Raw genomic sequence first — 230686 nt, forward strand, 5'->3', positions numbered from 1 at the left:
CTCGACTCCGTCCTGCACGCCGATCCGATGGGTCGCCGCGCCTTCATCGAAGAGGCGGCGGGCGTCCTCAAGCACCGCAAGCGCAAGGAGAAGGCGCTGCGGAAGCTGGACGCGATGCAGGCGAACCTCGCGCGCGTGCAGGACCTGACGGACGAGCTGCGGCGGCAGTTGAAGCCTCTCGGCCGCCAGGCGGCCGTCGCCCGCCGCGCCGCCGTGATCCAGGCCGACTTCCGGGACGCGCGTCTGCGCCTGCTGGCCGACGATCTCGTACGACTTCGCCAGGCGCTGCAGACCGAGATCGCCGACGAGGCCGCGCTCAAGGGACGCAAGGAAGCCGCCGAGGCGGAGCTGAAGAAGGCGCTCCAGCGAGAAGCTCTCCTGGAGGACGAGGTACGGCAGCTCACGCCGCGCCTCCAGCGCGCCCAGCAGACCTGGTACGAACTCTCGCAGCTCGCCGAGCGGGTACGCGGCACGATCTCGCTGGCCGACGCGCGCGTGAAGAGCGCCACTTCGGTGCCCGCCGAGGAGCGGCGCGGCCGCGACCCCGAGGACATGGAGCGCGAGGCCGCGCGGATCCGCGAGCAGGAGGCCGAGCTCGAAGCGGCCCTGGAGGCGGCTGAGCGGGCCCTGGAGGACACCGTCGCGCACCGCGCCGAGCTGGAGCGCGAGCTCGCCGTCGAGGAGCGCCGCCTCAAGGACGTGGCCCGCGCCATCGCCGACCGTCGCGAGGGCCTCGCCCGTCTCAACGGCCAGGTCAACGCCGCCCGTTCGCGCGCAGCCTCCGCACAGGCCGAGATCGACCGGCTCGCCTCCGCCCGCGACGAGGCTCAGGAGCGCGCGGTCGTGGCCCAGGAGGAGTACGAGCAGCTGAAGGCCGAGGTCGACGGGCTCGACGCGGGGGACGCGGAGCTGACGGAGCGACACGAGGCGGCCAAGCGGACGCTGGCCGAGGCGGAGGCCGCGCTGACGGCGGCCCGTGAGACGGCCACGGCGGCCGAACGCAGGCGCGCCGCCACCCAGGCGCGCCACGAGGCCCTCGCCCTGGGGCTGCGCCGCAAGGACGGCACGGGAGCGCTGCTCGGGGCGAAGGACCGTCTGACGGGGCTGCTCGGGCCCGCGGCCGAGCTGCTGTCGGTGACCCCCGGCTTCGAGGTTCCCCTGGCCGCGGCCTTCGGCGCCGCGGCGGACGCGATCGCGGTCACCACCCCCGCCTCCGCGGCGGAGGCCATCCGCCTGCTGCGCAAGCAGGACGCTGGGCGCGCGGCGTTGCTGCTGGCGGGCGCACCGGAAGAGCCCGGAGCGAGCAAGGCACGGGACGACGGCTCCGGCCGGCTGCCCGGGGCCGTACGCAGGGACGTTCCGGCGGGATCGGGCTCCCTTGCGGCAGGGCGGCCGGCGGCTGACCTGACAGGGCGGGGCGCCGGGCAGTCCACGGACGGTTCGGGCGTTCCCGCGGCGGCACGGCCCGCGGGCCCGCCGCCGGCCCACGGCGCCACCGATGACGTACGCCAGGAGGCCGAGACCGGGGCCGGGGAGCACCTGGCACCAGGCGTCGCGAGTGGTGCTCCCGGCGAGGTGCCCGCAACGGGGCGCGGCGATGCGTACGGCGCCTTCGATGACGTACGCCACGAGGCAGGGAGCGGTACGCGAATCGGGGTCGATGCCAGTGAGTACCGGGCGCCGGGTGGCGCGGGCGATGCGGCGCGGCACGGCGGCGCGTACGGCACCCCCGACGGCGTGTCCCCTCAAGTGCACCGGGCCGATGGGCTGCCCCCGTATGCCGCGGACCTCGTCCGGGGCCCCGCCGAACTCATGCCCGCCGTACGGCGACTGCTGCGCGGGATCGTCGTCGTGGGCACCCTCGAAGACGCCGAGGACCTCGTCTACGCGCGGCCCGAGCTCACCGCCGTCACCGCCGAGGGCGACCTGCTCGGGGCGCACTTCGCGCACGGCGGCTCCGCCGGGGCGCCGAGTCTGCTCGAAGTGCAGGCATCGGTCGACGAGGCGGCGGCCGAGCTCGAAGAACTCGCCGTACGCTGCGAGGAATTGACCGAGGCCCAGCACCTCGCCACCGAACAGCGCAAGGAACGGGCCGCGCTCGTCGAGGAGTTGGGCGAGCGGCGGCGGGCCGCCGAGCGGGAGAAGTCGTCCGTGGCGCAGCAGCTCGGGCGGCTGGCCGGACAGGCACGCGGAGCTGCCGGGGAGGCCGAGCGGAGCACGGCCGCCGCCGCTCGGGCACAGGAGGCGCTCGACCGGGCCGTGGAGGAGGCCGAGGAGCTGGCCGAACGGCTCGCCGTGGCCGAGGAGATGCCCGTCGAGGAGGAGCCCGACACCTCCGTGCGCGACCGGCTCGCCGCCGACGGCGCCAACGCGCGGCAGACCGAGATGGAGGCCCGGCTCCAGGTGCGTACGCACGAGGAGCGGGTCAAGGGGCTCGCGGGGCGGGCCGACGGACTCGACCGGGCCGCGCGCGCCGAACGTGAGGCACGCGCGCGTGCCGAGCAGCGGCGGGCCCGGCTGCGGCACGAGGCGGCGGTCGCCGAGGCCGTCGCCTCCGGCGCGCGTCAGCTGCTCGCGCACGTCGAGGTCTCGCTGACCCGGGCCGAGGAGGAGCGGGGCGCCGCGGAGAACGCCAAGACGCACAGGGAGCGGGCGCTCGGCGTCGCCCGCAACGAGGGCCGCGACCTCAAGGCGGAGCTCGACAAACTCACGGATTCGGTTCACCGCGGCGAGGTACTCGGCGCCGAGAAGCGGCTGCGCATAGAGCAGCTGGAGTCGAAGGCGCTGGAGGAGCTCGGTGTCGAACCGGCGGGACTGGTCGCGGACTACGGTCCCGACCAGCTCGTGCCGCCCTCGCTCCCCGCCGAGGGCGAGGAACTGCCCGAGGACCCGGAGCATCCGCGCAACCAGCCCCGGCCGTTCCACCGCGCCGAGCAGGAGCGGCGGCTCAAGTCGGCCGAACGGGCGTACCAGCAGCTGGGCAAGGTCAACCCGCTCGCCCTGGAGGAGTTCGCGGCGCTGGAGGAGCGCCACAAGTTCCTCAGCGAGCAGCTCGAGGACCTCAAGAAGACACGTGCCGACCTGCTTCAGGTGGTGAAGGAGGTCGACGAGCGTGTCGAGCAGGTCTTCACCGAGGCCTACCGGGACACGGCCCGGGAGTTCGAGGGGGTCTTCAGCCGGCTGTTCCCGGGAGGGGAGGGGCGGCTGATCCTGACCGATCCCGACAACATGCTCACCACGGGTGTGGACGTCGAGGCGCGGCCCCCGGGCAAGAAGGTCAAGCGGCTGTCCCTGCTCTCCGGCGGTGAGCGGTCGCTGACCGCCGTCGCGATGCTCGTGTCGATCTTCAAGGCGCGGCCCAGCCCGTTCTATGTGATGGACGAGGTCGAGGCGGCGCTGGACGACACCAACCTGCAGCGGCTGATCCGCATCATGCAGGAGCTGCAGGAGGCCTCGCAGCTGATCGTGATCACACACCAGAAGCGCACGATGGAGGTCGCCGACGCGCTGTACGGCGTCTCCATGCAGGGCGACGGTGTGTCGAAGGTCATCAGCCAGCGGCTCCGCTAGATACGTGTAGCCCACACCGGTCATGACCTGGGCTTCCTTCTGAGTTCAAGTATTGAACACAAGCGTCACACTCCTGCGCCGAAAATTCACAGCAGGAGAACTGTTGACTTCGATACTTGAAGGCATAGTCTCTGCAACGTTGCTTTTACCTTCAGGTGGTGGGCGGCGTGAAGTTGTGCGCCACTGGAACCACCCCTGAAGGGCTTGCCCCCACCCCACCGGCAGCGAGGCCGGTGGCCCGAGGAGTTACACGTGACCAGCACTGCGCAGGCACCTCAATCCGGAGCCCGGGAAGCTCATCCCGAGCATCTCGGCCATGTCATCTTCATCGCGGCGGCGGCCGCGATGGGCGGCTTCCTCTTCGGCTACGACAGTGCCGTGATCAACGGCGCCGTCGAAGCCATCCGAAGCCGTTACGACATCGGCTCCGCGGCGCTGGCGCAGGTCATCGCCATCGCGCTGATCGGCTGCGCCATCGGCGCGGCGACCGCGGGTCGCATAGCCGACCGCATCGGCCGCATCCGCTGCATGCAGATCTCCGCCGTCCTCTTCACGGTCAGCGCCGTCGGTTCGGCACTGCCCTTCGCGCTGTGGGACCTCGCCTTCTGGCGCATCATCGGCGGTTTCGCCATCGGTATGGCCTCCGTGATCGGCCCCGCCTACATCGCCGAGGTCGCTCCGGCCGCGTACCGCGGACGCCTCGGATCCTTCCAGCAGGCCGCGATCGTCATCGGCATCGCCATCTCGCAGCTGGTCAACTGGGGCATCCTGAACGCCGCCGGCGGCGACCAGCGCGGCAAGCTCCTCGGCCTCGAGGCCTGGCAGGTCATGCTCGGCGTCATGGTCGTCCCGGCCGTCCTCTACGGTCTGCTCTCCTTCGCGATCCCGGAGTCGCCGCGCTTCCTGATCTCCGTCGGCCGCGACGCCCGCGCCCGTGAGGTGCTGCAGGAGGTCGAGGGCAAGGACGTCGACCTGGACGCCCGCGTGCTGGAGATCGAGCACGCCATGAAGAGTGAGCACAAGTCGACCTTCAAGGACCTGCTCGGCGGCAGCTTCTTCTTCAAGCCGATCGTCTGGGTCGGTATCGGCCTCTCCGTCTTCCAGCAGTTCGTCGGCATCAACGTCGCGTTCTACTACTCCTCGACGCTGTGGCAGTCGGTCGGCGTCGACCCGTCGGACTCGTTCTTCTACTCGTTCACCACGTCGATCATCAACATCATCGGCACCGTGATCGCCATGATCTTCGTCGACCGGATCGGCCGTAAGCCGCTCGCGCTCATCGGTTCCGTGGGCATGGTCATCGGTCTCGGCCTGGAGGCCTGGGCCTTCTCCTTCGACCTCGTCGACGGCAAGCTGCCGGCCGCCCAGGGCTGGACCGCCCTGATCGCCGCGCACATCTTCGTCCTCTTCTTCGCCCTCTCCTGGGGTGTCGTGGTCTGGGTCTTCCTCGGCGAGATGTTCCCGAACCGGATCCGCGCCGCCGCGCTGGGCGTCGCCGCCTCCGCGCAGTGGATCGCCAACTGGGCCATCACCGCGAGCTTCCCGTCGCTGGCCGACTGGAACCTCTCCGCGACCTACGTGATCTACACGATCTTCGCCGCGCTCTCCATCCCCTTCGTGCTCAAGTACGTGAAGGAGACGAAGGGCAAGGCCCTGGAGGAGATGGGCTGAGCCTCCTGCCATAGGCTCCCCGAAACTCGGGGAGAAGGGCCAAGTCCCCGCTGCCCCTCTCCTCGTACTCGTAAGAGACGTACCGCCCCGGCTCAGCCCTCGATTCCTTCGAGGGCCCTGAGCCGGGGCAGTACGTTTTCGCAGAACAGGTGCAGACTGCGCCAGCCCTCGTCGATCGGCATCCCGCCGGACAGCGGATGCAGCACGAAGTTGTCCAGACCCTGCTCCACGCACGCGTCGGGCGTGAGGATCCGGTAGACGCCCTCGGCGCGCAGCTCGTCGACCGTCGTGGCCGCCGACTTCACCGCCGAGCGGATGTCGCCGGACTGCCAGGAGGCGTACGTCCGAGCCTCGTGCAGGAAGTGGCCGCCGTACTCCGCCCATGCCCGGTCCGGGTCCTCGGCGATGTGCAGCAGCGGGGTCTCGGCGGCGGGCATCATAGTCCAGCCCTCGGTGCCGTACTCGATGAGCCGCTCCTTGTAGTACGCCTCCAGCTCGGGAAGGTGCGCGCTGGGGAAGAACGGCAGCCCGAGCCGGGCGGCGCGACGGGCCGCGGCCTTGGACGAACCGCCGACCAGCAGCAGGGGGTGCGGATCCGAGAAGGGGCGCGGGGTGACCCGTACCGTACGGCCCCGGTACGCGAACTCCTCGCCCGTCCACGCCTTCAGCACCGTCTCCAGGAGCTCGTCCTGGAGCTTGCCGCGCCGCTTCCAGTCGACGTCGAAGAGGGCGTACTCCTCGGGCCGGTAGCCGATTCCGGCCACCGTGACGAGCCGTCCGCCGCTGAGCAGATCGAGTACGGCGATGTCCTCGGCGAGGCGCAGCGGGTCGTGCAGCGGGCCGATGACCGCGGAGACCGTGACCGCGATCTGCCGGGTCGCGCCGAAGACCGCGCCGGCGAACGCGAACGGCGAGGGCAGCCAGTTGTTGGCGACGCCGTGGTGCTCCTCGGTCTGCACGGTGGTGATCCCGCGGTCGTCGGCGTACGCGGCCATCTCGACCGCCGCCTTGTAGCGGGCACTCAGCGACGCGGGTGTGGCGTCGGGGTCAACGAGGTTGAAGCGTACGACGGTTACGGGCATGGGGAGTCCCCCTTCGTGTGTGGAGGGGGACGGTAGCTGACGGTGCGTCAGACAGCCATAGCGGCGGCCTCCTTGGCGGGCTCGGGCCGCTCGGTCGTGGTCACCGCGGGCTTCGGCAGAACGACGTACAGGAGGAAGGAGACCACGATCGTCGCCACCCAGCCGAGGCCGTACTCGCCGATGGGGTTGTCGGCGGCGAGCGGGCCCGTGAACCAGTCGGACGTCGTGAACAGCAGTCCGCTGCCCAGCCCCACCGCCCACGCGGCGACCGCGGCGGGGCTGAAGCCGCCCCGGTACCAATAGGCGCTGGTGCGCGTGGTGTTGAGCAGCGCCTCGGCGTCGTACTCCTTGCGGCGCAGCATGTCCGCCCCGAACACGCCCACCCATGCCGAGAAGGCGACGGCGAGCAGCGACAGGAACGCGATGAAGGAGCCCATGAAGCTGGTCGCGACCAGCATCAGGACGCCACCGAAGACCAGCGAGATCACGGCGTTGACCGAGACCGCCCAGTGCCGCGGCACCTCGAAGCCGAGCGTCTGCGCGGTGAATCCCGCCGAGTACATCGACATCGCGTTGATCAGCAGCATGCCGACCAGGGCGATCAGCAGATACGGCACCGCGATCCACAGCGGCAGGATCGCGCCGAGGAAGGAGACCGGGTCGGCGGCCGAGGCCAGATCCGGAGTGGAGACCGCCATCACGGCGCCCATCAGGACCATGGGGAGTACGACGATGCCGGCGCCGCCGACGGAATTGCGCACGATCGCCGCGGACGACGCCGTACGCGGCAGATAGCGCGTGAAGTCGGGGGAGGAGGGCACCCAGCTGATGCCGCCCGCGGCGATGAGGCCGACGCCCGTGATCATCAGGGATGTCTGGCCGGCCGCCTGTCCGAAGACCTTGCTCCAGTCCGTGTCCACGATCAGATAGCCGAGGACGAGCACGGAGAAGCCGCCGAAGAGGTACGTCGCCCACTTGTTGCACTTGTGGACGGCGTTGATGCCGAGGCCCGAGATCGCGAACGTCGTGATGACGAAGAGCAGCAGCGTCACGATGACCAGGAACCTGTTGCTCTTGATGCCGAAGAGGATGTCGAGGACGGTGAGCAGCGCATAGGCGCCGGTCACCGCGTTGATCGTCTCCCAGCCCCAGCGGGCGATCCAGATCAGTGAGCCGGGAAGGAGATTCCCGCGCTGGCCGAAGACCGCGCGGGACAAGGCCATGCCGGGAGCCCCGCCGCGCTTGCCCGCGATGCCGATCAGCCCGACCAGGCCGTACGACACGATCGGCGCCGCGACACCGACGACCAGGGTCTGCCAGAAGTTGAGTCCGTACGTGACGGCCAGGCTCGCGCCCATGGTGAGCAGCAGGACGCTGATGTTGGCGGCGACCCAGGTGGGGAAGAGGTCGCGGGTTCTCGCGGTGCGTTCGGAGTGGGGGACGGGCTCTATGCCGCGGGTTTCGAGGGTTTCGAGGGCAGGAGTTTCGAGGGCGCCATCGGAGGGCTCGGTGGTGCTCATGGCGGATCATCATACTTTGTGCCGAATAGTGCCCTCTAGTGACTTATGCCCTTTGGAGGAAGCTACGGAATCTCGCCCGGGGAAGGGATTCCGCCTCCTGCGGGACCGATGGCCGATACTGGGGGCGTTATGGAAACCGTCATCCTTGCTGTAGTCATCGCCGTGGTCGTGATCGGCGCGCTCGGCGGGCTCGTCATCGGCAGTCGCAAGCGGAAGCAGCTGCCCCCGCCGCCCCCCGCCGCCCCCGACATCACCGCCCCTCCGGCCGAGCCGCACGTCGGCGACGAGGCCGAGACGCCGCGCGAAGAACCGCGCCGCACGATCGAGGAGGTGGATCTCCCCGAGGGCTCGGCGGCCACGTCGGTCGCCGTCGAGGAGCCCACACCCGTTGTCGAAGTTCCCGAGATCGAGATCCCGGAGCCGACCGCCGGACGTCTCGTACGTCTGCGCGCCCGTCTCTCCCGCTCGCAGAACGCGCTCGGCAAGGGGCTGCTCACGCTGCTCTCGCGCGAGCACCTCGACGAGGACACCTGGGAGGAGATCGAGGACACGCTGCTCACCGCCGACGTCGGCGTGCAGCCCACCCAAGAGCTGGTCGAGCGGCTGCGCGAGCGCGTCAAGGTGCTCGGCACGCGTACTCCGCAGGAGCTGCGCGGCCTGCTGCGCGAGGAGCTCCTGAACCTGGTCGGCACCGACTTCGACCGTGTCGTCAAGACCGAGCCCGAGGCCAGCAAGCCCGGCATCGTGATGGTCGTCGGCGTCAACGGCACCGGCAAGACCACCACCACCGGAAAGCTCGCCCGCGTCCTGGTGGCCGACGGCCGCACCGTCGTCCTGGGCGCCGCCGACACCTTCCGTGCCGCCGCTACCGAGCAGCTGCAGACCTGGGGCGATCGGGTCGGTGCCTACACCGTGCGCGGGCCCGAGGGCGGCGACCCCGCTTCCGTCGCCTTCGACGCGGTCAAGGAAGGCAAGGAGATGGGCTACGACGTCGTGCTCATCGACACCGCGGGCCGGCTCCACACCAAGACCGGCCTGATGGACGAGCTCGGCAAGGTCAAGCGCGTCGTGGAGAAGCACGCGCCGCTGGACGAGGTGCTGCTCGTGCTGGATGCCACGACCGGGCAGAACGGTCTGATCCAGGCCCGCGTCTTCGCCGAGGTCGTCGACATCACCGGCATTGTGCTGACCAAGCTCGACGGCACCGCCAAGGGCGGCATCGTCATCGCGGTGCAGCGCGAGCTGGGGGTGCCGGTCAAGCTGGTGGGTCTGGGCGAGGGCGCCGACGACTTGGCGCCGTTCGAGCCCGAGGCGTTCGTGGATGCTCTTATCGGCGACTAGGGCCTGTCCGGCAGATCATGTCGGAGACGCGGGGCCTGGCACGCCCATCTGCGGCGTTGTCGTCGGTTGCCGACGCTCCGCGTCGTCGCCCTCCTCCGCCTTGCAGCTGGACGCACCAGGCCCCGCTCACCTGCGGTTATGAGGCGCCGCAGCTCTCCTCCGACCTGATCCGCCGGACAGGCCCTAGCGGCCGCCGGCCGTCGCTCTCTCCGCCCACGGACCGCAACCATCAATTGAGGAACCACGGCGGCGATCGGCCTGGTCCGCGAGAGAGGCGCCGGTCAGGCGCAAAATCGAGAGCAGAGCCGGTCAGGCGCAAAAAAGGGAAGGGCCCCGCCGCATGGTGCAGATGAGGCGGGGCCCTTCGCTGTGGTCGCCCGGCGGGAGCCGGGCGCGCGACCCGTGCGCCGGGAGCTACACGCGCGACCGATGCGCCACGTACGCCAACGTGCCGAGCAGCAGCCGTGCCTGCGGTGGCTTCGTCGCCGAGTCCAGGGCGGGGGAACGCAGCCACTGGACCGGGCCGAGGCCGCCTCGGCCGGAGGGCGGGGCCGTGACATACGTACCGGGACCCAGGCCGTGCAGGTCGAGGGACGCGTCGTCCCAGCCCATCCGGTAGAGCAGCTCGGGGAGTTCGGCCGCCGCGCCGGGGGCGACGAAGAAGTGGGCGCGGCCGTCCGGGGTGGCCGTGACCGGTCCGAGGGGGAGCCCCATGCGTTCGAGGCGGACGAGTGCGCGGCGCCCGGCGGGTTCGGCGACCTCGATCACGTCGAAGGCGCGGCCGACCGGCAGCATCACCGCGGCCCCCGGGAACTCGGCCCAGGCCTCGGTCGCTTCGTCGAGTGTGGCGCCGGCCGGGATCGTCGGCGCGAAGTCCAGCGGGTGCGCGCCCGGTGCGGGGCAGTCGGCCTTGCCGCACGAGCACGCTCCGGCGGCGGCCCGGGCGCCCGGGACCACGTCCCAGCCCCACAGCCCGGTGAACTCGGCCACGGCGGTGCACTCCGACGAGCGGCCGCGGCGCCGTGAGCCGGGCCGGATTTCGCGCATCCCCCGACTGCTGCCGATCGTGAAGCCCATGCCCCCTCCAACGGGTTCGACGCACCGGTGGTTACGTTAGGAAACCGGAACGTGACCCTCTGTTCCCGACTTCCCGTGCCGCGCGGTCCAGGCGGCGCTTTGTGGTGCCCCGGGTGGTGCGCTCGACATCGTGCGCCCCGGCGCACATCGCTCCGCCGCACTCCCGGTCGTCCTATGTCAAGTGAATCGCGCGCAGGCGACCCGGAGTTCATTCGAAGGGGTGGCGAATGGTGGCGTTTGCGGGATCGCCATGGCTGGACGGGTGATCGTAGGATTACTTTGAGTGCACGAGTCCTGGGGACGTGTGCACTCGTGGGTATGCCAAGGGCAAGTCGGCTTCCCGTTCGAAGGGTGAGAACTGCCGGACGCGCGGCCGTATTTACCGGCATTCTGATAGGGCTTGGGCGCACGCAGCGTGCAAGTGGTCTCAGGGATGGGGGCGTTCCAGTGGGCGGCAACGGCGAAAGCGGGACGAACGCTGACAAGCGCCCCAATGAGCTGCTCGGCTCGTGGTTCGTGCGCAGCGGTTGGTCGAAGGGCGAGCTCGCGCGTCAAGTGAACCGCAGGGCCCGCCAGTTGGGGGCCAATCACATCTCCACGGACACCTCGCGGGTGCGCCGCTGGCTGGACGGGGAGAACCCGCGGGAGCCGATCCCGCGAATCCTGTCCGAGCTGTTCTCCGAGCGTTTCGGCTGTGTCGTCGCCGTAGAGGACCTCGGCCTGCGCGCCGCCCACCAGTCACCGTCCGTGTCCGGCGTCGACCTGCCCTGGACGGGCCCGCAGACCGTGGCGCTGATCAGTGAGTACTCGCGCAGCGACCTGATGCTGGCGCGCCGCGGCTTCCTCGGCAGCTCACTGGCCCTCTCCGCCGGCCCGGCGCTCATCGAGCCCATGCAGCGCTGGCTCGTGCCCACGCCCACAGCGCCGCACGAGGAGCCCGAGCCCCCGGCCTCGACCCGCCGCGGCGGCCGGCTCTCCAAGCCGGAGCTGGACCTCCTGGAGTCCACCACGGTGATGTTCCGGCAGTGGGACGCCCAGTGCGGCGGCGGTCTGCGCCGCAAGGCGATCGTCGGGCAACTGCACGAGGTGACGGACCTGCTGCAGGAGCCCCAGCCCGCCGCGACCAACAAACGCCTGTTCAAGGTCGCCGCGGAGCTGGCCGAACTGGCGGGCTGGATGAGCTACGACGTGGGGCTCCAGCCCACCGCGCAGAAGTACTTCGTGCTCGCCCTGCACGCCGCCAAGGAAGCGGGCGACAAGCCGCTCGGCTCGTACATCCTCTCCAGCATGAGCCGCCAGATGATCCATCTCGGCCGGCCCGACGACGCCCTGGAACTCATCCATCTCGCGCAGTACGGAAGCCGTGACTGCGCGAGCCCGCGCACCCAGTCGATGCTGTATGCGATGGAGGCCCGCGCCTACGCCAACATGGGCCAGCCAGGAAAGTGCAAGCGGGCCGTCCGGATGGCCGAGGACACCTTCGCCGACGTCCATGAGTGGGACGACCCGGACCCCGACTGGATCCGGTTCTTCTCGAAGGCCGAGCTGTACGGCGAGAACTCGCACTCCTACCGTGACCTCGCCTACGTCGCCGGGCGCAGCCCCACGTACGCGTCCATGGCCGAGCCCCTGATGCAGGAGGCCGTCGACCGCTTCGGCAAGGACCAGGAGCACCAGCGTTCGTACGCACTCAACCTCATCGGCATGGCCACCGTGCACCTCCTGCAGCGCGAGCCCGCGCAGAGCGCGGTGCTGGCCAAGGAGGCGATGACGGTCGCCAAGAAGGTGCGCTCCGAGCGCGTCAACACTCGTATCCGAAAGACGGTCGACACGGCGGCCCGCGACTTCGGGGACCTCGCCGAGGTCATCGACCTCACCGACCAGCTCGCCATCGACCTGCCCGAGACCGCCGAGGCGGTCTGAATCGGCCGCGCAAGCGGCCCCGGCCCAGTACTCCGGCCACGGCCGGCTGTCCCGAACTGCCCGACTCGGCTCCCCCATGCCAGGTCATCGGACGGCCGACCGTGGCCGGTTTATTCGCCTTCGAAGAAGGTTGCGCCACGATAACGATCGCTCGGCCCGGTATCTGGCAGTTCATGGACGCGTAACACACAGGACCTCTTCGTCACTGCGGCGAAACATCGAGGGGCTTCGACGGAAACCGCGCTGCGCCAATCTCATGGCGCATAACCGGCCCGCCCCTCACGCCCACTCAGGCTTCGCCCGCACGGGGCCGTACCAACGACGAGGAGACGCCGATGGCACCAGCCATCACCCTTGCCGCAGAGGCACCCAAGCTGTCTGCCGCCAACACAGGGTTCATGCTCATCTGTTCCGCCCTGGTGCTGATCATGACGCCCGGCCTGGCCTTCTTCTATGGAGGCATGGTCCGCGTCAAGAGCACCCTCAACATGCTGATGATGAGTTTCATCAGCATGGGGATCATCACCATCCTGTGGGTGCTGTACGGCTTCTCCCTCGCCTTCGGCACCGACAAGGGCTCGATCATCGGCTGGACGTCGGACTGGGTCGGCCTCAGCGACATCGGCCTGACGCAGCTGTGGCCCGGGTACACCATCCCGATCTTCGCCTTCATGGTCTTCCAGCTGATGTTCGCCATCATCACGCCCGCGCTGATAAGCGGCGCTCTGGCGGACCGCGTGAAGTTCACGGCGTGGTCGCTGTTCATCGCGCTGTGGGCCACGGTCGTCTACTTCCCGGTCGCCCACTGGGTCTGGGGCACCGGTGGCTGGGCCTTCGATCTGGGCGTGATCGACTTCGCCGGTGGTACGGCGGTCCACATCAACGCGGGTGCCGCGGCGCTCGGCGTGATCCTGGTCATCGGCAAGCGCGTCGGCTTCAAGAAGGACCCGATGCGTCCGCACAGCCTTCCGCTGGTCATGCTCGGCTCCGGTCTGCTGTGGTTCGGCTGGTTCGGATTCAACGCCGGTTCGTGGCTCGGCAACGACGACGGCGTCGGCGCGCTGATGTTCGTCAACACTCAGATCGCCACCGCCGCCGCCATGCTGGCCTGGCTCATCTACGAGAAGATCCGCCACGGCGCGTTCACCACGCTGGGTGCCGCCTCGGGCGCCGTCGCCGGTCTGGTCGCCATCACCCCGTCCGGTGGTGCGGTCTCCCCGCTCGGTGCGATCGCCGTCGGTGTCATCGCCGGTGTGCTGTGTGCCATGGCCGTCGGTCTGAAGTACAGGTTCGGCTACGACGACTCCCTCGACGTCGTCGGCGTCCACATGGTCGGCGGTGTCGTCGGCTCCCTGCTGATCGGCCTCCTGGCCAGCGGCAAGGGCCAGTCCACCGTGGAGGGTCTCTTCTACGGCGGCGGCATGACCCAGTTCTGGAAGCAGTGCGCCGGTGTCTTCGCCGTCCTCGCCTACTCCCTGATCGCCTCCGCGATCCTCGCCTTCCTCATCGACAAGACGATGGGCATGAGGGTCACCGAGGATGAGGAGATCGCGGGCATCGACCAGGCCGAGCACGCCGAGACCGCATACGACTTCAGTGGCGCCGGCGGCGGCGTCGTCGGGTCCGCCGCTTCGGCCCCGGCCGCCACGGAGAGCAAGAAGGTGGACGCATGAAGCTCATCACCGCCGTCGTGAAGCCCCACCGGCTCGACGAGATCAAGGAGGCCCTGCAGGCCTTCGGGGTACACGGTCTGACGGTCACCGAGGCCAGCGGCTACGGTCGGCAGAGGGGCCACACCGAGGTCTACCGTGGCGCCGAGTACACGGTCGACCTGGTCCCCAAGATCCGCATCGAGGTGCTGGCCGAGGACGACGACGCCGAACAGCTCATCGACGTCGTCGTGAAGGCGGCCCGCACCGGCAAGATCGGTGACGGCAAGGTCTGGTCCATCCCGGTCGAGACAGCCGTCCGGGTCCGGACCGGCGAGCGCGGCCCGGACGCGCTCTAACCGGACCCGCTCAAAAGAAGAAGAAAGACAGGAGTCGCTGGGTGACGAGTACGGACATGCGTACGGAAGCAGAGGACTCGGGACCCAGCGGCTACGCGGCGGCCCGGCTGCGCCTCCTCCAGGAGGGGGCGCGGTCCGGGCCGCCGCGCCGTGCCGCCCTCGCGGAACTCACCGACGACTGGCTGACCGGCCTGTTCACCGCCGGCTCCGAAGGACTGCGCGGGGTGTCGTTGGTCGCCGTCGGCGGCTACGGACGCGGCGAACTCTCTCCCCGCAGCGACCTCGATCTGCTGCTCCTGCACGACGGCAGCGACTCCGGCGGGGTCGCCGCCCTCGCCGACCGCATCTGGTACCCCGTCTGGGACCTGGGTCTCGCTCTCGACCATTCCGTCCGTACGCCCGCCGAGGCTCGCAAGACCGCGGCCGAGGATCTCAAGGTGCAGCTGGGGCTGCTGGACGCCCGGCATCTCGCGGGCGACCTCGGCCTCACCGCCGGATTGCGTACGGCCGTCCTCGCCGACTGGCGGAACCTTGCGCCGAAACGTCTCCCCGAACTCCAGGAACTGTGCGCCGAACGGGCCGAGCGCCAGGGCGAGCTGCAGTACCTCCTCGAACCGGACCTGAAGGAGGCGCGCGGCGGCTTGCGCGACGCCACCGCCCTGCGCGCCGTCGCCGCCTCCTGGCTCGCGGACGCGCCCCGCGAGGGCCTCTCGGACGCCCGGCGCAGGCTCCTGGACGTACGCGACGCACTGCATCTCACCACCGGACGCGCCACCGACCGCCTCTCCCTCCAGGAGCAGGACCAGGTCGCCGCGGAACTGGGGCTGCTGGACGCCGACACCCTGCTGCGCCAGGTGTACGAGGCCGCGCGCGTCGTCTCGTACGCCAGTGACGTCACCTGGCGCGAGGTGGGGCGCGTGCTGCGTTCGCGCGCTGTGCGTCCGCGGTTGCGCGCCATGCTCGGCGGCGGCGCCAAGCCCGCCGCGGAGCGCTCCCCGCTCGCCGAGGGTGTGGTCGAGATGGACGGCGAGGTGGTCCTCGCCCGGGCCGCACGACCCGAGCGCGATCCCGTACTCCCGCTCCGCGCCGCGGCCGCGGCGGCACAGGCGGGGCTCCCGCTGTCCCTGCACGCCGTACGGCGCATGGCCGCCGCGGCGCGCCCCCTGCCCGCGCCCTGGCCCGCCGAAGCCCGCGAACAGCTCGTCACGCTCCTCGGCTCCGGCCGCCCGACCGTCGAGGTCTGGGAGGCGCTGGAGGCGGAGGGCCTGATCACCCGGCTCCTGCCCGACTGGGAGCGGGTCCGCTGCCGGCCGCAGCGCAACGCCGTGCACATCTGGACCGTCGACCGCCACCTCATCGAGACGGCCGTCCGCGCCTCCGAGCTCACCCGCCGCGTGGGTCGCCCCGACCTCCTGCTCGTGGCTTCCCTGCTGCACGACATCGGCAAGGGCTGGCCCGGCGACCACTCCGTGGCGGGCGAGATCATCGCGCGGGACGTCGCCGCCCGGATCGGCTTCGACCGCGCGGACGTGGCGGTGCTCGCCGCCCTCGTACGCCACCATCTGTTGCTCGTCGACACCGCGACCCGGCGTGACCTGGAGGACCCGGCCACGGTCCGCTCGGTCGCCGAGGCGGTCGGCTCGCAGGGCACCCTCGAACTGCTGCACGCCCTGACCGAGGCGGACGCGCTGGCCACCGGCCCCGCCGCCTGGTCCTCGTGGCGCGGTTCCCTCGTCGCCGACCTGGTCAAGCGGGTCTCGGCCGTGCTCGCCGGGGACGCCCCCGAGGAGCCCGAGGACGCGGCGCCCACGGCCGAGCAGGAGCGGCTCGCGATCGAGGCGTTCCGGACGGGCGGGCCCGTACTGGCGCTGCGCGCGCAGACCGAGCCGCCGGCCGAGGAGACCGCCGGCGATCCGGAGCCGCTGGGCGTGGAGCTCCTCATCGCCGTGCCCGACCAGCCCGGTGTGCTCCCCGTGGTCGCGGGCGTCCTCGCCATGCACCGGCTGACCGTCCGCACCGCCGAGCTGCGCGCCCTCGACCTGCCCGACGGCGTGGAGGGCTCGGTGCTGCTGCTCAACTGGCGGGTCGCCGCCGAGTACGGCTCCCTGCCGCAGGCCGCCCGCCTGCGCGCCGATCTCGTACGCGCCCTGGACGGCTCCCTCGACATCACGGCCAGGCTCGCCGAACGGGACGCCGCCTACCCCCGCCGCCGGGGGACGGTCGCGCCGCCGCCCCGTGTGACGGTCGCCTCGGCGGCCTCCCGCCACGCCACGGTCATCGAGGTCCGCGCCCATGACGCCCCCGGCCTGCTGCACCGCATCGGGCGGGCCCTGGAGGACGCGAACGTCCGGGTGCGGAGCATGCACGTCTCCACGCTCGGCGCGAACGCGGTGGACGCCTTCTACGTGACCGGCACGAAGGGCGCGCCCCTGCCGGGGGAGGAGGCGGCTTCGGTGGCCGGCGCCCTGGAGGAGACGCTGCGGGGCTAGAGCCCTTGTCCCGTACGAGATCGGGGGGGTGCTCCCGGTCTCGTACGAACGCGGTGGAGACCGCACCGCACGCGGCCAGATACCCTGGAGGGCGATTCCCTTCGCCCCCGACCCCTGAGGACAGACGAGCGCCGTGTTCGATACTCTCTCCGATCGCCTCTCAGCGACGTTCAAGAACCTGCGGGGCAAGGGCCGGCTGTCCGAAGCTGACATCGACGCCACCGCACGCGAGATCCGTATCGCGCTCCTCGAGGCCGACGTGGCCCTGCCGGTCGTGCGGACCTTCATCAAGAACGTCAAGGAGCGCGCGCTCGGTGCCGAGGTCTCCAAGGCGCTGAACCCGGCCCAGCAGGTTCTGAAGATCGTGAACGAGGAGCTCGTCACGATCCTCGGCGGCGAGACCCGCCGCCTCCGGTTCGCGAAGAACCCGCCCACCGTGATCATGCTCGCGGGTCTGCAGGGTGCCGGTAAGACCACGCTCGCCGGAAAGCTCGGCAAGCACCTCAAGGACCAGGGCCACTCGCCGCTGCTGGTCGCCGCCGACCTCCAGCGCCCGAACGCCGTCACCCAGCTCAGCGTCGTCGCCGAGCGCGCGGGCGTCGCGGTCTACGCGCCCGAGCCGGGCAACGGCGTCGGTGACCCGGTCAAGGTCGCCAAGGACTCCATCGAGTTCGCGAAGACCAAGGTCCACGACATCGTGATCGTGGACACCGCCGGTCGCCTCGGCATCGACCAGGAGATGATGCAGCAGGCCGCGGACATCCGCGATGTCGTCTCCCCGGACGAGATCCTCTTCGTCGTCGACGCGATGATCGGTCAGGACGCGGTCAACACCGCCGAGGCCTTCCGCGACGGCGTCGGCTTCGACGGCGTCGTCCTGTCGAAGCTCGACGGTGACGCCCGAGGCGGCGCGGCCCTCTCCATCGCGTCGGTCACCGGCAAGCCGATCATGTTCGCGTCGAACGGCGAGAAGCTCGACGACTTCGACGCCTTCCACCCGGACCGGATGGCCTCCCGCATCCTCGACCTGGGGGACCTGCTCACCCTGATCGAGCAGGCGGAGAAGACGTTCAGCCAAGAAGAGGCCGAGAAGATGGCCTCCAAGCTGGCGTCCAAGAAGGGCCAGGACTTCACCCTGGACGACTTCCTGGCCCAGATGGAGCAGGTCCGGAAGATGGGCAGCATCAGCAAGCTGCTCGGCATGCTTCCGGGCATGGGCCAGATCAAGGACCAGATCAACAACCTCGACGAGCGCGACGTCGACCGCACGGCCGCGATCATCAAGTCGATGACCCCGGCCGAGCGCCAGGAACCGACGATCATCAACGGCTCGCGCCGCGCGCGTATCGCCAAGGGCTCCGGCGTCGACGTCAGCGCGGTCAAGGGCCTGGTCGAGCGCTTCTTCGAGGCCCGCAAGATGATGTCCCGGATGGCTCAGGGCGGCGGCATGCCCGGGATGCCCGGGATGCCGGGCATGGGCGGCGGCCCCGGCCGCACCAAGAAGAAGGCGAAGCAGGCCAAGGGCAAGCAGCGCTCCGGCAACCCGATGAAGCGCAAGCAGCAGGAGCTCGAGGAGGCGCAGCGCCGCGAGGCGGGCGCCCAGGGTGGCAATGCGTTCGGTCTGCCGCAGCAGGGCGGCCAGGACTTCGAGCTGCCGGACGAGTTCAAGAAGTTCATGGGCTGACGTTTTTCTTCGTACGGGCGATCGCGCCGGTACGTCACTGGGGGCGCCCCTCGTCCGAGGGGCGCCCCCAGTGTGTTGTGTGCGGGTGCTGGCGGGCGTTTCGTGTCGTAACGTCCAGATATGAGCAACCCTGCGCCGCCACGCAAGGATCCTGATCAGCCGTGGCGTACCGAGGGAACGCCGCCGGAGCCGACCGGGCCGCCCTCCGGGAGGAGGAGGATGCCCGGCGGCTGGATCGGCCTGGTCATTGCCGCCCTGGTCGTGTTCGTCGTCGCCATCCTGGTGCTGTCCTTCTTCAACGAGGGCAACGAGCCGACGATCTCGTACACGGAGTTCAGCAAGCAGGTCGACAACGGCAACATCACCAAGATCTACTCCAAGGGCGACGCGATCCAGGGCCAGCTCAAGAACGCCCAGGACAACCCGGAGGGCGGCGGGAAGTACACCAAGTTCAAGACCCAGCGCCCGTCCTTCGCGGACGACAAGCTCTGGCAGAACCTGGAGAAACACCAGGTCATGGTGACCGCCTCACCGGTGGTCCAGCAGCGCAGCTTCCTCTCCAACCTGCTGCTCTCCCTGGCCCCGATCGTGGTCCTGGTGGTGCTGTGGGTCTTCTTCGCCCGGCGGCTGCGGGCGGGCATGGGCGGCGCGGGTGGCATGCTCGGCCGCAAGGCACCCCCGAAGCCGGTCGAACTGCAGCCCGGCGCCTCGCGCACGACCTTCGCGGACGTGGCCGGGATCGACGAGGTCGAGGGCGAACTGAACGACGTCGTGGACTTCCTCAAGAACCCGGACGCCTATCGCAGGATGGGCGCGAAGATGCCGCGCGGCGTGCTGCTCTCCGGTCCGCCGGGAACCGGCAAGACGCTGCTCGCACGGGCGGTGGCGGGGGAGGCGGGCGTTCCGTTCTTCTCGGCCTCCGCGTCGGAGTTCATCGAGATGATCGTGGGCGTGGGCGCGTCCAGGGTCCGCGAACTCTTCGCCGAGGCCCGCAAGGTGGCCCCCTCCATCATCTTCATCGACGAGATCGACACGATCGGCCGGGCGCGGGCGGGCGGTTCCGCCATGGGCGGCCACGACGAGCGCGAGCAGACGCTGAACCAGATCCTCACCGAGATGGACGGCTTCTCGGGCTCCGAGGGCGTCATCGTCATCGCCGCGACGAACCGCGCGGACATCCTGGACCCGGCGCTCACCCGCCCCGGCCGCTTCGACCGCATCGTCAACGTCTCGCCCCCCGACCGCGGTGGCCGCGAGGCGATCCTGGAGATCCATACCCGCGACATTCCGCTGTCTCCCGATGTGAACCTCTCCCAGGTGGCCGGTACGACCCCGGGCATGACCGGAGCGGACCTCGCGAATCTCGCCAACGAGGCGGCCCTGCTGGCGGTCAAGCGCAAGCAGGAGAAGGTCACGCAGACGGACCTCTCCGAAGCGCTGGAAAAGGTGCAGCTGGGTGCGGAACGCTCACTGGTCATGCCGGAGGAGGAACGCCGCCGCACCGCCTACCACGAGAGCGGCCACGCCCTCCTCGGCATGCTGCAGCCGGGCGCCGACCCGGTCCGCAAGGTCACCATCGTCCCGCGCGGCCGTGCCCTGGGTGTGACACTGTCGACCCCGGAAGCGGACAGGTACTCCTACACGGAGCAGTACCTCCGCGGCCGCATCATCGGCGCCCTGGGAGGCATGGCCGCCGAACACGTCGTCTTCGGAGTCATCACGACGGGCTCGGAGAACGACCTCGAACAGGTCACCAACATCGTCCGCGGCATGGTCGCCCGCTGGGGTATGAGTGAACGAGTCGGCCGCCTCTCCGCCCTCCCGAACGACGCCCAACAGGCCTACGGCCTTGCCGCCGCGCCCGCGACCCTCGACTCCATCGACCACGAGATGCGCCGCATCGTCGACGAGTGCTACGAAGAGGCCTGCGACAAACTCAGCGACCACCGTGGACAACTCGACGCCCTCGCGGAGGCGCTCCTCGCGAACGAGACACTGGAGGAGGCGGAGGCGTACCGGATCGCAGGGGTCAAGAGGCTGGGGTAAGGCGGGCTTCGCCCCGCCCCGTAAGGGGCGCGGGGAACTGCGCGACCAGCCCCCACCCACCCGCAGCCGAAGAACGACCCAGCGGGGTCTGGGGCGCAGCCCCAGATGCGGGACGGGTAGGGGAGGAGGGGGCGAAAAACGCCTGCGACCTCAGCCCGTACGAGCGATCAGGTACCGGAACACGTTCGGCATCCACACCGTCCCGTCCCGCCGCTGATGCGGATGAAGCGCCTCGGTCAGCTCCTTGTCGACCTGCACCTGATCGGTGGCGTCGACCGCCGCGTCGAACACCCCCGTCGACAACAGCCCCCGCACCGCACTGTCCACATCGGCGTACCCGAACGGACAGGCAACCCGCCCGGACCCGTCCGGCCGCAGCCCGGCCCGCTGAGCGACCTCCTCCAGGTCGTCCCGACAGGCAGCGCGCCAACTCCCCGCTCCCCGCAGGGGATCGGCCAACTTGGTGGCGACCCGCAGCACGGCGGAGGTGGTGCACCGCTCCGGCGGCCCCCACCCGACCAGCACCACAGGCGCCCCCCGCTCGGCAAGCGGCGTGGCCGAGCCGAGCAGCGAGCCCAGCCCTTCGGAGTCCCCGGCCACACACCCGATCGGTTCGAACGCGGTCACCAGGTTGTACGCCGGCGCCCCCGCGACGGCCGCGTCCGCGGGTGACCCCTCCACGAGCCGGGTGTCCGCACGCGCGCGCGTGCCCCACGCGTCGGGCAGCAACCGCTCGCGCGCAAGGGCCAGCCGCTCGGGCGACGAGGAGTCGACACCGGTGACGGCGGCGCCCCGAGCGGCCGCCATCAGAAGAGCGAGCCCCGACCCGCAGCCGAGGCCGAGCAGCCGCGTCCCGCCGCCCACTTCGAGCCGCTCGTAGACGGCTTCGTAGAGCGGCACCAGCATCCGCTCCTGGATCTCGGCCCAGTCACGCGCGCGTGCAGACTGATTCACCCGGGGCGCCGGCCCCGCGTGAGGTCGGTGCTGCCGCACGAGCGTAGGTGTCATCGAAAGCGCCCCAATCCGCCGAGAGTTGCCGCTGTGCCCCGTTTCCCTGGCCCCCGTGCAGTGCGCCGCACTCCCCCCGTATGTCAGGAAACTCCGCGCTCGACGTGGCGTCCAGGGGTTGCGGCGCCCGGCTTGTGCGCTCCGCGTGCGCGCCGCGAGAATTCACATTCCGGCAACGTGGCCCCGTACCATCGCCGCATGGCAAAGGCACCCGTTCTCACGCCCCAGGCGGACGATTTCCCGCGCTGGTACCAGGACCTGATCAACAAGGCCGAGTTGGCCGACAACGGGCCGGTACGCGGCACCATGGTCATCCGACCGTACGGGTACGGGCTGTGGGAGCGGATGCAGCAGGAAATGGACGCCCGTATCAAGGAGGCGGGTGCCCAGAACGCGTACTTCCCCCTCTTCATCCCGCAGTCGTATCTGACGAAGGAGGCCGAGCACGTCGAGGGCTTCGCCCCCGAGCTCGCGGTCGTCACGCACGCCGGCGGCAAGGAGTTGGAGGAGCCGGTCGTCGTCCGCCCCACCTCCGAGACGATCATCAACGACTACTTCTCCAAGTGGGTGCAGAGCTACCGCGATCTGCCGCTGCTGATCAACCAGTGGGCGAATGTGGTCCGTTGGGAGATGCGCCCGCGCGTGTTCCTCCGTACGACGGAATTCCTCTGGCAGGAGGGCCACACCGCCCACGCCACGTACGAGGACGCCCGGGACTACGCCGCGTACATCCACGAGAAGGTCTACGCGGACTTCATGGTGAACGTCCTCGGGATCGACGTGGTGCTCGGGCGCAAGACTCCCAGCGAGCGCTTCGCGGGTGCCATCAACACCCTCACGCTCGAAGCCATGATGGGCGACGGCAAGGCCCTCCAGATGGGCACCAGCCACGAGCTCGGGCAGAACTTCGCCAAGGCCTTCCACACCCAGTACCTGTCCAAGGACGGCAAGCAGGAGCTCGTCTGGCAGACCTCCTGGGGGTCGTCGACCCGCATGGTGGGTGGCCTGATCATGTCGCACGGCGATGACAATGGGTTGCGGGTGCCGCCGCGGCTCGCCCCCGTGCAGGCGGTCGTCCTCGCGATCAAGGGGGACGATGCGGTTCTGGCCAAGGTCCGCGAAATCGGCGATCAACTGAAGGCGGCGGGTGTACGCGTCCAGGTGGACGACCGTACGGACACCCCGTTCGGGCGCCGCGCCGTCGACTGGGAGCTCAAGGGCGTACCCGTACGCATCGAGGTCGGCCCCCGTGACCTGGAGAACGGCACCGCGATGCTGGCCCGCCGCATCCCCGGCGGCAAAGAGCCGGTGGCGATCGACGCGCTCGTAGGCCTGCTCCCCACAGTCCTCGAAGAGGACCAGGCGCTGCTTCTGAAGCAGGCACGCGAGCGCCGCGAGTCCCGTACGTCGGAGGTGTCGACGATCGAGGAGGCCGTCGAGGCGGCCACCGCCGGCGGCTGGGCGCGCATTCCCTGGGCCGACCTCGGCGAAGAGGGCGAGGCCAAGCTGGCCGAGCACTCCGTGACCGTACGGTGTCTGGTCGCCGAGGACGGGTCGGTACCCGACGCCGACGACGCACCCGGTAACGTCGCCGTCGTGGCGCGCGCTTACTGAGTAGCCCCCGAGGGCGACCGAAACGTCTCTTGCGCATCTGCTGACCTCAGGTGCCCCGGCGCGCGGACACCGTCTACGCGCCGGGGCGTACGTATACCTACGTACCGCCTTGTTACGAGCTGTGAGGCTTCTCCGCAGATCAGCGCACCCGCCCTCGTCAGGACGCATCAGCGGCAACTGACGGGTACGTGCAAATTATTTGGGATGCCCCGGAATAGGAACACAGAGGCACCCCGGCTCGTTGTCACGACGTGAGCACGACACCACCTGTTCTCGCCGCAGAGCTGGCAGGGGCGTGGGCCGACATTCAGCGGCACCACCCCGAGCTGCCGGATCTTGCCGCGCCAGAGTCCCTGATCGGGGAGTCGTCGTCCGCCTGCGGGCACGAACTCTCCTTCGAGCGACTGCTTCATGAGGCAGTCCACGGCATCGCCGCCGCCCGAGGAGTCCGCGACACCTCGCGCGCCGGCCGGTATCACAACCGCAGATTTCTCGCGATCGCCGAGGAGCTGGGCCTCGACCACCCCGAGGAGCCGCATCCCAGCAGTGGCTTCTCCCTGGTCACGCTCAACCCCGAGGCGAAGCGGCGTTACCGCCCGACGATCGAGCGCCTGCAGCGCGCGCTCAAGGCCCACACGGTCGCGACCGCCGCCGACACAGCCCGCTCGTTCCGCGGCCCGGCCGCCCGCCACGGCTCCTCCGGAGGAGGCGTCCGCGTCAAGGCGGTGTGCGACTGCGGCCGCAACGTACGGGTCGTCCCTTCGGTGCTGGCCCAGGCACCGATCGTGTGCGGAGGCTGCGGAAAACCGTTCCGCATCCCGGAGGTCGTGGGCGCGGCAGCGAGCTGAGCGGACGGCTGCTCGTGGCAGCCGTACTCAGCTGTGGGCACTTCGTGCCTCTGGGGCGGCGCTCGTCCCAAAGGGAGCGGCACCCAGCAAGCGCCGGTAGGCGGCCCCAAGGCAGCCCCGGCGCCGGGTGCCGATCCGACGTGGGCAGGCGCACCCTGCCCGGTCAAGGCAACCCGCCAGCGTATGGCACAATGGCTAGCTGTACTCGACAGCCGCACAGGACCCCTCTCTCCTCCGGCTGACGCGTCCATCGGGCACTCGGGTACCGCAACCCCACGCGGCCATCTCGCCGTGCCCAACCACGTCAAGACCAGGAGACACCACTCCCGTGGCAGTCAAGATCAAGCTGAAGCGTCTGGGCAAGATCCGTTCGCCTCACTACCGCATCGTCGTCGCCGACTCCCGTACCCGCCGTGATGGCCGGGCCATCGAGGAGATCGGTCTGTACCACCCGGTGCAGAACCCCTCGCGCATCGAGGTCGACTCGGACCGTGCGCAGTACTGGCTGGGTGTCGGCGCGCAGCCGACCGAGCCCGTTCTCGCCATCCTGAAGCTGACCGGCGACTGGCAGAAGTTCAAGGGCGAGCCCGCCCCGGCTCCGCTGCTCGTGGCCGAGCCGAAGGCCGCGCGCCCGTCGTTCGAGGCCCTTGGCGGCGACGACGAGGGCAAGGGTGAGGCCATCACCCAGAAGAAGAAGGCTGAGAAGAAGGACGAGGCCCCGGCCGAGTCCGAGTCGACCGAGGCCTGAGCATGCTCGAGGAGGCTCTCGAGCACCTCGTGAAGGGCATCGTCGACAACCCCGACGATGTGCAGGTCGCCTCGCGCAACCTGCGCCGCGGACGCGTTCTCGAGGTCCGGGTGCACCCCGACGACCTCGGCAAGGTGATCGGCCGCAACGGCCGCACCGCGCGCGCTCTGCGTACCGTCGTGGGTGCCATCGGCGGCCGCGGTGTCCGCGTCGACCTCGTCGACGTGGATCACGTCCGCTGACGTAACAGGCAGCACCGGCTCGGGCCGGGGAGGGCTTACGAGCCGTCCCCGGCCCGTAGTCGTACCGACAGGAGATCAAGCACAGTGCAGCTGGTAGTCGCTCGCGTCGGCCGCGCCCACGGGATCAAGGGCGAGGTCACCGTGGAGGTGCGTACGGACGAGCCGGAACTCAGGCTCGGGCCCGGCGCCGTCCTGCTCACCGACCCGGCCTCCGCCGGACCGCTGACCATCGAGACGGGCCGTGTGCACAGCGGCCGTCTGCTGCTGCGCTTCGAGGGCGTACGGGACCGGAACGCCGCCGAGGCGCTGCGCAACACCCTGCTGATCGCCGAGGTCGACCCGGACGAGAAGCCCGAGGACCCGGACGAGTACTACGACCACCAGCTGATGGACCTGGACGTGGTCACCAAGGACGGTGCGGAGGTCGGACGGATCACCGAGATCTCTCATCTGCCTTCGCAGGACCTGTTCGTGGTCGAGCGTGAGGACGGGACCGAGGTCCTGATCCCGTTCGTCGAGGAGATCGTCGTCGAGATCGACCTGGAGGAGCAGCGGGCCGTCATCGACCCGCCGCCGGGCCTGATCGACGACCGGGCCGAGATCGACTCCTCCCGGGACGAGGACGAGGCGTAATGCGGCTCGACGTCGTCACGATCTTCCCCGAGTACCTGGACCCCCTGAACGTCTCGCTCGTCGGCAAGGCACGCGCGCGTGGACAGCTGAATGTGCACGTGCATGATCTTCGGGAGTGGACGTACGACCGCCACAACACGGTCGACGACACCCCGTACGGCGGCGGCCCCGGCATGGTCATGAAGACCGAGCCCTGGGGCGACGCCCTGGACTCCGTACTGGCGGACGGCTACGAAACGGGCTCCCACGGGCCCGTACTGGTGGTCCCCACGCCCAGCGGGCGCCCCTTCACCCAGGAGCTCGCCGTCGAGCTCTCCGAGCGTCCCTGGCTGGTGTTCACGCCCGCACGCTACGAGGGCATCGATCGCCGTGTCATCGACGAGTACGCCACCCGGATGCCCGTCTACGAGGTGTCCATCGGCGACTACGTACTCGCCGGCGGCGAGGCGGCCGTCCTGGTCGTCACGGAGGCCGTCGCGCGCCTGCTGCCCGGTGTCCTCGGCAACGCCGAGTCCCACAGGGACGACTCCTTCGCCCCCGGGGCCATGGCCAACCTCCTGGAGGGGCCGGTTTACACCAAGCCCCCGGCGTGGCGCGGCCGCGAGATCCCGGAGGTGCTGGTCAGCGGCCACCACGGGAAGATCGCCCGCTGGCGCCGTGACGAGGCCCTGCGCCGTACGACGGCGAACCGACCCGACCTCATCGAGCGCTGCGACCCTTCCGTCTTCGACAAGAAGGACCGCGAAATGCTCTCCATCCTGGGCTGGCAGCCGGGTCCCGACGGCCGATTTTGGCGCAGGCCAGAGGCCGTGGAAGAATAGGGCGCTGCTGTACGTCGTCCGGCGTGCGCCCCTGCCACAGGGGGACACGACGCCCGCCCCGACGCGGCAGCACCCTCTTGGAAAACTATCTCCCGTTGATGACCTGTGGCATCAGCGAAGAAAGCAGACGAAATGTCTCACCTGCTCGACTCCGTCGACAACGCGTCGCTGCGCAGCGACATCCCGGCCTTCCGTCCGGGTGACACCGTCAACGTCCACGTCCGCGTCATCGAGGGCAATCGCTCCCGTGTGCAGCAGTTCAAGGGCGTAGTCATCCGCCGCCAGGGCGCCGGTGTCCGCGAGACCTTCACGGTCCGCAAGGTCTCCTTCTCGGTCGGCGTCGAGCGCACCTTCCCGGTGCACACCCCGATCGTCGAGAAGATCGAGCTCGTCACCCGCGGTGACGTGCGTCGCGCGAAGCTGTACTACCTGCGTGATCTCCGCGGCAAGGCCGCGAAGATCAAGGAGAAGCGCGAGAGCTGAGCTCACATCGGGGTTCAAAGCGGGGCCGGATAACATCTGGCCCCGATGGACACCGAAGCACAGCCGATGGAGCGCGACCGCTCCTCCCGCCCTTCCGAATCCGAGAACTTCTCGGACACCGAGGGGCCGGAGGGCCGGTCGCGTTTCGCGTTGGTGGACCGGGCCGCCGACTGGCTCCCGGGCGGCCGGATCACTCTGACCGTGCTGGTCTGCCTGGTCTTCCTGCTGCTCGTCAGCCGGTTTGTGATGCAGCCGTTCCAAATTCCCAGCGGCTCCATGGAGTCGGGATTGAGGATCGGGGACCGCGTTCTCGTAAATAAGTTGGCGTACCGTTTCGGTGCTGAGCCGCAGCGGGGCGACGTCGTTGTGTTCGACGGCACTGGGTATTTCGGGAACGCCGACTACATCAAGCGCGTCGTCGGTGTGGGGGGAGACCATGTGGTCTGCTGCGACAAGGAGAGGAGGCTCGAGGTGAACGGCCGGTCGGTCGACGAGTCGACGTTTCTGTATCCCGGGGACAGCCCGTCCGACGTGCGTTTCGACGTCGTCGTGCCCGACGGCTCCCTCTTCCTCCTCGGCGACCACCGCAGTGACTCCAGCGACTCCCGCGACCATCTGGGCTCGCCCGGCGGCGGCATGATCCCCGTCTCCGACGTCATCGGCAGAGCCGACTGGATCGCCTGGCCCGCCGACCACTGGACCCGGCTGACGCGTCCCGACGTCTACGCGCGCGTGCCCGCCGCGGACGGTGCCCATGGGTAACCGTGGCAAACCGCGCGGGGTCTCCACCAGCGCCGCCGACAACCTGCTGCCCACCGGCACCCGGCGCGCCTCCGGGGGCGCGGTCCGGCCGAGCCGTGTCGAGCGGCGCAAGCTCGCCCGCAAGATCAAGCGGCGCAGGCGGCGCTCGGCGATCAAGGAGATACCCCTCCTCGTCGGCGTCGCGGTGCTGATAGCGCTGGTCCTCAAGACCTTCCTCGTCCAGGCCTTCGTGATCCCGTCGGGCTCCATGGAGAACACGATCCAGATCGGCGACCGTGTCCTGGTCGACAAGCTCACCCCCTGGTTCGGCTCCAAGCCTCAGCGCGGTGATGTGGTCGTCTTCAAGGACCCCGGGGGCTGGCTCACGGCCGAGGAGACCAAGAAGAAGGACGACCCCGTTGTCGTCAAGCAGGTCAAGGAAGGGTTGACCTTCATCGGCCTGCTGCCGTCCGACAACGAGAAGGACCTCATCAAGCGGGTCGTGGGCGTCGGCGGTGACACGGTCAAGTGCTGTGACACGCAAGGCCGGGTGACCGTCAACGGCACGCCGCTGAGTGAGCCCTACATCTACGCCGGAGACAAGCCGTCGGACTTCGCCTTCGAGGTGAAGGTGCCCGAGGGCCGTCTGTTCGTTCTGGGCGACCACCGAGGCAACTCCGCCGATTCCCGCTACCACCGCACCGACAAGTTCAGCGGCACCGTCTCCGAGAAGTCGGTCGTCGGCCGGGCCATGCTCATCGGCTGGCCCATCGGTCACTGGACCCGTCTCAAGGAACCGAGCACGTTTGCGACTGTCGCCGACGCGCCTGGAGGGTCGACGTCCGCTCTCGCTCAGTCGCATAGGGTGGCCCCTGCGGATCCAGACGGATTGATCCCCCTCCCGAGCCCTGCGGAACTCCCGCTCGTTATGGGAGTGGTGGGCCTGCGCCGAATTCGACGACGCGGGCGGCGGCACGGAGTGAGGAGTGGATGTGGGGGATGTGGCGGTCGGCGCACGGTCCGGACACGAAGGTCCCGAAGGGCAGCCGGAGCGGCCCGACGATTCGGCTTCCCCGGCCGTAGAGGGCGCATCCGGTTCCGGGAGTGAGTCCGAGGACGGCAGCGCTGCGACCGAGCGCGCCGAGCAGGACGAGAAGTCGAAGAAGCAGCGCTCCTTCTGGAAGGAGCTGCCGATCCTGATCGGCATCGCCCTGGTCCTCGCGCTGCTGATCAAGACGTTCCTGGTGCAGGCGTTCTCGATCCCCTCGGACTCGATGCAGAACACCCTCCAGCAGGGCGACCGTGTCCTGGTCGACAAGCTGACCCCGTGGTTCGGCTCCGAGCCGGAGCGCGGCGAGGTCGTCGTCTTCCACGACCCCGACAACTGGCTGGCGGGCGAGCCCACGGCCAACCCGAACGCCCTGCAGACGGTCCTCAGTTGGATCGGCCTGATGCCGTCCGCCGAGGAGAAGGACCTCATCAAGCGGGTCATCGGCGTCGGCGGAGACACCATCCAGTGCAAGGGCACCGGCCCGCTGACCGTCAACGGCAAGGCACTGAACGAGCCGTACGTGTACCCGGGCAACACCCCGTGCAGCGTCGACGAAGAGGGCGGTCAGTTCAAGGTCAAGGTCCCCAAGGGCATGATCTGGGTGATGGGCGACCACCGCCAGAACTCGCGGGACTCGCGCTACAACCAGACGGACAGGCACCACGGCATGGTCCCCGTGGACAAGGTCGTCGGGCGCGCCATCGTCAAGGCCTGGCCCATCAACCGCTGGGGCACCCTCCCCGTCCCGGACACCTTCGACCAGACCGGCCTGAGCGACCAGGCGGCGGCCGCGGTCACCTCGCCGGCTGCCGTCGCGCTGGTGGGCGCGGTTCCGCTGGTGCTGGTGCGACGGAAGCGGAAGTCGTCCAGGTAACGCGCTGAAGCGTCCCCTTGGGGCCGGTCGGCCCGGATTCGTCCGGGCCACCGGCCCCTCGGTCGTACGGGGCGCTCGGCAGCAGGTCGAGGCGTCGGCCGACCGGGCGCGTTCCGGAGCCGGTATTCGTGATCAGACCATGGGCTGACCGCGCACCGTACCCCCGGGTAAGGTGCGGACCCATGGGTGGCGAGAGCTCGACACGTACGGCCCCGCGCAGCGGTGGCGCAAGCAAGGCCCAGGCGGGTGGCCGGGTCGGACAGAGGCTGTCCGGACTGGCTGTCGCGCTGGGCCTGGTGCTGTTCCTCGGAGGGTTCGCCTGGGGGGCGGTGGTCTACCGGCCGTACACCGTGCCCACCAGTTCGATGACGCCGACGATCGACGCCGGTGACCGGGTACTGGCGCAGCGCATCGACGGCAGCGAGGTACGCCGCGGTGACGTCGTCGTCTTCCGCGACAAGACCTGGGTCACCAACGCGGCCGTGGTCAAGCGCGTGGTCGCCGTCGGCGGCGACACGGTCTCCTGTTGCACCAACGGCAAGCTGACCGTCAACGGCAAGCAGATCGACGAACCGTATCTGCCCAAGGGCAGTCTGGCGGAGATCACGAACATCCCGACCGTGAAGGTGCCCGAGGGACGCCTGTTCCTGCTCGGCGACGAACGCCAGGGCTCTCTGGACTCCAGCGCCCACCTCACGGACGCGGCCGGCGGCACGGTGTCGCGCAATGCCGTGAGCGCCAGGGTCGACGCCGTCGTCTGGCCCATGAACGGCATGCTGAAGCGGCCGACCGGCTGGGAGACGCTGGGCAGCCTCTCCCAGCCGGGACCGCTGCGCCTGATGGTCGGCGCGGTGATCGCCGGTGCGGTGCTCGTCCTGGGCGGCGCGGCGTACGGTCCGATCGCCGGCCGCGCGGGCCGACGTAGCCGGGCCCGGACGGAGCCCGCGGGTGCCCGCTGAGGTGTCGTACGACGAACCTCCGCACGACGGCGGAACGGTGACCCCGGACGAGTACCGGGGCGGGCTGCGGAAGGTCGCCCGTGTGGTGCTGCTCGACCCCGAGGAACGCATTCTGCTGCTGCACGGGCACGAGCCGGACGATCCCGCCGACGACTGGTGGTTCACGCCCGGCGGCGGCCTGGAGGGCGCCGAGACCCGAGAGCAGGCCGCGCTGCGGGAACTCGCGGAGGAGACCGGAATCACCGAGGTCGAGCTGGGCCCGGTGCTCTGGCGGCGGACGTGCTCCTTCCCGTTCGCGGGGCGCCGCTGGGACCAGGACGAGTGGTACTACCTGGCCCGTACGACCCAGACGGCCACGGTGGCCGCGGGGCTGACGGATCTGGAACGGCGCAGTGTCGCCGGAGCACGCTGGTGGACGTGCCAGGAACTGACCGAGGCACATGAGACGGTGTATCCGACCAGACTCGCCGAGCTGCTGCGCAGGGTGCTCGACGAGGGTCCCCCGGCCACGCCCGAGGTCCTCGACACGGAAATCGTCTAGGGGCTCGCGGGGCTGGCGCACAATAGGGGGACGCACGGCTGAAGGGGAACATGCCATGAGCGCCGAGGACCTCGAGAAGTACGAGACCGAGATGGAGCTGAAGCTCTATCGGGAGTACCGCGATGTCGTCGGTCTGTTCAAATATGTGATCGAGACCGAACGGCGCTTCTACCTCACCAATGACTACGAGATGCAGGTGCACTCGGTCCAGGGCGAGGTGTTTTTCGAGGTGTCCATGGCGGACGCCTGGGTGTGGGACATGTACCGCCCCGCTCGCTTCGTGAAGCAGGTACGCGTACTCACGTTCAAGGACGTGAACATTGAGGAGCTGAACAAGAGCGACCTGGAGCTGCCGGGCGGCTGATGACGTGCGGTGCGACGCGCGGCTGGTACATGCACTGTGACCTGCGGTGACCACTCGTGTGGGTGACGGAGTTTTCCACAACCATCCGCTCGTCCACCAAGATCCAATAGCAAGTCGAAGTGGCCTCAATGTTGGCGCCGGAGGTGGTGCCGACATGAACACACCCAAGGCACACAGGGCACTCGGCGAGTACGGCGAGGACCTGGCCGCGCGGCGGCTGACGGAGACCGGGATGACGGTCCTGGCGCGCAACTGGCGCTGCGGCAGGACCGGCGAGATCGACATCGTGGCGCGCGACGGCGACGCGTTGGTCGTCTGCGAGGTCAAGACCCGCAAGGCGGGCGCCTTCGAGCACCCGATGGCGGCCGTCACCCCGGCCAAGGCCCAGCGCCTGCGTGGTCTGGCCGAGCGCTGGCTCCAAGAACACGGCGGGGCACCACCCGGCGGCGTCCGCATCGACCTGATCGGCGTCGTCCTCCCCGACCGCGGCGCGCCCGTGGTCGAGCATGCGCGGGGGGTGGCCTGATGGGATTCGCGCGTACGTGTTCGGTGGCGCTGGTCGGCGTCGAGGGCGTCGTGGTCGAGGTCCAGGCCGACCTGGAGCCCGGCGTCGCGGCCTTCACCCTGGTCGGCCTTCCCGACAAGAGCCTGACGGAGAGCAAGGACCGGGTCCGGGCGGCGGTGGTGAATTCCGGCGCGTCGTGGCCCCAGAAGAAGCTCACGGTGGGGCTGAGTCCGGCGTCGGTGCCCAAGGGCGGCAGCGGGTTCGATCTCGCTGTCGCCTGTGCGGTCCTCGGAGCTTCCGAGCGGATCGATCCACGGGTGCTCTCCGACATCGTGATGATCGGGGAGCTCGGACTGGACGGACGGGTACGGCCGGTGCGAGGTGTGCTGCCGGCGGTGCTGGCCGCGGCGGACGCCGGGTACGAGCAGGTGGTGGTGCCGGAGTGCGCGGCGGCCGAGGCCTCGCTGGTGCCGGGGGTCTCGGTGCTCGGGGTGCGCAGTCTGCGCCAGCTGATCGCGGTGCTCACGGACGAGCCGGTACCCGAGGAGGAGCCGGACGAGCAGGGGCGCCCGGATCCGCTGCTCGCGGGCCTGCGCGTGCCCGGCACGGGGGAGGCCACCGGCCTGTGCGGCATCGCCGTGCCCGAGCACGACCAAGGGCACGACCTCGCCGACGTGGTCGGCCAGATGTCGGCGCGCACCGCGATGGAGGTCGCGGCAGCGGGTGGGCACCATGTCTTCCTGCAAGGGCCACCCGGCGCGGGCAAGACGATGCTCGCCGAGCGGATGCCGTCGCTCATGCCGCGTCTCACCCGGCAGGAATCCCTTGAGGTCACGGCGATCCACTCGGTCGCGGGCCTGCTGCCGCCGGGCAGGCCGATGGTGGACGTCCCGCCGTACTGCGCACCCCACCACTCGGCGACGATGCAGTCCCTCGTCGGCGGCGGCAAGGGGCTCGCGCGACCGGGCGCGGTGTCGTTGTCGCACCGTGGTGTGCTCTTTCTCGACGAGGCGCCGGAGTTCAGCAGCTTCGCGCTCGACGCCCTGCGGCAGCCTCTGGAGGCCGGTCATGTCGTGATCGCGCGCAGCGCCGGCGTAGTGCGGTTCCCGGCGAAGTTTCTGATGGTGCTCGCCGCCAACCCGTGCCCGTGCGGGCGCTTCAGCGCGGCGAACGACTTCTGCGAGTGCCCGCCCTCCTCCGTACGCCGCTACCAGGTCAGGCTGTCCGGGCCGCTGCTCGACCGGGTCGATCTGCGGGTGGAGGTCGAGCCGGTCACCCGTTCCGAACTGACGGCGCGCGGCGCCCAGGGTGAGTCCACGCGGGCGGTGGCCGACCGGGTGAGCGCTGCCCGCGAGCGTGCCACCGCGCGGCTGACCGGCACTCCGTGGCATACCAACAGTGAGGTGCCGGGACGCGAGCTGCGCGGCCGCTGGCAGGCACTGCCGGGAGCGATGGACGAGGCGGAGCGCGGACTGGAGCGCGGTGTGCTGACCGCACGCGGCCTGGACCGGGTGCTCCGCGTGGCGTGGACGGTCGCGGACCTGTCGGGACACGACCGACCCGACGCCGGGGATGTCGCCCTGGCTCTCCAGCTGCGCACCGGCGTCCCGCGAGGGGTGCCGATGATGATCGGCTCGCCGAAATGACGGACGACGAGCGCATGGCGCGCGTCGCCCTCGCTCGGGTCATCGAGCCCGGGGACGAGGCCGGTGGGCGATGGCTGCGGGAATTCGGGGCCGTGGAGGTGGCGCGGCGGCTGGTGGAGGGAGGCGAGCCGCTGCCGGGCGTGAGCGAGAAGCGATGGGAGGGGCTGCGGGGGCGGGCCGGCCGGGTGCGGCCGGAGCGGGATCTGGCGCAGGCGCGGCACGCCGGAGTGAGATTCATCTGTCCCGGTGAGTCCGAGTGGCCCGCGCAGCTCGACGACCTGGGGGACGCCCGGCCCACCGGCCTGTGGGTCCGGGGGCACCCCAGTCTGCGGATATGGGCGCTGCGCTCCGTCGCCGTCGTCGGAGCCCGGGCCTGCACCGAGTACGGCGCCCACATGGCGGCCACCCTCGGCGCCGGTCTCGCGGAGCGCGGCTGGGTGGTCGTGTCCGGCGGCGCCTACGGCGTGGACGGTGCCGCGCACCGGGGCGCCCTCGGGGCGGGCGGCGCCACCGTCGCCGTACTGGCCTGCGGCGTCGACCGGCCCTACCCGCGCGGGCACACCGAATTGATCACCAGAATCGCGGAACAGGGACTGGTGGTGGGGGAGTTGCCGCCCGGCGACCATCCGACGCCGAGCAGATTCATCCTCAGAAACAGGGTCATCGCGGCGCTCACCCGGGGGACCGTGGTCGTCGAGGCGGCGTATCGCAGTGGTGCGCTGGTCACCGCCCGTGCGGCGCAGCGGCTCGGGCGGTTCACGATGGGGGTGCCGGGCCCCGCCACGAGCGGGCTGTCGGCCGGGGTGCACGAACTGCTCCGCGGGGAGGCGGTCCTGGTCTCCGACGCCGCGGAGGTCACCGAACTTGTGGGCGACATGGGTGAGCTGGCCCCCGACCGCCGCGGGCCCGTCCTGCCGCGCGACCTGCTGGAACCGGGCGCCGGACGCGTGCTGGCCGCGCTGCCGGCGCGCGGCCTGACGGGGGCTGAGGAGATCGCCCGGGGCGCGGGGACCACCGTGGACGACGCGGTCGGGAGACTGTACGAACTCCGAGCACTTGGTTTCGTCGAACGACACGGCGACGGCTGGAAGTTGACACGCCAGGCGATGATCTCCGTCCGCGGCGATCGGGGAGCGTGCTGACCCAGCGTGTTCGGCCGTCCGGGCGAACGCCGACACCCTTGGGAATTCCCGCAGTTGGCGTCTCTCGGCGGTCACGCAGCGCGATCGCCGTGACGCCGGGGGACGCTCAGCGGAACGCCTCTGCGCGCGGGTGATCCGCGGCCCTTCGCGCACTGCGACACCCCAGTCACGCTACGCTCACGGGGATTCCGACTCAGACCGGCAATATCGACATCAGACCGACACTCACCCAGGTACTCCCAGTTCACGGCAGAACGGCACAAGGCGACGAATGCCCCAGCACACCTCCGGGTCCGACCGGGCGGCGATCCCGCCAGCCGCCCGCGACGGCGGTAGCGTGCGCCCGCCCGCTCCCTCGACGCTCGATGAACTGTGGCGGTCGTACAAGGCGACGGGTGACGAGCGGCTGCGGGAGCAGTTGATCCTGCACTACTCGCCTTTGGTGAAGTACGTCGCGGGGCGGGTGAGCGTGGGTCTGCCGGCCAATGTCGAGCAGGCCGACTTCGTCTCGTCGGGCGTGTTCGGGCTGATCGACGCGATCGAGAAGTTCGACATCGAGCGGGAGATCAAGTTCGAGACGTACGCGATCACGCGGATCCGAGGCGCGATGATCGACGAACTGCGAGCACTGGACTGGATCCCGCGGTCGGTGCGGCAGAAGGCGCGCAACGTGGAGCGGGCGTACGCGACGCTGGAGGCACGGCTGCGGCGCACCCCGTCGGAGTGCGAGGTGGCCTCCGAGATGGGTATCGAGCTGGAGGAACTCCATGCAGTGTTCAGCCAGTTGTCGCTGGCGAATGTGGTGGCTCTGGAGGAGTTGCTGCATGTCGGCGGCGAGGGCGGTGACCGGCTGAGCCTGATGGACACCCTGGAGGACACCGCGGCCGACAATCCGGTCGAGGTGGCCGAGGACCGGGAGCTGCGGAGGTTTCTGGCGAGGGCGATCAATACGCTCCCCGATCGGGAGAAGACCGTAGTCACGCTCTACTACTACGAGGGGCTCACGCTCGCGGAGATCGGCAACGTGCTGGGGGTGACCGAGAGTCGGGTGAGCCAGATCCACACCAAGTCGGTACTCCAGTTGCGCGCCAAGCTGGCGAGTTTCGGCCGCTGAGCTCGGCGGTGGCACGCCGCTGAATCGTCCCTGCCCAGCAGGTGTACCGGCTCCCTTCACCGGTCGGGTGGTCGGAGTGGCTGCCGTCCGAGGCGGTCCGTCCGTAGAGTGGTTGACGTGCCAAGGATTCGAGCGGCCTCCGTGGCCGAGCACCGGTCGATGCAGCGAGCCGCCCTGCTGGACGCGGCGCGGTCCCTGCTGTCCGAGGGCGGGACGGAGGCGCTGACCTTCCCCGCTCTCGCTGAGCGCACGGGGCTCGCGCGGTCCTCCGTGTACGAGTACTTCCGGTCGCGGGCGGCCGTGGTCGAGGAGCTGTGCGAGGTCGACTTTCCCGTCTGGGCCGCGGAGGTCGCGGCGGCGATGGAGCGGGCCTCCTCTCCGGAGGGCAAGGTCGAGGCCTATGTACGCCGGCAGCTGGCGTTGGTCGGGGACCGGCGGCACCGGGCCGTGGTGGCCATCTCGGCGAGCGAGCTCGATGCCGGGGCGCGGGAGAAGATCCGTGCGGCTCACGGCGGGCTCGTGGCGATGATCGTCGAGGCGCTCGGGGAGATGGGGCATAGGGAGCCCCGGTTGGCCGCGATGCTGCTTCAGGGTGTGGTGGACGCGGCCGTGCGGCGGATTGAACTGGGCGCGGCGGAGGAACCCACCGTCATTACGGATGCGGCTGTTGGCATGGCTCTTCGGGGCGTTCGGGGCTGACCCCGTTCTTGTTGGGCACCCGGGGCCGGGGTTGAGCTCGGGGTGGGTCGCGCAGCCCGGCGTTTACGGGGTGCCGCTCTCTTTGGGGTGGGCGCGCCGCCGCAGCGGCACGATTGCCCATGGCTGCGGAGGTGGCGATGGGTGGGGCGCCGCCCCTGGCGGCGCGCATGACCACGGCTAGGACGGTTTCCCGATCACCGGCAGCAAGCGGGACGGGCCTCTGTGCAGCAGCCACGGTGGGAGCAAGGACAGTGGGTCCAGGTACGTTCTCCCCTTCAGCAGACCCCAGTGCAGGCAGGACGTCGGGCAGTGGGAGCCGCCCGGCTCCACCGTGCCCAGGATGTCGCCCGTCCCGACCTCGTCGCCCTTCTTCACCGAGGCCCGTACCGGTCCGTACGTCGTCCGCAAGGGCGGCGTGCCCGTGCCCGACAGTTCCACCGAGACGACACCGCGGCCCGCGACCGCGCCGGCGAAGGACACGCGCCCGGGTGCGACCGCCCGTACGGCCGTTCCGGGAGCCGCGGCCAGGTCCACGCCGCGGTGGCCCCGGCCGTAGGGCGTTGCCGGGGGTCCCCAGCCTCGTACGACCAAAGGGCGTAGACCCACCGGCCACGTACGGGCGACGGTCGGGACCGTCGGATCGGGGCCCGCTGGTTCCGGCGTTCCCGGCGGGGCCGGTGTCGCCGTCGCGGTCGTGCGGGCCAGGGCCGACGGGGTCAGCGCCCCCAGGACGGTCACCGTCATGCCCAGCAGCAACCCCAGCCACGTACGCACATATCGTTTCGCTCGCATGCGAGAACCGTCCCGCATCGGGCGGATCATGGCCGGGATCTGTGGAGTACCGGCCGGTTGTGGACAGCGGCGTCACCCGGTGCCTCTCGGGTCCCGTACACTTCTGATGGCGATCCGGGTCACCGGGTCGACTTCGCACGCCCCGACACCTGGTCATCAAAAACCGGTGTCAGCGCCTCTCGGTCCCTCGCGGCAAGGCGCATCGCGGGCGTCAGGCGCGAGTGCCGTCCGGCACTCGCGGCACAACCGAGAACACCAAGGAGAACGGCCATGGCCGTCGTCACGATGCGGGAGCTGCTGGAAAGCGGCGTCCACTTCGGTCACCAGACCCGTCGCTGGAACCCGAAGATGAAGCGCTTCATCTTCACCGAGCGCAACGGCATCTACATCATCGACCTGCTCCAGTCGCTGTCGTACATCGACCGCGCCTACGAGTTCGTCAAGGAGACCGTCGCCCACGGCGGCACGGTCATGTTCGTCGGCACGAAGAAGCAGGCGCAGGAGGCCATCGCCGAGCAGGCCACCCGCGTCGGCATGCCCTACGTCAACCAGCGCTGGCTGGGCGGCATGCTCACCAACTTCTCCACCGTCTACAAGCGTCTGCAGCGCCTCAAGGAGCTCGAGCAGATCGACTTCGAGGACGTCGCCGCTTCCGGTCTGACCAAGAAGGAGCTTCTCGTGCTCTCGCGCGAGAAGGCCAAGCTGGAGAAGACCCTCGGTGGTATCCGCGAGATGCAGAAGGTGCCCAGCGCCGTCTGGATCGTGGACACCAAGAAGGAGCACATCGCGGTCGGCGAGGCCCGGAAGCTCAACATCCCGGTCGTCGCCATCCTCGACACCAACTGCGACCCCGACGAGGTCGACTACAAGATCCCGGGCAACGACGACGCGATCCGCTCCGTCACCCTGCTCACCCGTGTGATCGCCGACGCCGTCGCCGAGGGCCTCATCGCCCGCTCCGGCGCCGGCAAGGCCGAGGGTGACAAGGCCGCGGGCGAGCCGCTCGCCGCGTGGGAGCGCGACCTGCTCGAGGGCGAGAAGAAGGCCGACGAGGCCGAGGTCCAGACCTCCGCCGAGACGGAGAAGGTCGCCGACGCCGAGCAGGCCGAGGCTCCGGCCGCTGAGGCCGAGGCCGCTGTTGAGGCCCCTGCCGCCGAGGCCCCGGCCGCGGACGCCGAGCAGGCCTGACCCCTCACCCCTTCGGGTTGTGAACGGCGGGGGCCCACAAAGCCCCCGCCGTTCGGCCCGTAGATCTTCAGACTCCGAGAGAGATTCCAGGAATCATGGCGAACTACACCGCCGCTGACGTCAAGAAGCTCCGTGAGCTCACCGGCGCCGGCATGATGGACTGCAAGAAGGCCCTGGACGAGGCCGACGGCAGCGTCGACAAGGCCGTCGAGGCGCTGCGCATCAAGGGCCAGAAGGGCGTCGCCAAGCGCGAGGGCCGCTCCGCCGAGAACGGCGCCGTGGTCTCGATCATCGCCGACGACAACACCTCCGGTGTCCTGGTCGAGCTGAAGTGCGAGACGGACTTCGTCGCCAAGGGCGAGAAGTTCCAGGCCGTCGCCAACCAGATCGCGCAGCACGTCGCCGCGACCTCCCCGGCCGACCTCGACGCGCTCCTCGGCTCGGAGATCGAGCCCGGCAAGACGGTTCAGGCGTTCGTCGACGAGGCCAACGCCAACCTGGGCGAGAAGATCGTCCTGGACCGCTTCGCCCAGTTCTCCGGCGCCTACGTCACCGCGTACATGCACCGCACCATGCCCGACCTGCCCCCGCAGATCGGTGTCCTGGTCGAGCTGGACAAGGCCGACGCCGAGCTCGCCAAGGGTGTCGCGCAGCACATCGCCGCCTTCGCGCCGAAGTACCTCTCCAAGGAGGACGTGCCGGCCGAGGTCGTCGAGTCCGAGCGCCGCGTCGCCGAGGAGACCACCCGCGCCGAGGGCAAGCCCGAGGCCGCCCTCCCGAAGATCGTCGAGGGTCGCGTCAACGGCTTCTTCAAGGAGGCCACCCTCCTGGGCCAGCCGTACGCGCTCGACAACAAGAAGTCCGTCCAGAAGGTCCTGGACGAGGCCGGTGTCACCCTGAAGCGCTTCGTGCGCATCAAGGTCGGCATCTGAGTCCGTACCGCGATCGACGCGCGACCCCTATAGGGTCGACAGCAGTCGTCCGCGTACGCCGGCACCCACGCGCGTGTGTCGGACGACAGCAGATCTGACGAGGAGGCCATTGCCGAGCATGGGATGCGAACGACACCCCAGCGGCAATGGCCTTCTTCGTATGTGCACCACAAGGAGAGCTCGATGACCACCACCCAGGCCGACAAGGGCGAGAAGACCGACGACGGCAAAGGCGCGGGACGCTTTCTGCTGAAGCTTTCCGGCGAGGCGTTCGCCGGTGGCGGCGGACTGGGCGTCGATCCCGACGTGGTGCACAAGATCGCCCGCGAGATCGCGGCCGTGGTGCGCGGCGGCGCCCAGATCGCGGTCGTCATCGGCGGCGGCAACTTCTTCCGCGGCGCCGAACTCCAGCAGCGCGGCATGGACCGGGCCCGCTCCGACTACATGGGCATGCTGGGCACGGTCATGAACTGCCTCGCTCTCCAGGACTTCCTGGAGAAGGAGGGCATCGACAGCCGCGTCCAGACCGCCATCACCATGGGCCAGGTCGCGGAGCCCTACATCCCGCTGCGCGCCGTGCGCCACCTGGAGAAGGGCCGTGTGGTCATCTTCGGCGCCGGTATGGGCATGCCGTACTTCTCCACCGACACCACCGCGGCCCAGCGCGCCCTGGAGATCGACGCCGAGGCCCTGCTGATGGGCAAGAACGGCGTGGACGGGGTCTACGACTCCGACCCGAAGACCAACCCCGAGGCCGTCAAGTTCGACTCGCTCAGCTACGGCGAGGTCATCACCCGGGACCTCAAGGTCGCCGACATGACCGCCATCACGCTGTGCCGGGACAACAAGCTGCCCATCCTGGTCTTCGAGCTCCTGGCGGAGGGCAATATCGCACGGGCGGTCAAGGGTGAGAAGATCGGCACACTCGTGGGCGACCAGAGCGGCCGGGCCTGACGGGGACCACCCCGGACGGGGGACGAACCCCGGCCGAGGACGGACCCTGACCGGGGGATGGACAATGTCCTGCCGGTCCGGAACCGTGCAGGAATAAGACGCGACGCAGCCGGCCGCCGACCCCGACGAGGAAACAGCTGCCGGGCCTACTCAAGACACGCAGGAGCAAGTGGTGATCGAAGAGACCCTCCTCGAGGCCGAGGAGAAGATGGAGAAGGCCGTCGTGGTCGCCAAGGAGGACTTCGCCGCGATTCGCACCGGTCGTGCGCACCCGGCGATGTTCAACAAGATCGTGGCCGACTACTACGGCGCGCTGACGCCGATCAACCAGCTGGCTTCGTTCTCGGTGCCGGAGCCGCGCATGGCCGTGGTGACCCCGTTCGACAAGAGCGCGCTGCGCAACATCGAGCAGGCGATCCGCGACTCCGACCTGGGCGTCAACCCGAGCAACGACGGCAACATCATCCGAGTGGTGTTCCCCGAGCTGACCGAGGAGCGCCGCAGGGACTACATCAAGGTTGCCAAGACCAAGGGCGAGGACGCCAAGGTCTCGATCCGCTCCGTGCGCCGCAAGGCCAAGGACGCCATCGACAAGCTGATCAAGGACGGCGAGGTCGGCGAGGACGAGGGCCGCCGTGCGGAGAAGGAGCTCGACGACACCACCGCGAAGTACGTCGCTCAGGTGGACGAGCTCCTGAAGCACAAGGAAGCGGAGCTGCTCGAGGTCTGATGAACGACTCTTCCTGGGGGGCGCCGCCACAAGCCGGGTACTGGGGGCCGTCCGAGCAGGGGCCTGTCCAGGGGGCAGCCCCGGCGGGTCCCACGTACGATGCGCATGACGCGCAGCAGACTCGCCCCATGCCCATCGTGCCCGACGTACCCGCACATGGCGGAGACCAGGATGGCGATCGGGGGGCCGCTCGGCTGAGCGGCCCCCTGTTCCGCGACAACTCACCGCCGGCGGCGTCCTACGGGGACGCGTCACAGAAGCCGCAGGAGCCCATGCCCAGCGCCCCACAACCCGCCCCCGCACCGCAGAAGAAGAGTGCGGGACGCGACTTGGGCGCGGCCATAGGAGTGGGGATCGGGCTCGGTGCGGTGATCGTCGCGTCGTTGTTCATCGTCAAGGCCGTCTTCGTCGGAGTGATAGCGGTCGCCGTGGTGGTGGGGCTCTGGGAGCTCACCTCACGGCTGGAGGAGCGCAAGGGCATAAAGGCGCCCCTCGTTCCGCTGGCGCTCGGCGGTGCCGCGATGGTCGTCGCGGGATACGTCCGGGGCGCCGAGGGCGCCTGGGTGGCAATGGCGCTCACCGCGCTTGCCGTCCTGGTCTGGCGCATGACGGAACCGCCCGAGGGCTACCTCAGGGACGTCACGGCGGGGGTCTTCGCGGCCTTCTACGTGCCGTTCCTGGCGACGTTCGTGGCGATGATGCTCACGGCCGACGACGGCCCGCGCCGCGTCCTGACCTTCCTGCTCCTGACGGTCGTCAGCGACACCGGGGCATACGCGATCGGCTGGCGCTTCGGCAAGCACAAGCTGGCGCCGCGCATCAGCCCCGGCAAGACCCGCGAGGGCCTGCTCGGCGCGGTCAGCTTCGCGATGGCGGCGGGTGCGCTGTGCATGCAGTTCCTCATCGACGACGGCACCTGGTGGCAGGGCATGCTCCTCGGCCTCGCGGTCGCGGCCAGCGCCACACTCGGCGACCTCGGCGAGTCCATGATCAAGCGGGACCTGGGCATCAAGGACATGGGCACCTTGCTGCCGGGCCACGGCGGAATCATGGACCGGCTGGACTCGTTGCTTCCTACGGCGCCTGTCGTGTGGCTGCTCCTGGTCATCTTCGTAGGGTCCGGCTGATCCGCGGAGGAACCGGCTGATCTGCGTGAGATCCAGCCGACCTGCGGTCGAGATCGCGCGGTCGGTACGCAGCTGAGATGCGGGTTTGACGGTGGGGGGCTCGTTGTCCACGGGGCGGCGAGTCCCCCACCGTTTGTCTGCGACCTCGGTAGGGCCGTGCCTGAGCGCGGAGAACTGGCAGTGATCCGGCGGCAACAGGTGCCTTACCTGCGTCAGCCGAGGATCAGCGGCCGTTCGTTTTCGCGCTGCTGCTCGGCCTCGATCCATCGCCGCGTACGCGCCAGATCCTGCTCCTTCACGCGCTCCAGGAAGCACGGCAGGTCGAGGCGGGTGAGCGGACGTGGACCGTGTGTTCGAGGCTAGGTCTGTTCGGCCTGGTCGGCGCCGCGGGGTCTGATCGTCGCCGGATCCCAGACGTAGTGCCGGCTGAACGTGACGAGGGCCCGCCATTCCGGTTCGTAGAACCGCGGCTGCACCCATGCGACGGAGCGGCCGCCCGGCCCGTTGAAGTGGGCTCTCAGCCCACCCTCGTGCCAGCGGCCGCTCACGCGGACCTCGACCGCGCGGTGTGGCCAGTAGGAGACCGGCCTGCCGTGGAAGCAGTCGAGCATGTCGCGGCCCGCGATCACCGCGTCGCCGTCCTGCGGCTCGGCCTCGACGGTCGCGGGAACGTGTCGTTCGGTGTACAGCAGGCTCATGCGGTCGGGGTCCCATGCGACCCAGGCCATGCGGATGGTGGGTCGGGGCCAGTCGACGATGACGAGCAGGACGCGACTGCCGTCTGGCCGGTCGCGGTACTCCAGCACCTGGGCCTTCTGCCGCCGGCCTGCCCGCTGGAGCGTCAGCATGAGTCCCGTGCGGGCGAATTCGATGTCTCGCCAGTCCGGCACCTGATCCGGCACCGGGAGGGCGACCTCTTCCGCATCACGCCATTCGCTCATGCGTTCGAATGTAGCGGGACGCGTGGGGCGGCACGAGACCCCATACGGGTTGTCCTGTATCAGCGAACCTTGAGGCCGTGCCATCGAACCTTGACGGACGCGGATTCGTGTCACCGAATTTGGAGCACAGCAGCCGGGGCGCGCGGTGTGGGGCAGAATCCTGCGCTGTGGTGATCAGCGCGCGCGAACTCAACCGAGCGACCCTCAGCCGCCAGCTGCTGCTGGAGCGTGAGCCGCTGACCGTCCCCGACGGTGTGCGGCGCGTGGTCGCACTCCAGGCGCAGCACCCGGCCTCGCCGTACCTCGCACTGTGGAACCGGCTCACCGGGTTCGCTCCCGCCGACCTCGATGCCGCCTTCATCGGGCGTTCGGTGGCCAAGGCGACCCTGATGCGGATCACCCCGCACGCCGTGCACGCCGAGGACTACCCGGCCTTCCGCGCGGCGATGCAGCCCACGCTGTACGCCTCCCGGCTCGGCTTCCGCTTCGCCGCCGCGGGGCTGACCCCGGCGGACGCCGACGAACTGGTGCCGGAGCTGCTGGCCTTTGCCCCCCGGCCGCGCACCTCGGCAGAGATGCAGGCGTGGGTCGAGGAGCGGCTCGGTGCCGAGAAGAAGGAGGGGGCCTGGTGGGGGCTGAAGGCGTACGCGCCGTTGCATCATGCCCCGACGGATGCGCTGTGGTCATTCGGCCTCCGGCCGTCCTTCGTCGCGGCGGGGACGGAGCCCGCCCTCACGGGACGGGCGGTGGAGCCACAAGCGCTGCGGACCCTGATCCTGCGCTACCTGGCGGGGTTCGGGCCTGCGTCGGTGGCGGACGTGGCGCAGTTCGCCATGGTGCAGCGGGCGGCCGTCCGCGAGGCGCTCCGCGCTCTGGACGGCGCCGTCGAGCAGCTCCAGGGGCCGGACGGCGGCACGCTGTTCGACCTCCCGGGTGCCTCCCGGCCGCCCGCGGAAACCCCCGCCCCGCCCCGGCTGATGGCGATGTGGGACAGCGTTCTGCTGGCCTATGCCGACCGTAGCCGGGTGATACCCCCGGCCTACCGCCCCTTGGTGATCCGCAGGAACGGCGACGTACTGCCCACCCTGCTGGTGGACGGCCATGTCGCCGGTGTCTGGCGCCCGGTGGGCGGCGGCATCGAGGCCACGGCCTTCCACCCCCTGCCCTCCGCCGCCTGGGATGGGCTCGCCGCGGAGGCTCAGTCCTTGACGACGCTCCTCGGCGAACGCGAGGCGGCGGTCTACAGCCGCTACGGGCACTGGTGGTCGAAACTCCCCGAAGCCGAGGCGCGGCTGCTGTGACGGTTTTGATGCTCAGACTTCGATGGCACGGACTCAAGGTTCGTTGGCACAGACACGGGTGATGGCACGACGGGGCCCCCGCCTCAACCGCGAGACGGGGGCCTACCCGCCCGACTAGTCCGCCGGGTCCTCCTCTGCCCGCCGTACAGCCTTCTTCACGGCCTGCTCGACCTCGTGGCGGTCCTGCTCGGCCGCCTGTGCGTACTTCGTGATGGCCGCCTGCGCCACCTCGGACGCTTCGCGCCACCGGCGGCACTGCGTCTCGTACTCGTCGCCGGCGAGGCCCGCGCATTTCGCGCGTTCCTCTTCGGCGGAATGTTCCAGCTTGATCAATTCGTCGGGGATGTCTGCCACAATTCGGATCCTAATCTCGTGTGCTCAGTACGCCGACCTTGCGACGTGCCGACCGCGCGGGTGAGACCGCGGGCGGAATCCACGGCGAGCAGACCGTCCTCGCTACGGAGATCGCGAACTGTTCGCGATCTCCGTAGCGAGGGCGGTCTCACACCCTCCCGGCTCCATCGGGGCCCCAGGTCACACAAATCGATCTGCGACACTGGTACAGCCATGCCTAAGCCCGGAGAACTCACTTTCGTCGCCCCGCGCGGAGCCCAGAAGCCGCCGCGGCACCTTGCCGATCTCACGCCCGCCGAGCGTAAAGAGGCGGTTGCCGCGATCGGTGAGAAGCCGTTTCGTGCCAAGCAGCTCTCGCAGCACTACTTCGCGCGGTACGCGCACGACCCCGCCGAGTGGACGGACATCCCGGCCGCCTCGCGCGGCAAGCTCCAGGAGGCGTTGCTCCCCGAGCTGATGACGGTCGTGCGGCATCTGTCGACCGACCAGGACACGACCCGAAAGACCCTGTGGCGGCTCTTCGACGGCACACTCGTCGAATCCGTGCTGATGCGCTACCCGGACCGGGTGACCATGTGCATCAGCTCGCAGGCCGGGTGCGGGATGAACTGCCCCTTCTGTGCCACGGGGCAGGCCGGGCTCGACCGGAACCTGTCGACCGGTGAGATCGTGCACCAGATCGTGGACGGGATGCGCGCCCTCAGGGACGGCGAGATCCCGGGTGGTCCGGCGCGGCTGAGCAACATCGTCTTCATGGGCATGGGCGAGCCGCTCGCCAACTACAAGAGGGTGGTGGGTGCTATTCGTGCGCTCACCGATCCCGAGCCCGACGGGCTGGGGCTGTCGCAGCGCGGGATCACCGTGTCCACCGTGGGGCTCGTCCCCGCGATCCACCGGTTCTGTGACGAGGGCTTCAAGTGCCGCCTCGCCATCTCCCTGCACGCGCCGGACGACGAACTGCGCGACACGCTCGTACCGGTCAATACGCGGTGGAAGGTGCGGGAAGTTCTCGACGCGGGCTGGGAGTACGCCGCCAAGTCCGGGCGTCGGCTGTCCATCGAGTACGCCCTCATCCGGGACATCAACGACCAGGCGTGGCGCGGTGACCGGCTCGGGCGGCTGCTCAAGGGCAAGCCGGTGCACGTCAACCTCATCCCGTTGAACCCGACTCCGGGTTCGAAGTGGACCGCATCGCGGCCCGAGGACGAGAAGGCGTTCGTCGAGGCGATCGCGGCCCACGGGGTGCCGGTGACCATCCGGGACACCCGGGGCCAGGAGATCGACGGGGCGTGCGGTCAGCTCGCCGCCACCGAGCGGTAACCTGTCCTGCGTACGTACATCTTCATATTCCGACAGGGGAGCGCCACAGCGCTGAGAGTGCGGGAGAGACCGCAGACCCTCTGAACCTTGCCCAGGTCATTCTGGGTAGGAAGTTCGGTCACCACTCAAGCTGTTGCGCCCTGCCCGGGAACTGTCAGAGGTCCCGGGCAGGGCCGCGTCTCTTCCTGGTCAGCCAGGAGGAAATCAGTGAGCACCACCAAGAAGTTCGCGTCCGTGGCCGTCGGCCTGGGCCTGGTCACGCTGCCCGTACTGACGGCGTGCGGGTCCACCGACAGCGGCGGCTCCGCGGACTCCAAGACCGTGACGCTCGTCAGCCACGACTCGTGGGCCGTGTCCAAGAGCGTGCTCAAGGACTTCGAGAAGCAGTCCGGCTACACGGTCAAGGTCCTGAAGGACGGCGACGCCGGGCAGGCCGTCAACAAGGCGATCCTCACCAAGGACAACCCCCAGGGCGACGTCTTCTTCGGCGTCGACAACACCCTGCTGTCCCGCGCGCTCGACAACGGGCTCTTCCAGTCCTACGAGGCCAGGGGCGCCGACCAGATCCTGCCCGAGTACCGGGTCGACCAGGACAAGCACCGCGTCACGCCCATCGACTCGGGCGACATATGCGTCAACTACGACAAGGCCTACTTCAGCGAGCACAAGCTGACGCCGCCGCAGTCCTTCGACGACCTGATCAAGCCCGAGTACAAGAACCTCCTCGTCACCGAGAACGCCTCCACATCCTCGCCCGGCCTGGGCTTCCTGCTCGGGACCGCAGCGAAGTACGGCGATGGGGGCTGGCAGGACTACTGGAAGAAGCTCAAGGCCAACGGCGTCAAGGTCGTCGACGGCTGGGAGCAGGCCTACAACGACGAGTTCTCCGGGTCCGCCGGCGGCAAGAAGGCCAAGGCCGACCGGCCGCTCGTCGTCTCGTACGCCTCCTCGCCGCCCGCCGAGGTCATCTACGCCGACCCGAAGCCGACGACCGCGCCGACCGGCGTCGTGAACGGCACCTGCTTCCGGCAGGTGGAGTACGCGGGGCTGTTGAGCAACGCGAAGAACACCAAGGGCGGCAAGGCGCTCCTCGACTTCCTGGTCACCAAGGAGTTCCAGCAGGACATGCCGCTGAACATGTTCGTGTACCCGGTGGTCAAGGGTGCCGTGGTGCCCGCCGAGTTCACCAAGTTCGGCCCCCAGGCCAAGGATCCCGAGACCATGGCCCCGGCCAAGATCGCCGACAATCGTGACCAGTGGGTCAAGTCGTGGACCTCGCTCGTACTGAAGTAGCCCCGCCGAAGGCCCGGAAGGGGAGCGCGGCGCGGCTCGGGCTCATGGCCCTGCCCGTCGCGTTCTTCGCGGTCTTCTTCGCCTACCCCGTCGCCGCGATCGTGGCCCGCGGCCTCGAGGTCGACGGGGCCTGGCAGTTGGGGCGGATCGGCGAGGTGCTCGCGCAGTCGGACATCCGGCACGTGCTGTGGTTCACCACGTGGCAGGCGCTCGTCTCGACGGCGCTCACGCTGCTGATCGCGCTCCCCGGCGCGTATGTTTTCGCGCGCTTCGATTTCAGGGGCAAGCAGGTCCTGCGCGCGGTCGTGACCGTGCCCTTCGTGCTGCCCACCGTCGTTGTCGGTACGGCCTTTCTGGCGCTCGTCGGCCGCGGCGGACTCCTGGACGAGCTGTGGGGCGTACGGCTCGACACCACCGTCTGGGCGATCCTGCTCGCGCATGTCTTCTTCAACTACGCGGTCGTCGTACGGACGGTCGGCGGGCTCTGGTCGCAACTCGACCCGCGCCAGGAGGAGGCCGCCCGGATGCTCGGCGCCTCCCGGTTCGCGGCCTGGCGCAAGGTGACGCTGCCGGCCCTGAGCCCGGCCGTGGCCGCCGCGGCGCTCATGGTCTTCCTCTTCACCTTCACCTCCTTCGGCGTGGTGCAGATCCTCGGCGGCCCCACCTTCTCGACGCTCGAAGTCGAGATCTACCGGCAGACCTCGGAGATCTTCGACCTGGCGACGGCGGCGGTGCTGACGATGATCCAGTTCGTGGCGGTGGGCGCGATCCTCGCCGTGCACGCCCGGACCGTACGCCGCCGGGAGACCGCCCTGCGCCTGGTGGCCCCGGAGGCGACCGCGCGCCGGCCGCGCGGGGCCGGGCAGTGGGCACTGCTGGCGGGGGTGCTGGCGAGCATCGCGGTCCTCCTCGTGCTTCCGCTCGGCGTGCTGGTCCAGCGTTCCTTCGACGCTCCCGACGGCTACGGGTTCGCGTACTACAAGGCGCTGACCTCGGCCGACGGAGGCATCTTCCTTGTCGCGCCGATCGAGGCGATCGGCAACTCGCTGGAGTACGCGCTCGCCGCCACCGCCATCGCCGTATTGATCGGGGGACTGGCGGCCGCGGCCCTCACTCGCCGCAACACCGGTCGTCTCGTACGAGGCTTCGACGCGCTGCTGATGCTGCCGCTCGGCGTCTCCGCGGTGACCGTCGGCTTCGGGTTCCTGATCGCACTGGACAAGCCCCCACTGGATCTGCGGGCGTCCTGGATCCTGGTGCCGCTCGCGCAAGCCCTGGTGGGCGTCCCCTTCGTCGTACGGACGATGCTGCCCGTGCTGAGGGCGGTTGACGGGCGGCTGCGGGAGGCGGCGGCCGTGCTCGGGGCGTCGCCGTGGCGGGTGTGGCGCGAGATCGATCTGCCGATGGTGCGGCGGGCGCTGCTGATCGCGGCCGGGTTCGCCTTCGCCGTGTCGCTCGGCGAGTTCGGGGCGACCGTCTTCATCGCACGACCCGACAATCCGACGCTGCCGGTCGCCGTGGCCCGGCTGCTCGGGCGGGCCGGCGACCTCAACTACGGCCAGGCGATGGCCCTTTCGACGATCTTGATGGTGGTGTGCGCGGTGGCGCTGCTGGTATTGGAGCGCGTACGGAGCGACCGGACCGGGGAGTTCTAGATGCTGCTGAGCCTGGAAGGCGCGACCGTACGCTTCGGCGGGCGGCCGGTGCTCGACGCCGTCGACCTCGATGTCGCCCAGCACGAGATCGTCTGCGTGCTCGGGCCGAGCGGCAGTGGCAAGTCCACGCTGCTGCGGGCGGTGGCCGGATTGCAGTCGCTCGACGCGGGCCGTGTGGTACTGGGCGGGCGCGACCAGGCGGGGGTGCCGGCGCACAAGCGGGGCGTCGGCCTGATGTTCCAGGACCACCAGCTCTTCCCGCAGCGTGACGTGGGCGGCAATGTGGCCTTCGGGTTGCGGAGGCATGGAGCTGCGAAGGGGCAACAGGCTCTGGAAGTAAAGGAGTTGCTGGAGCTCGTCGGGCTTCCTGGTGCCGAGCGGCGGGCTGTCGCGGAACTCTCCGGCGGCGAGCAGCAGCGGGTCGCGCTGGCCCGTGCGCTCGCGCCCCGACCGCGCCTGCTGATGCTCGACGAACCGCTCGGCCAGCTGGACCGCTCCCTGCGCGAACGGCTCGTCGTGGAACTCCGGGGGCTCTTCGGCGAGTTGGGCACGACCGTGCTCGCCGTCACGCACGACCAGGGCGAGGCCTTCGCGCTCGCCGACCGGGTCGTGGTGATGCGGGACGGGCGGATCGCCCAGTCCGGTACGCCACTTGAGGTCTGGCAGCGCCCCGCGGACGAGTTCGTGGCCCGCTTCCTCGGCTTCGACAACGTGGTCGAGGCGACGGTGGGCGGGGAGGCCGCGGACACCCCGTGGGGGAAGGTTCCGGTGCCGGAGGGCGCCCCCCAGGGGCCGGGCACAGTCCTCGTACGGCCCGCCGGCGTACGGCTCGTGGCCGCGGCGGACGGGCTGCGCTGCACGGTTGCCGCGCGCACCTTCCGGGGCACCCACGTCGCCGTACATCTGCAGCCCCAGGACGCGCCCCGGCTGGAAGCGGCGTGCGCGCTGCGGGACGCGCCGGAGCCCGGGGACGAGGTCGGCGTGGAGTTCGACGCAGCCGAAATTGTCGTACTCGGGGAGCCCTCTGCCGCATAAGGTGCGGATCATGACGCTACTCGGACACGACCGCTACTGCGACGCGATCGAGCTGCAGGTACGGCAGCTGAGGGACGTGGTGGCCGCGGGCGCCGCCGACCTGTCCGCCACCGTGCCGACCTGCCCCGAGTGGTCGCTGGAGCAGCTCGTGCGACACACGGGCGGGGCGCTGCGCTGGGTCGAATTCATCGTCCGCACGCGGGCGCAGGAGAACGTCCCCGAGGACAGGATTCCGCTCGTCGGCGGTCCGGAGGCCGAAGGCGACCCCGCGGCTCTGGACGCCTGGCTCGCGGAGACGGGCGAGATGCTCGTCGGCACGCTGCGGGAGGCGGGGCCCGACACGCGGGTGTGGGCGTGGGCCGGGGTCCTCAACTCCGGGTTCTGGGCGCGCCGGATGACGCACGAGCTGGCGATCCATCGCGCGGACGCGACGCTGGCCGCTGGACTGCCGTACGAGGTCGACGCCGACGTGGCCGCGGACGCGATCGACGAGTGGCTCGGGATCGTCGAGTTCGTGCAGCGGACCCAGCCGCACGACGCGGCGGCCGAACTGCGCGGCCCGGGCCGCAGCATCCACCTCCACGCCACTGACACCACACCCGAGCTGAATGCCGAGTGGGTCGTCGAGCTCACCGAGAAGGGCGTCGCCTGGCGCCGGGGCCACGAGAAGGCGACCGTCGCGCTGCGCGGCCCGCTCACCGACGTACTGCTCGGCTTCTATCGCCGACTGCCCCTGGACGGCGGGCAGTTGGAGGTGTTGGGGGAGCGAGAGCTGTTGGACTTCTGGCTGCAGCGGGCGACGTTCGGGTAGCCGTACGCGAATGGCCCGCCCCCTGGGGGACGGGCCACGCGTGCATGCGGTGTGTGCGGGTCAGTTGGCCTTCGACGCGCCACGGCGGCGCATACCGAAGAACACCGCTCCGCCGCCCACCACGACGAGCGCACCGGCGATGCCGGCGATCATCGGGGTGTTGGAGTTCGCACCGGTCTCGGCGAGGTTGGAGTCACCGGCCGCGGGAGACGGGGAGTTGTCGCCCGTCGTCGCGGGGGCGGTGGTGCTCTCGGAGGCCGACGGGGCCGGCGTGTCCGAGGGGGTCTCCGACGGCGAGGGGGTCTCCGACGGCTTCGGGGTCTCCGAAGGCTTCGGCGTCTCGGTGGACTTGCACGCCTCGGACGGCGCGGTCAGGTCCGGCGAGATGTCCTCGTCGACGATGTTCCCGGCCTTGATGTGCACGCGGTACTGGGCGTTCGGGGCCCAGTCTTCCGAGAACGTGACGGTCGCGCCCTCGCGGGTGCCGGTCACCGTCTGCTCGCCGATCTTCTTCGCGTCGGCGCCGTTGGACTCGAGGAAGACCGAGACGATGGCGTCCCGGCCCGAGGAGTCCGTGTCGGTCACGGTGATGATGCCCTTCCCGTTGTCGTCGCAGGAGGCGACGGCCGAGAAGTCACGGATGTTGCAAGCAAGTGCGTTGCCCGCGACGCCGAGCGCGAGCGCGGCCGAGGCGGAGGCAACACCGAGGATTCGCACGGTACGTGCGGTACGGCGAGATATGGACACGATTGCCCTTCACAGAATGCGCAACTGCGGGGGGTGGGCGGGGGTCCTGCTGCGACAACAGCACCCCCAGGAGTCTCACAGGTTTATAAGCGCCGCCTAAGGACTGTCAATGCATATGCCCTGCACGACCGTTGGCTTTGCCTTGTCATTAACCTCCGAGACGTTTGAGCGCCTCCGGAGCGTCCTCGATCCGGTCAACCAGGGCGATTCGAGACTCCATGGAACGCTCCCGGGCCAGCGACTGGAGAAGCGGCCACGTGGGATGTTTTTCGGTCCAATGCGCTCGGTTCACCAGGACCATGGGGGTGGGTTCGCCACGGGACTCGTAGTAGTTGGGGGTCGCGTTGTCGAATATCTCCTGTACGGTCCCGGCGGCGCCCGGCAGGAAGACGACGCCCGCGTTCGAGCGGGCCAGCAGGCCGTCCTCGCGGGTCGCGTTGGCGAAGTACTTGGCGATGTGCTCGGCGAAGGCGTTCGGCGGCTCGTGACCGTAGAACCAGGTGGGGATGCCGACCGAGGGACCACCGGAGGGCCAGCGCTCCCGTACGTCGAAGGCGGCGCGTGCCCAGTCGGTCACCGAGGGGGCGAACGACGGTGCCTTGGCGAGGATGTGGAGGGACTCGGTGAGCATCTCGTCCTCGAAGGGCGCCGCGTACGCGCCGAGGTTCGCCGCCTCCATCGCGCCCGGGCCGCCGCCGGTGGCGACCGTGAAACCGGCGCGCGCCAGCTCGCGGCCGAGGCGGGCGGCACCCTCGTACGCCTGTGTGCCGCGCGCCATCGCGTGGCCGCCCATCACGCCGACCACCCGGGCGCCGATGAGGAGTTCGTCGAGCGCGTCCGAGACGGAGTCGTCGTGGATCGCGCGCAGCATCGACGCGAATATGTCCCCGTCGGCCTTGGTCTGCTGGAACCAGGCGTACGCGCGGGCGTCCGGCGTCGCCTCGTAGCCCGCGTCGAGGGATTCGAAGAGCTCGTCGGGGGAGTAGAGCAGGCCCCGGTACGGGTCGAAGGGCAGTCCTGGCACGGGCGGGAAGACCAGCGCGCCCGCGGCCCTGACCTTCGCCGCTGCCTCGGGGTCCATCGGGCAGCCGAGGAAGACCGCGCCCGCGGTGTTCACGGACAGCAGCTCGGCTGTACGGTCCGTCAGATCTACTGCCTGGACACGGAATTGGGCGAGCGAGCCGCCCGCCGAGACGACCTCGTCGAATTCGGCGAGGGACTCGATCTCACGGTCGTGGGATGCGTGGAGAGGTGTCGGCTGCACCCGCCCATGCTAGGCGCGGCGCCCGACGCGGACGCGCGGACCCCCGTACCGCGCGCCCGGCCGGGCCCCGCGCCCGCGCCGCGCCCCGTACCGTGCCGGCCGGGGATCAGCCCTGGACCGCCGCCGGGTCCATCCACATGACCTCCCAGGTGTGGCCGTCCGGGTCGTCGAAGGCGCGGCCGTACATGAAGCCGTGGTCCTGGGTCTCGCCGGTGGCCGTGCCGCCCGCCGCGATCGCGCCGTCGACCAGTTCGTCGACCTTCTCGCGGCTCTCGGCGCTCAGACACAGCAGCACCTCGCTGGTCTTCGTCGCGTCCGCGATCGGCTTCTTGGTGAAGTCCGCGTAGCGCTGCTTGCTCAGCATCATCGCGATGATCGTGTCGCTGATCACCACGCAGGCGCAGTCGTCCGTCGTGAACTGCGGGTTGATCGTGTAGCCGAGCTCCGTGAAGAACTTCTTCGAGGTGTCGACGTCGGCCACGGGCAGGTTCACGAAGATCATCTGCTGGTACATCTGAGGTCTCCCGTCGGTGATGTGCTGTTCGGAGGGGTAGACCGGGGGTCCCCGCGGAACTCATCGCTCGGAGCGAGTTTTTCGTACCCGGTTCGGCGGACTCTTCTCGTACGAGGTTCAGTTGACCAGGGGAAGCGCGGCCAGCTCGGCGACCGCCCAGGTCAGCGGGCCGAACAGGGCGAGCAGCGCGCCCACGCGCAGAGCCACGGCGCCACGGAGCATCGTGGTGGGCGCCCCGAGCCGCAGCAGTGCCGCCGTGGTGTCCGCGCGCGCCTGCTTCGCCTCGACGGCGGCCGTGAGCAGGGTCAGCAGCGTGCACCCCGCGACCAGCAGGGCGCCGAGGGTGGTCAGCGGCCCGAAGTCGGGGCGCGCGCCCGTGTACAGCGTCGCCATGGCGTAGCCGCCCGACGCCACCGCGCACACCACGCCGAGCGGCTGCCCGATGCGCCGTGACTCCGCCTGCAGCACCCGCCCGGCGAGCAGTCGCAGCGCGCCCGGCCGTACGGCCTGGAGCAGCCGTCCGCACAGATACGTGATCGCCGGCCCCGCCAGTGCCAGGCCGACCGCTGTCAGCACCCAGCCGACCAGGACCCCGCCCGGACCGCCCACGAAACCGCCGGGCAGCGCGAGCCCGGGAGCCGGGCGGCCCGAGCGGCTCGCGTACGTCTCCACGGCGAGGCCTGCCGCGAGCGCGGCCGCGCCCCAGGGGAGGCCGCTCGGGGTGGACTCCGGGGGTGGGAGCCGGCGGGGGTCCGGCTCGGGGGCGGTGCGCCGGCCCGCGTGCACGGGGCGGCCGAACGCGTCGGATACGTCGTACGGGGTCGGGTCGCCGGACCGGTCGGCGGCGGCCGTGTGCCGGTGTGCGAGGGCGTCCGGGCGGACGCCGGAGGAGTCGTCCTGGTGGGCGTCTCCCGCGGCGTACGCCTCCGCTGTCCAGTGGAAGTCGGAGCGGTCGAGGGCGGCGGCGTCGCCATCGGTGCCGGACAGGTCGCGGGTGCCGGTGCCCTGGCTTCGGTGGGCCTCGCCACCGGCGTACGCAGCCGCGTCCTCGTGGACTCCGTGGCCCTCGCGCCCGTGCGCGTCGGAGCGCGCGCCCGGAGCCCCGACGGCGTCACTGCCGCCGTACGCACCCGCGTGCACGTGGCCGTCGGCGACAGCGGCCGCCTCGGCGGGACCGGACGCGCCGCGACCGCCGCCCGCGTGGCGCCCGCCCTGCCTGGCCCCGCGTCCGGTGGCATGGCGCGTCGCGCTCTGCCGTGCCGTGAGCCAGGTGCGGCCGTACGACCACACGGCGCCCTGCGGCTTCCCGCCCCGCGGCCGCAGGACCAGCGCCACCGTCACGGAGGCCGCGATCGGGACCAGGGTGAGCAGGGTGAGCGCCGCCGGCAGGGGAAGGGACTGGTCGGCGGCGAGGAACTCCGCCGCCGCGCCGTCGAACGGCATGCCCGTCAGATCGCCGCGCAGATGCAGGAAGAAGAGCAGGGCCAGCAGCGAGCCCAGGGTGGTGGAGAGGGCCGTGGTGACCGCGGAGACGGCCATCAGGCGGCCCGGGCCGAGGCCGATGGCCGAGAGGCCGGGGCGGGGGCGGGTACCTGGGTCGGTGCGGGCGACCGCTACCGCGAAGTACACCGTGGCGGCGAGCGGGGCGACGCACCACGCCAGGCGCAGGACGCTGGCGGCCGAGGCGTCCGGATGCGCCATCGCGTATCCCAGCGTGCACAGCAGCAGGAAGCCGGTGCCCCCGGACGCGGCGGCGACCAGGAGCCGGCGGAGCTGGACGAGGGGCTGGGCCCCGCGGGCTAGGCGGAGAGCGAGCACGCGGCCCGGCCTTCCGTCTCCGCGACCGGGGGCAGGTGGACGGTGTTCACGCGTCGTCCGTCGAGCAGTGACACCGTGCGGTCGGCGAGCGCCGCGGTGTCCGCGTCGTGCGTGGCGAGGACGACCGTGATGCCGTGCGAGCGTGCCGCCGTGGTGAGCGTGCGCAGCACATGGGCACGGTCGGCGCGGTGCAGCGGGGCGGTCGGCTCGTCGGCGAAGAGCACGGTCGGGGAGGGGACCAGGGCGCGGGCGATGGCGACGCGCTGCCGCTCGGCCTGCAGCAGGGCGTGCGGGCGCTTGCGGGCGCAGCCGCCGATGTCGAGGCGCTCCAGCCACTCGAGCGCCGCGGTCTTGGCGGCGCGGCGTGCGCAGCCGCGCAGCATCAGCGGCAGCGCGGCGTTCTCCCAGGCGTTCAGCTCGGGGACCAGGACCGGGGCCGGGTCGATCCAGCCGAAGCGGTCGCGGCGCAGCCGTTCGCGGGTGAGCGGGCCCATGGTGTGCACGGGTGTGCTGTTGAACCAGACCTCGCCCTGCTGGGGCAGCAGCTGGCCCGACAGGCACTGGAGCAGGGTCGTCTTGCCGCTGCCGCGCGGGCCTCCGACAGCCAGGATCTCGCCGTCGCGGATGCCGAGCGAGACACCACTGAGCGCGGGCGAGCCGTTGTGCTTGACGTGCAGAGCGCGTGCCCAGAGCACGTCGTTGTCCGGCGGGGCCACCATCGCGTACACCTCGGTTCAGATCTGATTTGCGCTGCCCGAGCGGCCTCGGAAAGGTCGCTCAGTCCCCCGGTCGGGGGAACGAAGGCAGGGCCGATCGGTCACTGCGCACGCTAGGGAGTCGGGGCCGGGAGGCCGGACAGCACGCGGCCCCGGGCCGCCCATTCTCACTCGAACGGGCGGCACCGGGGCGGTGTTGATCAGTCGGACGAAAGAGCGGAGCTTCCTGGAGCGGACTACAGCTTCGTCCACGCCTCCGTCAGCACCTGACGGATGATCCCCTCGATCTCGTCGAAGGTCGACTGGTCGGAGATCAGCGGCGGCGACAGCTGGATGACCGGGTCACCGCGGTCGTCGGCGCGGCAGTAGAGGCCGTACTCGAAGAGCTTCTTGGAGACGAAGCCGTAGAGCACGCGCTCCGACTCCTCGTCCGTGAAGGTCTCCTTGGTGGCCTTGTCCTTCACCAGCTCGATGCCGTAGAAGAAGCCATTGCCGCGGACGTCGCCGACGATCGGCAGGTCGTGCAGCTTCTGCAGCGTGGAGAGGAAGGCGCCCTCGTTGTCCAGCACGTGCTGGTTGAGGCCCTCGCGCTCGAAGATGTCGAGGTTGGTGAGCGCCACGGCCGCGGAGACCGGGTGGCCGCCGAAGGTGTAGCCGTGCAGGAAGGTGTTGTCGCCCTTGTAGAACGGCTCGGCGATGCGGTCCGAGACGATGGTGGCACCGATCGGGGAGTAGCCCGAGGTCATGCCCTTGGCGCAGGTGATGATGTCCGGGATGTAGCCGAACTTGTCGCAGGCGAACATCGTGCCGAGGCGGCCGAAGGCGCAGATGACCTCGTCCGAGACGAGCAGCACGTCGTACTGGTCGCAGATCTCGCGCACGCGCTGGAAGTAGCCGGGCGGCGGCGGGAAGCAGCCACCGGCGTTCTGCACCGGCTCGAGGAAGACCGCGGCGACGGTCTCCGGGCCCTCGAAGAGGATCTCCTGCTCGATCTGGTCGGCGGCCCAGCGGCCGAAGGCCTCCGGGTCGTCGCCGTGGATCGGGGCGCGGTAGATGTTCGTGTTCGGCACCTTGTGCGCGCCCGGGACGAGCGGCTCGAAGGGGGCCTTCAGGGCCGGCAGGCCGGTGATGGACAGGGCGCCCTGCGGGGTGCCGTGGTAGGCGACCGCGCGCGAGATGACCTTGTACTTCGTGTGGTTGCCGGTGAGCTTGTGGTACTGCTTCGCCAGCTTCCACGCGGTCTCGACGGCCTCGCCACCGCCCGTGGAGAAGAACACCTTGTTCAGGTCGCCCGGCGCGTAGTGCGCGAGGCGCTCGGCGAGTTCGACGGCCTTCGGGTGGGCGTAGGACCAGATCGGGAAGAAGGCCAGCTCCTGCGCCTGCTTGAACGCCGTCTCCGCGAGTTCGGTGCGGCCGTGGCCCGCCTGGACCACGAACAGGCCCGCGAGACCGTCGAGGTAGCGCTTGCCCTTGTCGTCGTAGATGTAGGTGCCCTCACCACGGACGATGGTGGGAACGGGCGCGTTCTCGTACGAGGACATGCGGGTGAAGTGCATCCACAAGTGGTCGTACGCGGTCTTGCTGAGGTCCTTGGTGCTCACGGCTATCGGGTTCCCCACATGTAGGTCTGCTTCTTGAGCTTCAGGTAGACGAAGCTCTCGGTGGAGCGCACACCGGGCAGGGCCCGGATGCGTTTGTTGATGACGTCCAGCAGGTGGTCGTCGTCCTCGCAGACGATCTCGGCGAGGATGTCGAACGAGCCCGCGGTCATCACCACGTACTCGACTTCCGACATGGCAGTCAGCGCTTCGGCCACCGGGTCGAGGTCGCCCTCGACATTGATGCCCACCATCGCCTGCCTGCGGAAACCCACGGTGAGCGGGTCCGTGACGGCGACGATCTGCATCACGCCCTGGTCGAGCAGCTTCTGGACGCGCTGGCGCACGGCCGCCTCGGAGAGGCCGACGGCCTTGCCGATCGCGGCGTACGGACGGCGTCCGTCCTGCTGCAGCTGCTCGATGATGGCGAGGGAGACGGCGTCCAACTGGGGACCGCCGTTCCTGGACTCGCGGGAGTCCCTGGGGTCTGCGCTTCGACTGGCCACGACCTCACTGTGCACGACGTCTCGATAGTTCCGCAAGGCCGTAGCGATGAAATTCGTTGTTTACGAGTACGTGTCTTGCGGATTTCGCAGTTCTGGGGTGATCGGGGGTGTTGAAAACGTGGGAGCACGGATTAGGGTGGGGTCTCAGGCATCTCAGGTAGTGGACACCTGAGTCGTTGGACATCCGACAGGAGGGCCGGGCAGTGAGCACCGAGCTGCGTCGTCTGCGCAATTACATCGACGGAGAGTTCCGCGATGCCGCCGATGGACGGACCACGGAGGTGGTCAATCCCGCGACCGGCGAGGCGTACGCGACCGCGCCGCTCTCCGGACAGGCGGACGTCGACGCCGCGATGGCGGCCGCCGCCTCGGCCTTCCCGGCCTGGCGCGACCAGACCCCGGCCGAGCGCCAGAAGGCCCTCCTGAAGATCGCGGACGCGTTCGAGGAGCGGGCCGAGGAGCTCATCGCGGCCGAGGTGGAGAACACCGGCAAGCCGATCGGGCTGACCCGGTCCGAGGAAATCCCGCCGATGGTGGACCAGATCCGCTTCTTCGCGGGCGCCGCCCGCATGCTCGAGGGCCGCTCGGCCGGCGAGTACATGGAGGGCATGACCTCGATCGTCCGCCGCGAGCCGATCGGCGTCTGCGCCCAGGTCGCGCCGTGGAACTACCCGATGATGATGGCCGTATGGAAGTTCGCCCCGGCGCTGGCCGCGGGCAACACGGTCGTCCTGAAGCCGTCGGACACCACCCCGGCCTCCACCGTCCTGATCGCCGACATCATCGGCGGCATCCTCCCCAAGGGCGTCTTCAACGTCATCTGCGGCGACCGCGACACCGGCCGCGCGATGGTCGAGCACCCGACCCCGGCGATGGCGTCCATCACCGGCTCGGTGCGCGCGGGCATGTCGGTCGCCGAGTCGGCGTCCAAGGACCTCAAGCGCGTCCACCTGGAGCTGGGCGGCAAGGCCCCGGTCGTCGTCTTCGAGGACACCGACATCGCCAAGGCCGTCGAGGACATCTCGGTGGCGGGCTTCTTCAACGCGGGCCAGGACTGTACGGCCGCCACCCGCGTCCTGGTCCAGGAGTCCATCCACGACGAGTTCGTCGCCGCGCTCGCCAAGGCCGCCGCCGACACCAAGACCGGCCAGCCGGACGACGAGGACGTGCTCTACGGCCCGCTGAACAACCCGAACCAGCTCAAGCAGGTGACCGGGTTCATCGAGCGGCTGCCCGCCCACGCGAAGGTGGAGTCCGGTGGCCACCGGGTCGGTGAGAAGGGCTACTTCTACGCGCCGACCGTCGTCTCCGGCCTCAAGCAGGACGACGAGATCATCCAGAACGAGGTCTTCGGCCCGGTCATCACCGTCCAGTCCTTCACGGACGAGGCCCAGGCCATCGAGTGGGCCAACGGCGTCGACTACGCCCTCGCCTCCTCGGTGTGGACCAAGGACCACGGGCGCGCGATGCGCCTGTCGAAGTCGCTCGACTTCGGCTGCGTGTGGATCAACACCCACATCCCGCTGGTCGCCGAGATGCCGCACGGCGGCTTCAAGAAGTCCGGCTACGGCAAGGACCTGTCGGCGTACGGCTTCGACGACTACACGCGCATCAAGCACGTGATGACGTCGCTGGACGCGTAGTCCGTACGGCGTGCACCGCGCGGCCCCGGACGGGAGTTGATCCCGTCCGGGGCCGCGGTGTTCCCCCCTCCGCGGTGGTCAGGCGTTCTCGATGCCGATGCTGCTGGTCAGGGAGGGCAGCTCAGGCGCGCCGGACTTACCGGGAGTGCCGGGCTCTCCGGGCCTGATGTGCTGGGTCGTGCCCGACTCGGGGCCCTCGCCCGGCCTAGGCAGCGGCGGCAGGTCGGCGGGGTTCGGGAAGGTGATGCCGACCTTCTCCAGGATGGAGCCGCACGCCTTCAGGGCCTTCTTGTAGCCGGACGACGTCGGGTCGAAGTCCCCGCCGGTGACCTTCACGTTCAGCAGGACGTGACCCTCGTCGTCCTTGGTGGCGTGGAAGTCGGGGAAGGTCGACCGGCCCTGCTCGCGCATGCACGCGGCGAAGTCGTCGTTCGCGGCGTTGAGGTCGTCCGGCGCGTTGGCGGTCGGCTTGTACGCCACCGCGAAGCCCGTCCCCTTGGGGGGCGCGGTGTGCTTGCCCTTGCCTTTCTCCTGGACGACGGACACGCCGGAGACGACGGTCTCGTGGGACTTGGCGGTCGACGTGCCGGACGTCTGGGCGGCCGTCGCGCTGACCGTGCCGAGTGCGGCGGCCGTCAGGACGGCGACGCCCAGGGCGAGCCGCTGCGACCGGGTCGCCAGAGCACGCATGGGTTCCTCCTGGTGTGTGCGGGTGGTGCTGACACCACTCACGTAACCGCCCGGGCGGTTACGGCACGGGAACGGTCGCCCTTACCTCCGTGTAACCGCCCGCCCGCCACACTGACCGGCATGCGTGTGCTGGTGGTCGAGGACCACGAAGAGCTCGCCGAGACCGTGGCCGCCGGGCTGCGCCGGGAGGGCATGGCGGTCGACCTAGCCCTGGACGGGCCCACCGCGCTGGAGCGCGCCGACGTCAACGGCTACGACGTCGTCGTACTCGACCGCGATCTGCCCGGCATCCACGGCGACCAGGTGTGCCGGACGCTGGCCGCGGGTGACAGCCGGGCACGGGTGCTGATGCTCACCGCGTCCGGGACGGTGGCCGACCGGGTCGCGGGGCTCGGGCTCGGCGCCGACGACTATCTCCCGAAGCCGTTCGCGTTCGCCGAACTCGTCGCGCGGATACGGGCTCTGGCGCGCCGTGCGCAGCCCGCGCTGCCCCCTGTCCTCGTCCGCGGCGAGCTGCGGCTCGACCCGGCGCGGCGGCAGGCGACCCGGTGCGGCAGCGGACTCGCCCTCAGCCCCAAGGAGTTCGCCGTGCTCGAACTCCTGCTGGCCGCGCAGGGCGCCGTCGTCTCCACCGAGGATCTCCTGGAGAGGGCCTGGGACGAGGCGGCCGATCCCTTCAGCCAGACCGTGAAGGTGACGGTGAGCCGCCTGCGCCGCAAGCTGGGGGAGCCGCCGCTGATCGAGACGGTGGACCGGGCGGGGTATCGGATCCGATGACGCGTCAATGGGGCAGGCCGCGTGGGTCGTTGGGCTCACCGGGCGTTCCGGGTTCGCCGTTGGGCTCGTCGGGCGTCCGGCGTTGGCCGTTGGGCTCGTCGGGTGTCCGGCGTTGGCCGTTGGGCTCGTCGGGTGTCCGGCGTTGGCCGTTGGGCTCGTCGGGTGTCCGGCGTTGGCCGTGGGCTTGCCGCGCGGAAGGGGTTGGCCATTGGACTCGCCGGGTGGCCGGGGTCGGCCGTTGAACTCGCTGCGCGGCCTGCGGTGGCCGTTGGACGCGTCACGCCTTTGGCGGTGGTTGATCCTGCGCGGGCCGCGCAGCATCCGCTGGCGGCTGACACTGCTCTACGGCGCGCTGTTCATGCTGGCCGGGGCGGCGCTGCTCGGCTTCACCTACCTCCTGGCGTCGCAGACCAAGCCGTCGGGGACCATCAGCTCGATCGAGGGGCCGGGGCTGCCGGGGAGTGCGGGCTCGCCCAGCCCCGATCCGCCCACGCTCACGACGTACGCCGAGGCCCTGCGCGCCGACCAGCTGCACCAGTTGCTGGTCGAGGCGGGCATCGCGCTGGCCGTGATGACGTTCGCGTCGGTGGCCCTCGGCTGGCTGATGGCCGGACGTGTCCTCGCGCCGCTGCGCACGATGACCGCCGCCGCCCGGCGGATCTCCGCGGACAATCTCCGCCAGCGCCTCGCGATGCCCGGTCCCGACGACGAACTCAAGGCGATGGCGGACACCTTCGACGACGTACTGGCGCGTCTGGAGGGCGCGTTCGAGGCGCAGAAGCAGTTCGTCGCCAACGCCTCGCACGAGCTGCGCACACCGCTCACCCTCCAGCAGACGATCGTGGACGTCGCCCTCGCCGACCCCGACGCCTGCGTGGAGACCCTGCGAGCCGCCTGTCTGCGGGTGCGGGCCGCGGGCCAGGAGCAGGAACGGCTCATCGACGCGCTGCTGACGCTGGCGCGCAGCCAACAGGGGGTTCAGCGGCGGGAGTTCGTGGACCTGGCGGAGGTCGTCCGCGAGCGACTGCCGGAAGGCCGGCCGGAGAACGCGGGCGGGCGGCTGGTCGAGGCCGAGCTCAACTCCGCGCCCGTACTCGGGGATCCGCAGCTCATCGAGCGGCTGGTGGTCAACCTCACGGACAACGCCGTACGGCACAACCACCCCGAGAGCGAGGAGAGTTGGGTCCGCCTGTGGACCGGGGTGGAAGGCGGACAGCCCGTCCTGCGGATCGCCAACACCGGTCCCGTGATCCCGCCCGACCAGGTGACCGGGCTCTTCCAGCCGTTCCGCCGCCTCGGCGCCGAACGGGTCCGCGGGCGCGACGGCCTGGGCCTGGGCCTCTCCATCGTCGCGGCCGTCACCGTCGCACATCGCGGCAGGGTCGAGGCGTGGCCACTCGCGGACGGCGGCCTGAGTGTGAAGGTGACGCTCCCGAGGTACGCACCGACTCATGCGCCACCGGTCGCCATGGGGCGCCGTACGACCTGATCAGCCCTCTGCCAACTGATCGACAGGGTGTCGGGTCGCGGGACGACCGCTCGACGCAGCGTCCATTGTCCGGCCATGGGCGGCGGCGGCATGCTGCCCGGGTGCCAGTGATTCGGAAGACCTCGCCCCTGTCCCGCCGGTCCCTGCTGCGCGCCCTCGGCGGTGGTGCCGCGCTCGGCGCCCTGGCCGGATGTGGGGTGCCCGCCGCGTACGTGTCACCCGGCGACCGGGCCGGGGCCGACCACTCCGCCCGCGACAAGCGGCTGACGTGGGCGAACTGGCCGCTGTACATCGACACCGACGACAAGGACACCACGAAGCGGCCCACGCTGGAGGCCTTCGAGAAGCGCACCGGGATCTCCGTCGACTACATCGAGGAGATCAACGACAACGACGAGTTCTTCGGGAAGATCAGCCCGTCCCTGATGAACCACCAGCAGACGGGCCGCGATCTGATCGTCATCAGCGACTGGATGTGCGCGCGCTTCGTCCGCCTCGGATGGGTCCAGGAGATGGACCGGGCCAAGCAGCCGAACGTCACCAAGTACCTTGACCCGCTGCTGCGTTCGCCCGCCTTCGACCCGGGGCGCAAGTCCTCCGTGCCGTGGCAGTCGGGCATCACCGGCATCGCGTACAACCGCCGTAAGGTCGGCCGCGAGATCAAGCACGTCTCCGACCTGTGGGCCGACGACCTCAAGGGCAGGGTCACCCTTCTCTCCGGCCTGGACGAGGCGTTCGCGCTGCTGATGCAGGGAAACGGCGTCGACATCACCAAGTGGACGGCGGACGACTTCCACCAGGTCTGCGACCAGGTCGAGAAGCACGTGCGCAACGGCCGGATCCGGCGCTTCACGGGCAACGACTACATCAAGGACCTCTCCAGCGGCGACGTCCTGGCCTGCCAGGCGTACTCCGGTGACGTGATCCAGCTCCAGGCCGACGACCCCGACATCCGCTTCGTCGTCCCCGAGGAGGGCGCCGAGCTGTGGGCCGAGTCGCTGATGATCCCCAACCTGGCCCGTCACAAGGCCAATGCGGAGCAGCTCATCGACTACTACTACGAGCCGGAGGTGGCCGCCGAGCTGGCCGCCTGGGTCAACTACGTCTGCCCCGTCCCCGCGGCCCAGGACGTCCTCGCCTCCTCCAAGGACAAGGACACCGCCGCCCTCGCCGAGGACCCGCTGATCTTCCCCGACGCCACCATGCGCAGGCGGCTCGCCATCGCCCGCGACATCACGTCCGGCGAACGCACGGAGTTCGCCAAGCGCTGGAACGCGCTCGCGGGGCTTTGACGGGACAGTCGCCATGGTGACGAGGATTTTTGGTTGGCACTTGGGCGTGCCACCAGCACCAAGATCACCAAGGAGACCAGAGGGGCCCCTTGGGATCCAGGCTTCTCGGCCCAGGACACCGGCCGCATACGGGCACACCCGCTCAGGAGCGGCGTCCGCGCAGGGTCCGCCAGGCGTCGCCGACCGCGTCCTCGGACCGCATCCACCAGTACTCCAGCTTGTCCCGCACGGTTGTCCGCACCATCTGCCACTTGAACCACGGCGGCAGCTTCCGGAACGGCACGAAGGTCAGGGTGTCCCTGATGGCGTTCTCGGCGAAGCCGCCGGGGCCCTCGACGCGCAGCGCGGCGTACAGCTCCGGCGTCAGCTCGCCGTTGAGTCGCGCCACAGCACCCGCCGCGGTGAACGCGAACCCTCGCTGATCGCGGTCCGGCAACTGCATCGCCCTGACGATCCGCGGCGAGGCCTCGGCCGGCGTGCAGTTGAAAGCCAGCCCGATGGCCGCCGTGCCGAGAGATCTTTCGTCGCGTTCATACGCCGCGTCCCAATCGGCCGGGTCGTTGACGCGCAGCAGGGTTTCGCCGCGCTCCCAGTCCCACTCGGCCGCCATGCCAGACTCTCCCCTTGTCAGCGACGTCGGCGTAGGGCCCGCCAGGCTTCTTCGACCGTTTCCCCGGACCGCAGCCACCAGCTTTCCAGCTTGTTGCGCACCTCTGAAACAACCTTCCACCACTTGAACCGCGGAGGCAGCTGCCGGAACGGCACGAAGGCCAGGGTGTCCTTAATGGCGTACTCGGCAATGCTCTTGAGCCCCTCCGCGCGCAGCGCGGCGTACAACTCGGGGGTCAGTCGGCCGTTGATCCGCGCCGCGGCACCGGCCGCGGTGAACGCGAACCCGCGCTGAGCGACGTCCGGCAACTGCATCGCCCGGACAATCCGAGGCGACGCCTCCTCCAGCGAACCATTGAAGGCCAACCCGATCACTGCCGAACCCAGAGGCCACTCACCCCGTTCGAAGGCGGCGTCAACCTCGGCGGGGTCGTCGATATGCGACACGCCCTCGCCGGTTTCCCAGTCCCACTTGGACGCCATAGCCGACATTCTTTCCATCTGTCTTCAGTCGCCTGGTGGCGGGAGCACCTTCTGCTCCCTGAGGTTATTGATCATGCCCTTCTTCTTGCGGTATGGCGGGGAATCGGCCGGGGGACTGGCATGTCCTGGACCTGGACCTGGACAAGGATCCGACTCCGGGCGATCCGGACCACCCCCGTCACGTGCGCATCACCAACAGTCGTATGCACACGTGAACTTATCGAGGTACGGCTGTTCGGCGGGAAGATCGATCACGGGGATGAACGTCTGCATCAGCAGGGCACGGACGGTCCAGCTCAGGATGTCGCCCGGTATGACGACGTCGGCGTGCCGTATGCACACGCCGCCGTGGGTGGATGGCCGGCATCAAGAGCCCCCCTCCCTGTTTCGTTTTCGCGCCGGTCATGGATTCGCTCTTACTTGAGGCCGCTGAGCATGACGCCGCGGATGTAGTACTTCTGCAGCAGCAGGAAGAGGATCAGGACCGGCAGGATGCTCAGGACGAGTCCGGCCATGACGATGGGCATCGTGCGGGTCGGGTCGACGTAGTCCTGCAGGAGCTGGATGCCGACGGGCAGGGTCATCACGTCCGGGTTGGCGGTCGAGACGAGCAGCGCCCAGATGTACTCGTTCCAGGCGTCGACGAAGGTCAGCAGCCCGAGCGTCACCAGGACCGGCTTGGTCTGCGGCAGCACGATGCGCCACCACACGGCGAACTCGCCGGCCCCGTCGATGCGCGCGGCCTCGAGGACCTCGTCCGGGATCGAGACCATGAACTGGCGCATCAGGAAGATCCCGAAACTGTTGACGAGGAACGGCATGGCGAGCGCGGCGATGCTGACGGTCAGGCCCGCGCCGCCACGTCCGAACAGGTCGTTGCCGCCCGCCAGCGGCCAGTGCACCAGGATCAGGAAGTGCGGGATGAGGAAGAGGAACGGGGGGAACATCATCGTCGACAGCACGAGGCGGAAGATGAAGTCCCGGCCGGGGAAGCGGAGTTTGGCGAGCGCGTAGCCGGCGAGGGACGAGGTGAGCAGCACCGAGCCGGTGATCACGGCGGTGGCGATGACGCTGTTGCGGAAGAGCACCGGCAGATCGAGCTGACCGACCGCAGCCCGGTAGTTGGACAGGTCCAACGCCTTCGGCAGGAACCGGTAGGGCAGCGTGCCGTACTCGCCCGGCCCCTTGAAGGACGTCATCACCATGTCGAGGAACGGCACCACCATGAGGACGGCGCCGGTCACGACCAGCAGATACGAGAACCACGGGAAACGGCGGCGGATCATACGTCCTCCCCCTTGCGCCGGAAGAACCACAACTGCACCAGAGTGACCATGAGGACCACCACGAACAGCACGAAGGCGGCGGCGCTCGCGGTGCCCCAGTCGCCGTACGAGAAGGCCTGCCGGTACATCTCCAGCGCGGCCACGTTGGTCGCGTCACCCGGCCCGCCCTTGGTCATCACGATGATCAGCGCGAACGACTGCAGGCCGGTGAGAAACTGGGTGATGCACACGAACAGCAGGGACGGCCGCAGCAGCGGCACCGTGATCCTCCAGAAGACGGTGACGGGCCCGGCGCCGTCGAGCGCGGCGGCCTCGTAGTACGACTCGGGAATGGACTTCAGCCCGGCGGTCAGGACGAGGATCGCCGAGCCGACCGAGGCCCAGGCCTGGACGACCACGACCGAGGGCAGCGCGGTGTCCGGGTCCTGGAGGAAGGCCACCGAGCCGAGTCCTAGGGTGTTGAGGACGCCGTTGACGAGGCCGCCCGGCTCGTACATGTACTTCCATACGTTGCCGACGGCGACGACGGTCGTGATGATCGGCAGGAAGTACAGGGTGCGCCACAGCCCCTGGAACCGCAGCTTGTCGATGCAGGTGGCGACGAGCACGGAGCCGGCGAGCGCGAGGGCCACGGTGCCCAGAGCGAACAGCAGCGTATTGGTGAGGATTGGCGCCAGGAACGTCGATCCGTCCGCGAAGAGACGGGTGAAGTTGTCCAGGCCGACCGGATCGATGTCGCCGAGGTCGAACCCGGCCCAGCGGGACATCGACAGCAGCAGCGCGAAACCGAGCGGCAGGATCAGGAAGACCGCGAAGAACAGCAACGTCGGCGCCAGGAAGAAATAGGCGACGAGGGCCTGGCGGCGCCGGGGCCGGCCGGGGCCGTCGACGGCGGGCGCGAGGGACCGCGGGCTGTGCGCTCGCTCGGTCGTCTCCGGCGCCAGGGTGTTCACCATGACCGCGACACCTCCTGATCGACCTGACGGCGGGTGGTGCGCAGCGCCTCGTCGACCGACTGCTGACCGGTCCACAACGCCTCGATGTTCTTGCGCAGCAGCGACTTGGCCTGCTGCGCGCCCGGCACGTTCGGCTCCGGCACCGCGTACGCCAGCGCGTCCAGGAAGGGACGCAGGTTCGGATCGCCGCCCTCGCCGAGGAGCGTCCGCATGTCGTCCGCTCGGCCGGTCAGGGAGCCGACCGACACCTGCAGGGAGCTCATCCGGGTCGCTGCCGCACCCTTCCTGGGGCTCTTCACGCTCACCTTCTCGGTGTTGAGCCAGCGCAGGAACTCCCAGGCCTCGCGCGGGTGTTCACTGGCCGTGTTGACCCCCAGCATGAAGCCGGTGGAGAGCGTGGCACGCTGGTCGTCCGCCTCGGGGACGGGCACGGGCGCGACGCCGACATCGCCGTAGTCCTTGCCCATCAGGGCCTTCAGGTTCGCGGTCCACCAGCCGGCGCTGACCACCATGGCCACCTGCCCGGACGCGAACGCCTTGTAGACATTGACGCCGGGGTCGCTCGCGCCCTTGGCCACGAAGCGGTGCTCCAGATCGAGCACGGCCCGGCCGGCCGGCGAATCGATGGCGGTGCGCCTGCCGTTCGCGGAGACGAACCTTCCGCCGGCGGCGTTGAGCAGGGCGAGCGTCTGGCCGACGGTGGTGGAGTCGTCGAAGGTCGACAGCCCGAACCCCTGGACCAGCGTGTTGCCGTACGGGTCCCGCCGGGCGGTCCGGTAGGCCGCCTCCTCCAGCTCCCGCCAGGTGCGCGGAGGGCCGTCGATGCCGGCCTCGCGCAGCAGCCGCTTGTTGTAGTAGAGGGCGTACGTCTGCACCTCGGTGGGGTAGCCGTAGACCTTGCCCCCCACCGACGAGGCGCCGACCGCGGCCTCGCCGTAGCCGCGCGTGATCTCCTCGGCGTGCTCGGACGGAGCGGGCCGCAGGACGCCGGCCTGGACGAGCTGGCCGTTCCACAGGCAGTACGGCTGGATGATGTCGGCGCCCTGGCCCGCGGCCTGCCGGACCATGAACGTGGTCAGCAGGTCCGTGAACTCGACGGCCTTCGTACGCACCTTGACCCGGTCGTGCGTGGCGTTCCACTCGTCGACCGGGCCCTGCAGGGCCTCCTTGAGCTCTCCGCTCGCGTAGTGGGAGAGCAGGGTGAGGACGATCGGATCCCCTGGCCGCCCGGTGCCCTGGTGCGGCGCGGCGCATCCGGAGGCGAGCAGCGCCGAGGGGAGCGCGAGCGCGAAGTGACGGCGGCTCAGGCCGCCGGTGCGGCGTGACGGCGTCATCCGGCGGCCTCCCGGCGCATCACGCGGAAAACCCGGGTCGTGGTGAAACCGCTCTTGCGGTACAGGTGGCCCGCCGGGGACTGCTCGCCGGTCCACAGGAACCACGCGGAGTGCGCACGGCGCGCCCGCATCCGCTCCAGGACCAGGTGGAGCAGGACCTTGCCGAGTCCGGTGCCGCGCATCTCCTCCAGCACGCCGAACGGCCCGAACCGCTCGTCCACCGAATCGAACGTGCCGTGCATCGCCCAGCCGACCAGGCGGCCCGAAGGGTCCCGGGCGACGACGATCCGGTCGAGCGGCGTGCCCGCGGCCAGACACTCCCGGATCGTGCACGCCCAGTCCGGGCCGAAGTGGTTACCGGCGAGCGCGAACAGGTCCACCAGGTCGTCGTCGCACGGGGTGGCGAACCGGTAGCCCCGCGCCGTCAGTTCGTCCAAGCGGCCCGCGACGTCCTCAGGGATGCGATAGCCGACCAGGCCGCGGTCCATCGCCGCCGCCTCGTACAGAGTGCGAAAGCCCAGGGACTCAAGGAGCCCGGCCGCTTCCGGGTACGCCTCGGCGTCCAGGCCGGGGAGGACGTAGTTCGGGGTGTACGAGGAGAAGTCCACCCGGGTGCGGCCGTGGCGGTGCAGCCAGTCGAGCGCGTCGGTCAGCAGCCGGCGGCCGAGGCCGCGCCCGCGGGCGGCCGGGTCGACGAAGAAGAACGGGATCCAGCCCTGCTCCGGTTCCAGGTCGGTGCCGGTCATCGGCGTCAGACGGCGCACCGCGTAGGCCGCGCCGACGACACGGTCGCCGTCGACGGCGACCCGAAGCCCCTCCGGATCGAAGTTGGCGTCGAGCAGCACCAGGGAGCGGAAGCGGTCCGAGGTGATCGAGTCGGCCGGCGCGCTCCGGCGCCACGCCTCCACCAACTGCGGGCCGTCGCCTGCGCGAAAGCCACGAATCTCGGTCCGGGATGTCGTCGTGCGATCGGTCATCGACGGGGTTGTCCTTCCATACGCAGGTCGCGGACGGCGTCGAACGCCGCCCGCAGCACTGCCTCGGTCCGGTGCGGGGTGCCCGGCGCCACGGCGATGAGGACGCAGTCCACGACGGCGAGTCGGGCGACGCCGCCGGCCATCGCGCCGGAGCGCGGTCCCGCCTCGCGCACCACCGTGGTGAGGACGGCGGCCGCGGTGTCGGCGACGGGGCTGTGCGCGGCGTTGGGGCAGGAGGTCTCAGGGGTAGAGCAGCACGTCGTCGCCGGCCCACCGGCCGGGCGGCGCCGGCGGATCGCACAGCGGCAGCGGGTCGTCGCCCGCGTCGACGGCGCGCCGCAGCCGGTCGGACCCCCACAACAGGTCGATGAAGTGACGATGACCGGTCCCCTCCAAGTCGCCGTCCGCGGTGCGCCAGGCGAAGTCGTCCGGGTACAGCCGCCGCAGCGTGGCGAGCATCGCGACGGCGGTACGCACGGGAGCGAACGCCTCGCGATCGGTGATGTGGAGCTGGACCCCGCGCAGCGGCCGTCCGGCGTGTTTGTGGAAGGTCGGTACGTACCGCAGATCACGGAAGTGCACTCCCGGCAGGGCGAGTTCGGCGAGCGAGGGCGCGAACCCCGCGTCGATGTACGGGGCCCCGACGATCTCGAAGGGCTGCGTGGTACCACGGCCCTCCGAGAGATTCGTCCCCTCGAACAGGCAGGTGCCGGGGTAGACGGTGGCAGTGGCGGGCGTCGGAATGTTCGGCGAGGGCGCGACCCACGGCAGGTCGGTGGCCTCCGCGTCCATGGAGCGCTGCCAGCCGACCGCCTCGATCACCGTCAAGTCAGCGGCTCTGCCCGCTACTTGGGGCACAAGCGAGGCGTTGAGATGCCGGGCGAGTTCGCCGCAGGTGAGGCCGTGCCGGACGGGTGTCGGGGCGCGCCCGACGAAGCTGGCCCACGCCGGGTCGAGCAGCGGGCCCTCGCTGACGAGTCCACCGAGGGGATTCGGCCGGTCGGCGACCACGAACCGTACGCCTGTACGGGCCGCCGAGACCATCAGGTCGAACATGGTCCACACGTAGGTGTAGAACCTGGCCCCGATGTCCTGCAGGTCGTACACCAGGGCGTCGACGCCGCTGCCGAGCAGCAGTTTGTCGAGGCGCTCGCCGTCGTACCGGTAGGTGTCGTGGACCGGCAGGCCGGTGGTGGGGTCCGCCTGAGCGGCCTCGCTCTCGCCGGCCTGGCCGGTCCCGTGCAGCCCGTGCTCGGGACCGAACAGGGCGACCAGCCGCGCGCCGGCCTCGAGCAGCGCGGGCGCGGCCGGGCGCAGGTCGGGGAGGACGCCGGTGTGGTTGGTGACCAGCCCGAGCCGGCCGGGGCCGGCAAGTCCGGGCGACGCGTGCAGTCGTGCGATCCCGGTCGTCACCGCGACGCGGTCACCCGTGCTCATCCTTTGCCCCCGTCTGCCGGTGACCTCTCGAAGCAGTGGATGGAAATTTACTTGTATGTCCTGGAATTTTCCATTACTCACCAGCAGTTCGTGCCGAAGGCGGCCCCGGAATCTCTTGCGGCGGCGTCAGCAGCGCGGCGGCGATGGACGGCACCAACCTGCAGCGGCTGAAGCCTCTTGGCAGCACCGGAGGTCAGAAACGGATGCCTCAACGCGATGCAGTCCTTGAAGCGTGTGGAGTGTCGGAGTCCCCGGAAAGGTGCCACTTCACGTCCACCACGCCCTCGACAGCTCGCACCAGACGGGTGGCCACCGACCGCAGCGAGGGGTCGTCGGCCTGCCCGGTGAGGGTGACCGCGCCGTCGGCGACCTGCACGCGTACCGGTTCCTCTGGACCGGGGAAGACGTACGCGACGATTTCGTGGCGGATCTGTTCGGCGATGTCCTCGTCCGATCGCAGGAAGACTTTCAAGAGATCCGCCCGGCTGACGATGCCTTTGAGCATGCCTTCGCTGTCGATGACCGGCAGCCGTTTGACCTGGCGCTGGGCCATGATGCGCGCGGCCTGGGCAAGGGTGGCGTCGCCCTGCACCGTGACGGCCGGGGAAGACATCAGTTCCGCGGCGGTCACCGCCCCCGCCTTGGCGAGGTCGGACAGGCGGCGGAGTTGCGTGAAGCGGTCCGGGTCGCTGTTGCGGAACTCTTCCTTGGGCAGCAGGTCGGCCTCGGAGACGAGACCGATCACCCGGCCGTCGCCCTCCAATACGGGAACGGCGCTGACCTTCCACTCCTCCATCGTCTTGACGATCTTCTTGAACGGGGCGTCGCGGCTGACAGCGACGACGGTGTGAGTCATCACATCGCTCACGATGTGCGGGCTGCCGTACATGGTCTCCTCCTCGGGATGTCATGTGCGGACGATGGAGGGGCGGCTGATCGCCGTCTGAGCGGCGTGCGCCGGGGCCCGTGCGGTGTGCGCTACGAGCCGGACGTCGATGGCGATGCCCTCGCCGCCGGCTGTCCTGGGTGCCCATCGGGAGCCCTGGGGCTGCTACTCCCAGAGTGGGTGCGTGACGCGGGAGACACCACAGGCCGCCCGGTCCCGGACAGGGGTCGTTCGGCCCAACCTGCGGCGCGCTCCCCATGGAGGGCCGCTCGGTGCCCTGCCTCTGCGCCTCGCGGGGCAGCAAGGTCCTGGGCGTTGCGCTGCCGGGGCGGGGCCGACCGGCCCTCGCGGCGGACCGACCGTGGGGCGATGCTGAAGGGGGTGACGAAGGGAGCCCCATGTGTCCGAGCGCCCAGACGCGGTCGCCGGGGAACGCCGACGGGGTCTCGTGCGGCGGCTGGCTCCCGGCCTCGCCGTACTGGCCGGCTACCGTCGCTCGTGGCTGCGCGGCGACCTGCTGGCCGGAGTGACCGTCGCGGCGTATCTCGTTCCGCAGGTGATGGCCTATGCGGGCCTCGCGGGACTGCCACCGGTCGCCGGACTGTGGGCGATCATCCCCGCCCTGCTGCTGTACACGCTGCTGGGCTCGTCGCGGCTGCTGTCCGTCGGGCCCGAGTCCACCACCGCACTGATGACGGCCACCGTGGTGGGGCCGCTCGCCGCGGGTGACCCGGACGAGTACGCGGCGCTCGCCGCCGGCCTCGCGGTCGTGGTCGGACTGGTGTGCCTGGTCGCGTGGGCAGCGCGGCTGGGTTTCCTCGCCGACCTCCTGTCGCGGCCGATCCTGGTCGGCTACATGACGGGCGTGGCGCTCATCCTGATCGTCGACCAGCTGCCCAAACTCACGGGCGTCAAGACCTCGGGATCCGAGTTCCTTCCTCAACTGCTCTCCTTCGTGAGGAACCTGGGGGAAGCCCATCCCGCCACGGTGATCTTCTCCGTGGCGGCCATCGCATTCCTCTTCGCGGTGCCTCGGTTCTTCCCCCATGCACCGGGTCCGCTGCTGGCCGTGGTGCTCGGCACCGCGGCCGTCGCGGCCTTCGGACTGGAGGACCACGGCATCGCCGTCATCGGGGCGGTACCGGCCGGGCTGCCAAGCCCTGGCCTGCCGGCACCGGGTGACCTGCCGCAACTGGTGCTGCCGGCGCTCGGTGTGCTCATCGTCGGATACACCGATGTCATCCTCACCGCGCGCGCCTTCGCGGAGCGGGGGGAAGAACTCGACGCCAACCAGGAGCTGTTGGCCATGGGCGCCGCGAACCTGGGTGCGGGCGCGCTGCACGGCCTTCCCGTCAGCAGTAGCGCCAGTCGCACCGCTCTCGCGCAGTCGGCCGGCGGCCGCACCCAGGCGTACTCACTCGTCGCCTGCGCCGCGGTCCTTGCCGTACTGCTCTTTCTCAGCCCGCTCCTCGCGCACACTCCGACGACCGTTCTGGGCGCCCTGGTCGTCTATGCCGCCGTCCGCATGATGGATCTGGCCGGGTTCCGGCGGCTGGCCGCCTTCCGGCGCCGGGAGCTGCTGCTGGCCGTGGGCTGCCTGGCCGGAGTGCTCGCCCTGGACATCCTGTACGGCGTGCTTGTGGCGGTCGGGCTCTCGGTCGCGGAACTGCTCAGCCGGGTGGCCCGCCCGCACGACGCGATCGAGGGCTTGGTGCCGGGCCTGGCCGGCATGCACGACGTGGACGACTATCCGCAGGCCCACACGGTCCCCGGCCTGCTCGTCTACCGCTACGACTCGCCCCTGTTCTTCGCCAACGCCGAGGACTTCAAACGGCGAGCGCTGGCGGCTGTCGACCAACACGTAGGTCCCCTCGACTGGTTCGTCCTCAACACGGAGGCCATTGTCGAGGTGGACATCACCGCGCTCGACGCCGTCGACGCCCTGCGCCAGGACTTCGAGCAGCGCCACATCGTCTTCGCTCTCGCCCGCGTCAAGCAGGACCTGCTCGACGACCTGGACGCCTTCGGCCTGACCAAGACCATCGGCACCGAACGGATCTTTCCGACTCTGCCCACGGCAGTGGCCGCGTACCTCGAGTGGCACCGACGCGGAGGCGCGGAGGGGACGCGGCAGAAGTAGTTCTCCTCTTCGGTGAATTGCACGCGCGGCACGCCCAACAGGCCCTGCGGAGAGGGCCGTTCAGCCCCACCCCCACGGACCTTCGGCATCCGGCACGGACCGCCCCGCGCCACCAGAGTGAGCGCTGTCGGACACCGGTCCAACAGCCTCCGATTCCCGAAGGGATCACCACCATGGCCGTGCACGAGCACCCTCACCGGAGCCCGGGGTTCCACCTGCCCTCCTGGCGTGGGCACCGGACCGCATCCACCTCTGAGTCCGCCGTGTCGGCGAGCAGCGACACACACACCCTGCGGGCCTACTCCTTCGCGTCACTCCGTCTGCTGACGGGGTTCGTCTTCCTGTGGGCGTTCCTCGACAAGACCTTCGGTTTCGGCTACGCCACCCCGTCCGGCAAGGGCTGGATCGACGGCGGCTCGCCCACCAAGGGCTTCCTCAGCGGCGTGGCCGCCGGACCGATGGAGTCCACCTTCCACGACTGGGCTGGCGCCGGCTGGGCCGACTGGCTCTTCATGGCCGGCCTGCTCGGTATCGGGCTCGCCCTGATCGGCGGGATTGCCCTGCGCCTGGCCGCCGTCGCGGGCACCGCGATGATGACGCTGATGTGGATCGCCGAGTGGCCGCCGGCCAAGCACCTGTCCGACGGCTCGGCAAGCATGTCCACCAACCCGTTCGCGGACTACCACCTCATCTACGCCGTCGTCCTCATCGCCCTGGCGTCGGCCTCGGCAGGCGACACCCTGGGCGTCGGCAAGCTCTGGGCCAAGCTGCCGTTCGTTCGGAGCAACGGCTGGCTGCGCTGACCACGCAGGGGAGGACGGCACCCGGACAGGGTTCTGTCCTCCCGCGCCGGCCGCGGGTCCATTGGGCCGATCGGCCCCCTCCAGGGACCTGCGGCCTCTGCACCACGAACCCCCACGACACGACGCTGGAATCGGATCCCCCGATTCAGGAGGTGGAGACCATGCCCCGAACCGTCACCGTAGGTCTCGACGGCTCGCCCGAGAGCAGGGCCGCTGCCGAATGGGCGGCCCGTGAGGCGGAGCTCCGCGGACTGCCGCTGAAGGTGGTCCACGTCTGGGAGCCGGTACCCGAGCCCATGGCTCAGGCCCCGCTCCTCGGAGCCGAGACGCAGCAGCACTGGACTGAACGGATCCCCCGCGAAGCGGCCGATGGAATCCGGGTGCGCCATCCAGGGGCCGAAGTAGTCATGGAGCAGCTCTCGGGGCGGCCCGCGGAGGTGCTGCCGGGCGCCGCGAAGGACGCCGAGCTGCTGGTTCTCGGCTCCCGCGGAATGAGCGGAGTGGGCGGTTTCATGGTCGGCTCCGTCGGCCTGGCCGTCGTGGCACACGCCGAGCGCCCCGTCGTCCTCGTACGGGCGGGGGAACAGGCCGCCGACGAGCACACGATGGACCCGTCCGGCGTCCCGTCCGCCTCGGCCCCCTTCCGGCCCGTCGTGCTGGGACTCGACACCGCGAACCCCGACGACGCATTGATCGGCTTCGCCTTCCAAGCGGCCCTTCTGCGCGGTACGTCTCTGCGTGTTGTCCACGGCTGGAACGAGCCGCCCTACATCGCGTACGGCATGCCCCCGGACCTCGAAATGAACGCCCGGATCGCCGCGGAGGAAGCCGCCGCGGTGAGCGAGGCGCTGCGGCCGTGGCGGCAGAAGTACTCCGCGGTGGACGTCGTCGAGGACTCGCTGTCCGGCAAGGCGGCCAACCATCTGGTGGATGCCTCCCGCGAGGCCTCCTTGGTCGTCATCGGGCGCCGCGTCCGCCGTTCGCCACTGGGTGCGCACATCGGGCCCGTCACACACGCCGTGCTGCATCACGCCACCGCCCCCGTCGCCGTCGTCCCGCACGACTGATCACCGAGGAGACATACCCATGAAGGCAGCAGTCGTACGAGCCTTCGGCGAGCCCCTGGTCATCGAGGACCGCCCCGACCCCGAGCCCGGACCCGGCCAGGTCCGTATCCGGGTGGAGGCCTCCGGGCTGTGCCACACCGACATCCACGCCGCGCACGGCGACTGGCCGGTCAAGCCGAACCCGCCGTTCGTGCCCGGCCACGAGGGTGTCGGCCTCGTCGAGGCCCTCGGTGACGGGGTCACGCACCTCGCACTGGGGCAGCGCGTCGCGGTGCCCTGGCTGGGCAAGGCCTGTGGGCGGTGCGAGCACTGCCTCTCCGGCTGGGAGACGCTGTGCGGGCAGCAGGTCAACACCGGGTACGGCTGCGACGGCGGCTACGCCGAGAAGATGCTCGCCTGGGCCGACTTCGCCCAGCCGGTGCCGGACGGGATCTCTCCCCTCGACGCGGCTCCGCTCACCTGCGCGGGTGTCACGACGTACAAGGCGCTGAAGGTCGCTGACGTCAGGCCCACGCAGCTCGTCGCCATCTCGGGGGTGGGAGGGCTGGGCCATCTGGCGGTCCAGTACGCGAAGATCGCCGGGGCCGCCGTCGCGGCGATCGACATCACCGACGAGAAGCTCGAGCTCGCCGCGGAACTCGGCGCCGATCTCGTGATCGACGCCCGCAAGGACGACCCGGGCGAGGTGCTCAGGCGGTACGGCGGTGCCCATACCGCCATCGCGCTCGCGGTGAACGAAGCGGCGTTCTCGGCGGTGTACTCCGGTCTGCGGCGGGGTGGGAAGCTCGTGATGGTCGCCCTGCCGGCGCATGGCACGATCCAGCTCCCCATCTTCGACACCGTGCTGAACGGCACCTCGGTGATCGGCTCGATCGTCGGCACGCGGCAGGACCTGGCCGAGGTGTTCCACCTGCACGCGGCCGGCCGGACCAGAGTCATCCGGGAATCCCGGCCCCTCGTCTCCGTCAACGAGTCCATCGACGAGGTGCTGCGCGGTCAGATCAAGGCCCGGATCGTCTTCGACTTCGGTGAAGGGCGGTGAGGACGGTGGAGCTGCCCCTGGTCGTGGGTGCCGACGGCTCGGAGCCCAGCCTGCGCGCCGTGGACTGGGCCATGGACGAGGCCGCGCTGCGCGGCGTGCCGCTGCGCCTGGTGTACGCGTCGCTCTGGGAGCGCTGCGAGGCGCCGCGCTTGCCGAGGGACTGGACCGGCCCTCGGAGCAGCTGCTTGCCGAAGACATCGTGGCGGCCGCCGAGCGGCGTGGCCACCGCCGCGCCCCGGACGTGAAGGTCACCACCGATGTCCTGCCCTCGGCCGACGCCGACCTGCTGGTCGTCGGCGCGCGGCGATGCCAGGGACACCTCGGACTTCAGCTCGGCCCCCTCGCGCACGCGGTCCCGCACCACTCCGCCTGCCCGGTCGCGGTGGTAGCAGAACGGGCATGAGCGGCTCAGAGGCCCGCCGCGTAGTCGGGGACGTACGTCTGCAGATCGCGCGGCGGCCGGACGTAACCGGTCGACGGCGGCCGTGGCGGCAGCTCCAGAACCGGCGGCGGCACCTCCTGGTAGGGAACGGAGCCGAGCAGGTGCGCGATCATGTTCAGCCGGGCCCGGCGCTTGTCGTCGCTCTCGACGACGAACCACGGCGCCTCCGAGATATCGGTGTGCACCAGCATTTCGTCCTTCGCCCGGGAGTACGCCTCCCAGCGCGTGATCGACTCCAGGTCCATCGGGGAGAGCTTCCAGCGCCGCGTCGGATCCTTCAGCCGTCGCCGGAACCGCTTCTGCTGCTCCGCGTCGCTCACCGAGAACCAGTACTTGCGCAGCAGGATGCCCTCCTCGACCAGCATGCGTTCGAAGATCGGGCACTGGCGCAGGAAGAGCTGATGCTCCTCCTTGGTGCAGAAGCCCATCACACGCTCGACGCCGGCGCGGTTGTACCAGCTGCGGTCGAACAGCACGATCTCCCCGGCGGCCGGGAGATGCTCGACGTACCGCTGGAAGTACCACTGCGTGCGCTCGCGCTCGGTGGGCTTGGGCAGCGCCACCGTCCGGGCGATCCGCGGGTTGAGATGTTCCGAGACGCGTTTGATCGTGCCGCCCTTGCCCGCCGCGTCCCGTCCCTCGAAGACCACCACGAGCCGGGCACCGTCGGCCCGTACCCATTCCTGAAGCTTCACCAGCTCCGTCTGCAGACGCAGCAACTCCCGCTCGTACGCCGCGCGCGGCAATGCCTCCGCCTTTTTGCCGGCCATGCCGCCTCCTCCGCCCGCTGACCACGGAGTCACCATGCCCAGGGTCGAACACCAGGACAGCACCGTACTGACCGACGAGGAACTGCGCACCCTGTACGCCCACTGGCGGGCTGCCAACTACCTTGCCGCGGGCCAGATCCTCCTGGCCAACCCGCTGCCGACCGAGCCCGCATCGGCCGCACATATCTGCGCGCCGCACTCGACCGGGCGCAGGCGGGCACTCAGGACGTCGAGGTGGTGCCGTCAACGACATCGCCCCGCCGGCGACCCTGGCCCGCCTACTGGAGTACGACTCGACGTTCGGGCACATCGGAGGCGAGGTCATCCACGACGACCCGGCCGCTTCCGTGACCGCGACGCCGCCGCCCTGCACCTGAAAGGCGGCGCCCGCACGGTGCTGCTCTCGGCACCGGGCAAGAACGCGGACGCCTTCCTGGAGGCGACCCGCCGCCTCGGCGTCCCCGCCGACCGTGCGGCAGTCGTCGAGGATGCCCTCGTCGGAGTCGAGGCCGGGCGACGCGGAGGCTTCCGGCTCGTCGTGGGCGTGGACCGGGCCTGTACCCCCGCGACGCGGGCCGCGCTGCTGGAGCACGGCGCGGGCCTGGTCGTCGACGACCTTGCGGAGCTGCTCGCACAGAAGGAGTGAGGATGCGCGACTGGACCTGGGAGTACGAGGGCTACGACCCGGCACAGGAACGGCTGCGCGAATCGCTGTGCACGCTCGGCAACGGCTACTTCGCCACCCGCGGCGCAGCCCCCGAGTGCGTGGCGGACGCCGTCCACTACCCGGGCACGTACGCGGCGGGCTGCTACAACCGGCTCACTTCGGACGTGGCCGGACGCCAGGTCGAGAACGAGGACATGGTCAACCTGCCGAACTGGCTGCCGCTCCGTCTCCGTACCGCCTCGGGGAACTGGCTCTCCCCCGACACCCACAAGCTCCTCGACCATCGCCAGACCCTGGACCTGCATGCCGGCACCCTGGAGCGCACCCTGCGCTACGAGGACGGCGTCGGCCGGTGTCTCGCCCTTCGGCAGGTTCGGCTGGTCCACATGGCCGACCCCCATCTCGCCCTGCTGCGCACGCAGGTGACGGCGGAGGGCTGGTCGGGCGAGATCGAGATCGAGTCGGCGCTCGACGGCGCAGTCGCCAATACCGGAGTGGAGCGTTACCGCTCACTCGCCTCCCGGCACCTCACACACGTCGAGACCGGGACCTCGGGGCCGGACACGGTCTGGCTGGGCTGCCGTACCAGCACCTCCGGCATCGGAATCGGCCTGGCAGCGTGCACCGTCACCGACACGGCCGCCGAGACGCGCGACGCGCACCACAACGCCCGCGCTGCCCAACTGCTGCGGCTGTCCCTGACCGACGGCCGGACGGTGACGGTCGACAAGACGGTCGCCCTGCACACCTCCCACGACCCGGCGATCGAGGATCCGGTGCACGCGGCCCTCGACCGGGTCGGCCGCGCCCCGGACTTCACCACACTGCTGGCCTCGCACCGGACGGCCTGGCGACAGCTCTGGCGCACCGCCGAACTGGACGTGCCGAACAGCGCCGGCCCGGTGCTGCGGCTGCACCTCTTCCACCTGCTCCAGACGCTCTCGCCGCACACCGCGGACCTGGACGTCGGCGTCCCGGCGCGCGGGCTGCACGGCGAGGCCTACCGAGGCCACGTCTTCTGGGACGAGCTGTTCGTCCTGCCGTATCTGAACCTGCACTTCCCCGAGGTCTCCCGCGCCCTGCTCACCTACCGCCACCGCCGTCTGGAGCAGGCCTGCCGAGCCGCCCGCGACGCCGGACACACCGGTGCGATGTACCCGTGGCAGAGCGGCAGCGACGGCCGGGAAGAAACACAGCAACTGCATCTCAACCCGCACTCGGGGCGCTGGCTGCCCGACCACTCACGGCTCCAGCACCACGTCGGCTCGGCGATCGCGTACAACGTGTGGCAGTACTGCGAGGCGAGCGGCGACACCGAGTTCCTGCACACCAAGGGCATCGAGATGCTGGTGCAGATCGCCCGCTTCTGGGCCGGCCTCGCGGCGTACGACGGGACGCTCGGCAGGTACCGGATCCGCGGCGTCGTCGGCCCCGACGAGTACCACGACGCCTACCCGGGCGCCGAGCGGCCCGGGCTCGACGACAACGCGTACACCAATGTCACCGCCGCCTGGGTGCTCGCCCGCAGTCTCGACGCCCTGCACAGGCTGCCCGAACTGCCGCGCCGTGACCTCTGCGAACGCACCGGTCTCGACTCCGCCGAACTCGAAAGGTGGGAGGACGTGTCCAGGAAGCTGTACGTGCCCTTCCACGCCGGGGTGATCAGCCAGTTCCAGGGCTACGGCGCTCTGGAGGAGCTCGACTGGGCCGGGTACCGCGCGCGGTACGGCTCCATCCGGCGGCTCGACCGGATCCTGGAGGCCGAAGGCGACACCGTCAACCGCTACCAGGCGTCCAAGCAGGCGGACGTCCTCATGCTGGGCTATCTCTTCTCGCCCACGGAGCTCGGGGGCCTGTTCCGAAGGCTCGGACATGAGCTGGACGACACGCTCTGGCGTCGAACGGTCGATCACTACCTGCGCCGCACCAGCCATGGCTCCACGCTGAGCAGTCTGGTGCACGGGTGGGTGCTGGCCCGGGCCCGGCGCGCGGAGGCGTGGACGTACGTGCACGAGGCTCTGGACGGGGACATCGCCGATCTTCAGGGTGGCACCACCGGCGAGGGCATCCACCTCGGCGCGATGGCCGGCACCGTCGACCTCGTACAGCGCGGACTGACCGGTTTGGAAACCCGTGAGGGCGCGCTGCGGCTCGACCCCGTGCCCTTGCCGGAGCTGTCCCAGTACGGCTTCACGATCCGCTACCGCGGCCATCGAGGTGTACGACTGCAGCTGAGCTCCGGCCAGTTGTGGGTCAATGTGCCCGCGTCGCGCATGGATCCGATCGACATCGCCCTCTCGGACCGCACCGTCTCCGTCGGTCCCGGCGAGTCCTGCATCCTCACCCTGCCCAACCGGTGAGCGGGCGCCCTCGTCAGTGGGGAACCACGGCCACCGGGCACCCGGTGTGCTCCAGTACGGAGAGCAGCGTGGGACCGAGCGTCCCGCCCCCGCGGCCGACCACCAGGAGCCCCGCCGAGGCCGACGCCTGGACCAGGGCGGCCGACGGGCTCTGCAGCCGGACGTCCTCGTATACGTCCACCTGCGGATACTTCTCCCGCCAAGGCCGCAGCGCGTCCGACAGCAATTGCACCTCGTGGTCCTCCCACGCACCCCGGTCCTCCTCCGGCAGCGCGTACCGCATCCACAGCTCGGCGGCGAAGGGCAGCCGCCAGGCGTGCACGGAGTGCAGCCGGGTACCGCGGCGCCGTGCGGCGTCGAACGCGAAGTCCACGACGGCGCTCACCGGATCGCGGGCGTCGACACCCAGCGTCACCCACTCCGTCCGTCGCTCGCCGCCCGCAGGGCCGGGGCCGCCCGGCACCAGCACCACGGGCCGGCCCGAACGGGCGGCCACCTCCCGGGCCACCGAGCCCACGGCCTGCCCCGGGAAGCCGCTCGCGCCGCGCATCCCGAGAACGGTGCAACAGGCCCGCGAGCCCAGCGAGAGGAGCTCCGCGGCGGTCCTTTCGGTCGGACCGGCACCCTCGATGCGCACGACCCGCAGCGGCACTCCGCGCAGCTCCGCTTCACCCGCCGCCCATTCGGCCGCTGCCCTGCTGGGCGCGGAGGCGTCGATCCCGACAACGATCGGCTGGGTCATGGCAGTTCGTCCCTCCATGCGTGCGGGAGTCCAGGGTGTCCACCATCCGCCGCGGACCGGACCGCGAGACAGGGTCGGTCGGCCCATACGTCGCACCCGACCAGCCCATGGGGCCGGCTCGCGGATCGCTGGATGCTCGAAGGGCCGAGAGGTTTCGAGGAGGCCCGAGATGACGGACGACGACCGCGATCGCCTCACCGCGCATGCCCTGCTCGCGGACGGCACCACTGTGTGCATACGCTCCGTACGGCCCGGTGACCGCAAGCAACTGCGAGGGTTCTACGAGGAGATGTCTCCGGAGAACCTCCGGCTGCGGTTCTTCGCCGCGAGCCGCCGCTCCGGCGACGTGGCCGCCGACCGGGCCTGCGCACCGCCGCGCCCCGGATACCGGGCCCTCCTCGCCGAGATTCAGGGCCGGGTGATCGGCCTGGCCGAATACGAGACCGGCGACGACGCGGACATGGCCGAGATGTCGATCGCCGTGGCCGACGGGCTGCACCACCGAGGCGTCGGCACGCTCCTCGTCGAGCACCTGGTCTCCGCCGCCCGCGCGGACGGCGTCACCACGTTCACGGCCGACGCGCTCAGCGAGAACTACGAAGTGCTGCGACTCTTCACCGACCTGGGCCTGCGTGCCGCACGCCGATTCGAGGGCCCGGAGGTGCGCTGCACCATCGTGCTGGACGAGGACGACACCTACCTGTCGGCCGTCGAGGCGCGTGGCCGGGCCGCCGATGTCGCCAGCTTGGAACCGCTGCTGCGCCCCGACGCGATCGCGGTGGTCGGTGCCGGGCGCAAGGCGGGATCGGTGGGGCGGGCCCTCTTGCACCATCTGCACGAGGGCGGTTTCACCCGGCGGCTTTTCGCGGTGAACCCTCACGTCTCGTCGATCCTCGGCGTGCCGTCGTACCCGTCGGTCGGCGCGCTGCCCAAGGTGCCCGATCTCGCGGTCCTCGCGATACCGGCCGCCGCACTCCCGGCCACGGCCGAGGAGTGCGGCAAGGCCGGCGTACGAGCCCTGCTCGTGGTGTCGGCCGGGCTCGACAGTGACCAGGCGGAAGCGCTCATGGCGGCATGCCGCACCTACGGTATGCGGCTGGTGGGACCCAACTGCCTGGGTATCTCCAACACGGACCCCAGGCTCCGGCTCGACGCCACCTTCGCCGCCGACCACCCGCGCCCCGGTACGGCGGGCGTGGCCGTGCAGTCCGGCGGCGTCGGCATCGCCGTGCTCGACGGGCTGTCCCGGCTCGGCATCGGCGTCTCGTCCTTCGCTTCGCTCGGTGACAAGTACGACGTCAGCGGCAACGACATGCTCCAGTGGTGGGAGAGCGACGGCCGTACCAAACTGGCCCTGCTGCACCTGGAGTCCTTCGGCAACCCGCGGGCGTTCTCCCGTACCGCCCGGCGCGTGACCCGCCGTATGCCCGTCCTGACGGTCGACGCGGGCCGTACCGAGGCCGGCCGCCGTGCCGCCGCCTCGCACACCGCGGCCGCCGCGACCCGGACCATGACCCGGCAGGCGCTGTTCACGCAGGCGGGCATCACCGCCACCCGTTCGGTGGGTGAACTCCTCGAATCCGCCGCCCTGTTGCACTCCCAGCCGCTCCCGGCCGGGACCCGCGTGGCGATCGTCACCAACGCGGGCGGTGCGGGTGTCCTCGCGGCGGACGCGTGCGCCGAGGCCGGACTGTCCCTGCCCGCCCCCACCCCCGAACTGATCGACGACCTGCTCGCCGTGCTGCCCGAGGGCGCCGCCGTGGGCAACCCCGTCGACGCCACGGCGGCCGTGTCGGAAGAGCAGCTCAGGGACTGTGCGGACCGGCTCCTGCGGTACCAGGGCGTTGACGCCCTGCTGCTCGCCCTCGTCCCCACCGCGGTCGCCGCAGCGACCGGCGACGACCTCGTCCGGGCCCTCACCGACGGACCCGGCCGTCGGGAACGGCCGGTCGCAGTCGTCCGGCTCGAGCAGGACCTGCCGGTCAAGCTGCTGCCCGCGCGGGAAGGCGGCACCGTCCCGTCGTACGCCGAACCGGGCGCGGCAGCACGGGCGTTGGCGTACGCCGCCCGTCGTGCCGCCTGGCTGAACCGGCCGGCCGGCACGGTCCCGGAGCTGGCGGAGGTCGACACGGCCCGGGCGCACACGGTCGCCGAGACCTACCTCTCCGCCCACCCGGACGGCGGCTGGCTCGACCCGCGCACCTGCGCCGAACTCCTCGCCTGCTACGGCATTCCGCAACTGCCCTGGGCCTGGGCCGAGACCGAGGACGACGCCGTCATCGCCGCCGAACGGCTGCGTGGCCCCGACGGCCGCGTGGTCATGAAGGCCCACTGGCCCGGCCTGCTCCACAAGAGCGAACAGCACGCCGTGCACCTCGATCTCCAGGGAGACGCCCAGGTGCGTGCCGCCTTCCGGGACTTCGAGACCCGGTTCGCCGGACTCATGACCGGAGTGGTCGTCCAGCCGCTGGCCGCGCGCGGCACCGAACTGTTCGCGGGCGTCGTCCAGGACGAAGTCTTCGGCCCGCTCGTGCTGTTCGGGCTCGGAGGCACCGCGACCGAGGTGCTGGCCGACCACGCCGCCCGACTCGCCCCGCTGACCGACCACGACGTCCACGACCTGATCACCGCCCCGCGCTGCGCACCGCTGCTGTTCGGCGCACACGGAAGCAGGCCGGCCGATCTCGAAGGCCTGGAACAGCTCCTGTTGCGCCTGTCCCGCATGGCGAGCGACCTGCCGCAGGTCGCCGAAGCCGACTTCAACCCCGTTCTCGCGACACCGGCCGCCGTCACCGTGCTCGACGCACGCGTCCGCCTGCTGCCGCGCCGCGCCCAGGACCCCTATCTGCGCCGACTGCGCTGAGGAGGAACAGACATGAGGCAGAACAAGATCGGATCCGTGATGGCGACGGAGGTCGTCACGGCCCGCTACGGCACCCCGTTCAAGGAAGTGGCACGGCTGCTCACCGAGCACCGCATCAGCGGGCTGCCGGTGATCGACGAGGACGACAAGGTCCTCGGCGTGATCTCCGAGACCGACCTCATGGTCCGGCAGGCGGACGTACCCGACCCCTACGAGACCAAGCGCCGCATCCGGTTCGCCGGGCTCACCCGCAGTGGCCGCCGAAAGGCCGCGAAGGCGCACGCTCGTACCGCCGGACAGCTGATGTCCGTGCCACCGGTCACCGTGCACGCCGACAACACCATCGCCGAGGCCGCCCGGACCATGGCGGAGCACCGCGTGGAGCGGCTGCCCGTGGTGGACGAGGAGGACCGTCTCGTCGGGATCGTCACCCGCCGCGACCTGATCCAGGTCTTTCTGCAGCCGGACGACGTGATCCGCCGCGAGGTGATCGAAGAGGTACTGGTCCGCTCGCTGTGGCTGATGCCTCGGACCGTTGAGGTCTCCGTGGTCGAGGGTGTGGTCACGCTCGACGGCCACGTGGAGCGCAAGAGTGAGGCGGAGATCGCCGTCTCCATGACCAACCGCATCGACGGTGTGGTCGCGGTGGTCGACGAGCTCTCCTACCGGCAGGACGACTCGCACCTGCGGCCGGACGAGCCCGCCATGCACGGTGTGACCGAGGATTGGCTGCGAAGGCTGTGAGGGGAGGCGCACCGCCGTGCTGAGCAAGGTGCTGGTTGCCTACGGAACGACAAACGGATCGACCGCGCGGATCGCCGAGACCATCGCTGAGGTCCTGCGCAAGGAGGGGGTTTCTGCCGAGGCGGTGCCCGCCGCGTCCGTGACGAACGTGGAGTCGTACGACGCCGTGGTGGTCGGCGGTGGACTGTACGCGGGGCGCTGGCACAAGGACGCCCGCCGCTTCGTCCGCCGTCACGGCCGCGCGCTGGCCCGGCGGCCCCTGTGGTTCTTCAGCAGCGGTCCGCTCGACGCCACGGCTTCGCAGCGGGACATCCCGCCCGTACCAGGCGTGAAGCGCGCCATGACCCGGCTCGACGCCGGGGAACACATCACTTTCGGGGGCTGCCTCGAAGCGGGAGCCAAGGGATTCATCGCCCAGAAGATCCTCTCCTCGGGCAAGGGCGGGGACTTCCGCGACTTCGGGCAGATCGAGGCATGGGCCGCCCGCATCGGCACCCGACTTGCCGCCGACGCACAGCAGAGCTGAGGGGCGGCTACATGGAGTTGCCCGCGTCCTCGGTTCCGGCCGCCGCAGGATCGCTTCCACCAGATGTGTGAACCCGAGTTCCAGCGAGCGCTGCGGTCGGCTGGGCCTCAGACAGTACGGTGAGAGTGGGAGAACTGGTCCGAGCTGTCTGGTCCGCTGAGTCGGTCGGAGGAAACGATGAGCGGGGATGGGCGCGAGGTTTCCCAGCAGTACTTGCCCAAGCTGCGGCTGGATGACCTGCTCGACGAACTGCAGGCGCGGATCGATGCGGCGCGCGGAACGCAGGACCGGGTGCACAGCCTGCTGGAAGCGGTGCTGTCGGTCGGGCGGGAGCTGGATCTGCCGCACGTGCTGCGGCGCATCGTCGAGGCAGCCGTCGTGCTCGTGGACGCCGAGTACGGAGCGTTGGGCGTGATCGGCGGCGACAGCCGACTGTCGGAGTTCCTGACGGTGGGCATCAGTGACGAACAGCGGGCGGAGATCGGTGACCTACCGAGCGGCCACGGCATTCTCGGCGAGCTGATCCGCCATCCGGTGCCGCTGCGGCTGCCAGAATTGTCGGAACACCCGGCGTCCTACGGCTTTCCGGCCCATCACCCGCCGATGCACTCCTTCCTCGGCGTGCCGATCCGGGTGCGCGACGAGGTGTTCGGAAACCTCTACCTCACCGAGAAGCGCAGTGACAAGGAGTTCGACGCGGAGGACGAGTCCGTCCTGTCGACGCTGGCGGTGGCCGCCGGAGTGGCCATCGAGAACGCGCGGCTGTACGAGGAGACCAGGCTCCGCGAACGCTGGCAGCGGGCCAGCGGGGAGGTCACGAGCATGCTCCTGACCGGTGCGCCCAGCGCGGCGGTGCTGGAACTCATCGTCGACGAGGCCCGGAAGATCGTCTCCGCGGACATGGGGGTGATCGCTGAGCGGGTACCGGGGGAGGAGGCACTGAGGCCGGCGCTGGCGGTCGGCCTCGGCGCGGAGGAACTCGGCGGCCTGGTGATGTCCGCGCGGAACGGTTTCCTGGGAGCCGCACTGAGCACGGCGGAGCCGGTGGTCAGCGCCGACATCGGGCACGATGCCCGCACGGGTGAGAGTGAAGCCCAGTGGGCCGGGCTCGGGCCCGTGGTCGCGGTGCCCCTCGGCACCAGTGGCAAGGCGCGTGGTGTGCTCCTGCTGGGCCGTGTGCCGGGTGGCAGGCCGTTCGGCGACGTGGACACCGGACCGCTGCTCGGCTTCGCCGATCAGGCGGCCCTGGCGCTGGAACTGGCCGAACGCCGCCGGGACGCGGAGCAGATCACGCTGCTCCAGGACCGGGACCGCATCGCCCGCGACCTGCACGACCTTGCCATCCAGCGGCTCTTCGCGGCCGGCATGACCCTGCAGAGTGCGCAGCCCTTCATGGAGCACCCGGAGGGGTTGGAACGCCTGGCACGGACCGTCGACGACCTCGACGACACCATCAAGATCATTCGTTCCACGATTTTCGGCCTCCGCGCGCACGGGGCGGGCACGAGAGAGGGGAGCGGCCTGCGCGGGCGGGTCTCCGAGGCGGTGAAGGCCTCGACCACGTCGTTCGGGTTCCCGCCCGCGCTGCGGATCGAGGGGCTCGTCGAGACCGATGTTCCCGGCGAGATCGCGGATCATGCCGTCGCGGTGCTGGGCGAGGCGCTGAGCAACGCCGCCCGGCACTCCGGAGCACAAGCCGTGGACGTCCGACTCCGGTGCGCCGGCGGTGAGTTGACGCTCACCGTGACGGACGATGGCTGCGGGATGCCCGGTGACGTCGAACGCAGCGGTCTGAAGAACCTGGAGGAGCGTGCCGTTGCCCTCGGCGGCACGCTGACGCTCGGTGAACGGCCGCAGGGCGGCGGGACACGGCTCGTGTGGCGCGTTCCCGTGAGCTCGGACGGAGCCGCGGCCGGACGCTGACCGGCGAAGCCTGCGGCCACGGCCGCAGTCCGGGGCCGGGAGGACTCAGCGCGTCGGGTGGTCGGTGGCGTCGGATTGTTCGAGATGGCTGGCCAGTACCGCAGCCTGGACGCGGCGCTGGACGCCCAGTTTGGCCAGCAACCGGGAAATGTGGTTCTTCACTGTCTTCTCGGACAAGTAGAGCTTCTTGCCGATCTCCCGGTTGGTGAGTCCGTCGCCGATCAGCGCGAGGATGTCGCGCTCGCGGGGCGACAGACTGGCGAGCTCGGGCGCCAGGGCCGGTGCCTCGGCGGGATCCGCGCGCAGGGAGCGCATCAGCCGGGCGGTCGTCGTGGGGTCCAGCATCGACTGACCGGAAGCGACCGTGCGTACCGCCGAGACCAGGTCGGAGCCCTTGATCTGTTTGAGCACATAGCCCGAGGCCCCGGCCATGATCGCGTCGAGCAGCGCTTCCTCGTCGTCGAAAGACGTCAGCATCAGACAGGCCAGCTCCGGCATCTGGCTGCGCAGTTCCCGGCATACGCTGATGCCGTCACCGTCCGGCAGGCGGACATCGAGGACGGCCACATGCGGACGCAGCGCCGGGCCGCGCACCAGCGCGTGCTCGACGCTGTCGGCGTCGCCGACCACCGAGATGTCCGGCTCGGCGTCCAGGAGGTCCGTGAGACCGCGGCGTACGACCTCGTGGTCGTCCAGCAGAAAGACCCGGATGGGGTTCTGTTCCGAAAACGTACGCGCCTCGGCCATGACGACCCCTTGTTCACTGGTGACTACGGACCACGAGCTGCCTGTGACGACGATCATCACCCTGCGGGACCGAATGCACTAGGGCCGACCGGCCCAACCGGAGCGCTGTTGTCCGTTCGGCCGCGGGTCAGGGCTGCGGCAGGCGAACCGGGCCTGTCAGCTCGAACTCCACGTCCACCACACCTTCGACGGCCCGCACCAGGCGCGCGGCCACGGGCACCAAGGAGGTGTCCCTGACCCGGCCGCCGAGTGTGACGACGCCCTCCCGCACCTGCACACGGACAGGAGACAGCGGAGCACGGAACAGGTACGACACGACTTCCCTGTGGACCTCCTCGGCGATGTCCTCGTCGTCCCTGAGGAACACCTTGAGGAGATCACCGCGGCTGACGAGGCCTTGAAGTCGGCTCCACGGCCGACGGCTGCGACGGTGTGGGTCATCACATCGCTCACGATGTGCGGGCTCCCATGCACGGTGGCTCCCTGGTGGATTCCGAAGCGGTCAGCGAGCGCTTCCGCTGCCGTACGGTGCGTACAGGTCCAGCAGCCGGGTCCTGGCCGATCGCAGCCGGCGGGCGACGATGTCTCCCGCCCACTGGGCCACTGCCATTCCCAGTGCGGGATCGGCCTGGCACATGGCCCGTACCACGTCGGCGTCGAACTCGTACGCGCGCACTGGGCTGGTGGCCTCGGCGCCCAGGTGCCAGGTGTGCGGTCCGAACAGCCAGGACCAGCCGATGAGTTCGTTGTGCCCGAGGGTCTCGATGACGGCCGCGCGGCGGCCGGGCACATGGATGTCGAGGACCACCGTGCCGGTGCGGATGATCCAGAACCGGTCCGCGCGCCGTCCCTCCTCGAACAGGCGGGTTCCCTGGGGGAAGGACACCTCCCGCGCGATGCCCATCAGTCGCTCGCTGTGCTCGGCGGGCAGCGCTCGCAGCATGCTGAAAGTGGGGGAAGCGTTCATGATCCTGGCCTCTTCCTGGAGCGCGGTTCTGCCAACTCCAATCTCTTCTCGACGCCCTGCTTCCACCATGGGCCACCCGGCCCCGAGGAGGGGCCGCATGGCAACGGACAGGGCATGCGGCCGGACCCTTTCCCGCACCGTGCGGGTGGGATGCCGCCCGTGCCGTGGACGCCGGGGCCGCCTGGGCCGAAGGGCGAGCGACAGCCATGACCACCCGTCCGATGACCGTCGGCGTGGACTGCTCGCTCATCGCCTTACGGGCGCTGGACCGGGCCGCCGAGGATACGGTGTTGCGCGGCGCCGTGCACGATGCGGGTCATGTGGACTTGCGTCCCCGCTGAGCTCCGAGCTGGTCCCACTCACGGCCCCATTGGGCGTAGCGCCGCTGATCGAGCCGCCATTGCGTGACGCGGCCGGCGGCGAACGCGAGGCCGGCGAAGGCGACTGCGGCCCCCGCGCCGAGCGTGCCCGCCTCGAAGGCCGCCGCGGAGGCGGTCGGCGGCTCGGTGGTGGGGCGGCCCCCGTTGTTCAGCCAGATGACGACCTTCGATCCGGCCCTGTGCCCGGAGTCCACCAGGGCCCGGCCGGTATGGGTGGAGCCGTCCGACGTCGTCCAGCGGACCATCGCCCTGACCCGGTCATGCGTCGTGCCCTCGGTCGTCGGCGCGATCCGTACGGTGTTCTCGAGCAGGACGGCTGGGACCGAGTGCCGCTCGTTGCGCAGCTGCTCGAAGGACTCGTCGGCGGCATGAGCTGCCATCACGCCGACCAGGGTGCCCCCCAACGCGATGACGGTCCAGACGACCAGAATGATCCAGGCCTCGACGATGTCGTCGTGCCGACGCAACGGATTGCTCCGCCATCGCCACAGCAGCTGCCTCGCACCCTTCGTCCTGCGCATCGCACTGCACCTCCGCTCATCAAGGACAGCAACGTGACATTTCGGGAGTGAGTGACGGCAGGGGCCGACCGGACGGCATCACTGGGCCGTCCCGCACCCACACACGCGCGCGGCATTGGGCCGTCCAGCCCGAGTCGGTGAGGAGCGGTCGGCTCGGTGCGCTCACGCACGGACGTCGGTTCCTGCGAACGGGCCTGCTCGGTCCGGCAATGGGCGCCGACCGGCCCATGTGGACAGCATCCGCCACGGTCAGGCTGGACATAAAAGGTCACTCCGCGCGCGAGGAAGCCGCCCAGCGGTACCCGAGCACAGCCGGACCGGTGATTCCGGCCGGAGCGGAGGGGCGCTCCTGCAGGAGGCCGATTGCTCATCGTTGTCCCTTACGACCGGCATCGGTCAGGCCCAGGAAGGGATCGTCATGAAGGCACTCGTATTCAACGGCTCCGGAAAGGCCGCATGGGAGGACGTCGCCGACCCCGGTATCCAGGATGCCACCGACGCGATCGTCCGCGTCGACGCCGTCACCATCTGCGGAACCGACCTCCACATCCTCAAGGGCGATGTCCCGGAGGTACGCCCAGGTACCGTGCTCGGGCACGAAGCCGTCGGGGAGATCGTCGAGGTGGGCAGCGACGTCCGCACGGTCCGACCCGGCGATCGTGTCCTGGTCTCGTGCATCACGGCGTGCGGCCGTTGCCGGTTCTGCCGCGAAGGCACGTACGGGCAGTGCCGCGACGGCGGGGGCTGGATCCTCGGCCACCTGATCGACGGCACACAGGCCGAGTACGTGCGCGTGCCGCACGCCGACCTGTCCACGCATCTGCTGCCCGGCGCGTTGGAGAGCAAGGACGCCGTGCTGCTCGCCGACATCTTCCCCACCGCCTACGAGGTGGGTGTGCTGAACGGGCGGGTGCGGCCCGGAGACACTGTCGTCGTGGTCGGTGCGGGGCCCATCGGCCTGGCCGCGATCGTCACGGCGCGGCTCTACACCCCGGAGAAGATCATCGCCGTGGACCTCGCACCCGCCCGGCTGGATGCCGCCAAACAATTTGGTGCCGACGCCGTGGCAGTGGCTGGCGACGAGGCCGAGGAGTTGGCTGCCGACCTCACGCAGGGCCTTGGAGCCGACGTGGTCATCGAAGCGGTCGGGGTGCCGGAGAGCTTCGAGATGTGTACGCGCATGGTGCGGCCCGGCGGGCACGTGGCCAATGTCGGCGTGCACGGCAGGCCCGCGACACTCCACCTCGAAGACCTGTGGATCAAGAACGTGACCATCACCACCGGTCTGGTCGACACGCACTCCACTCCGACCCTGCTGCGCATGATGGCCGCCGGACACCTGCCCGTGTCGTCCATGGTCACCCACACCTTCCCGCTGGACGCCATGGAGGAGGCGTACGACGTCTTCTCGAGGGCCGCCGACACCGGCGCGCTCAAGGTCGTCCTCGGCGGGCCGCAGCACGACGTCCTTACGGTCAGGACGCCCTGACAGGAAGAAGCGAAGGATCATGTCCGAGCAGACAGCGCCGCGCGCGGCGTCCACCACGGCGGACAGCGCAAAAGGCGACATCGGGCGTCGCATCGCCAGGCGACGCGAGGAACTTGGGCTGACCCGGGAGGAGGCGGCCGCACGGGCGGGCACGGCTCCTGGCTACGTCCAGTACCTGGAAGAACGGTCCACCGCGATGCCTGGGACCGCTGCCCTCATCCGGCTCGCCGACGCGCTGGAGACCAGTGTGGCCGCCCTGCGTGGCGGTGATGCCGACCTGCCACCAGGTATCGGTCGGGCGGCCCGCCACCCCGAGCTCGTCGAACTCAGCGCCGAGGAGTGCCGGGCACGGCTCTCGCGGCACGGCATCGGAAGGCTCGCGATGGACACGCCGGACGGGCCGATCATCGTGCCCCTCAACTACAGCGTCATCGATGGCGCGATCACCTTCAGGACGGCACCCGACGCCGTTCCTGCGACAGCCGTCGGGGCACACGTCGCCTTCGAGGTCGACCACATTGACGAGGCGCTCAGCCAGGGCTGGAGCGTGCTCGTACGCGGCCGTGCCCGAGCCGTGAGGGAGCGCGACGCCGTGGAACGGCTGAAGGCGCTCGCGTACAGCGGTCCATGGGCAGGCGGCGAGCGTGACATGTGGGTGCGTATCGAGCCCGACAGCACCACCGGCCGCCGGATCGCGGTGCGCTGACGCCGGTCACCCGCAGGGTCCGACGGGCGGCCAGTCTCCGGCCGCCCTGGACCGATGGGCCCTCGCCTCCGTCCCTGGCCGCTCCACAGGATGAAAGACGTACCGCTGTACCGCGTGAAAGTGACCTCGGTGATGAATCCCAACGACGACTTCCATGAGCTCGACCGGCAAGAGTGCCTCCGTCTGCTGGAGGGGGCACCGATCGGCCGCATCGTCCACACGCGCCACGCCTTGCCCGCGGTCCTGCCCGCCAACTTCTGCCTGGACAGGGTTCCGCGGTACTGCTGCGCACCTCCGCGGACTCCGAGCTGGCCTCCGCCGTCGATGGTGTGGTGGTCGCCTTCGAAGCCGACGAGGTGGACGTGACGACCCACTCCGGTTGGAGCGTCGTGGTGACTGGCTGCGCCAGGGTGGTGACCGACCCCGCCGAGCACGCCCGGTTGTCCCTGAGCGGTCCGCGCCCGTGGGTGGCTGTACGTGAGGAAGTCTTCATCCGCATCGAGTCCGAGTTGGTCACCGGCCGTCAACTCGTCGGAGAACGCACGCTCTACGGGGCCGACCTCACCTCCTGAGTGGTGTCCCTTCGGCGGGAGAGAACCGGCGATGACAGCGACAGTGACAGCCGGGACGCGCGCCCGGCTCTGCACAGCCGTCAGCCGGTCGGTGGCTCCCATGAGAGCCCGTCGCGGACCAGGTCGAAGGCCCTGTCGAGCACGGTGACCGCGTCGTCGCCGGAGTCGGGCTGCCAGCAGGTGACGGCTGCCTGCTGGGCGGCGAAGGCGACCGCCGCGGTGGTGCGGACGTACAGGTCGCTCTCCGGCAGGCCGGTGCGTGCCGCCACCGCTGCGATGACCGCGTCCTCGACCGCGCGGTGCGTCTGGGTGATACGCGGCAGCAGTTCGGGGCGCTCGCGCAGGAGCGCCGCGCGCCCCAGCAGGAGTCCGCCGGTGGTGAGTTCGCCCAGGCGCTCGGCGAGCACCGCGTGGATCGCTTCCAGCGGGGTCTCGTGCGCGGGGCGGTCGGTGATCCGCTGCTGGATCAGAGAGGGGATGCCCTCCTCCAGCGAGAAGACCGCCTCCTCCTTGGCCGAGAAGTAGTTGAAGAAGGTGCGGGGAGACACACCCGCGTCCGCGCAGATGTCCTCCACCGTGACCGCGTCCGGGCCGTGCCGACGGAAGAGGGTCACCGCCGAGGCCTGCAGAGCTCTTCTGGTCGCCCGCTTCTTGCGCTCGCGCAACCCCTCCGGAGGGCTGCTCGTCACGGGTGTCACGGGTGTCATCACACTCCCGGAGTCTACTGTCGTCCCGATTCGGTTGCAGCCCTGCAAAAATGCATCACTGCAAGTTTCTACCATGGGCCCTTGTGCTGCCGACCGGGCCGGATCGGGTCCTTCCGGCAGCCCCGGTTCGAGCAGCGATCAGCCCGAGGAGGGCCCCATGGCGGAACAGACCGAGCGGCCCCCCGGCCCGGCCTCGGCCAGAACCCTGGCCGAGGCCCTGTGGTTTCCGGCGGCCCTCTTCCTCGGCTTCCTGTTCTGCTTCGCCCCCGCCCTGCACGCACCGCAGCCCCACCACGTGAAGGTGGCGGTCGCGGATCCGGCTGTCGCGCGGAGGATCGGCGGCGAGCTGCGGCGGCAGTATCCCGGCGGTTTCGACATCACGGCGGTGACCGACGGGCGGGCAGCCCGGCAGGCGGTGCTGGACCGGCATGCGGCGGCGGGCTTCGTCGCCGACGGCCGGCATCCGGTGCTGTACGTGGCCAAGGCCAACGGGATGTCGTTCGAACAGACGCTGCGCACCGTGTTCACCGAGGTCGCCGCCCGGAGCCACCAGCGGCTCACGGTCGAGGACGTGGCGCCCACCGTGAGCAAGGACCTGCTGGGCTCGACCCTGCTCTACTTCGGGATCGCCTGGAGCGTCCCCGGCTACATCCTCGCGACCACCCTGCTGCGTGTGGTGACCTTCAGCCGACGCGGGAAACTGCTGACGATCGTGGGTGCCGCCGCCCTGTTCAGCGTCGCCGACTACCTGATCGGCACGGGCCTCGGCTACCTGCCCGCCGACCCCTCCGCCATGGCGATCGCCTTCCTGCTCACCACGGCCGTGGCCACCTCCGCCTCGGGTCTGGCCCCCTTCACCCGGCAGTTCTTCCCCGCCGTGGGCATGGGCCTGTTCATCGTGCTGAGCATCCCCACCAGCGGCGGCGCGGTGGCCGCCCCGATGCTGCCGACGTTCTTCCAGCACATGCACGCGGTAATGCCCCTGGCCAACGCGGTCGACGCCCTGCGCGGAGTCCTCTACTTCGATGGCGCCGGGGTGCTCGAGCCCGTTCTGGTGCTGTGCGCGTGGATCGCCGCGGGCGCCGCCCTGCTGGGCCTTGACGCCTGGCTCCGGAACCGCAGGGCGCCCGGCTGTACGCCGACGGCGACCAGGGGGAGGTCGAGGAGCCCCCGGTGGACGACCCGGCGCTGGAAATGCCGATCCCCACCGCGCTCCCCGTCCACCGTCACCACCACTTCGGCGAGGCGGTGCCGATGCTGGTCGGCACCGTCCACGACTCCGAGCCGCGCCCCGTCCGTGGTGCCACAGTGATCGTCATGGACACCGCGGGCCGGCAACTGCTGCGTACCACGACCGACGAACACGGGGAGTACGCCGCGACCGGTCTCCCCGAGGGATACCTCAGCATCGTGGTCTCGTCCGTCGGCCGGAATCCGATGGTCCATCAGAAGCTGCTGCGGCCCGGCTCGGTTGTTCGGGCAGACTTCGCGTTGCACGGCCGGCGGGACAAGGTGTCGCGACCGGTGCACTAGGCATTGCGCGGTGACAACCGGAGCGCTGTCTCGCGTCCGGTCGCTCCGGTGCGACCGGAGTGCTGTCTCGCGGACCGTGGCTCCGGTGCGACCGGAGCGCTGTCTCGCGGACCGTGGCTCCGGTGCGACCGGAGTGCTGTCTCGCGGGCCGTGGCTCCGGTGCGACCGGAGTGCTGTCCCGCGGGCCGTGGCTCCGGTGCGACCGGGGCGCTGTCTCGCGTGCCGTCCCGCCGGTGCGCCGTACGCGCACAGCGTCCAACCTCGACCGGGCCGACAACCACGGCGGTCCGCGCCGCGTGACACTAGTGTCGTCGGCATGACCGAAAACACCCTGCGCTCCGTGACCATCGAGCGGACCGGCGCCGGCCACTTCACCGCGACGAACGCGCGCGGCGGTGTGATCAGCTTCGGTACCAGTTCCGATCCTCACGACGGCACCGACTTCACCCCGGTCGAGCTGTTGCTCGCCGCGATCGGTGGCTGCACGGCGGCCGACGTCGATGTCGCCACCGGCCGCCACGCGGAGCCCACGGGGTTCGCCGTCACCGTGACCGGCGACAAGATCAGTGACGAGCTGGGCAACCGGATGACCGACCTCGTGGTCACCTTCTCCGTCGCTTTCCCGGACGGCGAGCTCGGCGACCGCGCCCGCGCGATTCTCCCCAGGGCGGTCAAGACCTCCCACGACCGGCTGTGCACGGTCAGCCGCACGGTCGAGATCGGCACGCCCGTCACCGCGACGGTCGCGGACGCCTGATCCCACCCAACACGACCGCTGATCCCACCCAACACGACCGCTGATCCCACCGAACACGACCGCGTAAACGCCGCGTTCCTCCCGCGCGCGACGCGGCGGCCCCCGACGGCTTTGCCGTCTCTTTACAACCCGCCCCGCCGCCGCTTCGTCTCTCCGCTCGATCCACAACCCAGCCCACCGAGTCACCGGGTGGGCGGACCGACGAAAGAGAGCGATTCATGCGCCGAACTGTCCTCAGCGCCATGGCACTCGCGAGCACCGCCGTGCTGGCGAGCACGGTGCCCGCGTTCGCCGACGGGGCGAGCCCCGCCCCCACGAGCCGCCCGACCGCCACCACCGCACCCGCCCCGGCCACCACCGCCCCGACCCCGGTCCCGACCACCACGTCCGCGCCGACCAGCGCCGCCCCGGCTCCGAGTGCCGTACCGACGCGGGCGCCGGCCCCGAGCCAGGTCTCCGTCGTACCGAGCGGTGCGCCGGACACCGGTGTGGCGCCGGTGTCGAAGCGGTCCGGAGCCGACGGCGGGCTGATCGGCGGGGGAGCTGCCGCGGTGTTCGCCGTGGGAGGCGCGGCGGTCTTCGTCGTACGGCGTCGGCGGGCGACCGGGGCATGACCCTGCCCTCCAGGCGCGTCTTCGCCACCGCGGCGATGGCCTCGTTGCTCGTGGGCTGCGGCGGCCACGGGGCCGGCCGGGCCACGACCGCACGCCCCAGGAGCACGCCGCCGCCTTCGCGGGCCCCCGACAAGTCCGTGCGTGCGCTCGGGCGTTCGGTGCCGGTCGCGTTGCGGATCCCCGCCATCGGGGTCGACACCCCGGTCATGCAGCTGGGGTTGGCCTCGGACGGCAGCCTGCAGGTGCCTCCGATCGCGGCGCACGACCGGGCGGGTTGGTACCGGCATTCGCCGACGCCGGGTCAGGTCGGCCCTTCGGTGGTCCTCGGCCATGTCACGGTCGGCGCGTACGGGGACGGGGTCTTCCGCCACCTCGCGCGGCTGCGCCGGGGTGACCGGATCGTGGCGCGCCTGGAGAACGGCACGACGGCGGAGTTCGCCGTCACCTCCGTACGGACGGTCGCCAAGGCGGAGTTCCCCGCCGACGCGGTCTACGGGGACGTGGACCGTCCCGAGCTGCGGCTCATCACGTGCGGCGGCCCCCGTACCGGCGACGGATACCTCGACAACGTCATCGTCTTCGCGGCGCTGAGCTCCGCGACTCCCTGACCCGCCCCACCCGGATCCCGGGCCGACGGAACGTACGCCGACGGCCCGGGCTCTTTGGCCATGAGTTCTCTACGAGTTCTCTGCGAGTGCCCTCACGACCATGGAGAGCGTTGAAACGGTCCCGCGAGAAGGCAGCGTCCGAGCTGTTCGCCGCCCTCTACCCGCGCCTCGCCGGCTGGTGCCGTCGGCTGGTCGACGACGACGAGACGGCCCACGAGATCGCCTCGGAGGCGTTCACCCGGCTCTGGGCCCGCTGGACCTCCGTGGCGGAGCCCCGCGGCTTCCTCTACGTCACCGCGGCCAACCTCGTCCGGGACCACTGGCGAAAGCTCGAACGCGAACGCAGAGCCGTGCGCCGCGCCACCGCCGAAGCCGCCGTCCGCCCGCAGACCGAACAGGCCGACCCGTCGGTACGCCTGCTCGTGCAGTCGCTGCCGGAACGACTGCGCGTCCCGATCCTGCTGCACTACTACGCTGACATGCCGATCCGGGAGGTGTCCGCGCTGACCGGGCGCAAGGAAGGAACCATCAAGGCCGACCTCCACGCGGCCCGCGAACTGCTCCGCGCCCACCTGAGGAGAAGCCTTGATCACACACTCTGACGACGATCCGGACTTCGAACCGGACGACCCCCTCGCCGTGATCCTGCGACCCCCCTCCGACTACCTCGGCCCACCGGCCGGCCGCTACGAGGCGATCCGCCGCGGTGCGGCCCGCCGCAGGCTGCTCCGCTCCGCGGTCGGCGTCGGCCTGGCGTGCGCCGTCGCCGCTCTCGTCGCGCTGCCCTTCCACCTGACGGCGACTTCCGAGGCGCCCACGTCCCCGACGGTCCCTCTCGCCCCACCGCCCGCGAGCAGTCCTTCGGTCGCGCCCACTCCGTCGGCGTCGCCCGAGCCGGTCAGTCCTCGCCCCACCGGCAGCACTCGCAGCACCGGCCCCCGTCCCACCGCGAGTACGCGGACCGACAGCCCCGGCACCCCGACGAGCGCCGTCCCCACCCGCGCGCCGTCGGCGATACCGACCCCCGGGCCGACGTAGTTTTGAACATGTTCAAGTCGGGGCGTACGCTCCTGCCATGAGCGACAGAGCCGCCCTTCTCAAGGGCATCCGCGCATGGCTGGTCATCTTTGTCGTCTGCCTGGTGCTCAGCGGCGCCACGGCATTCCCTCTGGTGCACGAACTCCACTGGACCGAGGACCTGTTGCGGTCCCTCTCGGTGCCCGAGCACCTGCCCGTCCTGATGGACTGGATCGAGCACGTACGCCGCGGGCTCGACGCCACCGACGCCAAGTACCCCTTCGTGCTGTACGGAACGGACTGGCTGGCGTTCGCGCATCTTGTGATCGCGGTCGCCTTCTACGGGCCGTACCGCGACCCGGTGCGCAACATCTGGGTCGTCGAGTTCGGCATGATCGCCTGCGCCGGCATCGTCCCGCTCGCACTGATCTGCGGGCCGATCCGCGGGATCCCCTTCTGGTGGACCGTCATCGACATGTCCTTCGGCATCATCGGGGTGATCCCGCTGTACGTCGTACGGAAGAAGATCAAGCGGCTCGAGGCGCTCACCCCGAATCCCGGTCAGGCCGCCCCGGCCCTGGCTACTTGAGCGCCGCCAGCGCGATCCGCTGGGCCACCGGGTTCATCGACTCGCCCTTCGCGTCGGTCGAGTTGACCGAGTAGACGAGGGTGCGGGAGAGGTCCCTGGTGGCCACGACGACCGCGCTGTAGCCGTACCGGGCGCCCGACTTGAGCCAGTAGACCCTGCCTCCGTACTCGAAGCGCTGGAGCCCCGCGCTCATGTCGGCGCCCTCGATGCCCGAGGGGACGGTGAACATCTCCTCCAGCTGTGGCTCGGGGACCAGATCGCCCCGGAAGAGGTGGGTGATCAGCCGTTCCAGATCCGCCGTCGTGGAGATCATGTCGCCCGCGGCCCAGCGGTCCGCCTGGTTCCAGTCGGTGACGTCGACGAACTCGGTCGTACCGTCCGCCCGTTTCACCGCCTGGTAGCCGTGGTTGTGCGGTCCGTGGATGCGCGGGTCCGTGCCGGGGAAGTACGAGTGGCGCATCCCGGCCGGCCGGAGGATCCGACGGGTCGCTTCCCGCGCGTACGTGTGCCCGGTCACCTTCTCGATCAGCATGCCGAGGATCGTGTAGTTGATGTTCAGGTAGTCCTGCTTCTCGCCCGGGCGGAATTCCGGCCCCTTCGCCACCGCCGAGACGACGACCTCCTTCGGCGTGAGCGTGTCGAAGCGGTGCGCGTACGCCTCCTCGAAGGAGTCGCCGAAGCCGTCGCCCGCCTGGATCCCGCTGGTGTGGTTCAGCAACTGCCGTACGGTGATGGGCTTGAAGGCGGTCGACAGCAGTCCGGGCAGGTAGTGCTGCACAGGGGTGCCCAGCTCGACCTTGCCCTCCGCCGCGAGCTGGAGCACGACCGCGGCCGTGACCACCTTCGTCGTCGAACCCGCCCGGAAGAGCGCGTTCGGGTCGGCCTTCCGCCCGCTCGCCAGATCGTGCACGCCCGCGCTGCCGCGCCAGCGGCCGTCGGTGCCCCCGACCCGCACCAGCGCGGCGGTCGCGTCCGCGTCCGGGAGCCCGGCGAGCGCGGCGCGCAGGGCCTCGGCGTCGGGTCCCGTCGTCCGCGCGGCGACCGTGCCGGGGGAGGCGAGCGCGGGCGCGCTCAAGGGGCCGGCGGCGAGACCGAGGGCGACGGCGACGGCGAGGGCAACTACGGGGCGGCGTACGGCCATTGAGCACTCCTGTGATCGGTGCGGCGGTCGGAGATGATGTTCATCCTGCGGCCGTACGCGGTCCCCGGGATCGTCACTGAGGAGGGGGCCGTCCCCCGCATCGGCGCAAGGGTCGCCCCTAGGGGGCCTGGGAGGGGCTTCGCGGGGTCGAAAGTTTCGCTCGGCACGCCCCCGCAAAAAACTGTTATCGAGGAGCGTCCCTCTCCGTCTCCAAAGGTGAAACGTCGTGGACACGGCCCCGTGAGCCGCGGCGATGGCCGAGAAGGTACGTTCCGAAGACGAAGAGACCAGGGGAAGGACGGACGTGGACGGGCGGGAGTGGCGCTCCACCATCGCGGCCGCGCAGGCCGGTGACCGGCGCGCGCTCGACGAGCTGGTCGCGGGCTGGCTGCCCCTCGTCTACAACATCGTCGGCCGCGCGCTGAACGGCCACGCGGACGTCGACGACGTCGTGCAGGAGACCATGCTGCGCGCCGTCGACAACCTCGGCACGCTGCGCGATCCGGACAGCTTCCGGTCCTGGCTTGTGGCCATCGCGATGCGCCAGATACGTGACCGGGCGCGTCGTCGGACCTCCGAGACGCTCGACGACGGCGCGGGCGACCAGGCCGCCGACTTCGCCGAACTGACCGTACTGCGGCTCCAGTTGGAGGGGCAGCGGCGCGAGGTCGCGGAAGCCGTGCGCTGGCTCGACGACGAGGACCGCCAACTGCTGTCGCTGTGGTGGCTGGAGGTCGCGGGCGAGCTCACCCGGCGGGAACTCGCGGCGGCCGTCGGCATCAGCCGGCAGCACGCCGCCGTCCGCGTCCAGCGCATGAAGGAGCGCCTGGAGACCGCGCGCGGCATCGTCCGGGCGCTCGACTCGTCCTGCCCCGAGCTGCCCGAGGTGACCGGTCGCTGGGACGGACGGCCCGACTCGGTGTGGCGCAAGCGGCTGGCCCGGCACATCCGGGGCTGCGCGTACTGCTCGGGCGCGCGCGAGACGGTCGTACCGGCCGAACGGCTCCTCGTCGGGATCGCGCTCGTCCCGGTACCGGTCGGCTTCACGCTCTCGCTGGCCCTGGGCGGCAAGACCGCGGCGGCCGCGACAAGCGTCGGATGGTCCGCCAAGGTGATCAGCGCGCTGACCAAGCCCGCCGTGGCGGTGACGGCCGGCGCGACGATCGCCGCCGGCGGCGCGTACGTCGTGACGCAGACCCCGGACAAACCGCCCCCGCGGGCCGCCGTCGCGCCCACGGCGGCGAGTACGGCCCGCCCCCCGTCGCACACCCCGTCACCCACGCCGTCCGCCTCGCCCTCACCGTCGCCGACGAAGACCGACGTGTACGGCACGGTCGTCGACGCCGTCGACCGGGCTCCGGATCCGAACGCGCGGCCAGGCGCCCTGCCGCACCGGCCCGAGTCCGGGATCACCAGCACCGGCGGCGCGAAGGCGGTGATGCAACACCGCGGAGACGGCGTGACCCTCAGCGGCAAGGGATACGTCCTGGTGCGCTGGCAGATCTCGCCGAAGTCCCGACCAGGGGCGCTGGTCATGCCGGCGTGGACCGGCCTCAAGGGAAAGCTCTTCCATGTGGCGTCGGGTGGTGGCCGCCGGATGGACGACGCCCTCGCGGGGAGCCCCGACGGCTACGCCACGGGCATGGGCGGGCCGGACATCGGATACGCCGTACTGCCGTCCGGCACACAGCAGATGTGGCAGAACGAGTACTTCTACCTCGACGGCACCGTCACCCTCACCGTGAACGAACGGGGCGCCGACTACGGCCTGATCGTCTTTCCGTCGAGCTGGGACGAGGCGAACAAGGACGTCACGACCGGCCCGGCCCAGGGCGCGATCCGCTACGGCCTGGTCCGCGACAACGGCGAGGACACGGCCCCGGTGCCGCAGTACCTGACCCGCTCCACCCCCACCGACCCGGCGACGGTTGCTCAGCGCTCCCGCGTGTAGCGCTCCTGCGCGGCCATGAACTCGTCGCCGTGCTCGAAGGCCCAGGCACCGAACGCGCCGATGGGGTCGAGCAACGACCGTCCGAGCCCGGTGAGTTCGTACGCGACCCGAGGCGGCGAACCGCCGTACGCCCCCTGAGTCAGCCCTTACGCAGGGCGCACAGCGCGTCGATGCGATTCGTCGTGATCGAGTCGACGCCCATGTCCAGGAGGCGCCGCATCGAGTGGCGGGTGTCCGGGGTCCACACGGACAACAGGTAGCCGTCGCGGTGGACGCGGGCCGCGAGGTCCCGGTCGACCAGCCCGAAGCGGTAGTTGAGCCAGCGCGGCCGTACGGCTTCGAGCAGCGCCGGCCGCGGCGGCGCGACGCTCGTCCAGGTCAGCGCGATCTCCGCGGCGGGGTCGGCGGCGCGCACCGCCAGCATGGCCGGGGCGCCCGCGCAGTAGTACACCCGCTCTTGCGCCCCGCACTCGCGGATGACGTCGACGATCCGGCGTACAGCCCTGCCGTCGGGCTCGCCCGGCAGGTCCACCATGATCCGGCTGTCCTCGGTCTCCTTGAGGGCCTCGACCAGCGTGGGCACGCCGCCGGCCGTGAGTCCGCGCACCTCGTCCGAGGAGAGCGAGCGCAGTGGCCGGTCCTGCTCCCACAGGCGCTTCAGAGTCTTGTCGTGCAGCAGCACGGGCACGCCGTCACGGGTCAGTCGTACGTCGATCTCGACCGCGTCCGCGCCCAGTTGGAGCGCGGAACGCAGCGATTCGATCGTGTTCTCGCGGAGACGGTAGGGGGCGCCGCGATGGGCGACGGCGGTCACGGTGCGCATGGGCCCCATTGTGGTGGTGCGACCTGTCAGGGCGCGAGCCACGTCGAGGCGTACGTGTCGATCTCCTCGGTGAGCTTCGTCTTACCTGCCTCGTCGAGGAACGACGCCTCGACCGCGTTCTTGGCGAGCGCGGCGAGGCCCTGCTCGTCGAGGTCGAGGAGACGGCCGGCGACCGCGTACTCGCTGTTCAGGTCGGTGCCGAACATCGGCGGGTCGTCGGAGTTGATGGTCACGGGCACCCCGGCCCGGACGAACTCCCTGATGGGGTGCTCGTCGAGGGTGCGGACCGCGCGGGTGGCGATGTTGGAGGTGGGGCAGACCTCCAGGGCGATCCGGTGCTCGGCGAGGTGTGCGAGGAGCTTCGGGTCCTTGGCCGAGCTGGTGCCGTGCCCGATGCGCTCGGCCCGCAGGTCGTTCAGCGCGTCCCAGACCGTCTCCGGGCCCGTCGTCTCACCGGCGTGCGGCACCGACCGCAGTCCGGCCGCGATCGCCCGGTCGAAGTACGGCTTGAACTGCGGCCGCGGTACGCCGATTTCGGGCCCGCCGAGCCCGAAGGAGACCAGGCCCTCCGGCCGCAGCCGGTCGTCGGTCGCGAGCCGCGCGGTCTCCTCGGCGGCCTCGAGTCCCGCCTCTCCCGGAATGTCGAAGCACCACCGCAGTACGACACCGAGCTCGGCCTCGGCCGCCTTGCGGGCGTCCTCGATCGCGTCCATGAAGGCGAGTTCGTCGATACCGCGGCGGGTGGAGGACCACGGGGTGATGGTCAGCTCGGCGTAGCGGACCTGCTGGCGGGCCATGTCGCGCGCGACCTCGTACGTCAGCAGCCGGACGTCCTCCGGGGTGCGGATGAGGTCGACGACGGACAGATACACCTGGATGAAGTGGGCGAAGTCCGTGAACGTGAAGTAGTCCGCGAGGGCCTCGGGGTCGGTCGGCACCTTCGAGTCGGGGTGCCGGGCGGCGAGGGCGGACACGATCCGCGGGGAGGCGGAGCCGACGTGGTGCACGTGCAGTTCGGCCTTGGGCAGTCCGGCGATGAAGGCGTGCAGATCGCGGGCGTCGTCGCGTGCGGTGCGGTGGTCGGTCAAGGTTCCTCCCCGGAACGGCGTCCCGGGACCGTGGTCGGCGGGACGCGGGTGATCGGCTGATCGGTGACTCAGGGATCATCGTAGGCGGCGGCCCGCGCGGGTTGGGCCCGGCCGTAGCATGACGGAACGTCCGACAGAAGAGGGGGCCCTGCGCATGTCCGACGACGCCCAGACGCCGGAAGCGCCACGCGACGGCGCCGCGTGGGCTCCACCGGGCCCGGGGGGCCCGACCTCTCCGAGCGATGCGGCGCCTGCGGAGGGCCGTGCGCAGGGGGCCGAACCCGAGGACGCCGCTCGTGCGCAGGGCGCCGAGCCCGAGGACGCTGTTGGTGCCCAGGGTGCCCAGGGTGCCCAGCCGGGGCATGGTGCTCACGGGCAGGGCCATACGCCGGGTTCGCAGGTCCAGGGCATCGCACCCGCAGCGGGGCATGCCCCGGCCCAACGCCCCGAGCAGGCCACCTCCGCTCTCAAGGTCCCCCTGGACAAGCCCACCGCCGAACCCCGCCCCGAGCCGAACCCCTGGGCTCCGCCCATGGAAACGGCTCCGTCCGGTGGGAGCGCCGCGCCCCTGCCTCCCTATATGTACGACCAGCCGACCGTCACCTCCCTCCCCGGCGCGGGCGCCCCGAGCCCCCAGCCCTGGGACAACCCCTTCGCACCCCCGGGCGGCCTCCCGCCCACCGCCGGTCCGACGCCCCGAGCGTCTTGGGCAACCCCTTCGCAGCCCCCGCAGCCCGCACCCCCTACCCCCAGCCCGCCCCGGGCGAACCCGTCCCCCCGCCACCCATCGCGCCCGACGGCCCCGGCCGGCTGCCGTACGGGTACGGCTACGCGCAGTACGCCCCGGCTCAGCCGCATGCCGCCTACCAAGGCGGCTACGGCTGGCCCCCAGTGCCGCCGCTCGCGCCGAGCAACGGCATGGGCACCGCCGGTCTCGTGCTCGGCATTCTCGCGGCGGTCGTGTTCTGCCTCTGGCCGCTCGCCATCGTGCTGGGCATCCTCGGTGTGATCTTCGGCGTGATCGGCCGCCGCAAAGCACGCCGCGGTGAGGCGACCAACCCGGGGCAGGCGCTGGCCGGAATCATCTGCGGAGCGGTCGGTATCGCCCTGGGAATCGCGATGCTCGTCTTCCTCGTCGTGGTCCCGGACGACAGCGGCGACGGTGACTCGGGCGGCGGCGACGGCTTCTCCACGTCCCTCGTCATGGAGCAGCAGTAACCCGTAGAAGAGCGGCGCAGTCCACGAGCGGCTATCCGAGCCGCGCCCGCGCCTCCATCAACGCGAACCCCAGCAAATTCGGCCCCCGCCACCGCTCGGGATCGAAGGCCCGCTCATCGTCCGCAGCGAGCCCGATGCCCCAGACACGGTCCAGGGGACTGGCCTCGACCAGCACCCTCCCCGAGCCTTCGGCCGGGGGGACCCCCATCTTGCTTCGCTCGCCCGTGCCCAGCAGAAACTCCCGCAGATCGGCGTGCGCGGCGAATTTGTGGACGCTGCCCTCGACCACGATCCCGAACCGCTCCCGCTCCCATATGGCCTCGTCGAAGCCGCGCACCAGCCGCCCCGCCTTCTTGGCGAGCGCGGGGTTCGAAGCGGCAAGGACCCGTCGCTCCGCTTCCTCGTCCCCGAAGAGGCGCGCCTTCGACGCCATCATCCAGTGCTCCGCCGTCGCGTACTCGACGTCGTCGACCACGAACGGTGACGGCCACCACTGGCTGAGACAGCTCGCACTCACCCGACCGTCCGGTCGCGGGCGGTGCCCCCAGAAGTGCAGGTACTTGACCCTCGCCCCCGATTGGACCGCGCTGACCAGCGCTTCCCAAGAATCGATCTTCCCCATGCACGCCACTCTGGCATGCACCACTGACATTCCGTCCCTCCTTTTACAGGAGGACTCGACACCTGGCCGACAGATTTCGTCGCGTAACCAAAAGGCAACAACGGAATCACTTGTTGGAGGACCATTGCTCTGCCAGGATCGGCACTCAAATCGAGCTGGAGCTACGCCCGACCCCCCGGCAACGGGGAGAACGGCGGAGGAGAGCGACATGCACAATCCGGGCCATCGCTTCCAGGCGCAGGACCGCTTGGCGGACGGCGCGCAGTACATCGCGGGCCGACTGACCAAGGGCACCTCCGGCCGCACGCACGCGGTCGTGAACCCCGCCACCGGCGAAGAGGTGTACACGTACGAGCTGGCGAGCACCGTCGACGTCGACGCGGCCGTGGCCGCCGCCCGTGAGGCGTTTCCCGGCTGGTCGGGCGCCACCCCGGGCGAGCGCTCCGACGCGCTGCACCGCTTCGCCGCCGTGCTCGCCGAGCGCGCCGAGGAGTTCGCCCAGGCGGAGTCGCTCCAGTGCGGAAAGCCCCTCAAGCTGACGCGCGAGTTCGACGTTCCGGGCACCATCGACAACACCGCGTTCTTCGCGGGCGCGGCCCGGCACCTGCAGGGCCAGTCCGCGGGCGAGTACTCCGGTGACCACACCTCCTACGTACGCCGTGAACCCATCGGCGTCGTCGGCTCCATCGCGCCCTGGAACTACCCCCTCCAGATGGCCGCCTGGAAGATCCTCCCTGCGATCGCCGCCGGCAACACGATCGTGCTGAAGCCGGCCGAGCTGACCCCGCTCACCTCGCTGCTGTTCGCCGAGGCGGCCACGGAGGCGGGGATCCCGGACGGTGTCATCAACATCGTCACGGGCCTGGGCAAGGAAGCCGGTGAGCATCTCGTCGGCCACCCCGATGTCGCCATGACCTCCTTCACCGGGTCCACCGCCGTCGGCAAGCGGGTCGCGGAGATCGCCACCTCGACCGTCAAGCGGCTCCACCTGGAGCTCGGCGGCAAGGCGCCCTTCGTGGTCTTCGACGACGCGGATCTCGAAGCCGCCGTGAACGGCGCGGTCGCCGGTTCGCTGATCAACACCGGGCAGGACTGCACGGCCGCCACGCGCGCGTACGTACAAAGGCCGCTCTACGAAGAGTTCGTGGCGAAGACCGCCGCCCTGATGGCGAGCGTCCGCGTGGGCGACCCGTTCGCGCCGGACACCGACCTCGGCCCGCTGATCTCGCACGCCCAGCGCGACCGCGTCGCCGGATTCGTCGACCGGGCCCGCGGCTACGCGCGCGTGGTCACCGGCGGAGCCGCCCCACAGGGCGACCTCAAGAGCGGCGCGTTCTACGCGCCCACGCTCGTCGCCGACGCCGCCCAGGACAGCGAGATCGTGCAGGCCGAGATCTTCGGCCCGGTGCTCGTCGTGCTGCCCTTCGACACCGACGACGAGGGCATCGCGCTCGCCAACGACACCCCGTACGGACTCGCGGCCTCCGCCTGGAGCCGCGACGTCTACCGCGCAGGCCGCGCGACCCGCGAGATCAAGGCGGGCTGCGTCTGGGTCAACGATCACATCCCGATCATCAGCGAGATGCCGCACGGCGGCTACAAGGCGTCCGGCTTCGGCAAGGACATGTCTGCCTACTCCTTCGAGGAGTACACGCAGATCAAGCACGTCATGTTCGACAACACCGCGGTGGCCAGGAAGGACTGGCACCGCACGATCTTCGGGGACCGCCCCTAGCCGACTGTCGGCCGAGGCCGAGTGACAGACCAGGCCGCGACCACGGCCGCGACCCTCCCGAAAGGGCACCACGAGCATGGAGCAGTACGAGCCCGAGCGCCTGACCCCGGCCCAAGTGGCCGCAATGCGGCGCAGTTTCAGGAACGGCAGGGCCTCCCTCACGCGCCGTTCGCTGCTGCGCGCCTCCGCGGGCGGCGCGCTCGCCGTCGGCGGTCTCGGGGCGCTGAGCGCCTGCGGGATTCCCGCGGCCGGCAAGACCCAGGGCGGCGTCTCCGCCGAGGACCACTCGGCCAAGGAGAAGACGATCAACTTCTCCAACTGGACCGAGTACATGGACGTCGACGACAGCGAGAAGCACCACCCGACGCTCGACGCGTTCACCAAACGGACCGGCATCAAGGTCAATTACACCGAGGACATCAACGACAACAACGAGTTCTTCGGCAAGATCAAGCCGCAGCTCGCCGCGGGCCAGGACACCGGCCGCGACATCGTCGTCCTCACCGACTGGCTTGCGGGCCGGCTGATCCGCCTGGGATGGGCTCAGAAACTGGACCCGTCCAACCTGCCGCACGCGTACACCAATCTCTCCGCCCAGTTCCGCAACCCCGACTGGGACCCGGGCCGCGCCTACTCGTACCCGTGGCAGGGCATCTCGACCGTCATCGCGTACAACAAGAAGGCGCTCGACGGCATCGAGGTCAAGTCGGTCTCCGACCTGCTCGACAACCCCAAGCTCAAGGGTCGCGTCGGCTTCCTCTCGGAGATGCGCGACAGCATCGGCATGACGCTGCTCGACATGGGCAAGGACCCGGCGAACTTCACCGACGACGACTTCGACGCGGTGATCGCCCGTCTCCAGAAGGCCGTCGACAAGGGCCAGATCCGGCGCTTCACCGGCAACGACTACACGTCCGACCTCACCAAGGGCGACTTCGCGGCCTGCATCGCGTGGGCGGGTGACGTGGTCCAGCTCAAGGCGGACAGCCCGGACCTCGACTTCATCATCCCGGACAGCGGCTACATCACGTCGACCGACAACATGCTGATCCCCAACAAGGCGCGCCACAAGACGAACGCCGAGCGGCTCATGGACTACTACTACGAGCCCGAGCCGGCCGCCGAGCTCGCCGCCTACATCAACTACGTCTGTCCGGTCGACGGAGTGAAGCCCTATCTCGCGAAGATCGACAAGGAAGCGGCAGACAACCCGCTGATCATTCCCGACAAGGCCATGGCCGCGAAGTCCCACGCCTTCCGCTTGCTGAGCGGCAAGGAAGAGACGGCCTACGAAGAGAAGTTCGCGAAGCTCACAGGGGCGTGACCACGATGACCAACGACAGCAGCGGCGACGTCCGCCTCTCCGGGATCAGCAAGACGTACGGCGCCTTCACCGCCGTACACCCGCTCGACCTGACCGTGCCCCAGGGCTCGTTCTTCGCCCTCCTCGGCGCGTCGGGCTGCGGCAAGACCACCACCCTGCGGATGATCGCGGGCCTGGAGGAACCTTCCTCCGGCACCGTCTTCCTCGGCGACCAGGAGGTGACGAACCTGCCGCCCTACAAGCGGCCGGTGAACACCGTCTTCCAGTCGTACGCCCTCTTCCCGCACCTCGACATATTCGAGAACGTCGCCTTCGGCCTGCGCCGGCGCGGCATCAAGTCGGTGAAGAAGCAGGTCGAGGAGATGCTCGACCTCGTACAGCTCGGCGAGCAGGCCCGCAAGAAGCCGCACCAGCTCTCCGGCGGCCAGCAGCAGCGCGTCGCGGTCGCCCGCGCGCTGATCAACCACCCCAAGGTGCTGCTCCTCGACGAGCCCCTCGGCGCTCTCGACCTCAAGCTGCGGCGTCAGATGCAGCTTGAGCTCAAGCGCATCCAGACCGAGGTCGGCATCACCTTCATCCACGTCACGCACGACCAGGAGGAGGCCATGACCATGGCCGACACGGTCGCCGTGATGAACGCGGGCCGTGTCGAGCAGCTCGGCTCGCCCGCCGACCTCTACGAGAACCCCAACACCACCTTCGTCGCCAACTTCCTCGGCACCTCGAACCTCATCGAGGCCGCGGTCGACAGCAAGAGCGGCGACGACATCGTCCTCCAGGCGGGCGGCGGCAAGCTCGTGCTGCCCCAGGCGCGATGTTCGGCGCCCACGGCGACCGGCGGCAAGGTCCTGGTCGGCGTCCGCCCCGAGAAGATCTCGCTCACGCACGCCGACGACGCCGGCGAGATCCCGGAGGGCCGCAACCGGATCACCGGCAAGATCGCCGACTCCAGCTTCATCGGCGTCTCCACGCAGTACGTGATCGACAGCGCCGTCTGCCCCGAGTTCGAGGTCTACTCGCAGAACATCGACCGCGACGCCCGGCTCACCCCCGGCGCCGACGTCGTCCTGCACTGGAGCCCGGCGCACACCTTCGGCCTCGACGCGGCCCAGGACATCGACGCCGGCGTCGAGACGGTGGACGAGGAGGCCGCCTGATGGCCGCCGTCACCGAGGCGCCACCCCTGGCGCCCGCTCCCGCCGAGAAGCCGCCCCGCAAACGCGGCCGTCTCGTCCCGTACTGGCTGCTCCTGCCCGGCATCCTCTGGCTGGTCGTCTTCTTCGCGCTGCCGATGATCTACCAGGCCTCCACGTCCGTGCAGACGGGCTCCCTGGAGGAGGGCTACAAGGTCACCTGGCACTTCGCGACCTACTGGGACGCCCTGGCCGACTACTGGCCGCAGTTCCTGCGCTCGGTCCTGTACGCGGGTGCCGCGACGATCCTGTGCCTGGTGCTCGGCTACCCGCTCGCGTACCTCATCGCGTTCCGCGCGGGCCGCTGGCGCAACCTGATCATGATCCTGGTGATCGCGCCGTTCTTCACCAGCTTCCTGATCCGTACGCTCGCCTGGAAGACGATCCTCGCGGACGGCGGCCCGGTCGTCGGCACCCTCAACTCGCTGCACGTCCTGGACGTCACCAGCTGGCTCGGCATCACGTCCGGCGACCGCGTGCTGGCCACGCCGCTCGCGGTGGTCTGCGGTCTGACGTACAACTTCCTGCCGTTCATGATCCTGCCGCTCTACAGCTCGCTGGAGCGGATCGACGGACGACTGCACGAGGCGGCGGGCGACCTGTACGCGGCGCCCTTCACGACCTTCCGGAAGGTCACCTTCCCGCTGTCGATGCCCGGTGTCGTCTCCGGCACGCTGCTGACCTTCATCCCGGCCAGCGGTGACTACGTGAACGCCGATCTGCTCGGCTCCACGGACACCCGCATGGTCGGCAACGTCATCCAGACCCAATTCCTGCGGATTCTCGACTATCCGACGGCCGCGGCACTTTCGTTCATTCTGATGGCCGCGATCCTCATCATGGTCACGCTCTACATCCGCAAGTCCGGGACGGAGGATCTGGTTTAAATGGCCTTCGTACGCTGGCTCAAGCGCCATCTCGTCGTCATCGCGGGACTGCTGACGCTCGGATATCTGCTGCTGCCCAATGTCATCGTCACGGTGTTCTCCTTCAACAAGCCGAAGGGGCGCTTCAACTACGAATGGCAGCAGTTCTCGACCGACGCCTGGCGCGACCCGTGCGGGGTCGCCGACATGTGCGGGTCGCTCTCGATCAGCCTGCAGATCGCCGTCTGGGCGACCATCGGGGCCACCGTCCTCGGCACGATGATCGCCTTCGCGCTGGTCCGCTACCGCTTCCGGGCGCGCGGCGCGGTGAACTCGCTGATCTTCCTGCCGATGGCGATGCCCGAGGTCGTGATGGCCGCCTCGCTGCTCACCCTCTTCCTCAACATGGGTGCTCAGTTGGGATTCTGGACGATCCTGATCGCCCACATCATGTTCTGCCTCAGCTTTGTCGTCACCGCCGTCAAGGCGCGTGTCATGTCGATGGACCCGCGCCTGGAGCAGGCCGCGCAGGACCTGTACGCCGGTCCCGCGCAGACCTTCCTCCGGGTCACCCTGCCCATCGCGGCCCCCGGAATCGCCGCGGGCGCGCTGCTCGCCTTCGCGCTCTCCTTCGACGACTTCATCATCACCAATTTCAACGCGGGCTCGACCGTCACCTTCCCCATGTTCGTCTGGGGTTCGGCGCAGCGCGGAACACCCGTTCAGATCAACGTCATCGGTACGGCCATGTTCCTCGTCGCCGTACTGTTCGTCCTGGCCGGAATGGTCATCGGCAATCGCCGGAACAAGCAAAAGGCATAACGCTCGTCACCCTTGTAGGGAGTTGAAATCATGGCCCCAAGCGCCATGACAAGTGGGAATCATTGGACGAAGTCTCTTTCCGACGCCCAGCCGGTCTCCTTCTGGCTGGACGACCCCGGCAAGCCCCACCCCGAGCCCGCGCTCACCGGCGCCGAGACCTGCGACCTGCTGGTCGTCGGCGGCGGCTACAGCGGACTGTGGACCGCGCTGATCGCCAAGGAGCGCGAGCCGGGGCGCGATGTGGTCCTCGTCGAAGGCCGTGAGGCGGGCTGGGCCGCCTCCGGCCGCAACGGCGGCTTCTGCGCCGCCTCCCTCACGCACGGTCTGGCCAACGGGCTCACCCGCTGGCCGGACGAGATCAAGAAACTGGAGGAGCTGGGCGCCCGCAACCTCGACGAGATCGAGGCGGCGGTCGCCCGCTACTCCCTCGACTGCGACTTCGAGCGCAGCGGCGAGATCGACGTGGCCACCGAGCCGCACCAGGCGGCCGAACTGCGCCAGTGGCACGAGGAGCTGGAGCGCGAGGGCCTCGCGGAGGGCGTCGAGTTCCTGGACACCGAAGCGGTACGGGAACAAGTCGACTCACCGACATTCCTCGCCGGGCTGCACGACCGCCGCGGCGTCGCCATGCTGCACCCCGCCAAGCTCGCCTGGGGCCTGAAGCGGGCCTGTCTGGAGCTCGGGGTGCGGGTGTACGAGCACACGCCCGCGCTCCAGCTGAAGCCGTACGGCGCCGGCATGGCCGTACGCACTCCATACGGCTCGATCCGCGCACGCCGGGTCGCGCTCGGCACGAACATCTTCCCGAACCTGGTCAAGCGCGTGCGCTCGTACACCGTGCCGGTCTACGACTACGCGCTGATGACCGAGCCGCTCACCGCCGACCAGCTGGCGTCCATCGGCTGGAAGAACCGCCAGGGCCTCGGGGATTCGGCGAACCGGTTCCACTACTTCCGGCTGTCGGCGGACAACCGGATCCTGTGGGGCGGCTACGACGCGATCTACCCGTACGGCGGCCGGGTACGCGCCGAGTACGACGACCGCCCGGAGACCTACGCCAAGCTCGCCGGGCACTTCTTCACCTGTTTCCCGCAGCTGGAGGGGCTCCGGTTCACGCACGCCTGGGGCGGTGCGATCGACACCTGCTCGCGGTTCTCGGCCTTCTTCGGCACGGCCCACCAGGGCAAGGTCGCGTACGCGGCGGGTTACACCGGCCTCGGCGTGGGCGCCACCCGGTTCGGCGCGGACGTGATGCTCGACCTGCTGGCGGGGGAGCGTACGGAGCGCACCGAGCTGGAGATGGTCCGCAAGAAGCCGCTGCCGTTCCCGCCCGAGCCCTTCGCCTGGACCGGCATCGCGCTCACCAAGTGGTCGCTCGCACGGGCGGACTCGCACGGCGGTCGGCGCAATCTGTGGCTGAAGGCGATGGACAAGCTGGGGCTCGGCTTCGACAGTTAGGCCTTGGCGCTTCGCCAGTCGGGCCTGGTGGGGGCGCGTTGAAGCGTGCGTGATCAAGCGGCGTGCGCCCCGCCCTGATCGGCGTGCGCCCTGCGCGATCGCCGTGACTCGATTCACTACCAACAAGTAGCCGTAACCCGCGTAATGCCCGGCCCGGACCTCCCTCTCTCTTGTGACGCGACCAGCGTCGACACGAGAAAGGGAGGTTCCGCCATGACAGGGGCCAATACGGCGGTCGAGTGGCTGGCATCCGTAGCTCCGGACCCCGAGGCCTGCCGGTGGGAGTGGGAGCGCAATCCGCAGGGGATCGCGCTGCTGCCGGCGGGCAAGGCCTGGGACGTACTCATCCTGCCGGGCGAGCTCGGCTATCCGACGCTCGACGTGCTCACCAGGGTGATCGACCAACTGGGCCCCGTGCTCGTCGACTTCGGCGACGCCCGGATGGGTTTCTTCGTGCCCGCGGGCACCGCGGCCCGGTGGCTCGGCACGGGGGTGCGCACAGCGGGTCGCGGTACGTGGATCGTGGTGCCGTACCCGGGACGGTCGACCGGCGGGGTCCGCTGGCTGATCCCGCCGGACGGCTCCGGCACGCTCACCGATCCGGGGCTGCTGGAACTGGCCATGCACGAGGCGGCGGCGGGTCTCGCCGGAAACGAGGACCGATAGCGGTGACGGGGCCCGGCCCCGGTAACTGTCGGAGGTCTTCTGCGTATCGGAGGCCTCGTACGTCCCAGAGGTCTTGTGCGTAGTGGAGGCCTTGTTGTGCCAGAGGTCTTGACAACAGAATTGGTCTGGACCAAGTTGGGCGCGCTCCACCCTCCTGATTCCCCCATGCCCGGAGGCAGTTGTGGATCGCACCGGACGCGCTGGACCGTTCCTGCGTCGCAGACTCATCGCCGTGTGCACGGCCACCGTCCTGGCCGTACCCGGCCTCGCCGCGCTCTCGTCGGCCGCCCGTGCGGCCGACGCGGACCTCGCCAAGAACGGCGGGTTCGAATCGGGCCTGGACAGCTGGACCTGTACGGCGGGCGGCACCGTCAATTCACCGGTACGGAGCGGCAGTTCGGCTCTGAAGGCGACCCCGGCCGGCAGTGACTACGCGCAGTGCTCCCAGACGGTGACCGTCAAACCCGACTCCCAGTACACCCTCTCCGGCTACGTCCGGGGCACCTACGTCTACCTCGGCGCGAGCGGCACCGGTACCACGGACGTCTCCACCTGGACCCAGTCCGCGACCGACTGGCAGCAGCTCACCACCACGTTCCGCACCGGCGCGTCCACCACCAAGGTCACGATCTACACGCACGGCTGGTACGGCACCGGCACCTACTACGCCGACGACCTCTCCCTGGTCGGCCCCGGCGTGGACATCGGCCTGCCCCCGGCCGCGCCCACGGGCCTGGCGGTCGGCACGGTCACGTCATCGAGCGTCGCCCTGTCCTGGTCCGCGGTGGCCGGCGCGACGGGTTACGCCGTCTACCGCGACGGCGTCAAAGTCCAGACGGCCAGCGGCACTTCGGCGACAGTGAACGGACTGTCCCCCTCGACGGCGTACTCGTTCCAGGTCGCCGCGACGAATGACGCGGGCGAGTCGGCGAAGTCGGCGACGGTCACCGCGACCACGTCCGCGGGCTCGGGCGGAGGCTCTTCGGACCTCCCGACCCACGCCCTCGTCGGCTACCTCCACGCGAGCTTCGCGAACGGCGCCGGGTACACCCGCATGGCCGACGTCCCCGACAGCTGGGACGTGATCGACCTGGCCTTCGGTGAACCGACCTCCACCACCTCGGGCGACATCCGCTTCACCCGCTGCCCGGTCACCGAGTGCCCGACGGTCGAGAGCGACGCCGATTTCAAGGCGGCGATCAAGGCGAAGCAGGCGGCGGGCAAGAAGGTCCTGATCTCGATCGGCGGTCAGAACGGCCAGGTGCAGCTGGCGACTGCGGCGGCGAGGGACACCTTCGTGTCGTCCGTCTCGAAGATCATCGACACCTACGGCCTGGACGGCCTGGACATCGACTTCGAGGGCCACTCGCTCTCGCTCGACGCCGCCGACACGAATTTCAAGAGCCCGACCACGCCGGTGATCGTCAACCTCATCTCGGCGCTGAAGACCCTGAAGGCCAAGTACGGCTCGAAGTTCGTCCTGAGCATGGCCCCGGAGACCTTCTTCGTCCAACTCGGCTACCAGTACTACGGCACGGGCAAGTGGGGCGGCCAGGACCCGCGCGCGGGCGCCTACCTCCCCGTCATCCACGCCCTTCGCGACGACCTGACCCTCCTGCACGTCCAGGACTACAACTCCGGCTCGATCATGGGCCTCGACAACCAGTACCACTCCATGGGCGGCGCAGACTTCCATATCGCCATGACCGACATGCTCCTCACCGGCTTCCCGGTCGCCGGCGACGCGAACAACGTCTTCCCACCCCTGCGCCCCGACCAGATCGCCATCGGCATGCCCGCCTCGACGAACGCCGGCAACGGCTACGTATCACCGGCGGAGGTGAACAAGACCCTCGACTGCCTCACCAAGAAGACCAACTGCGGTTCGTACGCCACCCACGGCACCTGGCCGGGCCTGCGCGGCCTGATGACGTGGTCGGTCAACTGGGACCGGTACGGGAGCTGGGAGTTCTCGAAGAACTTCGACGGGTACTTCGGCTGAAATGCCGGGGGACTGAGGCGTCAGTCCAGCACTGCCCTGAGCACCCTCGCGAGGGTCGTCCTGCGCTCGGCGCCACCCAGAGCGCCGAGCAGCGACGGCAGGTCCAGCGACACGGAGCGTACGCGGGCCGACGTAGTGCCGTCCCAGCGGCGTACGGCGACGCTCTCGCGTGACGCCGACGCTCCGCCGGGATGGAGCAGGACACACGTGGGCGTGCCCTCACCGGGCTCCCGGGACAGCGCGTGAGCGTAGAGAAAGGCCTGGTAGAGGTCGGGGGTGGTCAGTCTTCTGCCGTCGTACAGCTTGTACTTGACGTCGACGGGGCGCCGCAGCGGTGCTCCGTCGACGCTGCCGCAGAGCAGGACGTCGGGCCGCACTTCGGTGTAGGAGCGGCCGGTTCGCTCGTCGTGCAGCACTCCGCCGTGCCGCGCCTGGTCCCGGACGGTGAAGCCGGTGCCGTCGGCGGCCTCTCGCAGCAACCGCGTCGCGAAGGACTCGAACAGGACGTTCATGTCGATGAGGAACGCCCGGGACGCGAGCGGGCCGGGGGAGAACAAGTCCGCGATGCCGCCGCCGGACAGCAGCAGTGCCGCCCAACGATGCGCCTGTGCGTAGTGGCTGTTGTGCCGGTGGTAGTCGAGCCCTGCCAGGACTGTCCGCAGATCGCCGAGCCGCGTCGGCGCGACCTGCGCGAACCGGTGCGCCGCGCGCCGGGCCCTGGCGCGCACGGCGGGGGAGTGCGCCGTGCGCGCCGCGAGATCGATGGCGGCGGCGCACAGCCGGTTGTCCACGATGTCCGTGTCGTGTTCGTCGAACCGGCAGGCCAGCCGGTCCAGCCGTCCGTAGTGCCGCAGGACCTGACGCTCGGCCAGCAGGCGGCCGCGGACCGCCGGGAGTTCGTCCTCGACCGTCACATAGTCGCGGCGCACCCCGCGTGCCAGCAGCCGATCGCAGTGCTCGGTCACCAGGAGGGCGACCAGGTCCCGGAGATGCGGAGCTCCCGCACCTACCGTGCGCGCCGCGTCCAGCGCGGGCAGGCCCCGGCCCGCCGCGTACTCCAGCATGCGCAGGACGTCGAGCTCCTCGCCCAGATACTTGGGCAGCACGCGAATCTCGCACGCGTCGAGGCGGACGACCCCGACGCATGGACCGGCGGTCAATTCCAGTCGGCCGCCCGCGAGTTCACGCACCTGGAGGCGCGCGGCCAGCTGTTCGCCTGCGCAGAGCGCCCGGTCGGCGGCGCTCAGCCGCACACCGTCGACCACTCTCGTCTCGTACTCCCGCAGCGTCAGCACGGATCTACTCCGCCGTCCCGCCCTTGAGCTGGAGTTCCGTGTAGAGAGCGGTCGTCAGTCCTTCGTCGCTGAGGTCGCGCAGGGTGTGCGTCTCGGGATCGACCAGGGCCTCGCCGAGGAACGCCGCGAGCAGGGAGTAGTCGTCGTACGCGTACTCCTGGAGCAGCGGCAGGATCTCGCCGCGGACGATCGCGGCGAGCGCGGCGGCCGAGTCGACCGGAGCGCCGTTCGGCAGCAAGAAGGCCTGGCCGATCTGCTTCTCGCGGTCGAGGTGGGCGCGGATGCGCTGGTTGAGCGAGTCGAGCAGATCCGCGAGGTGCAGCTGGTCCACGTGACAGCCCTGCAGGGGAGCCGAGTCGGGGAGCAGTTCGAGGAAGACGAAACGGCGGCGGATCGCCGCGTCGAGCATCCTGATGGAGCGGTCGGCGGTGTTCATGGTGCCGATGAGGTACACGTTGTCCGGCACGCTGAACTGCTCCTGGCTGAGCGGCAGCAGCACCGGATAACCCCGCTTGTCCTTTTCGAGCAAGGTGATCAACTCGCCGAAGATCTTGGGCAGATTGCCGCGGTTCAACTCGTCCACGACGACCAGATACGGGTGGCCCGGGTCCGCGGCCGCTGCCGCGCACACCCGCTTGAACACTCCGTCGATCCGGTCCAGCACGAGCCCGCCGGAGCCGCCCTTCACCGGGCGGAACCCCTCGACGAAGTCCTCGTACCCATAGCTGGGGTGGAAGGTCACCGTGGTCAGCCGCCCGGCCGCGGTCAGCGCGGCGAGGGTCGCCGCGAAGCCGGGCGTGCCGGGCTCCGCGTACGGATCCACGCCGGGGAGCCCGCCGGACAGTTCCCCGAGCCAGCGGGTGGCGAAGCGCAGGGCCGTGTACGTCTTGCCGGTGCCCGGCGGCCCGAACAGAACGGCCTGACCGCGCCGTTGCAAGGCCTCGGCGATCGGCCGCAGCTCGGCGTCGAGGGGGCGGGCTGCGGCGGCGATCTCCGCCTCCGAGGTGGCGTCGGCGCCTTCATCAGCGGGCCCGGCCCGCCGGATCCTGGCCCACAGCTGAGCGGGTACGTCCTTCACGGTGACGGTCGCCCAGGAACGCTCGGGCTCCTCCAGGCGACCGGCGTAGCTCTCGTCCCACTCCACGTCGACGGTGTGGCGGTGGTCGGCGCGGCTCTGCCGCCAGACGTAACCCTCTCCGGTCACTCGGCCGACGCCGAGGATCTGGCTGGTGCCCTTGTTGGCGACGATCAGATCACCGGGGCAGAGACTGAGCAGCTTCCAGACCTCGTTGGCCTTCGCGGAGATCTTGGGCTTGTAGTCGTTGTAGGTCTTCGACAGAGCTTCCGTGAAGGCAGCCAGGAACTCGTCCTTGTCCGCGTACGAGCGAAGGTCCGGCACCTCGTCCCAGCCCACCGCGATGTAGCCGCCCGCACGGCATGCTTCCCACAGCGTTCCGTCGTGGCCCGGGGCGATCTTCACGATCTGCTGCGTCCGGTTGGGATCGGCCCACCAGTACAGGAACTCCACCACGAGGTCGTACGGCCATCCGGCGAACCGTTCTTCGCAGTCGACGGTCTCCTTGAGCCGGGCCCGCAGCGCGAACCGTTCCAGTCCGGACGCGGACTGCCCGGTCAGCCGCTGCAGGAAGTGCCGTACATGGTCGGTTCCGTAGACCGGGAGGGAGCACTCCGGGGCGTACACCCGGAGGGTCTTGGAGATCAGGGAGGGGCCCGAGCGGATCGCGTCGATCGCGTCGATGTCCGCGACGCGGCCCTCGCGAGCGGCGATCACGGCGGCGACGATCCCGGCGCGCACCGCCTGCCACGCCTCCTCCTCGTCCGCATAGCGCGGATCGTGCCACCAGGAACCGTCCTGGCTGCGCTGGTAGATGAGGTGCTTCATCGAGGAGCCGCCGGCGATGCTGCCGAGTTCGTTGCTGCCGAACTCCAGCAGGTAGCAGTACGGCTTCGTCTGCGCGCTGTCGCCCTGGCCGAGGGCGTAGCGCTCCAAGGGGAGCGTGGGCCAGTCCTCCCACGGGAAGTCCCGGCGGATCTCCTGCGCGGCCGCCTCCATGTCACGCAGTGTCGCCGCGTACCGGTCGCGGTCGAAGGCCGCGAGCGCCTCGTCGAGGGGCCAGGGGCGCAGCGCCGCGGCCTGGGTGGGGGAGACCGGGCGCAGTACGCAGCTGCACGGGCTGACGAGCGGACGTCCCGACCCGTTCAGCAGGCCGATGGACCGGGCGTACTCGGCACGCCCCGCGGTGTCGTCCGACGGGGCCGAGTCGATCAGCCGGCGCCACAGCAGCCGGTCCGGGTCGGGGAAGCGGGGCAGCTGGTGTGGATCGGTCAGATGGAGGCAGGCCGGATCGTGGTGGATCATGCGGCCGTGCGCGGGCAGGATCACTTCGCCGGGTGACGGGGTGAGCGCGTAGTCCCGGCGCTCGAAGGTGACGACGACCTGCTCCCGCTCGTCCGAGGTGGCGACCGCCTGCTTCCGCTCGTCCGTCATCGCACACCCCTCGCCCGCTCGCCGGTCCGCGACCGGCTACCCCTGCGCTGCTCGTCGACCGTAGCGCGCGAGGACCAGCGCCATCAGCTGAAGCAGGATCAGGGACAGACACCAGCTCGCCACCACGTCCAGGGGCCAGTGGTAGCCGCGACGGATCAGGCCGAAGGCGACGGCCGCGTTCAGGGCGAGGCAGGCGATGACCAGCGCGCGGCGGGCGGAGGCGGTGCGGAGCCAGGGGAGGAGGAGCAGGGTCGCGGTGCCGTATGCGAGGGCGGCGGTGGCGGTGTGGCCCGAGGGGTAGAAGCCTGTGCCCGGGCCCATGACCGGGGGGCCGGGGCGCGCGGTCAGTTCCTTGAAGGGGACGATCAGGGCCGGGACCGCTGCCATGAGGACGGCCGCGGCGGTCGGTTCCAGCCACCAGCGGTGCGTGCCGGCGGCGCGGGCGCGACGGGCGACGTACACCAGGACGACGGCGAGGACCGGGACGGCGACCGTGATGTTGCCGAGGTCGGCGAGGATTTCGGACACGCGGTCCGGGTGGACCAGGGAGTTGCTGAGGCGTTCGTCCGCGCGGGCGAGGGGGCCGTGGGCCGCGACCTGCCAGGTCATCAGCGCGAGAAGGAGAGCCGGGAGGCCGAGGAGGAAGGTCGGCCGCCCCGGAACAGGGGGGGTAGTTCCGAGGCGGCCGTCCAGATCGGAATGTCGCGCGCCCCGGGGGGTTTGGGGCGGGCGACTGTCCGATCGGTGAGGAGATCCGGAGCCGGAAGCTCCGGGTGTGTGCGCGAGGGCACGACCAGGGCGAAGCTGGGGAGGCCTCGACCCGGTGTCACCCACAGTCCCCTGTGGGCGGGGTGTATCTCTCATCTGGTTAGAACCTACGGCAGGGGGTCCGGCTCCGACAGGCGGAATCGCGTCCCGTCATGCACCTCGCACACGTTCTTCACACGCTCTGACGCCGGTCGCCCCAGCACCGGAAACAAGCGGAATCGCCGTGGGCGGTCGGCCGGATCGCGGTACTGGGGCGGGTGGGGCGTCAGATGCGGGCGAAGGCCTGCTCGATGATGTCGAGGCCCTCGTTCAGGAGGTCCTCGCCGATGACCAGCGGGGGCAGGAAGCGGAGGACGTTGCCGTAGGTGCCACAGGTCAGGACCAGCAGGCCCTCCTGGTGGCAGGCCTTGGCCAGTGCGGCGGTCGCCTCGGGGTTCGGCTCCTTGGTGGCGCGGTCCTTGACCAGCTCGATGGCGATCATGGCGCCACGGCCACGGACGTCGCCGATGATGTCGAACTTCTCGGCCATCGCGCCCAGGCGGGCCTTCATGACCGCCTCGATGTTCTTCGCCTTGGCGTTGAGGTCGAACTCCTTCATCGTCTCGATCGCGCCGAGCGCACCGGCGCAGGCCACCGGGTTGCCGCCATAGGTGCCGCCCAGGCCGCCCGCGTGCGCGGCGTCCATGATCTCGGCGCGGCCGGTGACGGCGGCGAGCGGCAGACCGCCCGCGATGCCCTTGGCGGTGGTGATCAGGTCCGGGACGATGCCCTCGTCCTCGCAGGCGAACCACTGGCCGGTGCGGCAGAAGCCGGACTGGATCTCGTCCGCGACGAAGACGATGCCGTTGTCCTTGGCGAACTTGCTGATGGCCGGAAGGAAGCCCTTCGCGGGCTCGATGAAGCCGCCCTCGCCGAGCACCGGCTCGATGATGATCGCGGCGACGTTGTCGGCGCCGATCTGCTTGTTGATCATGTCGATCGCCTGGGCGGAGGCCTCCGCGCCGGCGTTCTCCGGGCCGGTCAGCCAGCGGTAGCCGTACGCCACCGGCACGCGGTAGACCTCGGGCGCGAACGGCCCGAAGCCGTTCTTGTACGGCATGTTCTTGGAGGTCAGCGCCATCGTCAGGTTCGTACGGCCGTGGTAGCCGTGGTCGAAGACGACGACGGCCTGGCGCTTGGTGTACGCACGCGCGATCTTGACGGCGTTCTCGACGGCCTCGGCGCCGGAGTTGAAGAGCGCGGACTTCTTGGCGTGGTCACCCGGCGTGAGCTCGGCCAGCGCCTCGGCGACGGCCACGTAGCCCTCGTACGGCGTGACCATGAAACAGGTGTGGGTGAAGTCCTGCAGCTGGGCGGAGGCCCGGCGTACGACGGCCTCGGCGCTGGCGCCGACGCTGGTCACGGCGATGCCGGAGCCGAAGTCGATCAGCCGGTTCCCGTCGACGTCCTCGATGATGCCGCCGCCGGCGCGCGTGGTGAAGACAGGGAGCACCGAGCCCACACCGGCCGCGACCGCGGCGGTACGGCGGGCCTGCAGCTCCTGCGACTTCGGGCCGGGGATGGCGGTGACGACGCGGCGCTCCTGCGGAAGTGCGGTCATGAGGGGCTCCCTGATGATCTTGCGAACCGGAGGGATCCGGCGAGCCGGTTGTTCCGGCCGACCGGGTGTTCCGGGCGGGGTGTTTTTCGGACGCTTTCTTCTTTCTTCGCAGGCTAGGGCCGGGGATGGGGGGTGGGCATGCTCCATGTGGGCGTTGTCGAAGGATTCGCTTGTCCGTGGTGGACATAGAACGGCGGAGATCCGGTCGCCTCGGTTTCGTGCCGGTTCGCCGCGGGTCGGCGGCGCGGGCGCCCGGGACCCGGCCCGGTAAACGGTGAACTCGCCCCGCAGGGGCACTAGATTGACTCGCGGACGAAGCACGGAGCGGCTGGTCAGGGGGCAAGGGCGATGGACAGCGACGGGACGCAGGACGCGCGGGGCACGCATGCCAATTCTGTGCCGCGTCCGGCGGGGCCGCCGGATGTGCCGGTGACGCCGCCGGAGACACCCGCCGCGCCGCCACGGCCCGCGCGGGCACCCGGGGTGCCACCGTTGCCGGACGGGTCCGCCTTCCTCACGTGGGTGCGGGCGCCCCGGCCGGAGGCGGCGCCCGGGGTATGGCGGTTCGGGCACCGGCCGCGACCGAAGGAGGAGCCGGCGCAGATTCCGGCGCGGCAGCTGCTGAGCGGGGCCGTTATCGCCTTCTTGGTGGGGTGGCTGATCTGGTCACTGCTCTGGAACGGGTATCTGGGCGGCTGGTGGGTCCTGCCGCTGGAGCTGTTCACCCCCGACTCCTGGAGGCACAGCGGCGATCGCGTCGGAAACGCGTTCCTCTGGTACGGCTACTACACGCTGATCGCCCTCGTCATCATGATCGGGGTCGGGCGGCTCGGCCGATGGGGTGAGGTGTGGCGGCGTTACGGGCTGCCCGCCTGGCAGCGGGCCGCACCCGCGAGCGAGCGGCCGCCCGCGCCCGAGGAGGACCCCGCCCAGTGGAACCAGCTCCGCGCCGCCGGGGCCGGTGACGCCGCCGAACGGCTCGCCGCCGAGGCCCGCGCCGGGCTGATGCGCGATGTCGACCACGCCCGGATCGCCCGCGCCTGGCAGGGCGTACGCAGCGGGCGGCACAGTCTCGCCACGTTCACGGGGGCGGTGCTGAAGGACGGGGCCGCCGCCTGTCTGCATCCCTCCGGCGACCGCGATCTGCCGGGTCGCCTCGCGCGGCACGACCTCGTGACCGGGCAGGTGCGGCTCGGGACGACCGCCGATGATCCGCGCAATCCGTACGCCTATCGCGGCACCGGCCTTGCCCTCGGTCCCGATCTGCTGGGTACGTCGTTGCTCGCCGTCGGCCCCGCCGGGTCGGGCAAGACCGGCGGCGTCGTCTGGCCGCTCGCCGAATCACTGTGCCTGCACGCGCTCGCCGGGCGGGCCGCCGTCGTCGTGGTGGGTGCCGCGGGCGCCGGGCTCGGGCCCGCCGACGCGTACGACGTCGTCGTACGGATCGGGAACCCCGAGTCCGTGTACGACCTCGACCTGTACGGCGGCACCACCGACCCGGACGAGGCCGCGGCCGTGCTCGCCGAGGCGCTCGTCGGGGATCTTGCCGATCCGCATCCCGGGGGCGACAGCCGCCGCTCGACCACCGTGCTCGCCCAGCTGCTGGGGCCCTTCCAGGCCGTCCACGGCCGGTTCCCGTCGGTGCCCGAGCTGCGCGGGCTCCTCGACGGCGCTCCCGGACCGCTCGGCGCGCTGCGCAAGGCCCTGGAGGACACCGGGCACGAGTCGCTGCTGCGGGAACTCGACGCACGGGAGCGGCAGTTGGGGCACCCGGGGGATGTCGGGGGTGTGCTCGCGGACCGGGTCGCCCTGCTCGACCGGCCCGCGTTCGCGGGGTTCTTCGACACCTCCGGGCAGTCGCGGCCCTTCTCGCTGCGGGCACTCGATCACCCCGTGCGCGTACGGATCGATCTGCCCGCGCGTGGGCACGCCGACGCCTCGCGGATCCTGGCGCGGCTGGTGCTCGCGCAGTTCACGGCGAGCGTCGCCGTGCGCGAGGACCGGTCGCTGTTCGCCTGTCTGGTGCTCGACGACGCGACGGGGGTCGTCACACCCGAGGCCGTACGCGGGATTCAGCGGCTGCGGTCCGGCAACGCGGGAGCCGTGCTGACACTGCGCACGCTCGACGACGCGCCGCGACCGCTGCGCTCGCCGCTCCTCGGTGCCATCGGGTGCCGGATGGCGCTGTCCGGACTCACCCCCTGGGACGGGCAGGACTTCGCCGAGGTCTGGGGCAAGGAGTGGACCGAGGCGCGGGACGTCACCGACCGGCAGATCATCGCCGAGACCCCGGCGGGCAAGGCGGTGCACATGCTGCGGCGAGTGATCACGGGGCACGCGCCGACCGCCCGGGCCGTCACCGTGCGACAGGTCGAGCGGGAGCGCTGGTCCGCGTCCGAACTGGCACACGGGGTGCCGCCGGGGCATGCGGTTCTGTCGCTGACCAATGTGAAGGGGGAGCACGCACCGCCGTTGCTGGTGGATCTGCGGAGCTGAGGGTGACGTGTGGATCTGCGCGGCTGAGCAGGGACGTATGGACATCGGGGCGCACGGTGACCGTACGGTGAGGCAGAATCGACACAGGCCGTTCATACGTAGCGGCCAAAAGATCACAAAGATCACACAGACTTGAAGGCCTCATGCCCCCCACGCTCGCCTCGCTTGTCCACCACTCCGCGCTCAAGCTCACGGTGCGCGCGGGTGAGGACCGCCTGGACGTGCCCGTCCGCTGGGCGCATGTCAGCGAGCTCGCCGACCCCGTGCCCTACATGGAGGGCGGGGAGCTGCTGCTGATCACCGCGCTCCAGCTGGACGCGGAGGACTCCGAGGTCATGCGGCGCTATGTGAAGCGCCTGGTGGGAGCCGGGGTGGTCGGGCTCGGCTTCGCGGTCGGGGTCAATTACGAGGAGATCCCCAAGGCGCTGGTCGACGCGGCGGAGGAAGAGGGACTGCCGCTCCTCGAAGTGCCCCGGCGTACGCCCTTCCTCGCCATCAGCAAGGCCGTCTCGGCCGCCATCGCCGCGGATCAGTACCGGGCGGTCACGGCCGGCTTCGCCGCGCAGCGCGAGCTGACCAAGCGGACGCTGAACGACGGGCCCGAGGGGCTGCTCGCCGCGCTGGCCGGGCAGGTCAACGGCTGGGCGGCGCTGTACGACGCGTCCGGTGCCGTCGTCGCCTCCGCGCCCGAGTGGGCGGGGCGCCGGGCCGCGCGGCTCACGCCGGACGTGGAGCGGCTGCGGGAGCGGCCCGCGCCGGCCAGCTCCGTCGTCGGTGGCGAAGACCGGGAAGACCGAGTGGAACTGCACTCCCTCGGGACCGGGCGGCGGCCGCGTGCCGCACTCGCCGTGGGGACGGCGGCCGCGCTCGGGACCGCCGAGCGGTATGCCGTGCACTCGGCGATCGCCCTGCTGACGCTCACCACGGAGCGGTCCCGGTCGCTGCACGCGGCCGAGCAGCGGATCGGCGCGGCCGTGCTGCGCATGCTGCTCGCGGGCGAGCCCGACCACGCCCGGGCCGTCGCCGGGGACCTGTACGGCGCGCTGCTCGACGCGCCCTTCCGGCTGATCCTCGCCGAGTCGGCGTCCGCGTCGGCCGCGCGGGCACACGCGGACGGGCACGCGCGCGTGGCCGCGACGGCACCCTCGGCCGCCGCTGTCGCCGTGCCCGACACCAACGGCGACCCGCTCGGCGGGCTCGCCGAGATCGTGGAGTCCGCAGCCGCCCGCTCCGGTGAGTCCGTGCTGGTCGTGCCCGAGGGGGAGCGGCTGGTCGTGCTCGCGGTGGACGGGGGTGCGGCGGTCGCCGCGTGCGGGGAGTACGCGGTGGCTCTGGAGGCCGCGCGGGCCGCCGCACGGGAGCAGCCCGCCGGTGACGAGGACGAGCTGGTGGTCGGCCTGTCGGCACCGGCCGGGCCGATCGCCGCGGGGGCCGCCTACAAGCAGGCCGAGCAGGCTTTGTCCGTGGCGCGGCGGCGCGGGCGCTTCCTCGTGGAGCACGAGGAGCTCGCGGCCGGGTCCGTGCTGCCGCTGCTGGCCGATGACGCGGTGCGGGCGTTCGCGGACGGGTTGCTGCGGGCGCTGCACGAGCATGACGCGACCGGGCGGGGGGATCTGGTGGCCTCGCTGCGGGCGTGGTTGTCGCGGCACGGGCAGTGGGATGCGGCGGCCGCGGATCTCGGCGTGCACCGGCACACGCTGCGGTACCGCATGCGGCGGGTCGAGGAGATCCTCGGGCGGTCGCTGGATGATCCGGATGTGCGCATGGAGCTTTGGCTGGCGTTGAAGGCCACGGCGGGGGCGGGGGAGTAGTCGGCTTTTTCGCCCCTCCGCCCGTACCCGTCCAGGGGCGCGGGGAACTGCGCAATCTTTTGGCGGGGTCTGGGGGCGGCAGCCCCCAGGTACGGGACGGGTAGGGGCGGAGGGGGCGAAAAAAGCCCGAGGCCCGCCCGCGTCGGGCTACCGTGCCAAAGCGGCGTACCCCGCACCCCGACTGCTACGACTCGGACAAACGACCCGCTGCTGTCCCGGCCCTACCGTGGACCAGGAAAACCCAGAACAACTCCCCCAACGCGGAAGGGCCGGGACTCGCACATGACTTCCACCCACGCTTTCTGGCTCGCCGGCCGCCAGGCCACCGGTGAGACCACCTTCGACGTCACCTCCCCGTGGGACGGTCGGGTCGTCGGCAAGGTCAGTGTCCCGACCGAGGCGCAGGTCGAGGAGGCCGTGGCCGCCGCGTACGCCGTGCGGGACGAGTTCGCCGCCACGCCGGCCCACGTGCGTGCCGCCGCCCTCGACCACGTGTCGCGCCGCCTCGTCGAGCGCACCGAGGAGATCGCGCAGCTCATCTCCGCCGAGAACGGCAAGCCGATCAAGTGGGCCCGGGGCGAGGTCGGCCGCGCGGTGTCCGTGTTCCGGTTCGCCGCCGAGGAAGCTCGCCGCTTCAACGGCGGCGAGGCACAGCGCCTGGACACCGACCTCGGTGGTCAGGGCCGGCTCGCGCTGACCCGCCGGTTCCCGAAGGGTGTCGTGCTGGGCATCGCGCCGTTCAACTTCCCGCTGAACCTGTGCGCCCACAAGATCGCCCCGGCCATCGCCGCCGGCGCGCCGATCATCCTGAAGCCCGCGCCCGCGACCCCGCTGTCCGGCCTCATCATCGGCGACCTGCTCGCCGAGACCGAGCTGCCCGCCGGGTCGTGGAGCATCCTGCCCGTCTCCAACGAGCGGATGCCCGCCCTGGTCCAGGACGAGCGGCTGCCCGTCATCTCCTTCACCGGGTCGGAGAAGGTCGGTTACGCGATCATGGACTCGGTGCCGCGCAAGCACTGCACCCTGGAGCTGGGCGGCAACGGCGCGGCCGTCGTCCTCGCCGACTGGGCGAGCGACGAGGACCTGGACTGGGCCGCCACGCGTATCGCGACCTTCTCCAACTACCAGGGCGGCCAGTCCTGCATCTCCGTGCAGCGCGTGATCGCCGACGCGTCGGTGTACGAGCGGCTGCTGCCCCGTATCGTCGCCGCCGTCGAGGGCCAGGTCACCGGTGACCCGTCCGAGGACAAGACGGACGTCGGCCCGCTGGTCAGCGAGGACGCCGCCAAGCGTGTCGAGTCGTGGGTCGACGAGGCCGTTCAGGCCGGTGCCACGCTGCTCGCCGGCGGCAAGCGCGACGGCGCCTCCTACGCGCCGACCGTCCTCGCCGACGTACCCGCCGACGTGACCGTCTCCTGCGAGGAGGTCTTCGGACCCGTCCTCACCGTGCGGAAGGTGGAGGGGGAGGCCGCCGCCTTCGCCGCCGTCAACGACTCCAAGTACGGGCTCCAGGCCGGTGTGTTCACGCACGACCTGCAGACCGCCTTCCGCGCCCACCGCGCGCTGGAGGTCGGCGGCGTCGTGGTCGGTGACGTGCCGTCCTACCGCGCCGACCAGATGCCGTACGGCGGTGTGAAGCAGTCCGGTGTCGGCCGCGAGGGCGTGAAGTTCGCGATGGACGACTACACCTACGAGCGGGTGCTGGTGCTCACGGGCCTCGCCCTCTGACCGGACCCGCAACAAGCCGACGGCCGGAGCCCGCTGTGCGGGGGCTCCGGCCGTCGGCTTGTCAGGAATCGGCGGCAAGCTCTAGCTAACGACAATCGTTTTCAGCTACCCTCCTCGTGAGGGGCCCGGCACCGATGCCTTCCGGTGCCGGACCCCTGTATCAGCCCCTCCGGACCCTCAACCGGAGAAGCCGACGTGCGCGAGCCGCAACGGGCCGCGCAGCCTGAGATGTACGTCGTGCACACCGGCGGCGGCGGTCTCGGCGCCGAGGGTGGCGTAGTCGTACGGGCCCTTCGTGGTGCTCAGGGTCACTACGGCGGTCAACGGGCCCCCGTCCAGGGAGAGTTCCACGACCCCCTCGCCGGCCGCCTCGATCGTGACCTCCGTGACGCCGGCGCCGAAGTCGCAGTCCCGGAAGACGAGTTCGCCGGTTCCGCGGCCCACGGGCGTCACCGCGTCGCCCGTCACCTTCGTGCGGTCGACGATGGCGATGTCCCGCTGCTCGTCGAAGTCGGCGGCGACCAGGCCGCGTTCGCGGACGGGGCGAGGCGTGCCGGGCTCGCCGTCCAGTCCGACCGTCGTACGCAGGCGGATGTCCTCGCTGGACGCCCCGACGAGCACCTCGTACCCGCCCGGCTCCAGCCGCGGGCGGCCGAGCGCCACGTCCCAGAACTCCAAGGCGGAGAGCGGGATTTCGAAGGTGAGGTCCGTCGACGCGCCGGGGGCGAGGTGGACGCGGCGGTGGGCCGCCAGTTCGCGCCGGGGGCGCGGTACGGACGGGTCGACGGCACGGGTGTAGAGCTGGGCGACCTCGTCGGCGGCCGCCTCGCCGGTGTTGGTGACGGTGAGGGAGACCCCCAACGCGCCGGCGCGCTGCTGGACTTGAAGATCCGCGTAGGCGAACGACGTGTACGACAAGCCGTGTCCGAACGGGAACAGCGGCGTGCCCTCGAAGTACAGATACGTCTGGTGGCCGCCGATGACGTCGTAGTCGAGGAGGCCGGGCAGGTCGTCGTCGGAGGCGTACCAGGTCTGCGGGAGCCGGCCCGCGGGGGAGACGTCGCCGGCCAGGACGCGCGCCAGGGCGGTGCCCGCCGCCTGGCCGCCGTGAGCGGTCCACAGGACCGCCGGGAGGTCGGCCGGGTCCACCGCGTAGGGGTAGGCGGAGACCACGGCCAGGGCCGTGTTCGGGTTCGCGGCGCGGGCGGCGCGCAGCAGGCGCTCCTGGTGTGCGGGCAGGCGCAGCGTCGTGCGGTCCTCCGTCTCGCGGCCGTTGATGTGCGGGTCGTTGCCCGCGACGACCAGGACGACGTCGGCGGCGGCCGCCACGCGGGCCACCGCGTCCTCGCCGCGCTCGGCGAACTCCACCTCGAATGTTTCCGGGTTCTCGGCGGCAACCTTCACACCGTCGGCGGCGACAGAGACGTAACCACCCGTCCCCAGGTGCTTCAGGAGGTGACCGTTCTCGTGGGTGTCGGAGACTTCGAGGCGGAATGTCTCCTGGACGACCCAGCCGCCGGGCTGGTCGGCGGAGGCGCGGACATAGCCGTCGTCGGCGACCGAGAGATAGCGGCCGTCGGGTGCGCGCAGCGTCAGCACGCCCTCGCCCCAGTCGATCAGCGCGAGCTCGGTGCCGGTGGCGTCGGCGGTCAGCGGGGGCAGGTCCGTGCGGCCCGCGAGGAGCGCCGGGTCCAGCGCGCCCTCGGCGCCGCGCACCTCGTCGGCCGCGTCGTCGACGGCGGGCACCGACAGATACGTACCGTACGAGGTCCTGAGGCGGACCCGGTCCACGCCCTCCGCGAAGTCCACGCGCTCGGCGCCGAAGCGCTCGTACAGGCCCTCCAGGGGTGTCGAGCGGTGGATGAGCGTGCCGCTGTACCAGTCGAGCTTGCACTCGTCGGCGAGCAGGCCGACGACGGCGATGCGGACGTCGGGGCCCAGGGGCAGCAGCCCGTCGTTCTTGAGGAGTACGATCGCCTGCTCCGCCGCCTCCTGGGCGAGCGCGCGATGGGCCGGGGTGTCGAAGTCCAAGACGCCGGCGTGCGGGTCCGACTGCGGGTCGAACTCGCCCAGCCGGAAGCGGATCGCCAGCTGGCGGCGGACCGCCGTGCCGATGTCGGACTCGCGCAACAGCCCCTGGTCCAGGGCACCTCGAACGAGCTCGACGATCTTCGAGCTGTCCGTGCCGTGGTCGGTGAAGCTGTCGACCCCGGCGAGGATCGCGGCCGCGGTCGCCTCCTCGTGGGTGTCGAAGTAGTGCTCGGAGTCGACCAGGTTGGAGGGCGCGCCCGCGTCCGAGCAGACGAGGAGGTCCTGGTCCGTCCAGGTGCGCAGGCGCTCGCGCAGATACGGCGAGACGTGGTTGGGGCGGCCGTTGACCAGGTTGTACGCGGGCATCACCCCGGCCACCGCGCCCGCCTCGACCGTCTCGCGGAAGGCGCGCAGGTCGTACTCGTGCAGGACGCGCGGCCTGACCGAGGAGGACGTGGTGTCGCGGTCCGTCTCGTTGTTGTGCGCGAGCCAGTGCTTGAGGACGGGCGCGGTGCGCCAGTAGTCCGGGTGGTCGCCGCGCAGACCGCGCGTGTACGCCGTGGCGATGGCGGAGGTGAGCTTCGGGTCCTCCGAGTAGCCCTCCTCGTTGCGGCCCCAGAGGGGGTGGCGGAGGAGATTCACCGTGGGCGACCAGACGTTGAGGCCCACGCGGTCGTCGCGGGCACGCATGGCGCGGGCCTCCGTCGAGACGGCCTCGCCGATCCGGCGCACGAGGTCGTCGTTCCAGGTCGCGCCCAGGCCCACGGCCTGCGGGAACACGGTCGCCGGGCCCATCCAGGCCACGCCGTGCAGGGCTTCCTGACCGGTGCGGAAGGCCCCGACGCCGAGCCGCTCGACGGCGGGCACGAACTGGTGCAGGAACGCGATCCGTTCGTCGAGTGTGAGCCGCGCCAGCAGGTCGTCGATGCGCTTCGCGAACGGAAGTCGCGGATCGCGGAAAGGCGGCGTAGGCGGCGATTGTGCGGTCACGTGGTGATCCCTTTGCGATGGAGCGACGGGGCGCTTTCGAAGCGCTTCGATGCTCATTCGACCGAGGGGTGGGTGTCAAGACACCCCGGCGCAACAACTGCGTTTTCTCACCGTGATTTCAAGTCCCAGACGGAGTGGCTCTGTTACGCGACACCTCCGAGGAATCTTGGAATCGACTCTTGTGTACCCCCATGTGTTCACTTAACCTCGCAGCAACATCGAAGCGCTTCGACTGAGGGACTGCCCTCTCCGGAGGAACGCAATCCTCCGAGGACCGCTTCAGCTCAGCCAGTTCCACTCAAGACACCGCAGCCGTCGGCTGAACCGCCGGGTGTCCTGCTGTGCGCCATGAAGGGTTGACGCAATGACGCCGAACTCCGCCACCTCCGCCCCCAGCCGGAGAAGCTTCCTCGCCTCCACGGCGGTCGCCGCCGCGGCGGTCGCCGGAGGGATGCCGCTGCTCGCCGCCTGCGGCGGCGGGAACGACGGCAACAAGAACGGCACCACTTCCGGGAAGGACGCCCAGAAGATCCTTCCGACGTTCGTCGCGTCGAGCGTCGTGACGCCCGACATTCCGGCGAAGAGCGGGTCGGCGGCGGGCTTCACCCAGGCGATCGACCTGAGCGGGCTGAAGACGTCGGTGCCGAAGAAGCTGGGCAGCGGCGCCAAGCTGAAGATCATGGCGCCGCTGTGGGGCACGCCGCCGTCCAACGACAACGCCTACTACAAGGCCATGAACGAGGCCGTCGGCGTCGACGTGACCTGGCAGAACCAGGACGGCAACACCTACGACGAGAAGCTGGGCGCGATCCTCGCCTCCAGCGACATCCCGGACGCGGTGGTCGTCCCGGGCTGGAACCTGATGGGCAAGATACCCAGCGCCATCAACGCCAAGTTCGCCGACCTCGGCCCCTACCTGTCCGGTGACAAGGCCAAGGACTACCCGAACCTCGCGGCCGTCCCCACCGACGCCTGGCAGCGCGCCATCTTCGGCGGGAAGCTGCGCGCGATTCCGATGCCCGCGTCGTACGTGACCGACATCGCGCCCTTCTACCGCAAGGACCTCTTCGAGAAGAAGGGGTACCAACTCCCCAAGTCGGCGGACGAGTTCCTGTCCTGGGCCAAGGAGGCCACCGACGCCAAGTCGAAGGTCTGGGCCTGCGACGACCTGAAGTGGACCGCCTTCAACATGTTCGGCGTCCTGCCCGGCAGCGACAAGGCGCTGTGGTGGAACCTCGACGGCGGCAAGCTGATCAACCGCATCGAGACCGAGGAGTACCTCGAAGCCCTGGAGTGGACGCGCAAGCTGTACGCGGCCGGTGTGGTCCACCCCGACGCCAAGGCGGTCAAGGGCGACGCGTCCAACCGCTTCACCGCGGGCCAGGTCCTCGTCTTCAACGGCAACCTCTCCTACTGGTACGGCTCGACCGCCGAGCAGCTGACCCAGAAGGCCGACTTCGAGATGGCCGCGATGGACATCTTCGGCCACGACGGCGGTGACCCCACGCTGTGGGCGGTCCAGCCCTCGAACATCTTCACCTTCGTCAGCAAGAAGGCGTCGAAGCAGCAGATCAAGGACTTCCTCGCGCTCGCCAACTACTGCGCCGCGCCGTACGGCACCAAGGAGTACATGCTCACGGTCTACGGCGTCGAGGGCACCGACTACACGCTGAAGAAGGGCCTGCCCACTAAGACCACCAAGGGCACCAACGAGGTCAACGGCGCCTACGACTACACCGGCGACCCGGCCGCGTACCTCGCCCACCCCGATCTGCCGGAGATCGCCAAGCTCCAGGTCGAATGGCAGCAGCGGATGGGCGCCTTCACGAAGAAGTCCTCCTTCTACGGCCTGACCGTCACCGAGCCCAACCGCTGGACCAACCTCGCCAACGACTTCGAGCAGCTGGAGGACGACATCGTCCGCGGCCGCAAGAAGATCAGCGACATGCAGCAGGCCGTGGCCGACTGGAAGCAGAAGGGCGGCGACGACCTGCGCGCCTGGTACAAGAAGCTGCTCGACGACAACGGCTCATCGGCCAAGTGACCCAGGGCTGAGGCAAGGAGAAGGCCGTGTCCCACAGCACGGTGCCTCGGAGCAGGGCCGGGGCGAAGACGACCGAGAAACCGGGCGAGAGTCCGGCGAGCGGGGCTGCCGCGAAGGACGCCGGAAAGCGATCCGGAAAGCGGGCCGGAAAGCTGAGCTTCCGGCTCCGGTTCAGACGCGACCGCACCCTGATCCTGATGACGTTGCCCGCTGTCGCGCTAGTCCTCGTCTTCACCTACATACCGGTCCTCGGCAACATCGTCGCCTTCCAGGACTACGACCCGTACCTGAGCGACAACGGCTTCGTCGCCATGTTCGAGAGTCCCTGGGTCGGCTTCGAGAACTTCCAGCGGATCTTCGAGGACTCGGCCTTCTGGCACGCGGTGCAGAACACCTTCGTGCTGTTCTTCCTCCAGCTGGTGCTGTACTTCCCGCTCCCCATCCTGCTCGCGCTGCTCATCAACAGCGTGGTCAGGCCCCGGGTCCGGGCCGTCGCCCAGGCGATCATGTACCTCCCGCACTTCTTCTCCTGGGTCCTCGTCGTCACCGTCTTCCAGCAGATCTTCGGCGGCGCGGGCATCATCGCGCAGACCCTGCGCCAACACGGGCACAAGGGCATCGATTTGATGACCGACCCGGGGATCTTCAAGTTCCTGGTGACCGCCGAGGGCGTCTGGAAGGACGCGGGCTGGGGCATCATCGTCTTCCTCGCGGCCCTGTCCTCCGTCTCGAACGACCTGTACGAGGCCGCCGCGATGGACGGCGCCGGGCGCTGGCGGCGGATGTGGCACGTCACGCTGCCCGCGCTGCGTCCGGTGATCGCCCTGCTCCTGGTACTCCGCGTCGGCGACGCGCTCACCGTCGGCTTCGAGCAACTGCTGCTCCAGCGCGACTCCGTGGGCCCCGGAGCCTCCGAAGTCCTCGACACCTACGTCTGGTGGAACGGCATCCGCAACCAGGACTTCGGTTACGCCGCCGCCGCCGGGCTCATCAAGGGCATCGTCGGCCTGGGGCTCGTCCTGACCGCCAACAAGGTCGCCCACCTCATGGGTGAGCAGGGGGTGTACAAGAAGTGACCGCCGTCATCGACAAGCCCGTGGACAAGCCCGTCGACGAGCTTTCGCGCAAGCCGAGCCGGTGGGCGGCGCCTCCCCGCCCGGCCTGGGAGGAAGAACCGTCGAAGACAGGCCTCGCGGGCAAGGGCCTCGCCCTCACCCTGGCCGCCTTCGCGATCCTCTTCCCGCTCTGGATCGTCATCGTCACCAGCCTCCAGTCGAGGAAGACCATCGACGCGGCCGGCGGCCTGGTGGTGATCCCCAAGGGCGTCACCTTCGTCGCCTACAAGGAACTGCTCACCGGCGGCCAGGTCCAGCGTGCCGCCATGGTCAGCCTGGGCGTGACGCTCGTCGGCACCCTGTTCAGCATGACCGTCTCGGTCCTGTGCGCGTACGGCCTTTCGCGCATCGGGTCGCTCGGGCACCGCTGGCTGCTGATGCTGCTGCTCGCCACGATGTTCTTCGGTGCGGGCCTCATCCCGACCTATCTGCTGGTGCAGGCCCTCGGTCTCACCGACACCTACCTCGCGCTGATCCTCCCCAGCGCGGTGAGCGTCTTCAACATCCTGGTGCTGCGTTCGTTCTTCATGGGGATCTCGCCCGAACTCATCGACAGCGCCCGCATCGACGGGGCCGGCGACTGGCGCATCCTGCGGAAGATCGTGATGCCGCTGTCGCGTGCCGTGCTCGCGGTGATCTCGCTCTTCTACGCGGTCGGGTACTGGAGCGCCTGGTTCAACGCCTCCATCTATCTCACCGACCAGGACATGATGCCGCTGCAGAACGTCATGATCCAGCTGGTGCAGAAGCAAGAACGTCCCGTTGGCCTCGCGACCCAGATCAACACCGGGCAGCTGTCGCCGCTCGCCATCCAGATGGCGGTGATGGTGCTGGCGCTGCTGCCGGTGGCGATCCTCTCGCCGTTCGTCCAGCGGCACTTCAAGAAGGGCATGCTGACCGGCGCGGTGAAGGGCTGATCTGCGCCGGCCCGCTGTTTCCGGCTCCCTCTACTCCGCTGCGGTCGACCTGCTCCTGATCGGCGGTCGGCCGTGGCGGGCCCAATGTTCCGCTCCGCCGGGTCGTGCGGAAGTGCGGGTCCGTGAACTGCCTGCCGTCCGTGACCTGCGGTCCGTCGTGGCTGGTCGCGCAGTTCCCCGCGCCCCTGACGGGGCCTGCCGTCCACGCCTGTCACAGAGCGCCCCTCGCCCCTCTCCCAGAACGAGGCATGTCATGCGCACACCCCGTCTGAGCAGACGAACCGTTCTCGCCGGGACCGCCGCCACGGCCGCGCTCGCCGCCGTCTCCGTCGGCGGCGCACCGGCTCACGCGGCCCCCGCCGCGGACGGGTCGCCGTACCGCTGGCGCAACGCCGTCATAGGCGGCACCGGCTTCATCACCGGCGTCCTCTTCCATCCCGCCGTACGCGGTCTCGCCTACGCCCGCACCGACATCGGCGGCGCCTACCGCTGGGACGACCGGGCCGCCCGCTGGACCCCGCTCACTGACCACCTCGGCTGGGACGACTGGAACCTCCTCGGCGTCGAGGCGCTCGCCGTCGACCCCGCGCACCCCGACCGGCTGTACATCGCCGTCGGCACGTACGCCCAGTCGTGGGCTGGCAACGGCGCGGTCCTGCGCTCCGAGGACCGCGGTGCCACCTGGACCCGTACCGATCTGTCCGTGAAGCTCGGCGCCAACGAGGACGGGCGGGGAGCCGGGGAACGGCTCCTCGTCGATCCGCGCGACAGCGACACCCTGTGGCTGGGGACCCGGCACGACGGGTTGCTCAAGTCCACCGACCGGGGCACCACTTGGGCGGCTGTCACCGGCTTTCCCGCGACCGCGAGCTCCTCCGGGCAGGGCATCACCTTCCTCGTCGCGGCCGGGCGCGCCGTCTACGCCGGCTGGGGCGACGGCGACGGCACCTCGGGCACGGCGAACCTGTACCGCACGGCCGACGGCACGACCTGGGAGGCCGTACCCGGGCAGCCGTCCGGCACCTCCGCCAAGGTCCCGCTCCGCGCCGCGTACGACACGCACACCCGCGAGCTCTACGTGACGTACGGCAACGCGCCCGGGCCCAATGGCCAGTCCGACGGCAGCGTGCACAAGCTGCTTGCCGCCACAGGGGCGTGGGCCGACGTGACGCCGGTGAAGCCGGGGGGCACCACGAACGACGGCTCCGCGGACACCTTCGCCTACGGCGGGGTCTCCGTCGACGCCTGCCGCGCGGGCACCCTCGTCGTGTCCACCAACAACCGCTGGGCGGACGGCGACACGGTGTTCCGGACCACCGACGGTGGCCGTAGCTGGACGTCCCTCAAGGACGTTGCCGTGTTCGACGTGACCGAGACTCCCTTCCTCAACTGGGGCGGCGACCAGCCCAAGTTCGGCTGGTGGATCCAGGCGGTCGCCGTGGACCCGTACGACTCCAAGCACGTCGTGTACGGGACCGGCGCGACCCTCTACGGCACCCGCGACCTCACGCGCTGGGCGCCGCAGATCCGCGGTCTGGAGGAGACGGCCGTGCGCCAGCTGATCTCGCCCCCGGCCGGGGAGGCGCATCTGATCAGCGGACTCGGGGACATCGGCGTGATGTACCACGAGCGGCTCACGGCGTCTCCGTCGCGCGGCATGGCGGCGAACCCCGTGTTCGGGTCGGCGACGGGACTCGCGCAAGCCGCGGCCAAGCCGTCGTACGTCGTCCGCGCGGGCTGGGGCGACAACGGCAACGGCGCCTACTCGAACGACGGCGGGCAGACCTGGGCGCCCTTCGCGGCCCAGCCCGACATCGCCAAGAGCGCACCGGGGCCGATCGCCTCCAGCGCCGACGGCAGCACACTGCTGTGGTCCTTCGTGCACTGGGACGGCACGAAGTACGCAGCGCACCGCTCGGCGGACAGCGGCGCGACCTGGTCCGAGGTCTCCTCCTTCCCGAAGGGCGCCACGCCGGTCGCCGACCCGGCCGACCCGACGCTCTTCTACGCGTACGACACCGACACAGGAACACTGTTCGCCAGCACTGACAGTGGCCGTTCCTTCACGGCCCGTGCGACCGGACTGCCCTTGGGCGACAGCCAGTTCAAGCTGGTCGCGGCGCCGGGACGCTCCGGTGACCTGTGGCTGAGCGTGAAATGGAATGGCCTCTACCGGTCCACCGACGGTGGCGCAGGCTTCGAGAAGGTCACCAGCTGCTGGGCCTCGTACACCCTCGGCTTCGGCAAGGCCGCAGACGGGGCGGACTACCCGGCGATCTACCAGGTCGGTTCGACGCAGACCATCACCGCCGTCCTCCGCTCCGACGACGAGGGCAGGACCTGGGTCCGTATCAACGACAACGCCCACCAGTGGGGCTGGATCGGCGAGGTCATCACGGGCGACCCGCGCGTCTACGGCCGGGTCTACCTCGGCACGAACGGGCGCGGCATCCAATGCGGGGAGCCCGTCTGATGCCCGTGCACAAGGAACGGACGCCCGAGGGGCCGAGTCTCGCCGACGCCACTCGCGGCCGCATCCTCTTCGGCGGCGACTACAACCCCGAGCAGTGGCCCGAGGAGACCTGGCACGAGGACGTACGCCTGATGAAGGAGGCCGGCGTCAACTCCGTCACCGTCGGCGTCTTCTCCTGGGCGAAGATCGAACCGCGCCCGGGGGCACGCGAGTTCGGCTGGCTCGACCGGCTGATGGACCTGATGCACGCGAACGGCATCGGTGTCGTCCTCGCCACGCCCACCTCCTCGCCCCCGCCCTGGATGGGCCGCCTGCACCCCGAGACGCTGCCCCGGGACGAGGAAGGGCGCACCGAGTGGTGGGGCTCCCGCCAGCACTTCTCGCACTCCAGCGCCGTCTACCGCCGCTACGCCGCCGCCATCACCGAGGACCTGGCCGCCCGCTACGGCAGCCACCCGGCCCTCACCATGTGGCACATCAACAACGAGTACTGCACCTTCGACTACGGCGACGAGGCGGCCGCCACCTTCCGCCGCTGGCTCCAGGACAAGTACGGCACGATCGAGACCCTCAACGAAGCCTGGGGCACGGCCTTCTGGAGCCAGGGCTACGACGGCTGGCACGAGGTGCTCCCGCCGCGTCACGCGCACTACATGAAGAACCCGACGCACGTGCTCGACTTCAAGCGCTACACCTCCGACATGCTCCTGGAGTGCTACCGCGCCGAGCGGGACATCGTCCGCCGGCACACCCCGGACACCCCCGTCACCAGCAACTTCATGCCGATGTGGGTGGGCCAGGACGCCTGGAAGTGGGCCGCCGAGGAGGACGTCGTCTCGGTCGACATCTATCCGGATCCGCGTGACCCCTTCGGCGCCCAGAACGGCGCGCTCATCCAGGACATGACGCGGTCCCAGGTGGCGGGCGGCCCCTGGATGCTCATGGAGCAGGCGGCCGGACCGGTCAACTGGCGCGGCGTGAACCACCCCAAGCCGCGCGGCCTCAACCGCCTCTGGTCCTTCCAGGCCGTGGCGCGCGGCGCCGACGCGGTCTGCTACTTCCAGTGGCGGCAGTCCCGCCAGGGCGCGGAGAAGTTCCACTCGGGGATGCTCAGCCACGCGGGGGAGCGGGGTCGCACCTTCCAGGAGGTCAAGCGGCTCGGTGCCGAACTCGCCCTCATCGGCGGCGAAGTCGCGGGCACACATCTCACCTCCGACATCGCGATCCTGCACGACTGGAACTCCTGGTGGGCCGGCGCGCAGGACGGTCGCCTTTCCCGCGAGGTCGACTGTCCCGAGGTCGTACGCGCCTGGCACCGCGCCCTGTGGGAGGCCCACCTCACCACCGCCTTCGCGCACCCCGAGCACGACCTGTCCGCGTACAGGCTCGTCGTCGTACCGCAGCTGTATCTGCTCACGGACGCAGCGATCGACAACCTCCTCGCGTACGTACGAGGAGGGGGCATCCTCGTCTGCGGCTTCCTCACCGGTGTCGCCGACGAGGACGACCGGGTGCGCCCCGGCGGCATGGACGCGCGGCTGCGCGAACTGTTCGGCATCCGCACGCTGCACGAGTGGTGGCCGCTGGACGCGGGGGAGACCGCCGAGTGCGACGGCTTCCGGGGCACGCTGTGGTCCGAGGAGATCGAGGCGGCCGGGGACGCCGTCGCGGAGGCCGTGTACAAGGGCGGCGAGCTGGACGGAATGCCTGCGGTGCTCCGTAAGGGCGGCGCCTGGTACCTCTCCACACTTCCCGAGCCCGAGGCGCTGTGCACCCTGCTGGCCGGGATCGCACAGGACGCGGGTGTACGGCCGCCGCTCGACGGCCTTCCGGCAGGGGTGGAGGCCGTACGCCGTGGCGGCCTGCTGTTCCTTCTCCATCACGGGCGGGACCGGGTCGCCGTTTCGGTGCCCGGACGCCATCGTGACCTGCTCACCGGTGCCGACGTGGCGGAGGCCGTGGAGCTGGACCGGTACGGCGTCGTCGTGCTGGAGCCGGCCCCATGAGCGCGCCCGTCCACGGCACCTGGGAGCCGCTGCCCGCGGCCCGCTGGGAGGACGCCTTCCTGAGCGGGAACGGCACGCACGGCGTCATGGTGTTCGGCGATCCGAACGGCGACCGGGTCATCGTCAACCACCACAGCCTGGTCCGGCCGAACGGCAGCGGGCGCGCGCGTCCGCCCGCTCTCGCCGACCGACTCGACGACGTACAGGACCGGTTGCTGGCAGGGGACACCACGGCGGGGGAGGCCTTCACCGATGGGCGACCGCTGCTCTGGGTGCCGCCCTTCCACCCCGCCTTCCAGGTGCGGCTGCGCCGCCCGGCCGCGGAATGGCGCTCGTACCGGCGCGAGGTCGACTTCACCACCGGCGTCGTCAGCGCCGAGTGCGGCAGCTGGCGCAGCGAGGTCTTCGTCTCACGGGCCGACGACGTCGTCGTCCAGTACGTGACCGAGTCCGATCTCACGGTCGACGTGACCCTCGACCCCCGACTGCCGGGCGTCCCCGCCGACTTGACGGTGGGACACAGCGCCGTCCTCACCCCCGAGGGCGCCCTCCTCACGCTGCGCGCCCGCTATCCGGGCAGCGACCTGGCGTACACGGGGGTGACGCTCGTCGTGGTCACGGGCGGCCGGACCCGGACCGCCCTGCCCGGCGTACGCGTCGAGGGCGCGCGCTCGCTGCTTCTGCTCACGCGCGTACGGCGGCACGCGGGCGAACTGGACGCGCTGACCGAGGCCCGCGAGCTGCGCGCCCTGCTGCCCCAGGACGACAGTCAATCCGCCGGCCGGCTCGAAGCCCATGCTGAAGCCGAAGCCGAAGCCGAAGCCGAAGCCGAAGCCGAAGCCGACGCCGACGCCGAAGCCGAAGCCGAAGCCGAAGCCGAAGCCGAAGCCGAAGCCGACGCCGACGCCGAAGCCGAAGCCGACGCCGATGCCGCAGCTGAAGCTGAAGCCGAAGCTGAAGCCCAAGCCGAACCCGACGCCGAAGCCGACGCCGAACCCGACACCGACAAAGACGCGTACACCCACCTCCTCTCCCGCCACACCGCCCTCCACCGGCCCGCCTACCTCCGCACCGCTCTCGACCTGCACGCCGACGCCGTCGAACGCGCCCTCCCTGGCTCGGACTTGGTCCACCGCTCCAAAAGCCCCGCCCTCCTGGAGCGGCTTTTCGCGGCGGGCCGCTACCACCTGCTGTCGTCCGCCGGGACGCTGCCGCCACGCCTGACCGGGCTGTGGACCGGCGACTGGGACACCGCCTGGTCCGGGGCGTTCACCACGGACGCCAACCTCAACCTTCAGACGGCGTCGGCCGCCGCGGCCGCGCTCCCTGAGGTCACGGAGGCCCATGCCGCCCTGATCCACGGCCAGTTGCCGCACTGGCGCGACAACGCCCGGGCGATCTTCGGCGCGCGGGGCGTCGTGGCCCCCGCGCACACCGACGGCGAGTCCGGGCACATCTACCACCTCAGTCGCGAGTACCCCCTGCACGTGTGGACCGCGGGCGCCGACTGGCTCCTGAAGCCCCTCGTGGACCACGACGAGACCCGCGGCGCACGCGACCCGCGCCTTGGAGCGGCCCTCGCCGAAGTGGCGTACTTCTACGAGGACTTCCTCACCCGCACCGACGACAACGGCCATCTCGTGATCGTGCCGTCGTACTCCCCGGAGAACCGCCCCGCGAACGCGAGCTGGGTCACCCTCAATGCCGCCATGGACCTCTCCGCGGCCCGCCACGCCCTGCGCACGGCGGCCGACTACCACCCAGGACCCGACGCCGAACGCTGGCGCGAGCTCGCCGACCGGCTGCCGCCGCACCGCGTCAACGCCGATGGCGCGCTGGCCGAATGGGCCTGGCCCGGTCTCGACGACACCTACGACCACCGCCATCTCAGCCACCTCTACGGCGTCTGGCCGCTCGACGAGATCACCCCCTATGACACCCCGGACCTCGCCGCGGCGGCCCATCGCGCGCTCGAACTGCGCGGCGCCGAGAACGACTCCGCGCACGGCCACCTCCACCACGCCCTGGTGGCGGCCCGGCTGAGGGACGGCGAACGGGTGGCGGCGGCCCTGGACAACGTCCTGGCCGGGAACTTCTTCCACGTCTCCCTGATGAGCGGGCACTACCCCAACCGGCACGTCTACAACGCGGACGCCGCCCACACGCTGCCCGCCGTGCTGATCGAGATGCTCGTCCAGTCGACGCCCGACCGGCTGGTCCTGCTGCCCGCGCTGCCGACGGCGTACCCCACGGGCCGACTACGGGGCGTCCGCACGCGGTTCGGCGCGGAGATCGACCTCACCTGGAGCCCGCGAGAAGCCACCGCGGTCATACGCCCCACCCGTACCCACCGCATCGAGATCCGGACTTCCACCGGCGCCGAACCGCTCGACCTCGTCGCCGGAGAAGACCACGTCCTCAGCCTGGGGGCGTGGTAACCCGCGCAACTCCCCCCACCCATGGAAGGGACACCATGGCAACACGCACGCTGAGCAGGATCACCAAGGCGATGCTGGCCCCCGCCCTCGCGCTGGGCGCGACCATCGGACTCGCCTCCGCCCCCGCCCAGGCCGCCGTCTGGAGCTCGTGCGACCAATGGGGCACCACAACCCTGAACGGCTACACGCTCTACAACAACATCTGGGGCTCCGGCGCCGGCAACCAGTGCATCTGGGCCAACTCCGGCACCAGCTGGGGAGTGTGGGCGAACCACCCGAACACCGGCGGCATCAAGTCCTACCCCAACTCCAAAAAGGTGATCAACAAGTCGATCACCTCGCTCGGCTCGCTCTCCAGCAGCTACAACGTCACGGTGCCGTCGTCCGGCGCGTACAACACGTCGTACGACATCTGGGACACCGACTACGACTACGAGATCATGCTCTGGGTCAACAAGACCGGAGCCGTCGGCCCCCTCGGTACCTCGCAGGGCAACGTGACGCTGGGCGGTCACACCTGGACCGTCTACAAGGGCAACAACGGTGCCAACGAGGTCTTCTCGTTCGTGCGCACCTCGAACTCCAGCTCCGGCACGGTGAACGTCCTGCCGATCCTGAAGTGGATCAAGGACACCAAGGGCTGGTTCGGCAACGAGACCATCGGCGACGTGCAGTTCGGCTTCGAGATCACCTCGTCCTCGGGCGGGCTCGACTTCGCCGCCAACAACCTGACGGTCAGCAGCAGTTGATCCGCTCATGAAACACGCATGAGAGTGCGGCCGGTCACCCGCGAGGGACCGGCCGCACCCGGCTATGGGGCCACGGGCAGTTTCGCCCCGTCCCGCAGGAACAGGGGAATGCGGTCCAGCGGGGCGTCGACCGTCACGGCGGCGCCCCCCTCGTAGGTCTCACCCGTCCACGCGTCCGTCCAGTACGCGCCCGCCGGGAGGTAAGCCGTACGGGCCGTCGCGCCCGCCGTGAGCACCGGCGCGACCAGCAGGTCGGGGCCGAAGAGATACGAGTCGTCCACGGACCAGGTCGCCAGGTCGTCCGGGAACTCCAGGAACAGCGGGCGCATCACCGGCAGCCCCTCCTCGTGGGCCTCCCGCATCACCTCCAGCACGTACGGCTTCAGGCGCTCGCGCAGCCGCAGGTACTTCTCCAGGATCACGCCGGCCTCCTCGCCGTACGACCAGACCTCGTTCGGGCCGCCGGTCATGTCGGGGCCGAGCGGCATGCCCGGGTCGCGGAAGCCGTGCAGACGCATCAGCGGGGACAGCGCGCCGAACTGGAACCAGCGGACCATGACCTCGCGGTACGCCGGGTCGTCCGGGTCGCCGCCGTGGAAGCCGCCGATGTCGGTGTTCCACCAGGGGATGCCGGAGAGCGCCGTGTTGAGCCCGGCGGCGATCTGGCGGCGCAGGGTCGCGAAGTCGGTGCCGATGTCGCCGGACCACAGGGCGGCGCCGTAGCGCTGACTGCCCGCCCACGCCGAGCGGTTGAGGGTGACGACCTCGCTCTCGCCTGCGGCCAGCATGCCCTCGTAGAAGGTGCGGGCGTTCTCGCGGGGGTAGAGATTGCCCACCTCCAGGCCCGGGCCCGCGTAGTAGCGCAGGTTCTCCGAGAAGCCCGGCTTCAGCTCCGGCTCGCAGGCGTCGAGCCAGAAGGCATCGATCCCGTACGGGTCGAGGTAGTTGTCCTTCACGCGCGACCAGAGGAAGTCGCGCGCGTCGGGGTTCGTCGCGTCGTAGAAGGCCACCTGGACGGTGGACGCGACCTCCTTGTCGGGCCAGTCGGCGTGCGCCATCGGACCGTACTCCGTGCCGATGAAGTAGCCGCGCTGCTCCATGAGTTGATGGTTCTCGGAGAGGGGCGAGACCGACGGCCAGACGGACACGACCAGTTTGACGCCGAGTTCCGTGAGCTCCCGCCGCATCGCCGCCGGGTCGGGCCACTCCGCCGGGTCGAACTTCCACTCGCCCAGATGCGTCCAGTGGAAGAAGTCGCAGACGATGGCGGACAGGGGCAGGCCCCGGCGCTTGTATTCGCGGGCCACTTCCAGGAGTTCGTCCTGCGTGCGATAGCGCAGCTTGCACTGCCAGAAACCGGCCGCCCACTCGGGCAGCATCGGCGTACGGCCGGTGGCGGCGCTGTAGCGGCGCTGGGCGTCGGAGGGGGTGCCCGCAGTGATCCAGTAGTCGATCTGGCGGGCCGAGTCGGCGACCCAGCGGGTGCCGTTGCCCGCGAGCTCCACGCGGCCGATCGCCGGGTTGTTCCACAGGAGGGTGTAGCCGCGGCTGGAGACGAGCACCGGCACGGTCACCTCGGCGTTGCGCTGGATCAGGTCCAGGACGGCGCCCTTCTGGTCGAGCAGCCCGTGCTGGTGCTGTCCGAGGCCGTACAGCTTCTCGCCCTCGTACGCGGCGAACCGCTGCTCCAGGCGGTGGTGCCCGTTCCCGGTCGGGGTGTACAGGCGCGAGCCGGGCCACCAGAAGTGGGCGCGCTCCTCGGCGAGGAGTTCGCCGCCGTCGGCGGTGCGGACGAAGCGGACGAGCCCCTCGGCGGTCACCAGAGCGGTCAGCGCGCCGACCGTCAACCGGCCTTCCCCGCCCTCGGTCTTGACGGTGCTCTCGGTGGCCGGCGGCTCGTCCAGCAGCGCGCCCGGGAGGCTCTCCAGGACCGGGCCGCCGAGCCGCGCCCGGACGCGGACCGCGTCCGGGCCCCAGGGCTCGATGCGTACGGTCTCCGTGCGGCCGCTCCACTCCAGCGCGCCGTCCCGCTCGCGGAACGTACCGACGGTCGGGGAGGACTGCGCGAGGCTGACGGTGCCCTGAGGGGGCTGGTTTTCGGCAGGCTGATTCACGTGGGGTGCTCCTGGGAGGAGGAGTGGCGAAGTGACCTGGCGCGGCTCAGGCGGGCCGGGACAGGGTGCTGCCCTCACACGAGGGCGTGACTCGTCCGCGCCGGACCCCCGGGGAGGGCGTACGGCTCGGTGTACGGCGCCTCACGGCGGGCGTACGACGTGGTGCGCGGCGTCGTGTGCGGTGCTCCACGGCAGGGCCGCGGCAGGGCGCCGTGTGTCAGGCGGTCGGCGCCGGACCCGTGCTCGCCCGTACCGTCAACTCGGGTGCGATCAGCACGACTTCGTCCTTGCCGTGTCCTTCGAGCTTGGCGATCAGATGTTCCACGGCGTACCGGCCCATCTCCTGTGCGGGGATGGCGACCGAGGTCAGCCGCACCGAGGCCTGTGTGGCGACCTGGTCCGGGCAGATCGCGATCACCGACACGTCCTCGGGCACGGCGCGGCCCTGCTGGCGCAGCAGCGCGAGCAGCGGTTCGACCGCCGACTCGTTCTGCACGACGAAGCCCGTGGTGCCCGGGCGCTCGTCGAGGATCCGGGCGAGGGTCACGGCCATCGCGTCGTACCCGCCCTCGCAGGGGCGGTGCAGCACGCGCAGGCCCAACTCCCGCGAACGGGACCGGAGTCCGTCGAGCGTGCGCTCGGCGAAGCCGGTGTGCCGTTCGTAGACCGCGGGCGCCTCGCCGATGACAGCGATGTCACGGTGGCCGAGGATCGCCAGATGTTCGGCGCACAGGGCTCCCGTCGCGCCGAAGTCGAGGTCGACGCAGGTCAGTCCGGAGGTGTCGGCGGGCAGTCCGATGAGCACGGACGGCTGATCCGTCTCGCGCAGCAACGGCAGCCGCTCGTCGTCGAGTTCGACGTCCATCAGGATCATCGCGTCGGCGAGCCCGCTGCCGGTGACCCGGCGTACCGCGTCGGGACCCTCCTCGCCGGTGAGCAGCAGCACGTCGTACCCATGGGTGCGGGCGTTGGTCGCCACCGCGATGGCGATCTCCATCATCACGGGTACGTACATGTCGGTACGGAGCGGAATCATCAGCGCGATGATGTTGGACCGGCTGCTCGCCAGGGCCCGGGCGCCCGCGTTCGGGTGGTAGCCGAGCTCCTGGATGCTCCGCTCGACCCGCTGCCGGGTGCCCGCGGAGATGGACCGCTTGCCGCTGAGGACATAGCTCACCGTGCTCGCCGAGACTCCGGCGTGCTGGGCGACCTCGGCGAGGGTGACCATCCAGCTCTCCAAGCTTTGTGAAGCGCTTCGACAGTGCGCGTATTGCGGATAGGGGCGAGTGAGGATGGCTTGACACTAGCTCGGTGAAGAAGACGTGTCCAGAGGTTGTCGAAGCGCTTCGACAACTAAATTCTTGAGTGCGCCACGGCAATCGCTTGCGCCATGGCAACCCTTTGACCATGCGGTGGCCACTGAGGGGCGTACACAGACCGTCCCCCGGAAGGACCCCCGATGCAACACCGTCGACCGCGCCTGTCCAAGAAGGCGAAGACGCTCCTGGCGAGCTCGGTGGCGCTCGCGGCCGCCGCCGGCGTCACTGTCGCCCAGGCGGGCGAGGACAGCAAGAAGTGCGGCGCCTTCGACACCGTCACGATGGGCAAGTACTACGTCAACAACAACCTCTGGGGGCAGGACGACGGCACGGGAACCCAGTGCGTCTGGGACACCTCGCGCAGCGGCGACACCATCGCCTGGGGCACGGAGTACACCTGGTCCAGCAAGACCGGCAAGGAAAACGCCGTGAAGTCCTACGCCAGTACGGTGCTCGGCTGGCACTGGGGCTGGAAGGTGGACAAGGCGGCCACCGAGCTGCCCGTCCGGGTCGGTGACCGCAAGCCGGTCAGGACCAGCTGGCAGTTCTCGGTCAGCTCCAACCCCGGCACCATGAACGTCGCGTACGACCTGTGGCTGCACGCCAAGAACAACGCGGACTGGCAGGACCAGCCCACCGACGAAGTCATGGTCTGGCTCAACCGGCAGGGCGGCGCGGGCCCCCTCGGCACCAAGTACGGCAGCGTCAGCCTCGGCGGCGCCATGTGGGACATCTATCAGGGCGACATCGGCTGGAAGGTGTACTCCTTCGTCCGCCGCACGAACACCACCAAGGCCGACCTCGACCTGGACGACTTCACCCAGGCGCTGGTCCGTCGCAAACTACTGAGCAACGACACATACCTCTCCGGCATCGAGTCGGGCAGCGAGGTCTTCCGCGGCTCCGGACGACTTGACACGAAGTCGTACTCGGTGGCCATCGGCTGACACCCGGGGGCGCGCATTGGGCCGAACACTGCGCGAGGTCTGGTGGGCACACCCTGAATCGGGTACATACGATCGAGTAGCACCGGTCGGTAACGATCGCGCCGAAGAACGGTGTACGAGCCCAAGATCCCTATTCGCGGCGAGGTGAGCCTCATGTCCGCAACACCCCACAAGCCCACAGTCACCGAACGTGAGGCCCGACAGGTCGCCGAGGCCGCGCGCGAACAGGACTGGCGCAAGCCCAGCTTCGCCAAGGAGCTGTTCCTCGGCCGCTTCCGTCTCGACCTGATCCACCCCCACCCCATGCCCGCCGACGAGGACGCGCAGCGCGGCGAGGAGTTCCTCGCCAAACTGCGCGACTTCTGCGAGACGAAGATCGACTCGGCCCGCATCGAGCGCGAGGCGCAGATCCCCGACGAGGTCATCGACGGCCTCAAGGAGATCGGCGCCCTCGGCATGAAGATCGACACCAAGTACGGCGGCCTCGGTCTCACCCAGGTGTACTACAACAAGGCGCTCGCCCTGGTCGGCTCCGCGAGCCCCGCGATCGGCGCGCTGCTCTCCGCGCATCAGTCGATCGGAGTACCGCAGCCGCTGAAATTGTTCGGCACCCAGGAGCAGAAGGAAACCTTCCTGCCGCGCTGCGCCCGCACCGACATCACGGCCTTCCTGCTGACCGAGCCGGACGTCGGCTCCGACCCGGCCCGGCTCGCCACGGCCGCCGTACCGGACGGCGAGGACTACATCCTCGACGGAGTGAAACTCTGGACGACCAACGGCGTCGTCGCGGACCTCCTGGTCGTCATGGCGCGCGTCCCCAAGTCCGAGGGCCACAAGGGCGGCATCACGGCCTTCGTGGTGGAGGCCGGCTCCGAGGGTGTCACCGTCGAGAACCGCAACGCCTTCATGGGCCTGCGCGGTCTGGAGAACGGCGTCACGCGCTTCCACCAGGTCCGCGTCCCGGCCGCGAACCGGATCGGCCCGGAGGGCGCGGGCCTCAAGATCGCCCTGACCACCCTCAACACCGGCCGGCTCTCCCTGCCCGCCATGTGCGTGGGCGCGGGCAAGTGGTGTCTGAAGATCGCCCGCGAGTGGTCGGCGGCGCGCGAGCAGTGGGGCAAGCCCGTCGCCTTCCACGAGGCGGTCGGCTCGAAGATCTCCTTCATCGCGGCGACGACGTTCGCGCTGGAGGCCGTCCTCGACCTGTCCTCGCAGATGGCCGACGAGGACCGCAACGACATCCGCATCGAGGCCGCCCTCGCCAAGCTGTACGGCTCCGAGATGGCCTGGCTGATGGCCGACGAACTGGTGCAGATCCGCGGCGGCCGCGGCTTCGAGACCGCCGAGTCGCTCGCCGCGCGCGGGGAGCGGGCGGTTCCCGCCGAGCAGATCCTGCGCGATCTGCGCATCAACCGCATCTTCGAGGGCTCGACGGAGATCATGCATCTGCTGATCGCCCGCGAGGCGGTCGACGCCCACCTGTCGGTCGCGGGCGACCTCATCGACCCGGACAAGTCCCTCTCGGACAAGGCGAAGGCGGGCGCGAACGCCGGTGTCTTCTACGCCAAGTGGCTGCCGAAGCTGGTGGCGGGTCCCGGTCAACTCCCGCGTTCGTACAACGAGTTCAACCAGCAGGTGGATCTGTCCGCGCACCTGCGATACGTGGAACGCAGCGCGCGCAAGCTCGCCCGCTCCACCTTCTACGCCATGTCCCGCTGGCAGGGCCGCATGGAGACCAAGCAGGGCTTCCTGGGCCGGATCGTCGACATCGGCGCCGAACTCTTCGCGATGAGCGCGGCCTGCGTCCGCGCCGAACTCCTGCGCACCACCGGGGAGCACGGCCGCGAGGCCTACCAACTCGCCGACGCCTTCTGCCGCCAGTCTCGCATCCGCGTCGACGAACTCTTCGACCGCCTGTGGACCAACACCGACGACCTCGACCGCAAGGTGGTCAAGGGCGTCCTGTCGGGTACGTACACGTGGCTGGAGGAGGGCGTCATCGACCCGTCCGGAGAAGGCCCCTGGATCGCGGACGCGACGCCCGGCCCGAGCAAGAAGGACAACGTTCACCGACCCATTCGCTGACCCTTTCCCCAGGAATGCACACCCGTCCCGTTCGCCATTCTGCTGCTTGCCGCACCGAAGTTGTGCGTCAACAATGAAAGGAATGGCGAACGGGGACGGCAGATGCGCCAAGGAGTCGGGGAAGAATACAGCCACGGTATTTCCGTACAGCTGACGCGTGCCCGCGGGGAGGCATGGCGGCAGCTGAATGAAATGGATCTCGTACGGGCGTTGCGTACCGTGCGCAATGAGGTGCAGCCACTGGCGCAGAAGCTGCGCGAGGCCGCTCCGGAGACCTTCGACGGGCACCGTGACGCGCTCGCGGTCCTCCTGAACGACTGCGCGTTGTCCCTGGTCGACGAGGTGCCGCGGCCGCCCGTGGCCTCCTTCGACGCCGTACGAATCCGGAGAATCGACCTCCGCGACATCGACGGCCTGCTCGATTCCGGACGGCCGGGTGAACGGCCCGTCATTCAGCAGCTCTTCCGCACCGCGCTCGAGGTGGTCGAGGACCCCGTACTGCGCGAAGTGATCAAAGCGAATCAACAGGGCGTCCACATTCTCCAGCGGGCCAATCGCTGGATACGGATGCTCGTGGACGCCGTTTAGCTGTGCTCAGTTCTGGGGGAATTTCCCATGGCAGGTAAAGGTCTGGACGCCATCACCGGCAGGATCATGCGCGCCGGCGAGGGAAGGATGCTGCGCCGCCTCGAGCGCATCGCCGAACAGGTGGGCTCCCTGGAGGAGGAGTTCAAGTCGCTGACCGACGAGGAACTCCAGGCGCTCACCCCGGAGTTCAAGGAGCGGTACGCGGGCGGCGAGAGCCTGGACGACCTGCTGCCGGAGGCCTTCGCCGCGATGCGCGAGGCGGCCCGGCGCACCCTAGGCATGCGCCACTTCGACGTACAGATCATGGGCGGCGCGGCGCTGCACTCCGGCAACATCGCCGAGATGCAGACCGGCGAGGGAAAGACCCTGGTCGGCACGCTTCCCGTGTATCTGAACGCCCTGACCGGCAAGGGAGTTCACCTCGTCACGGTCAACGACTACCTGGCCGAGCGGGACGCCGAGTGGATGGGGCGCGCCTACCGGTTCATGGGGCTGACCGTCGGGGTGATCAAGACGCAGTCGACCCCGGCCGAGCGGCGCGCGCAGTACGCCTGCGACATCACCTACGGCACCAACACCGAGTTCGGCTTCGACTACCTGCGCGACAACATGGCCTGGTCGCAGGACGAACTGGTGCAGCGCGGCCACCACTTCGCGATCGTCGACGAGGCCGACTCGATCCTCATCGACGAGGCGCGCACCCCGCTGATCATCTCCGGTCCGGCCGATCAGCCCACGCACTGGTACGAGTCCTTCGCCGCGTTCGCGCTGCGGATGAAGGGCGTACTCGTGCAGGAGGAGCAGTTCACCACGCAGGCGGACAAGGACCGCCTCGCCGAGCTGCGGACCCAGTACCACTACGAGTACGACCCGAAGAAGCGCACGGTGGCGATCCTGGACGCCGGAGTGGAGTACGTCCAGGACCAGCTCGGCATCGACAGCCTCTACGAGTCCGATCACACCCCGCTCATCGGGCACCTCAACAACGCCCTCAAGGCCAAGGAGCACTTCAAGAAGGACAAGGACTACGTCGTCGTGGACGGTGAGGTGCTCATCGTCGACGAGCACACCGGCCGCATCCTCGCGGGCCGCCGCTACAACGAAGGGCTGCACCAGGCCATCGAGGCGAAGGAAGGAGTGACGATCAAGGACGAGAACCAGACGCTCGCCACGATCACGCTGCAGAACTTCTTCCGTCTCTACGAGAAGCTCGCCGGCATGACCGGCACCGCCATGACCGAGGCGGCCGAGTTCCACCAGATCTACAAGCTGCACGTCGTCCCGATCCCCACGAACCGGCCGATGGTCCGCCGCGACGACCCCGACCAGATCTACCGCACCGAGGAGGCGAAGTACGCCGCGATCCTCGCGGACATCGCCGAGAAGCACGAGCAGGGCCAGCCGATCCTGGTGGGTACCACCTCCGTCGAGAAGTCCGAGGTGCTGTCCGCGCGGCTCAGGAAGCGGGGCATCCGGCACGAGGTGCTCAATGCCAAGAACCACCAGCGCGAGGCCCAGATCGTGGCGCAGGCCGGACGCAAGGGCGCGGTCACCGTGGCCACGAACATGGCGGGCCGCGGCACCGACATCATGCTCGGCGGCAACCCGGAGGCGATGGCGCTCGCCGAGACCGCGCAGGACGCGGAACCGGAGGAGCGCCAGAAGGTGCTCGACCGGATCACTTCCGCGGTCGCGGCCGAGCATGACGAGGTCAAGGAGCTCGGCGGCCTCTACGTCCTCGGCACCGAGCGCCACGAGTCACGGCGCATCGACAACCAGCTGCGCGGCCGTTCCGGCCGCCAGGGCGACCCGGGCGCCTCGCGCTTCTACCTCTCGCTCCAGGACGACCTGATGCGACTGTTCCGCGCCAACGTGGTCGACCGGGTGATGTCCATGGCGAATGTGCCCGACGACGTACCCATCGAGAACAAGATGGTCACCCGCGCGATCGCCTCCGCCCAGGCCCAGCTGGAGCAGCAGCACTTCGAGTCCCGCAAGGACGTCCTGAAGTTCGACGAGGTCCTCAACCGGCAGCGCACCCTCATCTACGCCGAACGCCGCCGGGTCCTCGCGGGAGAGGACCTGCGCGAACAGATCCTGCACTTCATGGACGACACCGTCCGCGCGTACATCGAGCAGGAGACGAGCGAGGGTTTCGCCGAGGAATGGGACCTGGAGCGGCTGTGGGGCGCGCTCAAGCAGCTGTACCCCGTGGGGATCACGATCGAGGAGCTGGAGGAGGAGGCCGGCGACCGCGCGAACCTCACCGCGGGCGAACTGATCGACGCGGTGACGGACGACATCCACGCCCGGTACGAGGAGCGCGAGGCGGAACTCGGCGCCGAGGCGCTGCGCGACCTGGAACGCCTCGTCGTCCTCTCCGTCCTCGACCGCAAATGGCGCGAGCACCTCTACGAGATGGACTACCTCCGTGACGGCATCGGCCTGCGCTGGACCCTCGGCCGGGAGCCGATCGTCGAGTACGAGCGCGAGGGCTTCGACATGTACGGCGCGATGACCGACGCGATCAAGGAGGAGTCCGTCGGATACGTCTTCAATCTCGACGCCGCGGCTCCGGGCGCCGGGACGGGGCGCGGGCCCACCGACGGCCTGCACTTCACCGCGCCGACGCTGGACACGGCGGAGGGCGTGGTCCAGGGCGAGTTCGCCCCGACCGACGCCACCCCGTCCGTGTCGCCCCCGGACCAGCCCGGGCTGGAGCCGCGCGAGGCTCCCGTTCCGCCTCGCGCGCGCACCAGGACCCGCAAACAGCGGCGGCGTAGGCGTTAGCAGTACTTGTAGCCGCTGCCCCGCGAGGACCACGAGCACGAGTCGACCTTCGTGCCGCTCGCCTTGTAGAGCTTCGCGGTGTCGCCCGTGTTGTTCCACACGTACCAGGAGCGGCCCCAGTACTTGTCGGTCGCGGTGTTCGTGCCCTTGCCGGTGTGCACCTTCTTGGTCGCGCCCGCGCCGATCTTCACGTCGCCGAAGGTGTACGTGTAGCCGGTCGCGTCCTTGATCTTCCAGTTCTTCAGGGAGACCGTCGACGACGTCGAGTTCTTGATCTTGACCCACTCGGCGTTCAGGCTGGCGTTGGAGCCGCCGTCCGAGCCCGGGCTGTCGTAGTACACCTCGTAGATGTAGACACTCCCGGCCGCCTGAGCCGGAGTGCTGAGAATCGTGCCCGTGAGAACCACGGCGCCCGCGAGCGCGGGCAGGGCAGCGCGTATCTGCATGAGAACCCCCCAGGGTGTCGTTCGCCGGTCGGTCTTCCGCCGACCGGTGGTGAAGAGTTATCACATGATCTTCACGGGAGGTTCACGAGGGGGGTTTTCGCTTCCCTCGGCACCTCCGAGTGGTAATGCGACGAGAAATGGGGCGCCCTGTCCTGCCGGGGACGCGTTGCGGCCACAATGGAGGGATGAGCGACAGTCCAGCCCCCCTCGCTGATCCGCATCTTGTCTTCGACCCCGTGGACGGAGTCCGGGATGTCGTGATCCTCGGATCCACCGGCTCGATCGGCACCCAGGCCATCGACCTCGTGCTGCGCAACCCCGACCGGTTCCGGGTCACCGCGCTCTCCGCCGCCGGCGGCAGGGTCGGACTTCTCGCGGAGCAGGCCCACCGGCTGCGCGTGCGGACGGTCGCCGTCGCGCGCGAGGACGTCGTACCGGCGCTGCGCGAGGCACTGACGGAGCAGTACGGAGCGGGGGAGCCGCTCCCCGAGATCCTGGCCGGGGCGGACGCCGCCACCGAACTCGCCGCATCCGACTGCCACACCGTGCTCAACGGCATCACCGGCTCCATCGGCCTCGCCCCGACCCTCGCCGCCCTGGAGGCGGGCCGCACCCTCGCGCTCGCCAACAAGGAATCGCTCATCGTCGGCGGCCCGCTGGTGAAGGCACTGGCCAAGCCGGGCCAGATCATCCCGGTCGACTCCGAGCACGCGGCCCTGTTCCAGGCCCTCGCCTCGGGCACCCGGGCGGACGTACGCAAACTCGTCGTGACCGCTTCCGGGGGCCCCTTCCGGGGACGTACGAAGGCCGAACTGGCGGACGTCACCCCCGAGGACGCCCTGGCCCACCCCACCTGGGCGATGGGCCCGGTCATCACCATCAACTCCGCGACCCTGGTCAACAAGGGACTCGAAGTCATCGAGGCACACCTCCTCTACGACATTCCCTTCGATCGCATTGAGGTGGTCGTGCACCCGCAGTCGTATGTCCACTCGATGGTGGAATTCACGGACGGATCGACGATCGCCCAGGCGACGCCCCCCGACATGCGCGGGCCGATCGCCATCGGGCTCGGCTGGCCCGAGCGGGTGCCGGACGCCGCGCCCGCTTTCGACTGGACCAAGGCGTCGAGCTGGGAGTTCTTCCCGCTCGACACCGACGCGTTCCCGTCGGTCGGACTCGCCCGGCATGTCGGGCAGCTCGCGGGTACGGCCCCGGCGGTGTTCAATGCGGCCAACGAGGAGTGCGTGGACGCCTTCCTGAAGGGCACATTGCCGTTCAACGGGATCATGGAGACTGTCACACGGGTGGTCGAGGAACACGGCACGCCGGATACGGGAACTTCCCTGACCGTCGCGGACGTCCTCGAAGCGGAGACCTGGGCGCGCGCCCGGGCCCGTGAACTGACGGCACAGACGACAACCGCGGAGGCTCGTGCATGACGACCCTGATGATGATCCTCGGCATAGTCGTCTTCGTGGTCGGCCTGCTCATCTCGATCGCGTGGCACGAGCTGGGACATCTGTCGACGGCCAAGCTCTTCGGCATCCGCGTGCCGCAGTACATGGTCGGCTTCGGCCCGACCATCTGGTCGCGCAAGAAGGGCGACACCGAGTACGGGGTGAAGGCGGTCCCGCTCGGCGGCTACATCCGCATGATCGGGATGTTCCCGCCCGGTCCCGACGGCAAGATCGAGGCACGCTCGACCTCCCCCTTCCGCGGCATGATCGAGGACGCCAGGTCGGCCGCCTTCGAGGAGCTCAAGCCGGGTGACGAGACGCGCCTCTTCTACACGCGCAAGCCGTGGAAGCGCGTGATCGTGATGTTCGCGGGCCCCTTCATGAACCTCATTCTGGCCGTGGCGATCTTCCTCGGCGTGATGATGACGTTCGGCGTGCAGACCCAGACCACCACCGTCGGCAAGGTCTCGGACTGTGTCATCCAGCAGAGCGAGAACCGGACCAAGTGCGAGAGCGGTGACGAGGCCGCGCCCGCCAAGGCCGCCGGACTCAAGGGCGGCGACCAGATCGTCGCCTTCAACGGCAAGGCGGTCGACAACTGGTCGACCCTCCAGTCCGACATCCGCGCCAACCCCGGCAAGGACGTCACGATCACGGTGATGCGCAAGGGGCAGCAGGTCGACCTGACCGCCCACCTGATCAAGAACCAGGTCAGCAAGACCGACGGCAACGGCGGCTATGTCGAAGGCAAGTACGTGTACGCCGGCTTCCTCGGCTTCACGCCCGCCTCCGGCATCGTCCAGCAGTCGTTCGGGCAGTCCGTGAACCGCATGGGCGACATGATGCAGAACGGCGTCGAGTCGCTGGTCTCGCTGCCCGGCAAGGTCCCCGACCTGTGGAACGCGGCCTTCGGTGACGGCCCGCGCAAGGCCGACTCCCCGATGGGCGTGGTCGGCGCGGCCCGGGTCGGCGGCGAGGTCTTCACCCTCGACATCCCGCCGTCGCAGCAGGTCGCGATGATGCTGCTGCTGGTCGCCGGCTTCAACCTCTCCCTCTTCCTCTTCAACATGCTCCCGCTGCTCCCGCTCGACGGCGGGCACATCGCGGGTGCGCTGTGGGAGTCGCTGCGGCGCAACACGGCGAAGGTCCTGAAGCGGCCCGACCCGGGCCCGTTCGACGTGGCGAAGCTGATGCCCGTCGCGTATGTGGTGGCCGGAATCTTCGTCTGCTTCACGATTCTGGTGCTCATCGCGGACGTGGTTAACCCGGTGAAAATCTCCTAGCAAGGCACTGTTTGTGGCGGCCGGGCACCATGGGTGTCCGGCCGCCCTCCATTGGGTGGGTTCAGGGGCGTGATGTGCTCGGGCGTGCGCCCGTGCCGTAATCTCAAAGCCTGGAGCCCACGATTCCGGGACCTTGATCCACAACTTGGGGTTGCACAGCAGATGACTGCGATTTCTCTCGGCATGCCGTCCGTTCCGACCAAGCTGGCCGAGCGCCGCAAGAGCCGGCAGATCCAGGTCGGAACGGTCGCCGTGGGTGGAGACGCACCGGTGTCGGTGCAGTCGATGACGACGACGCGTACGTCGGACATCGGCGCCACGCTCCAGCAGATCGCCGAGCTGACCGCGTCCGGCTGCCAGATCGTCCGGGTCGCCTGCCCGACCCAGGACGACGCCGACGCCCTCGCGACCATCGCCAAGAAGTCCCAGATCCCCGTCATCGCCGACATCCACTTCCAGCCGAAGTACGTCTTCGCGGCGATCAACGCCGGCTGTGCGGCCGTGCGCGTCAACCCCGGCAACATCAAGCAGTTCGACGACCAGGTCAAGGAGATCGCGCGGGCCGCGAAGGACACCGGCACCCCGATCCGGATCGGCGTCAACGCGGGCTCCCTCGACAAGCGGCTGCTCCAGAAGTACGGCAAGGCGACGCCCGAGGCGCTCGTCGAATCCGCGCTGTGGGAGGCGTCCCTCTTCGAGGAGCACGACTTCCGGGACATCAAGATCTCGGTGAAGCACAACGACCCGGTGGTCATGGTCAACGCGTACCGGCAGCTGGCGGCCGCGTGCGACTACCCGCTGCACCTCGGTGTGACCGAGGCGGGGCCCGCCTTCCAGGGCACGATCAAGTCGGCGGTGGCGTTCGGCGCGCTGCTCTCCGAGGGCATCGGCGACACGATCCGCGTCTCGCTGTCGGCGCCCCCCGCCGAGGAGGTCAAGGTCGGCCTTCAGATCCTGGAGTCCCTCAACCTCAAGCAGCGCGGCCTGGAGATCGTCTCCTGCCCGTCCTGCGGACGCGCCCAGGTCGACGTCTACAAGCTGGCCGAGGAAGTCACCGCGGGCCTGACCGGCATGGAGGTCCCGCTGCGCGTCGCCGTCATGGGCTGCGTGGTGAACGGCCCCGGCGAGGCCCGCGAGGCCGACCTCGGCGTCGCCTCCGGCAACGGGAAGGGGCAGATCTTCGTCAAGGGCGAGGTCATCAAGACGGTGCCCGAGTCGAAGATCGTCGAGACCCTGATCGAGGAAGCGATGAAGATCGCGGAGCAGATGGAGGCGGAGGGAATCGCCTCCGGCGAGCCTTCGGTGTCCGTGGCCGGCTGAGTTTTCCTCGCCTCTCCGTCCCGTACGTGGAGATCGCGCAGTTCCCCGCTACCCCGTCAGGGGTGCGGGGAACTGCGCGACAAGCCCCCACCCACCGCGGCCGAAGAACAGCCAAGGGGGTCTGGGGGCGGAGCCCCCAAGGTCGGGAATGGGTAGGGGCGGCGGGGGCGAAATCCGCCGGGTACAGTGCGGAGACCAGCAGACCGTATGGTGAGGCCCCCGCACTTGTTGACCCAGACCACCACCAGGGTCCTCGAACCGAGTGACCTGGACGCCGCGCTCGCCGTCCTCGACCGCGAGCCGGTGGCGAACGCTTTCGTCGCATCCCGCGTACAGATCGCCGGCCTCGACCCCTGGCGGCTCGGCGGCGAAATGTGGGGCTGGTACGAGGACGGCATGCTGCGCTCCCTGTGCTACGCGGGTGCCAACCTGGTCCCGATCTGCGCCACCCCCCGCGCCGTCCGCGGCTTCGCCGACCGGGCGCGGCGGGCCGGACGCCGCTGCTCCTCGATCGTCGGCCCCGCCGAACCCACCGCCCAGCTGTGGCGGCTGCTCGAACCGAGCTGGGGCCCCGCCCGCGAAGTCCGGACCCACCAGCCACTGATGATCACTGACCGGCTCCCCGCCGACATCGCCCCGGATCCGTACGTCCGCCGCATCCGCAAGGACGAGATGGAGACGATCATGCCGGCGTGCGTGGCGATGTTCACCGAGGAGGTCGGCGTCTCGCCGCTCGCCGGTGACGGCGGGCTGCTCTACCAGGCACGCGTCGCCGAACTCGTCGGCTCCGGACGGTCGTTCGCCCGCCTCGACCAGAACGGCAAGGTCGTCTTCAAGGCGGAGATCGGCGCCGCGACCGCGCAGGCCTGCCAGATCCAGGGGGTCTGGGTCGCGCCCGAATACCGAGGGCAGGGCCTGGCGGCCCCCGGCATGGCCGCCGTCATGCGGTACGCCCTCACCGATGTCGCCCCGGTGGTCAGTCTGTACGTCAACGACTTCAACACGGCCGCCCGGGCCACGTACCGCCGCGTGGGCTTCCGGGAGATCGGCGCGTTCATGAGCGTCCTGTTCTAGCCGGGCCCCGTAACGGACGCGGGGCTGTGACGTCGTGCGACTCCGCCGCGTGGGCGCGACCGGCCACAACGACCCGCAGCCGAACGACAACCCCACAGTCCCCGGCGCCATCCGGCGAAGCGCCCGGGTAGTCTCCCCGGCATGCTGCGCTTTCCCGGTCAGGGCCACCGCAACCCCGACGACGTGGTCATCGGCCCGCTGGATCTCGCCGCGCGCGTCGACGAGGCGCTCGCCGTACAGGCAATCGCCTTCGGGCTGGGCGCCGACGAGATCGCCGTACGACGTCAGATCGTGCTGCGCCACCTCACCCACCCGGGAGCCCGGGCGCTCGGCGCGACGACGCTCGACGGACGGCTCGTCGGGTTCGTCTATGGCATGCCCAACGACCGTACGCACTGGTGGTCCACCGTCGTCGAGCCGTATCTGCGCGCCCAGGGCCACGACGACTGGCTCGACAACTCCTTCGTGATCACCGAACTGCACGTCCACCCGCGCTACCAGAACCACGGCATCGGCCGCCGCCTGATCACCGGCATCACGGACAGCGCCGCCGAACCCCGCTCGATCCTCTCCGCGATCGACACCGACAGCCCGGCCCGCGGCCTGTACCGCTCACTGGGCTATGAGGACCTCGCACGCCAGGTCCTCTTCCCCAGCGCCCCCAAGCCGTACGCCGTCATGGGCGCCCCGCTGCCGCTCCGCAGGCGCTAACCGATTTCCACCGGGATGGACCGCCCGGCTAACCTCGCTCCCATCACCCTTACGCAGCAGGAGTCGAGAATCATGGCCCAGGTCCATCGCATGTCCCGTTTGATGGTCAAGACACTGCGTGACGACCCGGCAGACGCCGAGACGCTCAGCCACAAGCTGCTCGTCCGCGCCGGCTACGTGCGCCGGAACTCCGCGGGCATCTGGACCTGGCTGCCGCTGGGCAAGAAGGTCCTCGACAACATCTCCCGGGTCGTACGGGAGGAGATGGACGCCATCGGGGCGCAGGAAGTCCTGCTCCCGGCCCTGCTGCCCAAGGAGCCCTACGAGGCCTCCGCCCGCTGGGAGGAGTACGGCGACCTCCTCTTCCGCCTCAAGGACCGCAGGGGCGCCGAGTACCTGCTCGGCCCGACCCATGAGGAGATCTTCACCCTCGTCGTGAAGGACCAGGTCGCGTCCTACAAGGACCTGCCGGTCATGCTCTACCAGATCCAGACCAAGTACCGCGACGAGGCCCGCCCCCGCTCCGGCGTGCTGCGCGGCCGCGAGTTCCAGATGAAGGACTCGTACTCCTTCGACACCACGGACGAGGGCCTCGCCGAGTCCTACCGCCTGCACCGCGAGGCCTACCAGAAGATCTTCGCCCGCCTGGGTCTGGACTACCGCATCGTGTCGGCGGTCTCCGGCGCGATGGGCGGCTCTGCCTCCGAGGAGTTCCTCGCCCCCGCCGCCGCCGGTGAGGACACCTTCGTCGACTGCCCGGCCTGCGACTACGCGGCCAACACGGAGGCGGTCACCTTCAAGCTGACGCCCGTGGACGCGGAGCACGGCCCCGTCGAGGAGCTCGACACCCCCGACACCCCCACCATCGAGACCCTCGCCGAGCACCTCGGTGTCCCCGCCTCCGCCACCCTGAAGAACCTGCTGGTCAAGGTCGACGGCGAGATCGTCGCCGTCGGCGTCCCGGGCGACCGAGAGGTCGACCTCGGCAAGCTGGGCGAGCACCTCGCCCCTGCCGTCGTCGAACTCGTCACCGCCGAGGACTTCGAGGGCCGCGGCGACCTCGTACGCGGCTACGTCGGCCCGCAGGGTCTGGAGAAGGTCCGCTACATCGCCGACCCGCGGGTGGCCCCCGGCACGGCCTGGATCACCGGCGCCAACAAGATCAACACGCACGCGAAGAACGTCGTCGCCGGCCGCGACTTCGAGGTCGACGACTACCTGGACGTGGTCGTGGTGGAAGAGGGCGATCCCTGCCCCCAGTGCGGCACCGGCCTCAAGCTGGACCGCGCCATCGAGATCGGCCACATCTTCCAGCTCGGCCGCAAGTACGCCGACACCTTCCAGCTCGACGTCCTCGGCCAGCAGGGCAAGCCGGTCCGCGTGACCATGGGCTCGTACGGCATCGGCGTCTCCCGCGCGGTGGCGGCGCTGGCCGAGCAGTCGGCGGACGAGCAGGGCCTGTGCTGGCCGAAGGAGATCGCTCCCGCCGACGTCCACGTGGTCGCCGCGGGCAAGGCCCTGCAGACCGAGCTGGCGCTCGACGTGTCGCAGAAGCTGGGCGCCGCGGGCGTGCGCGTCCTGGTCGACGACCGCGCCGGCGTCTCCCCGGGCGTGAAGTTCACCGACGCCGAGCTCATCGGCGTACCGAAGATCCTGGTGGCAGGCCGCCGCTCGGCCGAGGGCGTCCTGGAGCTCAAGGACCGCCGCAGCGGCGAGCGCGAGGAGCTGACCGTCGATGAGGCGATCGCCCGCCTGACGGCGTAGTCACCCGGAGCCCCGGGCCGTTCAAGACACCGCTCAGGGAGTTCTTGCGAGGCGTATGGGCGCCTCAGAGTTTTGTCTCAGGCTGCTCCCCGACCGTAGGACGTGACAACGCGTCATGCGGAGGGGAGCAGCCATGACAGGCACGAGCGGGGGGCCGCCGCGACGGTCCGCAGAGGAGCACGACGTACGGCGGCCGCGGCGGTGGCGTCGGCGGCGGCCGATGTCTTCGCCCTGGTGGGTTCGATGCAGGCAGCCGCAGACGCGGACACTGCGGCGTCGGGCAGTACGGGATAACTCACCGGACAGAGATCAGAAACGCATCGGACAGCGTTCAGAGCCAGCCCGCGAACTCCAGCAGCAGCTCCGCGTCCCGCGGACGCCCGACCCGGCGCGCCCGGACACCCGACTCGACCGCCCGGAACAGGGTCCAGCCCCGCAGCCGTTCCTGGTCCACGTCCAGGGACTCGGCGAGCCGCTTGACCCGCCGACGGGTGATCGACGACCCGGAAGGAGACGCGATCAGGTCCTCCACCCGGTCGCGGACCAGCCGGGCCAGGTCGAAGGCGCACTCGCCGACCACCGGGTCGGGGCCCACGGCCAGCCACGGCATGCGCTCACCGGCGAGCACCTTGCTCTGCCGGAAGGTGCCGTGCAGCAGCCGCTCCTCGGGCGGCCCGGCGAGCAGCTCCTCGCGGGCCGCGAGCGCCGCGTCGACCAAGGGGCCGATCTCCGCGTCGGCACTCGCCGTCGCCCGCATCGCCTCGGCCTGCCGACCGGTCCGCTCGGCCACGGTCTCGAAGACATGGGCCGCGGGCGGCTCGACCCACAGCCGCCGCAGCGTTCCCGCCGCCTCCAGCAGAGCCTTCGCCTCGGGCAGCGAGCGTACGGACAAGTCCGGATGCAACCGCTCCAGCAGCAGTACCCCGTGCGTATCCCCGGGGTTGAGGAGCCGGACCGCGCCCCGTCCGTCCCAGTGGGCGAGCGCGGCCCGCTCGCTCTCCGGACGGGCCCGGTCGGGCGCCAGCTTCAGCACGGCGGGCGTCCCGTCGGTCTGCCGCACCAGCATCACCAGACTGCTGCGCCCGCCAGGGGCCTGCACCCGCTCCACCGTCAACTCGCGTAGATCAACGGCCTGTTGGGCCAGCTCGGGCAGCTTGTCCAGCCAGTCACCGGCCCCGCCGTCCCCGTTGTGCTGCGTCTCGCCGAGCGCCCGCACGAGGCGCCCTGGCGGTTCGAAAGCCATGCGCGAGTCGTTCCCTTCCAGGTCGCGTTACGTCGGCGAGGGTGCCGACGCGGACGGGGTGGCCGCCCGCTCGGCGAGCCCAGGGAAGGCTACGCTCTCGCCGCGCCAGCGCACCGCCCGCACCGCCGCCTCCCGCAGCGCTTCGGCGGCCGTGCGCCGCTGGTCGCCCGTGGAGGCGCGTACGAGGTCGGAGTACACCCCGGCCACGCGTTCCTCCAGCTCGGCCGCGAGCCGCACGGCCGTGGCGGAGTCCTTCACGGCGAACGGCAGCGCGTACGCCGCCGCCGAGGCCTCGGGCTTGCCGCCCAGGTCCCGCACGGCACGCACCAGCTCGTCCCGGCGCGCCCGGTGGGCGTCGTACGCCGCTCGCGCCTCGCTCCGCCGGCCCGCGCCGATCTTGCCGCCGACGACGCCGTACCCGTAGACGACGGCGTGCTCGGCCCCCAGCGCGGCCTGCAGCGCCTTCAGCTCGGCTGCCTCGGCCTCTTGGGACCGCTTGGTGCGCTTGGCGCCCTTGGTCTCTTCGATCCCGCTCACTTCGCCCCCTCCGTCAGCAAAAACGCGTGCGCGGCCCCGGCCGCCGCCACCGAGGCGAGCAGCCTGGCCAGCTCTCCCGGGACATCCAGCAAGGTCTTCGTGCGCTCGTCCGCGAGAGTGCGCTCGGCGGAGGCGAGATCGCCGAGGGCGTCCTTCTGGTTCGCCGGTACGGCGGGGGAGGCGCTGGGGAGCGCCGAGGCGGACGTGGATGCGGAAGCCGAGGCGGCGGGCGAGGCCGAGGAGGACGCCCCCGGGCGGCCGCCGGCACCCCCGAATGCCTGTGCGTGCCGTACGACCTCCGCCCGCAGCGGGCGCAGCCGCTCCGCCAGTGCCGGATGCGCGGCGATCACGGCGGCGTAGTGGCCGGCCAGCGTCTCGCTGTCTCGGGCGGCACGCGCGCGTGCCCGGTCCGCGGCCGAGGGGCTGCCGCCCGACGTATCGGTGGACGACTCGGGGGAGGAGCAGCCCGCGAGCACGAGGGCACTCGCGGCCGACGCGAGCAGGGTCCTTCGGCGCGGTCCCGACGGGGTGCGCGACGGCAGGGTGAACGGCACGACAGACGTCCTCGTAGGGCTCGTACGAAAGGGAGGGCGAGACGCCCGTGATCACGGTACCCGCGGACCGGGCGATCACTCGCCAGCGGCTCTCGCCCAAGGGTGTCCGCCGGGGCTTTTCGCCCCCTCCGCCCCTACCCGTCCCGTCCCCGGGGGCTGCGCCCACGGACCCCCGCCCAAAGATCGCGCAGTTCCCCGCGCTCCTTCAGTGGCGCGGGGAACTGCGACCCTCGATGGACGGCAACACCCCCTACGACCGGATACCCTTTGACCTGACACGCGACCTACCCACAACAGCACACGCGGCCGAGGAGTCACCCGGATGAGCACCACCCAGAGCGAGAGGCTGCGAGAACTGCTGGAACCGCTCGTCAGCTCTCAGGGACTCGACCTCGAAGAGGTCGAAGTGGACTCGGTCGGACGTAAGCGTGTGCTCCGCGTGGTCGTCGACTCCGACGAAGGTGCCGACCTGGACGTGATCGCCGATGTGAGCCGCGCGCTCTCGGCGAAGCTCGACGAGACGGACGCGATGGGCGAGGGCGAGTACACCCTCGAGGTCGGAACCCCCGGAGCCGAGCGCGAGCTCAAGGAGCACCGTCACTACGTACGCGCCACCGACCGGCTGGTGAAGTTCCAGCTGGCGGAGGGCGGCGAACTGGTCGCCCGCATCCTGACGGTCGAGGACGACGGCATCGACGTCGAAGTGCCCGGCGTGAAGGGGCGCAAGCCCACTGCCAAGCGGCTCGCCTTCGAGGACATCGTCAAGGCGCGCGTCCAGGTCGAGTTCAGCCGTAAGAACAAGAACGAAGAGAACGCAGAGGAGGCGTAGCCGTGGACATCGACATGAGTGCCCTGCGGGGCTTGGTACGGGAGAAGGAGATCTCCTTCGACCTGCTGGTCGAGGCGATCGAGGCGGCCCTCCTCATCGCCTACCACCGCACCGAGGGAAGCCGCCGTCACGCGCGCGTGGAGCTCAACCGGGAGACCGGCCATGTGACCGTGTGGGCGAAGGAGGACCCCGAGGACCTGGAGGAGGGGCAGGAGGCGCGCGAGTTCGACGACACCCCGTCCGGGTTCGGCCGCATCGCCGCGACCACCGCCAAGCAGGTCATCCTGCAGCGCCTGCGGGACGCCGAGGACGACGCGACGCTCGGCGAGTACGCCGGGCGCGAGGGTGACATCGTCACCGGTGTGGTCCAGCAGGGCCGTGACCCGAAGAACGTGCTCGTCGACATCGGCAAGCTGGAGGCCATCCTGCCGGTGCAGGAGCAGGTCCCCGGTGAGAACTACGAGCACGGTCTGCGGCTGCGCTCGTACGTCGTTCGGGTGGCGAAGGGCGTACGCGGTCCGTCCGTGACGCTCTCGCGCACGCACCCCAATCTGGTGAAGAAGCTCTTCGCGCTCGAGGTGCCGGAGATCGCCGACGGGTCCGTCGAGATCGCCGCCATCGCCCGCGAGGCCGGCCACCGTACGAAGATCGCTGTCCGGTCCACGCGCTCGGGCCTGAATGCCAAGGGCGCCTGCATCGGCCCGATGGGCGGCCGCGTGCGCAATGTCATGGCCGAGCTGAACGGCGAGAAGATCGACATCGTCGACTGGTCGGACGACCCGGCCGAGATGGTCGCGAACGCGCTCTCCCCGGCCCGTGTCTCCAAGGTCGAGGTCGTCGACCTCGCGGCCCGCTCCGCGCGGGTGACGGTCCCCGACTACCAGCTGTCGCTGGCGATCGGGAAGGAAGGGCAGAACGCCCGTCTCGCGGCCCGGCTGACCGGCTGGCGGATCGACATCCGTCCGGACACCGAACAGCCTGCCGAGCAGGGCCGGGAATAGATCCGGTCCGCAGGTGGCTTAGATCACGACAACAACCGTTCGATTCTTGCCCCAAAGGGGTGAGGTCGGTGCGGGGAGGTAGACTTAAGAGTGTCTGGCCGGACGCGAGCCCGCGCATGCCCTGAACGCACCTGTGTGGGGTGCCGGGAGCGAGCGGCCAAGAAGGATCTGCTGCGGATCGTGGCGGTCGAGGGTGAATGTGTCCCCGATCATCGCGGTACGCTGCCCGGCCGGGGTGCGTATGTGCACCCCGCCCTGGTCTGTCTCGACCTGGCGGTCCGCCGCCGGGCGTTCTTGCGGGCGCTGCGTGCCCCGGGGACGCTCGACACAAAGGCGTTGCGCCACTACGTCGAGCAGGCAACACCGTAAGACGTGTCGTACGGAACCCCCGTGCGGCCCTGGTACCCCGCGAGTTGGAAGTAGGTCGAGATTGCGATGAGCACTCGATGAGCACGCGATGAGTACGCCCATGAAGTAGCGACGGTCCGGACGCATCCCGGACCTAAAAGGAGCGAAGTGGCTAAGGTCCGGGTATACGAACTCGCCAAGGAGTTCGGGGTTGAGAGCAAGGTCGTCATGGCCAAGCTCCAAGAACTCGGTGAATTCGTCCGTTCGGCGTCCTCGACGATCGAGGCGCCCGTTGTACGCAAACTGACTGACGCCCTCCAGCAGGGCAACGGAGGCGGCAAGCCCGCCCCCGCTCGCAAGGCTGCCCCGGCCAAGCCGGCAGCCCCGTCTCCCGCGCAGGCCGCCCGTCCGGCCGCCCCGCGCCCGCCGGCCCCGAAGCCGGCCGCGGCCGAGAAGCCCGCGGCCGCTCCGGTCACGCCGGTCACTCCGGCTGCTCCGGGTCCGCGCCCGACCCCGGGTCCCAAGCCCGCCCCGAAGCCCGCTCCGGCGGCTCCGGCTCCGGTCGCGGCCGAGTTCACCGCGCCTCCGTCGGCTCCCGCGGCTCCCGCGGCAGGTGCCCGTCCGGGCGCCCCGCGTCCCGGTGGCCAGGCCCCGCGTCCCGGTTCCCGTCCGGCCGGTCCCGGCCAGGGTGGTCAGGGCCGTGGTGACCGTCCCGAGCGTGGCGACCGTCAGGGCGCCCAGCGTCCGGGCGGCCAGGCCCCGCGTCCCGGCGCTCGTCCGGCCGGACCGCGCCCGGGCAACAACCCGTTCACCTCTGGTGGCTCCACCGGCATGGCGCGCCCCCAGGCGCCCCGTCCGGGCGGCGCCCCGCGTCCCGGTGGCGCAGGCGCCCCGGGCGGTCCGCGTCCGCAGGGCGCGGGTCAGGGTGGTCCCCGTCCGCAGGGCGGTCCCGGTGGCGCTCCGCGTCCCCAGGGCGGTCCGGGCGGTGCCCGTCCGACTCCGGGCGGCATGCCCCGTCCCCAGGGCGGCGCTCCGCGTCCCGGCGGTGGCCCCGGTGGCAACCGTCCCAACCCCGGCATGATGCCGCAGCGTCCCGCTGCGGGCACTCCGCGTCCCGGCGGTGGCCCCGGTGGCCGCGGTCCCGGTGGCGGCGGCGGTCGTCCCGGTGGTCCCGGTGGCGGCGGCGGTCGTCCCGGTGGCGGCGGCTTCGCCGGTCGTCCCGGTGGCGGCGGTGGCGGCTTCGCGGGTCGTCCCGCTGGTCCCGGCGGTGGCGGCGGCGGTTTCGCCGGTCGTCCCGGTGGTCCCGGTGGTGGCGGCGGCGGTCGTCCCGGCTTCGGCGGTCGTCCGGGTGGTCCCGGTGGCCGTGGTGGCACGCAGGGCGCCTTCGGTCGTCCCGGCGGTCCCGCGCGTCGCGGTCGCAAGTCGAAGCGGCAGAGGCGCCAGGAGTACGAGGCCATGCAGGCCCCGTCCGTCGGCGGCGTGATGCTGCCTCGCGGCAACGGACAGACTGTCCGCCTGTCGCGCGGTGCGTCCCTCACCGACTTCGCGGAGAAGATCAACGCCAACCCGGCGTCGCTCGTCGCCGTGATGATGAACCTCGGCGAGATGGTCACTGCCACGCAGTCCGTCTCCGACGAGACCCTCCAGCTGCTCGCCGGCGAGATGAACTACGTCGTCGAGATCGTCAGCCCGGAGGAGGAGGACCGCGAGCTGCTCGAGTCCTTCGACATCGAGTTCGGCGAGGACGAGGGTGGCGAGGAGTTCCTCGTCGCGCGTCCGCCGGTCGTGACCGTCATGGGTCACGTCGACCACGGTAAGACCCGACTGCTGGACACCATCCGCAAGACGAACGTCGTCGCGGGCGAGGCCGGCGGTATTACGCAGCACATCGGTGCGTACCAGGTCGCCACCGAGGTCAACGACGAAGAGCGTCGCATCACCTTCATCGACACCCCGGGTCACGAGGCGTTCACCGCCATGCGTGCCCGTGGCGCGAAGTCGACCGACATCGCGATCCTCGTGGTGGCGGCCAACGACGGTGTGATGCCCCAGACGATCGAGGCGTTGAACCACGCCAAGGCGGCCGACGTGCCGATCGTGGTCGCGGTCAACAAGATCGACGTCGAGGGCGCCGACCCGACGAAGGTGCGCGGTCAGCTCACCGAGTTCGGTCTGGTGGCCGAGGAGTACGGCGGCGACACGATGTTCGTCGACATCTCCGCCAAGCAGGGGCTCAACATCGAGCAGCTGCTCGAGGCCGTGGTCCTGACCGCGGACGCCTCGCTCGACCTGCGGGCCAACCCGGAGCAGGACGCGCAGGGCATCGCGATCGAGTCCCACCTCGACCGTGGCCGCGGCGCCGTCGCGACCGTCCTGGTCCAGCGAGGCACCCTGCGGGTCGGCGACACCATGGTGGTCGGCGACGCGTACGGCCGTGTCCGCGCGATGCTCGACGACAAGGGCGAGAACGTGGAAGAGGCGGGTCCCTCGACCCCGGTCCTCGTCCTCGGTCTCACCAACGTCCCGGGCGCCGGCGACAACTTCCTGGTTGTCGACGAGGACCGCACGGCACGTCAGATCGCCGAGAAGCGCGCGGCGCGCGAGCGCAACGCCAACTTCGCCCGCCGGGGTGTCCGGTTCTCCCTGGAGAACCTGGACGAGGCCCTCAAGGCCGGTCTGGTGCAGGAACTCAACCTCATCATCAAGGGCGACGCGTCCGGTTCGGTGGAGGCTCTCGAGTCCTCGCTGCTCCAGCTCGACGTCGGCGACGAGGTCGACATCCGCGTCCTGCACCGCGGCGTGGGTGCGGTCACCGAGTCGGACATCGACCTGGCGACCGGCTCCGACGCGATCGTCATCGGCTTCAACGTCCGCGCTGCGGGCCGCGCGGCGCAGATGGCGGAGCGCGAGGGCGTCGACGTCCGGTACTACTCGGTGATCTACCAGGCCATCGAGGAGATCGAGGCGGCCCTCAAGGGCATGCTCAAGCCGGAGTACGAGGAGGTCGAGCTCGGTACGGCGGAGATCCGCGAGGTCTTCAAGTCGTCCAAGCTGGGCAACATCGCCGGTGTCCTGGTCCGCTCGGGCGAGGTCAAGCGCAACACCAAGGCGCGCCTCGTCCGCGACGGCAAGGTCATCGCGGAGAACCTCACCATCTCCGGGCTGCGTCGCTTCAAGGACGACGTCACCGAGATCCGCGAAGGCTTCGAGGGTGGTATCAACCTCGGAAACTTCAACGACATCAAGGTCGACGACGTCATCGCGACGTACGAGATGCGCGAGAAGCCGCGGGCGTAACGCAGTGGCTTGAGCTGGCCGGCGGGGACTTCTCCCCGCCGGCCAGCTTGCCGTCTGCCCCCGGCTCCTTTCGGCCGCGGGCCGGCGGGGGCTGGTCGGGCCCACGCGGCGGAGTCGCACAGTGTCACAGCCCCGCGCCCCTCACGGGGTGCGGAAACCCCGTCGAGTGAGCCCGGCGTTCGTTGTACGGTTCTGATGTCCCTGCCAAGTGCATTGGCAGGCCATCTATCCCGTACCGGCGGGACATCCGGTTACACATGTATGTGGGGACGCTGTCCTTCGACCTGCTCCTCGGCGACGTTCGCTCGCTCAAGGAGAAACGCTCTCTCGTCCGGCCGATCGTCGCCGAACTTCAGCGCAAGTACGCGGTGAGCGTGGCGGAGACGGGCAACCAGGACCTTCACCGCAGGGCCGAGATAGGACTCGCGGTGGTCTCCGGAGACACCGAGCACCTCACCGACGTACTGGACCGGTGTGAACGGCTCGTCGCGGCACGACCGGAGGTGGAACTGCTGTCGGTACGCCGCAGGCTCCACAAAGACGAAGATTGACGAAACACGCAAGGCGAAGAAGGAGACGGACCAGTGGCCGACAACGCGCGGGCTAAGAGGCTGGCGGACCTCATCCGAGAGGTGGTGGCCCAGAAGCTGCTGCGCGGGATCAAGGACCCGCGGCTCGGCACACAAGTCACCATCACGGACACCCGGGTCACCGGGGACCTCCGGGAGGCGACCGTCTTCTACACGGTGTACGGGGACGACGAGGAGCGCGCGGCGGCGGCCGCGGGCCTGGAGAGCGCCAAGGGCGTGCTCCGCTCGGCGGTCGGCGCGGCGGCGGGTGTGAAGTTCACGCCGACGCTCACCTTTGTCGCGGACGCCCTGCCCGACACCGCCAAGACCATCGACGACCTGCTCGACAAGGCGCGGGCCTCCGACGCCAAGGTGCGCGAGGTCTCGGCGGGCGCCACCTTCGCCGGTGACGCGGACCCGTACAAGAAGCCGGGCGAGGACGACGAGGACGACGCCGCGGAATGACCCAGAAGCACACGACGCCCGACGGGCTTGTCATTGTCGACAAGCCGTCGGGCTTCACTTCGCACGACGTGGTCGCCAAGATGCGCGGGATCGCCAGGACCCGCCGCGTCGGACATGCCGGCACCCTCGACCCCATGGCGACGGGCGTGCTCGTCCTCGGTGTCGAGAAGGCGACCAAGCTCCTCGGGCACCTCGCGCTCACCGAGAAGGAGTACCTGGGGACCATCAGGCTCGGGCAGAACACGCTGACCGACGACGCCGAGGGCGACATCACGTCGTCCACGGACGCGTCCGGCATCAAGCGTGATGCCATCGACGCCGGGATCGCCAAGCTGACCGGCACCATCATGCAGGTGCCGTCCAAGGTCAGCGCCATCAAGATCGACGGCGTGCGCTCGTACAAGCGGGCGCGCGAGGGCGAGGACTTCGAGATCCCGGCCCGTCCGGTGACCATCTCCTCGTTCGCGGTGTACGACATCCGTGACGCCGTCGCCGAGGACGACACGCCAGTGCTCGACCTGGTCGTCTCCGTGGTCTGTTCCTCCGGTACGTACATCCGGGCGCTCGCCCGGGACCTGGGTGCGGACCTGGGTGTCGGCGGTCATCTCACCGCCCTGCGCCGTACCCGTGTCGGCCCGTACAAGCTCGACTCCGCGCGCACGCTCGACCAGCTCCAGGAGGAGCTGACCGTGATGCCGATCGCGGAGGCGGCCGCGGCCGCGTTCCCGCGCTGGGACGTGGACGCCAAGCGGGCCCGGCTGCTGCTCAACGGCGTACGCCTGGAGATGCCCGAGGAGTACGCGGGCAAGGGCGCCGTGGCGGTCTTCGACGCCGAGGGGCGGTTCCTGGCGCTGGTGGAGGAGCAGAAGGGCAAGGCGAAGAGTCTGGCGGTGTTCGGCTGACGCCGACCGCCTCCGGTTTCGCATCGCTCCGCCCGTGGAGCGGCGATCACGGGGTCTCGTGCCCGCCGCTCCACGGTCCCCCCTCGGTTCCCCCACCCAAGGGTGTATCCATCCGCCCTCGCCTATTCACCCCTTCGGGCAGGCGCTCGGAGTGAACCGAGGGAGTGGAAGGGGGCGCGTTCGCCACGCGATCTGTCCCGCTGATCACCTCGCGCCTACCGTCGAAAGCAGGAGTACGGCGGGGAGGTTCGAGCATGGCGGGACGGGGCCCGCGGACCGGGGGCCGACAGGCGACCGACGATACCCAGGAGACTCGGGACGAGGCCCTGGTACGCATCTGCGACCTGGCGGGGCGCCCGCGCGGCACGGGTTTCGTCGCCGACCACCACGGCACGGTGATCACCAGCCACGAGGCCGTCGACGGCCTGGCCCGCCTTGTCCTGCACGCACCCGGCGACCGCACCTGCGTGGTGACCGCCGACTCCGTCACGCCGCTGCCCGACGCCGATCTGGCTCTCGTACGCACCGAAGGTCTCGGTCTCGACCCGCTCCCCGTCACCGTGCGGGACCGCATCGCGACCGGTACGTACGTCCGGATCGCGGCGGGCGGCTGGCGTGAGGCGCGCGTGCTCGGTACCTCCGCCGTGACGTACACCGCCACCGACCGCTTCCATCTCCTGGGCGACGCCTTGGAGCTGGCGATCGGCACAGCGGGCACGGATGCGCTCCGGCTGGGCGGCGGCGCGGCCGGGGGGCCGGTCCTCGACGCCTCGACCGGGGCGGTGCTGGGGGTTCTCGGCACCGCGCTGCTCCCTCAAGCTCTCGACCGCGTCAGAGCGGGGGAGACCCCAATTCGTCACCGGGCAGCGGGGTTTGCCGTCCCCCTGCTAGGTGTGCCGGGGCCGCTCGCCGACGTGCTGGCCCGCAACGCGGCGACCGTACCGGCGTACGGGGCCGATCTGAACCCGGCGGGCGCAGTGGAGCTCACCGCGACCTCGGTGGGGTCGGACGGGCCGGGTGCGGCGACCTCGCCGGGGTCCGGCGGCGCGCCCGCCGGACCGGTCGAACGGGCCGACACCGTCAGGGAGTTCGCCGCTTTCGAAGACGGCCCGGCCGCCGTCCTAGGGCTCGTCGGACCGCCCGGCAGCGGTCGTACGACGGAACTGGCGGCCCTCGCCGCCCGCCGCACCGGGGGCGCGGAACCGGCACCCACCCTGTGGCTGCGCGGCGCCGACCTCCTCACCACGGACGCCTCCGTGGCGGACGCGGCGACGCGGGCGCTGGAGCGGGCGGGACGGATCGTGGCGGCCTCGCGGGATTCGGGCGTGGCCGCGGGGGAGGGGCGGGCCGCGGGGTCCGTGCCCTCCGATGTGCTGCCTCCGGGCAGGTACGAAGGTGAACTGGGCGACATCGGGCCGGAGCGGCTGGCCCGGCTGGCGCGGGACGCGGGGCGGCCGCTGCTGCTGCTCCTCGACGGTCCCGAGGAGATGCCGCCCGCCCTCGCCCATCGGCTGCCCGAGTGGACCGCCGGGACGGCAGCATGGCTGCGGGAGACCGGGGCACGGCTCGTCGTCGGCTGCCGGGCCGAGTACTGGGAGCAGGCGGGGGCCGAGTTTCCGGAGGAGATGCTGCACAGGGCCGAGGCCTGCTCGGACCGGTTGATTCCGTCCTGCGTGTGGCTGGGGGACCTCACCGAGGGGGAGGCGCGGCGGGCCCGGTCGCGCGCCGGGATCCCCGAGGACGCGCTGGTGGCGGCCGACGCGCGCCACCCCCTGACACTGCGGCTGCTCTCCGAGGTGCGGGCAGCGCTGCCGGACGCGCCCGCCGGGCGGCTCGACCGGGACGACGTCTTCGCCGCGTATCTGGACCTCATGTGCCTGCGCATCGCGGTCCGGCTCGCCGCGGCGAACGGGCTGCGGGGCAGTGCCGTACGGCGGCTCGCGGCCCAGGTCTCCGGCCAGGTGCACGAGGCAGCCCGGTGCTGTCTGGGCCCCGGCCAGGGCGAGCTGGACCGCGCGTCCTTCGAAGCCGTCTTTCCGTGGGGCCCTGCCCCGCGACGCCGCCTCTCCGGCACCAACGGCTGGGCCTCCGCCGTCCTCACCGAGGGCCTCCTCGTCCCTGCCGGCAACGGATACCGCTTCGCCCACGAGGAACTCGCCGACTGGATCCAGGGCACCCACCTCGACCTGGACGCGGCACTGCACGCCTTGGTCCACCGGGGGCGGGGGGCCGCGCCCGGGCAGCGGCGGGCCCGAGGGGCGCCGGCCTGGCCGCGGGGCGCCGCGGGGCCATCGTCCACGGGTGCGGCAGGCGCGCCTTCGCCGGCAGCGGGCGCGGTGGCCTCGGGTACGGGCTCCTCGCGTCGTCGGCGGTCCCGATCCGCGTCCACGTCCTCCCCGGCCCACACTCTCCCCGTCCCTCGTCACCGCATCGGACCCGTCGTCGAGACCCTGCTCCTCCTGGCCCGTCAACAGGGCACGGCCGAGCTGGCCCTCCGTCTGGAGGACCTGGTCGATGCCGTGGACGACCTGCTGCCCCAGGCGCCTGGCCCGCTCGGTGACCCCGCCTGGTGGGCCACCCACCTCTGCGCGGACGTCCTGCGGCGCGTGCCCGACGCCACGCCGTACATCGGTGTGCTGCGGCTGCTCGCCGAGCGGATCGTGAGGTGGCGGGAGCAAAGCAGGGGCGTACCAGGGGAGTTCGGGCCCTCCTTCTGGGAGGCGGTGCCCCTGCCGGAGACCGAACGGCTCGACCTGCTCAGGCGCCTGGTGGTCGCGGACGAGGCACGGCACGCGGCGGACACGGGGGGCGGGACCGGCGGCGCCGGTTCGCCTCGGGTCCCCGAACCCCGTAAGCCGTCCGAGCCGGCCACCTCGGGCGCGGACGCGCTCCGCACTGAAGGGGCGGACCCATTCCGTATGGGCGTGGCGGACCCGCTCCGGGCCGGAACTACGGACCAGCTTCGTATGGGCGTGGCGGACCCGCTCCGGGCCGGAACTACGGACCAGCTTCGTATGGGCGTGGCGGACCCGCTCCGGGCCGGAACTACGGACCAGCTTCGTATGGGCGTCGCGGACCCGCTCCGGGCCGGAACTACGGACCAGCTTCGTATGGGCGCGGCGGCCCCGCTCCGGGCCGGAACTACGGACCAGCTTCGTACGGGCGCGGCGGACCCGCTCCGGACCGGAACTACGGACCCGCTTCGTACGGGCGTGGCGGACCCGCTCCGGACCGGAACTACGGACCAGCTTCGAACAGGAGCGGCCGACCAGCTGTGGTCCGAAGCTACGGACCCGCTCCGTACCGGAGTAAAGGACCACCTCCGTACCGAAGGACGCGCCACCCCCACCCCCCGCTACCTGGACGCCGTGGCTCGTCTCCTCGCCGCCGACCCCGCTGCCGTACAACTCCACCTCACCCGCTGGTTCGACGACGAGCGCCCCCTCCCCGCGACCCCGCACGCGACCGTGGCGACGGCCGCTCAGGCGTTGCTGTACGCGCATCGGCGGCGGGCGCTCGACGACCTGGCCGAGGCGCTGGTCGGAGTTGCGCACCGGCGCGGCGACGAGCTGCTTGCCGTACTCGCCGAGGAGGAGCCGTCGGCCGTCTGCCGGGCGGTCGACCGGTGGGCGCACGACGAGCGGCCGGCGCGGCGGGTGGCGGCGGTGGCGTACGGGTTGCGGGCGGCGCCGTTCGTGCGGACCGAGGCCGACCGCGAGCTGCTGCGCTACGCGGCGCTCGCCCTGCTGGCCCGCCCCGCCGACTGCTCGCTGCACGGCGGAGCGCTCGGTCTGCTCGTACGGGATCCGCGGACCCGAGCCCGGTACCTGCCACAGGCCCTGCAGCGCTTCACGTCCGGTGATCCACAGCTGCCTCCGAGCGCCCTGGTCGCCGCGCTCACCACCCACCCGGACCCGGTGCTCGCCGCCTTCCGCACCAGGCTGCGGCAGCCCGGCCCCGACACGACCCACGTGCTGCGCACCCTCGCCGACGTCACCACGCCCGCCCTCGCCCGCCACGTCGCCACGATGGTGCGGGAAGTCGTGGAGCTGCGCCCCGAGGCCGCCGCGCACGTGGCCGCGTATGTGGACCGACGCCTTGAATACGGGCCCACCGCAGGCGCTGTGCTCTTTCCGCTGGTCAGCGGACTAGTGGAGGGCTGCCCCGCACCCGTGCGGGCAGCGCTCGCCGCCGTCCTGGCGGCGCCGGGCACTCGCGCGTCGCGACCGCTGCGGCGTGAGCTGCTGGATCTGCTGCTCGCGCACGAGCGGGACCCGGCCGTCCTCGACACCCTCCTCAAGGCCGCCGCGGACGGCGCGGTTCGCAGGGGCGAGGAGCCGACCCGCGAGCTGGTGCACCGCGCGGGCCTCCTCCTCGTGCGCACCCCGGCCGGAGCCACCGGCTTCGACCGCGGTCTCGTCGAGCTGGCCCGCCACGTCCCGGGCTTCGCCGACCTGGTGGCCCGATGGCTGACCGCCGCCCCCGAGGAGTGGGCCTCAGTGGTCGGCCCGAGCACCCGCCGCATGATCGAGAACCTGGCCGGAGTGCGGGTCCCCGCCTGACTCAGGGCCCCGGCCTCTGCGGGATGCGTCACAGCTCGATGCCGATGCAAGCCGAGCGCACGCGGCATGGCACCCTTAGAGCTGCGAATGAGGCAATCACGGACACGGGTTCGACAAGGAGCGGTCACAGTGCAGCGCTGGCGTGGCTTGGAGGACATCCCCGAGGACTGGGGGCGCAGCGTCGTCACCATCGGTTCCTACGACGGGGTGCACCGCGGGCACCAGCTGATCATCCGGCATGCCGTGGATCGCGCCCGTGAGCTGGGCGTGCCCTCCGTGGTCGTCACCTTCGACCCGCACCCGAGCGAGGTCGTGCGCCCCGGCAGCCACCCCCCGCTGCTCGCCCCGCACCACCGCCGCGCCGAGCTGATGGCCGAACTGGGCGTGGACGCGCTGCTCATCCTCCCCTTCACCACCGAGTTCTCGAAGCTGTCGCCCGCCGACTTCGTGGTCAAGGTCCTCGTCGACAAGCTGCACGCCAAGGCGGTCGTCGAAGGCCCCAACTTCCGCTTCGGTCACAGGGCCGCGGGCAATGTCGACTTCCTGCGCGAGCAGGGAGAGACGTACGACTTCGAGGTCGAGGTCGTCGATCTGTATGTGACGGGTGAGGCGGGCGGCGGCGAGCCCTTCTCCTCGACCCTCACCCGGCGGCTCGTCGCCGAGGGCGATGTCGAGGGCGCGCGCGAGATCCTCGGGCGCCCGCACCGCGTCGAGGGCATCGTCGTACGCGGCGCCCAGCGCGGCCGCGAGCTCGGCTTCCCGACGGCGAACGTCGAGACCCTCCCGCACACCGCCATCCCCGCGGACGGCGTCTACGCAGGCTGGCTGAACGTCGAGGGCGAGGCCATGCCCGCCGCGATCTCGGTCGGCACGAACCCGCAGTTCGACGGCACCGAGCGCACCGTCGAGGCGTACGCCATCGACCGCGTCGGCCTCGACCTGTACGGCCTGCACGTCGCCGTCGACTTCCTCGCCTACGTCCGCGGCATGGCCAAGTTCGACTCCATCGAGGCGCTCCTTGAGGCCATCGCGGACGACGTGAAGCGGTCGCGCGAGCTGATCGAGGCGTACGACGGGGAGTAGTCCTCCGTACGTGGACGGGGCGCCCGGAGCTGGTCACCAGCTCCGGGCGCCCCTCTCACGTAGTGACGCGCGCCCTCGCCCAGTGGCACGCCACCTGCGTCCCGCCGCCCCCGCCGAGCACCTCCAGATCCTGGCCCCGGCACGCGTCCGCGACGCCCGCCCGCTCCGCCTCCCCGCTCGCGAGGATCTGGCAGCGGGCGTGGAAGCGGCAACCGGCCGGGATGCGGGACGGGTCCGGGGGTTCGCCGGTCAGGACGACCGGATCGCCCGGAGCTTCGGGGAGCACGGACAACAGAGCCTGGGTGTACGGGTGTTGGGGTGCCGTCAGGACCTGTTCGACCTCGCCCGTCTCCACGATCCGGCCGAGGTACATCACCGCGACACGGTCGGCGATGTTCCAGGCCAGGCCCAGGTCGTGTGTCACCACCAGGGCGGACAGACCGAGTTCGGTGCGCAGCCGCAGGAGCAGGGCGAGGATCTCGCCGCGTACGGATGCGTCGAGGGAGGCCACCGGCTCGTCGGCGACGATGAGTTCGGGCTCCAGGACGAGCGCGCCCGCGATGACGACGCGCTGGCGCTGACCGCCGGACAGTTCGTGCGGGTAGCGGAGGAAGAAGCGTTCCGGGGGCCGGAGCCCGGCCCTGGAGAGGGCTTCCGCGACCGCCGCCCGCTCGTCGCCGCCGTACCCGTGAATGCGCAGGCCCTCGGCGACCGCGTCGTACACCGTGTGCCGGGGGTTGAGCGAGCCGCTGGGGTCCTGGAGGACCAGCTGGACGCGCTTGCGGTACGCCTTCAGTGCGCGTGAGGAGTAGTCGAGCGGCTTGCCGTCGAAGGTGACGCGGCCGCCGGTCGGTGGCACGAGGCCGAGGAGGGAGCGGGCGAGCGTGGTCTTGCCGCAGCCCGACTCACCGACCAGCGCGACGATCTCGCCGGGGCGGATGTCGAGGTCGACGCCGTCGACGGCACGGGCACGGGCGGCACCGTGACGGCCGGGGAAGGCGATGTGCAGTCCTTCGGCGCTCAGGAGCGGCGGTGTCCCCTCGGCGCCGAGAAGCGGTGGTGTCGTCATACGGTGCTCCTCGCGTCCGGGACCGGGGCCCCTACGTGCACACAGGCCGCCCACCGCTGCGCTCCCGCGTCCCGCAGCGACTGGTCCTCCGTCGCACACGACTCCAGCGCCACCGGACACCGGGGGTGGAACGTGCAGCCGGACGGCAGTGCCGACGGATCCGGCGGGTCGCCGGGCAGCCCGCGCGGCGCGAACCGCGATGCAGTGTCACCGATGCGCGGGAAGGCGGCCGACAGGGCCTTTCCGTAGGGGTGTTGAGCATCCTCGTACACCTGCTGGGCGGGGCCCTCCTCGACGACGCGGCCCGCGTACATCACCGCGAGCCGGTCGCAGGTGTCGGCAAGGACCGCGAGGTCATGACTGATCATCACGAGTCCCAACTCCTGCTCGCTGACGAGCTGTTCGATCAGGCGGAGGATCTGCGCCTGGATCATCACGTCGAGCGCCGTGGTGGGTTCGTCGGCGATCACCAGCTGCGGATCGCAGGCCAACGCCATGGCGATCATGACCCGTTGGCGCTGGCCGCCGGAGAGTTCGTGCGGGTAGGCGTCCGCGCGGGCGGCGGGCAGGCCGACATGTTCGAGCAGCTCGCCGGCCTTCTTCTTCGCGCCCGCCGGTGTCGCCTTCTTGTGCAGCAGGACCGGCTCGGCGATCTGGTCGCCGATGCGGTGCACGGCGTTGAGGGAGTGCATCGCACCCTGGAAGACGATCGAGGCGCCCGCCCAGCGGACGGCCCGCACCCGCCCCCATTTCATGGTCAGCACGTCTTCGCCGTCGAGCAGGATCTCCCCGCTCGTGCGGGTGCCCGCGGGCAGCAGCCGCAGCAGCGCGAGCGCCAGCGTGGACTTGCCGCAGCCGGATTCGCCGGCGATGCCGAGCTTCTGGCCCGCGTCGAGCGAGAGGTCCACACCGCGCACGGCGGCCGCCCCGCCCGCGTACGTCACTTCGAGGTTCCTGACCTCCAGGAGCGTCAACGTGCCACCCCCAGCTTCGGATTGAGAACCGACTCGACCGCACGCCCGCACAGCGTGAACGCCAGCGCGACCACCGCGATGGCGACTCCCGGCGGCACCAGATACCACCACTTGCCCGCGCTGACCGCGCCCGCCTCCCGGGCGTCCTGGAGCAGCCCGCCCCACGACACGACCGTCGGATCGCCCAGCCCGAGGAACGCGAGCGTCGCCTCGGCGAGGATCGCGGAGGAGATGATCAGGGTCGTCTGGGCCAGCACCAGCGGCATGACGTTGGGCAGGACATGGCGGGACATGATGTGCCAGTGCCCGCCGCCGAGCGCCTTGGCCCGCTCGATGTACGGCCGCGACTCGACCGCGAGGGTCTGCGCGCGCACCAGCCGGGCCGTCGTCGGCCAGGTCGTGACGCCGATCGCCAGGATGATCGTGCCGAGCGACCGGGTCATCACGGTCGCCAGCGCGATCGCGAGGACCAGCGTCGGCATGACCAGGAACCAGTCCGTGATCCGCATCATCACGGTCGCGTACCAGCCGCGGAAATGCCCGGCCGTGATCCCGATCAGCGCGCCGATCGCGACGGACAGCACGGCGGCGAGCAGTCCGACCAGTAGCGAGACCCGCGCGCCCCACACCACGAGCCCGAGCAGATCGCGCCCGAACTGGTCGGTGCCCAGCGGGAATTCGGCGCTCGGACTCTCCATGGGATTCCCTGGCGCGTTGGTCACGCTCTGCACGTCGGAGCCGACGGTCAGGGGCGCGGTCAGCGCGATGAGCGCGAAGAGACCGAGGGCGGCGAGCCCGAAGACGCCGGCCCGGTGGGTGCGGTACTGCTTCCAGAAGCGGGCGGCGGAGTGGCGGCGGCGCTGCCGGGCGAGAGCGCGGGGGCTCTTCGCCGTCGCCGGTGCGGCCTGCTCGGCCGCCGTGGATTCGGTTGTCATCGGCCCGTCCGACTCGGTCGTGGTCATCGGCCCACCCGGGGGTCCAGCAGCGGATAGATCAGATCGGCCAGCGTGTTCATCACGATCACCGCTGCCGCGAAGACGAAGAACAGCCCCTGCACCAGTGGCAGATCGGGCACGCTCAGCGCCTGGTAGAAGAGCCCGCCGAGGCCCGGCCAGGAGAAGACGGTCTCGACGAGGATCACACCGGCGACCGTCCGGCCGAGGTTGATGAAGATCAGCGTGACCGTCGGCAGCAGCGCGTTCGGCACGGCGTGCCGACGGCGTACGAGATCGTCCCGCAGGCCCTTCGCGCGGGCCGTCGTCAGATAGTCGCTGCCCATCTCGTCGAGCAGCGCCGAGCGCGTGACGAGCAGCGTCTGCCCGTACTCGACCGCGACCAGTGTCACCACCGGGAGGACGAGGTGGTGGGCGACATCGACGACGTACGCGAAGCCCTCCTTGCCCCCCGACTCCATGCCGCCGGTCGGGAAGAGGCCGGGGATCGGCCCCATGCCCACCGAGAAGACGATGATGAGCAGCAGCCCGAGCCAGAACGACGGAATCGAGTAAAGGGTCAGCGCCAGACCGGTGTTGAGCCGGTCGCTCAGCCCGCCGTTGCGCCACGCGGAGCGGGTGCCGATGAAGATACCGAGCGCGGTGTAGAGGACGAACGCCGTGCCCGTGAGCAGCAGGGTGTTCGGCAGGGCCTCGGTGATCTTGTCGATGACAGGGGCCCGGAACTGGTACGAGGTGCCGAGGTCGCCGGTGAGCGCCTTGCCGCAGTAGTCCGTGAACTGCTCCCACATCGGCAGGTCGAGCCCGAACTCCTTGCGATAGTTGGCGAGTTGCTCGGCGGACACCTGACGGCCGCCCGTCATGTACTTGACCGGGTCGCCGGGGATGAGACGGAACAGGAAGAAGCTGGTGACGAGGACGGCGAGCAGCGAGACGGCCGCGCCGCCCAACTTGCCCGCCACATACCGCAGATACGCGGTCCGGGTGCGTGCCCGTGGCCCGCGGACCGACGGCCCGGCCTCCGCCGGACCGCCGGTCGCCTCGACCAGCGAGGGTGTTGCCTCAGCGGTCATGAACTACTCATTCGCTCGTACGTCCATGGGGTGCCCCCAGGTCTTCTGGTTCGGGGCCGACGCGTGCGCTACTCACGGTCCTCGGCCGTCGAGCGGCGGCGCATCGTGAAGAACACCCCGACGCCCGCGAGGACGACGACGCCCGCGACGATGCCGATGATGACGCCCGTCGAGCTCGAACTGTCGGAGGACTCACCGGAGGACCCCGCCGGAACCGCCGACCACCAGCTCCAGTAACCGTCCTGGCCGTAGATGTTGCCCGCGGCCTTCGGCATCGTCTCGATCGACTTGATCTGGTCGGTGCGATAGGCCTCGACCGCGTTCGGGTACGCCATGACGTTCATGTACCCGGTGTCGTACAGCCGCGACTCCATCTGCTTGACGATGTCCGCCCGCTTGGCGGTGTCGTACTCGGCGAGCTGCTGGTCGTACAGCTCGTCGTACTTCTTGTCGCAGATGAAGTTGTCCGTCGCCCCGGTGTCCTTGGGGGTGGCGGGCAGCGCCGCGCAGGTGTGGATGGACAGCACGAAGTCGGGGTCCGGGTTGACGGACCAGCCGTCGAACGCGAGGTCGTACTTGCCCGCCAGCCACGGGTCGGTCACGTTGTCCAGGCAGTTGAGGGTGACACCGATACCGAGCTTGCCGAACCACTCCTTCAGGTACTGTCCGACCGCCTTGTCGTTCGGATCCGTGGCGTGACAGAGGATCCGGTAGTTGATCGGCTTGCCGTTCTTCTCGACGCGCTTGCCGTCGCCGTTCTTCTTGTAGCCCGCCTCGTCGAGGAGTTGGGCCGCCTTCGTCGGGTCGTACGACAGCTGCTGGCTCGCCGACGGCTTCCAGAAGTACGTCGAGAAGCGCGGCGGGATGTAGCCCTCGCCCTCGACGGCGTGTCCCTGGAAGACCTTGTCGATGAGGGTGTCGCGGTCGATCGCCATGAAGAGCGCCTGGCGCACCTTCTGGTCGAGCAGCGACCCGGCGCCGTCACCGAAGTGCTTGCCGTCCTTCGCCTGGGCGCCGGGGTTGGTGGCCAGGGCGTAGAAGCGGCGGCCGGGGGCGTCGTTGACCTTGATGTTCTGCTGGCTCTTGAGAGCGGCCGACTGAGCGGGCGTCAGGCCGGAGACGAACGACACCTCGCCCTTCTGCAGGGCCGCGACCGCCGCGTCACCGTCCTTGTAGTACTTGAAGACCAGTTCGTCGAACTTGGGCGCGCCGCGCCAGAAGCTCTTGTTGGGCTTCAGGCGTACGTAGCTGTCGGCCTTGTAGTCGGTGAGGACGAACGGCCCGTTGCCGACGATGGGGAAGTTCTTGTCGTTGTTGAACTTCGAGAAGTCGCCGACCTTCTCCCAGACGTGCTTGGGCACGATCGGCACGTCGAGCGCGGCCATCGTGGCCTGCGGCTTCTTCAGCTCGATCACGAGCTTGGTGGCGCTGGGCGCCGTGACCTTCTTGAAGTTGGCGACGAAGCTGCCGTTGGCGGTGGCGGCGCCCTCGTCGGTCATCATCTTGTTGAACGTCCACGCCGCGTCCTCGGCGGTGGCCTGGTGACCGTCCGACCACTTGGAGTTGGAGCGGATCGTGTAGGTCCAGGTCAGCTTGTCGGCGGACGGCTCCCACTTGGTGGCGAGGCCCGGGATCGCGTGGTTGTCCGCTGGGTCGTAGTTGGTCAAGTACTCGTACATGAGCCGGTGAATGCTCGTACTGACCAAGCGACTCGCCAGGAACGGGCTCAGCGAATCGACGCTCTGCGCGACCGCGACGGTGAGGACCTTCTTGCTCTCCTTGGCCTGCGCCTGCTGAGGTGCCGGGTTGAGCGGGGTCGCGAGACCGGCGGTGAGGGTGAGCGCGGCGGCGCCCGCGGCGGCGATGAGCCGGGGGAGCCGGGTCCCGGTCCTGAGACGGGGGCGCGGACGCCTTCTGTCGTGTTGATCTTGAGTGTTCATGGGTCGGTGACCTCGCGTCATCGCTCGCACGGGGATGGCTTGTTGAACTACTTGATCGGGTGACTGGTGACGCCGGCGGGATTGATCTGTGTGTCTATCAGCGGCGGTCTGCACGCGTCAACGGCGCGTGAACCCCATGTGGCCTGCGGAAATAACGAGTTGACGCGAATTTTTCGCTCATTGGTTCAGACCGGTGAAGCCCCCCAGGTGATGGCCTGACGGCTCGAAACGCCCATGGATACGCCAAGGGCCCGCACCGTGTGGAGACGGTGCGGGCCCGGGCGGTAATCGGCCCCTCGGAAGGGGCCGATCGGGTTACTGCTGAGGGGGTGCCGGCGGGGGTGGGGTCTGGCCCTGGTTCGGCCGATAGGGCTGCCCCGGTGCCGGCTGGCCCGGCTGGAACGGCTGTCCGGGCTGGGGCTGGGCCTGCGGGGGCTGCTGGGGGTAGGCCTGACCGGGCTGCGGATAGGGCTGGCCCGGCTGCGGGTAGGGCTGTCCGGGTTGGGCGTACGGCTGGCCGGGCTGCTGCGGGGCCTGCCCCGCAGCGGGCTGGCCGGGGACCGGCTGTCCCGGAGCGTACTGACCCGGCATCGGCGGGGCGGCCACCGGCGGCGGGTTGCCGTCGTTCGTCCACAGCCCGTGCGACTGCTGGTGCCGTGCGATGTCCTCGGCCACCATCGCGGACAGGTTGAAGTACGCCTCCCGCACCTTGGGCCGCATCATGTCGAGGTCGACCTCGGCGCCGGCCGCCAGGTGCTCGTCGAACGGCACGACCACGACACCGCGGCAGCGCGTCTCGAAGTGGCTGACGATGTCCTCCACCTTGATCATCTTGCCGGTCTCGCGCACCCCGGAGATGACGGTGATGGAGCGCGAGACGAGGTCCGCGTACCCGTGCGCCGACAGCCAGTCCAGCGTCGTACTGGCGCTGCTGGCGCCGTCGACCGAAGGCGTCGAGATGATGATGAGCTGGTCGGCGAGGTCGAGTACACCGCGCATGGCGCTGTACAGCAGACCCGTACCCGAGTCGGTCAGGATGATCGGGTACTGCTTGCCCAGGACGTCGATCGCGCGCCGGTAGTCCTCGTCGTTGAAGGTCGTGGACACGGCCGGGTCGACGTCGTTGGCGATGATCTCCAGCCCGGACGGGGCCTGGGAGGTGAACCGCCGGATGTCCATGTACGAGTTGAGGTACGGGATCGCCTGGACGAGGTCACGGATGGTGGCGCCGGTCTCGCGGCGCACCCGGCGGCCGAGCGTGCCCGCGTCCGGGTTGGCGTCGATCGCGAGGATCTTGTCCTGCCGCTCACTGGCGAGCGTGGCGCCGAGCGCGGTGGTCGTGGTCGTCTTGCCCACGCCGCCCTTGAGGCTGATCACGGCGATCCGGTAGCACGACAGCACCGGCGTCCGGATCAAGTCCAGCTTCCGCTGCCGCTCGGCCTCCTCCTTCTTCCCACCGAGCTTGAAGCGCGACGACGCCGCGGCCGGGCGACCGCTCTTGGCCTTCTGCTTCTTGTTGTTGAGCAGCCGGTCGGAGGAGAGCTCCACCGCGGCGGTGTACCCGAGGGGGGCCGCACCGGGGTTGGTGGGCTGACGCTGGTCGTGCCGCACGGGCTGCGGCCAGGCGGCTCCGGTACGGGGGTCGACGGGGGCGGCCGGCTGCCCGGGCTGCGGCTGAGCCTGCTGCGGGTACGGCGGGGCCACCTGCCCCGAGGGGAGCGGAGGCTGCGCCGGGGTGGGCGCGGCCGACTGCGTGGGGGCCGGGGGCGGCTGAGGGAGGTCGTAACCCGGCTGCGGCGCCGGGGCGTTGGGCGCCTGCGGCGGGAACCCGTACGCCTGCTGAGGGGCGGGAGCCTGCGGCGCCACCGGGTTCGCCGGGGGCGTCGTCGGCTGGGGGAATCCGTAACCCGGGCCCTGAGCGGGCGGGTTGGCCGGAGCAGGGGCACCGGGCTGCGGGAATCCGTAGCTGCCTTGCGGCGTGGGGTTCGGCGCCGGGGTGCTGGGCTGGGGGAAGCCGTAGCTCCCTTGCGGTGCCGGGGCCGGAGCCTCGGCGGCCGGAGTGGGTGCGGGCGTCGGAGCGGGGGCAGGGGTGCCGGGCTGCGGGAATCCGTAGCCGCCCTGTGGCGTGGGGTTCGGCGCCGGGGTGCCGTGTTGCGGGAACCCGTAACTCCCCTGCTGCACCGGAGCCGGAGGTCCCGCGTGCGGAGCCTGCGGCGGGGCCGGAACGGGGTTCTCGACGGCGGGCGGGGGTACGGGGACGGGCCCCTGCGCCGGGCCCGTGGAGACGGGCGCGCTGGGTGAGGCGGGCCAGGCCGGAGCCGGGGGCTGAGCCGTGGGCTGGGGCGCGGGCGGCTGGAAGGGCTGGCCGGGCTGCGGTGCGGGCAGGGGCGCGGGCGGTTGGAAGGGCTGGCCGGGCTGCGGTGCGGCCGGTTGGAAGGGCTGGCCCGGCGCCGGTGCGGGCGGCTGAGCCTGCGGCGGCACCTGCGCCTGCGCGGGCTCGGCAGCCACCGGCTCCGTGGAGGCGGGCCACTGGGCCGCGGGAGCGGGTGCCGCGGGCTGATAAGCGGGCGGCAACGGCGGCAGCCCACCCTGCGGCAGCGGCGGTGGAGCCCAGGCCGGGGGCGCGTCCTGCGCGGCCTCGGGTGCGTCCGGCCCGGCCGCGGGTACGGCGTCCTGAGGCTCACTGTCCTGGGGCACCGCGTCCTGGGGCACCAGGTCCCGAGGCTCGCTGTCCCGGGGCTCGGCATCCTCCGGCTCCGCGGTCGGCGAAGACACCGCATAGCTGGATTCGGCCTGCGGCGGCACCGCATCGCTGACGTCGTCCCGCGGCTCGGCGTCGCTGACCTCGTCGGCCGCATCCGCGGCGTCTGCGGCGTCTGCGACATCCACGGCATCCGCCGCACCGCCGTCGTCCGCGCGCCGCAGCTCCACGACGTCTGCGACGTTCCCCTCTGCAGAGGTATCGCTGGGCCCATCAGCGGAATCCGCACCGGGGGAGGCCACTTCGGCTTCGGCCGCGGCTGCTTCCTCCTCGACGTCCACGTCGTCGCCGCCCGAGGAAGCCTCCAGGGACTGGTACAGGGCTACGGGATCAGGCGCGGCCACGGGGTCAGGCTCGGCCTCGGCCTTGGTCTCGACGGGGGCCCCGGGCACGTTATGGGTCTCGGCCCCGCGCCCGGCCTCGACTTCGGCTTCCGCCGATGTCTCCGGCTCTGCCTCCGTCTCCTCCGACGCCGCAGCCGCCCGCTCCGCGATCTCACGCTTCAGCGCGACAGAGGAGATCCGCATGGTTGCGCCACTCTCCAAGTCCCCGTTCCCCGGCTCCGCTTCGTCAGCAGCGGCGACCGGCGCGACGGGCGCGACCGGAGGGACCGGCGCAGTCGGAGGAGCGGGAGGAGTCCACTGGGCCTGAAACCCACCCACGGGAAAGTTCGGCACAGCCGTCGGGCTGCCGGCGTCCGCGACAGGCGCCACGGCCGGAGCCTCCGGCTTCGCGGCCTCCGGCTCGAACCCACTACCAACGGGCAGCTTGGGCACCGCGACGGGACTTCCCACCGGAGGCGCGACAGGCGCCTCCGAGGCGGAAGCTCCCGCAGGCTCTGAGGCCGCCGAGGCGTCCGAAGTCCCCGAAACCGCCTCGGACTCCGAGTCCGCCTCACCCGAACTCCCCGACGCGTTCTGCGTGTACCAGGCAGGCGGCGCGTAGTCGATGGTGAACTCGCCCGTCGTCTCGACGGCGGACTCCGCGTCGGACTGGTCATCGCCGGGTGTGGCCCAGCCCCCGCGGATCCCGTCCCGATCGCTGTTCACAATTCCTCCTGGTGTGGTCGAGCACCCTCAAGCCGTGCCGGGGCGACCGTCTTCTTGTCGTCCGTAGACGCCCGTAGTCGTCCGAAGTCGTGCGAGGTCGTCCGAATTGACCCGGCTCCCCCTGGGACGCGGGCGGCCCGTTCCCGGGTTCTGGCGTCGCGCCCGGTCCCAGCCTAATCACCATGACTGTCACTACGGCAGGCCTGTCCACCCCACCGCGGCTGCCCGCTACGTCACACCCTGCCCAGAAGTGGCGTACGCACGCTCACTATTGAGCCCCAAAGCGGACAAACGAAGCCATCGAGACAGCCGCGTTGCCCCCTGCATGTACACGATCAAGAGGCATGCATAGTAGGGGGCTCCCCGTGACAGATCAGCTTTCACCGAACCGACCGGCCCTCACCGAAAGGACCCGAGCGCGTGAGCTTCGGCCCACCCCCGTCCCCGTACACCCAATCCGCGTTGACGGCGGACAGCGAGCGAAGAAAGCGCCGCACGAAACTGTTCGGCGTCGTGGCCGCCGTACTCGTCGTGGTGCTGTGCGCGGGCGGGTGGCTTCTGCTGTACGCGACCGGTGACGAAGCCCCGGCGAACAGCAAGCCGACGGCCGCCCCGCAGGCCCCGGACGAGATCAGGGAGACGGTCGAGAAACTGCCGAGCACGCCCGAGGGCAAGCTCGTCATCGACTTCGACGAGGAGAAGTTCAAGGACGACGAGACCCGGTACGCGCCGGGCACCTGGGCGACCGACACGATCTTCGCCAAGGGCATCAAGAACACCATCACGGGGTTCAAGTTCGGTGTGGACGAGGCGGCGTGGAGCATCAAGCTGGACGGCCACATCTGCGCGACGACCAAGCACGTCACCGCGGACGGCCGGACCGCCGTCGTCGTCCAGCCGTACAAGCGCAAGGGCACGAAGGACGCGGGTATCTGTGACGAGGTGGTGTTCTTCGACCTCGACACCGGCAAGAAGCTGTGGACCGCGACGCTGCCCGACGCGAAGACCGCGTATGTGACGAACACGAATCTCAGCATGGCGCGCGGCACGGTCGCGGTGGCGTGGGGCAACGGCTCCGTGGCCTACGACATGAGCGAGGGCAAGCAGCTCTGGAAGAGCACCGACGTCTCCACGTGCGAGGACGTCGGCTTCGCGGGCGGCCGCAGCCTGCTCGTCCTGCTCCGCTGCGGAGAGGAGTCCACGCACGCGTACCGGGTGCAGAAGATCGATCCGCGCACGGGCAAGCCGAAGTGGACGTACAAGCTCAAGGACGGCATCTCGGGCGTCTACCTGCCCTCCTCCGACCCGCCGGTGCTCGCCGTGGGGGCGGGGGACTACGGGGTGACCGACCTGATCACCCTCGACGACCAGGGCCGGCACAGCGCCACGATCTCCATGCGGGGCGGGCGCTTCGACCCCATGTGCGGTGACTCGTTCGACGGAACGCAGTACTTCGGAGTGATGGAGAACTGCTACGCGATGGTCGTGGGCAACGGTCAGATCTTCGTCGCGAGCAAGGCGGACGGCGACATCGACCAGGCGGAGAACTGGATCGCGGGCTTCGACGCGAAGACGGGCAAGACCCTGCGGAAGTTCGACGGACGGCCGATGCAGCCGCTGTGGCCCGTGAAGATGAACGGGGACAAGCTCCTGGTCTACCGGCCGAGCTCCGACGACATCGGCCCGGCCGCCATCGTGAGCATCGACCCCGCCACCGGCAAGGAGACACCGTTCCTCTTCTTCAACCTGCCGGACGACGCCTCACGCATGGAAACCCCCGAGTGGTCCGACATCCTCGTCGAACACGGCCGGGCGTTCTTCTCCCCCCGGCAGCTCTCGGCACCCGCCTCGTCCCCCGACGACCCGGTGACGGCCGCGGTGGGCATCGCCCCCGCGCACTGAGACGCTGAGGGCCGACGCGGACATGTCCGCGTCGGCCCCTGCCGTTCCCGCTCTGCGGCTACTCCGCCGCGAGCCCGCCATTGTGCGGCGCCGGCTCCAGGTCGAACTCCCCGTCCCGGGCCCCGAGGACGAAGGCCCGCCACTCGGCCTCCGTGTACCTGAGGACCGTGTCCGGGTCGAGGGACGAACGCATGGCCACCGCACCCTCGGGCAGATACGCGATCTCGACCCGCTCCTCGTGCTGCTCCGTGCCCGGCGCGCTGTGCCATTCGACGCCCGAGATGTCGAGGGCGTAGAGCTCGTCCTTCTCCCGCTCCTTGCGCGCCTTGACGTCCTTGTCCGCTTCCTCGGCCATGTTCCGGCGGCCCCTTCCCCACGTACGAATGAGCTGTGCGGTCACCCTAGTGGCCTGGTCCGCGCCGTTCGGCAGCTTCGCGGACCCGGACGGACGCGTCCGCCCAGGCTGGTACGCTGTGTGACGGCCGTTCGTGTACGCACCCCCGGAGCTCACCGCTCTGGAGGCCGCGCCCAGCGGATCCCCGCCTCCCGAGTAACGGAAGCTCCCCTGAGATGTGGACCAGGGGCACTCGGTGGCACACATGTGACTACGAGGAGTACGCGTGTCGCTCGACGCCGCTACGAAGAAGCAGATCATCAGCGAGTTCGGTACCAAGGAGGGCGACACCGGCTCCCCCGAGGTCCAGGTTGCCATGCTTTCGCGCCGGATCTCGGACCTGACCGAGCACCTCAAGACCCACAAGCACGACCACCACTCCCGTCGTGGTCTGCTGATCCTGGTCGGTCAGCGTCGCCGCCTGCTGCAGTACCTGGCCAAGAAGGACATCCAGCGCTTCCGTACGCTGGTCGACCGCCTGGGCATCCGCCGCGGTGCGGCGGGCGCCAAGTAAGACGCCGTGAAGGGAGCGGTTCCCACTTCTTTGGGAGCCGCTCCTTTTGCTGTATGTGCTGCTGCACGTCTCTGTACGTGCGGAGTGTCACTGACGCTTTGTAGTGTGGTAGCACAACGCAATACGCAGGACACAGCATGTACGACACAGCGTGATGACGCCGTACCCGCCGGGTAGGGCCCCTCACGTCAACGAACGAGGAGAAGCGCACCTCGCCGCCGCCGGTCCTCGGTAGTGGCCCCCGGGGGATTGCGAGCCCCGGGTGCTTCGATCGAAGACCGGCCCGCACCAGAAGGAGCGCTCTCCGCCACCGTCCCCCTGCCACACGGGCAGGACGGGACGAAGACGAGGAGATATCGCTAGTGGAGAACGAGACCCACTACGCCGAGGCCGTTATCGACAACGGATCCTTCGGCACCCGCACCATCCGCTTCGAGACGGGCCGCCTGGCCAAGCAGGCCGCCGGCTCCGCCGTGGCGTACCTGGACGACGACACCATGGTGCTGTCGGCCACCAGCGCTTCCAAGAAGCCCAAGGACCAGCTCGACTTCTTCCCCCTCACGGTGGACGTCGAGGAGCGGATGTACGCCGCCGGCAAGATCCCCGGCAGCTTCTTCCGCCGCGAGGGCCGTCCCTCCGAGGACGCCGTCCTCACCTGTCGTCTGATCGACCGCCCGCTGCGCCCGTCCTTCAAGAAGGGCCTGCGCAACGAGATCCAGGTCGTCGCCACGATCATGGCCCTCAACCCCGACCACCTGTACGACGTCGTGGCGATCAACGCCGCCTCCGCGTCCACGCAGCTGGCCGGTCTGCCCTTCTCCGGCCCGGTCGGCGGCGTCCGCGTCGCGCTGATCAACGGCCAGTGGGTCGCCTTCCCGACGCACACCGAGCTCGAGGACGCCGTCTTCGACATGGTGGTCGCCGGTCGCGTCCTGGAGGACGGCGACGTCGCGATCATGATGGTCGAGGCCGAGGCCACCGACAAGACCATCCAGCTGGTCGCGGGCGGCGCCGAGGCACCGACCGAGGAGGTCGTCGCCGCCGGTCTCGAGGCCGCGAAGCCGTTCATCAAGGTCCTGTGCAAGGCGCAGTCGGACCTCGCCGCGAAGGCCGCCAAGCCGACCGCCGAGTTCCCGATCTTCCTCGACTACGAGGACGACGTCCTGGAGGCCCTGACCGCCGCGGTCAAGAGCGAGCTCGCCCAGGCGCTCACCATCGCCGGCAAGCAGGACCGCGAGGCCGAGCTGGACCGCGTCAAGGAGATCGCCGCCGAGAAGCTGCTCCCGCAGTTCGAGGGCCGCGAGAAGGAGATCTCCGCCGCGTACCGTGCGCTGACCAAGAAGCTGGTCCGCGAGCGCGTCATCAAGGACAAGGTCCGCATCGACGGCCGCGGCGTCACGGACATCCGTACGCTCGCCGCCGAGGTCGAGGCCATCCCGCGCGTGCACGGCTCGGCGCTGTTCGAGCGTGGCGAGACCCAGATCCTGGGCGTCACCACCCTCAACATGCTCCGCATGGAGCAGCAGCTGGACACCCTCTCCCCGGTGACCCGCAAGCGCTACATGCACAACTACAACTTCCCGCCGTACTCCGTCGGTGAGACCGGTCGCGTCGGCTCCCCGAAGCGCCGCGAGATCGGCCACGGCGCGCTCGCCGAGCGCGCGATCGTGCCGGTCCTGCCGACCCGCGAGGAGTTCCCCTACGCGATCCGTCAGGTGTCCGAGGCCCTCGGCTCCAACGGTTCGACGTCGATGGGCTCGGTCTGCGCCTCCACCATGTCGCTGCTGAACGCCGGTGTGCCGCTGAAGGCCCCCGTCGCCGGTATCGCCATGGGTCTGATCTCCCAGGAGATCGACGGCCAGACGCACTACGTCGCCCTCACGGACATCCTCGGTGCGGAGGACGCCTTCGGCGACATGGACTTCAAGGTCGCCGGCACCAAGGAGTTCGTGACCGCACTCCAGCTCGACACCAAGCTGGATGGCATCCCGGCCTCCGTCCTGGCCGCGGCCCTCAAGCAGGCCCGCGACGCCCGCCTCCACATCCTCGACGTGATGATGGAAGCGATCGACACGCCGGACGAGATGTCCCCGAACGCTCCGCGGATCATCACCGTCAAGATCCCCGTGGACAAGATCGGTGAGGTCATCGGCCCCAAGGGCAAGATGATCAACCAGATCCAGGAGGACACCGGCGCCGACATCACGATCGAGGACGACGGCACCATCTACATCGGTGCCGCCCAGGGCTCGCAGGCCGAGGCCGCGCGCGCCACGATCAACTCGATCGCCAACCCGACCATGCCGGAGGTCGGCGAGCGCTACCTGGGCACCGTCGTGAAGACGACGACCTTCGGCGCGTTCGTGTCGCTGCTCCCGGGCAAGGACGGTCTGCTGCACATCTCGCAGATCCGCAAGCTCGCCGGCGGCAAGCGCGTGGAGAACGTCGAGGACGTACTTGGTGTGGGCTCCAAGGTCCAGGTCGAGATCGCCGAGATCGACTCCCGCGGCAAGCTCTCCCTGATCCCCGTGATCGAGGGCGAAGAGGGCGACGACAAGAAGGACGACACCGACAAGTGACGTCGAGTAGCTCCACGGCGACGGCCCGCACCTCTTCGGAGGCGCGGGCCGTCGCCCGTACCCAAACCCTCATCAAGGGCCAGAACGGCATCGGTACGGTCCGCAAGACGACCCTCCCCGGCGGCCTGCGCATCGTCACCGAGACCCTGCCCTCCGTACGCTCCGCCACCTTCGGCATCTGGGCGCACGTCGGCTCCCGCGACGAGACCCCGACGCTGAACGGCGCCACGCACTACCTGGAGCACCTGCTCTTCAAGGGCACGTCGCGTCGTAGCGCGCTGGACATCTCCTCGGCGATCGACGCGGTCGGCGGCGAGATGAACGCGTTCACGGCGAAGGAGTACACGTGCTACTACGCGCGCGTGCTCGACACCGACCTGCCGCTGGCCATCGACGTCGTCTGCGACATGCTGACGGGCTCGCTCATCCTCGAAGAGGACGTGAACGTCGAGCGTGGCGCGATCCTCGAAGAGATCGCGATGACCGAGGACGACCCGGGCGACTGTGTGCACGACCTGTTCGCGCACACCATGTTCGGCGACAACGCCCTGGGCCGCCCGGTCCTGGGCACGGTCGACACGGTCAACGCCCTCACCGCGGACCGCATCCGCCGCTTCTACAAGAAGCACTACGACCCGACGCACCTGGTCGTGGCCTGCGCGGGCAACGTCGACCACAACAAGGTCGTACGCCAGGTCCGTGCCGCCTTCGAGAAGGCGGGCGCCCTGCGCGGCCCCGACGCCATCCCGCTCGCCCCGCGCGACGGTCGTCGCGCCATCCGCACCGCGGGCCGCGTCGAGCTCCTCGGCCGCAAGACCGAGCAGGCCCACATCGTCCTCGGCATGCCGGGCCTGGCCCGCACGGACGACCGCCGCTGGGCGCTGGGAGTCCTGAACACCGCCCTCGGCGGCGGCATGTCCTCCCGCCTCTTCCAGGAGGTCCGCGAGAAGCGCGGCCTGGCCTACAGCGTGTACTCGTACACCTCGGGCTTCGCCGACTGCGGACTCTTCGGCGTCTACGCGGGCTGCCGCCCGAGCCAGGTCCACGACGTGCTGGGGCTCTGCCGCGACGAGCTCGACCAGGTCGCCGAGCACGGTCTGTCGGACGACGAGATCGGCCGCGCCATCGGCCAGCTCCAGGGCTCCACCGTCCTCGGCCTCGAGGACACCGGCGCGCTGATGAACCGTATCGGCAAGAGCGAGCTGTGCTGGGGCGAGCAGATGTCCGTCGACGACATGCTGGCCCGGATAGCGTCGGTCACCCCGGACGAGGTCCGCTCGGTCGCCCGCGACATCCTGGGACAGCGGCCCTCGCTGTCGGTCATCGGCCCGCTCAAGGACAAGCAGGCGTCCCGTCTGCACGACGCGGTCGCGTAAGTCCTGTCTGCAAGGTCTCTGCAAGGTCTCTGTAAGGAACGAAGCAATGAGCAAGCTGCGCGTGGCGGTCCTCGGTGCCAAGGGCCGGATCGGATCCGAGGCGGTACGAGCCGTCGACGCCGCCGAGGACATGGAGCTGGTGGCCGCGCTCGGCCGGGGCGACAAGCTGGAGACTCTGGTCGAGGCCGGTGCCCAGGTCGTCGTCGAACTGACCACGCCGGCCTCGGTCATGGGCAACCTCGACTTCTGCGTACGGCACGGCATCCACGCCGTGGTCGGTACGACGGGATGGACCGACGAGCGCCTCGCGCAGCTCGACACCTCGCTGGCCGCCTCGCCCGAGACGGGCGTGCTCATCGCCCCGAACTTCTCCATCGGCGCCGTACTGACCATGAAGTTCGCCGAGGTGGCCGCGCCGTACTTCGAGTCCGTCGAGGTCGTCGAGCTGCACCACCCGAACAAGGTGGACGCCCCCAGCGGTACCGCCACGCGCACCGCGCAGCTCATCGCCGCGGCCCGGGAGCGCGCGGGCAGCGCCCCGCAGCCCGATGCCACGGTGACGGCCCTGGACGGCGCCCGCGGCGCGAGCGTCGACGGCGTCCCCGTGCACGCGGTCCGCCTGCGCGGGCTGCTGGCCCACCAGGAGGTGCTGCTCGGCGGCGAGGGCGAGACCCTCACCATCCGCCACGACTCCCTCCACCACAGCAGCTTCATGCCGGGCATCCTGCTCGGCGTACGCCGCGTGGTGACCACGCCGGGCCTCACCTTCGGCCTGGAAAATTTCCTGGACCTCGGCTGAGCCGAGGGACGTACAACAGATAGCCGGCAGACATGCGCGCGAAGATCACCTACGCCGTCACGGCCGCCGTCCTGGTCGTCTATTTCGTCCTGGTCGGCAGCCGCGGCGTCCTGCTCATCCAGAACGGCACCCTGATCACCGTCACCTTCGGTGTAGCGGTGCTGATCCTGCCGGTCATCGGCCTCTGGTTCCTCTGGAAGAACACCCAGTTCGTCCGGAAGGCCAACCGCCTCGCCGCCGAGCTGGACGCCGAAGGCGGCCTGCCCGTCGACGAGTTGCGGCGCACCGCCGGTGGCCGCATCGACCGTGATTCGGCCGACGAGGTCTTCGCCAAGCGCAAGACCGAGACCGAGGACGCCCCGGACGACTGGCGCAGCTGGTTCCGCCTCGCGATCGCCTACCACGACGCCCGCGACACCCCGCGCGCCCGCAGGGCGATGCAGCGAGCCATCGCCCTGCGCGAGGGCAGGTCCCTGGAGGCCTGAGGGTCGTACACAGCTCAGTGGTACGCACACGAGAGGGCCGGTCCGCGCGCTGCGGACCGGCCCTCTCGTCGTGCCGTGGAAGGCGTACGGGGTCTCAGCCCCGCCGGTACTCGTCCGCCCACACCTCGATGGCGTCCGCAGCGCGGTCGAAGGCCTCCATACGCCCCAGGAAGTCGGCGTTGTGCGTGGTCAGCAGCGGCGGCACGTCCTCCGGCGCACGAGCCTTGCGTACGAGGACCAGCGCCTGTCCCTGGACGGTGCGCGGCAGCCCGAGCCAGCGCACGGGCTGCTGCACGGTCCGCACCGTGACGACCCGCTCCCACGGTGTCGTGCTCGTGAGGAAGAAGCCCACCCGGCGCAGCCCTCGCGCACTCACCCACACGCCCACGCGCAGCAGCCGCAGCGCGCAGAGTATGGCGACCGTGGCCCCGCCCAGACAGGCCGCGGCGGCGGGCAGGGTCCCGGCGACCGCGATGACCACCGCGGCGACGAGCACATACGAGGCGAGCAGCAGGACGAGCGCGGCCGCGCCCACCCGGCAGGGCCCGGGCCGGTAGGGACGCCGCCAGCGGTCACGGTCGTCGTAGGGCAGCGCGAGATCGTCCGCCGTCTCGTCAAAGGCGCGGTCCGCCGTCAGGAAGGGCAGGGGCACGACTGATCCTCACTCAATCCACGCACGGGCTGTGCCCGGTGAGGTTATCGAGCCGGGTGCGTGCTCACCACCCGTGGGGGGCCATGGGGGTGCCCCACGCCATGTGGACAGTGGGGGAGAGTCAGCGGCCGTTCGACGCCTCGGAATGCTGCGTCGTCGCAGGTGACTGATCCTGGGACAGGGCGGGCATGCCGAGGACCAGGGAGCCGGCGAGCCCCGCGATCACGGTGAGGCCGATGAGCCACCGACCGGCTATCTGTCCGGCGGACGCACGCTCGCGGGGTGGGGGAGTGACATTGCTGCGGAACTTGTCGGCTTCGGCGATGAAGGCGAACGGAACAGGCTCGCGCCGACGGAACATGGGGGTTGCTTCTCCTCTGGAGACTCGTAGGGGTGCACGGATCCGGAGCCCGGCGACCGGCGACTCGAACGGAGTCGCCGTCACCAATACAGACGAGCGAATGCCCCAAGAGGTGCCCAGAATCACCGAATTCGCAGAAGTTCGCCGATGAATGTCGCGGCAAGGTACCGAACGCCCCGTTGTCAGTGCCGGGCCGTAGAGTGGGCGCCGCCCGAGCCTGTGATGGGAAGGACCCTCCGAACCGTGACCGACACCCCCGCCGACGACCTCAAGCCCAGCTTCCGCAGCGATGTCACCGTCGAGCTGATCAAGCACACCGCGTCCGACGCCGATGTGCTGTTCGCCGCCCGTGTCTCCACCGCCGGGGAGCAGTCCCTGGACGAGCTGAAGAAGGACCCGGAGCGTTCCAAGGGCCTGATCAACTACCTGATGCGGGACCGGCACGGCAGCCCCTTCGAGCACAACTCGATGACGTTCTTCGTCAGCGCACCGATCTTTGTCTTCCGCGAGTTCATGCGGCACCGCGTGGGCTGGTCGTACAACGAGGAATCGGGCCGGTACAGGGAGCTCCAGCCCGTCTTCTACGTGCCGGACGAGTCCCGCAAGCTGGTCCAGGAGGGCCGCCCCGGCAAGTACGTCTTCGTCGAGGGCACCCAGGCCCAGCAGGAGCTCACGGGCCGTGTGATGGAGGACTCCTACCGACAGGCGTACGAGGCGTACCAGGAAATGCTCGCGGCCGGCGTAGCCCGTGAGGTGGCCCGCGCCGTCCTCCCGGTCGGCCTCTTCTCGTCGATGTACGCGACGTGCAACGCCCGCTCGCTGATGCACTTCCTCGGCCTGCGTACCCAGCACGAGCTGGCGAAGGTCCCGTCCTTCCCGCAGCGCGAGATCGAGATGGTCGGGGAGAAGATGGAGGCGGAGTGGGCCAGGCTGATGCCGCTCACGCATGCGGCCTTCAACGCCAACGGGCGCGTGGCGCCGTAGCGAGCCTCCGCACGCCATCCGGCACAGATGTACGGATCAACCGAGCGAAGTGTCCGTATTGCGGCATTTCGAGAAGTTCATCTAGCCTGATCAAACGGACCCGGCACTGCTTGAACCCCCGAGCAGGCAGTGCCGGGTTCCACCTTTGTCCCGACTTGTCGCCAGCCCCGAGGGCAGACCCCGCGTTGAGCAGCGAGTAGCGTGTTACCCATGGCTCCGACCTCCACTCCGCAGACCCCCTTCGGGCGGGTCCTCACCGCCATGGTCACGCCTTTCACGGCGGACGGCGCACTCGACCTCGACGGCGCTCAGCGGCTCGCCACCCACCTGGTGGACGCAGGCAACGACGGCCTGATCATCAACGGCACCACCGGTGAGTCCCCGACCACCAGCGACGCGGAGAAATCGGATCTCGTACGAGCTGTACTGGAGGCGGTCGGCGACCGCGCCCACATCGTCGCCGGCGTCGGCACGAACGACACCCACCACAGCATCGAGCTCGCCCGCGCCGCCGAGAAGACCGGCGCGCACGGCCTGCTCACCGTGACGCCGTACTACAACAAGCCCCCGCAGGAGGGCCTGTACCGGCACTTCACGGCCATCGCCGACGCGACCGAACTGCCGGTGATGCTCTACGACATCCCCGGCCGCAGCGGCGTACCGATCAACACCGAAACCCTGGTGCGCCTGGCCGCGCACCCGCGTATCGTCGCCAACAAGGACGCCAAGGGAGACCTCGGCCGTGCCAGCTGGGCCATCGCCCGCTCCGGCCTCGCCTGGTACTCCGGCGACGACATGCTGAACCTGCCGCTGCTCTCCGTGGGCGCGGTCGGCTTCGTCTCCGTCGTGGGCCACGTCGTCACCCCTGAGCTGCGCGCCATGCTCGACGCGTACGTCTCGGGCGACGTCCAGAAGGCCACCGAGATCCACCAGAAGCTGCTCCCCGTCTTCACCGGCATGTTCCGCACCCAGGGCGTCATGACGACCAAGGCGGCGCTCACCCTCCAGGGCCTGCCCGCCGGACCGCTGCGCGCCCCGATGGTCGAGCTGTCGCCCGAGGAGACCGCCCAGCTCAAGATCGATCTTGCCGCGGGCGGGGTAGAGCTCTAACCACAGACTTCACAACTGAATACGTACGACCACGCAGGCCATCGGGCCTGCACCCCACACAGACAACTGCTACTGCACGAACGTCACGCGCGCCACGTGCCTTGCCAGGTACGTGGCGCGCGTGGTGAGGAGAGTCTTTTGAGTCATCCGCATCCTGAACTCGGCGCTCCGCCGGTGCTCCCGAAGGGTGGCCTGCGCGTCACCCCGCTCGGCGGCCTCGGTGAAATCGGCCGAAACATGACGGTCTTCGAATACGACGGCCGCCTGCTGATCGTCGACTGCGGAGTGCTCTTCCCCGAGGAGGAGCAGCCCGGAATCGACCTGATCCTGCCGGACTTCACGTCCATCAGGGACCGCCTCGACGACATCGAGGGCATCGTCCTCACCCATGGCCACGAGGACCACATCGGCGGCGTCCCCTACCTCCTGCGGGAGAAGGCGGACATCCCGCTGATCGGCTCCAAGCTGACCCTCGCCCTGATCGAGGCGAAGCTCCAGGAGCACCGCATCCGCCCGTACACGCTCGAGGTGGCCGAGGGCCAGCGCGAGCGCATCGGCCCCTTCGACTGCGAGTTCGTCGCGGTCAACCACTCCATCCCGGACGCCCTGGCGGTCGCCATCCGCACCCCCGCGGGCATGGCGGTGCACACCGGCGACTTCAAGATGGACCAGCTCCCGCTGGACGGCCGTCTCACGGACCTGCACGCGTTCGCACGGCTGAGCGAGGAGGGCATCGACCTCCTTCTCTCGGACTCGACGAACGCCGAGGTCCCAGGCTTCGTCCCGCCCGAGCGCGACATCTCGAACGTGCTGCGCCAGGTCTTCGCCGGCGCCAGCAAGCGGATCATCGTGGCGAGCTTCGCCAGCCACGTCCACCGCATCCAGCAGATCCTGGACGCGGCCCATGAGTACGGCCGCCGGGTCGCCTTCGTCGGCCGCTCGATGGTCCGCAACATGGGCATCGCACGGGATCTCGGCTACCTGAAGGTCCCGCCGGGCCTGGTGGTGGACGTCAAGACGCTGGACGACCTCCCGGAGCACGAGATCGTGCTCGTCTGCACGGGCTCACAGGGCGAACCGATGGCTGCGCTCTCCCGGATGGCGAACCGCGACCACCAGATCCGCATCGTCCAGGGCGACACAGTGATCCTGGCCTCGTCACTCATCCCGGGCAACGAGAACGCGGTCTACCGCGTCATCAACGGCCTGACCCGCTGGGGCGCGAACGTCGTCCACAAGGGCAACGCCAAGGTGCACGTCTCCGGCCACGCCTCCGCGGGCGAGCTGCTGTACTTCTACAACATCTGCAAGCCGCGCAACCTGATGCCGGTCCACGGCGAATGGCGCCATCTGCGCGCCAACGCCGAGCTCGGCGCTCTCACCAACATCCCGCACGACCGCATCGTCATCGCCGAGGACGGCGTCGTCGTCGACCTCGTCGGGGGCAAGGCCAGGATCTCCGGCAAGGTCCAGGCGGGATATGTGTACGTCGACGGCCTCTCGGTCGGCGACGTCGGCGAGCCCGCGCTCAAGGACCGCAAGATCCTCGGCGACGAGGGCATCATCTCGGTCTTCGTCGTGGTGGACTCCAGCACCGGCAAGATCACGGGTGGCCCGCACGTGCACGCCCGAGGTTCAGGCATCGACGACTCCGCCTTCGCCGACGTCATCCCGAGGATCACGGAGGTCCTGGAGCGTTCGGCCCAGGACGGCGTGGTCGAGCCCCACCAGCTGCAGCAACTCATCCGCCGCACGCTGGGCAAGTGGGTGTCGGACAACTACCGCCGACGCCCGATGATCCTGCCGGTCGTCGTCGAGGTCTGACCCCCTCGCACGCGCCAACCCGGAGCGGGGCGCCTCGATTTGCATCGAGGCGCCCCGCTCCAGTACGTTTACGGCTCCGCCCGAACGGGAACCCAGCACAACTGCGTGCCAGGACACCCCGAGCGGGACGGAAATTCCGACTCAGAATCTCTGATAAAGTCGGAGCCGCCGGAAAGGGAAACGCGAAAGCGGAAACCTGGAAAGCACCGAGGAAATCGGATCGGAAAGATCTGATAGAGTCGGAAACGCAAGACCGAAGGGAAGCGCCCGGAGGAAAGCCCGAGAGGGTGAGTACAAAGGAAGCGTCCGTTCCTTGAGAACTCAACAGCGTGCCAAAAATCAACGCCAGATATGTTGATACCCCGTCTCCGGCTGATCGGCCGGGACGAGGTTCCTTTGAAAAAGTCCTGCCGGGCGATGCCTGGCAGGCGCACAGCGAGGACGCTGTGAACCGTTTCGATTATTCCTCGGACGGTTCCGCTCTCGTGGTGTCGTCCCGATTACGGGAAAACATTCACGGAGAGTTTGATCCTGGCTCAGGACGAACGCTGGCGGCGTGCTTAACACATGCAAGTCGAACGATGAAGCCCTTCGGGGTGGATTAGTGGCGAACGGGTGAGTAACACGTGGGCAATCTGCCCTTCACTCTGGGACAAGCCCTGGAAACGGGGTCTAATACCGGATGACACTGCGGACCGCATGGTCTGCGGTTGAAAGCTCCGGCGGTGAAGGATGAGCCCGCGGCCTATCAGCTTGTTGGTGAGGTAGTGGCTCACCAAGGCGACGACGGGTAGCCGGCCTGAGAGGGCGACCGGCCACACTGGGACTGAGACACGGCCCAGACTCCTACGGGAGGCAGCAGTGGGGAATATTGCACAATGGGCGAAAGCCTGATGCAGCGACGCCGCGTGAGGGATGACGGCCTTCGGGTTGTAAACCTCTTTCAGCAGGGAAGAAGCGAAAGTGACGGTACCTGCAGAAGAAGCGCCGGCTAACTACGTGCCAGCAGCCGCGGTAATACGTAGGGCGCAAGCGTTGTCCGGAATTATTGGGCGTAAAGAGCTCGTAGGCGGCTTGTCGCGTCGGTTGTGAAAGCCCGGGGCTTAACCCCGGGTCTGCAGTCGATACGGGCAGGCTAGAGTGTGGTAGGGGAGATCGGAATTCCTGGTGTAGCGGTGAAATGCGCAGATATCAGGAGGAACACCGGTGGCGAAGGCGGATCTCTGGGCCATTACTGACGCTGAGGAGCGAAAGCGTGGGGAGCGAACAGGATTAGATACCCTGGTAGTCCACGCCGTAAACGGTGGGCACTAGGTGTTGGCGACATTCCACGTCGTCGGTGCCGCAGCTAACGCATTAAGTGCCCCGCCTGGGGAGTACGGCCGCAAGGCTAAAACTCAAAGGAATTGACGGGGGCCCGCACAAGCAGCGGAGCATGTGGCTTAATTCGACGCAACGCGAAGAACCTTACCAAGGCTTGACATCACCCGGAAAGCATCAGAGATGGTGCCCCCCTTGTGGTCGGGTGACAGGTGGTGCATGGCTGTCGTCAGCTCGTGTCGTGAGATGTTGGGTTAAGTCCCGCAACGAGCGCAACCCTTGTTCTGTGTTGCCAGCATGCCCTTCGGGGTGATGGGGACTCACAGGAGACTGCCGGGGTCAACTCGGAGGAAGGTGGGGACGACGTCAAGTCATCATGCCCCTTATGTCTTGGGCTGCACACGTGCTACAATGGCAGGTACAAAGAGCTGCGAAGCCGCGAGGCGGAGCGAATCTCAAAAAGCCTGTCTCAGTTCGGATTGGGGTCTGCAACTCGACCCCATGAAGTCGGAGTTGCTAGTAATCGCAGATCAGCATTGCTGCGGTGAATACGTTCCCGGGCCTTGTACACACCGCCCGTCACGTCACGAAAGTCGGTAACACCCGAAGCCGGTGGCCCAACCCCTTGTGGGAGGGAGCTGTCGAAGGTGGGACTGGCGATTGGGACGAAGTCGTAACAAGGTAGCCGTACCGGAAGGTGCGGCTGGATCACCTCCTTTCTAAGGAGCATCTAGGCCGCCGAGCTTGCTCGGTGGTCCAGGGCCATTACGTCGGCACACGTTCGACGGTGGTTGCTCATGGGTGGAACGTTGATTATTCGGCACTCTCAGTCATCTCGGGCTGCAAGTACTGTCCTTCGGGGCGTGGAACGCTGATCACGAGTGGCGAGGGTGCCGGGCACGCTGTTGGGTGTCTGAGGGTACGGCCGAATGCGGCTGCCTTCAGTGCCGGCCCCAGTGAACTCCGGGTTGTACCGGGGGTGATGGGTGGTTGGTCGTTGTTTGAGAACTGCACAGTGGACGCGAGCATCTGTGGCCAAGTTTTTAAGGGCGCACGGTGGATGCCTTGGCACCAGGAACCGATGAAGGACGTGGGAGGCCACGATAGTCCCCGGGGAGTCGTCAACCAGGCTTTGATCCGGGGGTTTCCGAATGGGGAAACCCGGCAGTCGTCATGGGCTGTCACCCATGCCTGAACACATAGGGCATGTGGAGGGAACGCGGGGAAGTGAAACATCTCAGTACCCGCAGGAAGAGAAAACAACCGTGATTCCGGGAGTAGTGGCGAGCGAAACCGGATGAGGCCAAACCTCAAGCGTGTGAGACCCGGCAGGGGTTGCGCTTGGGGGGTTGTGGGATCTCTCTTCTGTCGTCTGCCGGCGACAGGACGAGTCAGAAACCGTTGATGTAGGCGAAGGACATGCGAAAGGTCCGGCGTAGAGGGTAAGACCCCCGTAGTCGAAACGTCAACGGCTCGTTTGAGAGACACCCAAGTAGCACGGGGCCCGAGAAATCCCGTGTGAATCTGGCGGGACCACCCGCTAAGCCTAAATATTCCCTGGTGACCGATAGCGGATAGTACCGTGAGGGAATGGTGAAAAGTACCGCGGGAGCGGAGTGAAATAGTACCTGAAACCGTGTGCCTACAAGCCGTGGGAGCGTCGCGCATTGAGTTTACTCAGTGCGTCGTGACTGCGTGCCTTTTGAAGAATGAGCCTGCGAGTTTGCGGTGTGTTGCGAGGTTAACCCGTGTGGGGAAGCCGTAGCGAAAGCGAGTCCGAATAGGGCGGTATAGTAGCGCGCTCAAGACCCGAAGCGGAGTGATCTAGCCATGGGCAGGTTGAAGCGGCTGTAAGAGGTCGTGGAGGACCGAACCCACCAGGGTTGAAAACCTGGGGGATGACCTGTGGTTAGGGGTGAAAGGCCAATCAAACTCCGTGATAGCTGGTTCTCCCCGAAATGCATTTAGGTGCAGCGTCGTGTGTTTCTTGCCGGAGGTAGAGCACTGGATAGGCGATGGGCCCTACCGGGTTACTGACCTTAGCCAAACTCCGAATGCCGGTAAGTGAGAGCGCGGCAGTGAGACTGTGGGGGATAAGCTCCATGGTCGAGAGGGAAACAGCCCAGAGCATCGACTAAGGCCCCTAAGCGTACGCTAAGTGGGAAAGGATGTGGAGTCGCACAGACAACCAGGAGGTTGGCTTAGAAGCAGCCACCCTTGAAAGAGTGCGTAATAGCTCACTGGTCTAGTGATTCCGCGCCGACAATGTAGCGGGGCTCAAGCGTACCGCCGAAGTCGTGTCATTGCAGCAATACTCCCAACGGAGGCTGTGATGGGTAGGGGAGCGTCGTGTGCCGGGTGAAGCCGCGCCGGAAGGCAGTGGTGGACGGTTCACGAGTGAGAATGCAGGCATGAGTAGCGATACACACGTGAGAAACGTGTGCGCCGATTGACTAAGGGTTCCTGGGTCAAGCTGATCTGCCCAGGGTAAGTCGGGACCTAAGGCGAGGCCGACAGGCGTAGTCGATGGATAACCGGTTGATATTCCGGTACCCGCTGTGAAGCGTCAAACATCGAGCCCATTAATGCTAAGACCGTGAAGCCGTCCCGGACCCTTCGGGGAAAGGGAAGTGGTGGAGCCGTCGGCCCAAGGTGGTAGTAGGTGAGTGATGGGGTGACGCAGGAAGGTAGTCCATCCCGGGCGGTGGTTGTCCCGGGGTAAGGGTGTAGGCCGTGCGGCAGGCAAATCCGTCGCACATCAAGGCTGAGACCTGATGCCGAGCCGATTGTGGTGAAGTGGATGATCCTATGCTGTCGAGAAAAGCCTCTAGCGAGTTTCATGGCGGCCCGTACCCTAAACCGACTCAGGTGGTCAGGTAGAGAATACCGAGGCGTTCGGGTGAACTATGGTTAAGGAACTCGGCAAAATGCCCCCGTAACTTCGGGAGAAGGGGGGCCATCACTGGTGAGAGGACTTGCTCCTTGAGCTGGGGGTGGCCGCAGAGACCAGCGAGAAGCGACTGTTTACTAAAAACACAGGTCCGTGCGAAGCCGTAAGGCGATGTATACGGACTGACGCCTGCCCGGTGCTGGAACGTTAAGGGGACCGGTTAGTCACTCTTCGGGGTGGCGAAGCTGAGAACTTAAGCGCCAGTAAACGGCGGTGGTAACTATAACCATCCTAAGGTAGCGAAATTCCTTGTCGGGTAAGTTCCGACCTGCACGAATGGCGTAACGACTTCTCGACTGTCTCAACCATAGGCCCGGTGAAATTGCACTACGAGTAAAGATGCTCGTTTCGCGCAGCAGGACGGAAAGACCCCGGGACCTTTACTACAGTTTGATATTGGTGTTCGGTTCGGCTTGTGTAGGATAGCTGGGAGACTGTGAAGCATTGGCGCCAGCCAGTGTGGAGTCGTCGTTGAAATACCAGTCTGGTCGTGCTGGATGTCTAACCTGGGTCCGTGATCCGGATCAGGGACAGTGTCTGATGGGTAGTTTAACTGGGGCGGTTGCCTCCCAAAGAGTAACGGAGGCGCCCAAAGGTTCCCTCAGCCTGGTTGGCAATCAGGTGTTGAGTGTAAGTGCACAAGGGAGCTTGACTGTGAGACCGACGGGTCGAGCAGGGACGAAAGTCGGGACTAGTGATCCGGCGGTGGCTTGTGGAAGCGCCGTCGCTCAACGGATAAAAGGTACCCCGGGGATAACAGGCTGATCTTCCCCAAGAGTCCATATCGACGGGATGGTTTGGCACCTCGATGTCGGCTCGTCGCATCCTGGGGCTGGAGTCGGTCCCAAGGGTTGGGCTGTTCGCCCATTAAAGCGGTACGCGAGCTGGGTTTAGAACGTCGTGAGACAGTTCGGTCCCTATCCGCTGTGCGCGTAGGAGTCTTGAGAAGGGCTGTCCCTAGTACGAGAGGACCGGGACGGACGAACCTCTGGTGTGCCAGTTGTCCTGCCAAGGGCATGGCTGGTTGGCTACGTTCGGAAAGGATAACCGCTGAAAGCATCTAAGCGGGAAGCCTGCTTCGAGATGAGGACTCCCACCCCCTTGAGGGGTTAAGGCTCCCAGTAGACGACTGGGTTGATAGGCCAGATCTGGAAGGCGGGCAACCGCTGGAGGTGACTGGTACTAATAGGCCGAGGGCTTGTCCTCAGTTGCTCGCGTCCACTGTGTTGGTTCTGAAACCACGAACAACCCCATACCCCATGACTACTGGGTGTGGTGCGGTTGACAGTTTCATAGTGTTTCGGTGGTCATAGCGTGAGGGAAACGCCCGGTTACATTCCGAACCCGGAAGCTAAGCCTTACAGCGCCGATGGTACTGCAGGGGGGACCCTGTGGGAGAGTAGGACGCCGCCGAACAATTATTCAAAGAGCTGGTCCCTGAACTTCGGTTCAGGGACCAGCTCTTTTTTGTTTTGCGTCACTTGGCGTTCACATTGTGCGACAAACATCCGCGGCATGGGTACTGCTGCAATGCTCAGGGCCGCTGGTGTCGGAGCCGGTGACGAGGTCATCGTGCCGGCGTTCGGGAACGTCGAGGTCGCCGAGGCCGTGACACAGGCCGGGGCGACGGCCGTCTTCGCCGACATAGACCCGGCGACGTACTGCCTCGACCCGAGCGCTGTCGATGCCGTCATAACTCCCCAGTCGGTGGCTCTGGTTGTAGTCCACCGCTTCGGCCGGTCGGCCGACATGGTGCGGCTGCGGGGGATCGGGCAGCGGAGTGGGCTCCTGGTGCTGGAGCAGGGCGAATCCGAGGCGCCGTACGACGAGATCGCGCAGCGCAGGGAGCGGGCCGCCTACCTTGACGGGCGGTTGAGCGGTGTGCGGACGCCCGACGGCGGTGACGGGCACACCTACCAGCAGTACGTCGTGCGGGTGCCGGGCAATGGGCGGCCGGACCGGGACGCGTTCGCACGCGCCGTACGGGCCAGGGGAGTTGAATGCCGGGTGCCGGTGAAGACTCCTGTGCACCGCATGCCGGCGTTCCGTCGGGACGTGCATCTGCCGGAGACCGAGCGGGCCGCGGACGAGACTCTCGCGCTGCCCGTGGAGGCGTCGTTGACGAAGCGGGAGATGCAGCGGATCGTCTCCGCGTGCAATGCGCTCGGCGGACTGTTGCAGCCCGCCTTCTGAACCGATGAGACCCAACGGGACTGATACGGGACTGATTAGGAGCACGCTTCTGTTCGGGGTATGATCTATTCCGTTGCCGCGAGGGAAACCTCGAAAAGGCAACTGGCCCCTATAGCTCAGTCGGTAGAGCGTCTCCATGGTAAGGAGAAGGTCAACGGTTCGATTCCGTTTGGGGGCTCCACGAAGAAAAGGCCTCCGCCCTTACGGGCGGGGGTCTTTCTCGTACCCCGGGCGAGGCTGGGTCTCAGTCCTTGTGGAGACCCGGAACCCGCATCGCCAGAATCGCCATGTCGTCCGACGGGGCGTCGGACGCGAAGCGCTCGACCGCGCGCATGATGCGGGCAGCGACCGCGCCCGCCGTCAGGCCCGTGCATGTGGTGAGGACGTCCGTGAGGCCGTCGTCGCCGAGCATGCGGGTGCCCTCGCGGCGCTCCGTGACGCCGTCCGTGACGCACAGCAGGACGTCGCCCGGATCCAGCGTGACCGTCTGCTCGTACAGCTCCAGGTCCTCCATGACGCCGAGCAGCGGCTGCGGTTCGGCGGCCGGTTCGACCGTGCCGTCCTGGCGCAGGCGCAGCGGGAGCGGGTGGCCGGCGCACACCACCTTCAGCAGGGCGCTGCCGTCCTCCTGGGGCCACAACTCGCCGTACAGGAGCGTCAGGAAGCGGCTGCGGGCGCCCTCGTCGAGGATCGCGGAGTTCAGGCGCTCCAGGACGGCCGGACCGCCGTAGCCCTCACGGGCCAGCAACCTGAGCGCGTGCCGGGCCAGGCCGGTGACCGCCGCGGCCTCCGGGCCCGTACCGCAGACGTCGCCGATGGCGAAGCCGTACGCGCCGTCGCGGATCGGGAAGAGGTCGTAGAAGTCGCCGCCGACCTCGTTGCCCTCGCCGGCCGCGCGGTAGATGACCTCGACCTCGACGCCCTCGATGTGGGGGAGTTCGGGGGGCAGCAGGCTGCGCTGGAGGGACTGGCTGATGGCCATGCGCTCCGAGTACAGACGGGCGTTGTCCAACGCCAGGGCAGCCCTGCGCGAAAGGTCCTCGGCCAACTCCAGGATTTCCTGGCGGAAGTGTTCGTCCGACGGCTTGCCGAGCGTCAGCATGCCGATGACGCGGTTGCGGGCCACCAGGGGGAGTACGACCGTCTCGCCGCCGACCGCCGAGGCCGTCGCCAGTGTCGTACCGATGCCGGAACTCACCGGCGGGGACTCGCCCAGGCCAAGGCTGCGCATGGAGGTGCGCAGGGCCGCCTCGTGGGCCGCTTCGGCGGGTGCCGACCAGACGCGGGCGCCCGGGGTGGGGACCGGGTCCGGTGGGGCGATCTTCGACAGCAACGCCTTGAGGCCGTCGATGCGTTCCTCGTCCTCGTGCAGGACGTACGAGAGATATGGATCCGAGGCCTGGTCGGCGATCGTGTAGACGGCGCACCAGGTGGCGAGCGTCGGGACCGTCATCTGGGCCATGAGGGCCAGTGTCTGGTCACGGTCCAGGGTGCCGGCGAGGAGGTCGGATGCTTCGACAAGGAAGCTCAACGAGCCTCGGCGCAGGCGTTCCAGCTCGCCAAGCCGGGCCGATTCCACCGCCAGCGCGATGCGGTCGGCGGCGAACTGGAGGCGCAGGGCCTCCTCGTTGGAATATCTGTTGGGCGACTCGGCCGCGACGCCGAGCGAGCCGGTGAGGCGTCCTTCGACCTTCAGCGGGACCGTGACGACCGAGCGCATGCCGGTGCCGCTGAGGAGGGGTACGGCGCCGGGTACGACCGTCAAGTCTTCGTGTACGGCGGGCATGCGGGCCGAGCCGTACCGTCCGGGCCCGGCTTCCACGGGGACGCGGGCGAAGCGTTGGCGGGCGGAGGGGAGGCCCGTCGAGGCTCGTACCTCCAACTCCGTTTCGTCGTCGGTCGCGAGGAGCAGGAAGGCGGAGTCGCCGTCGAGCATGTCGCGGGCGCGCTCCACCGTGCGCTGGAGGAGGCCGTCCAGGTCGTCAGGGGCCGGAGAGCCGATGAAGACCTCGAAGGGGTCGGAGGCCTGGCCCTCGGAGCTGGTGGTCGTATCGGTGGCGTTGACGCGCAACGGGGTCTGCAGGACGGCGCGTTCGTGGTCGCGTACGAGAAGGCAGACCGTGGAGGGTTCGCCGCCCGTGTCACGGACTCGAAGGTGTGAGGCGTAGACGGGGGTTACGCGGCCGTTGGCGCCGCGGATGCCGTAGCTGCCCTCCCAACGCGAGAGTTGGAGGGCCTCGACGATGCCGGTACTGGTGCCGGGAGTGTGCGGCCAGGCCGCGAGGTCGGTGAGTGGTTTGCCGGTGACCTGTTCGGCGGCGTATCCGAAGAGCTCCTCGGCGTCCTCGTTCCAGGCGTTGATGGCGCCGACGCGGTCGATCTGGACGACCGCGACGCGGACGCGGCCGTCGGCGAGCGGGAGGAGGTCGGCGGGGAGGGAGGGGCCCGCGGTGCGGGTGCCCACCGCGCGTTCGGGTAGGTCGAGCTGGAACCAGACCTGCTTGTGGGTGGGCGTGTAGTCGACGCCCCAGCGGCCGGCCAGCGCCGCGCACAGCTGGAGCCCACGGCCGCCCTCGCGGTCGGGGCTGCCCATGTTCACAGCCGTCGCCTGGAGTGGAATTTCACGTTCCGGGTAGCGGTCCGCCACCTCGATGCGTACGCCGTCGTCGCTGCGCAGACACAGAACGTCCGCGGAGGTGCCCGCATGCACGACAGCGTTGGTGACAAGTTCGCTGGTCAGAACCACGGCATCGTCGACGATGTCGGCGAAGCCCCAGCCCTGGAGGGTGTCACGGACGAAGGACCGGGCGGTGGCGACGGATCGCCCCACGGGCTCGAAACTGGCGGCCGCGCGCGCGGTGATCACAGAACTCCTTGTCCGGTCGTCGGCATGCAGGGCTCCGTGGCCGACCCGCTCCTGCCGTGGCAGAGCGTGGTTCCCCTTCGGCCGGGGATCCTGGGGCGGTCCCCCAGGATGCAGTCCGGTGGTCATGGTGCGGCGCCCCTCCGATGCCTGCCCGCTCGTGCTCGTGCCACCGTCCAGGCCGGACGGGACCGGCACGGCTGGACAGCCGCATGCAAGGTTACTTACCTTCGCCGTCCATGCGGATGCCGGTCGCCTGTGTTTCCGTCCGGAGGGTGTGCGGACGATGTGCGAAGCTGCCGAACTGTTATGGCCTGGTTCAGCCAGGGTGAAACACTGGGCAAGCTCCTAGAGACGGTCCGGGCAGGCTGAGTGCCTTCCAGCACGCCGAGCAGAAGTACCCGAGTACGCCGAGCAGTAATGGTCGACCCTTGCGGGAGGGACACAGTGGAGTCTGGCGCAGCGACGCGGGGCACTAAGACGCGCGCGAAAGGCGGACAGTCCCTGAACAACGAACGCACACCGCGCAATGGCACCACCGAGGTGGACACGGCTGCCCTGAACCGGCTGCTGGCGGCCCTGGTGTCGATGCGGGACGGAAACTTCCGCAAGCGGCTCACGGTCTCGGGCGACGGGGTGATGTCCGAGATCGCGGCAGTCTTCAATGAAGTGGCCGACCGTAATCTCCACCTCACGGGTGAGTTGTCGCGCGTACGTCGCATGGTGGGACGTGAGGGAAAACTCACGGAGCGGCTGGAGGCGGGCGCCTGCGAGGGCTCGTGGGCGGCTGCGATCGATGCCTCGAACGCGCTCGTCGACGATCTCGTACGGCCTGTCTCCGAGGTCGGCCGGGTGCTGTCCGCGGTGGCGGAGGGCGACCTGTCGCCCCGCATGGAGCTGCGGGCGCAGGCGGCCGACGGCAACGGGCATCCGCTGCGCGGGGAGTTCCTCAAGGTCGGGCGGACGGTCAACAATCTGGTCGACCAGCTGTCGACGTTCACCGACGAGGTCACGCGGGTGGCCAGCGAGGTGGGCACCGAGGGCAAGTTGGGCGGTCAGGCGCGGGTGCGTGGAATGTCCGGTTCGTGGAAGGACCTCACGGATTCGGTCAACACCATGGCGTACCGGCTGACGGCTCAGGTACGTGACATCGCTCTCGTGACGACGGCGGTCGCCAAGGGTGACTTGTCCCGGAAGGTCACGGTTCACGTGGCCGGCGAGATGCTGGAGCTCAAGAACACCGTCAACACGATGGTGGACCAGCTGTCCTCTTTCTCCTCCGAAGTGACGCGAGTCGCACGCGAGGTGGGCACCGAGGGCGAGCTCGGCGGTCAGGCGCAGGTGCCCGGTGTGGCCGGCGTGTGGAAGGACCTCACCGATTCGGTGAACCTCATGGCCGGAAACCTCACGGCCCAGGTGCGCGGGATCGCGCAGGTGACGACGGCGGTCGCCAGCGGTGACCTGTCGCAGAAGGTGACGGTGTCCGCGCGCGGCGAGGTCGCGCAGCTCGCCGAGACGATCAACCAGATGACCGAGACACTGCGGACGTTCGCCGACGAGGTCACGCGTGTGGCCAACGAGGTGGGCGGCGAGGGGCGGCTGGGCGGCCAGGCGAATGTGCCGGGTGCGGCGGGCACGTGGAAGGACCTGACGGACTCCGTCAACACGGTCTTCCGGAACCTCACGACCCAGGTGCGCGACATCGCCGCGGTGACCACGGCCGTGGCCAACGGTGACCTCTCCCAGAAGGTCACCGTCGACGTCGCCGGCGAGATGCTGGAGCTGAAGAACACCGTCAACACGATGGTCGACCAGCTGTCCTCGTTCGGTGCCGAGGTCACGCGCGTGGCGCGCGAGGTCGGTGTCGAGGGTGAACTGGGCGGCCAGGCACAGGTTCCGGGCGCGGCGGGCACGTGGAAGGACCTGACGGACTCCGTCAACACGGCGTTCCGGAACCTCACCGGCCAGGTGCGCAACATCGCGCAGGTGACGACGGCGGTCGCCAACGGCGATCTGTCGCAGAAGGTCACGGTCGATGTCTCCGGCGAGATGCTCCAGCTGAAGAACACCGTGAACACGATGGTGGACCAGCTGTCCTCGTTCGCCGACCAGGTGACCCGGATGGCCCGTGACGTGGGCACGGAAGGCCGCCTCGGCGGTCAGGCCCGCGTGGACGGCGTGTCCGGTACGTGGAAGGAACTCACCGACTCCGTCAACTTCATGGCGGGGAACCTGACTTCGCAGGTACGGCAGATCGCCCAGGTCACCACGGCGGTGGCCCGCGGCGACCTGTCGCAGAAGATCGACGTGGACGCGCGCGGCGAGATCCTGGAGCTCAAGAACACCATCAACACGATGGTCGACCAGCTCTCCGCCTTCGCCGACCAGGTGACGCGGGTCGCCCGCGAAGTGGGTACGGAGGGCCGCCTCGGCGGTCAGGCGCAGGTGCCCGGTGTCGCCGGTGTGTGGCGCGACCTGACCGACTCCGTGAACGGCATGGCCGGCAACCTCACCGCCCAGGTGCGGAACATCGCGCAGGTCGCGACCGCTGTGGCCCGGGGTGACCTGTCGCAGAAGATCGACGTGGACGCGCGCGGCGAGATCCTGGAGCTGAAGAACACCCTCAACACGATGGTCGACCAGCTCTCGAACTTCGCCGAGCAGGTCACGCGAGTGGCCCGCGAGGTGGGCACGGAGGGCATGCTCGGCGGGCAGGCCGAGGTGCAGGGTGTCTCGGGCACCTGGAAGGACCTCACCCAGTCCGTGAACTTCATGGCGAACAACCTGACCATCCAGGTGCGCAACATCGCCGAGGTCACGACGGCGGTCGCGAAGGGCGACCTGTCGAAGAAGATCACCGTCGACGCCAAGGGCGAGATCCTCGAACTCGTCACCACCGTCAACACGATGGTCGACCAGCTGTCCAACTTCGCCGAGCAGGTGACCCGGGTGGCCCGCGAGGTGGGCACCGAGGGCAACCTGGGCGGTCAGGCGCGGGTGCCGGGTGTCACGGGCATCTGGAAGGACCTGAGCGACAACGTCAACGTGATGGCCAACAACCTGACCAACCAGGTGCGGAACATCTCACAGGTCGCGACGGCGGTGGCCAACGGCGACCTCACCAAGAAGGTCACGGTCGAGGCGAGCGGCGAGGTCGCGCAGCTCGCCGACACCGTCAACACGATGGTGAAGACGCTGAGTTCGTTCGCCGACCAGGTCACCCGGGTGGCCCGCGAGGTGGGTACGGACGGCATCCTCGGCGGACAGGCGCGCGTACCGGGCGTGTCCGGTACGTGGAAGGACCTCACCGAGTCCGTGAACGGGATGGCGTCCAACCTGACCGGCCAGGTGCGCAACATCGCGATGGTCACCACAGCCATCGCCAAGGGCGACCTGACCAAGAAGATCGACATCGACGCTCGCGGCGAGATCCTGGAGCTGAAGACCACCATCAACACGATGGTCGACCAGCTGTCGTCCTTCGCGGAGGAGGTCACCCGGGTGGCCCGCGAGGTGGGCACCGAGGGGCAGTTGGGCGGTCAGGCGCGCGTACGCGACGTCGACGGCACCTGGCGCGACCTCACCGAGTCGGTGAACGAGATGGCCGGGAACCTGACCCGGCAGGTGCGTGCCATCGCGCGCGTGGCGACCGCGGTGACCCGCGGCGACCTGAACCTGAAGATCGACGTGGACGCCTCCGGCGAGATCCAGGAACTTCAGGACTACATCAACAAGATGATCGCCAACCTGCGCGACACCACCATCGCCAACAAGGAGCAGGACTGGCTCAAGGGCAACCTCGCCCGTATCTCGGCGCTGATGCAGGGGCGGCGCGACCTCGACGACGTTGCCTCGCTGATCATGAGCGAGCTGACGCCGGTCGTCTCCGCGCAGCACGGTGCGTTCTTCCTCTCCATGCCGCTCGTCGACGGCAAGGACGCGCGCGCCGAGGACGAGGACGCGTACGAGCTGCGCATGCTCGGGTCGTACGGCTACTCGATGGGTTCCATGCCGACGTCTTTCCGGCCCGGTGAGGCGCTGATCGGGACAGCCGCCCAGGAGAAGCGCACGATCCTCGTGGAGAACGCCCCGAGCGGCTATCTGAAGATCTCCTCCGGGCTCGGCGAGGCGCCCCCGGCGCAGGTGATCGTGCTTCCGGTGCTCTTCGAAGGGACCGTGCTCGGCGTCATCGAGCTGGCGTCGTTCACGCCGTTCACGCAGATCCAGAAGGACTTCCTGAACCAGATCGCCGAGATGATCGCGACGAGCGTGAACACCATCTCGGTCAACACCAAGACCGAGGTGCTGCTCAAGCAGTCGCAGGAGCTCACCGAGCAACTGCGCGAGCGCTCGGCCGAGTTGGAGAACCGGCAGAAGGCCCTCCAGGACTCCAACGCCGAACTGGAGGAGAAGGCGGAGCTGTTGGCCCAGCAGAACCGCGACATCGAGGTCAAGAACACCGAGATCGAAGAGGCCCGGCAGGTCCTGGAGGAGCGCGCCGAACAGCTCGCGGTCTCCATGCGCTACAAGAGCGAGTTCCTGGCGAACATGTCGCACGAGCTGCGTACGCCGCTCAACTCGCTGCTGATTCTGGCCAAGTTGCTCGCCGACAACGCGGACTCGAACCTCACCCCGAAGCAGGTCGAGTTCGCCGAGACGATCCACGGGGCCGGGTCCGACCTGCTCCAGCTGATCAACGACATCCTCGACCTGTCGAAGGTCGAGGCGGGCAAGATGGACGTGTCGCCGACCCGCATCGCGCTGGTCCAACTCGTCGACTACGTAGAGGCCACTTTCCGTCCACTGACCGCCGAGAAGGGCCTCGACTTCTCCGTACGCGTCTCGCCGGAACTGCCCGCCACGCTGCACACCGACGAACAGCGCCTGCTCCAGGTGCTGCGCAACCTGCTCTCCAACGCGGTGAAGTTCACCGACTCCGGAGCGGTTGAATTGGTGATCCGGCCGGCCGGTGCGCACGTTCCGGTGGCCATCCGGGAGCAGCTCCTGGAGGCGGGCTCGCTGCGGGACGCCGACGCAGATCTGATCGCGTTCTCGGTGACGGACACCGGCATCGGGATCGCGGCCAGCAAGATGCGGGTCATTTTCGAGGCCTTCAAGCAGGCGGACGGCACGACGAGCCGAAAGTACGGCGGTACGGGTCTGGGGCTGTCCATCTCACGGGAGATCGCGCGCCTGCTGGGCGGTGAGGTCCACGCGCAGAGCGAGCCGGGACGCGGCTCGACGTTCACGCTGTATTTGCCGCTGCACCCGAGCGAACTGCCGCCGCAGGGCTACGGGCAGCTCGTGCCGGCGCTGGAGGCCGGGGAGCTGTTGGCCTCCGAGGCCGAGCTGTCCGGGAGCGACATCGAGACGCCGGCCGAGGTGAAGTCGTACCAGGAGACACAGAACGGGCCCGCCGCGCTCTTCAGGAGGCGCCGCAGGGCGGTGTCCGCGGTCGAGCAGCGCAGCGCGCTGCCGGGGCAGCCGAACGGCGTCGCGGGGGCGGCTCAGGAGCAGTGGGCGGCCGCGAGTCGGCAGGACGCCGAGCCGCAGCCGCGCCGCGGCATCCGGTTCGAGGGCGAGAAGGTGCTGATCGTCGACGACGACATCCGCAATGTGTTCGCGCTGACCAGTGTTCTCGAGCAGCACGGGCTTTCGGTGCTGTACGCCGAGAACGGCCGCGAGGGCATCGAAGTCCTGGAACAGCACGACGATGTGACAGTCGTCCTGATGGACATCATGATGCCCGAGATGGATGGTTATGCCACGACAACGGCGATTCGTCGGATGCCGCAGTTCGCCGGGCTGCCGATCATCGCGCTCACGGCGAAGGCGATGAAGGGCGACCGGGAGAAGGCCATCGAGTCGGGCGCCTCCGACTACGTGACGAAACCGGTCGATCCCGATCACCTGCTCTCCGTGATGGAGCAGTGGATGCGTGAGGAGTGACGGACTCATGTCCGGCGAGCCCGGTCGCTACGCGGTGTCAGCGACCGGAGCGCCGGGCCGTGCGCGTCGAACCGGTGGCGCGGCGGGCCCCACGTCGGATAACTGACTGTGGCCGAAGCCGTGTAGAAGTACGGGATTCGGGGAACCTTCTGGTCTCCCGCTACGTTTCTGCTACGTGCACAGTGACATCGCGGTGACAGGGTGTGGCGACAGGCGGGGTGCGGCTACCATGACCGGCACAAGGACGGGCGGCGCAAGGGAGTCGTCCCCTGGGGCGGCGCCCGGTGCTTCCCCAAGTCCTGCGGACAGGGGAGGCCCCATGCCGGGGCGAGGAGGGCGGGCCATGGTGCAGAAGGCCAAGATCCTCCTGGTCGATGACCGGCCGGAGAATCTGTTGGCGCTGGAGGCGATCCTCTCCGCGCTCGATCAGACACTGGTGCGGGCATCGTCCGGGGAGGAAGCGCTCAAAGCACTACTCACGGACGACTTCGCGGTCATTCTGCTGGACGTCCAGATGCCGGGCATGGACGGGTTCGAAACCGCCGCTCACATCAAGCGGCGAGAACGGACCCGGGACATCCCGATCATCTTCCTCACCGCCATCAACCACGGACCGCACCACACCTTCCGGGGGTACGCGGCGGGTGCGGTGGACTACATCTCCAAGCCCTTCGACCCATGGGTGCTGCGCGCGAAGGTCTCCGTCTTCGTCGAGCTCTACATGAAGAACTGCCAACTCCGGGAGCAGGCGGCCCTGCTGCGGCTCCAGCTGGAGGGCGGCGGCAAGGCGGCGCTCGGCGACACCAAGGAGCCCGCCGGACTCCTCGCCGAACTCTCCGCGCGGCTCGCGGCCGTTGAGGAGCAGGCCGAGGCCCTGTCCAAGCAGCTCGACGACGACTCGGCCGACGCGGCGGCGGTGGCGACCGCGGCCCATCTCGAACGCAAACTCACGGGATTGCGCAGGGCGCTGGACGCCCTGGAGCCGGGCACGGGGAGCGGCGCACCTTCGGTGCCGTCGCAGAACTGAGCGCTGCTTCAGCGGAACTGAGCGCTGCTCACCAGAAGTGCGTGTCGCTCCAGCGGAACTGGCCGCTGCAGTCGTGGAACTGAATGCCTCTCCGTCGTCTCAGGGCGATTCGCGTTGCCAGGAGCCTTCGAGCTCCGCGCCCGGCGTGAGCCGACGTCAGTTTCGGTCCTCGGCAAGGGCGACACGAACGGGTGAAGCACTGGGCACACGTGTCCGCTGTCGTCTCCACCGGTAACCTCACACACATGGCCTCACGTCAGTCCGCAGCCAAGAAGCCGCCCGCGAAGAAGGCGGCCGCTCCGACGAAGGCTCCGGCGAAGAAGGCCCCCGCGAAAAAGGCAGCCGCCAAGAAGGCGCCCGCCAAGAAGACCGCGGCGAAGAAGGCCGCTCCCGCGCCGGCGCCCAACCCGACCTCGGGCGTGTACAAACTCGTACGCGCCGTGTGGCTGGGCATCGCGCACGCCGTCGGAGCGATGTTCCGCGGCATAGGGCGGGGCGCGAAGGGTCTGGACCCGGCGCACCGCAAGGACGGTCTCGCGCTCCTGCTGCTCGGTCTCGCGCTGATCGTCGCGGCGGGTACGTGGTCCAATCTGCGGGGCCCCGTCGGCGACCTCGTCGAGTTGCTGGTGACCGGCGCCTTCGGCCGCCTCGACCTGCTCGTCCCGATACTGCTCGGCGTCATCGCGGCCCGGCTCATCCGGCACCCCGAGAAGCCCGAGGCCAACGGCCGCATCGTGATCGGCCTGTCCGCGCTCGTGATCGGCGTGCTCGGCCAGGTCCACATCGCGTGCGGGGCACCCGCGCGCAGCGACGGCATGCAGGCGATAAGGGACGCCGGCGGGCTCATCGGCTGGGGCGCGTCCACCCCGCTGACGTACACGATGGGCGACGTCCTGGCCGTACCGCTCCTCGTGCTGCTCACGATCTTCGGGCTGCTGGTCGTCACGGCGACCCCGGTCAACGCGATTCCGCAGCGGCTGCGGCTCCTGGGGCAGAAGCTGGGCATCGTCCAGGCCGACGTCGACGAGGACGAGTTCGGCGAGGACGACGAGCGCTACGACGAGCAGTGGCGCGGCGCGCTCCCCGCGCGCTCCCGGAGGCGCTCGCGCTCCTCCGAGGCGTACGACCCCGACAGTGCCGAGCAGGAGGCGCTCACCAAGCGCCGGAGCCGCCCCAGACGGCCCGCGGTGCAGCAGCCGGACATGCACCGGCCGATGGACGCGGTGGACGTCGCCGCGGCCGCCGCTGCCGCGCTCGACGGTGCCGTCCTGCACGGCATGCCGCCCTCGCCACTGGTCGCCGATCTGACGCAGGGCGTCTCCGTGGAGCGCGAGGGGTACGAGGAGACGACGCCGGTACCGGCGGCGCGCGGCAAGAGCGCCAGGCCGCCCAAGCAGGAGGCCCTGCCGGTCGAGGCCGTCGTGCCCGACCTCACCAAGGCCGCGCCCGACGAGCCGCGCGAGCTCCCCCCGCGCGCCGAGCAGCTCCAGCTGTCCGGCGACATCACCTACGCCCTGCCGTCGCTCGACCTGCTGGAGCGCGGCGGCCCCGGCAAGACGCGCAGCGCCGCCAATGACGCGGTGGTCGCCTCGCTGCAGAACGTCTTCATGGAGTTCAAGGTCGACGCCGCCGTCACCGGCTTCACACGCGGTCCGACGGTCACGCGCTACGAGGTCGAGCTCGGCCCCGCCGTGAAGGTCGAGCGGATCACCGCGCTCACCAAGAACATCGCGTACGCCGTCGCCAGCCCCGATGTGCGGATCATCAGCCCGATCCCCGGCAAGTCGGCGGTCGGTATCGAGATCCCGAACACCGACCGCGAGATGGTCAATCTCGGCGACGTGCTGCGGCTCGCGGACGCGGCCGAGGACGACCACCCGATGCTGGTCGCGCTCGGCAAGGACGTCGAGGGCGGCTATGTGATGGCCAACCTCGCGAAGATGCCGCACGTACTCGTCGCCGGAGCCACCGGTTCCGGTAAATCCTCGTGCATTAACTGCCTGATTACGTCCGTCATGGTCCGCGCGACTCCCGAGGACGTCCGCATGGTCCTCGTCGACCCCAAGCGCGTCGAGCTGACCGCGTACGAGGGCATCCCGCATCTGATCACGCCGATCATCACCAACCCGAAGCGTGCCGCCGAGGCGCTGCAGTGGGTCGTACGGGAGATGGATCTGCGCTACGACGACCTCGCGGCGTTCGGGTTCCGGCACATCGACGACTTCAACGAGGCCATCAGGAACGGCAAGGTGAAGCTGCCCGAGGGCAGTGAGCGCGAGCTGAGCCCGTACCCGTACCTGCTGGTGATCGTCGATGAGCTGGCGGACCTGATGATGGTCGCGCCGCGCGATGTCGAGGACGCGATCGTGCGCATCACGCAGCTCGCGCGCGCCGCCGGCATCCACCTGGTGCTCGCCACGCAGCGGCCCTCCGTCGACGTCGTCACCGGTCTGATCAAGGCGAACGTGCCCTCCAGGCTCGCGTTCGCCACCTCCTCGCTCGCCGACAGCCGGGTCATCCTCGACCAGCCGGGCGCCGAGAAGCTGATCGGCAAGGGCGATGGACTCTTTCTGCCGATGGGCGCCAACAAGCCAACCCGTATGCAGGGCGCCTTCGTCACCGAGGACGAGGTCGCGGCGATCGTCCAGCACTGCAAGGACCAGATGGCCCCGGTCTTCAGGGAAGACGTCACGGTGGGCACCAAGCAGAAGAAGGAGATCGACGAGGACATCGGCGACGACCTCGATCTGCTGTGCGCCGCCGCCGAACTGGTCGTCACCTCCCAGTTCGGGTCCACCTCGATGCTCCAGCGCAAGCTGCGCGTCGGATTCGCCAAGGCCGGGCGGCTGATGGACCTCATGGAGTCCCGCGGCATCGTCGGCCCGAGTGAGGGCTCCAAGGCACGTGACGTTCTTGTGAAGGCCGACGAGCTTGATGGAGTGCTCGCGGTGATTCGTGGGGAAGCTGAAGCGTAAGGAAAACGGGACAGGTCGGTCGCGCTCCGGGCGGGTCCGGGGCAATAAGGTATTCGAACGTGACTCACCCGTAAGTGATCGGCGGGCAACCGTTTCCCTTCGTCGTACGTCAAGTTGTGCGAGGGGACACGTACATGTCCCAGCATCAGGATGACCGGCCATTCTGATGGCGTACAAAGTGCTACCGCCCGGTTGCCCCACCCTTTCGTACCCCCCCTAGACTGAACCTCCAGCACAGGTGGCTACACGCTCGAAAGGCGCCCCCGTGTCCATCGGCAACTCCCCTGACGGCAACTCCCCTGAAGACGAGCGTCCGTTCGAAGACGACCGCGAGGCCGAGCAGCTTTCGATCGGCCGTGCCCTGCGGCAGGCACGCATCGAGGCCGGGCTGACCGTCGACGACGTCAGCAACGCCACCCGGGTCCGTATCGCCATCATCCACGCGATCGAGCAGGACGACTTCGCCCCCTGTGGCGGCGACGTCTACGCGCGCGGTCACATCCGGACCCTGGCACGCGCCGTCCACCTCGATCCGGCCCCGCTGCTCGCCCGCTACGACGCCGAGCACGGCGGGCGCCCCGCACCGACGCCGGCGGCCCCGCTCTTCGAGGCGGAACGGATCCGTCCCGAGCGGCGCGGGCCGAACTGGACCGCCGCCATGGTCGCCGCGATCGTCGCGGTGATCGGCTTCGTCGGGTTCACCGTGGTCAAGGGCAGCGACAGCGGGGACGACACGAAGACGCAGGTCGCCGAGGGGTCCACGCCGACCACCAGCAAGCCCCTGACCAAGCCGACCGAGACCAAGCCCGCCGACCCGAAGCCGGACCCGTCCGACAGCGCCATCGCGGCCGCCCCGCAGGACAAGGTGACCGTGCAGGTCAGCGCCGCGGACGGACGCAGCTGGATCTCCGCCAAGGACCACAACGGCCGCATGCTCTTCGACGGGCTGCTGAAGCAGGGCGAGTCCAAGACCTTCCAGGACAGCTCGAAGATCAACCTCATCCTCGGTGACGCCGGCGCGATCCAGCTGTACGTCAACGGCAAGAAGATCGAGGACGACTTCCAGCCCGGCGCGGTCGAGCGCCTGACGTATACAAAGGGTGACCCCCAGGTCGGATAACGGTCCCAAGGGGTATGCCGGTACGGGGTTGGCCAAGATCGGCCAACCCCGTCGACGTGGGCTGTCAGTGAGACAAAGTAGTCTTGAGCCCATGCCTGAACGCCGTACCGTCGCACTCGTCACTCTTGGCTGCGCCCGTAACGAGGTGGACTCGGAGGAGCTCGCAGGCCGCTTGGAGGCGGACGGCTGGCAACTCGTGGAGGACGCCGAGGAAGCGGACGTCGCCGTCGTCAACACCTGTGGCTTCGTCGAGGCCGCCAAGAAGGACTCCGTCGACGCCCTCCTCGAAGCCAATGATCTCAAGGGCCATGGCAGAACCCAGGCCGTCGTGGCGGTGGGCTGCATGGCCGAGCGGTACGGCAAGGAGCTCGCCGAGGCGCTGCCCGAGGCCGACGGTGTGCTCGGCTTCGACGACTACGCCGACATCTCCGATCGCCTCCAGACCATCCTGAACGGCGGCATCCACGCCTCCCACACCCCGCGCGACCGGCGCAAGCTGCTGCCGATCAGCCCGGCCGAGCGGCAGAGCGCCGGGGAGGAAGTGGCCCTTCCCGGCCACGGCGCCCCTTCGGACCTGCCCGAGGGCGTGGCCCCGGTGTCCGGCCCCCGCGCGCCGCTGCGCCGCCGCCTCGACGGCTCGCCCGTGGCCTCGGTGAAGCTCGCCTCGGGCTGCGACCGGCGCTGCTCCTTCTGCGCCATCCCGTCCTTCCGCGGCTCATTCATCTCGCGCCGCCCCAGCGACGTACTGAACGAGACTCGCTGGCTCGCCGAGCAGGGCGTCAAGGAGATCATGCTGGTCTCCGAGAACAACACCTCGTACGGCAAGGACCTGGGCGACATCCGCCTCCTGGAGACCCTCCTGCCCGAGCTCGCCGAGATCGGTGGCATCGAGCGCGTGCGGGTCAGCTATCTGCAGCCGGCCGAGATGCGCCCCGGACTCATCGACGTCCTGACCTCGACGCCGAACATCGCACCCTACTTCGACCTGTCCTTCCAGCACTCCGCACCGGACGTGCTGCGCGCCATGCGCCGCTTCGGCGACACCGACCGCTTCCTGGAGCTGCTCGACACCATCCGCGCCAAGGCCCCACAGGCCGGCGTGCGATCCAACTTCATCGTGGGCTTCCCCGGCGAGACCGAGGCCGATCTCGCCGAGCTGGAGCGCTTCCTCACGGGTGCGCGCCTCGACGCGATCGGCGTCTTCGGGTACTCCGACGAGGAGGGCACCGAGGCGGCGACGTACGAGAACAAGCTCGACGAGGACGTCGTCGCCGAGCGCCTCGCGCGCGTGTCCCGGCTCGCCGAGGAACTGGTCGCGCAGCGCGCCGAGGAGCGCGTCGGCGAGACGGTGTATGTGCTGGTCGAGTCGATCGACGACGAGGAGGGCGCGGTCGGCCGCGCCGCCCACCAGGCGCCCGAGACGGATGGTCAGGTGCTGTTCACGAGCGGCGAGGGCTTGACCGTCGGCCGTATCGTCGAGGCCAAGGTGGTCGGTACGGAAGGTGTCGACCTGGTGGCCGAGCCGCTCCTGGGCTCGCTCCCGTGTACTGAGGAGGCGGCCAGATGACCGGAGTCCCGGCATCCGCGGCAGGCGGCTCCCCCAGCGCGAAGGGTGCGGCGGGCGCTCCCGGCGCATCCGGTGCTCCTGGGGGCGCGAAGCCGGCGCGGGGCGGGAAGCTGGGCGCTGCGGCCGTCAACCAGGCCAGCCTCTGGAACATCGCCAACATCCTGACCATGATCCGGCTCGTCCTCGTGCCCGGCTTCGTGGCGCTGATGCTGGCCGACGGCGGGTACGACCCCGCCATGCGCGCGTGGGCCTGGGCGGCCTTCGCCGTCGCCATGATCACCGACATCTTCGACGGCCATCTGGCGCGCACGTACAACCTGGTCACCGACTTCGGGAAGATCGCCGACCCCATCGCCGACAAGGCGATCATGGGTGCGGCCCTGATCTGTCTGTCCTACCTCGGCGATCTGCCCTGGTGGGTGACGGGAGTGATCCTCGGGCGTGAGCTCGGGATCACTCTTTTGCGCTTCCTGGTGATCCGTTACGGGGTCATCCCGGCGAGCCGCGGCGGCAAGATGAAGACGCTGGCCCAGGGCACGGCCGTCGGGATGTACGTGCTGGCGCTGACGGGGCCGCTGGCCACCCTGAGGTTCTGGGTGATGGCCGTGGCAGTCGTCCTGACCGTGGTCACCGGGCTCGACTATGTGAGACAGGCCATTGTGCTGCGCAGGCGCGGAATCGCCGAGCGGCAGGCGGCGGCCGAGGAGGCGGAGCGGTGAATTCCCAGGCCGCCGAAGTGCTGCGACTACTCATGGTGAGGGGCGAGACGCTCGCCGTCGCCGAGTCGCTCACCGGTGGTCTGGTGGCGGCGGAGATCACCGCGGCGCCGGGTGCCTCCAAGGTCTTCCGCGGCTCCGTGACCGCGTACGCCACTGAGCTCAAGCACGACCTGCTCGGTGTCGACGCCACTCTGCTGGCCGAGCGTGGTGCGGTGGATCCGCAGGTCGCGGCCCAGATGGCGGTCGGCGTGCGCAAGGCGCTCGGCGCGGACTGGGGGATCGCGACCACGGGCGTCGCCGGTCCCGAGCCCCAGGACGGACAGGCGGTGGGCACTGTCTTCGTGGCCGTCGACGGGCCGACGCAATCATCTTTTAATGCCGCCGGTGGCGGGAAAGTGATACCGCTGAGGTTGAACGGCGACCGGGCGGAAATCCGTATGGAGAGTGTACGGAGCGTACTCGCACTGCTCCTGAAGGGGCTTGCGGGCGAACAGACCGGGAATGAGCGGGCACAGGATACGGAACAGAACGGGGGGTTTTGATGTTTGCAGCCCTGAGTGAACACGACATCGCTCCCCGCACGGCCGCGGCGCAAGGCGGTACGGTGGGGCGTGAAGGATGCGGCTACGCGGTCCGAGGAGGGAGCCACCGATGATTCTGCTCCGTCGCCTGCTGGGTGACGTGCTGCGTCGGCAGCGCCAGCGCCAGGGCCGTACTCTGCGCGAAGTCTCCTCGTCCGCCCGAGTTTCACTCGGCTATCTCTCCGAGGTGGAGCGGGGGCAGAAGGAGGCTTCCTCCGAGCTGCTCTCCGCGATCTGCGACGCGCTGGACGTACGGATGTCCGAGCTCATGCGGGAAGTGAGCGACGAGCTCGCCCTCGCCGAGCTGGCACAGTCGGCTGCGGCCACCGAACCGGTGCCCGCACCGGTGCGTCGCCCGATGCTCAATTCCGTATCGGTGACCGGTGTGCCACCGGAACGGGTCACGATCAAGGCGCCTACCGAGGCGGTCGACGTCGTCGCCGCCTGACGCTCACGAGTTCGCGCTCATGAGCTGAGGATGCGTATGCGAAGCCCCGGCCGGGGCTTCTCCGGGGAAACCCGGAGGAGCGCGGCCGGGGCTTTTGCGTGGTGCGAGCGTCCCGTATGGGTCCGTTTGCCGGTATCCGGTGTGGCGGCCATGGTGGAGGGACAGGGCGGGGGCCGATCGGCGGAATTGCCGGTCGTACGTCATCGACTCGGGCGTCGCGACCATCGTGATGGTCGCGATCGTCATCACCGGAGGATGCGGATGTACGTCGTCAAGAGCCCCTTGCCCGACGCGGACCTGAAGGCGGTGGCCGACGCGCTGCAGGGCGCGTTGGTCGACCTTGTGGACCTCTCCCTCGTGGCGAAGCAGGTCCACTGGAACGTGGTGGGACCGCGCTTCCGCTCCATCCATCTCCAGCTCGACGAGGTCGTGGACAGTGCGCGGCTGCACTCCGACACCGTGGCGGAGCGTGCCGCGACGCTGGGTGTCTCGCCGGACGGCCGGGCCGCGACCGTGGCGGCCAGAAGCGGTATCGGCGCGACGCCCGAGGGCTGGGTCAAGGACACCGACGCCGTGAAGACGCTCGTGGACGCCCTGGGCGCGGTGATCACGCGGATGCGGGAGCGGGTGGCGACGACCGCGGACCCGGATCCGGTGAGCCAGGACATCTTCATCGGGATCACGGCCGACCTCGAGAAGCACCACTGGATGTTCCAGGCGGAGAACGGGTGATCGCCCTCGGGAGCTGCCCAGGATGCGCCTGTGTGCCGCTGGTGCGCCCTGCCGGGGCGTGAGGTCGCGGTCTAGCGTCGGGCTGGAGGTGGGCACCATGGCAGGGCGGATAGTGCGCTGGGGGTCCGCACTTGGGCTCGGCGCGCTGTGGTGGTGGAGTGTGCTCCGGCTCGCGCTGATGCCCGACGCCGGGATGCTGGAGGGGGCGGTCGCGGCCGGGGGATGGGGGCTGAGCCTGCTGCCGGTGCACTGCGTGCCGAAGGCCCGGGCGGTGAGGGCCACGGGGTCGGATCGGTGGCGCGTGTCCTGGCAGGAGTCCTGGCGGCGGCGGGGGGGAGCGCGGGGGGGCGTGCGCGGGGCGTGGAGTAAGGGGGCGGGGGCGCGTGGTCGGCCGTGGCGGGAGGGGCGGCGCTCAGGAGGGGAAAGCCGCCCGGGGTGCTGCGGGCAGGCCTGCCGGGGGGGCTCGAGGGACCGAGGCGGCGGCGCGCGGGGATGCGGGGGGCGACCGGGCGTATGGGTGGGAGCGGCGGTGCGTGGGTGAAGGGCAGGGGCTACCAAGGCATCGCCACACCTCCGTTGGGGCGGAGGATCTGGCCCGTGGTGAACGTCGAGGCGTCCGAGGCCAGGTGCAGTACGGCGTGGGCGATGTCCTCGGGTTCGCCGACCCGGCCCAGCGGCGACAGCCGCGCCATGAAGGCTTCCGTGTGTGCCTGCGCATCCCCGTGGCGGTTGGTCATCGGCGTACGGATCCAGCCGGGCGCGACCGCGTTGACGCGGATGCCGTGCGGGCCGACCTCGGTCGCCAGGGTCTTCGTCAGCTGCACGACGGCCGCCTTCGCCGCGCTGTAGCAGAACAGGCCGGGGCCGCCGGTGTCTATGGCTCCCGACGCCATCGTGATGATGCTGCCGCGGATGCTCTTCGCGATCATGAGCCGGGCGGCTTCCTGGCAGGCGTACAGCACGCCCTTGAAGTTGACGCTCAACACCCGGTCGAGGTCCTCGTCGCGGGTCTCCAGGACGGGGCTGCTGTGCATGATCCCGGCGACCGCCGCCATGACGTCGAGGCGTTCGCAGGAGGCGACGGCCTGCTGGAGCTGGTCGCGGTCGGTGACGTCGAGCGGGTGGGTGTGGGCGGTGCCGCCCTTGCCCTTGATCAGGGTCGCCGTCTCGTGCAGGCCCTGCGCGTCACGGTCCGCGCAGTGGACGGTGGCGCCCGCCTCCGCGAGCAGAACGGCGGATGCGCGGCCGATGCCGCTGGCGGCGCCGGTGACGAATGCGGTGCGTCCGGTGAGGTCGTACGCCTTGAGGGGCATGCAGGGACGGTACGAGGGTTTCTGACGGGTCGTCAATTAGTCGTACGTCGGGGACTTGTACGGGGCTGGGCGGCGCCCGGCGGCGGGGTGGGCCCCCTCTGGCACGTCGGGCACCAGTAGGTGGGGCGCTGGCGGGAACCGTCACCCTGGTCCGCCGAACGGATCGGGGTGCGGCAGCGCAGGCAGGGGCGGGGTGTGCGGCCGTAGACGAAGAGGTTCTGGTCGCGGCGGCCCGTGGTGCTGCGCGCCGGCCGGTCGCGGTTGACTTCGAGGAGCTTCTTGGCGAGGGCGGGCAGCTGGGCGGCGCGGTCGGCGGGCAGGTCGCCGATGGGGAGCCAGGGGGTGACGCCGAGCAGGAAGCAGAGTTCGCTCTTGTAGACGTTGCCGATGCCGGCGAGATTGCGCTGGTCGAGCAGGGCCTCGCCGAGGGGGCGGGCAGGGTCGCGCAGAAGGTTCTCCAGCGCCAGGTCCGGGTCCCAGTCCGGGCCCAGGAGATCGGGGCCGAGATGGCCGACCGCACGGTCCTCGTCGGTGGTGCGGAGCAACTCCAGCACGGGCAGCCGGTAGCCGACGGCCGTGCGGTCCGCGGTGCCGAGGATGGCCCGGATCTGGTGCGTGGGGCCGCCGCTCCAGCGCTGGCCGTTCGCGTACACCTTCCACGAGCCGTCCATCCGCAGATGCGAGTGCAGGGTCAGTCCGCCCTCGATCCGCGTGAGGAGGTGCTTGCCGCGCGGCGTGACGTCCAGGACCATGCGTCCGGTCAGGTCGGCGGTGGCGTACTTGGGCACCCGCAGGTCGGAACGGGTCAGCACCTTGCCCGCGAGGGCGAGGTGCAGCCGCCTCGCGGCCTGCCAGACGGTGTCTCCTTCGGGCATGGGTCAAGGGTGGCACGGGTTGTGCGTAGGGGGTGTGCGGTGCGGGTTGTGGTACGGGTTGTGCTGTACGGCGCCGGGGGCTTACGCGCGAAGGCGCAGTCCGCGGGGCGTCGCGATGAAGCCCGCCGTCTCCAGGACGGTGCCCAAAGGGGATGTCAGCGCGGAGGCGCCGTTGACGCGCTCCACCGTGACCGTGCCCAGAGAGCCGGCGCGGGCCGCTCCGGCGAGGGCCTCGGCGGCGGCGCGCAGACGTATGTCCTCCGTGACCGACCCGTCCGGATCGGAGGGCCAGGCCAGCAGGGTCTTGCCGCCACGCTCCATGTACAGGGTCAGCTCGCCGTCGACCAGCACGACCAGGGAGCCCGCCTTGCGGCCCGGCTTGTGCCCGGCCTCTGTCGGGGGGTCGGGCCACGACAGGGCCGCGCCGTAGGCGTTGGCGGGGTCGGCCGCGGCGAGGACCACGGCTTGGGTGGTCGCGCGGGTGCGGGAGCGGTTGTTCGAGAAGGCGGGGTTGCCGGGGTAGGCCGGGCCCGGGGGCTCGGCCGAGAAGGCGGAGTCGGCCACGAACGTGTGGTCGGCCGTGAAGGTGTGGTCGCCGGCGGGACCGGTGCTGCTCGCGAAGCCGTCGTCGTCGGCGAAGCCCGGGCTGTCGGGGAAGCCGTGGGCGTTGCCGAAGCCGGACCCGTCCGGGAAGCCGTGGGCGTGCGTGGGGCCCTGGTTGCCTGGGCGGCCGTTCGTACGGCCGCCGCCGGCCGGGAAAACCTGCGAGCCCGGGAATCCGTTCGTGAGGTCCGGATCGGACAAAGCCTCGCCCCGGTCCCGGGCGTTCGCCGCGGCGCGCAGGCGGTCCACCGCGCCGTCCATCGCGAACTGGGCGGCGCCGAGGCCTTCGACCACATAGCCGCGGCGCGCCTGGCCGCTGTCCTCGAAGGCGGACAGGATGCGGTACACCGCCGAGAAGCCACCCTCGACGCCCTCCGCGGCGACGGCGCCCCGGGTCACCACGCCGTGCCGGTCGAGCAGGGTGCGGGCCAGGGCGTGGGCGCGCACGGTGGGGTCGGGCTCGCGCCCGGGCAGCAGCGACCAGCGGCCCGCCACGGTCGGCGGGCCCGTACGGGACTGGGGGCGCGCGGCGCCGGTCAGGGAGCCGTAGCGCCCGCGTGGGATCGAGCGCTTGGCGCGGTGGGCCGTGGACCCGGCCGTACGGCCCGACCCCAGGAGGGAGCGCATCGGCGCGAGCGTGTCGTTCGTGAGCCGTCCTGACCAGGCCAGGTCCCAGACGGCGTCGGCCAGTTGGGGATCGGTGGCGTCGGGATGCGTGGTGGCGCGCACTTGGTCGGCGATCTGGCGGAAGAAGAGGCCGTAGCCCCCGGAGAGGGCGTCCAGGATCGACTGGTGGAGCGCGGTCAACTCCAAGGGGTGCGGGGCCGGCAGGAGCAGCGGGGCCGCGTCCGCCAGATACAGCGAGACCCAGCCGTCCTTGCCGGGCAACGCTCCCGCCCCGGCCCAGACGACCTCGCCGGCGGCCGTGAGCTCGTCGAGCAACGCCGGGGCGTAACCGGCGACCCGGGACGGCAGGACGAGCTTCTCCAGCGCGGACGCGGGCACGGACGCGCCCTGCAACTGCTCGATGGCGCGCACCAGTCCGTCTATACCGCGCAGCCCGTGCCCGCTGCCCACGTGCTGCCACTGCGGCAGGAACTGCGCGAGCGCGGCGGGCGGCACCGGCTCCAGCTCATGGCGCAGAGCCGCCAGCGAACGGCGCCGCAGCCTGCGCAGCACGGCCGCGTCACACCACTCCTGGCCGATGCCCGCCGGATGGAACTCCCCTTGTACGACACGGCCGCTCGCGGCAAGTCGCTGCAGCGCTCCGTCCGTCACGGCCGTACCGAGGCCGAAGCGGGCGGCGGCCGTTGTCGAGGTGAACGGGCCGTGGGTGCGCGCGTACCGAGCGAGGAGGTCGCCGAGCGGGTCCTTGACCGGCTCGGTGAAGGCCTCCGGGACGCCGACGGGCAGCGCCGTACCGAGTGCGTCGCGCAGCCGGCCGGCGTCCTCGATCGCCGCCCAGTGGTCGGTCCCGGCGATCCGGACCCGGATGGCGCGGCGGGCGGCGGCCAGCTCCCGGGCCCACTGCGGCTCGGCGCCCCGCTCGGCCAGCTCGGCGTCCGTGAGCGGGCCCAGCAGACGCAGCAGATCGGCTACACCTTCGGCGTCCTTGACGCGACGGTCCTCCGTCAGCCACTGGAGCTCCCGCTCCAGCTCGGCCAGGACATCGGCGTCGAGGAGCTCGCGCAGCTCGGCCTGGCCAAGCAGCTCGGCCAGTAGCCGCGAGTCCAGCGACAGGGCGGCGGCGCGGCGCTCGGCGAGCGGTGAGTCCCCCTCGTACAGGAACTGGGCGACATATCCGAAGAGGAGCGAGCGGGCGAAGGGGGAAGGCTCCGGTGTGGTGACCTCGACGAGGCGCACCTTGCGCGACTCGATGTCGCCCATCAGCTCCGTGAGGCCAGGGACGTCGAAGACGTCCTGAAGGCATTCGCGGACCGCCTCCAGGACGATCGGGAACGAGCCGAACTCGCTGGCCACCTGGAGCAGTTGCGCGGCGCGCTGCCGCTGCTGCCACAGCGGGGTGCGCTTGCCGGGGTTGCGGCGCGGCAACAGCAGCGCGCGGGCGGCGCACTCGCGGAAACGGGAGGCGAACAGTGCCGAGCCGCCCACCTGGTCGGTGACGATCTGGTTGACCTCGCCCTTGTCGAAGGCGACGTCCGCCGCGCCGACCGGCGCCTGGTCCGCGTCGTACTCCGTGCCCGCCTTCATGGGCGTCTGGTCGAGCAGATCCAGGCCCATCAGGTCGGCGTCCGGCAGTCGCAGCACGATGCCGTCGTCGGCGTGCATGACCTGGGCGTCCATGCCGTACCGCTCGGAGAGCTTGGCGCCGAGGGCGAGGGCCCAGGGGGCGTGGACCTGGGCGCCGAAGGGGGAGTGCACGACGACTCGCCAGTCGCCCAGCTCGTCGCGGAAGCGTTCGACGACGATGGTCCGGTCGTCCGGGATGTGCCCGCACGCCTCGCGCTGTTCGGCGAGGTACGACAGCACGTTGTCGGCGGCCCAGGCGTCCAGTCCCGCGGCGAGCAGTCGGAGCCGGGCGTCGTCCTTGGGGAGCGAGCCGACCTCGCGCAGGAACGCGCCGACCGCGCGGCCCAGTTCGAGCGGGCGGCCGAGCTGGTCGCCCTTCCAGAAGGGCAGCCTGCCAGGGACGCCGGGTGCGGGGGAGACCAGCACACGGTCGCGGGTGATGTCCTCGATGCGCCAGGAGCTGGTGCCCAGCGTGAAGACGTCGCCGACGCGGGACTCGTAGACCATCTCCTCGTCGAGCTCGCCGACCCGGCCGCCGCCCTTCTTGGGGTCGGCCCCCGCGAGGAAGACTCCGAAGAGCCCGCGGTCGGGGATGGTGCCCCCGGAGGTGACGGCGAGGCGCTGGGCGCCGGGGCGCCCGGTGACCGTGCCCGCGACGCGGTCCCACACCACGCGGGGCCTGAGCTCCGCGAACGCGTCGGAGGGATAACGGCCCGCGAGCATGTCGAGCACGGCGGTGAACGCCGACTCCGGGAGCGACGCGAAGGGGGCCGCCCGGCGGACCGTGGCAAGCAGGTCGTCGACCTGCCAGGTGTCGAGCGCGGTCATGGCGACGAGCTGCTGGGCCAGCACGTCCAGGGGATTGGCGGGGACCCGGAGGGACTCGATGGAGCCGGTGCGCATCCGCTCGGTGACCACGGCCGCCTGGACCAGGTCGCCGCGGTACTTGGGGAACACGACGCCCGTGGAGACCGCGCCCACCTGGTGTCCCGCGCGGCCCACGCGCTGGAGCCCGGAGGCCACGGACGGCGGCGACTCCACCTGGATGACGAGGTCCACAGCGCCCATGTCGATGCCCAGTTCGAGACTGGATGTGGCGACCACCGCGGGCAGCCGGCCCGCCTTCAGGTCCTCCTCGACCAGGGCCCGCTGCTCTTTGGAGACGGAGCCGTGGTGGGCGCGGGCGATGACGGGCGGAGCGCCTTGAGCCGCGCCCGATCCGCCCATCAACTGGGCTGGGGCGTGTGCCTCTTCGAGGGGCTCGCCGGTCGCCCGCTCGTACGCGATTTCGTTGAGCCGGTTGCAGAGGCGCTCCGCCAGGCGGCGGGAGTTGGCGAACACGATCGTCGAACGGTGGGACTGGACGAGGTCGGTGATCCGCTCCTCGACATGCGGCCAGATGGAGGGCTTCTCGGCGCCCTCATTGCCGTCGGCGACCGGCGAGCCCCCCAACTCGCCCAAGTCCTCGACTGGGACGACCACGGAGAGGTCGAACTCCTTGCCGGACGGCGGCTGGACGATCTCCACCTTGCGCTGGGGCGAGAGATAGCGCGCGACCTCGTCCACCGGACGCACCGTCGCGGACAGGCCAATGCGTCGGGCGGGCTTGGGCAGCAGCTCGTCGAGGCGCTCCAGGGTGAGTGCGAGATGGGCACCGCGCTTGGTGCCCGCGACCGCGTGCACCTCGTCAAGGATCACCGTCTCGATGCCCGTCAGCGCGTCGCGCGTGGCCGACGTCAGCATGAGGAACAGTGACTCGGGGGTCGTGATCAGAATGTCCGGCGGGCGCGTGGCCAGTGCGCGGCGCTCGGCGGCCGGGGTGTCGCCGGAGCGGATGCCCACCTTCACCTCGGGCTCGGGCTGTCCGAGCCGCACCGCCTCCTGTCGGATGCCGGTCAGCGGGCTGCGCAGATTCCGCTCGACATCCACCGCGAGGGCCTTCAGCGGTGATACGTACAGCACTCGGCAGCGCTTCTTTGGGTCCGCCGGCGGCGGAGTCGAGGCCAGCTGGTCGAGCGCGGCGAGGAACGCGGCCAG

At 69.9% G+C, this 230686-nt stretch carries 180 protein-coding genes, 1 tRNA gene, 3 rRNA genes, 4 pseudogenes and 1 riboswitch (2 of these 189 cut by a window edge); of the genes and pseudogenes, 128 read left to right on the forward strand and 60 right to left on the reverse strand.

Annotation, left to right across the window (positions count from 1 at the left end; all coding sequences use genetic code 11):
* Together AB5J53_RS34130 and AB5J53_RS34135 are read left to right on the forward strand one after the other, a co-directional pair.
* Positions 1 to 3570, forward strand: partial view of an AAA family ATPase gene (locus AB5J53_RS34130; protein ID WP_369249448.1) — the 3' portion only. Its footprint begins 435 nt before the window's first position; the window shows 3570 of its 4005 coding nt (coding positions 436–4005); its start codon lies beyond the left edge, outside the window; it ends in the stop codon at positions 3568 to 3570.
* 252 nt (positions 3571 to 3822) lie between these two features.
* Positions 3823 to 5241 (forward strand): sugar porter family MFS transporter, encoded by a 1419-nt coding sequence (locus AB5J53_RS34135; protein WP_369249449.1) that lies wholly within the window; start codon positions 3823 to 3825, stop codon positions 5239 to 5241.
* A gap of 92 nt (positions 5242 to 5333) precedes the next feature.
* On the opposite strand, the gene AB5J53_RS34140 is transcribed toward AB5J53_RS34135, so the two are convergent.
* Positions 5334 to 6323 carry an LLM class flavin-dependent oxidoreductase gene (locus tag AB5J53_RS34140; RefSeq protein WP_369249450.1) on the reverse strand — a complete coding sequence of 330 codons (990 nt, stop codon included), beginning with the start codon at positions 6321 to 6323 and terminating at the stop codon, positions 5334 to 5336.
* 47 nt (positions 6324 to 6370) lie between these two features.
* Positions 6371 to 7843, reverse strand: coding sequence for a cytosine permease (locus tag AB5J53_RS34145; protein WP_369249451.1), 1473 nt, complete (start codon positions 7841 to 7843; stop codon positions 6371 to 6373).
* A 129-nt stretch (positions 7844 to 7972) separates the two neighbouring features.
* Here AB5J53_RS34145 and ftsY point away from each other — a divergent pair, with 129 nt between their 5' ends.
* Positions 7973 to 9184, forward strand: a complete 1212-nt coding sequence (gene ftsY, locus AB5J53_RS34150) for a signal recognition particle-docking protein FtsY (RefSeq protein WP_369249452.1) — start codon at positions 7973 to 7975, stop codon at positions 9182 to 9184.
* A 414-nt stretch (positions 9185 to 9598) separates the two neighbouring features.
* Here ftsY and AB5J53_RS34155 read toward each other — a convergent pair whose 3' ends face one another.
* On the reverse strand, positions 9599 to 10261 hold the full coding sequence (locus tag AB5J53_RS34155) for a bifunctional DNA primase/polymerase (RefSeq protein ID WP_369249453.1): 663 nt from the start codon (positions 10259 to 10261) through the stop codon (positions 9599 to 9601).
* A gap of 447 nt (positions 10262 to 10708) precedes the next feature.
* Between AB5J53_RS34155 and AB5J53_RS34160 the strand changes: the two genes are divergently transcribed.
* The 6 genes from AB5J53_RS34160 (at position 10709) to ftsH (ending at position 20411) form a co-directional block, all read left to right on the forward strand.
* Positions 10709 to 12184 carry a hypothetical protein gene (locus AB5J53_RS34160; RefSeq protein ID WP_369249454.1) on the forward strand — a complete coding sequence of 492 codons (1476 nt, stop codon included), beginning with the start codon at positions 10709 to 10711 and terminating at the stop codon, positions 12182 to 12184.
* 335 nt (positions 12185 to 12519) lie between these two features.
* On the forward strand, positions 12520 to 13857 hold the full coding sequence (locus AB5J53_RS34165) for an ammonium transporter (protein ID WP_369249455.1): 1338 nt from the start codon (positions 12520 to 12522) through the stop codon (positions 13855 to 13857).
* Positions 13854 to 14192, forward strand: a complete 339-nt coding sequence (locus tag AB5J53_RS34170) for a P-II family nitrogen regulator (protein ID WP_054235369.1) — start codon at positions 13854 to 13856, stop codon at positions 14190 to 14192. Before AB5J53_RS34165 ends, AB5J53_RS34170 begins: the two co-directional genes overlap by 4 nt.
* Positions 14193 to 14233: 41 nt before the next feature.
* Positions 14234 to 16681 carry a [protein-PII] uridylyltransferase gene (locus AB5J53_RS34175; protein WP_369249456.1) on the forward strand — a complete coding sequence of 816 codons (2448 nt, stop codon included), beginning with the start codon at positions 14234 to 14236 and terminating at the stop codon, positions 16679 to 16681.
* Between the two features lie 133 nt (positions 16682 to 16814).
* Complete coding sequence (ffh, locus tag AB5J53_RS34180; protein ID WP_369249457.1) at positions 16815 to 18365, forward strand: signal recognition particle protein; 1551 nt, start codon at positions 16815 to 16817, stop codon at positions 18363 to 18365.
* A 120-nt stretch (positions 18366 to 18485) separates the two neighbouring features.
* Positions 18486 to 20411: an ATP-dependent zinc metalloprotease FtsH gene (gene ftsH, locus AB5J53_RS34185; protein WP_369249458.1), complete on the forward strand. Its 1926-nt coding sequence runs from the start codon at positions 18486 to 18488 to the stop codon at positions 20409 to 20411.
* Between the two features lie 150 nt (positions 20412 to 20561).
* Here ftsH and AB5J53_RS34190 read toward each other — a convergent pair whose 3' ends face one another.
* Entirely contained in the window at positions 20562 to 21419 is an 858-nt protein-coding gene (locus tag AB5J53_RS34190) for an SAM-dependent methyltransferase (protein WP_369249459.1), read from the reverse strand.
* A gap of 198 nt (positions 21420 to 21617) precedes the next feature.
* On the opposite strand from AB5J53_RS34190, the gene proS reads away from it, so the two are divergent.
* The 18 genes from proS to AB5J53_RS34280 all read left to right on the forward strand — a co-directional run bounded on the left by proS (position 21618) and on the right by AB5J53_RS34280 (position 36444).
* Positions 21618 to 23033: a proline--tRNA ligase gene (proS, locus tag AB5J53_RS34195; RefSeq protein WP_369249460.1), complete on the forward strand. Its 1416-nt coding sequence runs from the start codon at positions 21618 to 21620 to the stop codon at positions 23031 to 23033.
* A 251-nt stretch (positions 23034 to 23284) separates the two neighbouring features.
* Positions 23285 to 23881, forward strand: a complete 597-nt coding sequence (locus AB5J53_RS34200; RefSeq protein ID WP_369249461.1) for a hypothetical protein — start codon at positions 23285 to 23287, stop codon at positions 23879 to 23881.
* A gap of 328 nt (positions 23882 to 24209) precedes the next feature.
* Positions 24210 to 24629, forward strand: coding sequence for a 30S ribosomal protein S16 (gene rpsP / locus AB5J53_RS34205; protein WP_369249462.1), 420 nt, complete (start codon positions 24210 to 24212; stop codon positions 24627 to 24629).
* 2 nt (positions 24630 to 24631) lie between these two features.
* A complete protein-coding gene (locus AB5J53_RS34210) occupies positions 24632 to 24871 on the forward strand; it encodes an RNA-binding protein (protein WP_003973401.1) in 240 nt (79 codons plus the stop codon).
* Between the two features lie 84 nt (positions 24872 to 24955).
* Positions 24956 to 25504 (forward strand): ribosome maturation factor RimM, encoded by a 549-nt coding sequence (rimM, locus tag AB5J53_RS34215; protein ID WP_369249463.1) that lies wholly within the window; start codon positions 24956 to 24958, stop codon positions 25502 to 25504.
* A complete protein-coding gene (gene trmD, locus AB5J53_RS34220; protein ID WP_369249464.1) occupies positions 25504 to 26325 on the forward strand; it encodes a tRNA (guanosine(37)-N1)-methyltransferase TrmD in 822 nt (273 codons plus the stop codon). Before rimM ends, trmD begins: the two co-directional genes overlap by 1 nt.
* Before the next feature lie 132 nt (positions 26326 to 26457).
* On the forward strand, positions 26458 to 26808 hold the full coding sequence (gene rplS, locus AB5J53_RS34225; protein ID WP_369249465.1) for a 50S ribosomal protein L19: 351 nt from the start codon (positions 26458 to 26460) through the stop codon (positions 26806 to 26808).
* 45 nt (positions 26809 to 26853) lie between these two features.
* Positions 26854 to 27570 (forward strand): signal peptidase I, encoded by a 717-nt coding sequence (gene lepB / locus AB5J53_RS34230; RefSeq protein WP_369249466.1) that lies wholly within the window; start codon positions 26854 to 26856, stop codon positions 27568 to 27570.
* On the forward strand, positions 27563 to 28657 hold the full coding sequence (gene lepB / locus AB5J53_RS34235) for a signal peptidase I (protein WP_369249467.1): 1095 nt from the start codon (positions 27563 to 27565) through the stop codon (positions 28655 to 28657). Before lepB (AB5J53_RS34230) ends, lepB (AB5J53_RS34235) begins: the two co-directional genes overlap by 8 nt.
* A complete protein-coding gene (lepB, locus tag AB5J53_RS34240; protein WP_369249468.1) occupies positions 28542 to 29474 on the forward strand; it encodes a signal peptidase I in 933 nt (310 codons plus the stop codon). Before lepB (AB5J53_RS34235) ends, lepB (AB5J53_RS34240) begins: the two co-directional genes overlap by 116 nt.
* A gap of 182 nt (positions 29475 to 29656) precedes the next feature.
* The gene (gene lepB / locus AB5J53_RS34245) at positions 29657 to 30433 is read left to right on the forward strand and encodes a signal peptidase I (RefSeq protein WP_369249469.1); all 777 of its coding nucleotides are present in this window, start codon (positions 29657 to 29659) and stop codon (positions 30431 to 30433) included.
* Between the two features lie 37 nt (positions 30434 to 30470).
* A complete protein-coding gene (locus tag AB5J53_RS34250) occupies positions 30471 to 30974 on the forward strand; it encodes an NUDIX hydrolase (protein WP_369252634.1) in 504 nt (167 codons plus the stop codon).
* A 55-nt stretch (positions 30975 to 31029) separates the two neighbouring features.
* On the forward strand, positions 31030 to 31338 hold the full coding sequence (locus tag AB5J53_RS34255) for a DUF2469 domain-containing protein (RefSeq protein ID WP_003965949.1): 309 nt from the start codon (positions 31030 to 31032) through the stop codon (positions 31336 to 31338).
* Between the two features lie 154 nt (positions 31339 to 31492).
* A complete protein-coding gene (locus AB5J53_RS34260) occupies positions 31493 to 31864 on the forward strand; it encodes a YraN family protein (RefSeq protein WP_229703433.1) in 372 nt (123 codons plus the stop codon).
* Entirely contained in the window at positions 31864 to 33489 is a 1626-nt protein-coding gene (locus tag AB5J53_RS34265) for a YifB family Mg chelatase-like AAA ATPase (protein WP_369249470.1), read from the forward strand. Before AB5J53_RS34260 ends, AB5J53_RS34265 begins: the two co-directional genes overlap by 1 nt.
* Positions 33486 to 34631, forward strand: a complete 1146-nt coding sequence (gene dprA, locus AB5J53_RS34270) for a DNA-processing protein DprA (protein ID WP_369249471.1) — start codon at positions 33486 to 33488, stop codon at positions 34629 to 34631. Before AB5J53_RS34265 ends, dprA begins: the two co-directional genes overlap by 4 nt.
* A 271-nt stretch (positions 34632 to 34902) precedes the next feature.
* Entirely contained in the window at positions 34903 to 35745 is an 843-nt protein-coding gene (gene whiG, locus AB5J53_RS34275) for an RNA polymerase sigma factor WhiG (RefSeq protein WP_369249472.1), read from the forward strand.
* Between the two features lie 141 nt (positions 35746 to 35886).
* Positions 35887 to 36444, forward strand: a complete 558-nt coding sequence (locus AB5J53_RS34280; RefSeq protein ID WP_369252636.1) for a TetR/AcrR family transcriptional regulator — start codon at positions 35887 to 35889, stop codon at positions 36442 to 36444.
* A 177-nt stretch (positions 36445 to 36621) separates the two neighbouring features.
* Here AB5J53_RS34280 and AB5J53_RS34285 read toward each other — a convergent pair whose 3' ends face one another.
* Positions 36622 to 37236, reverse strand: coding sequence for a murein hydrolase activator EnvC (locus AB5J53_RS34285; protein WP_369249473.1), 615 nt, complete (start codon positions 37234 to 37236; stop codon positions 36622 to 36624).
* A gap of 270 nt (positions 37237 to 37506) precedes the next feature.
* Here AB5J53_RS34285 and rpsB point away from each other — a divergent pair, with 270 nt between their 5' ends.
* From rpsB to AB5J53_RS34310, 5 genes are all read left to right on the forward strand, one after another.
* Entirely contained in the window at positions 37507 to 38424 is a 918-nt protein-coding gene (gene rpsB, locus AB5J53_RS34290; protein ID WP_369249474.1) for a 30S ribosomal protein S2, read from the forward strand.
* Between the two features lie 95 nt (positions 38425 to 38519).
* Positions 38520 to 39356, forward strand: a complete 837-nt coding sequence (gene tsf / locus AB5J53_RS34295) for a translation elongation factor Ts (RefSeq protein ID WP_369249475.1) — start codon at positions 38520 to 38522, stop codon at positions 39354 to 39356.
* Between the two features lie 183 nt (positions 39357 to 39539).
* Positions 39540 to 40310, forward strand: a complete 771-nt coding sequence (gene pyrH, locus AB5J53_RS34300; protein WP_095936924.1) for a UMP kinase — start codon at positions 39540 to 39542, stop codon at positions 40308 to 40310.
* Between the two features lie 172 nt (positions 40311 to 40482).
* Positions 40483 to 41040: a ribosome recycling factor gene (gene frr / locus AB5J53_RS34305; RefSeq protein ID WP_131559753.1), complete on the forward strand. Its 558-nt coding sequence runs from the start codon at positions 40483 to 40485 to the stop codon at positions 41038 to 41040.
* Positions 41040 to 42167: a phosphatidate cytidylyltransferase gene (locus AB5J53_RS34310; protein WP_369249476.1), complete on the forward strand. Its 1128-nt coding sequence runs from the start codon at positions 41040 to 41042 to the stop codon at positions 42165 to 42167. The genes frr and AB5J53_RS34310 overlap by 1 nt, the downstream gene beginning before the upstream one ends.
* 359 nt (positions 42168 to 42526) lie before the next feature.
* Here AB5J53_RS34310 and AB5J53_RS34315 read toward each other — a convergent pair whose 3' ends face one another.
* Positions 42527 to 43108 carry a hypothetical protein gene (locus AB5J53_RS34315; RefSeq protein ID WP_369249477.1) on the reverse strand — a complete coding sequence of 194 codons (582 nt, stop codon included), beginning with the start codon at positions 43106 to 43108 and terminating at the stop codon, positions 42527 to 42529.
* 167 nt (positions 43109 to 43275) lie between these two features.
* On the opposite strand from AB5J53_RS34315, the gene AB5J53_RS34320 reads away from it, so the two are divergent.
* Entirely contained in the window at positions 43276 to 44409 is a 1134-nt protein-coding gene (locus AB5J53_RS34320; RefSeq protein ID WP_369249478.1) for a winged helix DNA-binding domain-containing protein, read from the forward strand.
* Positions 44410 to 44523: 114 nt separating this feature from the next.
* Here AB5J53_RS34320 and AB5J53_RS34325 read toward each other — a convergent pair whose 3' ends face one another.
* On the reverse strand, positions 44524 to 44763 hold the full coding sequence (locus tag AB5J53_RS34325; RefSeq protein WP_369249479.1) for a hypothetical protein: 240 nt from the start codon (positions 44761 to 44763) through the stop codon (positions 44524 to 44526).
* Positions 44764 to 44976: 213 nt separating this feature from the next.
* Here AB5J53_RS34325 and rlmN point away from each other — a divergent pair, with 213 nt between their 5' ends.
* The 5 genes from rlmN (at position 44977) to AB5J53_RS34350 (ending at position 50877) form a co-directional block, all read left to right on the forward strand.
* Positions 44977 to 46083 (forward strand): 23S rRNA (adenine(2503)-C(2))-methyltransferase RlmN, encoded by a 1107-nt coding sequence (gene rlmN, locus AB5J53_RS34330; protein WP_369249480.1) that lies wholly within the window; start codon positions 44977 to 44979, stop codon positions 46081 to 46083.
* A gap of 24 nt (positions 46084 to 46107) precedes the next feature.
* Positions 46108 to 46213, forward strand: a riboswitch (TPP riboswitch).
* 77 nt (positions 46214 to 46290) lie between these two features.
* The gene (locus AB5J53_RS34335) at positions 46291 to 47376 is read left to right on the forward strand and encodes a thiamine ABC transporter substrate binding subunit (protein ID WP_369249481.1); all 1086 of its coding nucleotides are present in this window, start codon (positions 46291 to 46293) and stop codon (positions 47374 to 47376) included.
* Positions 47352 to 49031 (forward strand): ABC transporter permease, encoded by a 1680-nt coding sequence (locus tag AB5J53_RS34340; protein ID WP_369252638.1) that lies wholly within the window; start codon positions 47352 to 47354, stop codon positions 49029 to 49031. Before AB5J53_RS34335 ends, AB5J53_RS34340 begins: the two co-directional genes overlap by 25 nt.
* Entirely contained in the window at positions 49032 to 50066 is a 1035-nt protein-coding gene (locus AB5J53_RS34345; protein WP_369249482.1) for an ABC transporter ATP-binding protein, read from the forward strand.
* Positions 50067 to 50076: 10 nt separating this feature from the next.
* Positions 50077 to 50877, forward strand: a complete 801-nt coding sequence (locus tag AB5J53_RS34350; protein ID WP_369249483.1) for a maleylpyruvate isomerase family mycothiol-dependent enzyme — start codon at positions 50077 to 50079, stop codon at positions 50875 to 50877.
* 60 nt (positions 50878 to 50937) lie between these two features.
* Here AB5J53_RS34350 and AB5J53_RS34355 read toward each other — a convergent pair whose 3' ends face one another.
* The 7 genes from AB5J53_RS34355 to AB5J53_RS34385 all read right to left on the reverse strand — a co-directional run bounded on the left by AB5J53_RS34355 (position 50938) and on the right by AB5J53_RS34385 (position 58055).
* Entirely contained in the window at positions 50938 to 51594 is a 657-nt protein-coding gene (locus AB5J53_RS34355) for an LAETG motif-containing sortase-dependent surface protein (protein WP_369249484.1), read from the reverse strand.
* 178 nt (positions 51595 to 51772) lie between these two features.
* Positions 51773 to 52888 carry an LOG family protein gene (locus AB5J53_RS34360; protein WP_369249485.1) on the reverse strand — a complete coding sequence of 372 codons (1116 nt, stop codon included), beginning with the start codon at positions 52886 to 52888 and terminating at the stop codon, positions 51773 to 51775.
* A gap of 106 nt (positions 52889 to 52994) precedes the next feature.
* Positions 52995 to 53402 (reverse strand): VOC family protein, encoded by a 408-nt coding sequence (locus AB5J53_RS34365; RefSeq protein WP_369249486.1) that lies wholly within the window; start codon positions 53400 to 53402, stop codon positions 52995 to 52997.
* A 117-nt stretch (positions 53403 to 53519) separates the two neighbouring features.
* Positions 53520 to 55220 (reverse strand): hypothetical protein, encoded by a 1701-nt coding sequence (locus AB5J53_RS34370; RefSeq protein ID WP_369249487.1) that lies wholly within the window; start codon positions 55218 to 55220, stop codon positions 53520 to 53522.
* Positions 55202 to 55939: an ABC transporter ATP-binding protein gene (locus tag AB5J53_RS34375; RefSeq protein WP_369249488.1), complete on the reverse strand. Its 738-nt coding sequence runs from the start codon at positions 55937 to 55939 to the stop codon at positions 55202 to 55204. The genes AB5J53_RS34370 and AB5J53_RS34375 overlap by 19 nt, the downstream gene beginning before the upstream one ends.
* Before the next feature lie 233 nt (positions 55940 to 56172).
* On the reverse strand, positions 56173 to 57555 hold the full coding sequence (locus AB5J53_RS34380; protein WP_369249489.1) for an aspartate aminotransferase family protein: 1383 nt from the start codon (positions 57553 to 57555) through the stop codon (positions 56173 to 56175).
* Positions 57540 to 58055: an Lrp/AsnC family transcriptional regulator gene (locus AB5J53_RS34385; protein ID WP_369249490.1), complete on the reverse strand. Its 516-nt coding sequence runs from the start codon at positions 58053 to 58055 to the stop codon at positions 57540 to 57542. The genes AB5J53_RS34380 and AB5J53_RS34385 overlap by 16 nt, the downstream gene beginning before the upstream one ends.
* A gap of 188 nt (positions 58056 to 58243) precedes the next feature.
* Here AB5J53_RS34385 and AB5J53_RS34390 point away from each other — a divergent pair, with 188 nt between their 5' ends.
* Positions 58244 to 59683, forward strand: a complete 1440-nt coding sequence (locus AB5J53_RS34390) for a gamma-aminobutyraldehyde dehydrogenase (protein WP_369249491.1) — start codon at positions 58244 to 58246, stop codon at positions 59681 to 59683.
* 78 nt (positions 59684 to 59761) lie between these two features.
* Here AB5J53_RS34390 and AB5J53_RS34395 read toward each other — a convergent pair whose 3' ends face one another.
* Complete coding sequence (locus AB5J53_RS34395; RefSeq protein WP_369249492.1) at positions 59762 to 60373, reverse strand: hypothetical protein; 612 nt, start codon at positions 60371 to 60373, stop codon at positions 59762 to 59764.
* A gap of 120 nt (positions 60374 to 60493) precedes the next feature.
* Here AB5J53_RS34395 and AB5J53_RS34400 point away from each other — a divergent pair, with 120 nt between their 5' ends.
* The 3 genes from AB5J53_RS34400 to AB5J53_RS34410 all read left to right on the forward strand — a co-directional run bounded on the left by AB5J53_RS34400 (position 60494) and on the right by AB5J53_RS34410 (position 63931).
* Positions 60494 to 61150 carry a response regulator transcription factor gene (locus AB5J53_RS34400; protein ID WP_369249493.1) on the forward strand — a complete coding sequence of 219 codons (657 nt, stop codon included), beginning with the start codon at positions 60494 to 60496 and terminating at the stop codon, positions 61148 to 61150.
* Between the two features lie 238 nt (positions 61151 to 61388).
* Positions 61389 to 62639 (forward strand): sensor histidine kinase, encoded by a 1251-nt coding sequence (locus tag AB5J53_RS34405; RefSeq protein WP_369249494.1) that lies wholly within the window; start codon positions 61389 to 61391, stop codon positions 62637 to 62639.
* Between the two features lie 101 nt (positions 62640 to 62740).
* Positions 62741 to 63931 (forward strand): spermidine/putrescine ABC transporter substrate-binding protein, encoded by a 1191-nt coding sequence (locus AB5J53_RS34410; protein ID WP_369249495.1) that lies wholly within the window; start codon positions 62741 to 62743, stop codon positions 63929 to 63931.
* A 142-nt stretch (positions 63932 to 64073) separates the two neighbouring features.
* On the opposite strand, the gene AB5J53_RS34415 is transcribed toward AB5J53_RS34410, so the two are convergent.
* Both AB5J53_RS34415 and AB5J53_RS34420 read right to left on the reverse strand, forming a co-directional pair.
* Positions 64074 to 64541, reverse strand: coding sequence for a hypothetical protein (locus AB5J53_RS34415; protein ID WP_369249496.1), 468 nt, complete (start codon positions 64539 to 64541; stop codon positions 64074 to 64076).
* Between the two features lie 17 nt (positions 64542 to 64558).
* Positions 64559 to 65023 carry a hypothetical protein gene (locus AB5J53_RS34420; protein ID WP_369249497.1) on the reverse strand — a complete coding sequence of 155 codons (465 nt, stop codon included), beginning with the start codon at positions 65021 to 65023 and terminating at the stop codon, positions 64559 to 64561.
* A 92-nt stretch (positions 65024 to 65115) separates the two neighbouring features.
* Between AB5J53_RS34420 and AB5J53_RS34425 the strand changes: the two genes are divergently transcribed.
* Entirely contained in the window at positions 65116 to 65238 is a 123-nt protein-coding gene (locus AB5J53_RS34425; protein ID WP_369249498.1) for a hypothetical protein, read from the forward strand.
* 201 nt (positions 65239 to 65439) lie between these two features.
* On the opposite strand, the gene AB5J53_RS34430 is transcribed toward AB5J53_RS34425, so the two are convergent.
* The 7 genes from AB5J53_RS34430 to AB5J53_RS34460 all read right to left on the reverse strand — a co-directional run bounded on the left by AB5J53_RS34430 (position 65440) and on the right by AB5J53_RS34460 (position 71902).
* On the reverse strand, positions 65440 to 66309 hold the full coding sequence (locus tag AB5J53_RS34430) for a carbohydrate ABC transporter permease (protein ID WP_369249499.1): 870 nt from the start codon (positions 66307 to 66309) through the stop codon (positions 65440 to 65442).
* Positions 66306 to 67265, reverse strand: coding sequence for a carbohydrate ABC transporter permease (locus tag AB5J53_RS34435; protein WP_369249500.1), 960 nt, complete (start codon positions 67263 to 67265; stop codon positions 66306 to 66308). The genes AB5J53_RS34430 and AB5J53_RS34435 overlap by 4 nt, the downstream gene beginning before the upstream one ends.
* Positions 67259 to 68599, reverse strand: a complete 1341-nt coding sequence (locus AB5J53_RS34440) for an ABC transporter substrate-binding protein (RefSeq protein WP_369249501.1) — start codon at positions 68597 to 68599, stop codon at positions 67259 to 67261. Before AB5J53_RS34440 ends, AB5J53_RS34435 begins: the two co-directional genes overlap by 7 nt.
* Positions 68596 to 69576 (reverse strand): GNAT family N-acetyltransferase, encoded by a 981-nt coding sequence (locus tag AB5J53_RS34445; RefSeq protein ID WP_369249502.1) that lies wholly within the window; start codon positions 69574 to 69576, stop codon positions 68596 to 68598. Before AB5J53_RS34445 ends, AB5J53_RS34440 begins: the two co-directional genes overlap by 4 nt.
* Entirely contained in the window at positions 69573 to 69752 is a 180-nt protein-coding gene (locus AB5J53_RS34450; protein WP_369249503.1) for a hypothetical protein, read from the reverse strand. Before AB5J53_RS34450 ends, AB5J53_RS34445 begins: the two co-directional genes overlap by 4 nt.
* Before the next feature lie 64 nt (positions 69753 to 69816).
* Positions 69817 to 71013, reverse strand: a complete 1197-nt coding sequence (locus tag AB5J53_RS34455; RefSeq protein WP_369249504.1) for an exo-beta-N-acetylmuramidase NamZ domain-containing protein — start codon at positions 71011 to 71013, stop codon at positions 69817 to 69819.
* A gap of 208 nt (positions 71014 to 71221) precedes the next feature.
* A complete protein-coding gene (locus tag AB5J53_RS34460) occupies positions 71222 to 71902 on the reverse strand; it encodes a CBS domain-containing protein (protein WP_369249506.1) in 681 nt (226 codons plus the stop codon).
* 397 nt (positions 71903 to 72299) lie between these two features.
* Between AB5J53_RS34460 and AB5J53_RS34465 the strand changes: the two genes are divergently transcribed.
* The 6 genes from AB5J53_RS34465 (at position 72300) to AB5J53_RS34490 (ending at position 77354) form a co-directional block, all read left to right on the forward strand.
* Positions 72300 to 74039: a SulP family inorganic anion transporter gene (locus tag AB5J53_RS34465; RefSeq protein WP_369249507.1), complete on the forward strand. Its 1740-nt coding sequence runs from the start codon at positions 72300 to 72302 to the stop codon at positions 74037 to 74039.
* 173 nt (positions 74040 to 74212) lie between these two features.
* Positions 74213 to 74842, forward strand: coding sequence for a hypothetical protein (locus tag AB5J53_RS34470; protein ID WP_369249508.1), 630 nt, complete (start codon positions 74213 to 74215; stop codon positions 74840 to 74842).
* Between the two features lie 161 nt (positions 74843 to 75003).
* Entirely contained in the window at positions 75004 to 75909 is a 906-nt protein-coding gene (locus AB5J53_RS34475; protein WP_369249509.1) for a universal stress protein, read from the forward strand.
* 19 nt (positions 75910 to 75928) lie between these two features.
* Positions 75929 to 76951: a zinc-dependent alcohol dehydrogenase gene (locus tag AB5J53_RS34480; RefSeq protein ID WP_369249511.1), complete on the forward strand. Its 1023-nt coding sequence runs from the start codon at positions 75929 to 75931 to the stop codon at positions 76949 to 76951.
* A gap of 71 nt (positions 76952 to 77022) precedes the next feature.
* Entirely contained in the window at positions 77023 to 77196 is a 174-nt protein-coding gene (locus AB5J53_RS34485; RefSeq protein ID WP_369252640.1) for a hypothetical protein, read from the forward strand.
* Positions 77151 to 77354, forward strand: a complete 204-nt coding sequence (locus tag AB5J53_RS34490; protein ID WP_369249512.1) for a universal stress protein — start codon at positions 77151 to 77153, stop codon at positions 77352 to 77354. Before AB5J53_RS34485 ends, AB5J53_RS34490 begins: the two co-directional genes overlap by 46 nt.
* 5 nt (positions 77355 to 77359) lie before the next feature.
* On the opposite strand, the gene ppk2 is transcribed toward AB5J53_RS34490, so the two are convergent.
* Complete coding sequence (gene ppk2, locus AB5J53_RS34495; protein ID WP_369249513.1) at positions 77360 to 78163, reverse strand: polyphosphate kinase 2; 804 nt, start codon at positions 78161 to 78163, stop codon at positions 77360 to 77362.
* A gap of 34 nt (positions 78164 to 78197) precedes the next feature.
* Here ppk2 and AB5J53_RS34500 point away from each other — a divergent pair, with 34 nt between their 5' ends.
* Together AB5J53_RS34500 and AB5J53_RS34505 are read left to right on the forward strand one after the other, a co-directional pair.
* A complete protein-coding gene (locus AB5J53_RS34500) occupies positions 78198 to 78809 on the forward strand; it encodes a hypothetical protein (RefSeq protein ID WP_369249514.1) in 612 nt (203 codons plus the stop codon).
* 2 nt (positions 78810 to 78811) lie between these two features.
* Positions 78812 to 81190 carry a glycoside hydrolase family 65 protein gene (locus tag AB5J53_RS34505; protein ID WP_369249515.1) on the forward strand — a complete coding sequence of 793 codons (2379 nt, stop codon included), beginning with the start codon at positions 78812 to 78814 and terminating at the stop codon, positions 81188 to 81190.
* Positions 81191 to 81203: 13 nt separating this feature from the next.
* Here the strand turns inward: AB5J53_RS34505 and AB5J53_RS34510 are convergent, their stop codons facing one another.
* On the reverse strand, positions 81204 to 81932 hold the full coding sequence (locus AB5J53_RS34510; RefSeq protein WP_369249516.1) for a universal stress protein: 729 nt from the start codon (positions 81930 to 81932) through the stop codon (positions 81204 to 81206).
* 169 nt (positions 81933 to 82101) lie between these two features.
* Here AB5J53_RS34510 and AB5J53_RS34515 point away from each other — a divergent pair, with 169 nt between their 5' ends.
* The 4 genes from AB5J53_RS34515 (at position 82102) to AB5J53_RS34530 (ending at position 87988) form a co-directional block, all read left to right on the forward strand.
* The gene (locus AB5J53_RS34515) at positions 82102 to 84795 is read left to right on the forward strand and encodes a GNAT family N-acetyltransferase (RefSeq protein ID WP_369249517.1); all 2694 of its coding nucleotides are present in this window, start codon (positions 82102 to 82104) and stop codon (positions 84793 to 84795) included.
* A gap of 12 nt (positions 84796 to 84807) precedes the next feature.
* Positions 84808 to 85539 carry a CBS domain-containing protein gene (locus AB5J53_RS34520; protein ID WP_369249518.1) on the forward strand — a complete coding sequence of 244 codons (732 nt, stop codon included), beginning with the start codon at positions 84808 to 84810 and terminating at the stop codon, positions 85537 to 85539.
* Positions 85540 to 85555: 16 nt separating this feature from the next.
* Positions 85556 to 86065 (forward strand): flavodoxin domain-containing protein, encoded by a 510-nt coding sequence (locus tag AB5J53_RS34525; RefSeq protein ID WP_369249519.1) that lies wholly within the window; start codon positions 85556 to 85558, stop codon positions 86063 to 86065.
* 177 nt (positions 86066 to 86242) lie between these two features.
* Positions 86243 to 87988: a GAF domain-containing protein gene (locus AB5J53_RS34530; RefSeq protein ID WP_369249520.1), complete on the forward strand. Its 1746-nt coding sequence runs from the start codon at positions 86243 to 86245 to the stop codon at positions 87986 to 87988.
* A gap of 45 nt (positions 87989 to 88033) precedes the next feature.
* On the opposite strand, the gene AB5J53_RS34535 is transcribed toward AB5J53_RS34530, so the two are convergent.
* The 4 genes and pseudogenes from AB5J53_RS34535 to AB5J53_RS34550 all read right to left on the reverse strand — a co-directional run bounded on the left by AB5J53_RS34535 (position 88034) and on the right by AB5J53_RS34550 (position 90603).
* On the reverse strand, positions 88034 to 88735 hold the full coding sequence (locus AB5J53_RS34535) for a response regulator (protein ID WP_369249521.1): 702 nt from the start codon (positions 88733 to 88735) through the stop codon (positions 88034 to 88036).
* A gap of 157 nt (positions 88736 to 88892) precedes the next feature.
* A pseudogene (locus AB5J53_RS34540) lies at positions 88893 to 89138 on the reverse strand (BON domain-containing protein); the annotation flags it as partial.
* Positions 89139 to 89237: 99 nt separating this feature from the next.
* On the reverse strand, positions 89238 to 89702 hold the full coding sequence (locus AB5J53_RS34545) for a Crp/Fnr family transcriptional regulator (RefSeq protein WP_369249522.1): 465 nt from the start codon (positions 89700 to 89702) through the stop codon (positions 89238 to 89240).
* Between the two features lie 316 nt (positions 89703 to 90018).
* Positions 90019 to 90603 carry a hypothetical protein gene (locus tag AB5J53_RS34550; RefSeq protein WP_369249523.1) on the reverse strand — a complete coding sequence of 195 codons (585 nt, stop codon included), beginning with the start codon at positions 90601 to 90603 and terminating at the stop codon, positions 90019 to 90021.
* Positions 90604 to 91021: 418 nt separating this feature from the next.
* Between AB5J53_RS34550 and AB5J53_RS34555 the strand changes: the two genes are divergently transcribed.
* The 3 genes and pseudogenes from AB5J53_RS34555 to AB5J53_RS34565 all read left to right on the forward strand — a co-directional run bounded on the left by AB5J53_RS34555 (position 91022) and on the right by AB5J53_RS34565 (position 93370).
* On the forward strand, positions 91022 to 92092 hold the full coding sequence (locus AB5J53_RS34555; RefSeq protein ID WP_369249524.1) for a zinc-dependent alcohol dehydrogenase family protein: 1071 nt from the start codon (positions 91022 to 91024) through the stop codon (positions 92090 to 92092).
* Between the two features lie 19 nt (positions 92093 to 92111).
* Entirely contained in the window at positions 92112 to 92798 is a 687-nt protein-coding gene (locus tag AB5J53_RS34560) for a helix-turn-helix domain-containing protein (RefSeq protein WP_369249525.1), read from the forward strand.
* Positions 92799 to 92930: 132 nt separating this feature from the next.
* Positions 92931 to 93370, forward strand: a pseudogene (locus tag AB5J53_RS34565) (pyridoxamine 5'-phosphate oxidase family protein).
* A gap of 80 nt (positions 93371 to 93450) precedes the next feature.
* On the opposite strand, the gene AB5J53_RS34570 reads toward AB5J53_RS34565, so the two are convergent.
* Complete coding sequence (locus AB5J53_RS34570; RefSeq protein WP_369249526.1) at positions 93451 to 94068, reverse strand: TetR family transcriptional regulator; 618 nt, start codon at positions 94066 to 94068, stop codon at positions 93451 to 93453.
* A 166-nt stretch (positions 94069 to 94234) separates the two neighbouring features.
* On the opposite strand from AB5J53_RS34570, the gene AB5J53_RS34575 reads away from it, so the two are divergent.
* From AB5J53_RS34575 to AB5J53_RS34610, 8 genes are all read left to right on the forward strand, one after another.
* Positions 94235 to 95389 carry a hypothetical protein gene (locus AB5J53_RS34575; RefSeq protein ID WP_369249527.1) on the forward strand — a complete coding sequence of 385 codons (1155 nt, stop codon included), beginning with the start codon at positions 94235 to 94237 and terminating at the stop codon, positions 95387 to 95389.
* 5 nt (positions 95390 to 95394) lie between these two features.
* The gene (locus AB5J53_RS34580) at positions 95395 to 95610 is read left to right on the forward strand and encodes a carboxypeptidase-like regulatory domain-containing protein (RefSeq protein WP_369249528.1); all 216 of its coding nucleotides are present in this window, start codon (positions 95395 to 95397) and stop codon (positions 95608 to 95610) included.
* A 316-nt stretch (positions 95611 to 95926) separates the two neighbouring features.
* Positions 95927 to 96367: an OsmC family protein gene (locus AB5J53_RS34585; protein ID WP_369249529.1), complete on the forward strand. Its 441-nt coding sequence runs from the start codon at positions 95927 to 95929 to the stop codon at positions 96365 to 96367.
* Between the two features lie 218 nt (positions 96368 to 96585).
* Positions 96586 to 96981 (forward strand): sortase-dependent protein, encoded by a 396-nt coding sequence (locus AB5J53_RS34590; protein ID WP_369249530.1) that lies wholly within the window; start codon positions 96586 to 96588, stop codon positions 96979 to 96981.
* On the forward strand, positions 96978 to 97589 hold the full coding sequence (locus AB5J53_RS34595) for a class F sortase (RefSeq protein ID WP_369249531.1): 612 nt from the start codon (positions 96978 to 96980) through the stop codon (positions 97587 to 97589). Before AB5J53_RS34590 ends, AB5J53_RS34595 begins: the two co-directional genes overlap by 4 nt.
* A 110-nt stretch (positions 97590 to 97699) precedes the next feature.
* Complete coding sequence (locus AB5J53_RS34600; RefSeq protein ID WP_369249532.1) at positions 97700 to 98191, forward strand: RNA polymerase sigma factor; 492 nt, start codon at positions 97700 to 97702, stop codon at positions 98189 to 98191.
* Complete coding sequence (locus AB5J53_RS34605; RefSeq protein WP_369249533.1) at positions 98175 to 98627, forward strand: hypothetical protein; 453 nt, start codon at positions 98175 to 98177, stop codon at positions 98625 to 98627. Before AB5J53_RS34600 ends, AB5J53_RS34605 begins: the two co-directional genes overlap by 17 nt.
* A gap of 37 nt (positions 98628 to 98664) precedes the next feature.
* Positions 98665 to 99195 carry a hypothetical protein gene (locus AB5J53_RS34610; RefSeq protein WP_369249534.1) on the forward strand — a complete coding sequence of 177 codons (531 nt, stop codon included), beginning with the start codon at positions 98665 to 98667 and terminating at the stop codon, positions 99193 to 99195.
* On the opposite strand, the gene AB5J53_RS34615 is transcribed toward AB5J53_RS34610, so the two are convergent.
* On the reverse strand, positions 99188 to 100336 hold the full coding sequence (locus tag AB5J53_RS34615; protein ID WP_369249535.1) for a serine hydrolase domain-containing protein: 1149 nt from the start codon (positions 100334 to 100336) through the stop codon (positions 99188 to 99190). The genes AB5J53_RS34610 and AB5J53_RS34615 overlap by 8 nt on opposite strands.
* A gap of 253 nt (positions 100337 to 100589) precedes the next feature.
* Here AB5J53_RS34615 and AB5J53_RS34620 point away from each other — a divergent pair, with 253 nt between their 5' ends.
* Positions 100590 to 102287: an RNA polymerase sigma factor gene (locus AB5J53_RS34620; protein ID WP_369249536.1), complete on the forward strand. Its 1698-nt coding sequence runs from the start codon at positions 100590 to 100592 to the stop codon at positions 102285 to 102287.
* Here AB5J53_RS34620 and AB5J53_RS34625 read toward each other — a convergent pair.
* The 3 genes and pseudogenes from AB5J53_RS34625 to AB5J53_RS34635 all read right to left on the reverse strand — a co-directional run.
* Positions 102269 to 102430 (reverse strand): annotated as a pseudogene (locus tag AB5J53_RS34625) (winged helix-turn-helix transcriptional regulator); the annotation flags it as partial. The gene AB5J53_RS34620 and the pseudogene AB5J53_RS34625 sit on opposite strands and share 19 nt — an antisense overlap.
* A complete protein-coding gene (locus AB5J53_RS34630; RefSeq protein WP_369249537.1) occupies positions 102427 to 103110 on the reverse strand; it encodes a glycerophosphodiester phosphodiesterase in 684 nt (227 codons plus the stop codon). The pseudogene AB5J53_RS34625 and the gene AB5J53_RS34630, both read right to left, overlap by 4 nt.
* Before the next feature lie 26 nt (positions 103111 to 103136).
* Positions 103137 to 104251, reverse strand: a pseudogene (locus AB5J53_RS34635) (adenosine deaminase).
* A 652-nt stretch (positions 104252 to 104903) separates the two neighbouring features.
* Here AB5J53_RS34635 and AB5J53_RS34640 point away from each other — a divergent pair.
* A complete protein-coding gene (locus AB5J53_RS34640) occupies positions 104904 to 105416 on the forward strand; it encodes a DUF4190 domain-containing protein (RefSeq protein WP_369249538.1) in 513 nt (170 codons plus the stop codon).
* Between the two features lie 31 nt (positions 105417 to 105447).
* Here the strand turns inward: AB5J53_RS34640 and AB5J53_RS34645 are convergent, their stop codons facing one another.
* A complete protein-coding gene (locus AB5J53_RS34645; RefSeq protein WP_369249539.1) occupies positions 105448 to 106068 on the reverse strand; it encodes an NADAR family protein in 621 nt (206 codons plus the stop codon).
* 178 nt (positions 106069 to 106246) lie between these two features.
* On the opposite strand from AB5J53_RS34645, the gene AB5J53_RS34650 reads away from it, so the two are divergent.
* From AB5J53_RS34650 to AB5J53_RS34685, 8 genes are all read left to right on the forward strand, one after another.
* Positions 106247 to 107773 (forward strand): gamma-aminobutyraldehyde dehydrogenase, encoded by a 1527-nt coding sequence (locus tag AB5J53_RS34650; RefSeq protein ID WP_369249540.1) that lies wholly within the window; start codon positions 106247 to 106249, stop codon positions 107771 to 107773.
* A 76-nt stretch (positions 107774 to 107849) separates the two neighbouring features.
* A complete protein-coding gene (locus tag AB5J53_RS34655; protein ID WP_369249541.1) occupies positions 107850 to 109097 on the forward strand; it encodes a spermidine/putrescine ABC transporter substrate-binding protein in 1248 nt (415 codons plus the stop codon).
* A complete protein-coding gene (locus AB5J53_RS34660; RefSeq protein WP_369249542.1) occupies positions 109094 to 110254 on the forward strand; it encodes an ABC transporter ATP-binding protein in 1161 nt (386 codons plus the stop codon). Before AB5J53_RS34655 ends, AB5J53_RS34660 begins: the two co-directional genes overlap by 4 nt.
* Positions 110254 to 111177: an ABC transporter permease gene (locus AB5J53_RS34665; RefSeq protein WP_369249543.1), complete on the forward strand. Its 924-nt coding sequence runs from the start codon at positions 110254 to 110256 to the stop codon at positions 111175 to 111177. Before AB5J53_RS34660 ends, AB5J53_RS34665 begins: the two co-directional genes overlap by 1 nt.
* Positions 111178 to 111978, forward strand: a complete 801-nt coding sequence (locus tag AB5J53_RS34670; RefSeq protein ID WP_189189039.1) for an ABC transporter permease — start codon at positions 111178 to 111180, stop codon at positions 111976 to 111978.
* 30 nt (positions 111979 to 112008) lie between these two features.
* Positions 112009 to 113436: an NAD(P)/FAD-dependent oxidoreductase gene (locus AB5J53_RS34675; RefSeq protein WP_369249544.1), complete on the forward strand. Its 1428-nt coding sequence runs from the start codon at positions 112009 to 112011 to the stop codon at positions 113434 to 113436.
* 213 nt (positions 113437 to 113649) lie between these two features.
* The gene (locus AB5J53_RS34680; protein WP_369249545.1) at positions 113650 to 114102 is read left to right on the forward strand and encodes a hypothetical protein; all 453 of its coding nucleotides are present in this window, start codon (positions 113650 to 113652) and stop codon (positions 114100 to 114102) included.
* Between the two features lie 181 nt (positions 114103 to 114283).
* Positions 114284 to 116104, forward strand: coding sequence for a chitinase (locus AB5J53_RS34685; protein ID WP_369249546.1), 1821 nt, complete (start codon positions 114284 to 114286; stop codon positions 116102 to 116104).
* Positions 116105 to 116124: 20 nt separating this feature from the next.
* On the opposite strand, the gene AB5J53_RS34690 is transcribed toward AB5J53_RS34685, so the two are convergent.
* The 4 genes from AB5J53_RS34690 to gabT all read right to left on the reverse strand — a co-directional run bounded on the left by AB5J53_RS34690 (position 116125) and on the right by gabT (position 122276).
* Positions 116125 to 117399 carry an McrC family protein gene (locus AB5J53_RS34690; RefSeq protein ID WP_369249547.1) on the reverse strand — a complete coding sequence of 425 codons (1275 nt, stop codon included), beginning with the start codon at positions 117397 to 117399 and terminating at the stop codon, positions 116125 to 116127.
* Between the two features lie 4 nt (positions 117400 to 117403).
* Positions 117404 to 119908 carry an McrB family protein gene (locus AB5J53_RS34695; protein WP_369249548.1) on the reverse strand — a complete coding sequence of 835 codons (2505 nt, stop codon included), beginning with the start codon at positions 119906 to 119908 and terminating at the stop codon, positions 117404 to 117406.
* A gap of 36 nt (positions 119909 to 119944) precedes the next feature.
* Positions 119945 to 120772: a phosphatase PAP2 family protein gene (locus tag AB5J53_RS34700; RefSeq protein WP_369249549.1), complete on the reverse strand. Its 828-nt coding sequence runs from the start codon at positions 120770 to 120772 to the stop codon at positions 119945 to 119947.
* A 169-nt stretch (positions 120773 to 120941) separates the two neighbouring features.
* Positions 120942 to 122276 (reverse strand): 4-aminobutyrate--2-oxoglutarate transaminase, encoded by a 1335-nt coding sequence (gene gabT / locus AB5J53_RS34705; RefSeq protein WP_369249550.1) that lies wholly within the window; start codon positions 122274 to 122276, stop codon positions 120942 to 120944.
* Between the two features lie 348 nt (positions 122277 to 122624).
* Here gabT and AB5J53_RS34710 point away from each other — a divergent pair, with 348 nt between their 5' ends.
* The 3 genes from AB5J53_RS34710 (at position 122625) to AB5J53_RS34720 (ending at position 128311) form a co-directional block, all read left to right on the forward strand.
* Entirely contained in the window at positions 122625 to 124772 is a 2148-nt protein-coding gene (locus tag AB5J53_RS34710; RefSeq protein WP_369249551.1) for an ATP-binding protein, read from the forward strand.
* A 143-nt stretch (positions 124773 to 124915) separates the two neighbouring features.
* Positions 124916 to 126583, forward strand: a complete 1668-nt coding sequence (locus tag AB5J53_RS34715; protein ID WP_369249552.1) for a PucR family transcriptional regulator — start codon at positions 124916 to 124918, stop codon at positions 126581 to 126583.
* A gap of 282 nt (positions 126584 to 126865) precedes the next feature.
* A complete protein-coding gene (locus AB5J53_RS34720; protein WP_369249553.1) occupies positions 126866 to 128311 on the forward strand; it encodes an aldehyde dehydrogenase family protein in 1446 nt (481 codons plus the stop codon).
* A 177-nt stretch (positions 128312 to 128488) separates the two neighbouring features.
* Here the strand turns inward: AB5J53_RS34720 and AB5J53_RS34725 are convergent, their stop codons facing one another.
* Positions 128489 to 131332 (reverse strand): glycoside hydrolase family 3 C-terminal domain-containing protein, encoded by a 2844-nt coding sequence (locus AB5J53_RS34725; RefSeq protein ID WP_369249554.1) that lies wholly within the window; start codon positions 131330 to 131332, stop codon positions 128489 to 128491.
* A gap of 364 nt (positions 131333 to 131696) precedes the next feature.
* On the opposite strand from AB5J53_RS34725, the gene AB5J53_RS34730 reads away from it, so the two are divergent.
* The 7 genes from AB5J53_RS34730 (at position 131697) to AB5J53_RS34760 (ending at position 143074) form a co-directional block, all read left to right on the forward strand.
* The gene (locus AB5J53_RS34730) at positions 131697 to 133376 is read left to right on the forward strand and encodes an extracellular solute-binding protein (RefSeq protein ID WP_369249555.1); all 1680 of its coding nucleotides are present in this window, start codon (positions 131697 to 131699) and stop codon (positions 133374 to 133376) included.
* A 26-nt stretch (positions 133377 to 133402) separates the two neighbouring features.
* Positions 133403 to 134452 (forward strand): ABC transporter permease, encoded by a 1050-nt coding sequence (locus AB5J53_RS34735; protein ID WP_369249556.1) that lies wholly within the window; start codon positions 133403 to 133405, stop codon positions 134450 to 134452.
* Complete coding sequence (locus AB5J53_RS34740) at positions 134449 to 135408, forward strand: carbohydrate ABC transporter permease (protein ID WP_369249557.1); 960 nt, start codon at positions 134449 to 134451, stop codon at positions 135406 to 135408. Before AB5J53_RS34735 ends, AB5J53_RS34740 begins: the two co-directional genes overlap by 4 nt.
* A gap of 253 nt (positions 135409 to 135661) precedes the next feature.
* Positions 135662 to 137881: a WD40/YVTN/BNR-like repeat-containing protein gene (locus AB5J53_RS34745; RefSeq protein WP_369249558.1), complete on the forward strand. Its 2220-nt coding sequence runs from the start codon at positions 135662 to 135664 to the stop codon at positions 137879 to 137881.
* Complete coding sequence (locus AB5J53_RS34750) at positions 137881 to 139887, forward strand: beta-galactosidase (RefSeq protein ID WP_369249559.1); 2007 nt, start codon at positions 137881 to 137883, stop codon at positions 139885 to 139887. The genes AB5J53_RS34745 and AB5J53_RS34750 overlap by 1 nt, the downstream gene beginning before the upstream one ends.
* Positions 139884 to 142325 carry a glycoside hydrolase N-terminal domain-containing protein gene (locus tag AB5J53_RS34755; protein ID WP_369249560.1) on the forward strand — a complete coding sequence of 814 codons (2442 nt, stop codon included), beginning with the start codon at positions 139884 to 139886 and terminating at the stop codon, positions 142323 to 142325. The genes AB5J53_RS34750 and AB5J53_RS34755 overlap by 4 nt, the downstream gene beginning before the upstream one ends.
* Before the next feature lie 35 nt (positions 142326 to 142360).
* Positions 142361 to 143074 carry a hypothetical protein gene (locus AB5J53_RS34760; RefSeq protein ID WP_369249561.1) on the forward strand — a complete coding sequence of 238 codons (714 nt, stop codon included), beginning with the start codon at positions 142361 to 142363 and terminating at the stop codon, positions 143072 to 143074.
* Between the two features lie 62 nt (positions 143075 to 143136).
* On the opposite strand, the gene AB5J53_RS34765 is transcribed toward AB5J53_RS34760, so the two are convergent.
* Positions 143137 to 145188, reverse strand: a complete 2052-nt coding sequence (locus tag AB5J53_RS34765; RefSeq protein ID WP_369249562.1) for a TIM-barrel domain-containing protein — start codon at positions 145186 to 145188, stop codon at positions 143137 to 143139.
* A 217-nt stretch (positions 145189 to 145405) separates the two neighbouring features.
* Entirely contained in the window at positions 145406 to 146416 is a 1011-nt protein-coding gene (locus AB5J53_RS34770; protein WP_369249563.1) for a LacI family DNA-binding transcriptional regulator, read from the reverse strand.
* Between the two features lie 231 nt (positions 146417 to 146647).
* Between AB5J53_RS34770 and AB5J53_RS34775 the strand changes: the two genes are divergently transcribed.
* From AB5J53_RS34775 to secA, 4 genes are all read left to right on the forward strand, one after another.
* Positions 146648 to 147454, forward strand: a complete 807-nt coding sequence (locus AB5J53_RS34775) for an endo-1,4-beta-glucanase (RefSeq protein ID WP_369249564.1) — start codon at positions 146648 to 146650, stop codon at positions 147452 to 147454.
* 153 nt (positions 147455 to 147607) lie between these two features.
* On the forward strand, positions 147608 to 149539 hold the full coding sequence (locus AB5J53_RS34780) for an acyl-CoA dehydrogenase family protein (RefSeq protein ID WP_369249565.1): 1932 nt from the start codon (positions 147608 to 147610) through the stop codon (positions 149537 to 149539).
* A 192-nt stretch (positions 149540 to 149731) separates the two neighbouring features.
* On the forward strand, positions 149732 to 150127 hold the full coding sequence (locus tag AB5J53_RS34785) for a hypothetical protein (protein WP_369249566.1): 396 nt from the start codon (positions 149732 to 149734) through the stop codon (positions 150125 to 150127).
* A 27-nt stretch (positions 150128 to 150154) separates the two neighbouring features.
* Positions 150155 to 152917 carry a preprotein translocase subunit SecA gene (secA, locus tag AB5J53_RS34790; protein ID WP_369249567.1) on the forward strand — a complete coding sequence of 921 codons (2763 nt, stop codon included), beginning with the start codon at positions 150155 to 150157 and terminating at the stop codon, positions 152915 to 152917.
* On the opposite strand, the gene AB5J53_RS34795 is transcribed toward secA, so the two are convergent.
* Complete coding sequence (locus tag AB5J53_RS34795; protein WP_369249568.1) at positions 152914 to 153363, reverse strand: lamin tail domain-containing protein; 450 nt, start codon at positions 153361 to 153363, stop codon at positions 152914 to 152916. The two genes, secA and AB5J53_RS34795, sit on opposite strands and share 4 nt — an antisense overlap.
* A 185-nt stretch (positions 153364 to 153548) precedes the next feature.
* Here AB5J53_RS34795 and dxr point away from each other — a divergent pair, with 185 nt between their 5' ends.
* The 6 genes from dxr (at position 153549) to AB5J53_RS34825 (ending at position 160975) form a co-directional block, all read left to right on the forward strand.
* Positions 153549 to 154805 carry a 1-deoxy-D-xylulose-5-phosphate reductoisomerase gene (gene dxr, locus AB5J53_RS34800; protein ID WP_369249569.1) on the forward strand — a complete coding sequence of 419 codons (1257 nt, stop codon included), beginning with the start codon at positions 153549 to 153551 and terminating at the stop codon, positions 154803 to 154805.
* The gene (locus AB5J53_RS34805) at positions 154802 to 156106 is read left to right on the forward strand and encodes an RIP metalloprotease (RefSeq protein ID WP_369249570.1); all 1305 of its coding nucleotides are present in this window, start codon (positions 154802 to 154804) and stop codon (positions 156104 to 156106) included. The genes dxr and AB5J53_RS34805 overlap by 4 nt, the downstream gene beginning before the upstream one ends.
* 162 nt (positions 156107 to 156268) lie before the next feature.
* Positions 156269 to 157426 carry a flavodoxin-dependent (E)-4-hydroxy-3-methylbut-2-enyl-diphosphate synthase gene (gene ispG, locus AB5J53_RS34810; protein WP_369249571.1) on the forward strand — a complete coding sequence of 386 codons (1158 nt, stop codon included), beginning with the start codon at positions 156269 to 156271 and terminating at the stop codon, positions 157424 to 157426.
* A gap of 225 nt (positions 157427 to 157651) precedes the next feature.
* Entirely contained in the window at positions 157652 to 158500 is an 849-nt protein-coding gene (locus AB5J53_RS34815; RefSeq protein WP_369249572.1) for a GNAT family N-acetyltransferase, read from the forward strand.
* 141 nt (positions 158501 to 158641) lie between these two features.
* Complete coding sequence (locus AB5J53_RS34820; protein WP_369249573.1) at positions 158642 to 159211, forward strand: GNAT family N-acetyltransferase; 570 nt, start codon at positions 158642 to 158644, stop codon at positions 159209 to 159211.
* 72 nt (positions 159212 to 159283) lie between these two features.
* Positions 159284 to 160975: a proline--tRNA ligase gene (locus tag AB5J53_RS34825; protein WP_369249574.1), complete on the forward strand. Its 1692-nt coding sequence runs from the start codon at positions 159284 to 159286 to the stop codon at positions 160973 to 160975.
* Positions 160976 to 161306: 331 nt separating this feature from the next.
* Here AB5J53_RS34825 and AB5J53_RS34830 read toward each other — a convergent pair whose 3' ends face one another.
* From AB5J53_RS34830 to AB5J53_RS34840, 3 genes are read right to left on the reverse strand one after another with little or no spacing between them, the layout of a single operon-like run.
* The gene (locus tag AB5J53_RS34830) at positions 161307 to 162218 is read right to left on the reverse strand and encodes an aminoglycoside phosphotransferase family protein (RefSeq protein ID WP_369249575.1); all 912 of its coding nucleotides are present in this window, start codon (positions 162216 to 162218) and stop codon (positions 161307 to 161309) included.
* Between the two features lie 27 nt (positions 162219 to 162245).
* A complete protein-coding gene (locus AB5J53_RS34835; protein ID WP_369252642.1) occupies positions 162246 to 162746 on the reverse strand; it encodes a ferritin-like domain-containing protein in 501 nt (166 codons plus the stop codon).
* Positions 162747 to 162751: 5 nt separating this feature from the next.
* Entirely contained in the window at positions 162752 to 163309 is a 558-nt protein-coding gene (locus AB5J53_RS34840; RefSeq protein ID WP_369249576.1) for a hypothetical protein, read from the reverse strand.
* A 322-nt stretch (positions 163310 to 163631) separates the two neighbouring features.
* Here AB5J53_RS34840 and rimP point away from each other — a divergent pair, with 322 nt between their 5' ends.
* The 9 genes from rimP (at position 163632) to AB5J53_RS34885 (ending at position 176365) form a co-directional block, all read left to right on the forward strand.
* The gene (rimP, locus tag AB5J53_RS34845; RefSeq protein WP_369249577.1) at positions 163632 to 164138 is read left to right on the forward strand and encodes a ribosome maturation factor RimP; all 507 of its coding nucleotides are present in this window, start codon (positions 163632 to 163634) and stop codon (positions 164136 to 164138) included.
* Between the two features lie 2 nt (positions 164139 to 164140).
* Positions 164141 to 165139 (forward strand): transcription termination factor NusA, encoded by a 999-nt coding sequence (gene nusA / locus AB5J53_RS34850; protein ID WP_369249578.1) that lies wholly within the window; start codon positions 164141 to 164143, stop codon positions 165137 to 165139.
* 90 nt (positions 165140 to 165229) lie between these two features.
* Positions 165230 to 165508, forward strand: coding sequence for a YlxR family protein (locus tag AB5J53_RS34855; RefSeq protein ID WP_189189073.1), 279 nt, complete (start codon positions 165230 to 165232; stop codon positions 165506 to 165508).
* A 147-nt stretch (positions 165509 to 165655) separates the two neighbouring features.
* Positions 165656 to 168784, forward strand: a complete 3129-nt coding sequence (gene infB, locus AB5J53_RS34860) for a translation initiation factor IF-2 (RefSeq protein ID WP_369249579.1) — start codon at positions 165656 to 165658, stop codon at positions 168782 to 168784.
* 257 nt (positions 168785 to 169041) lie between these two features.
* Positions 169042 to 169335 carry a DUF503 domain-containing protein gene (locus tag AB5J53_RS34865; protein WP_369249580.1) on the forward strand — a complete coding sequence of 98 codons (294 nt, stop codon included), beginning with the start codon at positions 169042 to 169044 and terminating at the stop codon, positions 169333 to 169335.
* 33 nt (positions 169336 to 169368) lie between these two features.
* Positions 169369 to 169818, forward strand: a complete 450-nt coding sequence (gene rbfA / locus AB5J53_RS34870; protein WP_369249581.1) for a 30S ribosome-binding factor RbfA — start codon at positions 169369 to 169371, stop codon at positions 169816 to 169818.
* Positions 169815 to 170720 (forward strand): tRNA pseudouridine(55) synthase TruB, encoded by a 906-nt coding sequence (gene truB, locus AB5J53_RS34875; protein WP_369249582.1) that lies wholly within the window; start codon positions 169815 to 169817, stop codon positions 170718 to 170720. The genes rbfA and truB overlap by 4 nt, the downstream gene beginning before the upstream one ends.
* Positions 170721 to 170974: 254 nt before the next feature.
* Positions 170975 to 175282 carry a trypsin-like peptidase domain-containing protein gene (locus AB5J53_RS34880; protein WP_369249583.1) on the forward strand — a complete coding sequence of 1436 codons (4308 nt, stop codon included), beginning with the start codon at positions 170975 to 170977 and terminating at the stop codon, positions 175280 to 175282.
* A gap of 129 nt (positions 175283 to 175411) precedes the next feature.
* Complete coding sequence (locus AB5J53_RS34885) at positions 175412 to 176365, forward strand: bifunctional riboflavin kinase/FAD synthetase (protein ID WP_369249584.1); 954 nt, start codon at positions 175412 to 175414, stop codon at positions 176363 to 176365.
* A gap of 55 nt (positions 176366 to 176420) precedes the next feature.
* On the opposite strand, the gene AB5J53_RS34890 is transcribed toward AB5J53_RS34885, so the two are convergent.
* From AB5J53_RS34890 to AB5J53_RS34915, 6 genes are all read right to left on the reverse strand, one after another.
* Positions 176421 to 177434 carry an ABC transporter ATP-binding protein gene (locus AB5J53_RS34890; protein ID WP_369249585.1) on the reverse strand — a complete coding sequence of 338 codons (1014 nt, stop codon included), beginning with the start codon at positions 177432 to 177434 and terminating at the stop codon, positions 176421 to 176423.
* Positions 177431 to 178408 (reverse strand): ABC transporter ATP-binding protein, encoded by a 978-nt coding sequence (locus AB5J53_RS34895; protein ID WP_369249586.1) that lies wholly within the window; start codon positions 178406 to 178408, stop codon positions 177431 to 177433. The genes AB5J53_RS34890 and AB5J53_RS34895 overlap by 4 nt, the downstream gene beginning before the upstream one ends.
* Positions 178405 to 179343, reverse strand: coding sequence for an ABC transporter permease (locus AB5J53_RS34900; RefSeq protein ID WP_369252644.1), 939 nt, complete (start codon positions 179341 to 179343; stop codon positions 178405 to 178407). The genes AB5J53_RS34895 and AB5J53_RS34900 overlap by 4 nt, the downstream gene beginning before the upstream one ends.
* Positions 179344 to 179366: 23 nt before the next feature.
* The gene (locus AB5J53_RS34905) at positions 179367 to 180434 is read right to left on the reverse strand and encodes an ABC transporter permease (RefSeq protein WP_189189082.1); all 1068 of its coding nucleotides are present in this window, start codon (positions 180432 to 180434) and stop codon (positions 179367 to 179369) included.
* A gap of 68 nt (positions 180435 to 180502) precedes the next feature.
* Positions 180503 to 182374 carry an ABC transporter substrate-binding protein gene (locus AB5J53_RS34910; protein ID WP_369249587.1) on the reverse strand — a complete coding sequence of 624 codons (1872 nt, stop codon included), beginning with the start codon at positions 182372 to 182374 and terminating at the stop codon, positions 180503 to 180505.
* Between the two features lie 315 nt (positions 182375 to 182689).
* Positions 182690 to 186184, reverse strand: a complete 3495-nt coding sequence (locus AB5J53_RS34915; RefSeq protein WP_369249588.1) for an SCO5717 family growth-regulating ATPase — start codon at positions 186182 to 186184, stop codon at positions 182690 to 182692.
* A 420-nt stretch (positions 186185 to 186604) separates the two neighbouring features.
* Here AB5J53_RS34915 and AB5J53_RS34920 point away from each other — a divergent pair, with 420 nt between their 5' ends.
* Positions 186605 to 188086 (forward strand): PQQ-binding-like beta-propeller repeat protein, encoded by a 1482-nt coding sequence (locus AB5J53_RS34920; protein ID WP_369249589.1) that lies wholly within the window; start codon positions 186605 to 186607, stop codon positions 188084 to 188086.
* A gap of 58 nt (positions 188087 to 188144) precedes the next feature.
* On the opposite strand, the gene AB5J53_RS34925 is transcribed toward AB5J53_RS34920, so the two are convergent.
* Positions 188145 to 188441, reverse strand: a complete 297-nt coding sequence (locus AB5J53_RS34925) for a DUF397 domain-containing protein (protein ID WP_369249590.1) — start codon at positions 188439 to 188441, stop codon at positions 188145 to 188147.
* Positions 188442 to 188706: 265 nt separating this feature from the next.
* On the opposite strand from AB5J53_RS34925, the gene rpsO reads away from it, so the two are divergent.
* From rpsO to AB5J53_RS34950, 5 genes are all read left to right on the forward strand, one after another.
* Positions 188707 to 188994 carry a 30S ribosomal protein S15 gene (rpsO, locus tag AB5J53_RS34930; protein WP_033529274.1) on the forward strand — a complete coding sequence of 96 codons (288 nt, stop codon included), beginning with the start codon at positions 188707 to 188709 and terminating at the stop codon, positions 188992 to 188994.
* 362 nt (positions 188995 to 189356) lie between these two features.
* Positions 189357 to 191573: a polyribonucleotide nucleotidyltransferase gene (locus AB5J53_RS34935; protein WP_369249591.1), complete on the forward strand. Its 2217-nt coding sequence runs from the start codon at positions 189357 to 189359 to the stop codon at positions 191571 to 191573.
* Positions 191570 to 192949, forward strand: coding sequence for a M16 family metallopeptidase (locus AB5J53_RS34940; protein ID WP_369249592.1), 1380 nt, complete (start codon positions 191570 to 191572; stop codon positions 192947 to 192949). The genes AB5J53_RS34935 and AB5J53_RS34940 overlap by 4 nt, the downstream gene beginning before the upstream one ends.
* Before the next feature lie 46 nt (positions 192950 to 192995).
* Positions 192996 to 193748: a 4-hydroxy-tetrahydrodipicolinate reductase gene (dapB, locus tag AB5J53_RS34945; RefSeq protein WP_369249593.1), complete on the forward strand. Its 753-nt coding sequence runs from the start codon at positions 192996 to 192998 to the stop codon at positions 193746 to 193748.
* A 32-nt stretch (positions 193749 to 193780) separates the two neighbouring features.
* On the forward strand, positions 193781 to 194233 hold the full coding sequence (locus AB5J53_RS34950; RefSeq protein WP_369249594.1) for a hypothetical protein: 453 nt from the start codon (positions 193781 to 193783) through the stop codon (positions 194231 to 194233).
* A 94-nt stretch (positions 194234 to 194327) separates the two neighbouring features.
* Here AB5J53_RS34950 and AB5J53_RS34955 read toward each other — a convergent pair whose 3' ends face one another.
* Positions 194328 to 194885, reverse strand: a complete 558-nt coding sequence (locus AB5J53_RS34955; protein ID WP_369249595.1) for a hypothetical protein — start codon at positions 194883 to 194885, stop codon at positions 194328 to 194330.
* A gap of 121 nt (positions 194886 to 195006) precedes the next feature.
* Entirely contained in the window at positions 195007 to 195246 is a 240-nt protein-coding gene (locus tag AB5J53_RS34960; RefSeq protein WP_369249596.1) for a hypothetical protein, read from the reverse strand.
* A gap of 243 nt (positions 195247 to 195489) precedes the next feature.
* On the opposite strand from AB5J53_RS34960, the gene thyX reads away from it, so the two are divergent.
* The 8 genes from thyX to AB5J53_RS35000 all read left to right on the forward strand — a co-directional run bounded on the left by thyX (position 195490) and on the right by AB5J53_RS35000 (position 205808).
* The gene (gene thyX, locus AB5J53_RS34965) at positions 195490 to 196230 is read left to right on the forward strand and encodes an FAD-dependent thymidylate synthase (RefSeq protein WP_369249597.1); all 741 of its coding nucleotides are present in this window, start codon (positions 195490 to 195492) and stop codon (positions 196228 to 196230) included.
* Positions 196231 to 196440: 210 nt separating this feature from the next.
* Entirely contained in the window at positions 196441 to 197340 is a 900-nt protein-coding gene (dapA, locus tag AB5J53_RS34970) for a 4-hydroxy-tetrahydrodipicolinate synthase (RefSeq protein WP_369249598.1), read from the forward strand.
* A 138-nt stretch (positions 197341 to 197478) separates the two neighbouring features.
* Positions 197479 to 199164, forward strand: coding sequence for a ribonuclease J (locus AB5J53_RS34975; RefSeq protein ID WP_369249599.1), 1686 nt, complete (start codon positions 197479 to 197481; stop codon positions 199162 to 199164).
* 513 nt (positions 199165 to 199677) lie between these two features.
* Positions 199678 to 201203, forward strand: a 16S ribosomal RNA gene (locus AB5J53_RS34980).
* 314 nt (positions 201204 to 201517) lie between these two features.
* Positions 201518 to 204640, forward strand: a 23S ribosomal RNA gene (locus AB5J53_RS34985).
* Positions 204641 to 204733: 93 nt separating this feature from the next.
* A 5S ribosomal RNA gene (gene rrf / locus AB5J53_RS34990) occupies positions 204734 to 204850 on the forward strand.
* The 16S, 23S and 5S rRNA genes sit together here, the layout of an rRNA operon.
* Positions 204851 to 204964: 114 nt before the next feature.
* On the forward strand, positions 204965 to 205627 hold the full coding sequence (locus AB5J53_RS34995; RefSeq protein ID WP_369252646.1) for a DegT/DnrJ/EryC1/StrS family aminotransferase: 663 nt from the start codon (positions 204965 to 204967) through the stop codon (positions 205625 to 205627).
* 105 nt (positions 205628 to 205732) lie between these two features.
* A tRNA-Thr gene (locus tag AB5J53_RS35000) sits at positions 205733 to 205808 on the forward strand.
* Positions 205809 to 205871: 63 nt separating this feature from the next.
* Here AB5J53_RS35000 and AB5J53_RS35005 read toward each other — a convergent pair.
* On the reverse strand, positions 205872 to 208619 hold the full coding sequence (locus tag AB5J53_RS35005) for a SpoIIE family protein phosphatase (RefSeq protein ID WP_369249600.1): 2748 nt from the start codon (positions 208617 to 208619) through the stop codon (positions 205872 to 205874).
* A gap of 318 nt (positions 208620 to 208937) precedes the next feature.
* Between AB5J53_RS35005 and AB5J53_RS35010 the strand changes: the two genes are divergently transcribed.
* The 9 genes from AB5J53_RS35010 (at position 208938) to AB5J53_RS35050 (ending at position 223608) form a co-directional block, all read left to right on the forward strand.
* On the forward strand, positions 208938 to 214439 hold the full coding sequence (locus AB5J53_RS35010; RefSeq protein WP_369249601.1) for a HAMP domain-containing protein: 5502 nt from the start codon (positions 208938 to 208940) through the stop codon (positions 214437 to 214439).
* Between the two features lie 343 nt (positions 214440 to 214782).
* Positions 214783 to 215466, forward strand: coding sequence for a two-component system response regulator (locus AB5J53_RS35015; protein WP_189188163.1), 684 nt, complete (start codon positions 214783 to 214785; stop codon positions 215464 to 215466).
* A 245-nt stretch (positions 215467 to 215711) separates the two neighbouring features.
* Entirely contained in the window at positions 215712 to 218441 is a 2730-nt protein-coding gene (locus tag AB5J53_RS35020; RefSeq protein WP_369249602.1) for a DNA translocase FtsK, read from the forward strand.
* 265 nt (positions 218442 to 218706) lie between these two features.
* Positions 218707 to 219561: a helix-turn-helix domain-containing protein gene (locus AB5J53_RS35025; RefSeq protein WP_369249603.1), complete on the forward strand. Its 855-nt coding sequence runs from the start codon at positions 218707 to 218709 to the stop codon at positions 219559 to 219561.
* A gap of 91 nt (positions 219562 to 219652) precedes the next feature.
* Positions 219653 to 221128, forward strand: coding sequence for a 30S ribosomal protein S12 methylthiotransferase RimO (gene rimO, locus AB5J53_RS35030; RefSeq protein ID WP_369249604.1), 1476 nt, complete (start codon positions 219653 to 219655; stop codon positions 221126 to 221128).
* Positions 221125 to 221847: a CDP-diacylglycerol--glycerol-3-phosphate 3-phosphatidyltransferase gene (gene pgsA, locus AB5J53_RS35035; RefSeq protein WP_369249605.1), complete on the forward strand. Its 723-nt coding sequence runs from the start codon at positions 221125 to 221127 to the stop codon at positions 221845 to 221847. Before rimO ends, pgsA begins: the two co-directional genes overlap by 4 nt.
* Positions 221844 to 222389: a CinA family protein gene (locus tag AB5J53_RS35040; RefSeq protein ID WP_369249606.1), complete on the forward strand. Its 546-nt coding sequence runs from the start codon at positions 221844 to 221846 to the stop codon at positions 222387 to 222389. The genes pgsA and AB5J53_RS35040 overlap by 4 nt, the downstream gene beginning before the upstream one ends.
* A 109-nt stretch (positions 222390 to 222498) precedes the next feature.
* Positions 222499 to 222876, forward strand: a complete 378-nt coding sequence (locus AB5J53_RS35045; RefSeq protein WP_028802355.1) for a helix-turn-helix domain-containing protein — start codon at positions 222499 to 222501, stop codon at positions 222874 to 222876.
* A 261-nt stretch (positions 222877 to 223137) separates the two neighbouring features.
* Complete coding sequence (locus AB5J53_RS35050) at positions 223138 to 223608, forward strand: Dps family protein (RefSeq protein WP_369252648.1); 471 nt, start codon at positions 223138 to 223140, stop codon at positions 223606 to 223608.
* Between the two features lie 551 nt (positions 223609 to 224159).
* Here AB5J53_RS35050 and AB5J53_RS35055 read toward each other — a convergent pair.
* The 3 genes from AB5J53_RS35055 to AB5J53_RS35065 form a co-directional block, all read right to left on the reverse strand.
* Entirely contained in the window at positions 224160 to 224921 is a 762-nt protein-coding gene (locus AB5J53_RS35055) for an SDR family NAD(P)-dependent oxidoreductase (protein WP_369249607.1), read from the reverse strand.
* Between the two features lie 32 nt (positions 224922 to 224953).
* Positions 224954 to 225796, reverse strand: a complete 843-nt coding sequence (locus AB5J53_RS35060; protein ID WP_369249608.1) for a DNA-formamidopyrimidine glycosylase family protein — start codon at positions 225794 to 225796, stop codon at positions 224954 to 224956.
* An 81-nt stretch (positions 225797 to 225877) separates the two neighbouring features.
* On the reverse strand, positions 225878 to 230686 hold the 3' portion of the coding sequence (locus tag AB5J53_RS35065) for an ATP-dependent helicase (RefSeq protein WP_369249609.1). The gene runs 165 nt beyond the window's last position; 4809 of the gene's 4974 nt are visible here — the last part of the coding sequence; its start codon lies beyond the right edge, outside the window; its stop codon occupies positions 225878 to 225880.

The sequence above is a fragment of the Streptomyces sp. R41 genome (assembly GCF_041053055.1).
In the GTDB taxonomy this organism is placed as follows: Bacteria; Actinomycetota; Actinomycetes; order Streptomycetales; family Streptomycetaceae; genus Streptomyces.

Excerpts from the sequence above, each read along its gene's own strand:
- AB5J53_RS34500 (WP_369249514.1), top strand. The coding sequence starts at position 78,198 with ATGCCCAGGGTCGAACACCAGGACAGCACCGTACTGACCGACGAGGAA.
- AB5J53_RS34620 (WP_369249536.1), top strand. The coding sequence starts at position 100,590 with ATGGCCGAGAAGGTACGTTCCGAAGACGAAGAGACCAGGGGAAGGACG.
- AB5J53_RS34470 (WP_369249508.1), top strand. The coding sequence starts at position 74,213 with ATGGCCGTGCACGAGCACCCTCACCGGAGCCCGGGGTTCCACCTGCCC.
- AB5J53_RS34550 (WP_369249523.1), bottom strand. The coding sequence starts at position 90,603 with ATGCGCAGGACGAAGGGTGCGAGGCAGCTGCTGTGGCGATGGCGGAGC.
- AB5J53_RS34960 (WP_369249596.1), bottom strand. The coding sequence starts at position 195,246 with ATGTTCCGTCGGCGCGAGCCTGTTCCGTTCGCCTTCATCGCCGAAGCC.
- AB5J53_RS34400 (WP_369249493.1), top strand. The coding sequence starts at position 60,494 with ATGCGTGTGCTGGTGGTCGAGGACCACGAAGAGCTCGCCGAGACCGTG.
- AB5J53_RS34350 (WP_369249483.1), top strand. The coding sequence starts at position 50,077 with ATGACGCTACTCGGACACGACCGCTACTGCGACGCGATCGAGCTGCAG.
- AB5J53_RS34510 (WP_369249516.1), bottom strand. The coding sequence starts at position 81,932 with ATGACCCAGCCGATCGTTGTCGGGATCGACGCCTCCGCGCCCAGCAGG.
- AB5J53_RS34995 (WP_369252646.1), top strand. The coding sequence starts at position 204,965 with ATGCTCAGGGCCGCTGGTGTCGGAGCCGGTGACGAGGTCATCGTGCCG.
- AB5J53_RS35055 (WP_369249607.1), bottom strand. The coding sequence starts at position 224,921 with ATGCCCCTCAAGGCGTACGACCTCACCGGACGCACCGCATTCGTCACC.
- AB5J53_RS34795 (WP_369249568.1), bottom strand. The coding sequence starts at position 153,363 with ATGCAGATACGCGCTGCCCTGCCCGCGCTCGCGGGCGCCGTGGTTCTC.
- AB5J53_RS34555 (WP_369249524.1), top strand. The coding sequence starts at position 91,022 with ATGAAGGCACTCGTATTCAACGGCTCCGGAAAGGCCGCATGGGAGGAC.
- AB5J53_RS34775 (WP_369249564.1), top strand. The coding sequence starts at position 146,648 with ATGCAACACCGTCGACCGCGCCTGTCCAAGAAGGCGAAGACGCTCCTG.
- AB5J53_RS34785 (WP_369249566.1), top strand. The coding sequence starts at position 149,732 with ATGGATCTCGTACGGGCGTTGCGTACCGTGCGCAATGAGGTGCAGCCA.
- AB5J53_RS34455 (WP_369249504.1), bottom strand. The coding sequence starts at position 71,013 with ATGAGCACGGGTGACCGCGTCGCGGTGACGACCGGGATCGCACGACTG.
- AB5J53_RS34265 (WP_369249470.1), top strand. The coding sequence starts at position 31,864 with ATGGGATTCGCGCGTACGTGTTCGGTGGCGCTGGTCGGCGTCGAGGGC.
- AB5J53_RS35045 (WP_028802355.1), top strand. The coding sequence starts at position 222,499 with ATGATTCTGCTCCGTCGCCTGCTGGGTGACGTGCTGCGTCGGCAGCGC.
- AB5J53_RS34315 (WP_369249477.1), bottom strand. The coding sequence starts at position 43,108 with ATGAGCGAATGGCGTGATGCGGAAGAGGTCGCCCTCCCGGTGCCGGAT.
- whiG (WP_369249472.1), top strand. The coding sequence starts at position 34,903 with ATGCCCCAGCACACCTCCGGGTCCGACCGGGCGGCGATCCCGCCAGCC.
- AB5J53_RS34730 (WP_369249555.1), top strand. The coding sequence starts at position 131,697 with ATGACGCCGAACTCCGCCACCTCCGCCCCCAGCCGGAGAAGCTTCCTC.
- AB5J53_RS34515 (WP_369249517.1), top strand. The coding sequence starts at position 82,102 with ATGACGGACGACGACCGCGATCGCCTCACCGCGCATGCCCTGCTCGCG.
- dxr (WP_369249569.1), top strand. The coding sequence starts at position 153,549 with ATGAGCGACAGTCCAGCCCCCCTCGCTGATCCGCATCTTGTCTTCGAC.
- AB5J53_RS34345 (WP_369249482.1), top strand. The coding sequence starts at position 49,032 with ATGCTGCTGAGCCTGGAAGGCGCGACCGTACGCTTCGGCGGGCGGCCG.
- AB5J53_RS34485 (WP_369252640.1), top strand. The coding sequence starts at position 77,023 with ATGGACGAGGCCGCGCTGCGCGGCGTGCCGCTGCGCCTGGTGTACGCG.
- AB5J53_RS34675 (WP_369249544.1), top strand. The coding sequence starts at position 112,009 with ATGGCCCCAAGCGCCATGACAAGTGGGAATCATTGGACGAAGTCTCTT.
- trmD (WP_369249464.1), top strand. The coding sequence starts at position 25,504 with ATGCGGCTCGACGTCGTCACGATCTTCCCCGAGTACCTGGACCCCCTG.
- AB5J53_RS35050 (WP_369252648.1), top strand. The coding sequence starts at position 223,138 with ATGTACGTCGTCAAGAGCCCCTTGCCCGACGCGGACCTGAAGGCGGTG.
- rpsB (WP_369249474.1), top strand. The coding sequence starts at position 37,507 with ATGGCCGTCGTCACGATGCGGGAGCTGCTGGAAAGCGGCGTCCACTTC.
- AB5J53_RS34255 (WP_003965949.1), top strand. The coding sequence starts at position 31,030 with ATGAGCGCCGAGGACCTCGAGAAGTACGAGACCGAGATGGAGCTGAAG.
- AB5J53_RS34755 (WP_369249560.1), top strand. The coding sequence starts at position 139,884 with ATGAGCGCGCCCGTCCACGGCACCTGGGAGCCGCTGCCCGCGGCCCGC.
- AB5J53_RS34170 (WP_054235369.1), top strand. The coding sequence starts at position 13,854 with ATGAAGCTCATCACCGCCGTCGTGAAGCCCCACCGGCTCGACGAGATC.
- dapA (WP_369249598.1), top strand. The coding sequence starts at position 196,441 with ATGGCTCCGACCTCCACTCCGCAGACCCCCTTCGGGCGGGTCCTCACC.
- rimP (WP_369249577.1), top strand. The coding sequence starts at position 163,632 with ATGAGCACCACCCAGAGCGAGAGGCTGCGAGAACTGCTGGAACCGCTC.
- AB5J53_RS34395 (WP_369249492.1), bottom strand. The coding sequence starts at position 60,373 with ATGCGTGCTCTGGCGACCCGGTCGCAGCGGCTCGCCCTGGGCGTCGCC.
- AB5J53_RS34695 (WP_369249548.1), bottom strand. The coding sequence starts at position 119,908 with ATGACGGACGAGCGGAAGCAGGCGGTCGCCACCTCGGACGAGCGGGAG.
- AB5J53_RS34435 (WP_369249500.1), bottom strand. The coding sequence starts at position 67,265 with ATGGTGAACACCCTGGCGCCGGAGACGACCGAGCGAGCGCACAGCCCG.
- AB5J53_RS34480 (WP_369249511.1), top strand. The coding sequence starts at position 75,929 with ATGAAGGCAGCAGTCGTACGAGCCTTCGGCGAGCCCCTGGTCATCGAG.
- AB5J53_RS34745 (WP_369249558.1), top strand. The coding sequence starts at position 135,662 with ATGCGCACACCCCGTCTGAGCAGACGAACCGTTCTCGCCGGGACCGCC.
- pyrH (WP_095936924.1), top strand. The coding sequence starts at position 39,540 with ATGACCACCACCCAGGCCGACAAGGGCGAGAAGACCGACGACGGCAAA.
- secA (WP_369249567.1), top strand. The coding sequence starts at position 150,155 with ATGGCAGGTAAAGGTCTGGACGCCATCACCGGCAGGATCATGCGCGCC.
- AB5J53_RS34700 (WP_369249549.1), bottom strand. The coding sequence starts at position 120,772 with ATGAGAGATACACCCCGCCCACAGGGGACTGTGGGTGACACCGGGTCG.
- rlmN (WP_369249480.1), top strand. The coding sequence starts at position 44,977 with ATGCCTAAGCCCGGAGAACTCACTTTCGTCGCCCCGCGCGGAGCCCAG.
- AB5J53_RS34760 (WP_369249561.1), top strand. The coding sequence starts at position 142,361 with ATGGCAACACGCACGCTGAGCAGGATCACCAAGGCGATGCTGGCCCCC.
- AB5J53_RS34580 (WP_369249528.1), top strand. The coding sequence starts at position 95,395 with ATGGACACCGCGGGCCGGCAACTGCTGCGTACCACGACCGACGAACAC.
- AB5J53_RS34720 (WP_369249553.1), top strand. The coding sequence starts at position 126,866 with ATGACTTCCACCCACGCTTTCTGGCTCGCCGGCCGCCAGGCCACCGGT.
- ftsH (WP_369249458.1), top strand. The coding sequence starts at position 18,486 with ATGAGCAACCCTGCGCCGCCACGCAAGGATCCTGATCAGCCGTGGCGT.
- AB5J53_RS34430 (WP_369249499.1), bottom strand. The coding sequence starts at position 66,309 with ATGATCCGCCGCCGTTTCCCGTGGTTCTCGTATCTGCTGGTCGTGACC.
- ispG (WP_369249571.1), top strand. The coding sequence starts at position 156,269 with ATGACTGCGATTTCTCTCGGCATGCCGTCCGTTCCGACCAAGCTGGCC.
- AB5J53_RS35020 (WP_369249602.1), top strand. The coding sequence starts at position 215,712 with ATGGCCTCACGTCAGTCCGCAGCCAAGAAGCCGCCCGCGAAGAAGGCG.
- AB5J53_RS34425 (WP_369249498.1), top strand. The coding sequence starts at position 65,116 with ATGGCGGGGAATCGGCCGGGGGACTGGCATGTCCTGGACCTGGACCTG.
- AB5J53_RS34590 (WP_369249530.1), top strand. The coding sequence starts at position 96,586 with ATGCGCCGAACTGTCCTCAGCGCCATGGCACTCGCGAGCACCGCCGTG.
- AB5J53_RS34520 (WP_369249518.1), top strand. The coding sequence starts at position 84,808 with ATGAGGCAGAACAAGATCGGATCCGTGATGGCGACGGAGGTCGTCACG.
- AB5J53_RS34905 (WP_189189082.1), bottom strand. The coding sequence starts at position 180,434 with ATGACCGCTGAGGCAACACCCTCGCTGGTCGAGGCGACCGGCGGTCCG.
- AB5J53_RS34415 (WP_369249496.1), bottom strand. The coding sequence starts at position 64,541 with ATGGCGGCCGAGTGGGACTGGGAGCGCGGCGAAACCCTGCTGCGCGTC.
- proS (WP_369249460.1), top strand. The coding sequence starts at position 21,618 with ATGGCAAAGGCACCCGTTCTCACGCCCCAGGCGGACGATTTCCCGCGC.
- AB5J53_RS34165 (WP_369249455.1), top strand. The coding sequence starts at position 12,520 with ATGGCACCAGCCATCACCCTTGCCGCAGAGGCACCCAAGCTGTCTGCC.
- tsf (WP_369249475.1), top strand. The coding sequence starts at position 38,520 with ATGGCGAACTACACCGCCGCTGACGTCAAGAAGCTCCGTGAGCTCACC.
- AB5J53_RS34780 (WP_369249565.1), top strand. The coding sequence starts at position 147,608 with ATGTCCGCAACACCCCACAAGCCCACAGTCACCGAACGTGAGGCCCGA.
- AB5J53_RS34665 (WP_369249543.1), top strand. The coding sequence starts at position 110,254 with ATGGCCGCCGTCACCGAGGCGCCACCCCTGGCGCCCGCTCCCGCCGAG.
- lepB (WP_369249467.1), top strand. The coding sequence starts at position 27,563 with ATGGGTAACCGTGGCAAACCGCGCGGGGTCTCCACCAGCGCCGCCGAC.
- AB5J53_RS34950 (WP_369249594.1), top strand. The coding sequence starts at position 193,781 with ATGCGCGCGAAGATCACCTACGCCGTCACGGCCGCCGTCCTGGTCGTC.
- AB5J53_RS34615 (WP_369249535.1), bottom strand. The coding sequence starts at position 100,336 with ATGGCCGTACGCCGCCCCGTAGTTGCCCTCGCCGTCGCCGTCGCCCTC.
- AB5J53_RS34440 (WP_369249501.1), bottom strand. The coding sequence starts at position 68,599 with ATGACGCCGTCACGCCGCACCGGCGGCCTGAGCCGCCGTCACTTCGCG.
- AB5J53_RS34595 (WP_369249531.1), top strand. The coding sequence starts at position 96,978 with ATGACCCTGCCCTCCAGGCGCGTCTTCGCCACCGCGGCGATGGCCTCG.
- AB5J53_RS34645 (WP_369249539.1), bottom strand. The coding sequence starts at position 106,068 with ATGTCAGTGGTGCATGCCAGAGTGGCGTGCATGGGGAAGATCGATTCT.
- AB5J53_RS34655 (WP_369249541.1), top strand. The coding sequence starts at position 107,850 with ATGGAGCAGTACGAGCCCGAGCGCCTGACCCCGGCCCAAGTGGCCGCA.
- AB5J53_RS34210 (WP_003973401.1), top strand. The coding sequence starts at position 24,632 with ATGCTCGAGGAGGCTCTCGAGCACCTCGTGAAGGGCATCGTCGACAAC.
- AB5J53_RS34575 (WP_369249527.1), top strand. The coding sequence starts at position 94,235 with ATGGCGGAACAGACCGAGCGGCCCCCCGGCCCGGCCTCGGCCAGAACC.
- AB5J53_RS34650 (WP_369249540.1), top strand. The coding sequence starts at position 106,247 with ATGCACAATCCGGGCCATCGCTTCCAGGCGCAGGACCGCTTGGCGGAC.
- AB5J53_RS34475 (WP_369249509.1), top strand. The coding sequence starts at position 75,004 with ATGCCCCGAACCGTCACCGTAGGTCTCGACGGCTCGCCCGAGAGCAGG.
- AB5J53_RS34770 (WP_369249563.1), bottom strand. The coding sequence starts at position 146,416 with ATGGTCACCCTCGCCGAGGTCGCCCAGCACGCCGGAGTCTCGGCGAGC.
- AB5J53_RS34680 (WP_369249545.1), top strand. The coding sequence starts at position 113,650 with ATGACAGGGGCCAATACGGCGGTCGAGTGGCTGGCATCCGTAGCTCCG.
- AB5J53_RS34155 (WP_369249453.1), bottom strand. The coding sequence starts at position 10,261 with ATGGGCTTCACGATCGGCAGCAGTCGGGGGATGCGCGAAATCCGGCCC.
- AB5J53_RS34925 (WP_369249590.1), bottom strand. The coding sequence starts at position 188,441 with ATGGCCGAGGAAGCGGACAAGGACGTCAAGGCGCGCAAGGAGCGGGAG.
- AB5J53_RS34505 (WP_369249515.1), top strand. The coding sequence starts at position 78,812 with ATGCGCGACTGGACCTGGGAGTACGAGGGCTACGACCCGGCACAGGAA.
- dapB (WP_369249593.1), top strand. The coding sequence starts at position 192,996 with ATGAGCAAGCTGCGCGTGGCGGTCCTCGGTGCCAAGGGCCGGATCGGA.
- rimO (WP_369249604.1), top strand. The coding sequence starts at position 219,653 with ATGCCTGAACGCCGTACCGTCGCACTCGTCACTCTTGGCTGCGCCCGT.
- AB5J53_RS34535 (WP_369249521.1), bottom strand. The coding sequence starts at position 88,735 with ATGGCCGAGGCGCGTACGTTTTCGGAACAGAACCCCATCCGGGTCTTT.
- AB5J53_RS35060 (WP_369249608.1), bottom strand. The coding sequence starts at position 225,796 with ATGCCCGAAGGAGACACCGTCTGGCAGGCCGCGAGGCGGCTGCACCTC.
- AB5J53_RS34820 (WP_369249573.1), top strand. The coding sequence starts at position 158,642 with ATGCTGCGCTTTCCCGGTCAGGGCCACCGCAACCCCGACGACGTGGTC.
- ppk2 (WP_369249513.1), bottom strand. The coding sequence starts at position 78,163 with ATGGCCGGCAAAAAGGCGGAGGCATTGCCGCGCGCGGCGTACGAGCGG.
- AB5J53_RS34805 (WP_369249570.1), top strand. The coding sequence starts at position 154,802 with ATGACGACCCTGATGATGATCCTCGGCATAGTCGTCTTCGTGGTCGGC.
- AB5J53_RS34880 (WP_369249583.1), top strand. The coding sequence starts at position 170,975 with ATGGCGGGACGGGGCCCGCGGACCGGGGGCCGACAGGCGACCGACGAT.
- ftsY (WP_369249452.1), top strand. The coding sequence starts at position 7,973 with ATGGAAACCGTCATCCTTGCTGTAGTCATCGCCGTGGTCGTGATCGGC.
- pgsA (WP_369249605.1), top strand. The coding sequence starts at position 221,125 with ATGACCGGAGTCCCGGCATCCGCGGCAGGCGGCTCCCCCAGCGCGAAG.
- AB5J53_RS34145 (WP_369249451.1), bottom strand. The coding sequence starts at position 7,843 with ATGAGCACCACCGAGCCCTCCGATGGCGCCCTCGAAACTCCTGCCCTC.
- AB5J53_RS34460 (WP_369249506.1), bottom strand. The coding sequence starts at position 71,902 with ATGTACGGCAGCCCGCACATCGTGAGCGATGTGATGACTCACACCGTC.
- AB5J53_RS34585 (WP_369249529.1), top strand. The coding sequence starts at position 95,927 with ATGACCGAAAACACCCTGCGCTCCGTGACCATCGAGCGGACCGGCGCC.
- AB5J53_RS34190 (WP_369249459.1), bottom strand. The coding sequence starts at position 21,419 with ATGACACCTACGCTCGTGCGGCAGCACCGACCTCACGCGGGGCCGGCG.
- AB5J53_RS34715 (WP_369249552.1), top strand. The coding sequence starts at position 124,916 with ATGCCCCCCACGCTCGCCTCGCTTGTCCACCACTCCGCGCTCAAGCTC.
- AB5J53_RS34560 (WP_369249525.1), top strand. The coding sequence starts at position 92,112 with ATGTCCGAGCAGACAGCGCCGCGCGCGGCGTCCACCACGGCGGACAGC.
- AB5J53_RS34865 (WP_369249580.1), top strand. The coding sequence starts at position 169,042 with ATGTATGTGGGGACGCTGTCCTTCGACCTGCTCCTCGGCGACGTTCGC.
- lepB (WP_369249469.1), top strand. The coding sequence starts at position 29,657 with ATGGGTGGCGAGAGCTCGACACGTACGGCCCCGCGCAGCGGTGGCGCA.
- AB5J53_RS34285 (WP_369249473.1), bottom strand. The coding sequence starts at position 37,236 with ATGCGAGCGAAACGATATGTGCGTACGTGGCTGGGGTTGCTGCTGGGC.
- AB5J53_RS34825 (WP_369249574.1), top strand. The coding sequence starts at position 159,284 with ATGGCCCAGGTCCATCGCATGTCCCGTTTGATGGTCAAGACACTGCGT.
- rplS (WP_369249465.1), top strand. The coding sequence starts at position 26,458 with ATGTCTCACCTGCTCGACTCCGTCGACAACGCGTCGCTGCGCAGCGAC.
- gabT (WP_369249550.1), bottom strand. The coding sequence starts at position 122,276 with ATGACCGCACTTCCGCAGGAGCGCCGCGTCGTCACCGCCATCCCCGGC.
- lepB (WP_369249466.1), top strand. The coding sequence starts at position 26,854 with ATGGACACCGAAGCACAGCCGATGGAGCGCGACCGCTCCTCCCGCCCT.
- AB5J53_RS35005 (WP_369249600.1), bottom strand. The coding sequence starts at position 208,619 with ATGACCACCGGACTGCATCCTGGGGGACCGCCCCAGGATCCCCGGCCG.
- AB5J53_RS34750 (WP_369249559.1), top strand. The coding sequence starts at position 137,881 with ATGCCCGTGCACAAGGAACGGACGCCCGAGGGGCCGAGTCTCGCCGAC.
- AB5J53_RS34420 (WP_369249497.1), bottom strand. The coding sequence starts at position 65,023 with ATGGCGTCCAAGTGGGACTGGGAAACCGGCGAGGGCGTGTCGCATATC.
- AB5J53_RS34630 (WP_369249537.1), bottom strand. The coding sequence starts at position 103,110 with ATGCGCACCGTGACCGCCGTCGCCCATCGCGGCGCCCCCTACCGTCTC.
- AB5J53_RS35015 (WP_189188163.1), top strand. The coding sequence starts at position 214,783 with ATGGTGCAGAAGGCCAAGATCCTCCTGGTCGATGACCGGCCGGAGAAT.
- AB5J53_RS34140 (WP_369249450.1), bottom strand. The coding sequence starts at position 6,323 with ATGCCCGTAACCGTCGTACGCTTCAACCTCGTTGACCCCGACGCCACA.
- AB5J53_RS34365 (WP_369249486.1), bottom strand. The coding sequence starts at position 53,402 with ATGTACCAGCAGATGATCTTCGTGAACCTGCCCGTGGCCGACGTCGAC.
- dprA (WP_369249471.1), top strand. The coding sequence starts at position 33,486 with ATGACGGACGACGAGCGCATGGCGCGCGTCGCCCTCGCTCGGGTCATC.
- AB5J53_RS34890 (WP_369249585.1), bottom strand. The coding sequence starts at position 177,434 with ATGACGACACCACCGCTTCTCGGCGCCGAGGGGACACCGCCGCTCCTG.
- AB5J53_RS34610 (WP_369249534.1), top strand. The coding sequence starts at position 98,665 with ATGAGCGACAGAGCCGCCCTTCTCAAGGGCATCCGCGCATGGCTGGTC.
- truB (WP_369249582.1), top strand. The coding sequence starts at position 169,815 with ATGACCCAGAAGCACACGACGCCCGACGGGCTTGTCATTGTCGACAAG.
- AB5J53_RS34830 (WP_369249575.1), bottom strand. The coding sequence starts at position 162,218 with ATGGCTTTCGAACCGCCAGGGCGCCTCGTGCGGGCGCTCGGCGAGACG.
- AB5J53_RS34545 (WP_369249522.1), bottom strand. The coding sequence starts at position 89,702 with ATGAACGCTTCCCCCACTTTCAGCATGCTGCGAGCGCTGCCCGCCGAG.
- AB5J53_RS34260 (WP_229703433.1), top strand. The coding sequence starts at position 31,493 with ATGAACACACCCAAGGCACACAGGGCACTCGGCGAGTACGGCGAGGAC.
- AB5J53_RS34710 (WP_369249551.1), top strand. The coding sequence starts at position 122,625 with ATGGACAGCGACGGGACGCAGGACGCGCGGGGCACGCATGCCAATTCT.
- AB5J53_RS34530 (WP_369249520.1), top strand. The coding sequence starts at position 86,243 with ATGAGCGGGGATGGGCGCGAGGTTTCCCAGCAGTACTTGCCCAAGCTG.
- AB5J53_RS34375 (WP_369249488.1), bottom strand. The coding sequence starts at position 55,939 with ATGGTGGCCCCGCCGGACAACGACGTGCTCTGGGCACGCGCTCTGCAC.
- AB5J53_RS34310 (WP_369249476.1), top strand. The coding sequence starts at position 41,040 with ATGAACGACTCTTCCTGGGGGGCGCCGCCACAAGCCGGGTACTGGGGG.
- AB5J53_RS34670 (WP_189189039.1), top strand. The coding sequence starts at position 111,178 with ATGGCCTTCGTACGCTGGCTCAAGCGCCATCTCGTCGTCATCGCGGGA.
- AB5J53_RS34910 (WP_369249587.1), bottom strand. The coding sequence starts at position 182,374 with ATGAACACTCAAGATCAACACGACAGAAGGCGTCCGCGCCCCCGTCTC.
- AB5J53_RS34445 (WP_369249502.1), bottom strand. The coding sequence starts at position 69,576 with ATGACCGATCGCACGACGACATCCCGGACCGAGATTCGTGGCTTTCGC.
- AB5J53_RS34900 (WP_369252644.1), bottom strand. The coding sequence starts at position 179,343 with ATGACAACCGAATCCACGGCGGCCGAGCAGGCCGCACCGGCGACGGCG.